The following is a 226471-nucleotide window of genomic DNA, read 5'->3' on the forward strand; positions in this document are numbered from 1 at the left end:
AAGCGGCTATCGCGACTTCAATGACTATTATCGCAATGCGGGCACCGCCGCTGCGCCCGTCTGGGTCGCGGGCTGGGGACCGCAGACCAACCGGGCCAGCTATGGCGACGGGTTCCTGCCAATGGCGGGCGTCCTCTACAAGATCGACAACCAGACCCAGATTTTCGCCTCTTATGCTGAAAATATGGCCTTGCCCAAGGGGATGGACGACATCTTCTCCGTTGCACTGAACAGCAGCGCGGCCGTCGTGCCTGCTCCTGCACCGGAACGGTCGCAGAATTTCGAGGCGGGCATTCGTACCAACCAGGGGCAATTCTATGCGTCGCTGGCGGGCTATTACACCAAGTTCAAGAACCGCATCCAGTCGATCACGGGCATCCTGCCCGGCACGACCAACGTCACCGAAACCTTCTTTCAGAATGTCGGCCGGGTGACGGCCTATGGCGCGGAATTCAGCGGCACGTTCAAACCGTCCGCACTCAATGGCCTCGCCTATTTCAACCTGAGCGCCACCTATAATATCGCCAAGTTCAAGGACGATATCGTCACGCCCACCCTGACCTATGCGACCGATGGCAAGTTCATTCCCGACAGCGCCAAATGGATCGTCAATGGCGGCGTGACGATCGAACCGGCGAGCTGGCTGGTGGGCAATATCTCCGGCAAATATACCAGCCGCCGCTGGTCCACCTTCGTCAATTCGCCGGGTTCGAGCGTGCCGGGCTTCACCGTGTTCAGCGCCTATGTCGATATCGGCGATGGTTTCAGCCTGGGGCCGGTCAAGAGCGTGAAGGCGCGGTTCAATGTCGATAATCTGTTCGACAAGGATGTGCTGTCCTATATTTCCTCGACCGTGACGGGCGACGGCTTCTTCCGCCCGCTGTCGCCGCGGACGTTCCAGTTCACCATTTCGGGTGAAATCTGATGCGGGTTGCACCTATGATGGGGGCAGCGCTGATCGCGCTGCTCCCGGTTGCGGTGTCGGCGCAGGCTGTGCCCAAGAAGGTGCAGCAATTGCATCAGAAGCTGCTGACGCTCGACAGTCATCTCGACACGCCCGCCTCGCTCGACCTGCCGGACTGGTCGATCGACGAGGAACATGGGGTGCATAGCGATTATACCCAGGTCGATTTGCCGCGCATGAAGAAGGGCGGGCTGGATGGCGGTTTCTGGGCCATCTATACGGGGCAAGGGCCGTTGACGGTCGAGGGCTTTGCCAAGGCGCGCGACTTCGCGTTGATGCGGGGCGTGTCGATCCGCGAGATGGTGGCGGCGGACCCGGCCAATTTCGCGCTGGCATTGGAGGCGAAGGACGCCGCACCGATCGCGGCGGCGGGCAAACGGGTCGTCTATATGTCGATCGAAAATGCCTATCCGCTGGGCGAGGATATCGGCCTGCTCCAGACCTTCTACGACATGGGCGTGCGGGTGGTGGGCTTTGCCCATTTCGCGCATAACCAGTTTGCCGACAGTTCGACCGACCCGTCGAAGAAGCCGCGCTATGGCGGGCTTAGTCCGCTCGGCAAACAGTTGCTCAAGGACATGAACCGGTTGGGTATTGTGCCGGATGCCTCGCACAGTTCGGACCAGGTGCTGGACGATCTGCTGGCCCTGTCCACGACGCCGGTGCTGCTGACCCATTCGGGGTGCAAGGCGGTCTATGACCATCCGCGCAACATCGACGATGATCGGTTGAAGGCGCTGGCGGCCAAGGGCGGCGTTATTCAGATGAATGCCTATGGGGCCTATCTGAAGGCGGCCAAGCCGAACCCCGAACGGCAGAAGGCGATGGGCGCGCTGTTCGCGTCGATGCGGGATGGCGGCAAGCTGACGGCGGAGAAGCGGGCGGAACTGCTGAGCAGGCGGCAGGAGATCGACCGGCTTTATCCTGAGACCGACCGGGCGACCTTCGATGATTTCATGGCGCATATGCTGCATGCGCTCAAGGTCGTGGGGCCGGACTATGTCGGCATCGGCGCGGACTGGGATGGCGGCGGCGGGGTCGTCGGCATGGAGGATGTGCTGGACCTGCCCAGGATCACCGAGGCGCTATTGAAGGCGGGCTATAGCGAGGCGGATGTGCAGAAGATCTGGGCGGGCAATGTGCTGCGCGTGCTGGCGGCGGCTGAGGCGGGGAAGGGGACGTAACAGTCAAAACCGTTCGCTTCGAGCGAAGTCGAGAAGCGGCAAGCGCGGTGCCAGCGTTTCTCGACTTCGCTCGAAACGAACGGAGGGGGTTACTTCCCCTCCAGCATCTCGATCATTAGCGAGAAGTCGCGGGTGGCTTCGCCTTGGTTGGCGAGGAGTTGGTAGAGCGATTCCGCCACATTGCCCATGGGGACCGACGCCCCGACCAGGGCGGCGGCTTCGGTGGCGAGTTTCAAGTCCTTGAGCATCAGGCCGACGGCGAAGCCGCCCTGATAGCCATTGTCGGACGGGCTTTGCGGGCCGACGCCGGGGACGGGGCAGTAGCTGGTCATCGACCAGCTTTGGCCTGACGAGACGCTGGAAATGTCGTAGAAGGTCTGCGGATCGAGGCCGAGCTTCTTGGCCATGGCGAAGCTCTCGCAGGTGGCGACCATGGTGGCGCCGAGCAGCATGTTGTTGCAGATTTTGGCGGCCTGGCCATTGCCCGCGCCGCCCGCGTGGATGACCGCCTTGCCCATGGCCGAGAGGATCGGTTTGGCCCGTTCGAAGGCGGCGTCGGTGCCGCCGACCATGAAGGTCAGCGTGCCGCCATTGGCCGCCGCGATGCCGCCGGAGACGGGCGCATCGACCATGTCGAAGCCGCGATCCGTCGCCGCGTCGATCACGCGGCGGGCGGTGGCGACGTCGATGGTCGAGCAATCGAGGAACAGCGCGCCGGGTTTGGCCGCGCCATAGACTTCGCCCGAATAGACGCTTTCGACATGCTTGCCGGCGGGGAGCATGGTGACGACCGCGTCGGCGTCGGTCGCGGCGTCGGCGGCGCTGCTGGCGCGGATGGCGCCCAAGGATTCCGCCTTGGCCAGTGCTTCCTCCGACAGGTCGAAGGCGCGGACGGCATAGCCGTGCTTGAGCAGGTTGGCGGCCATGCCGCCGCCCATATTGCCGAGTCCGATGAAGGCGATGGTCTGGGTCATGATGCTCTTCTCTCCTGCTTAACTTCGCATATTTCCCGTAAAAACGGACATATTCGTGCGCGTCCCTGATCCTATCGGAAAGCGGGCGGCGTGGGGCAGGCAAGGTGCATGGGGACCATAGCAGGTGCCTGCGGTGTAGGACAGATCAGGTCGCGAGCGCGGGGAGCGGCGTCCATTGCTTGTCGGTGGGGAGGGGCACGAAGATCGTATCGATCATCGCGTCGCTGACCTCCTCCAGCGTGGCCGGGTTCCATTGCGGCTTGTTGTCCTTGTCGAAGATCAGTGCGCGCACGCCCTCGACAAAATCGGGGCGGCGGATGATAGCGCAGGCGAGGCCATATTCCATCGCCATGTTGGATGCGAAATCGGGCTGGGCCGCGCCCTCGACCAGTTGGCGCAGGGCGACCTTGATCGTCTGCGGCGATTTGGTGGCGAGGGTGGCGCGCTGCTTGGCGGCCCATTCGCTGCTATCGGCGTCGAGCGCGGCGACGATCTCCTCCGCCTTGTTCGAGGCGAAGAGGCTGTCGATGGCCGGGCGGGCGGCTTCGAGTTTGGAGGGTGGGGGCGTTTGTGCTGCGGTGTGGAGGATCGTCGCTAGATTGGCGGGGTCGGCGAGGATGCGGGCCTTCACTTCGTCGAGCGTGTCGGATGACATATAGTGGGTGGCGATGCCGATGGCGGCGCAATCCGCCCCGTCGATCCGCGCGCCTGTTGCAGCGAGCCATGCGCCGACCCGGCCGGGCAGGCGGGGGAGATACCAGCCGCCGCCAACGTCAGGGAAGAGGCCGATACCGGTTTCGGGCATGGCGAAGGTCGTGCGTTCGGTCGCGACGCGGTAGCGGGCGGGGAGCGAGATGCCGACGCCACCGCCCATGACGATGCCGTCGATGAAGGCGACGATCGGCTTGTCGTAGTCGAACAGCAGATGGTTCATTTGATATTCGAGACGGAAGAAGCGTTCGGCCTCGACACAGTCGGATTTGGCACTGTTGGCGATGAGCGCGATGTCGCCACCCGCGCAGAAGCCGCGCCCTTCGGTGTGGTCGATCATCACGGCGATCACGCTGTCGTCGCTGCGCCACGCGAGCAGGGCGGTGTTGATCGCGTCGCACATGGCCGGGGTCAGGGCGTGGATTGCCTTGGGGCGGTTGAGGCGGATGCGGGCTACAGCGCCGTTGGGGCCGTTTTCGATGAAAGTGAGAACGTCGTCTGTCACGCTGACCTATCTTTCCGTTCGCCCTGAGCCTGTCGAAGGGCCGTTCTTCTTGAAGAAAAGTGGAGGGCTTCGACAAGCTCAGCCCGAACGGCTCTTCTGTTTAATCCCGCAACATGTCCCGCGCGATGATCATGCGCATGACCTGGTTGGTGCCTTCGAGGATGGAATGGACGCGCAGGTCGCGCCAGAAGCGCTCGACGGGATAGTCCATCAGATAGCCATAGCCGCCATGGAGTTGCAGCGCGCGGTCGACGACGGAGGAGCCGGTGTCGGTGGCGAAGCGTTTGGCCATGGCGGCGAAGCGGGTCTTGTCCGGGGCGTTGTCCGTGACCTTGACGGCGGCGGCATATAGGAGCGTGCGGGCCGCCTGAAGCTCGGTTTCCATGTCGGCGAGGGTGAACTGGGTGTTCTGAAAGTCGGCGATGGACTGGCCGAATTGCTTGCGGTCCTTGGTATATTGGACGGCTTCGTCGATGCAGCGCTGGGCACCGCCGAGCGAGCAAGCGCCGATATTGAGGCGGCCGCCGTCGAGGCCCGCCATTGCGATGGCAAAGCCCTGTCCTTCGGCGCCGACGAGATTGGCGACAGGCACACGGACGGCGTCGAAATTCACCTGGGCGGTGGGTTGGCTGTGCCAGCCGAGCTTGCGCTCCTGCGCGCCGAAGCTGACGCCGGGCATGTCCTTGTCGATGACGAGGCAGCTAATGCCCTTCGGCCCCTCCTGGCCGGTGCGGACCATGACGAGATAGACTTCATTCTCGCCGCCGCCAGAGATGAATTGTTTGGAGCCGGTGACGACATAATGGTCGCCATCCTTGACCGCCTTGGTCTTGAGGCTGGCGGCGTCCGAGCCTGCGCCCGCTTCCGTCAGGCAATAGCTGGCGATGCGGGCCATGGGGATGAGGTCGGGGAGATAGGCGGCCTTGAGCGCGTCGCTGCCATAGCTGTCGATCATCCAGGCGGCCATGTTGTGGATCGAGATGAAGGCGCTGGTGGAGGGGCAGCCATAGGCCATGGCTTCCATGATGAGCGCGGCTTCGAGACGGCCAAGGCCTATGCCGCCGGATGCCTCGGATACGTAGATGCCGCCGAAACCCAGTTCCGCCGCCGCGCGGATCGTGTCGCGGGGGAAGATGTGTTTTTCGTCCCACTCGGCGGCGTGCGGGGTGATTGCGTCAGCGGTGAAGCGGCGCGCGAGTTCCTGGATTTCGCGTTGGTCGTCGGTGAGGTCGAATTGGGTCATGATGGCTTGTCCATACTGTATTTTCCGTCATGCTGACGGAAGTCAGCATCCATTAGCGCGGCCCCGGAATGGAACGTCACCCTTGCGTCTATCTGTTGAGCAGTGGTCGTCATGCCACGATCTATATCGGCGTCACATCTGATTTGATGGGTAGGTTGCACCAACATCGCACCGGCGCGGTTCCCGGCTTCACATCGCGCTATAATGTGAAGCGGCTGGTTCATTATGAGATGGCCGAGACGATGGAAGCGGCCATCCTGCGCGAAAAGCAGTTGAAGGCATGGAAGAGGGCGTGGAAGGTGGCGCTCATCGAGAGGGATAATCCGTTCTGGGAGGATCGGGGCGTCATGCTGGGTTTTTCGCCTTTGACGTAGAGCGAATGGATCCTGACTTTCGTCAGGATGACGGGGGGGGGGAGAGGTGGTGCTTCTCCCCCAACCCATCACCCCATGGTCGGGATGACGAAGGCGTTGGCCGCGTCGCCCACGCCGCCGTCGGGCCAGCGCTGGGTGATCGTCTTGACCTTGGTCCAGAATTTGACGCCCTCCATGCCGTGCTGGTTGGTGTCGCCGAAGGCCGAGCGTTTCCAGCCGCCGAATGTGTGGTAGGCGACGGGGACCGGGATCGGCACGTTGATGCCGACCATGCCGACATCGACACGGGCGGCGAATTCGCGGGCGGCGTGGCCGTTGCGGGTGAAGATGGCGACGCCATTGCCATATTGATGCTGGCTGGGGAGGGCGACGGCTTCTTCGAAACTGTCGGCGCGGACCATTTGCAGGACGGGGCCGAAAATTTCTTCCTTATAGGCGCTCATGCCGGTGGTGACATGATCGAACAGGGTGGGGCCGACGAAGAAGCCTTCCTCATGGCCCTGTAGCGTGAAGCCGCGGCCATCGACCACCAGTTCGGCGCCTTCATCGACGCCGGTCTGAATCCAGTTTTCGATCTTCTGCTTGTGCGCGGCGGTGACGACCGGGCCATAATGGGCTTCGGCATCGGTGGAGACGCCGACGCGCAGGGCTTCGATCGCCGGGATGAGCTTTTCGCGGAGCGCAATGGCGGTCTTTTCGCCGACCGGCACGACGACGGGGAGGGCCATGCAGCGCTCGCCCGCCGAACCGAAGGCAGCGCCGGACAGGTCGTTCACCACCTGGTCGAGATCGGCGTCGGGCATGACGATGCCATGATTTTTCGCGCCGCCCATCGCCTGGACGCGCTTTCCGGCGGCCACGCCGCGATTATAGACATAATGGGCGATGTCGGACGAGCCGACGAAGCTGACGCCCTTGATGTCCGGGTGGTCGAGGATGGCGTCGACCATTTCCTTGTCGCCCTGAACGACCTGGAGGATGCCGTCGGGCAGGCCCGCTTCGCTGAACAGTTCGGCGAGGCGGACAGGCACGGACGGGTCACGCTCGGAGGGTTTGAGGATGAAGGCGTTGCCGGTCGCGATGGCGACGCCCGACATCCAGAGGGGAATCATGCCGGGGAAGTTGAAGGGCGTGATGCCAGCGCCGATGCCGATCGGCTGGCGGAAGCTGTAAACATCGATGCCCGGCCCTGCCCCTTGCGTATATTCGCCCTTGAGGACGTGGGGGATGCCGCAGCAAAATTCGATGACTTCGAGGCCGCGCTGAATGTCGCCCTTGGAGTCCGCGATCACCTTGCCATGTTCGGAGCTGAGCAGGTGGGCCAGCTCGGTCATGTTCGCTTCGACCAGCGCCTTGAAATTGAACATGACGCGGGCGCGGCGTTGCGGGTTGACGGCGGCCCAGGCGGGCTGCGCTTTCTTGGCAGCGGCGACGGCGAGGTCGAGCAGGGCGGCATCGCCCAGCGCCACGCGCGCCTGGACGCCGCCATTATTGGGATCGAACACGTCGCTATAGCGTGTCGCTGGCGCGTCATGGGTGAAGGCGAGCTTGTGCGAAATCTCACGCATGGAAGGCATCCTCTCAAATTGTTGCTGCCTTCTAGGCTGCTTGCGTTATTGCAAGCAATGGGGAAGTTATGCATGGGTGACCTGCAATTTTGCAGGGGTGGGGCGGCATGTTCGATTGGGATGACCTGCGGGTATTTCTGGCGGTGGCGCGCGCGCGCAAGGTAGCCCCGGCGGCGCGGGCGCTGGGGATAGACGCAACCACGATCGCGCGGCGGCTGGCGCGGTTGGAGAAGGCGTTGGATGCGGAATTGTTCGAAATGGGCGCAGGCGAGCGCAGCCTGACGGCGCGGGGGCAGGAATTGCTGGGCCATGCCGAGGCGGCCGAGAGCGCGGCACTGGCGGCGGTTGAGGAGATGCGCGGGCAGGAGCGCACGCTGGCGGGGCAAGTGCGGCTGTCGGTGGCGGAAGGGTTCGGCACCTGGGTCTTGGCACCGGGGATGGGCGATTTCAACCGGCGGCATCCGGGCATCAGGCTGGACCTGATTACCGCATCAGGCTTCCTTAATCCATCGAAGCGCGAGGCGGACATGGCGGTGATGCTGGCGCGGCCGCAGCGCGGGCGGTTGATGGTACGGCGGCTGGGGGATTATCGGCTGCATCTTTATGCCTCGCCCGACTATCTGGCGCGGGCGGGGCGGCCGGACACGCCCGCCGACCTGCGCGGACATACGCTGATCGGCTACGTGCCGGAGTTCATCTTTTCGCCGGAGCTGGATTATCTGGACGAGGTGGAGGCGGGGCTGGAGGCGCATTTGCGATCGACCAGCATCATCATGCAGCAGCGGATGATCGCGGAGGGGGCGGGGATCGGCGTGTTGCCGGACTTTATCGGGCGGCGTGATGCGGTGTTGGTGCCGTTGATGGCCGAGCGGGTGGAAATTACGCGCAGCTTCTGGCTGGTGATGCATGGCGACCTGCGCAAGCTGGCGCGGATCGCGGCGGTGGCGGATTGGCTGCAGGAGAGAATAGAAACGCTAAAGCCAATCGACGGGACGGCTCCGGCTCGCTAAGGGAGTCGCGATGGATAGAGAGCGGTCGTATTTCGCCCATGCAGCATAAGCCCAAGCGCAGTCGGGCAATCGCTCTTCCGAGCGGGGAATTTCGCGCCCGCGCCACCGAATATCTCGATTTCCTGGCCGCCTGGGTCCAGAAGCCGCGCCAGACCGCGTCGGTGGTGCCGTCGAGCCGCTATCTCGCGCGGCTGATGGTGGCGCAGATCGATCCGACCGATGGCCGGGTGTTGGAATTGGGCGGGGGGACGGGCGTGTTTACGCGCGCGATCCTGAAAACCGGATTGCCGCCCGAAAAGCTGGAGGTGGTGGAGATCAACCCCGCCTTTGCGCGCGGATTGCGGCGGCATTTTCCGCAGGTATCGGTGCTGGAAACCCCGGCGCAGATCGTGTCGACCGCGACGGCGGGCGAGCCGGGCGATTATCAGGTGGTGGTGAGCGGGCTGCCGCTGCTGGCGATGGACCGCTATATGCATCACGACATATTGTCCGAATCCTTCCGTATGTTGCAGCCGGGGGGCAGCTTCGTGCAGTTCACTTACTCGATGCGGCACCCGGTCAATCGGGAGGTTATCGAGGCGCTGGGGTTGGATGTGGTGCGGGTCGGCCAGACGGTGCGCAATTTTCCACCCGCGACCGTATTCAGGTTCACGCGTCGGGGAGAATAGGGAGGGCGAATAGGTTGCGTTTGGCAATCTTCTCCCTATCTTTGCCGCACTGCAAAAAGGGGCTGAGCCATCCATGGCATCCATCATTACCATCGACGGCCTGACCAAACGCTATGCGTCAGGGTTTGAGGCGCTCAAGGGCGTTGACCTGACCATCGAGGAAGGCGAGATTTTCGCGCTGTTGGGCCCCAATGGAGCGGGCAAGACGACGATGATCTCCATCATCTGCGGCATTGCGCGCGCGACGGGCGGCAGTGTGACGGTGGCCGGGCATGACATCGTGCGCGACTATCGCGGCGCGCGGTCCTCCATCGGGCTGGTGCCACAGGAATTATCCACCGACCAGTTCGAGCGGGTGATCGACACGGTGACGTTCAGCCGTGGGCTGTTCGGCAAGCCGCGCAACCCGGCGCATATCGAGAAAGTGCTGCGCGACCTGTCGCTGTGGGACAAGCGCAACAGCAAAATCTTGGAATTGTCGGGCGGCATGAAGCGCCGGGTGATGATCGCCAAGGCGCTGAGCCATGAGCCGCGCGTGCTGTTCCTGGACGAGCCGACCGCTGGCGTGGACGTGGAGTTGCGGCGCGACATGTGGACGCTGATCGGCGAATTGCGCCAGACCGGCGTCACCATCATCCTGACCACCCATTATATCGAGGAGGCCGAGGAAATGGCCGACCGGGTGGGGGTGATCAACCGCGGCGAGCTGATGCTGGTCGAGGACAAGGTCGCGCTGATGAAGAAACTGGGCAAGAAGACGCTGAGCGTCGTGCTGGCCGAGCCGCTGACCACCGTGCCCGGCGAACTGGCCGAGTGGGACGTGACGCTGAAGGCCGATGGCCATGAGATCGAATATATTTTCGATACGCAGGCGGAGCGGACCGGGGTGTCGTCGCTGCTGCGGCGGCTGGGTGACCTCGGCATTGCGTATAAGGATCTGAATACGCGGCAGAGCAGCCTGGAGGATATTTTCGTGAGCCTGGTTCATCAGGAGAAGGCGGCGTGATGCTCCAGAATTTGCGCGCCATTGCGGCGATCTATCTGTTCGAACTGCACCGGTTTCGGCGCACGTTGATGACCGGGCTATTGGTGCCGGTGATCACGACGTCGCTCTATTTCGTGGTGTTCGGCGGCGCGATCGGGTCGCGGATGACGGAGGTGGATGGGATTCCCTATGCCGCCTTCATCGTGCCGGGCCTCATCATGATGTCGATGTTCACCGAGAGCATCTTCAACGCGAGTTTCGGCATTTATATGCCCAAATTCACCGGCACCATATATGAATTGTTGTCGGCGCCAGTGTCGGCGACCGAGACGATCATCGCCTATGTCGGCGCGGCGGCGACCAAGTCGCTGATCGTCGGCAGCATCATTTTCCTGACGGCGCATCTGTTCGTCGATGTGCAGGTGGCGCATCCCTTTGCGATGGCCGGGTTCATGGTGCTGATCGCGATCAGTTTCTGCCTGTTCGGCTTTATCCTTGGCGTATGGGCGCAGAGTTTCGAGCAGTTGCAGGTGATCCCGATGCTGCTGATCATGCCGATGACGTTTCTGGGCGGGGCCTTTTATTCGGTGCAGATGCTGGCCGAGCCGTGGCGGACGATTACCTTCTTCAACCCGATCGTCTATCTGATCTCCGGGTTCCGCTGGACCTTCTTTGGCCAGGGCGATGTCGGGATCGAGTTCAGCCTGTTGTTCGTCGCGGGGATGCTGGCGGTGTGTATCGCCATTATCGCGTGGATGTTCCGGACGGGGTATCGGTTGAAGAAGTAAAAGACTGAGGGGAATGTTCGTCATCCTGACGTAAGTCAGGATCGATTGGCTCTACGTGGGTAAGACACGGACAGCGTAGAGCCAATGGATGCTGAAACAAGTTCAGCATGACGGGTGTGGGATTGTCCCGCAGCCCTCCGCCGATCAGGCGGCCGCGCTTTCCGGGGCTACGGCGAACAGGGTGACGTTGCGGTATTTGTCGTCATTCTGGTCGTAGAGGCCGTGCATCGCCTCGAATTGCTCGTCCAGCACTTTGAGGTCGGACAGGCCGACCAGCTTGAAGGTGCCGAGCTTGAGTTCGCGCGGGGGGGTGCCGTCGCGATCGACGGTCACGGCGTCGATGAACAATTCATCATGGCGCGTGTAGAGGATGTGCGGGGCCAGGGTGACGACCATCTTGTTATAGGTCACCTTCAGGCACTTCTGGAGCGCGATCGCTTCAAAAATCTCGGTCGGGGCTTGCATGATGTCCGATTCATGACCGATTTTGCCGATTCTTTCAATTGCTTTGTGCGCCGCACCATGGACGCGCAACGCAATCAGGCCGGGACGAGGCCCAGCCGTTCGCGTAAGGACCAGCGGATGACCAGCATGACGGCCACAACGCCAAGGCCGCTGGCGAGACCGAGCCAAATGCCGAGGCCGTCCATGCCGAGCGGAAAGGCGAGCAGGCTGCCGATGCCGATCCCCACCACCCAATAGCCGATGAGCGCGAAGATCATCGGGATGGTCGTGTCCTGCAACCCGCGCAGCACGCCCGCGCCGACGGCCTGCGCGGCATCGACAAGCTGGAACAGGGCGGCGATGGCGAGGAAGCTGACGGCGAGGCTGATCGTCCGGGCATTGGCCGGGTTGTCGAGGTCGAGGAACACGGAAACCAGGGTGCGCGGCATCAGGATGAGTGCGGCGGCGGCAGCGGCGGCAAAGCCTGTGCCCAGGATCAGCGCCAGCCATCCGGCGCGGCCGATCCCGGCGCGATCATGCCGCCCATGGGCGATGCCGACGCGCACGGTTGCGGCCTGGCCTATGCCCATCGGCACCATGAATACCAGGGCTGCGATCTGGATGGCGACGGCATGGGCGGCGAGCGAGTCGCGGTCGATCAGCCCCATGAGCAGCGCCGAGGCGTTGAACACGGTGGTTTCAAAGCCGAGCGTGATCGCGATCGGCAGGCCGAGCGCCCACACCTGTCGCTGCCGCTCGCGGTCGCGGGTCCAGAAGCCGCCCATGATGCGATAGCGGCGGAAGCGCCGGTCGATGAGGATGACGCCGAGCAGGCCGAAGAAGAGGAAGGCCGACGAGATGGTGCCGGCCAGCCCGGCGCCGAAGAGGCCGAGCGGCGGGAAGCCGAGATGGCCGAAGATCAGCGCCCAGCCAATCAGCAGGTTGAACGGCAGCGCGCAGAGCATGACGAGCAAGCCCCATATCGGCCGTTCCAGCGCGGCGATGAAGGTCCGCAGCGTGGTGAAGCCAAGGAAGGGGAGCAGCGCCCATTGCATGCCGTGCATCAATCGTCCGGCATCGCGGGACAAGTCGGCATCCTGCCCCATGGCGAGCAATATCGCTTCGCACTGCCACAGGATCACCCAGGCGGGGAGGACGAAGAAGAGGGCGGCGCGCAGCGTCTGCTGCACGGTGCGGCGCACGTCGCGCACCGAATGGCGGCGGCGGCCCCGCTCGCTGGCGATCAGCGGCGAGGCGGCGGTGACGAGGCCCATGCCGAACAGCAGGAAGGCATGGAACAGGTTGATGGCGAGCGCACCCGCAGCGACCGCCTCCGCGCCGAGGCGGCCGAGCAGCAGCAGGTCGGTCGCGGCGATGGCGGACCAGGCGATATTGCCCGCGATCATTGGCAGCGCGAGGGCGATGAGGGCGCTGGCTTCGATGCGCCATGGGGAGGGGTGGGTCACGGCCATGGTCCAGACGATCGGGTGTGCCGTTGCGCCCTGGGCTCCTGCTTGCGCAGGAGCACGGACCGTTGGCTTAATGCTTTTTCTTGAACAGATGCAGGACGGCGACGATGATGGCGCCGATTATGAGGCCGACAATGCCTGCGCCGATCGCGTTGACCACCCAGTCGGCCACGGGGGCGACGGCGGGGAGCGCCTGAGCCGCGCCCTGCGCCAGATGGTGAATCATGTCGGGGATCAGATCGAGATGATATTCGTGCAGGCCGTGGACGATGAGGCCGCCGCCGACCCACAGCATCGCGGCGGTGCCGACGACGCTCAATATCTTCATGAGGATCGGCATCGCCTTGACCAGGCCACGGCCGATCGCGCGGGTGACGTAGGAGGCGCGTTGGGCGAGGTGGAGGCCGATATCGTCCATCTTCACGATCAGACCGACGACGCCATAGACGCCCGCGGTGATCCCGATGGCGACGACGAACAGGACGATCGCCTGCTCCCAGATCGGCTTGTCCGCCACGGTGCCGAGCGAAATGGCCATGATTTCACCCGACAGGATGAAATCGGTGCGGATGGCGCTCGATACTTTCTGGTTTTCGAGTTCGGTCGAATTGAGGGTCGCCAGCGCTTCTTCGGCGACGTCATGGCCGCCCTGGATCGCTTCCAGCAGCTTTTCCGCCGCCTCGAAACAGAGAAAGGCGCCGCCCATCATCAGCAGCGGTGGCAGCAGCCAGGGCGCGAGCGCGCTGATGAGCAAAGCGGCGGGCAGCAGGAAGAGGAGTTTGTTGCGGATCGACCCCTTGGCGATTTTCCAGATGATCGGCAATTCGCGTTCGGCGGTGAGGCCCATCACGTAATTGGGTGTCACGGCGGCGTCGTCGATCACGACGCCTGCCGCCTTCGTCCCGGCCTTACCAGCCGCGGCGGCGACATCGTCGAGCGAGGTCGCGGCAAGTTTGGCAATGCCCGCGACATCGTCGAGCAGCGCGATCAGACCCGAAGGCATGGACGGTCATTCCCCTGTTATGGGCGGTGAATAGCCGCCCCGTGCGCGCGCTTCATAGAGGGCGCGTGGCGGGGGAGCAATGGAGGTTTGGGTCAGTAATTGCCTGGCGGGTCGCTGGCGGGAAAGCTCTCGTCCGACTGTTCATCGACCAAGTCCCAATCCGCTTGCGTAATGCCCTCCTGCGGCCCGGCATCGCGGACGATGCCGGATGAGCCGATGGGACCGCGATCGTCGGCCACCTTGCCGTCGCCCATCCATGCGCGCCAGCCCTTGAGCGCGATGGCGCCCAGCCCTGTGACGATGGCGAGTTTGAATAAACCCTTCATGATTGCTTCTCCCGCTCATGATGTATGTGGACCCAGTCGGCGGGATCATTGCCGACCGCTTCGGAGGTCAGCCGGATCTCGCCTTCCTCGTCCGACCCGCCCGAATCGCTTTCGTTTGCAGCGGGCGGTGCCACAGTCCAGCGTTCGCGCAGGGCCGCGTCAATCATCGCTTCCCAGATCGCCGCATCGCCGACGGCGCGCATGGCTTCGTCGGGTTCTTTCATCAGGGCGAGGATGCTGGCCGCATCCTGAACGCGAGCGGGCCAGTCGTCGGGTGCGTCCGTGGCGAGATGGCGGGCCAGCTTTTCGATCAGGGCAGGGTTTTTCATGATGGCGCAACGCGCCGCGCGGGGCGGCGTTCCGTGCGTTAGGGTGCCGCCTTGCGCGCGGGCTTCCGCCTGCGGGCGAGGAAGAAGCGCAGCATTTCGCGCGAGGCATCGGGACCGGCGGGGTCGGTGTATGACCCCGCGCGCGCGCCGCCCGACCAGGCATGGTTGCTGCCATGGATGGTCCAGTTTTCCAGCATGACGTCGCCCTTTGCGTCACGATGTTCGGTGCGGGTGAAGGCGCGTCCGCCCTCCGATGTGCCCTGTTCGCGCTGGCTGACCAGCGGGCCGTGGGTCGACCGTTCGAGCAGCGATAGGAAGCCGTCCGCATTGGAGGGGTGGACGACGGTGTCGGCGTCGCCGTGGAAGACGATGGTCGGGCGGGGGCGGGGTGTGCGGCCGGTCGGGGCCTCGCTTGTAGAGCGGCCGCGCATGGCGGCCAGCGCACCGCTGACGGTACTGACGTCGCCGCGCGTCAGGGCGGAATGGATGCCGACGGCTACGAACAGTTCGGGATAGGCCTGGCCGATGATCGCGGCCGCGACGCCGCCGGCCGAGATGCCCGCGATATAGACGCGCGTTGGGTCGGCGCGCGCGAGTGCGATGGCGTGGCGGGTCAGCCCGGCGATCAGCGCCGGTTCGCCCTTACCGCGCAGCTGGTCGCCGGGCCGGTGCCAGTTCCAGCAGCGGGCCATATTGGCCGACCGGGATTGTTCGGGACAGAGCATGATGACGCCGCGTTCGTCGGCGAGTTGGTTCATGCCAGTGCCGGTCGCGAAATCGCCCGCCGATTGGGAACAGCCGTGGAGCATCACGACGATCGGCATGCGGCGGCGCGCGGAGCCGGTCGGCGTGTAGAGCTTATAGCGAATCGCGCCATATTTGCTTTCGAACAGGCCGTCGGTGAAGCTGCCGGGCAGGGGGCGGGCAGGCGGCGTCGGCTTGGCGATCCGTTTGGTGGCAGATTTGCGGGCTGGCGCTTTTTTGAGGGGCTTGGCCGGGGCTGTCAGTAGCCCATGCATGGCAAAGGCAGACGACATCGGGCGGCCCTTCTGCATCAGTCTGGCGGCCTTCATGGCCGAGGCGAATGGATTTTTCATGGGACGTCCCCTTGGCTGACACGCGGTTGCAGGCCAACCACGATGCAAGCCTGAACGGGGAAACGGACCGCGTCCCCGTTCGATCCCGCAGTGCAGCATTTACTTGTGCGTGCAGCTCTAACCCCCTGTGCCGCACCAACAAAAAAGCCGCCCGTTGCGGGGCGGCTTTCTCGTTCGATCGGACGATAAGGCTCAGGCGTCTTCGGCCGGGGCTTCGTCTTCAGCCTTGTCCATGGCGATTTCGCCCGGCTCAGCATTGGGATCATAGTCTTCGGTGAAGCCGCTCTCGTCCTTTTCGAACAGATCAGCCATCACGTCCACGCCTTGCGACTGGAGATCGGCTTCTTCCGGCGAGCGGGCGACGTTGACCTGGATGGTGGTCACGACTTCAGGGTGCAGCGCAACCTTGACGTCGAACACGCCCAGCGTCTTGATCGGGCGTTCCAGCACGATCATCGACTTGGTCACGTTGGTGATGCCCTGGGCGCTGAGCGCTTCGAGGATGTCGCGAACCGCAACCGAACCATAGAGCGCACCAGCGTTGGACGACTGGCGGATCAGGACGATCTGGGTGCCGTTGACACCATCGGCCGCGGCTTCCGCGTCGGCACGACGGGCAGCGTTCTCGGCTTCGATCTTGGCGCGGTTGGCCTCGAACACCTTTTTATTGGCGTTGTTGGAGCGCAGCGCCTTCTTGTTCGGCAACAGGAAGTTACGGGCGTAGCCGTCCTTGACGGTTACGACGTCGCCAATGGCGCCGAGCTTCTCGATGCGTTCGAGCAGAATGATTTCCATGGGGCTTACTCCCTTACTTCACGATGTAGGGCAGCAGGCCCAGATGACGGGCGCGCTTGATGGCCTGGGACAGTTCGCGCTGCTTCTTGGCCGAAACGGCCGTGATGCGGCTGGGGACGATCTTGCCGCGTTCGGACACGAAGCCCTGCAACAGACGAACATCCTTATAATCGATCTTCGGCGCATCCTTGGCGGCGAAGGGGCAGCTCTTGCGGCGGCGGAAAAATGGGCGTGCCATGGTTCAGGTCTCCTTATTCGCCAGCGGTTTCTTCGCGGTCGCGGCGCGGGCCACGATCACCACGATCTTCGCGCGGGCCACGATCGCCACGGTCGCCGCGGGGACCGCGATCACCACGTTCCGAACGCTCCTGCTTGCGCATCATCACCGACGGGCCGGTTTCCAGCTCGTCGACCTTGACGGTCATGTAGCGGATGATGTCTTCGTTGATCTGGGTCTGGCGCTCCAGCTCCGCGATCACATTGCCCGGCGCGTCGATGTTCAGCATGACGTAGTGCGCCTTGCGGTTCTTCGCGATCTTGTAGGCGAGCGAACGCAGACCCCAGGTCTCGACCTTGGTAACCTTGCCTTCATTCTCTTCGACGATCTTGGTGGCGATTTCCGCCAGCGCGTCCACCTGCGCCTGTGCCAGATCCTGGCGCGCAAGGAACACATGCTCGTACAGAGCCATGATAATGCCTTTTCTGTTGGCCGATTGCTGACGCGCACCCCATGTGCAGCGCCCCTCCGGCTGTCGTCTCGTTCCGTATCTTCGCACTAGAGCGAGTCACCCCGGTCCGTCGCGAAGGCGGGCCTATGGCGGAAATGCGGGGGAAAGGCAAGGAGAGATGGAATCTTGATCCGTTCGGCCTGAGTAGAGGCTGAGCGCGTCGAAGCCTCCTATCGAAGGGTTGGCTTGGCTCCTGTCCTTCGATACGCCACTTCGACAAGCTCAGCGGCTACTCAGGATGAACGGGGTGGGGTGTGTGAGCGCGGAGGGAATGAGCGTATGGCAGTCGGCATTGCGGCACTATCACTGATCCTGCTGATGGTCGCCGCCTATCGGGGGATGAGCGTCATCATCATGGCGCCGTTGCTGGCGATGCTGGCGGTGTTGTTGACGGATCCGGCCGCCGTGCCCGCCGCCTTTTCCGGCCTGTTCATGGAAAAGGTGGCGAGTTTCCTGAAACTCTATTTCCCGGTGTTCCTGCTGGGTGCGCTGTTTGGCAAGCTGGTCGAGATTTCGGGTTTTTCCCGCGCGATCGTGACGGCGGTGATCGGCGTGGTGGGCGCGGGGCGGGGGATTCCGGCGATCATGCTGGTGACGGCACTGCTGACCTATGGCGGGGTGTCGGTGTTCGTCGCGGTGTTCGCCGTCTATCCCTTCGCCGCCGAGATGTTTCGCCGGGCCGACATTCCCAAGCGGCTGGTGCCAGCGACCATCGGCCTTGGCGCGATCACCTTCACCATGGATGCGTTGCCCGGCACGCCGCAGATTCAGAATATCATTCCGACGAGCTTCTTTGGCACGACCACCTGGGCCGCGCCGGTGCTGGGGACGATCGGGTCGGTCTGTATCGCGGCGATGGGGCTGGCCTATCTTGGCTGGCGGCGACGGACGCTGATGGCGGCGGGCGAGGGCTATGGCGCGCCTGAAACGCTGGTCAACGAGCCGGAGCCGGTGGAGGACGCCGCCCCGGTGCATCCGCTGATCGCGCTGCTGCCGTTGTTGGTAGTAGGCGTCGGCAATCTGCTGCTGACGATGGCGATCCCGCGCTGGGTGAGCGGCGATGTCGTCACATTGTCGCTGGTGGGGATGGCCGCGCCGGTCGAGGTGCAGGTGGCGCAGGTGTCCGCGCTGTGGGCGGTGGAGGGCGCATTGCTGCTCGGCATTGCGACGATCCTTGCCTTCGCGTTTCGGACGGTGGCCAAGCGCTTTGCCGAGGGATCGAAGGCGGCGGTGGGTGGTGCCTTGCTGGCAGGGATGAATACGGCGGTGGAATATGGGTTTGGCGCGGTGATCGCGGCGCTGCCCGGTTTCCTGGTCGTCAAGGAGGCGCTCAAGGCGATCCCCAATCCGTTGATCAACGAAGCGATTACGGTGACTTCGCTCGCGGGGATCACCGGATCGGCATCGGGTGGCCTGTCGATCGCGCTGGCGGCGATGGCGGACCAGTTCATGCTGGCGGGCGATGCGGCGGGCATACCGCGGGAGGTGTTGCACCGGGTCGCGTCGATGGCGTCGGGGGGGATGGACAGCCTACCGCATAATGGCGCGGTCATCACGCTGCTGGCGGTGACGGGGCTGACCCACCGGCAGGCCTATAAGGATATTTTCGCGCTGACGCTGATCAAGACGCTGACGGTATTCGTCGTGATTGCGGTCTATTATCTGACCGGGCTGGTCTGATCTATTATTGGACGGCTGGGCGGTGCAGGTCCGCTGATCCCATGAAGTGCGCGCGGGTCGAGGGACCGGCCCGTTCGAGCAGGGCGGCGACCTTGTCCTTCAGGCTATGCGAAGGTCGGGCGGGGTCGTCATAGGCCATGGCCCATCGGCCAAATTCGCGGGTTTCGATCGTGCCTTCGCGCAGCTTGACGACGGCGCGGTGGCGGGGGTCGTCATAGATGCGGGCGAAGATGCGTTCGACCGCATCCCTTGGCCCTTCCAGCACCTGGAGGAAGCGGCGCGAGTTGAACAGCAGGAGGCCGGTCACATCGTCGCGCTGGTTGTTGACGGCGGAGAGTTGCGCGACGGCGGCGCACTCCTGCGGCGTGACCGTGCCGACGACGGTGCTGATATACATGATCTGATGTAGTGGCATGGATGGTCCCGGCTCGGCGCTTTGGTATCTTATAGGGAAAAATCCCTTAATATGGGGTATTTAACCTGGATCAGACAGGAAAATGCCCCAGGGGGAGAGAGAACCCCTGGGGCATCCATGCGACCCTCCGGCTGTCGGGAGGTATCTGGTTAGCGGATCGCGCCGCCGATGACCGCGCCGATGATGCCGCTGGTGAGGGCGATCAGGACCGCGTCGTTCCCCGACTGGACCCACTGATAGCCGCGCGGCGGGGCGTTCAGGCGATAGCCGCGATAATTGTTGATCACCCGATAATTGGCGGCCTGGCGACGGTCGAAGCGCTGCCCCTTGGCCCAGCGATGATTGACCACGGCGGCGCGGTTCGGGCGATAGGCGTTGCCGCGATAGACGACATTGCCATTGTTGCGCACCCCGGTCTTGTTCACGACGGTCTTCTGCTTGACCACGGTGCGGCCGTTGGGCTTTTGCTTGACGACCGTGCGGGTCTGCTCCTGGCGGTGCTGCGGTGCGGCCTGGGCCTGCGCGCTGATGAGGGGGCTGGCGACCAGGGTAGTGGTGGCCAGGGCCATGATGATCTTCTTGAACATGTGCTTGCTCCTTTGCCTGTGTTTCGGGCGCCGTCTCTGGCGTCGAAGACAGAGATAGGCCCCGCTTGTCGCGGGGATGTGCCGGGAAGGGGCAAAGAGTGTCGGAAATTGTATCAAGTGGGCGTTTTGGCTGAATGGCTGTTCAGGAATGGCCAGATTTTAGGGGTTTGGGCGCTAGAGCGTGATGACTTTACTCAGAACCGTTCGTCCTGAGTAGCCATTGAGCGAAGTCGAAATGGCGTATCGAAGGATATACAGCGCAGCCGACCCTTCGATACGGGTCTTCGACAAGCTCAGCCCCTACTCAGGGCGAACGGAGTGATGCGACTTAACGTCATCCCGCTCTAGATCGATAGCTGCACACCCCTCCGTCTGGCCGCGCCAGCCACCTCCCCCGCCGGGGGAGGATGAACGGATTTCCTATTCGTGCCGCAGGGCGTCGATGGGGTTGAGGGCGGCTGCGCGTCGGGCGGGGAAATAGCCGAACACGACGCCGATCGCGGCCGAAAAGATGAAGGCGATCAGGTTGACCTTGATGTCGAAGAGGAAGGGCACCTGCATCAGCGGGGCGATGGCGGCGGTTGCGGCCAGCGCCAGCAGCAGGCCGATGAGGCCGCCGAGGCAGGACAGCACGATCGCTTCGACCAGAAACTGCATCAGCACTTCGCGCGCGACCGCGCCAATCGCGAGGCGGATGCCGATTTCGCGGGTCCGCTCCGTCACCGACACCAGCATGATGTTCATGATGCCGATGCCGCCGACGAGCAGCGAGATGGCGGCCACCGCGCCGACGATCTGGGTCAGGATGGTGGTGGTGCCGGTCAGCGTGTCGCTAATCTGCTTGGTGTCGAAGACGTTGAAATTGTCTTCGGACCCGGCTTTGATCTTGCGCCGTTCGCGCATCAGTTCTTCCAGGCTCGTCTGCACGGTGCTGGTGTCATAGGCATCGTCCACCGCGACCATGATCTGGCTGATGTCGCGGTCGCCGGTGAAGCGGCGTTGGACGAATTTGATCGGCATGACGACGACATCGTCCTGATCGCCAAAGCCGCCCTGGCCGCGTGTCTTGAGCGCGCCGATCACCTGGCAGGAAATGCCCTTGATCCGCATCCGCTTGCCCACCGGGTCCGCGCCCTGGAACAGGTTGGTGCGCACGGTATTGCCGATGATGCAGACCGGACGACCGGCCTCTTCCTCTTCGGGCAGGAACAGGCGGCCTACATCGGTGGTCCATTGCTGCACCTCGGAATAGGCCGATGTCGTGCCATAGACGGTGGTGGACCAGTTATTGCCTTCATAGATGGCGGTGCCGCTCGACTGCACCAGCGGCGCGACGGCGCGTACGCCGGTCAACTGGTTCTGGATGGCGGTGAGGTCGGCGGGCTTGAAATCGGGCGGGCGCGGGCCGCCGCCGCCGCGACCAAAGCCCTGGCCGGGCCGCAATTGCAGGACATTGGCGCCGAGTGAGCTGATCTGTTCGCGCACGGCGGCGGTAGCGCCATTGCCGAGCGTGACCATGGTCACGACCGCGGCGACGCCGATGATGATGCCGAGCGTCGTGAGGAAGCTGCGCAGCTTGTGGCGGTTGATCGCGCGGAAGGCGAGGGTGATGGTGGTGCCTAGCATCCCAAGTCTCCTCGCCCCTTGGGGGAGAGGATAGCGGCGCTTGCCAGCTTGCTGGCTAGCCCCGCTTGGAGAGGGGGCAGCGATCCGCCGCGAGGGCATACCCCCCTCTTCCAACTCCGCCTAAGTCGCTTCGCGCCTAAGGCTGAGTATCCTTCTCCCCCGCGGGGAGAAGGCTTGATCGCTATCCGCATCACGCCGTCACCTCATTGTCGATGCGTTCGACCAGGCCGTCCTTGAAATGGACGATGGTTCGCGCGAAGGCGGCCATGTCGGGTTCGTGGGTGACCATCAGCACGGTGATGCCGCTGTTCTGATTGAGATCGGTCAGCAATTCCATGATTTCAACCGATCGTTCGGAATCGAGATTGCCGGTCGGCTCGTCCGCCAGCAGCACGTCGGGGCTGGTGACGATGGCGCGGGCGATGGCGACGCGCTGTTGCTGGCCGCCCGACAGTTCGGCGGGCGTATGATCCCACCATTGTTTGAGGCCGACCTTGTCGAGCGCGGCCATGCCGAGCTCATAGCGCGTCTTCTTGTCCTCGCCGCGATAGATGAGCGGCAGTTCGACATTTTCGAGCGCGGTGGTGCGGGACAGGAGGTTGAAGCCCTGGAACACGAAGCCGAGATAGCGGCGGCGCAGCAGGGCGCGCTGGTCGCGGTCGAGCATTTCGACATGATGCCCCTTGAACAGGAAGGTGCCCGCCGATGGCACGTCGAGGCAGCCAAGGATGTTCATGGTCGTCGATTTGCCGGAGCCGGACGGCCCCATCACCGCGACGAAATCACCCTGTTCGATGTCGAGGTCGATGCCCTTCAATGCCTGAAAAGCGGTCGGGCCTTCGCCATAGACTTTGGTGACCCCGCGCAGCGAGATGATCGGTGCGATCGCCATGCGCCTTACGTCCCGCTCGGCCGGCCAGTGCCGCGCGTTTCGGTGGGGGCGACCGGGGCGGTTTCGGGGGCCTTGTCGCCCGAATTGCCGAGCGAGCCGACACTGGCGGGCTTGCCGTCCGTTGCCGGATTGCGTTGGCCATCGGGGGCCTTGGCATCGGTCGCAGCGGGGCGCTGATCCTCGGCCGGGGCTTCCTGACCCGCAGCCAGTTGCCCGGTGATGACGCGCATCCCTTCTTTGATCTCGCCGCCGGTGATGGCCGTGCGCGATCCGTCGCTCGCGCCGATGGTGACTTGCACCGCCTTGGGGTTGCCATCCTCGCCCAGCACATAGACGGTCTGGCTGCTGCCTGCGCCGAAATTGACCTGGCGCGCATTGCCGCCGCGCCGCATCCGGCCGGGGCCGGGCAGGACGCTGGTGATGCCGCCGCCCTTTGCGCCTGCGCTCGGCTTGAAGCGCAGCGCGCTGTTCGGAATGAGCAGCACGTCGCGCAATTCCTGCGTCACGATGTCGGCGGTCGCGGTCATGCCGGGGCGCAGCGTTTCATCCTCGTTATTCACGGTCAGAACGGCGGTGTAGGCGACCACGGTGCCGGTCGTGCTGGTCGTGGTGGTAGAGGAAGACGAGGTGCTGCTGGCGTTCGAGCCGACATTCACGCGGGACACGGTCGCGGGGAAGGTGCGGCCGGGGAAGGCGTCTACGGCGAAGGTCGCGCTCTGGCCGTCCTTGACCTGGCCGACATCGGCTTCATCGACCGATACTTCGACCTCCATCTGGGTCAGATCCTCGGCGATGGTGAACAACACCGGGGCGTTGAAGGACGCCGCCACGGTCTGGCCCGGCTCGATATCGCGCGAGAGGACCACGCCGGTTACCGGCGAGACGATCTGGGCGATCGACAGGTTGGTCTGGGCAGAGGATAGCTGGGCACGGGACACATCGACCTGCGCCTGCGCCGATCGCAGGCTGGCGACTGCGCCCTGATAATTGGCGCGGGCCGTGTCGATCTCTGTCTTGGCGGGCACCTTGCCGCCCGACAATTGATAGACGTTGAGCTGGCGGTCGAGCGTTGCCTTGGCGAGCGCGACCTGGGCCTGGGCCTGGGCGACGCTGGCCTGGGAAGCGGAGACCTGCGAGCGGTTCTGGTTCACCGAATCGACCAGGCGGCGGGTGTCGAGCTCGGCGAGCCGCTGGCCGCGCGTGACGCGATCATTGACGTCGACATAGACGGCGGTGATCTTGCCCGATTGTTCGGACCCAACATCGACCTGATTGACGGGCTTGAGGTTGCCGGTGGCGGACACGGCGACGGTCAGGTCGCCCTTGCGCACTTCGCGGGTCGCGTAATTGGGCTTGTCGTCGCCCGAAAAACACTGCGACACCAGAAGGATGGCGATGAGCAGCGCGGCGCCGACGCCGCCCCGGATCGCCCATTTGCGCCAGGGTTTGGCGGGCTTGGCACCCAGAAATTCGTCAAGGGCCGGATCGGTGGTCACGTCATTGCTCATGATTTTTGCTCATCGATGGGGCGGTTGTCCATGCTCTGCCAGCCGCCGCCCAAGGCGTCATAGAGCCGGGCGATGGCGAGAATTTCGTCCGAACGGGCGGTGGCGAGGCTGTTGCGGGCGTTCAAAAGGGTGGTTTCGCTATTCGACAATGTCTGAAAATCTATGAGGCCTGCCTGATATTGGCTGCGCGCCAGCAGGGCGGCGTTGTTCGACGCATCATAGGCGATGGTGAATTCCGCCTGCCGTGCCCGCGCGCTGGCGAGCGAGGCCATGGCATTTTCGACATCCTCCAACGCGGTCAGCACGCTTTGCTTATAGGCGGCAAAGGCAGCGTCGGTTGCCGCCCGTTGCGATCGGACCTGCGAGGCCAAGCGGCCGCCGTCGAAGATGACTTGCGAGACATTGGCGAAGAGGCCGCCGGTGATCAGGCTGAACAGATCGCTGAAGGCATTGGACGTGGTGCCGAGATTGCCGCTGATACCGAGCGAGGGATAGAGTTGCGCTTCGGCCACGCCGATACGCGCCGTCGCGGCGGCGAGCGCACGTTCCGCGCTGCGCACGTCGGGCCGCTGGCGCAGCGTATCGGCGGGGATGCCCAGCGCGATCTGCGACGTGGCGGTGGGGATGGGGGCGGGCGTTTCGAGCGTGCGGGTCGCTTCGCCCGGCGCCTGACCGGTCAGGACGGCAATGCGGTTGAGGCTGCCGCGCAGGTTCGCTTCCTGCTGCGGGATGGAGGCGCGGGTTTGGGCGAGTTGGGCGCGGGCCTGCTGCTCGTCGAGCGAGGAGACGAGGCCCGCCTGCAAGCGCCAGCCCGCTATGTCGAAATTATCCTGCTGCACCTGCTGCGTTTCGCGGGCGATGCGCAATTGTTCCTGGGCAAGCCGCGCCTGGACATAGTTGGTGACCAGTTCGGAGATGATCGTCATCCGGACGGTCGCGAGATCATAGCCCGATCCGGCCAGTTCCGCGCGGGCGGCTTCGGCCGAGCGGGAGAGTTCGCCGAACAGGTCGATCTGCCAGCTGGCCGATGTATTGGCGGAATAGCTGCTCGACCAGTTGCTGGCACCGGTGCTGATGACATTGCCGCTGTCATCGACGCGGGTGCCGCCCGCCTGGCTGCGGTAATTCTTGCCGCCATTGCCCGACGCATTGAGCTGCGGCAGGAAGGCGGCGTTGGTCTGTGCCAGGCTTTCGCGCGCTTGCCGCAGCCGGGCCTGGGCCTGGACGATATCCAGATTGTTGGCGATCGCCGTATCGATCAGGGCCGAGAGCGTCGGATCATTGAGCCGGGTCCACCATAGGGCCAGATCAGCCTCATTCTGGGGCGTGCCGACACTCTGATAATAGGTGGCGGGCACCCCCATCGACGCGGCCTGTGGCGGTCGATAGTCCGGGCCGACGGCGCAGGCCGACAGGCTCAGCGCCGTCCCACATATCCCTGCAAAGCGATATCGCACCTTTTCCTAGCACTCCGTCATCGTTAAAGGGGCCGCCACGCGCCGGAACAGATGGCGGGAAAGCGTGCGCGACCTGACTGCCGCAGGGTCGTGTACGTCTCAATGGCATTTATGTCTCAAAGTGTAACGACGTTGAATATCGGCGCTTTTTTGGTTGATGGTTAGAGGATGGATGATGCGCGCATTTGTATTTCCGGGTCAGGGCAGCCAGTCGGTCGGCATGGGCAAGGCCTTGGCCGACGCCAGCCCCGCCGCGCGGGAGCTGTTTCAGGAGGTCGATGACGCCCTGTCGCATCATCTGTTTCGGTTGATGGTCGAAGGACCGGAGGATCGACTGACCCTCACCGAAAATGCGCAGCCCGCGATCATGGCCAACGCCATTGCGACGTTGCGCGTCATGCAGCGCGAGGGCGGTTTTTCGATCGCGCAGAAGGGCGATTATGTCGCTGGGCATAGCCTGGGCGAATATAGCGCGCTGTGCGCGGCGGAGGCGCTCGATGCTGGCACGACGGCGCGGCTGCTCAAGCGGCGTGGCTATGCGATGCAGGAAGCCGTGCCGGTGGGCGAGGGGGCCATGGCCGCTTTGTTGGGTGCCGACATCGAAAAGGCGCAGGCTTTGGCGGATGCCGCGGCGCAGGGCGAAGTCTGTGCCGTCGCCAACGACAATGATCCAAGCCAGGTCGTGATTTCGGGCCACAAGGCGGCGATCGACCGCGCCGTGGCGATGGTGAAGGACCATGGCATCAAGCGGGGCATATTGCTGCCGGTGTCCGCCCCGTTCCATTGCGAATTGATGCAGCCTGCCGCCGATGCCATGGCGCAGGCCTTGGCGGAGGTCGCGTTGGTCGCGCCGCTGCTGCCGGTGTACGCCAATGTGTTGGCCGCGCCGATCGCCGAGCCGGATGAGATCAAGCGGCGGCTGGTCGAGCAGGTTACGGGCCGGGTGCGCTGGCGCGAGTCCGTGGCGGCGATGTGGGACGCGGGCGTTACCGAATTTGTCGAAATCGGCGGCAAGGTGCTGACCCCGATGATCAAGCGAATAGCCCCCGACGCCACTGTGCGCAGCATCGTGACGATGGATGATATCGAGGCGGCGCTGGGCGTGCTGTGAGCGCTGTCCTCACCCAGCGGGACGGCGCGGTCCTGACGGTCACGCTCAACCAGCCCGACCGGCGCAATCCGATCTCCGATCCGGCGCTGGTCGATGCGCTGTGCGCTGTGTTCGAGGCGGCGGATCGCGACCTGTCGATCCATGTCGCGATCCTGACCGGCGCGGGGAGCACTTTTTCGTCGGGTGGCGACCTGAACGCGATGCGGCCTGACGCGGGGGGCTTGCGCGCGGGCCTGCCCGCGCAGACGCGGCGTAATTATCGGGCGGGCATCCAGCGGCTGCCCTTGTTGTTCCAGGCGATCGAACTGCCGGTGATTGCGGCCGTCAATGGCCCGGCGATCGGTGCGGGGATGGACCTCGCCTGCATGTGCGACCTGCGCATTGCGGCGCAATCGGCGCGCTTTGCCGAGAGTTTCGTCAAGCTGGGGCTGGTGTCGGGGGACGGCGGCGCATGGCTGTTGCCGCGCATCGTTGGTTTCTCCAAGGCCAGCCAATTGTCGCTGACCGGTGAGACGATCGACGCGGACGAAGCGCTGCGGATTGGGTTGGTCGGTGCGGTGGTGCCCGACGCGGACGTGATGGACGTCGCGCGTGCGCAAGCCGACGCCATCGCCGCCAATCCGCCTCATGCCACGCGCATGACCAAGCGGCTGCTGCGTGCGGCGCAGACGGCGGAATTGAACCAGATACTCGAAATGGCGGGCGCGATGCAGGCGCTGGCCCATGCGACGGCGGACCATGACGAGGCGATCGACGCCTTTTTCGACCGCCGCCCACCACAGTTCAAAGGAGACTGACCGGCCATGCTATAGGGTTGCGGGTACAGGATTTGGTCACGCGGAGGCGCGGAGACGCGGAGGGAATTTGGCGGATATCGATCGCATCAGCGGAGACGTTCTTGACCTCGCCTTGCGGATGCATCGCGACCTGGGGCCGGGACTGCTTGAAAATGTGTACGAGATGATCCTGGCGGCCAAGCTGACGGCCATGGGCCATCGGGTCGAACGGCAGAAACCCGTGGACATCAGCTATGATGGCTTGGATTTCGCTGCCGCTTTCAGGATCGACCTTTTGGTCGATGACCGCTTGCTGGTAGAGATCAAGTCGACCGAACGCCTCCACCCAGCCCATGCCAAACAATTGCTGACCTATCTTCGCCTGACCAACCAGCCCGTAGGGCTTCTGATCAATTTCGGCGGCGCTACGCTCAAGGAAGGGGTGAAGCGCATAGTCAACGACTATGTCCCCTCCGCGTCTTCGCGCCTCCGCGTGAACCAAATAGAATAAGGAGACTGACCATGTTTGACCTCACAGGAATGACCGCGCTGGTGACGGGCGCTTCGGGCGGGATCGGGTCCGAGATTGCCCGGTCGCTGGCCGCGCAGGGCGCCACGCTGGCGCTGTCGGGCAGCAATGAAGAGAAGCTCAAGGCCTTCGCGGCCGAATTGGGCGGGGATCATAAGACGCTGGTGTGTAACCTGTCGGATGCGGCTTCGGTCGATGCGCTGGTGCCGCAGGCTGTCGAGGCGTTGGGCGGCAAGCTCGACATATTGGTCAACAATGCCGGGGTGACGCGCGACAATCTGATCCTGCGGATGAAGGATGAGGAATGGTCGACCGTTATTGCGGTCAATCTGGAGGCCGCGTTCCGTCTGTGCCGTGCCGCCGCCAAGCCGATGATGAAGGCGCGCTTTGGGCGGATCATCTCGATCACGTCGGTCGTGGGCGTCACCGGCAATCCGGGCCAGTCCAACTATTGCGCGTCGAAGGCCGGGATCATTGGCATGTCCAAATCGCTGGGCCAGGAACTGGCGAGCCGGGGCATCACCGTCAATTGCGTCGCGCCCGGCTTCATCCGGTCGGCGATGACCGATGCGCTGAACGACGCGCAGAAGGGGGCTATCCTGCATAAGATTCCGGTCGGGGATCTGGGGGATGGCGCGGATATCGGCGCGGCCGTGGTCTATCTCGCCAGCCGCGAGGCGGGCTATGTCAACGGCCAGACGCTGCATGTGAATGGCGGCATGGCGATGATTTGAGGCTAAGCGCCTCGGCGATCCTTGTTCCCCGGCGGAAGCCGGGGTCCAGGAGCGGCAGGGGAAGCGCCCAGCAACCCTGGACCCCGGCCTGCGCCGGGGAACAGAAAAGGGGCAGTTGGAGCAGAATTGGGCGTTCCTAAGCCCCCATATCCTCCAGTGCGGTGAAGCGTTGCGACCATAGCGCGCCATAGACCGCCATCCATTGCACCACCGGGGCGAGGCCCTTGGCGCGGGCGCTGTAGAAGGTTTCCCGTCCCGCCCTGCGCGCCGTCACGAGCCTGGCGCGTTTCAGCTTGCCGAGGTGGCGCGATACCATGGGTTGCGATACGCCCGCGATGGCGGTCAGCGCATGGACGCTCTGTTCGCCTTCGCGGACGAGATATTCCAGCAGCGCGCGGCGGGTGCCGTCCGACAAGGCCTTGAACTGGGCGTCGATCGTCGCGCCGCGATTATCTTCCTGTAATCCAACTGTCATCGGCCAGTCATAACCATAGGGTTATCAGTGGGTCAACCATTGTCGCCGATTTGGGCCGTCGCGCGCCGTTAACCAAAAAAACTTTGGGCCGGGATGGGCGTGAGTCTTTTGAGTCACACCGCCCTATCTTGAGTCCCGCGCGACTCGCCAGACTCCATATCTTGTGGTTCCCCGCTTCGTTCTTCCCGACATCTGTGTCGTTCGGCATCGGGCAGGCCAAGGTGCCGGGCTTGACGCCGGACTCCCAAGGACTCATCGCTGTTGTTCAAGACGAACGGGGGTTTTTACGCATGGGTCTCATGGAGCGGGTTGCACCGGCGCGACGGAAGAAGACGATCGCACCGATCGCGGTTCCAGCGGCGGAGATTGCGACCGATTGCCTGCTGCGGGGCGATTGCATTGCGCAGATGGCGGCGCTGCCCGACAATTGCATAGACATGATCTTTGCCGATCCGCCCTATAATCTGCAACTGGGTGGCGACCTCTTCCGGCCCGAAGGCGGGCGGGTTGATGCGGTCGATAATGACTGGGACAAGTTCGATACGCTGGGTGCCTATGACCGCTTCACCAAGGCGTGGTTGAAACAGGCGCGCCGCATCCTGAAGCCCAATGGCAGCATCTGGGTGATCGGCAGCTATCACAACATCTTCCGCGTCGGCACGGCGTTGCAGGATGAGGGCTTCTGGATCCTCAACGACATCATCTGGCGCAAGGCCAACCCGATGCCCAATTTCAAGGGCACGCGCTTTACCAATGCGCATGAGACGCTGATCTGGGCCAGCCAGGGCGAGGACGCCAAATATACGTTCAATTATAAGGCGATGAAGACGCTCAACGACGAGTTGCAGATGCGCTCCGACTGGGTGCTGCCGATCTGCGGCGGGCAGGAGCGGTTGAAGCGCAACGGGACCAAGGCGCATCCGACGCAGAAGCCGGAATCGCTGCTTTATCGCGTGATGTTGTCCTGCACCAAGCCGGGCGATGTGGTCCTCGATCCTTTCTTCGGGACCGGGACCACTGGCGCGGTGGCCAAGCGGTTGGGGCGCAAATGGATCGGCATCGAGCGGGAGGAATCCTATATCGAGGTCGCGCTGGAGCGGATCGAGGCGGCGCTGCCGTTGGATGAGTCCGCGCTCACCATCATGCAGAGCGCCCGGTCGCAGCCCAAGGTCGCGTTCGGCACGCTGGTCGAAACGGGCTATTTGAAGCCGGGCGCGGTGCTGACCGATGCCAAGCGGCGCTGGCAGGCGGTGGTGCGGGCTGACGGGTCGCTGGCGGTGGGGAGCGATACCGGATCGATCCACAAGATCGGCGCTACGTTGCAGAATGCGCCAAGCTGCAACGGCTGGACCTTCTGGCATCATGAAGCCGAGGGCGGGTTGAAGCCGATCGATACGCTGCGCCAGACCTATTTGCTGGCGAACGAGCCTTAATTTTAGCAGGCGTCATCCCCGCGAAGGCGGGGATCCATCTCCTACGTTCGCGACTGGGGATGGGGTGGGAGATGGATTCCCGCCTTCGCGGGAATGACGGGAAGGGGCCGACAGCATGAAATTACCCGCCGATGCGCGCCTGTACCTGCGGCCGACATGGTTCGTGCCGTCGCCGATCGGCCTGCCGGACGGGTCGGTGGCGCGGATGGGCAATGGGCTGATCTGGTTTCAGGGCTATGAACTGAGCGCCTTTGTCGGGCGGGGCCGGGTGGCGCGGGTGACGGTGCCGGTGGGCGGGTTCGCCGATGCAATCGCCAGCTTGCCTGATGTCTTGGCGGAGCGGGCGCAGAGGTTGGCCGCCAATATCTCCGCGACCCGCGCGCCGCTTGTCCTTGGCGAACGCACCATCCGGTTCGATGCGCCGCAGGTGATGGCGATCCTGAACGTCACGCCCGACAGCTTTTCGGACGGCGGCAAGCATGTCGGCGATCCGCAGGCGGCGGCCGATGCGGGGTTCGCGATGGCGGCGGCGGGCGCGGCGTTGATCGATGTGGGGGGCGAATCCACGCGGCCACGCGCCGACAAGGTGTGGGAAGGCGATGAGATCGCCCGCATTGCGCCGGTGATCGAGCGGCTGACGGCGGCGGGCGTGCCGGTGTCGGTGGACACGCGCAAGGCGGCAGTCATGGAGGCGGCGTTGGCGGCCGGTGCGAAGATCGTCAATGATGTCAGCGCGCTGGCGCATGATCCGCGCAGCATGGAGGTCTTGGCCGGGACAGGCTGCCCTGTCATCCTGATGCATGCGCCGTCTGCGGGCGATGATCCGCATGACAATCCTGCAGGCTATGGCGATGTCGTGGCGGACGTGTTCGATCATCTCGAAGGGCGGATCGCGGCCTGCCTGAACGCGGGCATCGCGCGGGATCGGATCATGGTTGATCCGGGGCTTGGCTTTGGCAAGTCGCTGGCCGACAATCTGGCGCTGGTAAATGGCCTCGCGACGTTTCAGGCGCTGGGCGTGCCGTTGCTGTTTGCGGGCAGTCGCAAAAGGCTGATCGGCGCGCTGTCGAACGAAGCCCCGGCTGCCGATCGATTGGGCGGGTCCATCTCGTTGGCGTTTCGCGCGGCGCAACTCGGCGCGCAGATGGTGCGGGTCCATGATGTGAAGGAAAGCGTCCAGGCTTTGAACCTGTGGCGCGGTCTGGCGGACGCGGGATTGAGCGCGATTTAGACGCAGGTATTATTTTACCCGTCAGGAAAGCCGCCATATCGCTTGACTTGGACGGCTTCCCCAGTCATTAGCGCCCCACTTCCGGGGGTCGGTAACGGCCTGCGGTTCTTTAATTCATTCTGGAGTATTGGCACCATGAAGGCGCTGATGAAGACGACCAAGTCGGCAAGCCCGGCAACGGTTGATAAGAAGTGGGTCCTGATCGACGCGGAAGGCCTCGTCGTCGGCCGTCTCGCTTCGACCGTGGCGAATATCCTGCGTGGCAAGCACAAGACCAGCTTCACGCCCCATGTCGATTGCGGTGACAATGTCATCATCATCAACGCGGGCAAGGTGAAGTTCACCGGCAAGAAGCTGACCGACAAGATCTATTACAAGCACACCGGCTATGCCGGCGGCATCAAGGAAACCACGCCTGCCAAGATTTTGGAAGGCCGTTTCCCTGAGCGCGTGCTTGAAAAGGCGATCGAGCGCATGATCCCCCGTGGCCCGCTGGGCCGCCAGCAGATGCGCAACCTGCGCGTCTTCGCCGGTGCCGAGCATCCCCATGAAGCCCAGAACCCCGAAGTGCTCGACTTCGCGTCGCGCAACCGCAAGAACAAGGTGGGTGCATAATGTCCGATAACCGCCAGTCCCTGTCCGACCTCGCGGCGATCGCCGCCGAAGCGGCTGCCGCTCCGGCTGCAGCGCCCGCTGCTCCTGAAGCCGCCGCGACGGCCGCTGCCCCGGTTGAAGCCGAAGCGCCTGCCGCTCCGGTCGAGCCTGCAGCGCCCACCATGCCGCTGCGTGCGCAGGAAATCGACAACCTCGGCCGCGCCTATGCGACCGGTCGTCGTAAGGATGCCGTTGCCCGCGTCTGGGTAAAGCCCGGCACCGGCAAGATCACGGTCAATGGCCGCGATCAGGAAATCTATTTCGCGCGTCCGACCCTGCGTCTGGTCATCAACCAGCCCTTCGGCGTCACCGACCGTAATGGTCAGTATGACGTGATCGCCACCGTCAAGGGCGGCGGTCTGTCTGGCCAGGCCGGTGCGGTCAAGCATGGCATCGCCCAGGCGCTGACCAAATATGAGCCTGCGCTGCGCAGCGCGGTCAAGGCCGAAGGCTTCCTGACCCGCGACAGCCGCGTCGTCGAGCGTAAGAAGTACGGCAAGGCGAAGGCGCGCAAGAGCTTCCAGTTCTCGAAGCGCTAAGTCGATACCGACTGCAAGTTCAGGAAAGGGGCCGGTTTTCCGGCCCCTTTTTTCGTGCGCGCGCTTCGCCTGATCGCTTGAGTGGCCCGCCCCGATGCAATAGCCTGCGTGTCGACAGGCGGATGCCGGGGGATGTTCGGGGGTTTATGAGACAGACGATGTGGATGGCGATGCCGATCGCCACGATGGTTGCCGCGCCGGCTGTGGCGGGCGAAGCGCCGCTCTATCAGGCGGCGCCGACCTGGGTGGAGAAGGCCAGTGTGCCGCCGCTGTCGAGCTTCGAGGGCGAACCGCCGACGATGCTGTTGTTCGACAGCCAGCAGCGCGTCGAGGATGGCCGCCTGTGGAGCTATGCCGATGTCGCGACCCGCGCCGGATCAGCCGAAGCGCTGGCGCAATTATCCTCGCTGACTTTGCCATGGGCGCCCGACAAGGGCGACCTCATCATCCATGACGTGTCGATCCTGCGCGGCGACCAGGTGATCGACGCGCTGGCGGGCGACAAGCGCTTTGCCGTGCTGCGCCGCGAGGAAAATCTGGAAGCGCGGCAGATTACCGGCGTGCTGACGGCGACGCTCGCGGTCGAAGGTGTGCAGGTCGGCGATATCGTTCGCCTGCGCTATACGACGTCGATGAAGGATGATGCGCTTGGCGGCCATGTCCAGGGCGCGATGGGGCTGTTTGCCGCGCCGTTGCGGATGGGGCAGGGGCGGCTGCGTGTCAAATGGGATGAGGGCAGCGGGGCCAAGTGGAAATTGCTGGCCAAGGATGCTGTCATCAAGCAGCAGAAGAAGGGCGGGTTCCATGAACTGACCGTCGCCCTGCCATTGGTCAAGCAGCCGGAAATGCCGGAGGATGCGCCGCTGCGCTATCGCCATCCGCCCTTGTTCGAGCTTTCGGCCTTCGCGTCCTGGGCCGATGTGTCCAAGACGATGGCACCGCTCTATGCGACCGAAGGACTGATCGCGCCGGGTAGCGGGCTAGCGGGCGAACTGGACAAGCTCAAGGCATCGGGCGGGTCGCCGCGTGCGAAGGCGGCTGCGGCGCTGCAACTGGTGCAGGATAGCATCCGCTATCTGGCGATCGGCATGAATGGCGGCAATTATGTGCCCCAGACCCCGGCGCAGACCTGGACGCTGCGCTATGGCGATTGCAAGGCCAAGACCTTGCTGTTGCTGGCATTGTTGCGGGGCATGGGGATAGAGGCAGAGCCGGTAGCGGCCAGTTCCTCCATGGGCGATTTCGTGCCGGAACGGTTGCCGAGCGTCGCGGCGTTCGACCATGTGCTGGTGCGTGCGACGATCGATGGCGAGACGCTGTGGATGGATGGCACGGGCAGCGGCGCGCGGATCGACGATCTGGGCGATACGCCGCCTTTCGGCACGGTGCTGCCGGTGCGAACGGCGGGCGCGGACCTGCTGCAGATCCAGACCCGCGCCAATGCGCGGCCTATCATCGATATCGCGATCGAGGCCGACGAGAGCGGGAGCATCCGGCTGCCCAGCGTCTTCGATGCGGTGGCCGTGTTGCGCGGCCCGGCGGCGTCCATGATCAATGTCGCCCTGGGCCAACTCGATACCAAGCAGCGCGCCGACATGGTGCGGGGATTCTTCATGCGGCAAATGGGACAGTCGCAGTTCAGCGACGTCAGTGTCGCGATGGATGCCGCCACGGCGACCACGACGCTGAAAGCGCATGGCGTCACGACGACGCCCTGGCGCCTGGAGGATAATCGTCATCGGCGTAGCATTGGCCGGGGCGTCAACGACATCAGCTTTGCGCCCGATCGCGGTCGTCCGGCATGGATCGATATTCCGGTGGCGACGCCGCCGCCGTCGGGGGTGCGCTATCGGCTGAAATTGCGCTTGCCCGATGGCGGCAAGGGCTATGTGCTGGAAGGCGACCAGAATGTCAGCCAGTCGATCGCGGGCTTCACGATCAAGCGCAATGTCCAGCTGCGCGACGGACTGCTCGAACTGGATGAGCGGATGGATTCGACCGGGGTCGAGATTGCGGCGGCGCAGGTGCCCGACGAACGCGATCGGCTTGCCACGGCGCAGGCCTTGGCCCCGCGCTTGATCGCCCCGGCCAAGCCGACCTTCTACTGGGATGCCCCTTACGAGGTGTTGGCAAACTGGTCGCAGGTCAAAGCGGGGGAGCAGGCGTTCACCAAGGCGATCGCCGAAGACCCGGAGGAAGTGTCAGGCTATAGCAGTCGCGCCAATTTCCGTTGGGGTGTGGGTGACCGGAAGAAGGCACTGGCCGATCTCGACAAGGCGATTGCCATCGAGCCGGATGTCGATCTTTATCTCAGCCGCGCTGACCGGCGCTTCAGGCTGGGCGATGTGCCCGGCGCGCTGGCCGATGCACGGATGGCGCGACAACTCGACCCCTCTGCCTTTGGCGCGATCAATGCGGTTACCACCTATCTTGCCGAAAGCGGCAAGTTGGACGAGGCGCTGGTGATGGTGGATCAGCGGATCGCCATTGGCGGTGAAACCCGCGATGCCTATCGCCGCCTCAAGGCCAGCCTGCTGGGCACCTATGGCGATGCCGCCAAGGCGGTCGAACTGCTCGACGCGCATATTGCGGAAAAACCTGGCCTGACCATGCTGCTCAACGAGCGCTGCTGGATCAAGGGCACGCGCGATATCATGCTCGATAGCGCGCTCAAGGATTGCACGCGAGCCATCGAGACCAGCACGTACAGCGTCGCAGCGCTCGACAGTCGTGCCATGGTGTCGTTCCGCATGGGCAAATATGAAGACGCGCTTCAGGATTTGACCGCCGTCCTCGACCAGGTGCCAGGCAAGGACGAGAGTCAATTCATGCGCGGGATCGTGTTGCATCGGCTCGGCCGGGCCAGCGACGGCGACAAGGACATCGCCATCGCGCGCCGTATCAACCCCCGCATCGACGCGGACTATGCGCGGTTTGGCATCAAGCCGTGATCATCGCAACAGCTATCGGCGATTTCGTTACGGGAGCGGTTTGACGGCAACCTTTATTCTGATTGTCGGTTGAATAGGCAACACCAACCAACAGGAGACTGAACATGGGTGAAGCAACTGACAAGCTGAAGGCCGCTGGCAACAAAGTCGCCGGCAACGTCAAGGAAGCCGTCGGCAAGGCGACGGACAATGAGCGTCTGGAAGCCGAGGGCAAGGCCCAGCAGGTCAAGGGCACCGGTCAGGATGTGGCTGGTTCGGTCAAGGGCGCGTTCGGCGACAAGGTCTGACGCCACCGCTGCCAAATGAATAGGAAGCCCCGCCCTAACCGGCGGGGCTTTCTTTTTGCGTCAGATAGGCCTTCACGTCCCGTCGCAATTCCCCTGCGCACAAATAGAGCGCGATGACGTTGGGGATGGCCATCAGGAAAAAGCTGGAATCGACGATGCCCACGACCCGGCCCAGGTCGATCGCGGCGGCAGGGGGCAGGGCGACGACATAGAGGATTTTGTAGGTCCATTGCGCGCGCGCGCCGTGCCCGAAGAGATAGCCCCAGGCCTGCAGGCCGTAGAAGCCCCACGCTACCAGCGTCGAATAAGCGAAAAGGAAGACCACCACAGCAAGCAGCCAGGGGAACCAGGGCGAAACCTGGGCGAAGGCGGCCGAGGTGATGGCGATCCCCTCCAGCCCGCTATTCCATGTGCCTGCCACGACCAGCGCCAAGCCGCCGAGACCGCATACGATCATCGTGCCGAGCAGCGGCTCCAATAGCGCGACCAGGCCTTCGGACACGGGATGGCGCGCGCGGGCGAGGCTGTGCGCCATGACGGCCGAGCCGACACCGGCCTCGCTGGCGAACACTGCGCGGCGCATGCCCGCGACGAAGGCACCGACCGCGCCGCCGGTAGCCGCATTGCCGGTCCAGGCGCCGTCCCAGATCAGCGCGAGCGCGCCGGGGATGGCGCCCAAGTGCAGGATCAGAATCGCGAACACCCCGAACAGATAGACGGCGACCTTGAGCGGGGTCAGCCGCTTGGCGACCTCGCCGAGCCAGGCCGCGCCGCCCAGCGTCACCAGCGCCACCGCGCAGGCGAGGAAAATGCCATAGCCCCAGCCGTTGGTGAGGCCGGTGACGACCTTTACCTGCGCAAAACTCTGGTTGACCTGCACCATCGGGATCGCTCCGAACAGGGCGACGAAGGCGTAGGCGCCGCCCAGTGCCAGCCCGACCTTGGGCCAGCCGCGCGCCGCGCCGACGGCCTTCAGGACATACATCGGCCCGCCATGGACATGACCCTGGGCGTCGAACACGCGATATTTGAGGCCGAGCGTAACCTCGGCCATCTTCACCGTCATCGCGAACCAGCCGATAACGAACATCCACAGGATCGCCCCCGGCCCGCCCATCGTGAGGGCGACGGCGACGCCCGCAATATTGCCAAGGCCGATCGTGCCGGACAGCGCGGTGCTGAGCGCTGCCCATTGGCTGACATCGCCCTGCGCTTCGCCCTTTTCCGGCTGGGTGCGCAGGATGCGGATTGCGCGGCCGACCTGGGTAATATTGGGGAAGCCCAGCCACAGCGTGAAGAACAGCATCGGCAGCGCGAGGTAGAGGACGATCAGTTCGATCTGCGTGCCCAGCATCGGCAGCTTGAAGAACACGGCGGCCGAGATGGCATCGACGATGGCGTTGAAATTTTCCATTCTGCGCCGATGGAGGGCGACGGGTGGATTGTCGATCAAGAAAAACTTGCCGCGCCTTGCCTATCGGCTGCAGCGTCGCGGTTGTGGCTTGATACCGGGCGGCTCTCCGGTGCATGACACGGGCATGAGCAGGCAATATTTCGGCACCGACGGTATCCGCGGGCGTACCAACCAATGGCCCATGACCCCCGATCTGGCGATGAAGGTCGGCATGGCGGCGGGCACGCATTTCCTGCGCGGTGCCCATCGCCATCGCGTCGTGATCGGCAAAGATACGCGGCTGTCGGGCTATATGGTCGAAAATGCGTTGGTTGCGGGCTTTACCGCCGTCGGCATGGACGTGGTGCAGTTCGGGCCGATCCCGACGCCCGCCGTCGCGCTGCTGGCTCATTCGATGCGGGCGGACCTGGGTGTCATGATTTCGGCCAGCCACAATCCCTATTTCGATAATGGTATCAAGCTGTTCGGGCCGGATGGTTACAAACTGTCTGATGAGGATGAACTGAAGATCGAGGCGCTGATCGGGCAGGAGATTGCGCTCGCGCCGTCCAAGGATATTGGCCGCGCCCGCCGGGTCGAGGATGCGCGTGGGCGCTATATCCATGCGGTCAAGTCCAGCTTTCCTGCCGACCTGCGGCTCGACGGCCTCAAGATCGTGGTCGATTGCGCCAATGGCGCGGCCTATCAGGTCGCGCCGTCCGCGCTGTGGGAATTGGGCGCGACCGTCGTGGCGGTGGGGGTTAGCCCCAATGGCACGAATATCAACGACGGCTGCGGATCGACATCGCCCCTTCTGTGCCAGGAAACGGTCGTCTCGTCGGGCGCGGACATCGGCATTGCGCTGGACGGCGATGCGGACAGGCTGATCGTGGTCGATGAGAAGGGCCAGATCGTCGATGGCGATCAGATCATGGCGCTGATCGCGACCAATTTTGCGCGCGACGGAATGTTGCGCGGCGGCGGGCTGGTGGCGACGGTGATGTCCAATCTGGGCCTGGAACGCTGTCTGGCAGGGCAGGGGATCACGCTGGAGCGCACCAAGGTCGGCGATCGCTATGTGCTGGAGCGGATGCGCGAGGGCGGGTTCAATGTCGGGGGGGAACAGTCGGGGCATATGATCCTGTCCGACTATGCCACGACCGGCGACGGCACGGTCGCGGCATTGCAGGTGCTGGCCGCGCTGGTCCGGTCGGGCAAGCCCGCCAGCGAGACGCTGCACCAGTTCGATCCGGTGCCGCAACTGCTCAAAAATGTGCGCTTTGCCGGGGGCAAGCCGCTGGAGCATGGCGACGTGCAGCGCGTCATTGCGCAGGCGGAAGCGGAACTGGCGGGTGTCGGCCGCCTCGTCATCCGCCCGTCGGGGACGGAGCCGGTGATCCGGGTAATGGCCGAAGGCGACAGCGCGGATCAGGTGAGGGACGTGGTGGAACGGATCTGCGCTGCGGTCGAGAAGGCGGCGGCGTGATGGTCGTCACTCAACCCTTTCGCCCTGAGCTTGTCGAAGGGTTCCACCGACCGCAGGGAGGTGTCTTCGCCTCCGCTCAGAAAAGGGCTTCGACTTCGCTCAGCCCGAACGGAAACTATCCTACCCATGCTTGACATGCACCCCGATTGCGAGCGCTGCGGCGCGGACTTGCCCGCCGATGCACCGGGCGCGTTTATCTGTTCGTTCGAATGCACCTTTTGCGCGACCTGTGCCGAGGCGCTGGACGATCGTTGCCCCAATTGCGGGGGTGAATTGATGGACCGGCCGACGCGGACGGGCAAGGCGCTGGCCGCCAATCCTGCTGTCACCATACGCAAGCACAAGCCATGACGCCTGCGCGGATTTTGATCATCGCCGGGTCTGACAGCGGCGGGGGCGCGGGGATACAGGCAGACCTCAAGACGGTGACGTTGCTGGGTGGCTTTGCCATGACGGCGATTACCGCCATTACGGCGCAGAATACGCTGGGGGTGCAGGGGGTTCACCCAGTCCCGACCGATATGGTGCTGGCGCAGATGGAGAGCTGTATCAGCGACATCGGCGTCGATGCGGTGAAGATCGGCATGATCGGGTCGGCGCAGACGGCGATGGCGGTGGCGGAGCGGCTCACGATGCTTCATGGCGTTCCGATCGTCTTTGATCCGGTCATGGTTGCGACGAGTGGGTCACTGCTGGCGGATGCGGATACGATTGCGGCTTTCCACAAGTTGATGGCCATCGCCACATTGGTCACGCCGAATATTCCTGAACTGGCGGCGCTGGGCGGCGAGGAGATCGCGGCGCGTTTTGGCACCTATGTGCTGGCCAAGGGCGGGCATGGCGAGGGGGCGATGCTCACCGATCGGCTGATCGGTCCGCATGGCGTTGCCGAAACCTGGAGCGATGCGCGGATTGATACGCCGCATACCCATGGCACCGGCTGCACTATGGCCAGTGCGATTGCGACCGGGTTGGGGCAGGGGATGGCTTTGCCTGACGCGATCACGCGGGCGCGGGACTATGTGCGGGCGGCGTTGATGCTGGCGCCGGGCTTTGGCGGCGGACATGGGCCGATGGGGGCGCCGTTCACTTTTCATGCCTGATTTTGCGCATGAAAGCCTGCACCATCCGGGCCTTGTTGCCGGGGTGGATGAAGCGGGGCGGGGGCCGTTGGCGGGGCCGGTGGTGGCGGCTGCCGTGATCCTGCGCGTTGAGGATTGTCCGCAGGGGTTGGACGACAGCAAGAAATTGTCGGCGACCCGCCGGGCTGCGCTGGAGGGGGAGATCAAGGATCGGGCGCTGTGCTGGGGGCTGGGGGTTGCCAGTGTCGAGGAGATCGACCGGCTCAATATTCTTTGGGCGACGATGCTGGCGATGACCCGTGCGGTCGCGGCACTGGGGCGGGATTGCGCGCATGTGTTGGTCGATGGCAATCGCTGCCCGGACTGGCCGCATGCGTCGAGTGCGATCGTCGGCGGCGATGCCAAGAGCCTCTCGATCGCCGCGGCCTCTATCCTCGCCAAGGAAGCGCGGGACCGGATGATGGTGGAGGCAGCAGTGCGGCATCCCCATTATGGCTGGGCCAGCAACAAGGGCTATGGCAGCGCGCAGCATCTCGCGGCGCTGCGGATGCATGGGCCGACCCCGCTGCATCGGCGCAGCTTTGCGCCGGTTGCGCAGTTGGTGCTGCTTTAGGGGGTTTCTCCTCATTCTTCCGTGTCCCCCCTCCCGTTCGTCCTGAGTAGCCATTGAGCGAAGTCGAAATGGCGTATCGAAGGATCAAGCGCGTCGCATGATGCTTCGATACGGGTCTTCGACTTCGCTCAGCCCCTACTCAGCACGAACGGAGAGTGGAGGCTCTTGGTTTATCTCCAATCTCCTGACCCAACCCCACCCCCTGTCCCAAGGCGGGACCGATGCGATAAAGCGCTTTCGCCCCCTCTGGTGTGGGGCGGGGTTATGGTTAAGAAAGGCTTATGCTTTTCTTCCGGCTGCTTATTCTCCTGTGTTGCGCATCCTTCCATGTGCCGTCCGTGCGGGCGCAGGTCGCCGATGGGCCGCTCAAGCCGGGGGCGTTCAACTGGAGCGACGATGGGGTCGCGGACGGGCCGCTTTACCTGATCGTCAGCCTCGCGCGGCAGCAGATCCATGTCTATCGCGGCGACCGGCTGATCGGCGCGGCCAGCGTGTCGACGGGGACGAAAAACAAGGCCACGCCGACCGGCAGTTTCCCGATCCTGCAAAAGCGGCAATGGCACCGCTCCAACCTCTACAGCAATGCGCCGATGCCCTTCATGCAGCGACTGACCTGGGACGGGATCGCGCTGCATGCGGGGCATAATCCGGGCTACCCCGCCAGCCATGGCTGCATCCGGCTCCCTTATGCCTTTGCGCAAAAGCTGTTTGCGCTGACGCGGATCGGCACGTTGACGGAAGTGACGACCGACCGGCTGAGCGCCGCGCTGATGCTCGAACCGCTGGTGCTGGGCGATGCTGGCAGCAGCGTGGTGACCTTTGGCATGCGGGGCGGAGACGGGCGCGGCGGGGCGGGGGTGTTCGCGCCGAGTCTGGCGATCGATCCGGGGATTTTCGGGAGCTGGGGGCGGTGGTGACGGGCCGGAGGCGCGCACCGCAATTTTGCAAAATCATGTGAAGTTCACACCGTCGCTGGCCCAGCGTTTGTGCGGGGGACGGACGGGTGGCGTGAACTTCGCAATAGGAGAATTTTTGCGAAGTGTGGCGTGGCGTGCGGGGGCACGCGCGAGGGATGAGGGGGCGGACCGGGAGAAAGAGCCGGGCGAGCATGGCATAGGTTGGGGGATGTAGGACAGGGGTGTTTGACGGCGTGCTGTCCGACTGGATTGGAACGGGGCTGCAGATGTAGCTGCCGACGCGCCGTATCCCTGCCTGCCATGTTGTCAGACGCTTTTTCAATCCGAAAGTGATTGGCGAAAAATTCAGTGACCATGGCGCCTGCAGAGCATGGTGGGGAACGCTATAACCACGGCTTTGTGCAGTGTGTTATCGGGATTTTGGCAGCTACGCGCCACAGTTGGTCATTCGCATCGAATCACGCTGTTGTTCTCATATATGGTCATACTCCGCTTGCTTTTGCTCCGTTGTTGAGAGACCAAATTACGGATTGGGGGAACCATGCCGTTCTATTTTCGCAAATCTATAAAAGCTGGCCCATTTCGGTTTAATTTTTCTTCCGGCGGCGTTGGCGCTTCTGTTGGCGTTAAAGGGTTCCGGGTCGGCACAGGCCCGCGCGGCCACTATGTTCATGCTGGACGAGGCGGTTTCTATTATCGAGCTACGATCGGCTCGACGGGAGTTCGGCGTCGTACTGTCCAATCTGCCCCAGCCACCGCAAGACCGCAGCTGCCTACCAGCAGTTTTGAAAGCGGTGTGCATATGGTCGAAGTCGAGTCGAACGATGTGCTCGCAATGCGCGACAGCGCTTATTCTGAGATTTTGGACGAGATAAACGAAAAGCGGCAAAAACCGAGCGCGGCTTTGCTCTTCGGAGTTGGCTTCGGGGTGCTAGGGCTCTTGGCCGTTGCCGTCGCTGGGTCGATTGGCATGTTCATTTGGCCGCTTGCTGTGGCGGCGTGGGCATTCGGAGCGTGGTTGGATTCCTATCAACGAACCGTGGTGCTGTTTTACGATCTGGAGGGTGATACTCATGCCGCCTATGAGCAGGTAGTCCACAGCTTCGACAGAATGAACGCGAGCCAAGGAAAATGGCACATCGAGGCGGGTGGCAGTGTGCAGGATCTTACAACTTGGAAGCGCAATGCCGGTGCTTCACATATCGTCAAACGCACTTCCACAACGCTCGCCTATTCTCTTCCTAAGGCTGTTACCTGCAATGTGACGCCGCCCTCGATCCATGTCGGAAAGCAGGTAATCTATTTTCTGCCAGATGTGGCTTTCATCGACGACGGTCGGAAGATAGGTGGAGTGAGCTATGCCGACCTCATGGTTCAGTGGCAGCCATCAAATTTTATAGAAGAGGGCGCGGTCCCCGGAGATTGCGAGATCATCTCTTGGACGTGGAAGCACCCCAATAAGAACGGAGGGCCGGATCGCCGTTTCCGCGATAACCGTCAGCTTCCAGTTTGTCGATACGAGGCGATGCATATGCGCAGCGCCAGTGGGGTAAACGAACTTATCGAGTTTTCTAAAGCTGGTGTTGTTGCCCCGTTCGCCGCAGCTTTGAAAGCTATGCCCAAGCGGGCAAAGCAGCAGTCACCCCTTCAGATCAGAGCATCCGACTAACGTTAGCTATCCGATCTTACTCTTCCCGAACCACCCTCTGCACCGGGCCAGTTTGCGACCAAAGCCGCCCTGCAAATTCAACCCGCCCTCAAGTAAGTTGCAAGGCAGTCTCGTGATCCTGCCCCGGACCGATGATCCGATGGATGAAGATGCGGTCCGGTTCGACGGAATAGAGAATGCCATAGCGCTTGTAGGATCGTCGTCTGATCCCATGATGTTCGTAACGGGGGACAAGCGGGAAGGCGTGCGGCATGTCGGCCAGACGCTTCATGATGTCGCGCAAATCGTTCACGAATGAGAGGGCGCGCGCAGGGTTGTCTTGCTCGATATAGTTTCGGATGCCTTCGAGGTCATGTCTGGCCCTTGAGGACAGCGTGACTTTCATTAGCGCGCTTCACCGTGCGCGGTTTGCCGAATGTCGGAAATGATCGCGTCGCACACATCGTCCAGATCATGGCCGCCCCCCGCCTTCATTTCCTGCAGGCTTTGGTCGATCGAGGCATCCAGTTCCTTTAGCCAGCGTTCCTTGTCCACAGTCGCGTTTTGATCGCGGCGGATCAGGTCGCGCACATAATCGCTGACGCTGGCATATTGGCCGCTGTCGATGCGGTTCTGCACATAGTCGCGCATGGGATCGGGCAGGGAGATATTCATGGTAGCCATCGGCTATCTCCAACGCATTTTATACTTGGATATAATGAGGGTCACCCATGGATGGTGTTCCCCGGCGAAGGCCGGGGTCCAGTTCAGAGCGTGGAACTGGACCCCGGCCTTCGCCGGGGAACACGACCTACAGGTCTCCGTCAAAGTTCGCCGGTATGATATGGCAAAAATTGCCACTGCGTTCAATGTTTGGCTTCAGAGCGTGATGACTTTACTCAGAACGGTTTGTCCTGAGTAGCCATTGAGCGAAGTCGAAATGGCGTATCGAAGGATATAAGCGCAGCCGACCCTTCGATACGGGTCTTCGACAAGCTCAGCCCCTACTCAGGGCGAACGGAGTGATGCGACTTAAAGTCATCATGCTCTAGCCGCGATCCATTTGATAGCTGCGGCCGCGCGCATCTCACCTCATCACCGATTTTTCGGCCCGCGCGATGAGTAATGCCAGATCGTCCAGCGTATCCAGCAGCCCGGCCATCAGAAGACCCGGACCATCTCGCCTTCGACGCGCGCGCGCAGGCGGGGACGCAGGCCGATGCGTGACACCAGGTCGACCTTGGTGCCGAGTGCATCGGACAGTTCCAGCATCGCCCCGGCCTGATCGAACAGGCTGAATTGCCGCGCCGAGTCATAGTCGTAGAGCAGGTCGAGGTCGGAGGCTGGGCTGGCTTCGTCCCTGGCGGTCGATCCGAACAGGTATAGCGCATTGATGCCGCGCGCGCGCAGGCGGCGCTCGAAGGGCTTCAACCGGGTGATCGCTTCGGCCTTTTTCATCGGACCATTATGCCCCAGCTTTCTGGAACACGCAATTTGCCAACGCGCTGGCGATTCTGTGATCGAACGAAAAACGGCCGACCCGTTGCCGGATCGGCCGTTCTTTCATACCCCGCGCAATGCGCCCGGCATCACGCCGCTTGCGCCGCCTCCTCGCTCGCGGGCAAACGGATCAGATAGTCGAAGGCCGACAAGCCTGCCGTTGAGCCTGCGCCCATGGCGATGACGATCTGCTTGTAGGGGACCGTCGTGCAATCGCCGGCTGCAAACACACCCGGCACGCTGGTTTCGCCGCGGGCGTCGATTTCGATTTCGCCGCGGGGGGACAAAGCGACTGCGTCCTTCAACCATTCGGTGTTGGGGACGAGGCCGATCTGGACGAAGATGCCTTCCAGCGCGACGTCATGTTCGGTGCCGCTGTTGCGGTCCTTGTAGGACAGGCCGGTGACGCGGTCGCCATCGCCATCGACCTTCGACGTGAGCGCCGAGGTGATGATCTTGACGTTGGGCAGGCTGGCGAGCTTGCGCTGCAGCACCGCGTCGGCGCGGAGCTGGCTGTCAAACTCGATCAGCGTCACATGGGCGACGATACCGGCAAGGTCGATCGCGGCTTCGACGCCGCTATTGCCGCCGCCGATCACCGCGACGCGCTTCCCCTTGTAGAGCGGGCCATCGCAATGCGGGCAATAGGCGACGCCCTTGTTGCGATATTCCTCTTCCCCGGGCACGCCCATCTGCCGCCAGCGTGCGCCGGTCGAGAGGATGAGGGTGCGGCCCTTCAGGCTCGCGCCATTTTCCAGCACGACCTCATGATAGCCGCCTTCGGTGCGGGCCGGGATCAGCTTCGCCGCCTTTTGCAGGTTCATGATTTCGACGTCATAATCCTTGACGTGCGCTTCCATGGCGGAGGCGAGCTTTGGCCCTTCGGTGCGCGAGACGGAGATGAAATTTTCGATATCCATCGTGTCGAGCACCTGGCCGCCGAAGCGTTCGGCGGCGACGCCGGTGCGGATGCCCTTGCGCGCCGTATAGATAGCCGCCGCCGCGCCAGCGGGACCGCCGCCGACGATGAGGACTTCGAAGGGTTCCTGCGCCTTGATCTTTTCGGCGGCGCGGGTGGCCGCGCCGCTGTCGATCTTGGCGACGATCTGTTCCAGTTCCATCCGGCCGCTGGCGAAGGGTTCGCCGTTGAGGAAGACGGTGGGGACGGCCATGACCTTGCGGCTGTCAACCTCGTCCTTGAACAGTGCGCCGTCGATGGCGACGTGGCTGATGCGGGGGTTGAGGACGCTCATGAGGTTGAGCGCCTGCACCACGTCGGGGCAGTTCTGGCAGGAGAGCGAGAAGTAGGTTTCGAAGGCGAAGTCGCCGTCGATGTCCTTGATCTGCTGGATCAAGTCCTGCGCCGCCTTTGACGGGTGGCCGCCGACCTGCAGTAGCGCCAGGACCAGCGAGGTGAATTCATGGCCCATCGGCAGGCCCGCGAAGCGCACGCCGATGTCGGTGCCTGCGCGGCGGATCATGAAGCTGGGGACGCGCTTGTCGGTGCCGGTGACCACGGTCACCTTGTCCGACAGTTCGGCGATGTCGCCCAGCAATTCGCCCAGTTCGCGCGACTTTGCGCCTTCATCCAGCGAAGCCACCAGCTCGATCGGCTGAGTGATGTTCGCCAGATAGCCTTTCAGCTGTCCTTTGAGATTTGCGTCCAACATCGTGCCTTGCTCCGTTGCATGAAAGCGGGCCGCCGCCGCATATTGAGGGAGGGGGGCGTGCGGCGGCCCTTCGGGGGATGGTGCGACCCAAAGACCCCGATGAGAATAGGATGACGGTTTAGATAGCGTTGAAGGGTCCGCCGGGTTCCGTGCCCTTTGGGGCAACCCGGCGGCCGTTCAGGGCAGCGCGACCAAGGGGGCCGCGCTGCGGGTCGTTTTTAGATCTTGCCGACGAGGTCGAGCGAAGGGGCGAGGGTGGTTTCGCCTTCTTCCCACTTGGCGGGGCAGACTTCACCGGGATGGGCGGCGACGTACTGCGCAGCCTTCACCTTGCGGAGCAGTTCGGTCGCGTTGCGGCCGACGCCTTCCGAAGTGATTTCCATGAACTGGATCACGCCTTCGGGATCGACCAGGAAGGTCGCGCGGTCGGCAAGGCCAACGCCGGGGCGCATCACGTCGAAATTGTTGGTGATCTGGCCCGACTGGTCACCCAGCATGTAGTAGTTGATCTTGCCGATGGCGGGCGAGGTGTCGTGCCAGGCCTTGTGGCTGAAATGCGTGTCGGTCGAGACCGAATAGACTTCGACGTTCAGCGACTGCAGGGTCGGGTAGATGCCAGCCAGGTCTTCCAGTTCGGTGGGGCAGACAAAGGTGAAGTCGGCGGGGTAGAAGAAGAAGATCGCCCACTTGCCCTTCACGTCGGCATCGGTGACGTCGACGAACTTGCCTTCCTTATAGGCGGTCGCTGCGAACGGCTTGATGGTGGTGTTGATGAGAGCCATGGGCTGTCCAGTTCCTTATGTGGGTTGCTGTTGCCTGACCCATGTAGGGACGCAGGCGAGTCGAGGGAAATTGGTTTTCTCGGATGGGGTGAGTGAGAAAAGCGATCACAGCCGATCGGATTGATCGACCCACTCACCGCGCCATTGGCCCAGCGCCAGCATCATCGCGCGTTCGACCATGGCCTGCGCTTCTTGCGCCGAAAAGGTCGAGGGATCGAGGCAGAGTTCAAGCCAGAGGCCATCGACGAGTGCGGTCAGGCTGATCGCAGCAAGCCGGGCGCGGGCGGGCGGCATTTCCGGCACGGCGGCGAGCAGCAGGGTTTCAAGCTGGGCGCGGGTGGCGGCATAGACTTGCGCATGGACGGCGGCGATGGCGGGATCGCTTTTGACGAGGCTCCAAAAGGCGATCCAGGTGGCGAGCAGATCCGGGTCCAATATGGGCGCGCGGAAATTGGCCTGGAGGCAGGCGCGCAGCCGGTCGCGCGGATCATCGCCGGCCTCTTCCACCGCCTGGTCGAGCGCGGCGGATACGGTTGCGCCGACATCGAGATAGGTGGCGAGGATGAGCGCGTTGACGCCCTCGAAATAATGGGTGAGCAGGCCGGAGGATACGCCCGCCTGCGCGCAGATCGCGCGGACGGATGTTCCGCCGACGCCCTTTTCCGCCAGGCAGCGGGCGGTCGCCTCGATCAATGCCTGACGCCGGACGTCGGGCGTTTCCCGGACGAATTTCGCCCTGGGTCGTTGCATCATGCTGTTCGTCATATCGTCCCCCGATCTGCGTGTTTGGCGATAGACGGCGGCGCTGGCAAGGCGACGTCTTAGGCGCGGAGGGATCGAATGTGCCGTTTCGCGACTTGTTCGTCCCGATAGCCAAGGAGATCGACCGATGACCTGCCGCCTCTCGCCCCGCTTTGCGCTGCCGTTGCTGCTGGTTGGCGCGCTGCTGACCGGATGTGGTCCTGGTGCCGAGACGGACAATGTCGCCAATGCTACGGCCAATGCGCCGACGGTCGAGACGATCGAGGATAGCGATGCGATCAACGGCATGGATGGCCCGGCGGGTCGGTTGCCGACCGACGACTGGATCGGCCGCTGGACCGGGCCGGAGGGGCTGTTCCTCGACATTCAGCCCGCGCCCGATGGGAAGCCCGGCAGCTATGCGTTGACCAACAAGGATAATCTCGACCGGCAGGGTGATTATGCCGGCATGGCCGAGGGGGCGATGATCCGATTTACGCGCGATGGGAAGGAACTGACGATCCGGCCGGGCACGGGGGCGGAGACGGGGTTCAAATATCTCGCGGACAAGACCGACTGCCTGATCGTGGTGGCCGGGCAGGAGGGCTATTGCCGATAAGGCGAGATGTGGCGCGAGCGCGGACTCCGCGACCGCTGACGCCGCTTGTCGCGCAGCAGATGCCGCGCGTGGCGTATGTTTGTCGGCAGGTTGGACCTATATTCGTATAAAATCTCTGCTGCGCGCGATTGAAAAGGACTTGGCGGCCTTGCCTCTTGCCTCTATCGGCGCATGGCTCTAGGGCATTGCCTTAACGGTTATTCACAACCACCAACGATACCAGTCAAGAAGGACCACTCATGAGTGAGACCGCGGATCGCGTAAAGAAAATCGTCGTCGAGCATCTGGGCGTTGAAGCCGAAAAGGTGACCGAGGATGCCAGCTTCATCGACGATCTGGGCGCTGACAGCCTCGACATCGTTGAGCTGGTCATGGCGTTCGAAGAAGAATTCGGCGTCGAAATCCCCGACGATGCGGCCGAGAAGATCGCCACCGTCAAGGATGCCATCGATTATATCGACAGCAAGCAGTAAGGCGTTTCGCGGCCCGCAATAAGCGGGCCGCCTTTCGTGTTAGGAAATGGCTCCTCCTGTCCGGTAACCCCGGAGCGCGGGGAGCTTTTTCGTATCTGATGCAGCGTTTGCAGGCCGGATCGGCCAGACCTACATTGCGTCAAAGAGACTATTTCGGAGCAAATATATGCGTCGCGTCGTCGTAACCGGCCTTGGCATGGTCAGCCCGCTTGGCGGGGATGTGGAAACCACATGGAAGAACATCATCGCGTCCAAATCCGGCGCGGCGACCATCACGCGGTTCGACCCGACCGACTATAAGTGCCGCATCGCGTGCGAAGTGAAGCCCAAAGAGCATGAATATGGGTTCGACCCCTATTTGGAGGTGGATCACAAGATCCAGCGCCAGGTCGATCTGTTCATCGTCTTCGGCATCGCCGCCGCGAGCGAGGCGCTGCGCGACGCGGGCCTGCTGAACATGACCGAGGAGGAACGGTTCCGCGCCGGTTGCTCGATTGGTTCGGGCATCGGCGGCCTGCCTGGCATCGAGAGCGAATCGCTGGTGCTGGCGAACAAGGGACCGAGCCGGGTCAGCCCGCATTTCGTCCATGGCCGCCTGATCAACCTGATCTCTGGCCAGGTCAGCATCAAATATGGCCTGATGGGGCCGAACCATGCGGTCGTCACCGCTTGCTCGACCGGCGCCCATTCGATCGGCGACGCCGCGCGCATGATCGCGATGGACGATGCCGACGTCATGCTGGCAGGCGGCGCAGAGAGCGCGATCTGCCCGATCGGCATCGCCGGTTTCTCGCAGGCGCGGGCGCTCAGCACCAATTTCAACGACGATCCGACGCGCGCCAGCCGCCCTTATGACGTCAACCGCGACGGCTTCGTCATGGGCGAAGGCGCGGGCGTCGTCGTGCTGGAAGAATATGAGCGGGCGAAGGCGCGCGGCGCGAAAATCTATGCCGAAGTGCTGGGCTATGGCCTGTCGGGCGACGCCTATCATGTCACCGCGCCGCATCCGGAAGGCTCCGGCGCGTTCCGTTCGATGCAGATGGCGCTCAAGAAATCGGGCCTGAGCCTTGAAGATATCGACTATGTGAACGCGCATGGCACATCAACGCCGATGGGCGACGAGCTGGAACTGGGCGCGGTGCGTCGCCTGTTCGGCGATCAGATCGGCGCGATGTCGATGAGTTCGACCAAGTCGGCGATTGGCCATTTGCTGGGTGGCGCGGGCGCGGTGGAAAGCATCTTCTGCATCCTCGCCATGCGCGACCAGATCGTGCCGCCGACGCTGAACCTCGATGAACCGAGCGAAAGCTGCAAGGGCGTCGACCTCGTTCCCCATGTCGCCAAGCAGCGCAAGGTGCGCGCGGTGTTGAACAATTCGTTCGGCTTTGGCGGGACTAATGCGTCGCTCATCATGAAGGCGATCTGAGGACGAAACTCCTCCCCATGTAGGGGATCGGTGCGAAATGCGGATTGCTCACGAAGCATCGTCATTCCCGCGAAGGCGGGAACCCATCTCCCACCTTATCATCTTGATTTTAGGTCCGGAGATGGATCCCCGCCTTCGCGGGGATGACGGAAAAACCTGTGGGTGATGAATTTCGCAACAATCCCCTATAAGGAGAGGTGGTAGGGCGTAGCCCTGACGGAGGGGTGTCATGCTATCGTGAGGGCGACACCCCTCCACCGCCTTCGGCGGTCCCCTTCGGCAGAGTCACGTGCCTCTGCCGAACCTTACAGGGGAGGATCGGTGGAAGATTTGGCGGTCGTGGATATTCCTCTGGGGCGATGGTGATGATGGCAAGACGATCGAACCGGAATTCGAAGCAACGACTGGGCTGTATCGTCCTGCTGATCGGCCTGGCCGTTGCGGCCTTCATTGCCTTTCGCTTCGTGGCGGGCTGGACCGAACAGGGGCCGGCGGCCCAGGATGTCAGCGTGGTCGTGCGCGAAGGGTCTACGCTGTCCGATGCGGCGGTGTTGCTGAAACAGGCGGGTGCGGTGCGGTCGGCCGATGCTTTCCTGACGCGGGCCAAGATTTTCGGGGAGGGCACGCCCATCAAGGCGGGCGAGTTCGTCATCCCTGCCGGGGCCAGCAACAGCGATATCCTCTCCATCCTGCAGGGCGGCAAGACGCTGACGCGGTTGATCACCATTCCCGAAGGCATGCCCTCCATCCTGGTGCATGAGCGGTTGATGGCGAACGACCAGCTGACCGGCGATATTCCGGTGCCGGAGGAGGGGAGCGTGCTGCCCGACAGCTATGCCTTCGACAAGGGCGAGCCGCGTGCCGCCGTGTTGAAGCGCATGCAGGTGGCGATGGACGAGGCGCTGGCCAAATTATGGGCCGAACGCGCGCCCAATACGGTCGCCAAGACGCCCAAAGAGGCGATCATCCTGGCCAGCATCGTCGAGAAGGAAACCGCCGTTGCCGCCGAACGGCCGACGGTCGCGGGCGTCTATAGCAACCGGTTGCGCACCAATATGATGTTGCAGGCCGACCCGACCATCATCTACCCGATCACACGGGGCAAGCCGCTGGGTCGCCGCATCCGCAAGTCGGAGATTGCCGACGTCAACGACTATAATACTTATGCGATGGTCGGCCTGCCCAAGGGGCCGATCGCCAATCCGGGGCGGCTGTCGATCCTGGCGGTGCTGCATCCGGCCGAGACCAAGGCGCTCTATTTCGTCGCGGACGGGAAGGGCGGCCACATCTTCGCCGACACCTATCAGCAGCATAATGAAAATGTGCGCAAATGGTTCGAAATTCGGCGGTCGCGCGGCGAGCTTTGAGGCGAGACCGTTGATTGCGTCGCCGGGCGCGATTGCCGTCCGGCTTCCTCATCCCCATAAAGATAGTTGTGTATGGACCACCCCCACCTTGCAAGGCTTTTCAACAGATTTCGACGATTTCGGATCTTGCGGTCGTGTATCCGGCCTTGTTGTGCGGCATAACACGCCGCAGGCCCCTATGGTTTCCGCGGATCGACGGCCGGACAAATGGACGAACTCAAATTGGTTCGCATCATTTCAGTGACCTTTGTCGATCCCCGGTGATACCGGTTCGCCATACTCTGTCGTTGCCCTCGCAAGTCGGCACCATCACATCGGCGCCGAACTGGTTAGGCCGCCATCGGCAAAGGCGATGGACGGCGGTATACCTCATTCCTGGTCAACATGGCCCAGATCGAGCGAGCCGTCTTGTGAGCGACGGCTGTTGAGGCTACATTCACGGGCCTCCTGTCGACCAAAGCTTTAAGCCAGGGCCGAGGTGTCACGTCCTTGCGGAACGTTGTTCCTACAACGGCCCGAGCTCCATGGATCAAGAGCGTTCGGAGATATCGATCGCCGCCTTTGCTGATCCGACCAATCTTCTCTTTTCCCCCGCTCGCTCGAATCCGTGGCGTCAGGCCAAGCCAAGCTGCAAAATGACGGGAAGACTTGAACTGACTGCCATCGCCGACGGCTGCCACAATCGCTGTCGCCGTAATTGGGCCCACGCCCGGAGCAGTAGCCAGACGCTGGCTGTCCGGGTTTGATTTGTGCCAGGCGACGATCCGCTTCTCCATCTCGCCAAGCTTATCGGTTAATGTGTCGATGTGCCGGAAAAGACATCGCAACGCTTCTCGCGCTTCGTCCGGGACGACGGTCTTGTCCGAGGTTGCAAGACGCTCGCTCAATATCGCGAGCTGTCGCACGCCCTTGCCCGCGATAAGCCCGTATTCGCCCAGCAGTCCGCGCAGTGCATTGATCGTCGCCGTTCGCTGTCGGACCAACAGGCTGCGGACACGATGCAAAGCCAGAACCGCCTGTTGCTGCTTCGTCTTGATAGGAACAAACCGCATGTTCGGCTTGGCGACGGCCTCGCATATGGCCTCCGCGTCGGCGGCGTCCGTCTTGTTCCGCTTCACGTACGGCTTAACGTACTGAGGTGGAATGAGCTTGACCGTGTGGCCGATCTCCACAAGCAAGCGCGCCCAGTGATGCGCGCTAGAACACGCTTCCATTCCGACTAGGCACGGCGGCTGCTTTTTGAAGAAGGCCGCCATATCGGCCCGAGAGAGCTTTCGGCGAAGCACGGTTAAGCCGGCCTCATCTACACCGTGAACTTGGAAAACCGTTTTGGCCAGATCAAGGCCAATCGTAACAACTGACATCGCGCTTCCTCCACTTTAATGGCACCATATAATATGATCGTTTGCATGGGGGTGGTCCATGCCATCAAATGTGCGCAAATGGTTCGAAATTCGGCGGTCGCGCGGCGAGCTTTGAGGCGAGACCGTTGATTGCGTCGCCGGGCGCGATTGCCGTCCGGCTTCCTCATCCCCATAAAGATAGTTGCCGCCTGTGCGACAAGGCGGCCCTGATTGGGAGACGCACTGATGCTGGGAAGAACCGTACCGAATGTGACGCTCAAGACGCGCGTGCGCGATGAAAGCGTCGAGGGGCCAAACCCCTATCGCTGGCAGGATGTGCAGACCGGCGACTTGTTCGCGGGCAAGCGCGCCGTGGTGTTCTCGCTGCCTGGTGCCTTCACGCCGACCTGTTCGACCGAGCAATGCCCGGCGTTCGAGCGTTCTTACGATGATTTCAAGGCGGTCGGTATCGATGATGTCTATTGCATATCGGTCAACGATGCCTTCGTCATGTTCCAGTGGGGCAAGCAGCTGGGCCTCAAAAATGTGAAGCTGTTGCCCGATGGGTCGGGGGATTTTACTCGGCGGATGGGCATGCTCATCAAGAAGAATCATCTCGGCTTTGGCGACCGTAGCTGGCGCTATGCGATGGTGGTCGAAGACGGTAAGATTATCGCCTGGTTCGAGGAACCGGGGATCAACGATAACGGCGACGATGAAGACCCCTATGGCGAAACCCAGCCCGAACCCGTGCTGGAATGGCTGAAGGCGCATCCGGCTGGTTGAGGCTGCCCCACTGGCCCCCATCATCGTCAGCGCGCTGATGGGGGCGGCGGACTTCGCCTGGGCGGACGGGCTGCGCCGGGCACATTTTCCGCCTGAGCGCAATGTTTTGGCCGCGCATATCACGCTGTTCCATCATCTGCCGCCTTCCGTACTGGGGGAGGTGGGGGATCGACTCAAGGCCTTGTGTCGCGGACCGGCACCGGCTGCGCGGTTGAGCGAGGTCATGATGCTGGGGCGGGGGGTGGCCTATCGCATCGACAGCCCGGAACTGTCGGCGATGCGCGATGAACTGGCGGAGGCGTTTACGGGGCTGTTGACGCCGCAGGACCAGGCGCGACCCCGGCTGCATGTGACGGTGCAGAACAAGGTTGCGCCGGCGCAAGCGAAGGCGCTGGCGGAGCAGTTGCGTGCGGACTTTGTGCCACGCCCCTTCGCGATCGCCGGGCTGGCGGCGTGGCATTATCGCGGGGGGCCGTGGGAATTGGCGATGAAGGCGAGTTTTCGGGGGTAGGTATATGTTTCCGTTCGCCCTGAGCTTGTCGAAGGGCCGCTCTTCTTAAGTAGAAGAAAAGGGCTTCGACAGGCTCAGCCCGAACGGATTTTTACTTTATGCCAGCCCGACTTCCTTCAACGGCACGCTGGCATCGGCCAGTTGCGTCTGGTCAAGCGCTGCGCCGGACAGGACATGGGCGCGGCCCTGGACATAATCCTTGACCATATTGACGCAGTCGAGCGCGATGACTTTGCCGCCTTTGAGATAGACGACGGAGAAGCTGCGCGTCGCTGGGTCGCCGCGGGTGATCGCTTGATCGAAGCCGGTGGAGAGGCCCACGGTCTGGAGCTTGAGATCATATTGGTTCGACCAGAACCAGGGCACGGCATTATAGGCTTCTTCCTTGCCCAATATGTGCGCCACCGCGACCTTGGCCTGATCATTGGCGTTCTGGACCGATTCCAGCCGCATCTGCGCGCCACCGGCGAAGCGGTTGGCATGGGCAGCGCAATCGCCCACGGCATAGATGTCGGGCAGGCTGGTGCGGCAATATTCATCGACATCGACGCCATTGCCGCCCGCCGCGCCCGCCGCGATCAGCGGGCCGGTTTCAGGAATGATGCCGATGCCGACGATCACCATGTCGGTCTCGATCCGTTCGCCATCTTCCATCAAGACGGCGGTCGCCTTGCCGTCGACCACTTCGATGCAATCCATCCGCGCGCCGGTGCGCAGGTCGACGCCATGGGCGCGATGTTCGGCTTCGTAGAAGCGCGACAATTGTTCGCCCGCGACCCGCGCCAGCACGCGGTCGAGCGCTTCGAGCAGCACGACGGTCTTGCCGAATTTGGTCAGCACGGCGGCGGCTTCCAGGCCGATATAGCCGCCACCGATGATGGTGACGTGGCGGATGCTGTCGAGCTTTGCCATCATCGCATCGACATCGTCGCGGCGGCGCACGGCATGGACGTTGGCGGCATCCGCGCCGTTGCAGGTAAGCATGCGGGGGGTGCCGCCGGTACACCAGATCAGCTTGCCATAGCCGATTTCTTCGCCACCCACCGTCACGAACTTGCCGACCGGATCGACGCTCTTCACGCGGCGGCCCAGCAGCATGTCGATATTGCGCTCACCCCAGAAGGTGGCTGGACGGATCAGGATGCGGTCGAAACTCTTGTCGCCTGCGAAATATTCCTTGGACAAGGGCGGGCGCTCATAGGGCGGGTCCTTTTCGTCGCCGATCATCGCGACGCTGCCCTCGAACCCGTGCTGGCGCAGCGAAATCGCCGCCTGCGCCCCGGCATGGCCCGCACCCACGATCAGAACATCATAATAGCTCATCGGCCCGCAATCCTCTTTATCCCTTTGCGCTGCTGATAGGCGGGGTGTGGCAAGGGGTGCAAGGGGGATGTGCGAATCCGGGGGGATGGCGACAGCCGCCCCCACGATGTTCGATCAGGGCACGGCCGCTCCGCCACGGGTTACGCTGCCCTGTCAGGCTTCGGCCCAGCGGCGCAGCAAATTATGGTAGACGCCGGTGAGCCTGATGACCTCGCCATGATCATGGCCCAATGCTGCTGCCACGCCCTGAACGCTGCGATCGAGGTCGAACAGCATTTGCCTTGGCCCATCGTCCCGGATCATCGACTGGACCCAGAAAAAGCTCGCGACCCTACGCCCCTGCGTAACCGGCTCCACGCGGTGCAGGGAGGATGACGGGTACAGCACGGCGTGACCCGCTGGCAGTTTTACTTGCTGCACCCCGAAATTGGTTTCGATCGTCAGTTCGCCGCCGTCATAGGCGTCGGGTGCCTCCAGAAACACGGTGACCGAGAGATCCGATCGCACCCGAACGCCAGTGCCCGCCTGTATACGCACGGCGTTATCGACATGTACGCCAAAGGCCTGTCCGCCTTCGTAGCTGTTGAAGAGCGGCGGAAAAATCTTGAGCGGCAGCCCAGCGGCGATGAACAGGGACGACCGGCCCAGCGCGTCGAGAATGATCTGCCCCGCCGAAATGGCGGCGGGCGCGTCTTCTGGCAATTGCAGATTGCGCTTGGCCAGCGCGGATTGATGGCCCGATGTGACATTGCCATCGACCCAGGTCGTTGGGTCGATCAGCGCGCGAATGGCGGCGATGCCCGGTGCATCGAGCAGGTCAGGAATAGCGATCAGCATGGAATTAAAGGGCTTCCGTTAATCAGGATCGGGTCGCAGGACGAAGGGGATTTCGACAAGGCCCCGCACCCGCATCGGTTGACCATCACGCAGCGTAGGTTTCCAGCGCCAGTGCTTCACGGCATCGCGTGCGGCGTTGTCGAGCCGGGAAAAGCCGCTGCTTTGGCTGACCATGATCGTTTCGACCGTCCCATCGACCCCCAGGATCAACTGGAGGACGACCGTGCCCTGCTCGCGCTTGCGGCGGCTTTCGATCGGATAGCGTGGCGGTTTGCCCGACACCATCTGCGTCCCGATATCGCCACCCTGAATGAGGCTGGGCGGGGCGGGGGGCACGGCGGTCGGCGCCGCCGGGGCAGCGGCGGCCACAATAGTCGGTGCGGGGATGGAAACGGCCTGTGCCACGGGGGACGTCTCAACAGCCTGGGGCAGGGGCACGGGCGTCTGCACGATCGGCGGCGGGGCGATGACCTCAGGTGCCGATGGCTGCGGTGGCGCGGCCGAGGCAGCGGGAGGCGGGGGTGGCGGCGGCGCCAGGTTTACGACAGTCAGTTTCGCGTCCTGTACGCGCATCACATGGCTGCGCACCTGTATCAGCATGCCGATCAACAGGGCGTGGACCAGAATGATGACCATAATCGCCGGAATATTGGGCCGCTTGCGGATACCATAGTGATCGCGGGCGGTGGCGTATATCGTCGGCGAACCGGGCGGGGCCGATAGCACCGGAGCACAGTTGGCGAATGTAGCACTGTCATCGTCCGTCATGGGTCGAATTGCAGTGTGAAGCATGGCAGCGCCCCCTTTCCATCCGTTGCTCGGTCTTGAATAGGGCAATGACTAATGCGAATCAATCGCGACGTTGGCCTGGTGCGATAGCGGGCGGACGGCGACCTGAGGAGAGGGTAGATCGCCGTCCGTCCTTCCCCGACCGGGACAGTGTCGGGGTATGCGGGATCAGAGCTGGTAGTTGAGGCTGAACACAGCCGATCGGGTCGGTGCGGGTTGCGCCCAGCTACCGCCGACGGCATTGCGCACCGTCGTCACATATTTCTCGTTCGTGAAATTCTGAACATTGACCTGCGCCTTGAGCCGATCCGTGATCGGATAGTTCACCATGAGCCGGTGAATGGTATAGCTTGGTACGGAATAGCCGACATAAGTGCCCGCCGTCAGTTGGGCCAATGTCGGTTGATTGAGCAGGAATTTACCCTGGTAGGTCAGCCCATAGCCCAGTTCCAGACCGAAATCGAAGCGGTAGGTGGTGAACAGGCTGCCGGAATGTTTGGGTGTATTCGTCAGTGCATAGCCCGCCGTCGGATCGATAAATGCCGCGCTGTTGGCGCATGTTCCCGCTGTCGTATCGGTCGCACCGGGATTGGCCAGGCAGAAATCGGACACACCCTGTTTGATCTCGCTCTTGAGATACATATAATTGGCCGAAATGGTCCAATTACTGGTGATGTTGCCCGATGCGCCGAGCGAAATCCCCTCGACCCGCTGGTGGCCATCGGTCGCCTGGTCCGGCAAGGTCGGGTCGCCCGACACGACCTTGATCTGGTCGCGATCGTTGCGGAAAATGGCGGCGGTCAACAAGAGCTTGGCATCGAACAAATCGGCCTTGGCACCGATCTCATAATTTTTGGTGGTCTCCGGCTCAACATTGCAGGTCAGCGCGGAGCAGGAGCCGTCGACCGACACTTTCGAGGGCAGTTTGGAGTTGCCATAGGCAACATAAAGGCTGGTGTTGGCCGTCGGTTTCACGACGGCACCGATCCGATAGGAAAACAGATTGTCGTTCACTCGGAACGGGCCGGTAACCGTATTGATAGCGCCGAGATTGGCTGCACCTGGCGTTGTCACATAGCTGAACGAACGGTTGAAGCCCTCGGCCTTTTCGTACCGGACGCCGCCGTTGATCTCGAAAAAGTCGCTAAATTTGATGGCGTCGAACAGATAGGCGGCATAGCTGGTCTGCTCGCCGACATTATTGCTGGCGAGGGTGAAGTTGACCGGGCCGGTATAGATATTGCTGCCATAGGTGTAGCCTGCTGGACCTGCGACGACTTCGCCGGGATTGGATATACTGACGAGCGGAAAGGCGGGGGTGGAGCCGTCGGCATTGCGCGGCAATGTGCCCTGCTTCTGGCGATATTGCTCCCACATGGCCGATGCGCCCACCACCAGGCTGTGGGTAATCCCGGCGGTTTCGAAATCGGCACTGATGTCGAACTGATTATAGGCGGTTTTGTTGGAGATGAGCCGTTGTACGCCACGTCCACCGGTGGGTAGATAATAGCCTGCGGGAACGCTGGTGGTGACGCCTCCGCTCGTCACGGTGCAGGGCGCGCTGGCACCGTTGATATCCATCGGCTGCAAATTGGTGGACAGGCAGAATGTCCCGTTGGGTTGGCTGGTAACGGTATTCTGCTGGATATTTTCATAACGCGTGAGGTTGCGGATCTCCAACTTATCGCTGAATGCATGGCTGAAAATGGTTTGCAGGCTATTGGTCTTGCTGTCCTGCCGGTCGAGATTGGCAAAGCCATAATAGCCGCTGCGGTCGAATTCTTCGAGAAATCCGCCATTATTGGCATAATAGCGAAGGCCATATTGCGGCATCGCCTTGTCATCCAGATGCTCGGCCTGAATGGTCAGGCTGGTTGGACCGTCGATGCCGATGGTGATGGCGGGCGCGATGCCCCAGCGCTTATAATCTTCGACATCGCGGCCGGGCACGTCATTTTCATGATAGACTGCGTTGATCCGCACCGCGATCAGGTCGTTCAGTCGCTTGTTCGTGTCCACGGTCGCTCGGTAATAATTGTCCGTGCCGATACCTGCGCTGAGCATCGTCTGATCATCCGCCAGCGGCCGCTTGGTCACCAGATTGATCGTGCCGGCAACAGAACCACCGCCGTTCATGACCGAATTGGCACCGTTGGTCACTTCGACCTGCTCGATATTGTAGACTTCGTTGCGGTTGAGGAAGGCACCCGATCGCACACCGTCGATGGTCACGTCATTCTTTGCATCCTGGCCGCGCAAGATGATCCGATCGCCATAGCCAAACCCGCCTTCACCCGCGCCGAACGTGATGCCCGGTACGGTCGAAAGAACATCGCGCAGCGTCAGGAGATTTTGCTGCTGGATCGTTGCTTTGCCGATGACCGTGATGGTTTGCGGCGTGTCGAGCAGGGGACGCACATATTTGGGCGATTCCGCCTGTTCGACTTTGACTGCTGATTCGTCGATGACCGTGTCGGTGACGGTCATGCCGCCCAGCCGCTGGCCCGATGTGGCCTCTTGTGCCTGTGCGGCAGTGGCGAAGGCCATTGCGCCGACGCAGGACAAGGCCAGGAATGATGGTGTGGATGTGGTGTTGGACATGGAATGTTTCCCCCTGACTGCTGATCGGGGAATTATTGAGAACGTTTCGCAGAGTCAATGCTATTGCGAATAATTATCTATCAAGATGCGCGGCTGGTGCAGGCGCGGAAACATATGACCGATATAGTGAAGGAGGCGCAGTCGCTATCGAGATGGCCTATGCATATGAAGGCGGGCTTATGGTGGGGCGGCGGAGGCGATCAAGCAGGGTAGGCCAGTTGCCGATCGCTATGCTCGCGCGACGTGCAGGCGCTATTTGTCCGTCGTCCTGCAGTCACCGCAGGACGACCCAGGCTGATTCATGTGATGCCGCGCATCGGCTTGATTACTGGATCTACGAGGCATGACGATGGGGCATATGCTTCGCCTGCGGACAGGCGTGATACCCAATCGTTAGAGTTCGCTGTCCATCAGCTTGGGGAAGAAGCCTTCATGCGCGGCCCGCAGGTCGGTGAGAGAGACACTTCCGAAGATCTGACCGCCGCCACAATCCCCGATGCAAATCGTGTCGCCGCCAGTGAGAGCGAAGGCTCTTATTGAGAGACCCGCCGATTCTGCAAGTTCGATAAGCCGGTAATCTCCAGGATCGGCAACAGTGACGAGATAACGGCCTTGGTTTTCGCCGAACATCTGCGGTGTGATAGGTTTGGTCCAGTCGGGATTAACATCGGCACCGATGCCCGATGCTAAACTCATCTCGGTCAAGGCCACAAGAGGGCCGCCATCGGAAACATCGTGAACGGCGGTAACAAGTCCTTGAGCGACGGCCTTTTGAATCAGTTCGCCCGCCTTCCGCTCTGCGGCCAAATCAACGGACGGCGGCGTGCCGTCCTCGCGCTGGCAAATCTCACGTAGCCAAATGGACTGACCAAGATGATCGGCACTACCGCCCAATAGCCACACCTGCTCTCCCTCATTCTTGAATGCCACCGTCGCCATAGCATCCACATCGGCCAGCAAGCCAATCCCGCCGATCGCAGGCGTCGGCAGGATCGCGCTCCCGCCGCCGGTCGCCTTGCTCTCATTATACAGCGACACGTTGCCCGATACGATCGGGAAGTCCAAGGCGCGGCAGGCGTCGCCCATGCCGTCCAGACAACCCGTCAATTGCGCCATGATTTCGGGGCGCTGCGGGTTGGCGAAGTTGAGGCAGTTGGTCACGGCCAGCGGCGTCGCGCCGACCGCGCTCAGGTTGCGATAGCATTCGGCGATCGCCTGCTTGCCGCCTTCATAGGGGTCGGCATAGCAATAGCGCGGGGTGCAATCGGTGCTGATCGCGATGCCCTTGTTGCTGCCATGGACGCGCACGACGGCTGCGTCGCCGCCGGGGCGCTGGACGGTGTCGGCCCCGACCATATGGTCATATTGTTCCCAGATCCAGCGGCGGCTGGCGATGTCGGGGCTGCCCATCAGTTTGAGCAGGTCCGCGCCGATGTCGGTGCTTTCTGGGATGTCGCCGAGCGGCTTGACGCCCGACCAGGCCTTATAGTCGTCCATCGGCATCGACGGACGATCATAGAGCGGCGCGTCGTCGGCCAGCGGGGCCAGCGGAATGTCGCACACGGTTTCGCCATGATGGACAAGGACCATGCGGCCGCTGTCGGTGACTTCGCCGATGATCGCGAAATCCAGTTCCCATTTGTGGAAAATGGCTTCGGCAAAGGCTTCGCGGCCGGGCTTCAACACCATCAACATGCGCTCCTGCGATTCGGAGAGCATCATTTCATAGGCGGTCATGCCGGTTTCGCGCTGCGGCACGGCGTCCATGTTGAGAAGCAGGCCAACGCCGCCCTTCGACGCCATTTCGACGCTGGACGAAGTGAGGCCCGCCGCGCCCATATCCTGAATCGCGACGATCGCGTCCGACGCCATCAGTTCCAGGCACGCCTCGATCAGCAGCTTTTCGGTGAAGGGATCGCCGACCTGCACGGTGGGGCGCTTGGCGTCGGCATCGTCGCCGAAATCGGCGCTCGCCATGGTCGCGCCATGGATGCCGTCGCGGCCGGTCTTGGAGCCGACATAGACGATGGAGTTGCCCACGCCCGACGCGGCGCTGTAGAAAATCTTGTCGGTGTCGGCGATGCCCACGGTCATGGCGTTGACCAGGATATTGCCGTCATAGGCGGGGTGGAAATTCACCTCGCCGCCCACGGTCGGCACGCCCACGCAATTGCCATAGCCGCCAATGCCGCGGACCACGCCTGAGATCAGGTGGCGCATCTTGGGATGATCGGGCCGCCCGAAGCGCAGCGCGTTCATATTGGCGATCGGCCGCGCCCCCATGGTGAACACGTCGCGCAGGATGCCGCCGACGCCCGTAGCCGCGCCCTGATAGGGTTCGATGTAGGACGGGTGGTTGTGACTCTCCATCTTGAAGATCGCCGCTTGCCCGTCGCCAATGTCCACGACGCCGGCATTTTCGCCGGGGCCGCAAATCACCTGCGGGCCAGTGGTCGGCAGCTTCATCAGGTGGATCTTGGAGGATTTATACGAGCAATGCTCCGACCACATGACCGAGAATATGCCGAGTTCCGTCAGGTTCGGCTCGCGGCCGATCGCCTTCAAGACGCGGTCATATTCTTCCGGGCTGAGGCCATGTTCGGCGACGATTTCCGGGGTGATCTGGGTGGCGGTGCTGGACATGCCGCGCCTTTAGCGGCCGCGTGGGCGGAGAGCAATGGCGGCGTGCATGCTTTGGTGGACATGCATCGATCGGGCGGGAGAAACGGGATAAGAGGTAGGCGCGCCTCTCCCGCGCTTGCCTGCTGCCATTGCGCGCAGAGGCGCAGAGAAGTCAGGGGCGTGTCGGCTTTCTCTGGATGGCGAGAAATGGTGGGAAGCGGACGTCAGTCGCCGACCGGCTGAACCTCCGCGTGCGCAAGCCCGACGCTCCGCAATAGGGCGAGCGCCCGCTCAGAGGCTATCAATCGCAGGTCGCTCGCCATGCCGAAGTCGTCGACCTCGGGCTTACCTGCGACGATCATCCACCAGAATGATGGTAGTGCCTTGTCACCGTATAGATCGATGAAAAGGTCGGATCGGGTCACCTCTACGTCGGAGAAACTCACACCGGTTAGGGCAGCATCCTCAATCAGTTGCCGAGCGGCGTCGGTAACGATGAAGCATGCGACTGTTTCGAGCAGGGCATCGCCTAACCAGCCGTCAAACTGGTAGTTCAACTTGGCCACAACGAGCCTACCGTCCTCACGGTGAAGCTCAGAGTTTGGACCTATGCCGCCCGCAACTTCCGGTTCGAGATAGAAGAACATCGGACCTCCCTCCGCAGCGTCTAATGCGTTTCTAGGGCGTCCGCTATTGGGGCGAAACCCGCCAATGCGCGGACAAGAAAAAGGCCGGACCGTTAGGGGCGGTCCGGCCTGGAAATGGTTGAAAGGATCAGGCCGCCTTAAACGTGGCAGGCCTGCGCGCTCTTGCCAGGGACGGTGATGGTGACATTGTCGCCCGAACCGTCGATGGTGTAGCCGCCCTCGGCGGTGAAGGGCTGACCGGCTTCGGCCGCCTTCAGCGTGGTGGCTGCGCCGCCCTTTTCGGTGCGCAGCAGCGCGGTCTTGTCGTCGCTCATATAATCGACGAACAGCAAGCTGTTGTCCTTGCAGCGGAACTGCTTGTTGGCCTTGACCGACGGCGGCAGCTCGACGGGCGCGGCATTGGCGAGTTCCGCAGCCATCGGGTCGGCGGGGCCGCCCACGACTTCGGGTTCGTCATTCTGGTTGCAGGCGGACAGCAAGCCAAGGCTCGCGGCGGCGATCAGGGTGATATAAGATTTCATAGCGATCCTTTTATGTGCGTGTGCAGCATGATGCGTCAACGCAAAACTGCGCTATTCCCGCCATGCGCTTGATATGACGTCATGCCGCAGTGCAGTCAGTGGGGTGTCCGAACCATAAGGCATATGCCCGATTGTCCGCTGCGGGCTTGACCGGGCGGGCGGTGGCGGTCAATGCATGGCCATGGCCACCGACAGCAGCACGCAAGCCCCGGACCCCACCCAGCTTTCGTTCGAGGATGCGTTACGCGCCCTCGAATCGATCGTGCGCAGGCTCGAAAGCGGCGATGTGCCGCTCGATGAGTCGATCTCGCTCTATGCGCAAGGGGAGGCGTTGCGCAAACGCTGTGCCGACCGGCTGCAGGCCGCCGAAGCGCGGATCGCCAAGCTGACGGTCGATGCCAATGGCGCGGTGACCGGCGCGCAGCCGTTCGGCGCGGACTAAGCGGCATGGGGGGGGATGTTTCGTCGGCGGCGTTGCTGACCAGCCGTTCGCGCGATGTTGCGGCGCGGATCGATCATGCGTTCGACCTGCTCTTGCCCGTGCCCGACGATGCGCGCGCGCGCCTCTATGAAGCGATGCGCCATGCGGCGATCGGCGGCGGCAAACGGCTGCGGCCCCTGCTGGTCGAAGCGACCTGCGACCTGTTCAATATCGCGCGCGAATCGGCGCTGCGGGTCGGCCTGGCGGTCGAGTGCATCCATGTCTATTCGCTGATCCATGACGATCTGCCCGCGATGGACGATGACGATATGCGCCGCGGCAAGCCGACCGTCCACAAGGCCTTTGACGAAGCCAGCGCGATCCTGGCGGGCGATTGCCTGCACGATGTCGCCTTCGAAATCCTGGCCGATGAACAGACTCATGCCGACCCGTTCGTGCGGATCGACCTGGTGAGGGCGCTCGCGCTGGCGAGCGGCCCGGCGGGCATGGCGGGCGGGCAGATGATGGACCTGGAGGCGGAAAAATCGCGCTTCGACCTGGCCACCGTCACGCGCCTGCAAAATCTCAAGACCGGCGCGCTGATCGCCTTCTGCGTCGAGGCGGCGGCGATCATGGCGCGCATCCCGGTGGACGCGCGCACCAGCCTGCATGGCTATGCCCGCGACATTGGCCTCGCTTTCCAGATCGCCGACGATCTGCTGGATGTCGAGGGCGACGCGGACCTGGCCGGCAAGGCGCTGGGCAAGGATGCGGCGGCGGGCAAGGAAACCTTCGTGTCGCTGCTCGGCGTCGATCGCGCTCGGGCGCAGGCGCATATGCTGGTCGATCAGGCCAAGGCGCATCTGCACGGCTATGGCGCGGAGGCCGACCTGTTGCGCGCCATCGCCGACTATATCATCGAAAGGGATCGCTAAGCCCCATGAGCAAGCAGCGTATCGGCGTCTATCCCGGCACCTTCGATCCCATCACCCTGGGGCATATGGACATCATCCGGCGCGGCGCGAAGCTGGTCGACAAGCTGGTGATCGGGGTTACGACCAACATCGCCAAATCGCCCATGTTCTCCGACGAAGAGCGGCTGGACATGGTGCGGCGCGAATGTGCGGGCATCGACGCTGACATCGTCGTCATCGGTTTCAATTCGCTGCTGATGGACTTTGCCGAATCGCAGGGGGCGAGCGTCATCGTGCGCGGCCTGCGCGCCGTCGCCGACTTCGAATATGAATATCAGATGGCGGGCATGAACCAGCAGATCAACGCGCGCGTCGAAACCGTGTTCCTGATGGCGGATGTCTGCCTGCAACCGATCGCCTCGCGCCTGGTCAAGGAGATCGCGCTGTACGGCGGCCCGATCCACAAATTCGTCAGTCCCGCCGTGCGCGACGAAGTCGTGGCGCGGGTCGAAAAGATGGGCCGCAAGGGCGGGGTATAATGTGTTGAAGAGCCGCACCGGCCCGCACCCCCACCCGACCTTCCACAGTATATCCTGAATGGGAGGCCGGGTGGGGGTGCGGGCCGGTGCGGACAAAATCCGCTCTTTCGCGGATTTTCCAACCGACTCTCCCTCGCTCAGCTTGCGTTCAGTTGCCAATCGCGATCAGCGCGCTATCAGGGCGGCTTGGCCCTATGCCCATAAGATCAAGGAAGTCTGCTTCATGCGTTTCACCTGCGCGCTCAAGACCATGGCGATCGGTGTCGCCCTCGCAACCTCCGGCTTTGCCTATGCGCAGGGTGCGCCCGGTGGCGGCGGGGGTGACGAAGCGAAGCGGGCCGAGGCCGCCGTGCGCGCGCAGGACAATGCCAAGTCGCTGGAAACCGACCTGACCCCCAAGCTGCCGCCCGCGACCGTGCCCGCCGATCCGCAGAATATCTGGGATCTGGACCTGTCGACCGGCGGCCGCGTCCGCATCCAGCTGCGCCCCGACATCGCGCCTGCGCATGTCGAGCGGATCAAGGAATTGACGCGCCAGGGCTTCTATAATGGCCTGAAATTCCACCGCGTCATCCCCGGCTTCATGGCGCAGGGCGGCGACCCCAAGGGCGACGGCACCGGCGGATCGCAGCTCCCCGACCTCAAGGCCGAATTCAACCCGATGCCGCATTTGCGCGGCACGCTTTCGATGGCGCGCGCGCAGAGCGAGGACAGCGCCAACAGCCAGTTCTTCATCGTCCTGCTGCCCCGGATGCAGCTCGACAAGAAATATACCGTCTTCGGCCGCGTGATCGAAGGCATGCAATATGTCGATTCGATCGCGCAGGGCGAACCGCCCGCCAATCCCAGCACGATCCTGCAGGCCTCGATCGAAAGCGATGGCAAGCCGCCGGTAACGACGCCGATGCCCGGCATGGCTGCACCCGCCGCGCCGTCGATCACCGCGCCTGCACCGGAACAATAATAGGCCACAGCTTTCCGTTCGCTTCGAGCGAAGTCGAGAAGCAGCTGGCGCAGGCGTGAACCTGTCTGGACGGCCCTCGACACGAACGGTCACTGGCTTGATCAGACGAAACAGATAGACCGATGCGCGTAGACCTGTTCGACTTCGACCTCCCACCGGAAAATATCGCGCTGCGCCCCGCCAGCCCGCGCGATGCCGCGCGGCTGTTGCTGGTGCCGGGGGCAGGGGACTTCGCCGACCTCACGGTGCGCGACTTGCCGGGCTTGCTGCGTGCGGGCGACGTCCTGGTCTTCAACGATACCCGCGTCATCCCTGCCCAGTTGGAAGGGACGCGTGGCGAAGCGCGGATCGGCGCGACGCTGCACAAGCGCCTGGGCCTGCGCCAATGGCAGGCCTTTCTGCGCAATGCCAAGCGGGTGCGCGATGGCGACCGGATCGACTTCGGCGCAGGCGTCACCGCGATCGCCGGGCCGCGCGACGAAGATGGCGGCGTGACGCTGGACTTCGAAGGCACCGAGCCAGTGGAAGTGCTGCTGGAACGGGCCGGCCGCATGCCCTTGCCCCCCTATATCGCCAGCAAGCGCCCGACCGACGAACGCGACGTCAGCGATTATCAGACCATGTTCGCGCGCGAGGATGGCGCCGTCGCCGCCCCCACCGCCGCGCTGCATTTCACGCCGGACCTGATAGCGGCGCTGGCGCAGACTGGGGTGCTGACGGAAACGCTGACGCTGCATGTCGGCGCGGGCACCTTCCTGCCGGTCAAGGCCGACGATACCGACGACCATCGCATGCATGCCGAATGGGGCCGCATCGAACCGGCCACCGCCGACCGGCTGAACGCCGCGCGCGCGGCGGGCGGTCGCCTGATCGCGGTCGGCACGACGTCGCTGCGCCTGCTGGAAAGCGCGGCGAGCGAAGACGGCATCATCCATCCCTTTGCCGACGAAACCCGCATTTTCATCACCCCCGGCTACCGCTTCCGCGCGATCGACGGGCTGATGACGAATTTCCACCTGCCCAAATCAACCCTGTTCATGCTGGTCTCGGCGCTGATGGGCCGCGACCGGATGCAGGCCGCCTATGCCCATGCCATCGGCAGCGGTTATCGTTTCTATAGCTATGGCGATTCGAGTTTGCTGTTGCCCGCTGGGTAAGGGGCATAATTCAAAATATGTCCCAGACCGCTGATCGGTAGCCCAGTCGCTTGCGGTCCGCCGCGCTCCACTGATTGCGATGAAACATCAGGTCGAAGGCTGTGTTGCCCGCCGTATCCGCGCGCAGGGTTTCGGTCGCGCGCTGGAGTTTATGGATGACATGCGCGTCGGGCACATAATAGATTTTCTTGCCGGTAAACGTCCGCATCAAGTCGCAATAGGCCCGGTCGGAGCGGTAGTGGCGGCCGAATTCAGCGTCCAGCGGCCCTATGCTCTCAATGACCGGACGCCGGATATAGGCCGCGAAAAAGGGGGCATAATGGAGTTCGACCGGCCCACCATCATGATAGACATCAACCCGCAGGATGTTTCGATGATGGGCAGAAAGGTTGACGTCGGCCGCATAGGCAGGATTGGCATAGGGCGCATGTTGTTGCACCGTCTTGGTGCCCGGCGGCAGAATCTGGCGCGGCACCGTGATGCCCGCGTCAGCCAGGGCGAAGGCCGCTTGCTGCAAAGCCTGCACTGATCCTGGCTGCACGATGGCATCATTGTTCAGCAGCAAAATGTCGGCGTCGGCGCGCGCAATGGCAATGCCTTGGTTGACGGCATAGCTGAAGCCGTAATTCTCGTTATTTTCGATCAGTCGCAACTGCCCCGCATCCCGGCGTTGGCGCAGCCGATCAACAACATCCTGATCCGATCCGTTGTCGACGACGATGATCTCCAACTGGCCCTTCCAATCGCGCGCGCAGAGCGCATCCAGGCACTGATTGATATCCTCCGATGATTGCCAGTTGGGAATGATGACGCTGACGGGATGGTGAAGGTCGCTCAGATCTTGCTCGGCAAGGCGGGCCGCCATGCGATCTTGGAATTCGCGTCTTAATAATGTCATGTCATTGGGGCGATCATGGACGCGCGTGACCTGATTTTCCGCGCGATCGAAATGATAATGGGTCAACAGGACGGGAACGGTCCACAAATTCGCTTTGTCCATGATGCGCAGGATGAAATCGAAATCGACATAGCGGATCAACTGTTCGTTCAGTCCACCGATGTCGGCGACGAGGCTAAGGCGATGGGCAAGCGAGTTGAGATCAATATAATTATTATTTTCCACCAGTGCCTTGTTCAAATGACCGTATCGAGCGGCAAAGGGCTCCTTGTCATTACCGCGAAACAGGAATTGGCCCGTGGCGATCGCGTCGGCTTCGGGCAGTTCCACGAAGGCACCGACGGTAGCGGCAAGATACCGATCGTCCCACATATTATCGCTGTCGAGATAGGCAATGATCTGCCCGTCGGACAATGTCACACCGATATTGCGCGCTTTGCACTGCCCGCCATTGCGTGACAAAGGAATGAGGCGGATGCGGGGGTCGTCTATGCCGCGAATGACGGCGACGCTGTCATCCTCGCTGCCGTCATCGATGATGATCAGCTCAAAATTGCGATATTGCTGGGACAAGATCGACTGGATCGCTTCGCCTAGAATGTCGGCACGATTATAGATCGGCATGATCACTGACACGAGCGGCGGCTGTTCAAGCGCCAGCGCCTGTCGGGCGAGGTGATCGGCGATATTCTCCATCACGGCGAAACAGCGCTTGTCCTCATCCATGAAGGGCACGGGAATCATCGGCTGGATCATCGAGCAGCGGAGAAATTCGTCAAAATTCCTGTAGGCTCGTATTGGCCGTTCCCATCGACAACTGCGGGTCGTGACCAACTGGCCCGTGGCGGCGTCGATCAGCGCGATGTCATGCGTGCTACCGTCGACCAGGTTGCGCGGGACATTGACGTGAAAGGCGTGCCGTCCTTCATTGATGTCATTATCCTTCAAGTCCTGGCGAAAGACCGAGGCGATGACGCGGATTTCGATATTTTCACAGCGCAGGATGACATCGCGCGGGCAGGGGTCATCTGGCGCGGCGAGCCAGCCTCTTATCACGGCCGCGCGGGGATGGAGATCAAGGCTCCCCTGCAACGGTCTGGGGCGTGCCCGTGACCTGGCGATGGCCAGCGTCGCAAGGGTCTGTTTGATCGATACGACCTCCCTTGGCAGGTCATGGGGGAAAGCGGTTTCAACGGCGAGGCGAGGGGAAAAGCCGCACGTGTCGCTCAATAATATCTGGCCGCCCATGATCGTCGCCACCATGCCGAACATGCGTTCGAGTGCATGCGCCGGCAGGCCATCATCAGTATAGGATGCTTCTTCAAAATCGATTGGACATTGCGCGATGGCATCCAGGATGGAGCGCCGGAACCAGAAGCAGGATCCAGCGATAAAGCCCCAATCCTCCTTTCGAAAATCAAAATCATTCAATATCGACCCAAATAAATTTTCAATATTAGGTCCATTTTTGAACAAGTTCTTGGGGCCGTAAAGATATAAGTGTCGCGATCCGGCAATCAGTATGTTCGGAAAATTCCTAAAATATTCGATGATATGTCCGACATGATGGCTCGAAGATGAAACGCCCTGCAACAGTGTTTTTCGCCATTCTTCTGGTTCTTTCAGACCCTTCTTGGAATGTATTTTGCACAGGAAATCATATTTGGAGAGATCGACCATAGTGCGCAGTTGCAACAGGGCACCGAAATCCTGCCCTATATTTTTTACCGGGAATAATCGCGCATGGGGGAAGGATCGCTCGATATAGGACCGTTGCGCTGAATCGATGTCGTTTGAAAATGTAACGAATTGATCGGTATCGTCAGGAAAAAAATCGACATGTCGTCGTATTTCTTCGACTGTATCGATATGCCATATATGCAATATCAGCGCATTATCGGACATGATATGATCAGAGTTTCCAATTCCTGGCCCAGAATAGTTACGTTCGCCTTGTTGAAACATCGGACTTCCGTAGATGGGATGACAGAATTGGTGGTAGGCTAGTCGTTATTATTGATCCAAATCAACAGAATTCATTTAGGTCAGACCTTCGTGCGAGATACGACGGCAGGTTCTGCGACTATTTCCCCACGAACAAAAATCCCACCGCGCCCATGATGCAGGCGAAGGCGGCGAGGTGGCGCCAGTGGAGCGGTTCACCCAGCACGGTCACCATGAAGCCGCCGAAGATGACCAGCGCGATCGCTTCCTGCGCGACCTTCAACTGCCCGGCGCTCCAGCCATGGGCATAGCCGATGCGGTTGGCGGGAACGGCAAAACAATATTCGACCAGCGCGATGCCCCAGCTGATCAGGATGACCAGCAGGATCGGCTTTTCCATCCCGCCCTTGAGGTGCCAATACCAGGCGATGGTCATGAAGACATTGGAGATGATCAGCAGGGCGATGGTCGGCATAGGGGCCTCTTTTGGGACGGGCGAACGCTTTGGCACCGCGCACGGCGGCGGCGCAAGCGATCGTGCAAAAAGACCGTTGCAAGCGCCAAATCCCTCGCCTATAGGCAGCGCTCCTTTGGGGCCTTAGCTCAGCTGGGAGAGCGCGTCGTTCGCAATGACGAGGTCAGCGGTTCGATCCCGCTAGGCTCCACCAACCCCTCCCTTTGGGGTTGCTCGAAGGACTTTACCGCCAGCGCCCCGCGCGCCTAAGGCGGTTTCATGACAGAATTGGAACAGCGCAGCCGTCCGGCTGCCACCGTCGTGATCGTGCGCGACCGGGCCGATGGGCCGCCGGATATATTGATGATGGAACGGGCCAGCACCATGGCCTTTGCCGCTGGCGCGCTGGTCTTTCCCGGCGGCGCGGTTGACGCCGACGATCATGACCTGGCCGCGCGGATCGATCACGGACTGGAGCAGGACGAGGCCGCCGCACGCATCGCCGCGATTCGCGAGACGATCGAGGAAGCGGGGCTGGGCGTGGGCTTGCAAGGCGCTGTGGACGCCGCCACCGTGCTGCGCCTGCGCGACGGCTTGCGCGAAGGCGTTGGCCTGGGGGCGTTGCTCGACCGGCATCGGCTGGAAGTCGCGTTCGATGCGCTGACGCCCTTTGCCCGCTGGCATCCCGCGCCCTTCGATCAGGCGACGCGGATCTTCGACACGCGCTTCTACATCGCCCGCGCGCCGGACGGACAGATGGCCACCGTCGATACGACCGAAAATGTAAAGCTGTTCTGGAGCGGCGCGGCGGCCACGCTGGCGCAATGCGATGCGGGGGAGGGGAAGGTGATCTATCCGACCCGGCGCAATCTGGAGCGGCTGGCCCTGTGCGCCAACCATGCTGACCTCGTCGCCCATGCGCGCGCCTATCCGGTCGAAAAAGTACGGCCCTGGCAGGAGGAGCGGGATGGCGAGCGGCATTTATGCATCCCCGATCATCTGGGATATCCGGTCACGTCGGAACCTATGCGCCGGGTCAGGCGTGCTTGAGCCATGCGCAAACTTCATGTGACCCTTCGCCGCCTCGTCCTGCTCGCTATCCTGCTGTTTCTCCTGCTGCTCGGCTATGCGCTGGTGCGGCAGCGGCCGCAGGACATGCCCTGGACTGAGCTGGACCTCAGCCAACCGATCGGCATGTTCACCGGGCGCAAGCTGACCGCGCTGACCGGCGATGCGACGCAATGCCGCGCGCTGCTCGACCGGGCGGGCGTCGATTATGTCGCGGTGCAGCCGGGTGGTGCGGACCAGTGCGCCTATGCCGATGCGGTGCGGCTGCGCGCGGAGAAAGACGCGATCGCGCTGGCCCCGGCGTCGGTCGCGCCGTCCTGCCCGGTCGTCGCCGCGCTCAAACTATGGGAGTGGCAGGTCGTCCAGCCCGCCGCCCAGCGCATCTATGGCCAGCCGGTGCGGTCCATGCGCCATCTGGGCAGCTATAGCTGCCGCCGCATGTATGGCCGCAGCGAAGGCGATTTCAGCGAACATGCGACCGCCGATGCACTCGACGTCGCCGGCTTCACCCTGGCCGACGGCCGCAGCATCAGCGTGCTGCGCGACTGGAAAGGTGAGGGCGAGGATGCGCAATTCCTGCGCGCCGTGCGCGACGGGGCGTGCGACCTGTTTTCGACCGTCCTGTCACCCGATTATAACGCCGCGCACCGCGACCATTTCCATCTCGACCAGGCCGAACGCGGCGCGACCGGATGGCGGGCGTGTCGATAAGCCTTAGCCCCGTTTACTGCCCAAACCCCGCATCCCGCGCCAACGCCACGGCTTCGCGCGCCGCCGCCAACAACGCCCCGCTCTTGGCCTCGCACTCGCGCTGTTCATAGTCGGGGTTCGAATCCGCGACGATGCCCGCACCCGCCTGCACATGCATCACGCCATCCTTCAACACGGCGGTACGCAGGACGATGCAACTGTCCATATTGCCGTCCGGCCCGAAATAGCCGACGCCGCCCGCATAAGCGCCGCGCGTTTCGGGTTCCAGTTCGGCGATGATCTCGCAAGCGCGCACCTTGGGCGCGCCGGACACGGTGCCCGCCGGAAAGCCAGCGAACAGGGCATCGAGCGCATCCTTCTCCGGCGCCAGGCGACCGACCACGTTGGACACGATATGCATCACATGGCTGTATAATTCGACGGTGTAGCTGTCGGTCACGGTCACGCTGCCAGCGGTAGCCACCCGGCCGACATCGTTGCGGCCAAGGTCGAGCAGCATCAGATGCTCAGCCCGCTCCTTGGGATCGGCGAGCAGGCTTTCGCGGTTGGCGGCATCCTCCACCGCATTCTTGCCGCGCGGGCGGGTGCCCGCGATCGGCCGGATCGTGACTTCGCCATCGCGCGCGCGGACCAGGATTTCGGGGCTGGAACCGATCAGCGCAAATCCCGGCAGGTCGAGATAATAGAGGAAGGGCGACGGATTGATCCGCCGCAGCGCGCGGTAAAGCGCGATCGGCGGCAGGGTGAAGGGGCTGGTGAAACGCTGTGCCAGCACGACCTGAAAAATATCGCCCGCAACGATATATTCTTTGGCGCGATCGACCATGGCGGCATAGCGGCCCGGCTCCAGCACCGGGGTCACCGCAACGTCGGCAATGTCGGCCGGGGCGGGGGCAGCCGGGATCGGCGCAGCCAGCCGCGCGGCGGTGGCCTCGATCCGCTCCAGCGCCTGCGCGATGGCGCGATCCGCGTCGGCAAAACTGCCCTTCCACACCGGCGCGACCAGATAGAGTTGGTCGGCCAAGCGATCGAAGATCAGGATGACGGTCGGCCGCACGAACAGCATGTCGGGCAGGTCGATCGGATTGGGGGCAGGGCGGGGCAGCTTCTCGACCAGGCCCACCGTCTCATAACCGAAATAGCCGACCAGGCAGGCCAGCGCCGCGGGCAGCGCGGGGTCCATCTCCGCCCGGCATTCGGCAACCAGATCGCGTAGCGCGTCGAGCGCGCCAGTCTCCAGCGGCGTGAAGGCGTCACGGTCGGTCGCCCAGTCGCGGTTGATCGCAGCGCTTTGACCATGCGCCCGAAACACCAGGTCGGGGGCCAGACCGATCAGGCTGTAGCGGCCACGCACCGCGCCGCCCTCGACCGATTCGAGCAGATAGTCGCCGCGATCGGCCTCGAACAATTTGAGCGCGGCGGAAATCGGCGTGTCGGTATCGGCAATCTGCCGCCGCCACACCAGCGCGGACTCGCCGCGCTCCAACGCCGCCCGCGCCGCTGCGTCGCCCCCGCCTGCGATCATCTTATTGGTCGCCGCTGGTGGTGGCGGCCAGCGCCCTGCGCACGCCTTCGACCGCATTGGCATTGCGCGTGACCTTCAGATGCTTTTCGACCGCGCGCTCGAACTGCTGGCCATATTCCTGGCCGATCACTTCGCCGAGCTGGTCGCGCATCTGCGCCATCAATTCGGGTTGATTCTTGGCATCGCCCCGTTCGATCGCGTTGAGCTGGACCACGAAATAGCCGCGATCCTGGCCGATCGGCAGCGTCTTGACCGTGTTCGCCGCCATCGAGAAGAGGATGGCGATTTCGGCCGGTGGGCGCTGCTCGCCGCGCATGATGTCGGCGCGCTTGCCACCCAGCGTCTGCGGCGCGGGCAGCTTGACGCCCGCCTGCGCGATCGCGTCGGCCAGCTTCATGCCCTTGGCCACCTTGGCGCGGATCTGTTCGGCTAACGCCTTGGCCTTATCGTTGCCGGCGTTCAGCTTATATTGCGCCTGCACGATCGGCTTGACCTTGGCCAGCGGCGGCGGCGCAGCGGCGACGATCTCGCCCGGCGCGATCAGCGCATAGCGCTTGTCCGGGGTGATCGGCACCATCTGCGCATCGTCGTCGGCGCTCATCGCGAAAGCGGGTGCCAGCAGCGGCTGCACGTCGGGCGCCACGACATAGGCCTGATCCTCGACCTGCTTGCCAGTGGCGAGCAGCAACGGGCTGGTTTCGAGCTTGAGGCCATTATCCTTGACCACTTCCTCGAACGTCCCGCCATCGGCGATCTGATCTTCCAGCTTGCCGGTAAAGTCGGCCAGCAATTGCTTTTCCTTCTGCGTGCGCAGGGTCGCGACGATTTCGTCGCGCACCGACGCCAGCGCGCGGGCAGGAATGTCCTTGACCGCCGTCACACGCAGCAACAGCCAGCCGAGCGGCCCGCGTACCGGACCAACCAGATCACCCTGCTTGGCGGCAAAGGCGGCATCGGCCGCAGCCTTGCCCGCCGTTGTGGTCAGTGCGGCGGGGGTCTGGTCGGCCAGCGTCGCGACCGCCAGGCCAGCGCCCTGCGCCGCGGCGGACAGCGACGCGCCGCCCTTCACCTTGTCGGCAATCGCCTTGGCCGCGGCTTCCGTCGGCAGCACCAACTGCTCGATCGTCCGGCTCTGCTTGGCGGCATAGGCCGCCTTGTTCTGGCTATAAGCGGCGGTGATTTCCGCATCGCTTGGCTGCGAGGCTTGCGCGAAACGCTCGGCATCGACCACGGCATAGCGGATGCGCCGCTGTTCGGGGATGGTGAAGCGATCGGCATTGCGCTTGTAGAAATCGGCCAGTTGCGCGTCGGTCGGGTCTTTATCGTCCAAGAAAGCCACCGCCGGGATCGCTGCAACCGTGCCCTGCCGCGCTTCCAGCAGCAACGAGGCATAGGGCAGGACCAGGCTGTCGGTCGGCCTAACGCCCATGCCGATCGGGGTCAGCAATTGCCGCTGCAGGATTTCGCGGCTGATATCGTCGCGCAGATCCTTTTCCGTCAGCCGCTCGCGCGCCAGCAGATTGCGGAAATTTTCCTGGCTGAAATTGCCCGCCGCGTCCTGAAACGCCGGGATTTGCGCGATCTGCGCATCGACCAGCCGCTTGGAGATATGCATGCCCTGCTCGTCGGCAAAAGCGCGCAGCGCCAGCGAAGCGACCAACTGGTCATAGACCTGCGCCGCGCCGCCCTGCGTGAAGAAATCGTTGATCTGAAGACCGGGGTCGGACCGGCGCGCATTGTCGAACACCCGCTGCACCCGCTCCTGCAATTCGGTTTCGGTCAGCTTGTAGCCGTTGGCCTTCGCCGCCGTGCCGCCACCGCCAAAGCTGGTGCCAAACTGGCCGCTCGACAGGTCGCCCAGGATGAAGGCAGCGGCGATCGTCCCTAAGAATAGCAGCGCGAACACTGCCCCGAACCGGGATTTGATGAAGCGGCGAAAGACAGAAAGCATGAAAATATCCGAACTGCGGCGGGATGGCGGCCCGCTTTAAGGGCGGATGCGCGCTGCGGCAAGGCTTGCACTGGACAAATGCGCGAGCGCCGTTCATCGCCTCTGGCCAGTCCATGTCCCTTCCGATGGAGGCGTGACGCCACACAGGCGCGCGGCGGAGGGGGCGGGGCGACGTGCAGCAATAAAGAATAAGGGGAATAGACGATGGGCAGGCGCAAGCTGGTTGTCGGCAACTGGAAAATGAACGGGATGCAGGCTGCGTTGGACGAGGTCGCCGCCATCGGCGCGCGCGCGGCGCAGCATCCAGCGGTAGAGGTCGGCCTCTGCCTGCCCGCCACGCTGATCGCGGCGGCGGACGCACGCAAGGGCGGTGCCTTCATCGGCGCGCAGGATTGCCACATGCAGGCAAGCGGCGCGCATACCGGCTGCCTGTCGGCGGCGATGCTGGCCGAAGCGGGGGCCAGCTGGACCATCGTCGGCCATAGCGAGCGGCGGCAGGACCAAGGCGAAACCGATAGCGATGTCGCGGCCAAGGCGCTGGCGGCCAAGGCTGCGGGCCTGGGCGTCATCCTGTGCGTTGGCGAAAGCCTGGACGTGCGTGACGCGGGCAACGCCGAAGCGCTGGTGTCGGCGCAACTGCTCGCCTCCTTGCCCGATGGCGCAGCGGCGGACTGGCTTGCCATCGCCTATGAACCCATCTGGGCGATCGGCACCGGCCGCATCCCGACGATGGAGGCCGTAGCGACCATGCACGCCGCCTTGCGCGCCGCGCTGGCAAGCCGGATCGGCGACGAAGCGCAAGGCATGCGCATATTGTACGGCGGGTCGATGAATGGCGACAATGCCGCCGAACTGATGGCCATCGCCGATGTCGATGGCGGCCTGGTCGGCGGCGCCAGCCTGACCGCCGAAAAATTCGCACCCATCATCACGGCGGCGGATGGGGTGGTGGACTGACGAAAAAAATCCTCCCCTGCAAGGTTCAACAGAGGCACGTGACTCTGTTGAAGGGGACCGGCGAAGCCGGTGGAGGGGTGTAACCCCATCGATAGCGTGACACCCCTCCGTCAGGGCTACGCCCTGCCACCTCCCCTGCAAGGAGATGCCTTCGAGAATATACAAGGCCTTTCACCCCCCCCTCGTCAAACGCCGACGATATTGTATAGCCCATCCCCTGTTCCCAAGCGGAGAATGCCGTGATTACTGTCCAGCGGGTGGCCAAGGCCGTCGGCAAGCATCTGACCCGAACCGCGCTCCAGGCGCGCAAAGCTGCGGGCGCGCGGCGCAAGCGCGGCTGTCCCGCCTGTGGCGCGACCGTGGTGGGCTTCTTCCGCTATGGCGACAATGGCGAATGGGGCTGCCCCGAATGTGGCGCATCGCCGCGCGAACGGTTGATGAACTGGCTGATCGCCAATGGCCGCCTGACCGTGCCAACCGAAGGCGCGATCCTGCATATGGCGCCCAATGAAGCCAGCCTCGTCCGCCGGTTCGCCGCCGCCGCTTATTATATGCCCGCCGATCTCGATCCGTCGCGCTACACGGTCCCCAACATGGCGCAAATCGACCTGATGGAACTGGCCGTCACCGACCGCTACGACCTGTTCTACGCCAGCCATGTGATGGAGCATGTGCCCGACGACATGGCGGTGCTGCGCAACATCTACCGCGCCTTGAAGCCGGGCGGCGAAGCCTGGCTGATCGTGCCGCTGTGGACCAAGCCGACCGAGGATGGCAGTTTCGACATCCCGCCACGCGAACGCGAGCGCCGCTTTGGCCAATGGGATCATGTGCGCCAATATGGCCCCGATATCGCCGACCGCATCCGCGCGGCGGGCTTCGACCTGGAAGAAATCGACGCCAGCAGCATCGACGTTGCCGCGCGCCATTATTATGCGCTGGACGACCGGCTGTTCCGCGCCCGCAAGCCCGGCGGAGCCGCGACGCGGTGAGCATCCTCGCGCGGATGGAGGCATCCGCCCGCATCCTCGCGCTGGTCAAGCTGGCCAATGTCGGCCTCGTGCTGATCTGGGGCTTTGCCGTCACCTTCGTCTTCGTCCGCGTCCTGCCGCTGGCCGAATTTCAGGCGTTCCTGCTGCTGGTCGCGTTCGGCAACTTCACCATTTCGGCTGAGTTCGGCCTGACCAGCATCATCTACGCCCGGTTGCGGCGGCACTGGCTGGGTGGGGATCAGGCGGACGGCGGTTTCCGGCTGGAGGAAATGGGGGTGCTGTTCCTGTTCCTTGGCCTCATCATGCTGGGCGGGACGGCGATCCTGATCGCGGCGCTGACGCTCGGCTGGTTCGACACGGCGATGCCACTGCTCTTCCTGCTCTTCTTCCTGTCGGCCTGCCTCAATCTTCCCGCCTTGCTGGCCAAGCGCGCCTTGGCGGCAGTGGACGGCAATTTCCTGTGGGAAGCGCTCGATTGCGGACGGCGGGTGCTGACGATCGCGCTGTTGCTGGCGATCCTCTTGGGCATGGACCCGCGCCTGTCGATCGCGCTGCAACTGGCGGTCAGCCTGCTCGTCATCGGCTGGGCCATCGCCCATGTCCACCAGCGCTTGGAGATGAACACTCGCCACTGGCTGGCCTTCCGCGTCGGCGGCGGCCATGTCCGCGCCCATTATCTGCGTGACATCGGCGCATCGGCCGCGTTCACAGCATCCGACATCATCGCCTATAATGCGCCCTATTTCACCATCGCCATGGCGACGTCCGACGCCCGCCCGATGCTGATCTTCGACTTTTTCTTCAAAATGTCGCGTGCCCTTTCGATGCTGGTCCGCGCCGTCGTGGAGGCCGCCTTGCCCCGCATTACACGCGCCTATCATGCCGGGGACCGCGCAAGGCTGCGCCAGCTGCTCGCCCGCTCGCTTGGCGCGGGGCTAGTCTTCGCCCTCCTGCTCTCTGCCCTGTTGCTGAGCGTCGGCGACTGGCTCTTCACCACGCTGTTCGACGGTCGTGCCACGATCGACCGGACGGAACTCGCCCTGATCGTCGCAGCCTTGGCGGCGCTCACGATCATCTGCGTCTCGGTCTACGCCCAAGGCGCGCTCGGCCGATTCCCGACCCTGCTGCATCGCTCGCTGCCCTTCCTCGCCGGATCGCTCGCCAGCGCGCCCCTTGCCCTCGCCATTGCACCTCAAGGCTTCGACCTCACCTTCCTTGGCCTCTACACGCTGACCCTCACCGGCGCGGCCATCCTGCATCTGCTCTCGCTCCAAAGGCTGGCGCGGATATGAAGGTCGCGATGCTCGATCCATCGCTCTTCACCGGGCGCTATGACGACAGCCTCTGCGCCGCGCTGGCGGGGCAAGGCGCGCAAGTCACGCTGCTCGGCCGCCCGATGCGCGCCACCGATGCGATAGTGCCGCACGGCTATGCCTACGCCCCCCATTTCTTCCGCCGAAGCGAAGCTTTGCGCGACCGGCTGGGCGAAGGCCGCGCCTTTCGCCTGGCAAAGGCCGCAGAATATGGCCTGACTTGCGCGCTGGGCGACCTCACGCCGCTCCTTGCCGCCGATATAGCCCACATCCAATGGCTGCCCCTTGCTCCCGCAGACCGTCTGATGTTGAAGCGGCTCAAAGGGCGCACTGCTTTGGTCCACACCGTCCACAATGCCGACGCCTATCATGCCGATGCCGGGCTGCAGGGCCGGGGCTATCGCGCTCTGCTGGATAGTATGGATGCGCTGATCGTCCATGGCGACACGACCCGCGCCGCCCTGATCGCGCAGGGCATCGACCCCGCCCGCATCCATATCACCCCGCACCCGCCGATGCGGCTGGCAGCCGCCAGCGCCGCCGACCTCGCCGCCGTCTCTGCCTCCACGAAACCCCGCCTGCTCTTCTTCGGCACGATCCGCCCCTATAAGGGCGTCGATCTCGCGATAGAGGCCTGCCTCTCGCTCTGGCGCGACGGCCATGACTTCGACCTCATGCTCGCGGGCAAGCCCTTCATGGACGTCGCGCCGCTTCTCGCGCAGGTTGCGCAAGCAGGTTTTGCCGACCGGCTGCTGACCGATTTCGGCTTCCTGACCGAAGGCAGCCTCGACGCGCATATGGCCCGCGCCGACATCATGGTCTTTCCCTATCGCCATATCGATTCAAGCGGTGCCTTCCTCTCGGCGCTCCATCATGGCAAGGCGATGGTCACGTCCGACGCGGGCATGTTCGGGCGATTGCCTGACGGCGTGGCAGTCAAGGCACCTGCGGGCAATGTCCCCGCTTTGGCCGCCAGCCTCTTGCCGCTGGTGCAAAGCGCCGCCATCAGGCAGGAACAGGGCGAGGCGTCGCGCGCCTATGGGGACAATATGGGAAGCTGGAACGACATGGCGGTGGCGACGATGAATATCTATCAAACCATGCTGGCCGCGCGCGCATGAACCGCTATTGGCGCGAATTGTCCGACCGCAGGCTGGCGGTGCGTCTGGCGCTGGCCGGGCGGGTGCATCAATATCCCGAAATCCAGGCGCTCAGGCGCTTCCTGTCCACCTTCGCGGTCGATTGCCTGTTCGACGTCGGTGCCAATCGCGGCCAATATGCCACGATGCTGCGCAAGGATGCCGGCTATAAGGGACTGATCCTCTCCTTCGAGCCGAACCCCGATGTATTCGCCGAGTTGCAGCGCCATGCCGCGTCCGACCGCCATTGGCATGTCTTCAACATGGCGCTCTCCGACTTTGACGGCACCGCCAGCTTCAACATCATGGCCGCCGATCAATTCTCCTCGCTCAAAGCTCCGTCCGACGAACAGGATGCCATCTTCGCCGATCGCAACAAGGTGACCAAGACGGTCGAGATGCAATGCTGCCGTCTCGACTCTGTGCTGCCTGATCTGCAGGCGCAGCATGGCTTTGCTCGTCCGTTCCTGAAGATGGACACGCAGGGCCACGACCTGTCGGTGTGCGAAGGCGCGGGCGATGCGCTGGCGCAGATGCTGGGCATCCAGACCGAACTCGGCGTCCGCCCCATTTATGAAGGCGGCACCGGCTATCGCGCGATGATCGACTGGCTCGAAACCCGCGCCTTCGTGCCCTCCGCCTTCTTCGCCAATAATAAGGGCCATTTCCCGCTGCTGGTCGAAATGGACGGCATCTTCGTCAACCGGACGCTGGTCGCGGCGTGACCGGGGGCGGGGCGACCAGCTTCGTGAGCGCGCGCCGCCTGTTCCTGGCCGGCGCGATCGGCCTGACGCTCTGGCTGGGTGCGACTTTCGTCTGGCATGTCACCTGGAGGCAGGGGATCAGCCTGCCGGTCATCCTGTTCCTCGATCAGGATTTCCCGCTCCTCATTGGCTCGCTGCTGCTGCTGGCGCTGGCCGCGCCCTTTGCGGAAGGGAAGGGCATCCGCCTGCCGCGCCCGACCGCGCGCATCATCGTGCCTCTTGTCCTGCTTATGGGGCTGGCGGCTTGGGCGGGCCATTATGCCCTGTTCCAAAATTACGCCATTTCCCGTGACGAGGAGGTCGCGCGTTTCGCCGCCGCCTATATGCGCGAAGGGCTGTTCGCCCGGCCAATCCCGGTCGAATGGGAACCCTATCGCCGGGCGATCATGCCCGAATTCTTCTCCCCCTTCGGCGCGGCGGATTATTGGACGGCGGCCTATCTGCCGGTGAACAGCGCGATCCAGGCCTTGTTCTGGCAATTGGGCGATCCCAATCTGGCGGGACCAGTGCTGCTGATGGCCGGGCTGCTTGCGCTATGGCGGGTGGCGCTGCGGCTGATGCCCGGTCGCCCGGACGCGGTGTGGGTCACGGTGCTGCTTGGCTGTTCGTCCAGCCAGCTCTGGATCACGGCGATGACGCCCTATGCCATGACCGGCCATTTCGCGCTCAACATGATCTGGCTCGCGCTGATACTGCGCGGCGGCGTGATCGGCCATGGCAGCGCGGGTGTAGTCGCATTGGTCGCGGCGGGGCTGCACCAATGGCATTTTCCACCGCTGTTCATCGCGCCCTTCATCCTGTGGATGCTGCTCGCCCGCCGCTGGACGGTTGCGGCCTTCCACGCGCTGACGCTAGTGGCGATCGTCATCGTCTGGGCCAAGCTCTGGCCCGAATTTCTGCTCCATGCGCTGGGCGCTCCCGCAGATGTGCGTCCCTCCGCCGGAGTCGCCGACAAGGTTGGCAGCCTGTTCCAGCGGCTCGGCGACCGCTGGCAGCCACTCGTCAATTTGAGCCGCTACATCGCCTGGAACGACATATTGATGGTGCCGCTGGCGGTGCTGGGCATGGCCGCGATGCGCTGGCGCGCGATGTTCCGGGGGCAGGAGATCGCGCTACCGCTGGCACTCGGCTGCTTCGCGGGCTGCATGCTGGCGCTGGCGCAGGGCTATGGCTGGGGCTTCCGCTACGCCCATGGCTTCATCGGCCCCTTCTGCCTGCTCGCTGGCCTCGGCTGGGCGCGGTTCCGCCCGCAGGACGCGCTGCGCCCGCTGGTCATCGGCCTGTGCATCACCGCACTAGGCAGCATTTTCCTCGTCTGGCGCACCCACGCCTTCGTCGCCCCCTATGCAGCGAGCCACCGACTGATCGATTCGAGCCAAGCCGATGTGGTGCTGATCGATCCGCGTGGCGGGCTCTACGTCACGGATCTGGTGCGCGGCCGCAACGGCGTGCCGGGCAAGCCGATGGTCATGAACTTGGGCATGTTGACGCTCGATCAGGTCGACGAACTCTGCAAATCCTATGTCGTCGAACTGTTCGACCGCGCGGAATTTCGCCCGTTGGGCGTGCCACTCGCGCGCTGGAATATCAGCCGCATGGACACGCTGCGCGCGCATATGAAGGAAGCGGGCTGCGATAAACCAGTCCAGCCGCCACTCCCTGAAACCTTCGAAGACGCGCTGAACGCCGCCGACAACGCGATGTGAAAGGGCTTATTGCCCCTTCACATGCACCCGCTTGCCGCCGATCCAGGTTTCCAGCACCTGCGTCCCCCGAATGTCCGCAGGCCGTGCGGTGGAAATATCCCGGTCGATCAGCAGGAAGTCCGCCCGCTGTCCCGGCACGAGACTGCCAAACCGCTTTTCGGCAAAACCGGCAAAGGCCGCCTGACGCGTAAAGCCATCAAGCGCCGCGTCGAACCCGACTCGCTGCGTCGGCATCCACCCGCCCATTGGTTCGCCCTTGGCATCCTCGCGGCTCATGGCGACGGCGATGCCGGCAAAGGGATTGGGACTTTCCACCGGCACGTCAGACCCGAACGCCAAAGGCACGCGATTGTCGAGCATCGCCTTCCACGCATAGGCACCGCCCAGCCGCGCTTCGCCCATGCGGGTCGTCGCCATGCGCCAGTCTGACGCTTCATGCACCGGCTGCATCGACGCGACGATGCCGAACTGGGCAAAGCGCGGCAAATCGGCCGGACTGACGATCTGCGCATGTTCGATCCGCCAGCGCCGGTCGCCCTTATAGGTTTCCGACAATTCCTGAATCGCATCCAATATTTCGCTATTGGCCGCGTCGCCGATCGCATGGGTGGCGATCTGGAAATTGTCCATCGCCGCGCGGCTCATCACATTCCGCAACTGCGTTGCCGAAATCATCGGCAGGCCGCGCTGCCCCGGCGCATCGGCATAGTCGGCCTTCAGCCACGCGCCGCGTGATCCCAGCGCACCGTCCAGCACCAGCTTGATCCCGCCCAGCCGCAGCCGGTCGTCATAAAGCCATTGCGTCGGTTCCGGCCCGGCGATCAGCGTCATATTGTCGAGGCCTGCCGCATAGGCCATGATCCGCACCCGCAGCGCCCCGCGATCGGCCGAGCGGCGGAACGCCTGCCAGTCCTCGATGCTCGTGCCCATGTCGGCAATGCCAGTGACGCCCATCGCCAGCAAAGCGCGCTGCGCCTTTTCCAATGCGATGTCCCGATCCTTGGGCGCAGGCGCAGGCACGACCTTCTCGATCAGCGCCATCGCCTGATCCACGAACACGCCCGCAGGCTTGCCCGCGGCCATCTCGATCCGGCCTCCGATGGGCGATTTGGTCGCAGCCGTCACGCCCGCTGCGCGGATCGCGGCGCTATTGGCCCAGCCCGCATGGCCATCGACACGCGAGAGCCATACCGGAATATCACCGACCGCCGCATCCAATTCGGCGGCCGTCGGAAAGCGGCCCAAGCCCCATTGTTCCTGGTTCCAGCCCGTCCCGATAATCCATTTGCGCCCCGGACTGGCTTGCGCATAGGCGCGGATCTTCGCCTGCGCCTCTTCCAGCGACTTTGTATCCGACAGGTCGAGCGTGATGAGCGAGAGGCCAAGGCTCATGACATGGCCATGCGCATCGATCATGCCGGGCACCAATGTCTTGCCACCCGCATCCAGCTTGAACGACAGCCCCTTGGGCGGCTGCGGCCAGGGCTGGCCGCGCTTGGGTTTTTTGGGCTTCTTATATTCCGGTTCCTGATAGCGGCCCGAAATCAGCCTCTCGACCTTGCCCTCATCATCGATCAACAGCGCGCCAAAGCGCACGACCTTGCCACTGGGATCGACCGCAATGCCATTCACATTGTCGATCACCCCGGATGCGAAAGCGGGGACGGGGAGGGCAGCGATCAGCCCCAGACCCAACATCCCAAAGCCGTTCGCCCTGAGCCTGTCGAAGGGCCTTTTCTTCTTCGTCTGGAGTGTGGAAAAATGAGAGGCTTCGACAAGCTCAGCCCGAACGGAGGTCGGAGCCGCCCTCACGCCCTGATAATCCGTCGCACCAGCGCGCTGGTATCCTGCCGATGGCCGCCCATCGCCTGCACATCGGCGTAGAATTGATCGACCATCGCCGTCACCGGCAGCGTCGCACCATTCGCCCGCGCTTCTTCCAGCGCCAGCCCCAGATCCTTGCGCATCCAATCCACCGCAAAGCCGAAATCGAAACTGTCCTGCGCCATCGTCTTCCATCGATTATCCATCTGCCAGCTTTGCGCCGCACCGCCCGAAATCGCCTCGAACACGGTGTCGAGGTCCAGTTCGGCCGCCTGCGCAAAACGCATCGCTTCCGCCAGGCCCTGCAAGACGCCCGCAATGCAGATTTGGTTCACCATCTTGGTCGTCTGGCCCGCGCCAGCACCGCCGACATGGACGATCCGCGCGGCATAGGCCTGCATCACGATCTTCGCGGCGGTCACGGCGGGCTCGGTGCCCCCGCACATGATCGACAACCGGCCATTCTCCGCCCCGGCCTGTCCGCCCGATACCGGCGCATCGACACTATGGATGCCCCGGCTTTCGCCTTCGACGAACAATTGACGCGCGATCCGCGCGGAAACGGTGGTGTGGTCGATGAACAGGCTGCCCGGCTTCATCGTCCGAAACGCGCCCTCGCGGCCCAGCGTCACCTGGGACAGATCATCATCGGTGCCGACACAACTGATCACGATCTCGGCCTCTTCCGCCGCCTTGGCCGGGCTGGTCGCGACCGTTCCGCCATAGGCTTCGGCCCAGCTCTTCGCCTTGCCGATGGAACGGTTGTAAACTGTCAGGCTGTGCCCGGCCTTCGCCAGATGTCCTGCAACCGGGCCGCCCATGACGCCCAGGCCGATAAACGCGATGTTAGCCATATGCCTCGTAGGATAAGTGCGTGGCGACCAGCCATAGGGGCAGTTTTCCGACAGTGCCAGTTTCTTCCACCGCAATTTTGCGTTAGGGCGCGACCATATGAACACGCTTGCCAAGATCGAGAGCGCCCCGCCGCTGCCCATCACCGTCGATGACGTGCTTGCCGCGCGCACCCGCATTGCAGGGGCCATCGTCAAGACGCCGACGCTGATCAGTCAGACGCTCTCCCAGATGCTCGGCTGCAACGTCTATCTGAAATTCGAGAATCTCCAGTTCACCGCCGCGTACAAAGAGCGCGGCGCCCTCAATCGCCTCCTGCAACTGGACGAAGCCTCCAAGACCAAGGGCGTGATCGCCGCGTCGGCGGGCAACCATGCCCAGGGCCTTGCCTATCATGGCAAGCGGCTGGGCGTCCCCGTGACCATCGTCATGCCGCTGACCACCCCGATCATCAAGGTGACGCAGACCCGCGGCCATGGCGCGACGGTCGTGCAATATGGCGAGAAATTCGATGACGCCTACGCCCATGCCCGCTTGCTGGAAGTCGAACAGGGGCTGACCTTCATCCATCCGTTCGACGAACCGGACATCATGGCCGGGCAGGGCACGGTCGCGCTCGAAATGCTGGAGGATGCGCCGGAAATCGACACGCTGATCATCCCGATCGGTGGTGGCGGCCTGTTTTCCGGGATGGCGACCGCAGCCCGCGCGATGAAGCCGGACATCCGCCTGATCGGCGTGCAGGCGGAACTCTATCCGTCGATGTACGACTATATCAAGGGCGAGCATCTGCCCTGCGACGGCGACACGCTGGCGGAGGGCATCGCGGTCAAGCAGCCTGGCGACAACACCCGTCTCGTGGTCGAACGGCTGGCGGACGACATGCTGCTGGTCACCGAACGGCGACTGGAAGAAGCGCTCAGCCTGTTGCTCCAGATCGAAAAGACCGTGGTCGAAGGGGCCGGGGCTGCAGGTCTCGCCGCGCTGCTCACCTATCGCGAACAATTTGTCGGGCGCAATGTCGGCCTCGTGCTGACCGGCGGCAATATCGACACGCGGCTGCTCGCCAACGTGTTGCTGCGCGATCTCGCCCGGTCGGGACGGCTCGCGCGGCTGCGCATCATCCTGCAGGATCGGCCCGGCGCGCTGTTCCATGTCGCCCGCATCTTCGATCAGGAAGCGGTCAACATCCTCGAACTGGCGCATCAGCGCATCTTCACCAACCTGCCGGCCAAGGGCTTGAGCCTCGACGTCGAGTGCGAGACGCGCGATCGCGCCCATCTCCAGCGGCTGATCGCCGCGCTCGGCGAAGCGGGCTATGAGGTCGCGCCGATCGAGGTCGCCTGATCCGCTGCAACCTTTTGTTAATATTTCGTGGTAAACGCCCTTTTCACGCGCGCATGGGGTCGGCATAGTCTGCGCATGACCCATATACGGCACAGCGATGAACAGGATAGAGGCGCGTGACCGCACCTTTCCGTTTCCCCCGCTTTTTCGTGACCAACCCCTCGCCTTGTCCCTATCTGCCGGGGCGGAGCGAGCGCAAGGTGTTCACGGAATTGAGCGGCGACAACGCTGCCGAACTCAATGACGCCTTGGGCCGCATCGGTTTTCGCCGCAGCCAGAATGTCGCCTATCGCCCCAGTTGCGCCGATTGCACGGCCTGCGTCTCGGTCCGGGTCGTCGCCAGTGAGTTCAAGCCCAACGCGACCCAGCGCAAACTCATCCGCCGCAACAGCGACTTGGTCGTCACTGCCTGCAAGCCCTGGTCCACCGAAGAACAGTTCGCCCTGCTCCAGCGCTATCTCAGCGCGCGGCATCCGGGCGGCGGCATGACGGAAATGGACGAGATGGACTTTGCCGACATGGTCGAACAGACCCCGGTCGACAGCCATATCATCGAATATCGTGAGCCGGGCGTTGACGGGCGTGTCGGCAAACTGGTCGGCGCTTGCCTGACCGACCGGCAGGGCGATGGCCTGTCGATGATCTACAGCTTCTTCGATACCGAAATCGACTATCGGCCGGGCCTCGGCAATTTCATCATTCTCGACCATATCCTGCGCGCCGGGTCGGCGGGCCTGCCCTATGTGTATCTGGGCTATTGGGTCGAGGGGTCGCAGCGGATGCAATATAAGGTCCGCTACCGCCCGCTCGAAAAGCTCACGCGGAGCGGCTGGACCCGTTTTGATCCCGATGAGCAGGTCGAGGCGATTCGCGGCGTGGTCGCGCGCGATGAACCGCCCTTGCCGGTCGAACTGGCAGCCATCTTCCGCAAATAACTATAGAACGGGGGCGGCGCTTACCGCCCCCAATGCGTCATCAGCAGGCGCAGGACCGGCGTGTGCGCCGCGTGGACCGGCGTACCGGCACGGTTTCCGTGACATAGCTGGTCGTGGTCGTCGTGGTCATGACAGGCTGCACCGTCACCGTGGTCACGACCGGCGCGGGATAATAATAGCCGCCCGAAACATAACCGCCCTGACCGCCCATGGGCGCGCCACCATGCGACCAATGCGGCGCACCGGCATAGGCTGGCGCGTCATAGTCGACGCCCGCACCCCGGACATCGCCTTCGAACCGGCCTTCATAGGTGCCGGTGGTGCGGCGACCATCTTCGGTGGTCCAGGTGCCGGTCCAGCGCCCCTCATATTCATTGCTGCTGGTCACGCTGTCGTCGGCATAGCCATAGCCATCGTCATAGCTTGCACCGGGACGACGCGGCGGTGGGGCGTTGCGGCGCGGCGCATCCTCCGCCTTGTCGATCGCCATGCCAGCGACGGCCCCCACGCCTGCACCGATCAACGTGCCAGCCGTGCGATTGCCCCGCCCGGCAATGCGATTGCCCGCCACTCCGCCAACCACCGCTCCGATTGCGGCACCACCCACGCCATTGTCGCGGCGACGATCGTCATAAGTGCCACCGTTGGGACCATAGCCGCCTTCGTAGCGATCCCAGCCGATGTTGCTGCGGCTGTCATAGACCCGGCCATAGCGATCGGTCATGACCGCATCGTCATAATAGCGCGACCAGCCATAGCCATAGGCCGGGGCGGGCAGGCCATAGGCACCATGATTGGCGATATAATAGGTCGGGCTGATCCAATAGCGAGGCAGGACATAGCCATAGACTGGCCGCCGATAACCGTTCCAGCCACCCGGCGCGCGCCACCCCGCCACCCAGCGTCCGTTATGGCGCTGACCCCAACGCTGGCCCCCATTCCAATGCTGGCCAGGGCGAACGCCATGCGCGCCGGACTGGCGCACCTCACCGGCGAGCGCGGGGCTTCCCGCCGCCGTCAGCGCAACGGCTGTACCCAAAAGGAAAAGGCCGGATATCCGCATGGTTAACGCTCCCTGTTTTCCGGCACGCGAAGGCGCGCGCAGATCAAAATGCTAGCGCTCCGTTTAGCATGATGATCCGCCGCTATCCATCAGCGGGACGCGGGATTCCTGTCCCGAAACGGGTCGGAACGCGCGCCAGGCATGGGAAAAACGGTTAACGCCTCAGCCGACCCGCGCCGCGATCACCGCGACCAGCGCTTCCAGCCCGGCGGCATCATCCGAGTCGAACCGCGCGGGCTTGGGGCTGTCGAGATCCAGCACGCCGACCACGCGCCCGTCGCGCACGATCGGCACGACGATTTCCGATGCACTGGCCGCGTCGCAGGCGATATGGCCGGGAAAAGCGTGGACATCCTCCACCAATTGCGTCTCCCCCGTCGCCGCCGCCGCGCCGCATACACCCCGACCCATCGGAATGCGGATGCAGGCAGGCTTGCCCTGAAACGGCCCCAGCACCAGTTCATCGCCAACCAACCGGTAAAACCCCGCCCAGTTCAGATCCGGCAGAAACTGCCACAACAGCGCGGAGACATTAGCCATATTGGCGACGGAGTCCGGCTCGCCCCCTGTCAACGCATCGGCGGCGGACAGCAGGTCGGCATAAAGGGTCGCCTTGTCGGCGGCGTCAGTGGGGGCGAAGTCATACATGGGGCGGATATAGGCGCGCGGGCAAAAATCGCCAATCGATCGGTCAGGAAAATATGGGGCTTTCTCCAACAAAAAGCCGTTGTTTAAACGTGGCTCAATCCATCGACACTTTGCCGCGTCCCTGCTTGACCATGCTGCGCGCTTTTTTGGAATCCACCCGCCGTGCCTTGGCGGCTTTGCCCGGTTTGGTCGCGATGCGGCGGGCGTTGCGCTGATGGGCCTTGACAATCATCTCGGCCAGCCGTTCGCGCGCGTCCTGGCGATTGGCTTCCTGGGTGCGGAAGCGCGAGGCCTGGATGACGATCTGATTACCCGACGTCAGCCGCGATCCGGCCAACTCCCTGATCTTGCGATAGGCATGGGGCGGCAGGCCGAGCCGGAACAGGTCGACGCGCAGCTGCACCGTCGTTGCGACCTTGTTGACATTCTGCCCGCCCGGACCGCCCCCGGTGATGAAGCGCTCTTCCAGCGCATCATCGGGAATCTCAAATCCCGGCATCGTCCAGCAGCTCCGGGCCGAAACCGGCCGCGGCAAAGGTCGCGGGCAGGGGGGCCGTCGCCTCCGCCGCAGGCTTCTCGCCGCGCGCGATGCTCAGGAACCGGCTGTGGAGCAGCATCGGCACGCCGCCCTCGCCATAGACCGGATCGCCGACGATGGGAAAGCCCAGCCCATGCAGCGCATGGACGCGGATCTGGTGCGTGCGCCCGGTGCGCGGCGTGAAGGCGATCAGTGAACGGCCGTCCTTCTCCGCGACCTTGCGCCATTCGGTGATGGCGACCTTGCCCGCCTTGGCCGGGATCATGCGCCAGCCTTCCTCGGCGGTGCTGACCTTCTTGAGCGACAATTCGATGAGGCCTGTGTCTTCCGCCGGCACGCCTTCGATCACCGCAACATAGCGTTTGGCGACGGTGCCAGCCTCGAACGCCTGGGCGAAGCGTTTATGCGCCTTGGGGTTGCGCGCCAGCAGCAGGCAGCCGCTGGTGTCGCGGTCCAGCCGGTGGACCGGCAGCGGCCAGCGCTGGAAACCGAAGGTCAGCGACTGAAGATGATTTTCCAGCGCGATCGACCCGTCGCGCGGCGCATCGACGGGCAGCCCGGCGGGCTTGTCGAGAATGAGGGCTTCGCCATCGATGAACAAAACATGGTCGGTAAGCAGGGACAAAAGAAGGATCCGATCGGGGCAGTAAGGGGTGTGGAATTGACGCGCGCGTCGCTTCCTATAGGCGGTGGGGCCGATGGAACATAGTGGGGAAAATAGCGGGGGTGCAGCGACGCCACCGCCGGGTCGGCTGGACTGGGTCGATGTTGCGCGCGGCATTGGCATCATCGCTGTCGTAATCGGCCATGTGTGGACGCGTGGGGCCATGCGCGATGCCATGTACAGCTTTCACATGCCGCTCTTTTTCCTGCTGTCAGGCATGCTCTCGCGCCCGCAGCCGATTGGGCGCTTCACCATGCGGCAGTTGTTCAGCCAGATGCGACCCTATTTTCTGTTCCTAGCGCTGGTGATCGCCGCCGATCAGATCATCGAACCACTCAAGGGCAATCGACCGATCTTTCGCGACTGGCCGCAGGACATCGGACCGCTCCTGCTGGGCGGATCATGGCTCGCTGGCCCCTTCATCATCTTCTGGTTCGTGCCCTGCCTGATGGTGTCCCGCATCCTGTTCAACGCCTTGTCATACCGATGGCCCGACCCGCTCACGCGCCGCTGGGGATTGACGGTACTGCCCATCCTGCTCGTGGCCTATGCGTCCGGCCATATCACCCGCTTATCGCCGCTCGGCCTGTTGACGGTGCCGATGGCTTTCGTGCTGCTTTGGGTGGGGGCGGCGTGGCACCGTGTCGGCTGGCGAGGGTCGATGATGATACCCCTCCTGCTGCTCGCCATGGCGGGTCTGAGCGGTCTTCTGCCGTCGCTGAATATGCGGACGGCCGATTATGGCTGGCCATTGGCGTCGATGGGGGCGGCCATCGCGACGTCGTTTTTGATCTTCAACCTATCGGCAAGGATCGCGCCCCATGCCGCGCCGCTCGCGGCGATAGGGCGAGGATCATTGACGATCATGTATCTCCATGTGCCGCTGATCCACTATCTGTCGCCCTATATGGACAAGCTGCCACTGCTCGCTTTGGGCCTGTTCGCGCCCTTCGCACTGGACCGGCTCATCCGCCTGTCGCCACGCGCAACCCGCTGGCTACTATAGCAGAACGCAAAAGGGGCCGATGCACAGTCCCGGTGCATCGACCCCTGCGGCGTGCCGTAATCTTCGTGCGACACAAAGTCTCGGCAGTCCACACCTCTAGACGGCGCGGTCGGCGATCAACCGTGCAGCTTGATCGCGGTTTCCGCGATCCGACGACCCTGATAGCGCGCGCCGTCCAGTTCTTCTTCGCTCGGCTGACGGCTGCCGTCGCCATCGGCCAGCGTGGTCGCGCCATAGGGCGATCCGCCGCGCACCTTGTCCACACCCATCTGGCCTTGGAACCCATAGTCGAGCCCGACGATGGTCATGCCGAAATGCAGCAGGTTGGTGATGATCGAAAATAGCGTTGTTTCCTGCCCGCCATGCTGGCTGGCGGTCGAGGTGAAAGCACCGCCGACCTTGCCATTGAGCGCACCGCGCGCCCACAGACCGCCCGCCTGGTCGAGGAACGCTGCCATCTGGCTCGACATGCGGCCAAAGCGGGTGCCGGTGCCGATGATGATCGCGTCATAATCGGCCAACTCCGCGATGGTCGCGATCGGAGCGTCCTGATCCAGCTTGAAATGCGCATTCTTGGCCACTTCCAGCGGCGCGGTTTCGGGCACGCGCTTGATGTCGACCTGCGCGCCGGCGGCGGCTGCGCCTTCGGCCATGGCATTCGCCATCGTTTCGATATGACCGTAGGAAGAATAATAGAGAACCAGAACCTTAGCCATGATGCGTCTCCTTATATTAAGGGATTGAAGGGGTGCCGCCCGCGCCAGGGAGGGGAGAGGCGCGGGCGGCGGGTCGATCCGTCCAAGAAGGGAAGGAACGGATCGACCAAAGTTACAGGCTGTCCACCAGGACGATTTCGGCGTCCTCATGGGCCGTGATGGTGATGGGCTCGCCGCCGATGATGGCCGCGCCGTCCCGTGCTTCGAACGTCTGTCCGTCTATCTCGATCCGACCCGTCGCCGGAACCAGATAGAGGTGACGGCCTTCCGCACTGTCATAGGTCACGCTCGTCCCGGCCTTGATCGTTCCGCCCAGCAAGCGGGCATCGGCGCGGATGCGTAGCGCTTCCTTATCCTCGTCATAGCCGCTGGCCAGCACGACCAGTTTGCCCGACCGATCGCCGCGCGGGAAAGGCTTGGCACCCCAGCTTGGGGCGCCACCGCGCGCACGGGGAATGACCCAGATCTGGAAAAGGGTGGTGGTTACATCCTCCAGATTATATTCGGCATGGCGGATGCCCGTGCCCGCCGACATCACCTGGACATCGCCCGCTTCCGTACGGCCCTTGTTGCCCAGGCTGTCCTGATGCGTGATCGCGCCGGTGCGGACATAGGTGATGATTTCCATGTCGGCATGGGGGTGCGGCGGAAAGCCCGAACGCGGGCCGATCTCATCATCATTCCACACCCGGATCGCGCCCCAGTGCATGCGGTCTTCGTCATGATAATCGGCGAAGGAAAAATGATGGCGCGCATTCAGCCAGCCATGATTGGCATGGCCGAGTGAGGCGAAGGGGCGGCGCTCGATGCGGCTCGCTGTGGTCGTGTTCATATGCTCTGCCTTTCGGTTTCGAACGCGATGGTTCGGGTGCCTTTTGACCAAGCGCCGGAGGTTCCGGCTTGCTTTCCGCCAATCTAGTCATCAGTATCGTTTCTGAAACAAGCAGCATCGAAACGGATTGTTTCCCTATGCGATTACCGGATTTTGAGGCCTGGGCGATGTTCGCCGCCGTGGTCGAGCATCGCAGCTTCACCGACGCGGCCAAGGCGCTCAGCGTGTCCAAGGCCACCGTGTCCAAGGCGGTCACGCGGCTGGAGGAGCATCTCGACACCAGCCTGTTCAACCGCACCAGCCGTCGCCTGGCTTTGACCGAGAGCGGCAAGCGGCTCGCCGATCACGCCCACCGCATCATGGCCGAGGGGCAGGCGGCGGAGGAAGCGGCGCGCGACGAAACGGCGGACCTATCCGGCGTCGTGCGACTGGGCGCGCCGATGACCTTCGGCCTGCTCCGCATCGCGCCGCTGGTTGCGGAATTTACCAAGACCCATCCGCTGGTCGATGTCGACCTGCACTTGTCGGACGCGCATATCGACATTGTCGAGATGGGGCTGGATGCCACGATCCGTATCGCCGACATGCCCGACAGCTCGCTGCGGGCACGACGCCTGGCCGACGTAACGCTGCATCTGGTCGCGTCGCGCGCGTATCTGGATGCGCGGGGGCGGCCACAGCATCCATCCGACCTGGGGGAGCACGACTGCCTCTGCTATTCCAACGTCACGACGCCCGACGTGTGGCGTTTCGCCGGGCCGGGACAACAAAATGTCGTGGTGCAGGTCCGTTCACGCATCACCGTCAACAGCGGTGAAGCGATGTTGCCTGCGTTGCGGCTGGGGGTGGGCATTGCCCGACTTCCCGACTTCATCGTCGGCGGCGCGCTGGCGGCAGGCGAGTTGGAGGAAATATTGGTGGATTGGCGCCCGGCGCCCTTCGGGCTGCACTTGGTCACGCCGCCATCGCGGTTGCGGCCCGCGCGGGTAGAGGCTTTGCTGGATTTCATCACCCGGCACCACGCCTGCTGAACCTCGTTTCGCGCACGGGTATATCTTGACTCCTGGCCGGTCGTTTCGGCTTCAACCCTTTATAAACGGATTCGTATTTCCGCGACTCGTGGATTTCTGCCGGTTAGCCAAAAATTAACCTTTGTCGTTCAGAAGTTTTTTGGTTAATGAATTGGAGCAGTAGCCGTTCTGGTGGGGTGAACGGACCTGCGACGCAAAGGGGCTTCACATGCGCGTGCTGCTGATTGAGGACGAACCGACCACGGCCAAGGCGATTGAGCTCATGCTCACGACCGAAGGCTTCAACGTCTATACCACCGATTTGGGCGAAGAAGGCCTCGATCTGGGCAAGCTCTATGATTACGACATCATCTGTCTGGACCTGAACCTGCCCGACATGCACGGCTATGACGTGCTGAAGAAATTGCGGGCGGCCAAGGTGCAGACACCGGTTCTGATCCTGTCGGGTGTTGCCGAAATGGACAGCAAGGTCCGCTCCTTCGGCTTCGGGGCCGATGATTATGTGACCAAGCCCTTCCATCGCGAAGAACTGATCGCGCGCATCCATGCCGTGGTGCGCCGGTCGAAGGGCCATTCGCAGTCGGTCATCCGCACGGGCAAGCTGTCGGTCAATCTCGACGCCAAGACGGTCGAAGTGGACGGCAACCGCGTGCACCTGACCGGCAAGGAATATGCGATGCTGGAGCTGCTGTCGCTCCGTAAGGGCACGACGCTCACCAAGGAAATGTTCCTCAACCATCTCTATGGCGGGATGGACGAACCGGAACTCAAGATCATCGACGTCTTCATCTGCAAGCTGCGCAAGAAGCTGGCGCTGGCCTGCAGCGGCGACAATTATATCGAGACGGTATGGGGCCGCGGCTATGTGCTGCGCGACCCGGACGAAGTGATCGAAGAAGAAGCCAAGGTCGCCTGACGCTTCACGCCATCCACCTGCGCATGAAAAAGACCGGCAATCCTTTGGATTGCCGGTCTTTTTCACATCCGTTCGCTAGGGTGGATCAAGCCGGGGTCTGCAACGTCCAGCGCTCCGTACCTTGTAGCCCCAAGGCGGTGAGCCGCCCACTGCGATAGGCGCCGGTATCGATACCGATCCGGTTATGCTGTTCGTCCACTTCCGGCGTGATGCTGTGGCCATGCACGACCATATGCGAATGCGGCGCGTCATGGTTCAGGAAATCGCGGCGTATCCAGCGCAGGTCGGACGATTTCTGCGCCTCGATCGCGACGCCGGGGCGGATGCCGGCATGGACGAACAGATAGCCGCCCACCTCCGTCCAGTCAGGCAGCGCGTCGAGAAAATCGACATGGTCGCGCGGCACATGATGCAGCATCCACTCGGCAATCTCCGCATCGCTCATCACCGGAAATCGACCGGGACCAAGGCCATAGCTTTCCAGCGTCTGTTCGCCGCCCATGCGCCGGAAGGTCGGCATCACCCTTCTGTCGCCCCGCCCGGCGGCGATGAACAATTCCTCATGATTGCCCTGCAAGCAGCGCACGTCGCCGCCTGATCCGATCACCGCCATGACCCGCTCGATCACCGCGCGCGAGGCATCGCCCCGGTCCATCAGGTCGCCCAGAAAGATGAGGGTCAGCTGCGCGGCCCCACGGCTCGCATCGTCCTGCGCGATCATGTCGAGCAGCTTGTCGAGCAAGTCCGCGCGGCCATGCACGTCGCCGATCGCATAGACACGGCGATCCGCGCCCACGCTGGGCGCTCGCACTGCTGCTGGCGCGACCTTGCACCCTAACCATTTGCGCCACCAGTTCATGACGCCACGTCTCGCACAGCGTTACAGCTTGGGCAATGTCACGCCCTGCTGCCCCATATATTTGCCCGCCCGGTCGGCATAGCTGACCTCGCACGGCTCATTACCCTGCAGGAAGAGGAACTGGCACGCGCCTTCATTGGCGTAGATTTTGGCGGGCAGGGGGGTGGTGTTGGAAAATTCCAGCGTCACATGCCCCTCCCAGCCCGGCTCCAGCGGGGTGACGTTCACGATGATGCCGCACCGCGCATAGGTGGATTTGCCGAGGCAGATCACTAGCACGTCGCGCGGCACCCGAAAATATTCGACCGTCCGCGCCAGCGCGAAGCTGTTGGGCGGAATGATGCAGCAGTCGGTCTTGCGATCGACAAAGCTGTTGGTGTCGAAATTCTTGGGATCGACGATGGTGCTGTCGATATTGGTGAAGATCTTGAACTCGTCCGCCACCCGCGCGTCATAGCCATAGGAGGACAGGCCGTAACTGATGCAGCCGTCGCGCTTTTGGCTTTCGACGAACGGCTCGATCATGCCGGTCGAAAGGGCTTTGTCGCGGATCCATTTGTCAGAAAGAATGGCCATGATGGTCTTTTCAGCTTTTCCTGATGGGGGTGATGCCCAGATCGGCGGGGCCGAAGGCGTGGGGAAGAAGATCGGCGATGCGATGCTCGGTGATACGGCTGCCCGATGGCGTGGCGCAATAGATGGCGATGGCGCGGCCTGCCATCTGTTCGGCCTCGTTCATCACCTGGCGGCAGCGGCCACAGGGCGTGACCATGGCTTCCTCAGCCGCGTCCATCGCCCCGCCGACCACGGCGATCGCGGCGACATCGGCAAAGCGACCCTGCGCATTGACGGTGGCCAGCGCCACCGTCTCCGCACAGAGCGACAGGCCATAGCTCGCATTTTCGAAGTTGCAGCCGGTCACGATGCTGCCATCGGTCAACCGCACCGCCGCCCCCACCGCAAAGCGGCTATAGGGCGCATGAGCATGAACCATCGCCCCGCGCGCGGCGGCGATCAGCGGCACCACCTGGTCTTCCGTTTCGTTCATGGCGCCACCACATCCCATCTCACCGGCCCGTCGACGCCGTCGATATGCCGCATGTCGCTGGCTGTCCACATCACCCAGGGCCGGGTGGCATAATCGGGAGGAAAGAAATTGCCATCGAGCCAGAGCGTGCGGTTGATGCCCGAACCCACATCGTACAGCTTGTCGAAATCCTCGGTGACGTTGAGCAACACCGTCTTGCCCGCATGGCTTTCGACCAGATTGACCAGCGTATTGAGTTCCGACAGCACAAGGTCGCGCCCCGGTCGCGCGGTGCAGCTCTTGTCGAAGGCGAGCCGAATGACCGGGGGTAGGGCGGCATTGTCGCGCGGCACTGTCGTCACGAAACGAGTGGCCTGATCGCTCGCCAGCCGACACAGGCTATAGTCCAGCATCGCGCCATAGCGCAGCCCCGCCGTCCGCGCCGCGCGCCAGTTCGCCGCGAACGCCGGATCGCGCCCGGCCGCGCCCCGCGCTGCGCGGATATAGGCGAAGTCCGCCCCCTGCGCTGCCAGCGTGCCCCATTCCACGACGCCATTATCGGCGCTGATCGTCACGCCCTGCACCGGATATTGGTCCCGCGCGGGCGCCCAACTGCGCGCATAGAGCCACAGCGCCAGCGCCAGCACCGCGATGATCGCCAGCCCTGCGCCCACGCGGACCAGCAGCCCCCCCAAAGTCAGCCGCGAAATCGTCTCTACCCCTTGATATGCAGCACGCAGATCAGCGTGAACAGCCGCCGCGCCGTATCGAAATCGACCGCGATCTTGCCCTCCAGCCGTTCGATCAGCATCTCCGCCGCATCATTGTGGATGCCGCGTCGGGCCATGTCGACCGTCTCGATCTGCTGCGGCGACGCATTGCTGATCGCCTGATAATAGCTGTCGCAGATCGCGAAATATTCGCGGATCGGCCGCCGGAACCGCCCAAGGCCCAGGATGATGGCTTCGAGCGCGCTGTCATCCTCGCGATTGATCTCGATCACCAACCGCCCGTCCTCGACGCGCAGCACCACCTTGTACGGCCCCATATAGCCGTCCGCATGAACCCGCTGCGGCGCGAAATGATTATCCTCCAGCAGATCGAAGATCGCGATCCGCCGTTCCTGCTCGACATCGGCATTGCGCCACAGGATCGTGCGCTCGTCGAGCTTGATGTCTATGATGCGCGGATCGGCCATGGTGAAGGGCATAGTCAGTGCGGCGATGCGCGCCGAAAAGCAAGCGGGACTTATCCACAGATGGATTGCGCGCCAGCCCTTGCGCGACGCGCGCGACCGGAGGATGAGAGGCCCATGGTCGAACTATTGAAAATCACTGCCGCCGAAGCTGGCGGCACCGAACTGCCGCGCAATGTCGAAGCCGAAGCCGCGCTGCTGGGCGCGCTGATGATCGACAATCGCATCGCCGAAGATGTCCAGATCAAGATCAAGGCGGAGCATTTCTTCGAGCCGCTCCATGGCCGCATCTATGACGCGATCATGAAATTGCTCGATCGCGACATGATCGCCAACCCGGTGACGTTGAAGCCGATGTTGGATCAAGACCCCGCGCTCAAGGAACTGGGCGGCGCGGCCTATCTTGCGCAATTGACCGGCAATGGCGCGGCGCTCATCGGCGCGCGCGACTTCGCGGCGCAGATTTACGATCTTGCCTTGCTGCGACAGCTTGTCAGTGTCGGCCGCGAACTGGTTGAAAATGCGCTGGATACCAGCGAAGATGTCAATCCCCGCGAGCAGATCGAAGCCGCCGAAGTCGCGCTCTACAAGGTTTCGGAGGGCGAAGGCGAAAGCGGCTCGGTCAAGAGCTTCCTCTCGGCCTCCACCGCCGCCGTACAAGTGGCCGAACGCGCGCTCAACAGCGGCGGCCATGTGTCGGGCATCACCACCGGTATCAATAGCCTGAATGCCAAGATCGGTGGCCTCCACAATTCGGATCTCATGATCCTCGCTGGCCGTCCGGGCATGGGCAAGACCTCGCTTGCCACCAACATCGCCTATAATGCGGCGTCACGCTGGCTGCGCGACAATGCCGACGGCATTCCGCCCGAAAAGAATATGGGCGCCAAGACCGCCTTTTTCAGCCTCGAAATGTCCGCCGATCAGCTCGCGACCCGCGTGCTGGCCGAACAGTCGGGGATCAGCGGCGAAGCGCTGCGCATGGGCAAGATCAGCCGCGCCGACTTCCAGAATCTCTCTCGCGCCGCGCGCGAGTTGCAGGAACTCCCGCTGTTCATTGACGATACGCCCGGCCTCACCATCGCCGCGCTGCGCACCCGCGCCCGCCGCTTGAAGCGCCGCCATGACGTCGGCTTCATCGTCGTCGATTATCTCCAACTGCTCCAGGGCAGCGGGCGCGGCAACGAGAATCGCGTGAACGAAATTTCGGAAATCTCGCGCGGCCTCAAGACCTTGGCCAAGGAACTGCATGTCCCCGTGCTGGCCCTGTCACAGCTCAGCCGCGCCGTCGAACAGCGCGAAGACAAACGGCCCCAGCTCTCCGATCTGCGCGAATCCGGCTCGATCGAGCAGGATGCCGACATGGTCTGGTTCGTGTTCCGCGAAGATTATTACATCGCCGCCAAAGAACCGGGGAACAAGGAAAGCGCCGAACATACCGAATGGGCGCAGCAGATGGAGCAGATTTACGGCCTCGCCGAACTGATCGTCGCCAAACAGCGCCACGGCTCCACCGGCCGCATCCGCATGAAATTCGACGCCCGCATCACCCGCTTCTCCGACATCGCCGAAGACGGCTATCAGGATCTGGAATATGAGTAATCTGGATTATATTTTACACCCAATTTTGGAAAAATGCTCAGTCCGTTGGTTCGAAACCCGCAGCGCGTAACTCTTCTGGTGTTCGAAATGTCCGTCGTATCGAGTTGGCTGCTTGGGGAACTCGCAGGTTCACGAAATTCTCACCACTATCGCTTGAAAATACGACGCGATACTCTTTCTCCCACTCGAATTTTTGCGGTTTTTGGAATGGATTGAATGAGCGTGCCTCGCCTTTTGATATATCTCCATCTCGCTTGTCATAGACAACCCGATTCGCGACGCAATCACCTAGGTAATGATGTGCCTTCACGATCTCTTCCAGAAACGGCCGAACTTCGATCCGAAATACCGCAAGTTTTTCTCTATCGCACAGATCAAAATCTGGTTGGGTAGACATACAAAAAATTAATTTTCTTTCATAAGAATTTGAAATAAATACATTATTTATATGTAGATTCTCGACATTTTGACTGAATTGAATTGCATAAAGCTGATCGAGAGCCATTCTTGCATCTGTATCCGTTTCAGAAATTTCTTTTGTTAAATAATTTCTTTGACTGCCTTCGCTACGGTCGGACCGCATGCCCTCCATTCGACTATAAGCGCCAAAAGTACCTAAACGAATGCTTTCCCCTTCCTCAAAGGCTCGGGCAAAATCCATTGGCACATGCTTGAAGGCATAAGGCATTTGCGTTCAGATCTTTCAGTTGGTTGCAGCGGTTTTAACTGATTTCTTCTGTGTATAGTCGAGCGTCTGACGCAATATGACGTTAACTCGTCGCCATCTTCGCCCGCGCCGCCACGCGCTTCTCCAGCATCGACAGCGGCATCGCGCCTTCCTCAAGAATGGCGTGAAACTGCTTGATATCGAAGCGGTCGCCCATCGCCGCCTGCGCCGCCGCACGCGCCTTGGTCCATACGCCATGGCCGACCTTGTAGCTGGTCGCCTGCCCCGGCTGGGTGCAATAACGCTCCACCTCGCGCTGGCAGCGGGCAGGGGTGAAGCCGGTCTTTTCCACCATATAGGCGGTCGCCTGCTCGCGGCTCCACCGCTTGGCATGGATGCCCGTATCCACCACCAGCCGTGCGGCGCGGAACAGGAAGGATTGCAGATAGCCCGCCCGGTCGAGCGGTGTCGCATAGCCCTTCAATTCATCGGACAATTGCTCGGCATAGAGCGCCCAGCCTTCGCTATAGGCGCTCATGAACGCGGTCTTGCGCAGCATCGGAATATCGCCTGCGGTCTGCGCGGTCGAAATCTGGAGATGATGCCCCGGCACGCCCTCATGATAGTTGAGCGCGGGCAGCGTATATTTGGGCCAATCGCCGATCGCCTTCAGGTTGATGAAGAAGATCGCGGGCCGCGACCCGTCCAGCGCCGCGCGATTATAATAGCCGTTCGATGCGCCATCCTGAATCTCGACCGGCACTGCGCGGATTTCCAGCGGTGTGTCGGGAATGGTCGCGAATGCCTGCGGCAGTTTCGCCTGCATCAGCTTGGCTTCGGCATTGAGGGCGGCGATCAGGTCGGTGCGGCCCTGCGCGGTATCGGGATAAAGCTGCGACGGTTCGGCATTGAGCGCGGCCAGCCGTTCGCCGATCGTGCCCTTGCCATAGCCCGCTGCTTTGAGAATCGTGTCGAGTTGCCCGCTGATCTCGGCGACCTGCTCCACGCCCATCGAATGAATTTCGTCGGCGCTCATGTCGGTCGTGGTCGCGCTCTTGAGCGCAGCGGCATAGATTTCCTCGCCGCGCGGCGTGCGCCATATGCCATCGCCCGCAGCCGTACCGCCCTTCAGCGCCTCGATCGCGGCAATCTGCTCGTCCAGCGCCGGATAAATGGCCTTTTCGACAACAGCCGTCGCTTGGCCCTGCCAGTCGCCCGCCACATTCTTGGCCGCAGCCCGCTTGACCAGCGATTGCACGATCGAACTGGACGCGGCGGGCTGATCACGCAGCTTGCGCATCTGCGCCAGCGTCAGGTCGAGCGACCAGCCCGGCGCAAGATAGCCGCGCGCCGCTTCGTCCCGCTGAACTGCCGTATCGGTCCGCAGGTTGCGGGCAAAAGCATCGAGCCGCGCGACATAGGCATCCGCATCGGCGGCATTGTTGATCGTGTGCGCGGTATTCAGGAAATCGGGCGTAGAGAAGTAACTGCCGCCCTGCTGAAAGATGCGATAGGGGCGCACTGCGCTGTTGAGGCCGAAGGTGGCCGGTGCCACCGTCTGCTGGCCCAGCGAATAGAGGACCACCTCCAGATTGAGCCGCTGCGGATCGGACAGGCTGGCCGATTGGAAGCCCTCCAGTTCCTTGATCGCCGCCTGCGTCATGCTCAGCCGCTTCATCATCGCCGACGTGCTATTGTCGTCCAACTGGCTCTTCGCCCCGGCGCGCGCGCCCTTGTCCAGGCCAAGGCTGGTGACCATGCCGGGCGACATATCGAGCTGCTTCTCGAAAATGGCAGCGAAGGCGGCGGACAGCCGCGCATCGTCATTGCCCGCCATCTGCGCCAGCGCGCGGGGGGCGGAGGCGGCGAGGGCGATGGCCCCGGCGGAGGAGAGAAACAGGCGGCGATCCATGGCGATGACTCCCTTATGTCTTGCCTGCCTGTCTTACCCCGCTCCGCCGTCTCGTCCAGTCCCTTGTAACAATGTTGCGCGCACGCAACATCTTCGGTCGCGACGCAGCTTAGCCTTCGCTTTGCAGCTTGTCCTGCGTCCGGGTCGCAAAGTCGCTCGCATCGTGCCGTTCGTGCAATTGCTCTTCCAACGGCCCATTCGCCTTGTTGACCATCCGCCCGCGCGTCACTGCCGGGCGCGCATCGATCTGCTCCGCCCAGCGCACGACATTCGTATAGCTGGCAACGTCCAGAAACTCCGCCGCTTCATAGGCGCGGCCCAGCACCAGACCGCCATACCAGGGCCAGATCGCGATATCGGCAATGCTATACGCATCGCCCGCCATATAGGCGTTGTCCGCCAGATGCCGGTTCAGCACGTCCAACTGCCGCTTCACCTCCATCGTGTAGCGGTTGATCGGATATTCATATTTTTCCGGCGCATAGGCATAAAAATGGCCAAAGCCGCCACCCAGCAGCGGCCCGGCACCCATCTGCCAGAACAACCAACTCAGCGCCGCAGTGCGCTTGGCCGGATCGGTCGGCAGGAAGGCACCGAATTTCTCGGCAAGATAGAGCAGGATCGCGCCCGATTCGAACACCCGCTGCGGCGGCGACACGCTATGGTCCATCAGCGCGGGGATCTTGCTGTTGGGATTGACCGCCACGAAGCCGCTGGAAAACTGGTCGCCATCGCCGATCTTGATCAGCCAGGCGTCATAGTCGGCGTCGGTAAAACCCGCCTCCAGCAACTCTTCCAGCAGGATTGTCAGCTTCTGCCCATTAGGGGTGGCGAGCGAATAGAGCTGGAGCTTATGCTGGCCCACCGGCAACGCCTTGTCGTGGGTCGCGCCTGCGATCGGCCGGTTGATATTGGCGAACGCCCCGCCATTGTCCTTGTCCCAGGTCCAGATGCGGGGCGGGGTATAGCTGTCGGTCATGCGGGCCTGGCTCCAATATCGTGAAAGGATGGGCCGCAGGTAGGGGGCGACCCCATCCCCTGCAACCGACAGCCACCAGGCTTCACCGGATTATTCGGCCGATGCCCGCACCACGAGAACGCTGACCGGGCTTTGATGCACGATCGCGCTGGCATTGGACCCCAGCAGCTTCGAGGAGAATGTCGGCTCATGCGAACCGATCACGATCAGCGTTGCGCCGGTCCGTTCGGCCGCGCTGATCACTTCGTCGCGCACCCGGCCGCGCCGCGTATCGAAATGGACCTGTCCTTCGGGAAGACCGCCTTCGCTCGCCCATTGCCGCATCAGCGCCAGCGCCTCGGCCTCTTCCTTGATGTCGAGGTCGCGCCCCAGAAGCTCGGAATAGCGGGTGGGCATATGATAGCGGACATAGAGCATATGGACCGTCGTTTCCGGTCCACAAACAGCCGCCGCCGCATCGATCGCGGCGCGCGCGTGCAGTACGTCGTTGATGTCGACGGCAACGACAATCTTCGAATAGGCCATGGTGCATCCTCCTTATGGTTCTGCTTCACCAACAGGTGGGCGGGGCAGGGGATGCAGCATTCACGAAAAATAACGGTCGCGACATGAATGCGCGGCTGATGGCAACGGTCGGTCCGTCCATCGCACGGAACATGCCAAGTCGCGCGGCAATCGCCATAACCCGGAAGCGGGCGCTCGGTTGCGCGGTCCCGCAAATTTTTCTGCGCGATCGTCTTGACGCATAAAAGCACCGCTCCATATTCACGGCGCTAGCACTCTCCTCCAGTGAGTGCTAACAGCAACGCAGTTCAAGGGGAGACGGACAAGGCGATTGCGGTTTTGCGGGGAAATCATCCCTGGATCGCGCGCCGGATCCATCCCAAATAGAAGGGAAAGGCAATCAACATGGCATTTCGTCCATTGCACGACCGTGTTCTCGTCCGCCGCATCGAAGCGGAAGCGAAGACCGCCGGTGGGATCATCATCCCCGACACCGCCAAGGAAAAGCCGCAGGAAGGCGAGATCGTCTCCGTCGGCACCGGTTCCAAGGCTGAAGATGGCAAGGTCACCCCGCTCGACGTCAAGGCTGGCGACCGCGTGCTGTTCGGCAAATGGTCGGGCACCGAGGTCAAGGTCGACGGCGAAGACCTGCTGATCATGAAGGAATCGGACATTCTGGGCGTCGTCGCCTGATTTTCGGTTCGCGATTTTCACGTCCAGCAACGGTGTGAACTTCGCAATTTTGCACATTCTCGATAGAAGGTATTAAGACCATGGCAGCGAAAGACGTAAAGTTTTCCCGCGACGCTCGTGAGCGCATTCTGCGCGGTGTCGACATCCTGGCCGACGCGGTCAAGGTGACGTTGGGTCCAAAGGGCCGTAACGTCGTGATCGACAAGAGCTTCGGCGCCCCCCGTATCACCAAGGACGGCGTCAGCGTCGCCAAGGAAATCGAACTTAAGGACAAGTTCGAGAATATGGGCGCGCAGATGGTGCGCGAAGTCGCATCGAAGACCAACGACATCGCCGGTGACGGCACGACCACTGCGACCGTCCTGGCGCAGGCGATCGTCCGTGAAGGCATGAAGTCGGTTGCCGCCGGCATGAACCCGATGGACCTCAAGCGCGGCATCGACCTCGCGGTCATCAAGGTCGTCGAAGACCTCAAGGCCCGTTCCAAGCCCGTCGCCGGGACCAAGGAAATCGCCCAGGTCGGCATCATCTCGGCCAATGGCGACACCGTGGTTGGCGAAAAGATCGCCGAAGCCATGGAGCGCGTCGGCAAGGAAGGCGTGATCACGGTTGAAGAAGCCAAGGGTCTCGAATTCGAGCTGGACGTCGTCGAAGGCATGCAGTTCGACCGTGGCTACCTGTCGCCCTACTTCGTGACGAACCCGGAAAAGATGGCTGTAGAGCTGGCTGATCCGTACATTCTGATCCACGAAAAGAAGCTCAGCAACCTTCAGTCGATCCTGCCGATCCTCGAAGCGGTCGTTCAGTCGGGTCGTCCCCTGCTGATCATCGCCGAAGATATCGAAGGCGAAGCGCTGGCGACCCTGGTCGTCAACAAGCTGCGTGGCGGCCTCAAGGTCGCTGCCGTCAAGGCGCCTGGTTTTGGCGATCGTCGCAAGGCGATGCTGGAAGATATCGCTGTCCTGACCAAGGGCGAAGTGATTTCGGAAGACCTGGGCATCAAGCTTGAGAATGTCACGCTGGCGATGCTGGGCACTGCCAAGCGCGTCACCATCGACAAGGACAACACCGTCATCGTCGATGGCGCTGGTGACCATGACTCGATCAAGGGCCGTACCGAGCAGATCCGTCAGCAGATCGAGAACACTACCTCGGACTATGACAAGGAAAAGCTACAGGAACGTCTGGCCAAGCTGGCTGGCGGCGTTGCCGTCATCAAGGTTGGCGGCGCTTCGGAAGTCGAAGTCAAGGAACGCAAGGACCGCGTCGACGACGCGCTGCACGCCACCCGTGCGGCCGTTGAAGAAGGCATCGTTCCTGGCGGCGGCACCGCTCTCCTCTATGCCACCAAGGCTTTGGCCGGCATGAAGGGCGCGAACGACGACCAGACCCGTGGCATCGACATCATCCGCAAGGCGATCGAAGCGCCGCTGCGCCAGATCGCCCAGAATGCGGGCGTTGACGGTGCCGTGGTTGCCGGCAACCTGCTGCGCGAAAATGACGAAACCCGTGGCTTCAACGCTTCGACCGACGTCTACGAAAACCTCGTCGACGCTGGCGTCATCGATCCCACCAAGGTCGTTCGTGCGGCTCTGCAGGACGCGGCTTCGGTTGCTGGCCTGCTGATCACCACCGAAGCGGCGATCTCGGAAATGCCTGCTGACGACAAGTCGCCCATGGGCGGCATGCCCGGCGGCGGCATGGGCGGCATGGGTGGCATGGACTTCTAAGTCCTGCTTTCCACAAGACAAAGAAGAGGCCGGTGGAGCGATCCACCGGCCTTTTTCTTGTCGTCACCTGTACCAAATTCATCCGGCGCTGGTTTCCTAATCTCTTGAAGTCGCTATGCTACCCATCCGAGCATCGGGCCAGATCGACAGGGGCATTATGAACGACCGGATGGTAAGACTTTGATGCGCGGTATCCTGTGCTGATGGAGGGGGGAACGCTCTTTGCCCGCTGGCCCGAAGCGGGGCCAGTGGCGGGCCTCGTCATGGTGCTGCTGCTGTTCGTGGCCTTTGCGATGGAACGGTTTCCGCCCGTCGTCATCGCCGTGATCGGGGCCATCCTGATGCTGGTGACGGGCATGCTAAGCCCGACCGACCTGCTGACGGTCTTCGCCAATCCCGCCCCCATCACGATCGCGGCCTTCTTCATCCTCTCCGGCGCTCTCATCCGCACTGGCGCGATCGAGGCTCTGGCCAGCCTGATGGTCTCCCGCGCCAAGGAACGACCCCGGCGCACAGTGGCGGAATTGCTGGGCACGGCCATGCTGGCCCCGGCCTTCGTCAATAATACGCCGGTGGTGATGGTGCTGATCCCGCTGGTCAAGCGACTGGCGCGCACGGTCGGAATCGCGGCGACGCGCCTGCTCATCCCGCTCTCCTATCTCGCCATCCTCAGCGGCACTTTGACCCTGGTCGGCACGTCCACCAACCTGCTGGTCGATGGCGTCGCGCAGGAAAATGGGCAGGCGGCTTTCGGCATATTCGAAATCACCACGGTCGGGCTGGTCGCGCTCGTGATCGGTGGCGTCACCTTGCTGATCCTGGGACCGATGCTGCTGCCCAACCGCCCCGACAATGAACTCGATGTCGACAGCGACCGCCTCTACATCACTGAACTCTGCCCCAAATTGAAGGATGACGGCACGCGACTGGGCGATATCAAGGCGCTGCGTCGTGGCTCCGTGCGGGTTCTGGGGATCGCGCGCGGGTCGCAGATCCTGCGCAACATCGACAATGATGCTATCATTCTGCCCTCCGACCGGGTCATCGTCGCGACGAGCGCACATGAATTGGATGCCTTGGCTCGATCGCATGAATTTGTTGTCGGCCTTCAGAATATCGGACGACCGATCCGGCTGGCGGCGGACGAACGGGACAGCATGGTGGGGCTGATCGGCATCACCCTTGCCCCGACCCATCCCGCCATCGGCCGAAAACTGCGGGAAATACCCTTTCTGTCGAATCTCAGCGTCCGCATATTGGGGCTCAGCCGCCCGCGTCATGTCGCCGGACCGGACCTGGTGAATGTGCGCCTGCGCGCAGGCGATAGTTTGCTGGTGGCTGCCGACGATCAGGCGGCGGCCGCACTGCGCGACAATATGAATTTCATCGCGGAGGATACCAGCGGCGTCAGGCGCTATCGCCGCCGGCGCGCGCCGATCGCTGCGCTCACGCTGGGCATGGTGATCGTGGGGGCTGCCTTCAACATCATGCCCGTTTTCGCACTGGCGCTGATCGGCGTCGCGATCGTGCTGGCAACCCGCTGCCTCGATGCGGAAGAGGCCTGGTCGGCGATCGACGGCAATGTCATCGTATTGATCTTTGCCATGCTCGCCATCGGCCTGGCGCTGGAAAAATCGGGCAGCGTGACGTTGATCGTGTCCACCCTGTCGCCCTGGATGGCGGCGTTGCCACCGTTGGCGCTCATCATCGCCATCTATGCCGCGACATCGGTGCTGACCGAAACCGTCACCAACAATGCCGTCGCCGTCATCATGACGCCGATCGCCATCGGCATAGCCGGGCAGAATGGCGTCGATCCCCGACCGCTGATCATCGCCGTGATGTTCGCAGCCTCCGCCAGTTTCGCAACGCCCATAGGCTATCAGACCAACACGATGGTCTATGCCGCGGCCGATTACCGGTTCAGCGATTTCGTCAAGATCGGCGTGCCGATGAACGTCATCGTCGGTCTGGCGACCTGCTTTGCCATCTATTGGCTGGTATAAGGGAGCGCTAAAACCATGGCTTCGCCTGCGCCAGACCATCCCTATCCCGCACGCTGGGATCATATTCCCTTCTATCGCTGGTGGCGGAAATCCGTGGTCGGATCGGTCGATCAGGAAAAGGTCGTCGCCCGCATCGTGGAGGAAAGCGGCTGCACGCCGCGCTATCTCTTCATGACGATGATGTCGGCGGGCATTGCGGTGCTGGGGCTGCTCCTGTCGTCGCCAGCCGTCGTCATCGGCGCCATGCTCATATCGCCGCTGATGAACCCGATTCTTGGCCTGGGGTTCAGCCTCGCCTTGTTCGACTTTGCCGAACTGCGCCGCTCGCTTTCGGCCCTGGCGATCGGGGCTGGTGCGGCGCTGCTGTTCACCGCGTTCATCGTTCTCGTCTCGCCGCTGAAAGCACCCACGGCCGAGATATTGGCGCGTACCCGCCCCAATCTGTTCGATCTGCTGGTCGCCCTCTTTGCCGCACTGGCGGGTACCTTCGCGATCATCCGCGGGCGCGGCGAAACCATCGTCGGCGTCGCTATCGCCACGGCCTTGATGCCGCCGCTGGCGGTTGTGGGTTTTGGCCTTGCGACCTGGAACATGCCGATCCTGGGCGGCGCATTGGCCCTGTTCGTCACCAACTTCGTGACCATCGCCTTGTCGGCGATGGTGATGGCCCGCTATTATGGGTTCGGCCATTATCTATCGAGCCAGCAAAGTTGGACCCAGACCGTGCTGCTCATGCTGGTCTTCGTCGTGATGGCGGTGCCGCTGGCCATATCCCTCAGCCGCATCGCGGGCGAAGCGGTGGCGGTCAATCAAATCCGCGCCTTCCTCTCCGATCGTTATGGAGCGGAGTCGCGGATCACCCAACTCGACGTCAATTTCGACCGAAACCCGCTTGCCGTGCGCAGCGTGGTCATCGCCCCTCGATCCCGCGCCGAAAGCAACGCCTTATTGCAGACCGACCTTAGCGACCGGCTGGGCCGCCCCGTGGCGCTGCGCGTGGATCAAGTCCTGCTCGATCCCGGCGCGGGATCGGTCGAAGCGCAACGGGCCGAATTGCAGCAGGCCAATGACGCGTTGGCCAATGACCGCAGCCGGGCCAACAGAGTGGCCGGACTGATCGCGCTGGCCGCTGGCGTGGCGCCCGACGCCGTGACGATCGACCGCGATCATCAACGCGCGACAGCGACGGCAGCCCTGTTGCCGGGCGCCGACCTCGCCACCTATGGCGCGCTCGAACAACGTGCGATCCAGTCCGTGGAGGGATGGGAGGTCGCCATCATTCCACCGCTCACGCCGCTGCCGATCATCGCCTTTGCCGACAATGTAGACGCGCTGGACACGCAGGCGCGGCAAGCCGTGCTGCTCTCGGCCTGGGCGGCAAAGCGTTGGAACAGTCCGCAACTGTCGGTGCCCGGCTTGCCGACCGATGCCCCCGAACGACCCTCCCTGCCGCAACGCAGGGCGCTAGCAATCGCCGCCCTCCTCAAGGAACAGGGCATCGCCGCCATCGCCGCACCGGCATCGGGCCAGACTTTCCGGTTACAGATTGCCGCGACCTCTGGCCGCTGACTTCTTGCGCTGTCCATCAGCGGTTCGGTGATTCCCTATAGGTCGTGACCAGCGGCCCCAGCGCATCGGCCAACGGGCCAAGCCAGGGTTCGAACCGCCGCCAATGGTCGACGCCATCGGCATAGATGGGCTGGCGCACCTGTTCGGAACTGGCGGTGCGCACCGCGCGGTCGCTGCGCCAGAAGTCCAGGCATGGCGCTTCGAATGGTAGGCATAGATAGGCCAGCAGCCGGTCGACTTCGCCCGGCATATCGGCGACCATCTGTTCGTAGATCAGGCGATGCACGCGCCCCGGTGCGGCTGCGTCATAGGCGGTCATCAGCGCCACATAGTCGCGATAATAGCGGCCGATGTCGGTCAGATCATAGGTGAAGGCCTGGCCGCGCGCGAAATGCTGCTTCCAGCCTGACAGGCAGCAGCCCATCGGATGGCGGCGGGCGTCGATGATTTTCGCGTTGGGCAGGATCAATTGGATCAGGCCGACATGCTGCCAATTATTGGGCATCTTGTCGATGAAATGTGGCTTGGCGCTATGGCGATGGACGCGCGTGCCGTCGATATATTCCTCGCCCAGGCGTAGCCGGTCGGCAGGCGTCAGCGATGCGACCATTGCGGCGAAATCGGGAAATTCGCCGTCATCCACGCGCGATTGCAGGCGGCTGGCGATGACCATCATGTCGGGCAGTTCCATCGTGCCTTCGACCTGGCTGTGGCAGGAGAGGATTTGTTCGATCAGCGTGGAGCCGGAGCGGGGCAGACCGACGATGAAGATCGGGTCGGGTGCGGGGCAACCGCCAGCACCCCGCGCGGCGATGAAAGGCGCGGTGAAGGTGGTGGCGATGGCGCGCAGTTCGGCGGAAAATTCGTCGGCATCATGGCGTACCATCGTCCGGCGCAGCCGATTGCCGGCATCATAATGGCGGAAGGCGGCGGCATAATCGGCCGCATCCTCGAACGCCTTGCCGAGCGAGAAATGGAGGTGGAAAATATCCTCCTGTCCGTCCGCCGCCGCCGGCTCCAGCGACGCAAGCGCCTGCTCCATCGCCGCAATGTCCTGCGCATCCAACCTGACAGTCTTGAGGTTGGCGAGGCTCCACCAGGCTTCGCCCATGGTCGGGCGATAGCGAACCGCCTGGCGATAGGCGTGGACGGCATCGGCCTGTTTGCCGAGCGTCTTCAAGGCGTGGCCGAGATTCTGCCAGACCTGCGGCTGGTCGGGCTGCTGATCCAACAGGCGTTCGTAAATGGCCCGCGCGCCATCCTGATCGCCCAGCCGCACCAGCACCGATGCCTTGATCAGCGCGTAGCCGGGATTTTTGAGCGGCGACCTCTCCAATATCTCGGCATGGGCCAGCGCTTCGAACAGGCGGTTGTTCTGCAGCAGCAGCCGGATCAGGAAATCGCGCGCCAGGTCGAAGCCGGGGGCCAGGGTGACGGCGCGCTCGACCAGCGCCAGCGCCCGGCTCATGTCGCCGCCCCGCCAGCAGACTTCGCCCAGCAGGCGGCTGGCGGCGGCGTCATCGGGCAGGCGGTCGAGCCGCGTCGCCAGGATCGCTTCGGCCTCGTCCAACCGCGCTTCGTTCATGGCGATCGCGGCTTCCAGCAGGTCACGGTCGCGCGACGAGGCGTGGATGCCCGACAGGTCGGCACGCCAGGCCTCCGTCTCGCGGCCTACCATGCGCAACAGCCGGGCCAGCAGGAACCAGCCGCCCGCAACCGACGGCTGTTGCCTGGTCAGCGCTTCCAGTGCGGCGATGGCTTGGGCGGTATCGCCTGCTGCTTCGGCGGCCTGGGCCAACTCCCACCCGATGGCGGGGATGCGCGGGTAGGTGCGGCCCAGCGCAGCGAGGCGGGGGAGGGCGTCTTTAGGTTGGCCGAGATGCCGCAACGCCTGGCAGGCGAGCAGTTCCGCCTGCGGCAAGCCGCCGGTTCGGGCGAGGAGGGCTTGCGCCTGCGTCAGCGCGAGATCGGGGCGCGTCTCGACCAGACCAGCAATCTGCGAGAGCGTAGATTCAATAGTGCCCGTTGCGGCAGCGGCAGACCCGTTTCCCATAGCACCCCGAAAATTGTGCGATTGCACAAAAGGCTATGCCGATTGCAGCGTGCCGTCGAGAGGACGCATCATAAAAGTTCAAAAAATGCGTTTTCACCCGCTTGACAGCGCCCGTCTGAGTGGCAGTATCCAATTTAGGACAGTCGTTCGAATTGCTGCGTGAGCGAACTGTCTCATAAAAAATACGATGTTCGGCGTGGCCGTTATTCGGCCGCGACCCCGAAAGATGCGTCTTTCGGGCAGGGGGTTTTGCGTGTCTTCGGCGCGGTGAAGGCAAGCGCATGTCATGATTTGCAAGGTTAAGACCCGGTCGCCGGGCACTGCAACGGGAGAGGCCATGACGCAACGCGTATAAGGGGGGACTATCCATGGCCATCAGATTTGGCTCGCGACGAGTGCGCAATTTGTGCGCGCTGGGCGCTACGACATGCCTGACGCAATTGGCGCTCGCGGCGCCAGCCTTTGCCCAGACCGAAGCACCGGCAGAGGCCGCCGCCGCCGATCCATCATCGGGCCTTAGCGAAATCGTCGTGACCGCGACGCGCAGCGCGCAGAGCATCCAGAAAGTGCCGATCTCGATGCTGGCGCTGGGTGCCGAAACGCTGGCGGAGCGCCAGGTGAAAGGCTTGAGCGATTTCGCCGCCCTGCTGCCCTCCGTCTCGTTCGAAGGCATCGGGCCAGGCCGCAACACCGCCTTTTTCCGGGGCATCGTGCCTGCGGGCGGGGCTTATGCATCGGTCGGCTATTATCTCGACGATATTCCGATCACCGGCACCGAAGTCCCCGACATTCATGCCTATGACCTGGAGCGGGTCGAAGCGCTGGCGGGGCCACAGGGCACGCTCTATGGCGCGGGGTCGCTGGCGGGGACGATCCGCCTGATTACCAACAAGCCCAAGCTGGATAAGTTCGAATTCGGCTATGACGTCGAGGCCAATAAATATGGCAAGGGCGATTTTGGCGGGCAGCTCGAATCCTATATCAACGTGCCGCTGAGCGACACGATGGCGGTGCGCGCCATGGGCTATTATCGGCGCGATGGCGGCTATATCGACAATATACCCAATAACGGCCTGCTCAATAATGGCGCACCGGCGGTCTATACGCTGGGCGACAATAATCCGGCGACCTTCTTCAATCTCGACAATAGCGACATCGCCAAGGATGATTATAACACGATCAAGGAATTTGGCGGCCGCCTGCAACTGCTGTGGGAGCCAGTCGACGGCTGGGCGATCACGCCCGAAATCACCGCGCAAAAGCAGGTCGCCAATGGCTATTTCGGGTTCGACCCGCGCGTCGGCGACCTGGAAGTCCATGATTATGACAAGACCCGCAACGATGACCGCTGGTATCAGGCAGCGCTGAGTATTCATGGCCATATCGGCGACTGGGACGTCGTATCGGCGACCGGCTATTTCAAACGCCGGACCCGGACGCTCAACGACTATACTTATTATACCGTCACCTATGACGGGTTCGGCGCAGGCTATGAAAGCTATCTGCAGTTTTTCGACAATTGCACCGGATCGGGCGCGGCACAGCAATGTTCGCTGATCGACCCGACGCAATATTATCATGCGGACACGCACCGCAACAAGTTCACGCAGGAATTGCGGATTTCGACGCCCAAGGAATGGCCGTTCGACGTGACGTTCGGTGCCTTCTACCAGCGGCAGAAGAACGAGACCAATACCTATTATGCCATTCGCGGGCTGGATACGATCACAGGCTATACCCAGACGGGCGGCGGCGATGTGCCGGGCGGGCTGATCGGCGTGCCGGGCATGTACGGGATCGATTATGACGAAGACGGCAATCCCTTCTTCGATACCAGCAATGTCATCAATGCCAACGGCAACCCGCTCGGCACGATGATATTGGGGACGCAGGCGGTGAAGGGCGACGGCTTCTACATCACCGAACAGAACCAGCTTTACCATGACACGGCGATCTTTGCGGAGGGGCATTACAACATCACCCCGACGCTCAAGATCACCGGCGGCATCCGCTATTTCTGGACCGATTATGCGGTGAAGGGCTTTGCGGGCGTGGCGGGATCGGCGGCCAATACCATTACGTCGGTCTATGTTCCGACCGGCGAGATGGGTTGCCCCACGCCGCTTCCGGCCGAGCGCCTGCAATGTCTCAACACCAATTTCCGCGCAGCCGATCAGACCGGGCGCTACAAGGAGGATGGCGAGACGCACAAGATCGCGCTGGACTGGCAGTTCCAGCACGACAAGATGGTCTATGCCAATTACTCGACCGGTTTCCGCCCCGGCGGCTTCAACCGACCCCTGCGTATCCGCAATTTCGGCCCGGTGGATGTGGCCCCGTTCAAGTCCGAAACGCTCACCAATTTCGAACTGGGCGTCAAGACGACGTGGAACAACATCTTCCGCTTCAACGCCGCCGTCTATTATGAAAAATGGAATAATATCCAATATGGCGTCGTCGTATCCGGGGCGCAGGGCGCGGGCATGACCGGCAATGCGGGCAAGGCCGTGGTGAAGGGCATCGAATATGATGCCGATCTGAAACTCGGCAATGTGACGCTCTCGACCTCCGGCGCCTATAACGACGGCAAGCTGAAGGGCAATTTCTGCAACTTTGCGCTCGATCGCGACACATCGAGCATATCCCAATTGTCGACATGCACGTTGGGTGAATTCGTGCCCGACTCTGACCCTCCCACGCCCCAGGTCGCCGCCGCCGATGGCACCCGGCTGCCGCGCCAGCCCAAATTCAAAGGCACGACGTCGATCCGCTACGACACCTATATGGGCGATTATGCCGCCTATATTCAGGGGGCAGCGCTCTATCAGACCGGCGCGACGCAGGATCTGAACGTTGCCAGCAATGCGCTGCTCGGCAATACCAAGGGCTTTGTCAGCTTCGATTTTTCAGGGGGGATCAAGAAGGATAGCTGGAGCCTGACGCTGTTCCTGCAGAACGCTTTCGACAAGCGCGGGGAATTGACGAAGAACACCTTCTGCTCGATCGACTTCTGCTCCGGCTCGGCGCGGACCTTTACGATCAAGCCGCAATTTTTCGGCATCCGCTTCGGCCAGAAATTCTGACGGTTAGCGCCACCGCATGACAATGCCGCCGGATCAGCGATCCGGCGGCATTATTTTTGGCCGTGTTTTATGCCAAGGTGCATAGGCTTGTCGTTCCCCGGCGAAGGCCGGGGTCCAGTCCAGCGGTCAGAACTGGACCCCGGCCTTCGCCGGGGAACGACACGCATGAGTCAGCCCTATTGCGCGATGCTATTAGAGAGCGTCTTAGGGTTTCTGGCCGGGATAGAGCAGGCGCATGGCGCTGGGCGCGCCACATTGCTTGATCGCGACTTCCACATAGCGGGCGCGTTCGGCCTTGAGCGAGGCGGAGGAGAGGGCGAATTTGCGTTCTCGTTCCACCTCTTGCGCCGTGAACGGCTTGGCACCGGCCGGCACGCTGGGACCGCCGAGGCCAAACACCATGAAATTGACGAGGTCGGCCAATTGCTGGTTATCGCTGATCCGGCTGTGCGCAATGTTGGGCAGGCGGATGAGATAGGCGCGCGATTGCGGCGTGCAGAGGAACCAGCCGACCCGGCCGCGCAGTTCGGGTAGTTGCGCCGGGGCGGCGCTGCCCTGAATGCCATGGCAGCCGCCGCAATGTTCGGCATAGTCGGAGCGCGCCAGTTCCGGGTCGCTGATCGCGTCGGGCAATGGCCCCATCGGCGGCAACGCGGCGCGACCGATGCCGACCACGCCGAGCAGCAACAGCGACCCCGTCAAAAGCCTGCGCAAACCCTTGCCCTCAACTGGCCGCGCCCACCATCACCGCGGTCGAACAATGATATTCCATGCTGCTGGTGCCAAAGCACCAGATGACGTCATTGTTGAGCTGGGGCATGTAGAGCTGGGTTTCGCGGTCGGTATTGTCGCATCCGCATTGGCCGCAGGCGGGTTTGCCGCAACAGTCGCGATAGGCGATCAGATAGGCCTTGCCATCGTCCGGGTTGATGCAGGTGCCGACCCAGGACACCGGCGATGGCTCGGCGCCGGGCGGGCAACTATGCAGCCCACCCCCGCAACAGGTGCAGAGCGCGCCATCGATGGCGCAATAGCGCCAATAGTCGCACTTGGTATCGTCCTTGGTCTGGGCATTGCGGGCAAAGCCGGTCTTGGCTTCGGGCGAGCGATCGGGCTTGGCCGCCTCCGCGCGGCTGACCGGTAGCAGCGGGAAAACGGGCGCGGCCACCAGCGCCGCGCCCAGGCGCGAGAGCATGGAGCGACGCGAGCTGCCCCCGGCGAGCCGCCGCAGCAGTTTTTCGCCCATGGCGTCGGCGTTGAACCTCTTCATGTCACTGCCCCCCTTTGGCCGTTCAGGCCGCCTGTGCCTTCAACGATCCGATATAATCCTGCACGGTCTTGATCCCCATTTCATGGGCGACGACCAGGCTTTCGAGATGCTCCCGGCTGTTCACCAGCCCCTTGGACAGGATGGTGCCCTCGGCATCGAGCAGCACCGCAAAGGGCAGCTTGGCGACGCCGAACGCCTGGCCCACATCGGGACCGTTGACGAACATATAGGATTCCAGCCCATGCTGCGCGATCATGGCGCGCTGCGCGGCAACATCGTCATCGCCGACGAAGGTCAGCGCGACGCGCTCGTCGCGGGCAAAGGATTTGGCCATGGGAATGATGGCTTTGCACAAGGGGCATTGCGCCGACACGAACATCAGCAGGCGCAAACGCGTGCCATGGGCGTGACCGCCGACCGTGACCGGCGCGCCGTCTATGGAGCGCGCATCGATCTTGATCGTGACGTCGCCCACCGCCGGGCCGCCGCTGGTCGTCAGCGCGCCCGCTGGCGCGACGCGGATATGCAGCACGCCCACCTGCCGCGCGAGCGCGAGCAGCGCGACGCCAAGCCCCAGGATCACGACCCAGGAGAGGATTTGCGAGATGATGAGCGATGTCAGCATGGATGCTTATCTCCGGTAGGCGGCGGGCGACGCGATCAAAGCCGCGATGGCGGTATAGAGTGGATAGGCGAGCGCGATGGCGAGGCCACCTGCAATGGCGGTGCCCATGTCGATGGCGGACAGGGGCGGCACGGGCCACAGGCGCGGCACGAGCAGCAGCGCCAGGGCCACATTGCGACTGACCAGCGGCCAGCCGATTGGATGGCGCAGTTGCGAGCGGCCACATCCGCAATCGATATGACTGCGACCCCGCGCGATGTTGATCGCCATGGCCAGCGCGAACATGAGCAGCAGCAGTATGGCCAAGACGACCGGCAGCGGCGCAAGCCACGCCACCAAGGCGCCACCGATCAGCAGTTCCGCAACCGGTAGCAGTAGCGCGGCGGGCGCGACCAACGCCGGGGGCAGCAGCCGATAATTGGCGATCACGCCCGGTAGCAGCGCGCGGTGCCGAAGCTTTTCAACGCCCGACAGCAGCAGGATCAGACCGACACCGATCGATGCCGCAAGGCCGATGACCGCAAGGCCCAGTTCCATGGTCAGGATGGGTCCGCGACCGTGATGGTGCTGCCACCGGCCCGCTCGATCTTATGTTTTTCTTCCCCGGTGGCGAGGTCGATGACGATGGCGCTGGCCTCTTCGCCATTCATGAACAGCAGCGGTTTGTCGGTTTGCGACACTTCGATATTGTTCATCGGTTCCTTGAGCGCGCGGCGCTTGACGACCTTCTGCGTGGCCAGATCGACCTCCCACACTTCAGTCCCCGATGCCTTGTGCGTCCAATATTCGCCCATATGCATCAGCACGAACAAATGGCCCGATGGTCGATGCAACGCCATTGGTTGCCGACCGCCCGGATACCAGTTCAATTCCAGCGGCTTGGTTTCGCCGGGGCGAATGCCCGCTGCCGCCTGGATCGAAAAGGGCGCGGCAATGGTCGGGGTCGCGCCCAGCTTCGCCTGGAATATCTGGCCAGTGTAAGTGAGGAAGGTCGTTTCCTGCTTGCGCTTGTCATAGGTAAAATTGTCGAAGATCGGATCGTCGGTGGCGGAGAAGAAAGGCGCGCTATGCGTGATGTCCGCCTTGGTCCCCTTGATGGCCACGGTGGCCAGCGACCCGTCCGAACAGAGCGCCGAAAAGCCGACGCCGGGATTGGGCATCAGGCTGGCGCAGCCCGGCAGTTCGATCGCCGTCACGAATTTGCGCTTGGCCAGGTCAACGATATTGACCCCGGAGGCGGGGCTGAAATCATAGATATAGGCGGTCTTGCCATCGTCGCTGATGATGAAATTATTCTTGCGCGAACCGATCAGGATGCGGCCGGGCAGGGGAATTTCGGTGACGAGGTTCAGCGTCTGGCTGTCATAGACCGACACCATATCCTGTCGCGTGCCGCGATCCCCCTTCGACCAGATGGTTTCGGAGACATAATAATATTTGCCTGCAGGATCGATCGCGAAATCGGCGAGGCGGCGGGTTTCGACCATGCCCTTCATCTTGCCGGTTTCGCCGTCGAAGATGCTCGTGCCCGCCATGTCCCATCCGCCATCGACGAAGAACCAGGTCGGCTTGGGCGGCGGGATGGTCATCACGTCGGATGTTTCCGCTTCCGGCACGGCGTCGGTCTCAGCGGCGGGAGCAGCCCATGCCGCGGTCGCGAACAGCGTCCAGCCTAGCGCGGCGGCAGCGAATATTGCCTTGGTGGCGGTCCTCGACATCTGGCCTGATCCCCCTTGATGCGGCGGGCGGGCCTGCGGACTCACGCTGTCCACGCCCCCCAGCGCTGGCATGAAGTCTGGACAGATGTCCGGGATCGGTCAAGCGCTTAACGGGGGCGGTCGCGAATTTATTTCTGCACCGCAACAAAGCGCAGGCAGTAGCATGATCACGCCGTTTCGGTGACCAACCCTGCAATATCGCGCGCGGTCACCGTCTTGGCCAGGTGGATGAATGACGTAGCGGCAAGCGCGGTAAATGCCGGCATCTTGTGTGCCCAGGGCTTGCCATGGCCCAGGAACGGCGTCGATCCTTCCATCGACGCGCTGATGAACAGGGCCACGCTATGCACGTCGTCGGGGGACAAGGCGGGATTGAGCTGCGCGACATATTCGCCGATCGCATCATGCACGCGCTGGTAAAAGGCACGGACGCGATCCGCGACGAAATCGCTATGATTGGCGAGCGCCCATAATTCCGTGAACAAATGGGTCGTGCGCTTGGTCTGGATGTCGTCAAGACATAGGAGGATGATCCGTCTCAGCCGCTCTTCGGCGGTCAGCCCCGGCTTGCGCACCGTCTGATCCAGCACGCTGCCATAAGACTCGACCAGTTCATCGAGCATCACCTGGATCAGCATTTCCTTGCGCGGAAAATGATAGCTGACATTGCCGACCTTCATGTCGCACCGCGCGGCGATGCGGCGCAGGGTGAAGGCGTCGGCTCCTTCATCGATCAGCACGTCGAGCGCGGCCTTGAGGATCTGATCGACGGTTTCGGTGCCCCTGACATAGATGCCGGGCCGTGGGGGAGCGAGTATCATATCTGGTTCTGCCTTGCCCCGTCCTAGCATCGCTGGGGAAAAGTCGCCACCCTTTGGCACCATTTCGGCGCAGATGACGGGCAAGATTTTCGCAAAAACAAGGGCATATTGCATATTGGACGGAACTGTGAAGGCTGGCGTCGGTTCGCAAAGATCAGATGATGGATAGGACCGACGGATTACCCCTTTTATGAATGATAGCGCTGCCAGCATGGATCGCGGCCAGGACATGCACTTCCTGTCGGGGGGCGGGGTCATGGGCGAGTTGGTCCGGTCAAAGGACTGGTCGGCAACGCCGCTTGGCGCGCCGCAAAGCTGGCCGCAGCCGCTCAAGACGCTGGTGGCCCTCATGCTGTCGGCCGATCAACCGATGTTCATCGGCTGGGGGCCTGACCATATCTTCCTCTATAATGACCGCTACGCCCCGATGCTGGCGGACCGCCATCCGGCAGCGCTCGGTCGCACCTTCTTCGACGTCTGGCCCGAAATCCGGGCGAACATCGCCCCGCTCTTCGCCAAGGTGTCGGCGGGCGAGCCTGTGCATATGGACGATATCGAACTCATGCTCGATCGTCCGGGCCGTCCGCGCGAAGCGCATTTCGCTTTCTCCTACACGCCAGTTCGCGACGCGGCCGGGACGGTCGATGGCCTCTTCTGCGCCTGTGTCGAAACCACCGAGCAGATATTGGCGGAGCGCACCCGCCGCGAAGCCGAAGCCTCCGAGCGCAACCGGCTGTGGATATTGTCCGAAGACATGCTTGCCCGCGCGGACTTTGCCGGGCGCATGGGGGCAGTCAATCCCGCCTGGACCCGCGTATTGGGCTGGTCGGAGGCGCATCTGCTGGCGACACCCTATGTCGATTTCATGCATCCCGATGATGCGGCGGTGACGCTCGCCGCCATTGAGGATATGAGCCGCACCGGCCTTCCCACCCGCTTTCAAAATCGCATCGCCACGGCTGACGGCGGCTGGACGCCGATCGGCTGGACCGTGTCGCCCGAACCGGACGGGGTGAATTTCATCGCGATCGGCCGTGACCTGAGCGAAGACAAGGCGCGCGAAGAAGAATTGCTGCAAACCCAGGAAGCGTTGCGCCAGTCGCAGAAGCTCGAATCGATGGGCCAGTTGACCGGCGGCGTCGCCCATGACTTCAACAATCTGCTCACCCCCATCATCGGCTCGCTCGACCTGCTGATGCGCCGCGGCCTGGGCAGCGAGCGCGAACGTCGCCTGATCGACGGCGCGCTCCAATCGGCCGAACGCGCCAAGACGCTGGTGCAACGCCTTCTCGCCTTCGCGCGGCGACAGCCGCTCCAGCCCAAGGCGGTCGCGCTCGATGACCTCGTCACAGGGATGGCGAGCCTGGTGAGCAGCACGATCGGCCCGAAAATCGACCTGCGGGTCAGCATCGCCGACGATTTGCCCCCGGCGCGGGCCGATGCCAACCAGCTGGAAATGGCGATCCTTAATTTAAGCGTCAACGCCCGCGACGCCATGCCTGCGGGCGGCGAACTGACCATCTCGGCGAGCCGCGCCAGCGTGCGGGGGCGGCATCCCGCGGGCCTGCGCGTCGGCCATTATGTGCGCCTCTCGGTCGCCGACACGGGCATCGGCATGGACGAAGCAACGCGCGCGCGCGCCATCGAGCCCTTCTTTTCGACCAAAGGCATCGGCAAGGGCACCGGCCTTGGCCTGTCGATGGCCCACGGCCTGGCCGCGCAACTGGGCGGTGGGCTGACCATCATCAGCGCGCCGGGTGAGGGAACCACGGTCGAACTCTGGCTCCCCGTCAGCCCGGACGCGATCGGCAGTGACGATCAGATTCGCGTGCTGCCGCGCATATCCGTCGCGCGCGGCACGGCCTTGCTGGTCGATGATGAGGAACTGGTGCGGATGAGTACCGCCGACATGCTCAACGACCTTGGCTATGACGTGGTCGAGGCGAAATCCGCCGAGGAAGCCCTGCACCTGATCGAGGCGGGCGTCGCGCCGACCATATTGGTGACCGACCATCTGATGCCGGGGATGAATGGCGAGGAACTGGCGCGCAGCCTGCGGACCCGGATGCCCGACCTGCCTGTGCTGATCGTGTCCGGCTATGCCGAGGCGGAGGGGATTGCACCGGATCTGCCGCGCCTGACCAAGCCCTTCCGCAATGCCGAACTGGCCGATCGGCTCGAAACCATCCATCCGACCGAAGCCTGACCGCCAAGCGGCATCCGATGGATTATTCCCCCGCTGCCCGCCCATTGTGATAGGGGCTGGACGCACGGCATGATCGGGGAATGACATTGGTTCAAGAAATGCCGGAGGCGCATGAGTGGCAGCCCGCGCAGTTGCGGCGCGCGATCTTCGCCGCTGGAGTCGCGCTCTGGGCCTGGAATGTCGATACCGACGCCTTCACCATGGATGAGCTGGGCTTCAAACTATGGGGTCTGCCGCAGGGTGAGCAGGTCACGTTCGAAAAACTATCCACACGCATTCACCCCGCCGACCGGGACAGGGTGCGATCCGCATTCTCCGCGACGCGCGCCATCCTTGGTCCCTATGAAACCGATTTCCGCATATTGATCGGCGACGAAGTGCGGTGGATCGCCGCGCGCGGCCAAGGCGAGGATGACGGCATCGTCGGGCGGACCATGTACGGCATCTTCCTGGATGTGACCGGCCGCAAGCAGGCCGAAGAGGGGCATGAGCTTCTGGCCGGGGAAATGAGCCATCGCGTCAAGAATCTGCTCGCCATAGCATCGGGCCTGACCGCCATTTCCTCGCGCTCCGCTCTCAGCAAGGAGGATATGGCGGGGGAATTGACCGAGCGTTTGTCGGCATTGGGCCGGGCGCATGATCTGGTCCGCCCGCTGCCCAATGGGCAGGGTAATGCGGCATTGCTGGGCGATCTTCTGTCGGTATTGCTGGCCCCCTATGACGATCTGGGCGCGTTCAAGGGCCGCATCAGGGTCGCTGTCGAGCGGATGGGCGTGGGCGAACATGCGGCGACCGGGCTGGCCCTCGTCATTCACGAACTGGCGACCAACTCGATGAAATATGGCGCCTTGTCGCATGAGGCCGGTACGCTCGATGTCTCCAGCATGGCCGAGGAGGATGATGTCATCCTCACCTGGCTGGAACATGGCGGACCAAAGGTGGAGGAGCCGGACGGCGCAGGTGGCTTCGGCAGCAAGCTGGTGCAGCGTAGCGTGCGCGGCCAACTTGGCGGCACCATCGATTATGACTGGGCCGAAACCGGCCTGATCGTGACCCTGCGCATTAAGCGGGCGCGGTTGGCCGTGTGAAGCGCGCGCGGTTGGCCGTGTGAAGCGCGCGACGATTATCCGCTCATAGTCCCAAGGCGTCGGTATCGGCGCTGGCGGCGGCCAGGTCCGCATGGGCGATCAACTGCCGATAGGCGGCATCCAGCTTGCGCAAGGCCGCATCGGCGGCCGCTTCCTCGCGGATGTTGACCAGGAAGAAGTCGCTCGCCCCCATTTCGAACCGGCGTCGTTCGGCCTGGGCCATGTCCTGCGCGCGCGCCTGTTCGTCGCCTGCCAGCGTCAGCAGCCGCTCGGTCGCATCGACCGCGACGCCGATCGTGTCGATCTCCGCGATGATCTGCTCGCGCAGCCCCTGGCCACGCAGCATCGCCGCCTCGATCTCCGCCTGGGTCTGCATGATCCGGCCCTGCGCCGCGCGGCGCTGGAGTGGCAGGGTGAAGGTCAGCCCGACGCGGGTGTCCGTGCCTTCGCGCGATCGTCCGCCCTCGCCGATCGGTCCGATGTCGCGCGACGCTTCGGCGTTGAAGTCGAGGCGGGGCAACAGCGCATTGCGGTCCAGCGCCAGCCGGTCGCGCGCGACCTGCATCCGCACATCGATGGTGCGCAGGTCCGGCCGCATCGACAGCGCCGATTTGGGATCGACCGGCAAGGGCAGGGGGTTGGGCAGGTCCGATGGCAGTTGCGCAGGCGACGGGATCACCGGCCGTCCATCCGCGTCACGCCAATAGAGCGACAGCGTGTTGGCGGCACTGGCCAGCGCCTGTTCCGCCTGCACCACCAATGTCTGCCGCCGTAGGATATTCTGCTGATTCTCGGTCAGGATGATGCGCGGGCGCAGCCCCAGCGTGACCTGGCGCTCCAGCCCCGTCTGACGATCCTGCGCCAGCGCCAGCAGATTGCGCACGATCTCCAGCCGTTCGCCCGCCACCACCCACTGATTATAGGCGTCCAGTGCCCGCCGCTGCACGCCGATCGCGACGAACAGGCGGTCGGCATCGGCGAGCGCAATATCGGCTTCGGCCTGCGTCCGGTTGAACCGCCGATCATCGATCGCCCGGTCGCGGAGCAGCGCCAGCACCACGCCTGCCTTTATCTCGCCAAGCTGGTTGGTGTAGCTTTTATCCTCGTAGATGGGGAAGCGCCCGTCGGAAACACGATAGCCGCCATAGACATTGCCGCCCCATTGTTCGAGCGGCCGCGTCACCTTCGTTTCGGCATAGCGGCTGTCATAATAGCCGGTCAGGCGGCTGTCGGCGGCGGCGGAAAAGACCGTGTCGAACGCGCCCTCGGCCGACAGGCGCTTGCCCTGCGCGCCGCGCACCCGCGCCAGCGCTTCCAGCACCTGCGGCGCATGTTGGCGCGATGACGCCAGCACATCCGCCAGTTGCAGCGGGCCGGACAGGGAGGGCGCAGCCGCCCGCGTCGGCAACGGCGCGATATCCTGCGCGATCGCAGGCGCAACCGTCGCCATCAGCGCGGCGACGATGAGCAGGCGCTTACTTGGCATTGCTGTTGGCATTGGCATCGGTCGCATTCGTCGCTGAAGCGTCGGGCACATTGCCGGGACGCTGGAATTGCAGCGGGAAGTCGTTGAGTTGCCGCCACAGTTCGAACCCGACGCTGACGGTATCCATCAACACCCAGCCGCGCACCTTGGCCCCCAATCGGACATAGGGTTCCTGCGGCCAAGCCGGCCGGTCCGCTGCTGGTTCTACGATGACGCGGAACAGGCCGTTGGCCGATGCCGACACGTCGATCGCGCGCACCTTGCCATCGAACATGCCCTGCGCGACGGAGGGCCAGCCGCTGAACTGGATGGCGGGCCAGCCTTCAAATTCCAAGCGGACACGGCGGCCGATCTCGATCAACGGCACATCGCGGCCGTCGACATAAAGCTCGACCACACGCTGCGACTGTTCGGGTGCGAAGGTCGCTACGATGTCGCCCGCGCTGACCATGGTCGCATTGTCGCCACCCTGGATGCGCAGCACGCGGCCAGCGCGCGGCGCACGGATCATCTGGACCGACTGGCGGTTGAGGCTGACGTCCACGCGCGTCCGCTCGGCCCGCGCCTGCGCGACCTTGGCGGCATAATCGCTGACCTTGATCTGGGCCAGTTCATAGTCGCGGCGGGGGGCCAAGCCTTCGCGGTACAGCGTTTCCATGCGCGACACGTCCAGTTGCGCCACCCGCATGGCCTGCTGCGCTGCCATGATTTCGACATCGGCCTGCGCCCGTTCGGCGCGCAGGCGGTCGAGCAGATTGGGATCATTGTCGCTGATCCGTGCGATCGGATCGCCACGCTTTACCAAGCTGCCGTCGGTGACATACCATTGTTCGATCCGGCCGGGGACGAGCGCGGTGATATTTTGCACCCGGTCGCGCGGGTCGAGCGCGATGACGGCGCCGGTCCCCGGCGCGGTCTGCACCCACGGCACGAAGATCATGAACAGGATGCAGCCGACGATCGTCGCCACTAGCATCCATGCCAGCGCGCGGGTGACGCGCGGCGCACGAATGCTCGCCAGCGTCTTGAAATGCGACAGATGATTAGCGCGAAACGGCATCGCCAGCCTCCTTGCCAGCGCCAGCGCGCAGGGCGTCGAAACTCTCCCGGTCGGCAACCAGGCGCTGCTTCTTGCGACCCAGCCACAGCCAGCCATCCAGGGTGATGTCGTGCGGGCGGCTGGAGAAATAGAGGATGGTCACGGGCTTGCCCTTCAACATGGCGAAAGCCGCCTCCAGATGATGGACCGGCACCATGTCGTAGAGTGCCGACAGGACGAGGATGCGCGGCTGGGCGAGCAGGGCGCTTGCCAGCTTCAACTGCATGATCTCGACCAGCGCCAACGGCCAGCCGGTGGAGGACAGGCGCGTGTCCATGCCATCGGGCAGGGCGGCGACCCGTTCGTCCAGGCCCACGGCGCGCAACACGTCCATGATGCCGACGGAGTCATTCTCGGCACGCGCGAGCGAGAGATAATCGCGTATCGAACTTTCCACGATGGTCGGCCGGTTGAGGACGATCACGTCGCTGCGAAGCTGATACATGTCGAGCGAGGTGATGTCCGCGCCGCCCAGCGTGATGATGCCGCTGGTCGGCCGGATATGCCGCTTGAGCAGCGTGGAGAGCAGGCGGTCCATGTCCGGGTCGGCCGCACCGATCAGCCGGCTGCCGCCTGGAATGACGATGTCGATCTCCGCTTCGTCGCGGCCGATCGGCGCGCGGACGGAATGGAGGACGAGCGCGCCATGGGCGGGCCGTGCGGCGTCGGGCTTGGGTTCGGGCACTTGCTCCTGCGGAATGGCGAGGATCAGCGAGAGTTCCTCGACGCCTGCGACCAGATCGTAGAAACTGTCGAGATACGGCCCCAATTGTGCGGCCCCATAGAAGATGCTCGACAGGATCAGTTCGGCCGCGACCAGTTGGCCGATCGACAATTGCCCCTGAATGACCAGCCAGCCGCCCAGCGCCAGCAACCCGGCGCTGGCCACCGCATAGAGGATCAGCAGCGCAAGGCTTTGCGGGAAGGCATAGCGGAAATGCGCCTTATGCTCCTTCACATAGGCGGCGGTGGCCTCTTCGGACCGGTCCATGGCGAAGTGGAGATGGCGGCTCGATTTATAATAGCCGTTCGATCCACCCACGCTTTCCAGCCAGTGGGCGGCCTCATATTTGCGATAGCTCAGCGCCACCGACGTCCGCATCGCGCCCCGATACCAAAGACGCCAGATCAGCCAGACGGCGAAGATGAAGCCGACGTTGAACGCCAGGAAGAAGGGGTGATAGAAAGCCGTCACGACAAAGCCGACGCTCGCTTGCAGGATGATCGAAAAGCCTCCGATCAGCAGCGACGGGATCGCCTTCTGCACCGTCATCAACTCGAAGAAACGGTTGAACAGGTCGCCGCGTCGCTCGTCCTGGAAAAAGGGATTTTGCGCGTACACCGCGCGCAAGGTGATGTCCGCGACCAGCCGGGCGAAGAAACGGCGTCGGAACATCTCCATCAAATGCATGCGGAACGCGCCGAGCAGCGCCGATATCAGCAACAATCCGAGCAGGATCGCCGCCAGCGTGAACAATGGCGCTGGCAACGCCGTATTCGCCACGGAGTTGATCAGCATCTGCACCGAGATCGGCGTGGCTAGCGACAACAGGCCAATGCCGACACCGTAAACCAGTGTCAGTCTGATGAAAGCCTTGTCAGGACCGATGATCGGTCCCGCCCAGGCAAAGAAGTCGCGCAATCGCACATCGACCGGAGCCGCCATATTCGAATGTCCCACCGCGTAACAACATGATCCAAAACACAGCCGACACCACAAGGGCGCGCTGCATCATCAAGAGCATAATAAAGCCATCCATGGCGATACCCTGGATGGCGCTGCTCAGCTCCTAATGACGTTTTTGTCTATAATTCTGCCCTGGCGCAGTGAACCCGACGTCGCCGGGTCACGGGCCGCCCCAGTGGCTTGCGGTCCAAGTAGCGATGCACCGCCATCGGATCAAATCGCTAATTGCGAAAATTACGATGAAATAATAGTATCGACACATCGGTTTACTGTTCAGCAACAGTGTTGATCCACGTCGGGCGCACATAACGGCACCGCCACGCTATCGATCACAGTGTATGATCATCCTGTTCGCTGATTTCGGGCGTGCAGAAGGACGTACGGGATAACAGGGCGATCCTATGTCTTCATGTCGATAGGATCGCCATATAATACATTAAAAACAAACAGTTATAACAATTTTCCAACATCTGAATCTGAGCGATAGGTCAAGTAGGAGAGAAGCAAAAAGGCCTTACCACTGTACGCATCGCTGTACGCAACCGAGGTGCTTTACCCGACCCTCTGCCACCCCCCGCCCAAGGCGCGGAAGAGATCGACCTGGGCAAAGGCAACCGCGCGATCGGCCGAGGCGAGGTTGGCTTCGGCGTCCGCGAGCGTGCGTTGGGCGTCGAGGACGGTCAGGAAATCGATCTGCCCTTCCCGCTGGCGAGCGAGGCTGATGCGGGCGGCGCGATCGGCGGCGTTGCGTGCGGCCTGCAACGTGTCGCGGCGTTCCATGGCATGGGCATAGATGGACAGCGCGGTTTCGGTCTCCTCCAGCGCGCGCAGCACCGTGCCATCGAAGGTCGCGAGCTTTGCGGCGCTGTCGGCGCGCGCCGCGCCGATGCGGGCGCGGATCGCTTCCTGATTGGGGAAGGCCCAGTTGATGAGCGGTCCCAGCACCCAGCGGAGCGGACCGCCGCCCAATATGTCGCCGCCGCCAATGGCGGTCGTGCCGACCGCGCCGCCCAGCGAAATGCGCGGATAAAGGTCCGCCGTCGCCACCCCGATCCGTGCCGTGTCGGCGGCGAGGCGGCGTTCGGCGGCGCGGACATCGGGCCGCCGGGCCAGCAGCGCGCGACCATCGCCCACGGGAATGGGCTGGGCCAGGGTCGGCGTGGTGACGCTGGCGCGGATATCGGCGGGCAAGACTTGCGGTGTGCGCCCGGTCAGCGTCGCGAGTCGGAACAGGGCGGCATCCCGGTCAGCGGCAAGGCTTGGTACCAGCGCCTTTTGCTGGTCGCGCAAGGCTGTCACGCGGATCACGTCGAGCCGATCCGATCGGCCCGCGTCGAAGCGCGCGCCAGTGATGCGGATCGAGCGATCGAGCAGGTCGACCGTGCGCTGCGCCACGGCCAGCCGCTCGGCCGAAGATGTGGCGTCGACATAGGCGCGCACCGTATCGGCGACGACCGCCACGCGGACGGCGTCGGCATCCGCCTCGGCCGCGCCCAGGTCGCCGCGCGCCGCCTCGATCGAGCGCTTCACCCGGCCGAACAGATCGACCTCATAGCCGACGCTGAACCCCGCATCGACGGTGCGATTTTCCCGGTCGAGGCCGGGGAAGCTCTGCGCCGCTGCCGTGCGGCCATAGGTGACGGTGCCGTCGAGGCCGGTCGAGGGCAGCCGATCCGAGCGTGCGCCGCGCAGGGTGGAGCGTGCCCGCTCCAGCCGCGCCACCGCGACGCGGATATCGGTATTGGCGCGCAGCGCATCGCCCACTAGCTGGTCTAGCAGCGGGTCTTCATAGAGCCGCCACCAATCGCCCTGCGCCTCCGCCGTGCTGACGGCGGGGGTTGCCGTGCCGATGAAGGGCGCGGCGGCGGTGGGGGGCGTGACCGGCGGCCGATAGTCGGGGCCAGCGGCGCAGGCCGTGAGGGCAGTGGCTGCCAACAGGGCAGCGAACAGGGATTTGGTCATGACGTGGGTTCCTATTCGGCCGGTTGCAGCGCGGGAGCCTGGCCGCTCCGCCCGCGACGGGCGAAGCGGTCGCCAAGCGCGCGGCAGACGACATAGAAAGTGGGGGTGAAGAGCAGACCGAAGGCCGTGACCCCGGCCATGCCGAAGAAGACCGCCGTGCCCAAGGCCTGGCGAAGCTCGGCACCAGCCCCCTGCGCGATTACCAGCGGCACAGCGCCCAAGATGAAGGCGAAGCTGGTCATCAGGATCGGCCGCAGCCGGGTGCGCGCGGCCTGCACCGCCGCCTCGACGGGCGAGAGGCCCTGCTGTTCCTCGGCCTGCTTGGCGAATTCGACCACCAGAATGGCGTTCTTGGCCGCCAGCGCGATCAGCACGACCAGGCCGATTTGGGTGAGGATATTATTGTCCATTCCCCGCAAGTTCACGCCCAGCATCGCGGCCAACAGGCACATCGGCACGATCAGGATGATCGCCAGCGGCAGGGTCAGGCTTTCATATTGCGCGGCCAGCACCAGGAAGACGAAGAAGACCGCCATCCCGAACACCAGGCCCGCCGTATTGCCCGCCGTCGCCTGCTGATAGGCGATGCCGGTCCATTCCTGCGCATAGCCGGCGGGGAGCGCCGTTTCACCCAGCTTTTCGATGGTGCTGAGCGACTGGCCGGAGGAATAGCCCGGTGCCGTATCGCCATCGACCTCCACCGCAGGCAGCAGATTATAGCGGACGACGCGATAGGGGCCGGTCTTGTCCTGGAAGGTCGACAGGGAACCGAGCGGCACCATCGCGCCCGAATTGGACCGGGTCTTGAGGTTGGCGATGTCCGCCGTCGATCCGCGAAATGCCTGATCCGCCTGTGCCGTGACGCGATAGGTACGGCCCAGCAGGTTGAAGTCATTGACGAAGGCAGAACCAAGGTAAACCTGCATCGCTTCGAACACCCGTTCGGGCGGCACACCCAGCAGGTCGGCCTTGCGCCGGTCCACATCGGCGAAGATGCGCGGGGTGGCGACGTCGAACAGGGTATAGACTTGGGCGAGGCCGGGCGTCGTATTGGCCTTGCCGATATAGTCGGTGGCGACCTTGTTCAGCGCGTCATAGCCGCGCCCCTCGCGATCCTCGATCATCGTGCGATAGCCACCGGCCGAGCCGATGCCCTGGATGACGGGGGGCGGCACGAGAATGATGCGCGCTTTGTCATAGTCGCCGATCGCCTTGCCGGCCTGCTCCATGATCCCGGCATAGGTCGCCCCCACTTCCTTGCGTTCGGCAAAGCTGGTGAAGGGGAAGTAGATCGCCGCCGAATTGGGCGCGGCGGTCTGCGAAGGACCATGGAAGCCAGCGAACATCACCGCGCCGCGCAGCCCCTTGATCGGCAGGATCTTCTCCGCGACTTCGCGCGTCACCTTGTCGGTGCGTTCGAGCGATGCGCCGGGCGGAAGCTGGACCACGGCCAGGAAATAGCCTTGATCCTGCGCGGGGATGAAGCCGCCGGGGGTGACCCAGAATAACGCGATGGTTGCGGCGATCAGGCCCGCATAGGTGAGCAGCATCTTCTTGGGCCGGGCGACCAGGAAGCGGGTGAGGCTGGCATAGCGATCGCTCATCCGTTCAAAGCCGCGGTTGAAGGCGTCAGCGGCCTTTTGCAGCCACCGCTTCCAGCGCGGGGCGTCCGCTGCTGGTGCATCATTTCCGTGCTTGGGCTTCAGCAGCAGGGCAGCGGCGGCGGGCGAGAGGGTGAGCGAAAGCAGCAGCGAGATGACCGTCGCCGTCGAGATGGTGACGGCGAATTGCTGGTAGAAAGCGCCAGAGATTCCGGTGATGAACAGCGTCGGCACGAACACCGCGCACAGCACCAGCACGATCGCGACCAGCGCGCCCGCCACTTCGTCCATCGAGAAGCGCGCGGCCTCCAATGGAGACATGCCTTCCTCGATATTGCGTTCGACATTTTCGACCACGACGATGGCGTCATCGACAACGATGCCGATCGCCAGCACCAGGCCGAAGAGCGAGAGATTGTTGAGCGAGTAGCCGACCGCCGCCAGCATCGTCGCGGTGCCGATCAGCGAAACCGGGATGGCGATGATCGGAATGACCGCCGCGCGCCAATTTTGGAGGAAGATGAGGATGACGAGGACGACCAGGATCACCGCCTCGAACAGCGTGTCATAAACCGCGTCGATCGACTGGCTGATGAACTCGGTCGGATTGTAGATAACGCTATATTCCAGCCCTTTGGGAAAGCGCTGGGACAGGCTGTCCATTTCCGCCTTCACCTTCTCCGCCGCGTCGAGCGCGTTGGAGCCGGGACGCTGCATGACCGCGATGACGACCGTGGGCTTGCCGGACAGATAGGTGTTGATGCCATAATCCTGCGCGCCGAGTTCTACGCGAGCGACGTCGGCCACGCGGACTTGATGCCCATCGGCGTCCGTGCGGATGACGATATTGGCAAATTGCTGGGGTTCGTTCAGGCGGCCCTGCATCTCGACGCCAAGCTGGAAGGCTTCGCCGCTGTCATAAGGCGGCTGGCCGATGGCACCTGCGGACACCTGCACATTCTGCGCGCGCAGGGCGGCGACGATCTCGCCCGCCGTCAGGTTGAGCGCGGCGGCGCGACCAGGGTCGATCCACACGCGCATCGCATAGTCGCGCGCGCCGAACAGTTGCACGTCGCCCACGCCGTCGAGCCGCGCGAGGCGATCACGCACTTGCGTCAGGGCATAGTTGGAGAGGTAGTTGCGGTCGAGCGATCCGTCGGGCGACTGGAGATTGACGACCATCAGGAAGTCGGGCGATGTCTTGCGCGTGACGACCCCTAAGCGCTGCACCTCTTCGGGCAGGCGCGGGATGGCAACCGCCACGCGGTTCTGCACCAGCACCTGCGCGGCATCCAGGTCGGTGCCGATCTTGAAGGTGACGGTGATCGTGACTTTGCCATCGCCGGTCGACTGGCTGCTGACATAGAGCATATCATCGACGCCGTTGATTTCCTGCTCGATCGGCGCGGCGATGGTCTGGGCCACCGTTTCGGCCGATGCGCCGGGATATTGCGCGCTGACCGTCACGGTCGGCGGCACGATGTCGGGATATTGGGCGACGGGCAGCCCGATGAAGGCGAGCGCGCCGACCACCGTGATGATCACGGCGATCACGGCCGCAAAGATCGGCCGGTCGATGAAGAAGCGGGAGAAACGCATGGGCGTTATCCTTGGGAAATGGGTTTAGCGCGCAAAGGTCGCCTGGGCGGCGGCGGGTGCGGCGGCCGGATCGACGGGCGTCACGGGCGTCGGCTGCGGGACGATCGGCGCGGCGCGCACCGCGACCTTGGTGCCGGGCATGGCCGCCTGAACATTGCCGACGATGACGCGGTCCTGCGGCGTCAGGCCGGACCGGATGATCCGCAGGCCATCCACGACCGGGCCGAGTTCGACCGGCTTGGCGGACACGCTGTCATCCTTGCCTACGACCAGCACCGTCTTGCGCGCCTGGTCGGACTGGATCGCGGCGTCCGGCACCAGCAAGGCGCGGGTCGTGCCGCCGCTGGCAAGCCGCATATTGCCGAACAGGCCGGGCGCGAGGAACATCCCCGGATTGGCAAAGGTCGCGCGCACCCGGATCGTGCCCGAACGCGGGTCGAGGCCATTGTCGGTGAAGTCCAGCTTGCCCTTCCACTTATAGTCGGTTTCGTCCTGCAAGCGGACCTCGACCGCGGTTGCGCCATCGCCATCCGCCCGGTCACGCTGCGCCTTGAGGAACAGCGCCTCGGATGCGTCGAAGGTGAAGTAGATCGGATCGAGCGCATTGATCGTCGTCAGCAATGTCGCGCTGGCGCCGTCGCCCCCGGCCACCAGATTGCCGATGTCGATGCGCCGGTCGGACACGCGGCCGCCGATCGGGGCGCGGACCTGGGTAAATTCCATGTCGAGCGAGCGCTGGCGCGCGCGCGCCTCGGCAGCGGCCAGCGCAGCCTGTGCGGATTGCAGCCGGGCGCGCAAGGCATCGACTTCGCTCGCTGAAATGGCTTCGTCGCCGGTCAGCCGCTGAACGCGGGCATAATCCGAACGGGCGAGCGCCAAGGTGCTGCGGGCGGCGGCCACGTCGGCCTGCGCTTCGGCCAGCGCGGCGCGGAACGGGCGTTGGTCGATCGTGAAAAGCAACTGGCCCTTGCGCACGACATCCCCGTCGCGAAAGTGGAGCGCGGTGACCGCGCCCGATACGCGCGGCCGTATTTCGACGGTCTGGCTGGGGGCAAAGCGACCGACATATTCGTCCCACTGGGTCACTTCGCGCGCGAGCGGCGCGGAGATGCCGACGGTGGCAATCGGCGTGGCCGCAGCCTGGGCATCGGGTTGGTCCAGCCATTTCCAGGCGGCACCGGCGACGAGGACCAGCGCAATCGCGGCCATCGCGCCGCCGCGCCGGGACAGGCGGCGCTGCCTGGATGGCGAAATTTCGCTGGCGGTGTCGGCATGGATGGGGGCGAGCATGTTCATGGGCGAACCTTTCGTCCACGGGCGCTGCGGCCCGCGCTGATGGTGGCGAGCAGCAATTCGAGCTGGTCGGCGGTGAAACCGGCCTCTTGCGCGTCGGCAAGGGCGGAAGGGGTGACGGCATAGCCGCGATGCCAGGCCTCGACCGACAAACGACGCAGCGCCTCCAGCCGTTCGCTGGCCAGCACCGGGCTTGGGCGCGGGCCGAAAATCAGCGCGCTCCATGTGTCCCAGCTGCCGGGGCGGCGCAGGGTGGAGAGCCGATCGCCCTTTGCCAGCGCCACCACCTGCCATTCCAAAGGCTCAAGCGTGGCAGTTTCGGTCGTGTCCGGCATCGCCAGGCATGCGGATAGGGGCGCTCCAGCCATGGGCTGGGCGAAATCTATAAAAGCCATGTGTTACGTCCTCCCTGGACGGCACCAGTGATGAAAAGAGCGCAGCCGATCGCGCCGACCGGACATACGCAGAGCGTCCGGCAGATGAGCGATGGCCGTAACCTACGCGCAGGTGCGCGGAGCTATCGAACGAGAATATCGGTGGGGGGTGCGACGCCCTGTTGGGCTACCGCTATAAGTCGGTCAGGGACCGCCTCTGATGATGGGGCAGCGCATAATTACCTCCCTGAAGCCTGTCGGCTCAGTGGTTCATTCCATACTTATCGGTATATAATGAGATGCTGCGCCGCGTCAATCGGAATAACATACCGATCGGTAATTATTTATCGCAGGTGAATGAGATCACCATTTAACGACTGCAGGCCTTACCGTCCCGGCCACATGGCAAGCGTGGTCTGGACCAGTCTTTCCAGCGTTTCGCGCGATGCGCCGCCCGAAGCCTGGACCGCCATGCCCTGCATCACCGTCGAGAGATAACAGGACATCGCCTCCGGCTCGATGCCGTCGGGCAGGTCGCCCTCCTCCTTCGCCTGCACGAACCGCGCGAGCAAGGCGGCGTTTGACGAGGCGCGGCGCTTCAACACTTCGTCGCGGATGCAGTCCGCCTCGGTCACGCCAGCCACGGTGCTGATGACGCCTAAACAACCCTGCGGCTCGCTGTCGCTACATTGCATGGCAAGCGAACCGCGCAGCAATCGCTCTGCCACGCCGCGCGCCGTGGGGGCTTCCAACGCCGTCTTCACATAGCAGAGCTTCTCGGTCTCATAAAGGTCGAGCGCTTGCCGAAACAGGGCTTCCTTGTTGCCGAAACAGGCATAGAGGCTGGGACGCGTGATCCCCATCGCCTCGGTCAGTTCCGAAATCGACGCACCTTCATAGCCACGCCGCCAGAAGACCTGCAGCGCCGCGGCCAAGGCCTGTGCCGGATCAAATTCACGCGGGCGACCGCGAGACGTGGTTGCAACCTGTTCCATACCGATCGGTATATAGTATGACGATGGCCAAAGGTCCAGAGAGCGGCTCTCCCGGTGCGCCTAGGTTTGACGCATAGGCTGGCGGACGCTACCGCCGCCGACGATGATCGCCCTTCTCTCCCCCGCCAAGACGCTCGACTTTGAGCGCCCCCTTCCGCCGGTCGAGGCGTCCACGCCGCATTTTGCCGAGGAAGCGCAAAGCCTCGCACGCTCCGCCGCCAATCTGTCGCAAAAGCGGTTGTCGGAGCTGATGCACATCTCCCCGCGCCTCGCCAAGCTCAACGCCGACCGGTTCCGCGACTTTGCCGACCTGCCGGAACGACCGGCGCTGTTCGCCTTTGCCGGCGACGTCTATACCGGCTTTGAGGTGGACACGCTGGATGAGGCGGGCGTTGCGTTCGCGCAGGACCATCTGCGCCTGTTGTCGGGTCTCTATGGCCTGTTGCGACCGCTCGACGCGATCCGGCCCTACCGGCTGGAAATGGGCACGCGCTGGGCACCGCGTCACAAGGCTCTGACCGACTGGTGGGGCGATCGGATCGCGCAATTGCTGCTGACCCAGCTGGCTGAGGAAGGATCAGGCGTCATCCTAAACCTCGCCAGCCAGGAATATTTCGCGGCGGTGAAGGACAAGCTGCCGGGCGTGCGGGTGATCGACGTCGATTTTCGCGAACCCGGCCCCAATGGTCCCCGGTTCATCAGCTTCAATGCGAAGCGTGCGCGCGGGATGATGGCGCGCTGGTTGTGCGAACATCATGTGACAGACGTGGATGCGATGCGCGGCTTCGACAGCGACGGCTATCGCTTCGACGCTGATGAAAGCGCGCCTGATCGCTGGCGCTTTACCCGATCATGAGCGGTGCTGGCAAAAGCGCCGCCGTCATCATCGGTGCGTCGGGCGGCATGGGCGGCGCGCTGGAAGCCGCGCTGATCGAGGAAGGCCTGTTCGACGTCGTGCATGGCTTCGCGCGATCGCGCAGCGGCAACCATCATCTCGACCTGCTCGATGAGGCCAGCATCGCGGCAGCGGCCGCTTATGTCGCCCAAGGCCCTGCGCCGAGCCTCGTCATCGTCGCGACCGGCCTGCTCCATCGGGGCGACCAGCAGCCCGAAAAGGCGCTGTCCGATCTCGACCCGGACTGGCTGGCGCAGCTTTATGCCGTCAACGCGATCGGCCCGACGATCGTCGCCAAGCATTTCCTGCCGATCATGCCGAAAGTCGGACGCACCGTCTTTGCGGCCCTGTCGGCGCGGGTGGGATCGATCGGCGACAATCGGCTTGGCGGGTGGCATGGCTATCGCGCGTCGAAGGCCGCGCTCAACATGCTGGTGCGCAACCTTGCGATCGAGGAGCGCCGCCGCAATGATCGCGCCATCGTCGTGACCTTGCATCCCGGCACGGTCGACACCGCATTGTCGCGCCCGTTCCAGAACAATGTTCCCAAGGGTCAACTCTCCGATCCAGAGCGTGCCGCGTTGCAATTGCTGGACGTGATCGAAGGGTTGAAGGTGCCCGACAGTGGAAAGCTGTTCGACTTCCAGGGTGAGGAAGTGCCGTTCTGACGGTGAAAAGCTGGGAAGCCGCCGGAAATTTGGCGGCGCAGTGGATCAGGACTGTTGCTGAACAGTAAACCGATGTGTCGATACTATTATTTCATCGTAATTTTCGCAATTAGCGATTTGATCCGATGGCGGTGCATCGCTACTTGGACCGCAAGCCACTGGGGCGGCCCGTGACCCGGCGACGTCGGGTTCACTGCGCCAGGGCAGAATTATAGACAAAAACGTCATTAGGAGCTGAGCAGCGCCATCCAGGGTATCGCCATGGATGGCTTTATTATGCTCTTGATGATGCAGCGCGCCCTTGTGGTGTCGGCTGTGTTTTGGATCATGTTGTTACGCGGTGGGACATTCGAATATGGCGGCTCCGGTCGATGTGCGATTGCGCGACTTCTTTGCCTGGGCGGGGCCGATCATCCCCAGCCGCGACCAGTTGCGGATCACCGCATCCGACACGGTCGCGTCCGGCCCATTGATCCCGTAAAAGGGTCCAGCAGCCACCGCTGGGAAAAAGTCGGCGCGATTGGCGGCCAGCGCGGTACGGAAGTCATCGAAGACAGCGATCGGTGTGCCGCTCGGATTGGCATCTGTCTGCACCATCAGCGGCGACACTACGGTGACCAGCGCCGCCTTGGCGACGCGACTCTGCGGTTCGTCGAATTGCGCCACATAGCGAGCAACGTTGCCGCCTCCGGTCGAATGACCGATGTGGATAGCATTCCGTAAATCGAGATGTTGGACGACGGCAGACGCATCCGCGGCATCGTGGTCCATGTCGTGCCCCGTGGCGACCTGTGCCGAACGGCCATGACCGCGACGAACGCTGGCTTATACCTTGTAGCCAGTCGTTGCAAAAGCGGACCGTCTACACTTGGGAAACGAACATCTGGCTTTGAGTAACCGGCCTGGGGCGAGGCTGGTCATTGCTTTTCACCGACATCTTTGGAGTGGATCCGCCAATACCCCGAAGGCTCCGGTCGCGCTGGTTTCAGTTCAGGACGTCCGCGCCACCAAAAACGATCTGGTTGCGTGTTTGCGGTTGAAACAGCCCATAGAGAAATTTTCCACCTTCTGCGCTGACCACATCGAGCGCTGCAACATGCCTGTCCGATAATTGAAGCTGAAGCGCTGAGACATTGTCCGTCACCTGTTCGGCACGACTGACGCCCATCAATGTCGAGACGACGCCGGGGCGACCGACGACCCAGGCGATGGCGACCCGCGCTGACGTCTCGCCCAGTTCTGCCGCCACCCGCTTGACCTCGTCGACGATCCGCCAGTTACGTTCGGTGAACAACGTGTCGCCAAAGGGATTATCCCTATCAAGCCGTTTGCTACCTTCTGCGCGCGATACCTGTCCCTCATCGCCCGCATTGGGAACGCCACCTTCACGCGCTGGACTGGCTTCAACCATGGCCCGGTCATATTTGCCGGTCAGGAGGCCATAAGCGAGGGGACTCCAGGGGACGAGGCCCATGCCGAACGCGCGGCCAAGCGGCACATGTTCGTCCTCCACACCGCGCTCCACCAAGGAGTAGAAATATTGAAGACCGATGGGCGCAGGCAGTCCCTGTGCCCGCGCCAGCGTGGCGAGTTGCGCCACATACCAGGCGGGGCTGTTGGACAGGCCCCAATAGCGGATCTTGCCGGACTGGATGAGGCCGCTCATCGTCTGGAGCAACTCTTCCGCCGGGGTGATGCCGTCCCAGATGTGAATCCAGTATAGGTCAATGAAATCGGTCTTCAGCCGCTTGAGCGAACCCTCGACGGCGGCATGGATATGGCGCGCGCCGTTTCCGCCCTGATGGAAGCCCTTGCCCGTGCTGAAGCCTGACTTGGTGGCGATAACCATACGCTCACGCAGGCCAGCGTCGGCGATGAATTTTCCCACCATTTCCTCCGACGCGCCGCCTGAATAGACATTGGCGGTGTCGATGAAATTGCCACCGAGATCGACATAGCGGTCAAACACCGCGCGGCTGGCATTTCCGTCCATGCCCCAGCGCGGCGTTCCAAATGTCATCGTGCCGAGCGCAAGAGGGCTGACGAGCAGGCCGGACGAGCCAAGAGGGCGAAGGGATTGAAGGTTCACGGGCAGTCTCCATCGGCGGTTGCTAAAGGGTATATGGATTGTGCGACCCGATAGGATTAGACGATCGAACTTGCATGGGTTGCTGAAGGATTTTCATATATGGATCGCGATCTCTGGTCGGGCCTCGCGATATTCGGGGAAATCGTGGAGGCGGGCAGCTTCGCCAAGGCAGCGACGCGGCTTGGCCTTTCTGCCTCCGCGCTCAGCCATGCGATGCGCGTGCTGGAAAGGAAGCTGGATCTGCGACTGCTCGATCGCACGACCCGTTCGCTGGCACCGACCAGCGCCGGCGAAGCGCTGCTCCTGCGATTGCGACCCGCCATGGCGTCGGTCGAGGAAGTGCTGGGTTTGCTTGATGGGGCACGCGAGCATCCTGCGGGGCGCGTGCGGGTCAATGCCCATCGCCCCGCTGCCGTCCACCTCATCATGCCGCGACTGCCTGCGCTGGCGCGCGACTGTCCCGATGTCTTGGTCGAGTTGGTGGTCAATGACGGCTTCGTTGATATCGTCGCCGAACGTTTCGACTGCGGCGTCCGGCATGCACAAGGGCTTCAAGGGGACATGATCTCGGTACGGATTAGCAATCCGGTGCCGCTGATCTTCGTTGCGTCGCCGCACTATCTCGCTGATCATGGTCGGCCGGAGCATCCCGATGACCTCGCTCAGCACCGCTGCGTCAGCTATCGCCACGCCAGTTCGGGCGCTTTGCACCGCTGGGAGTTCGAGCAGAACGGCATAACATCAGAGCGTGCCATGCCCCACAATTTCGTCACCAACGATGTCGATGTGATGCGCGACGCCGCGCTGGCGGGTCTCGGCGTTGCTTGCCTGATCAAGGCGCAGGCGTCGCACCATCTTATGGCAGGTGATCTCATCGAGGTTCTAAGCGGCTGGGCGCCAACGCTTCCGCCCAACCATCTCTACTATCCAAACCGGCGCCAACCGACGGCCGCATTTCGCGCCTTCCTGGCTGCCATGCGCCTTTAATGTCCGCAGCCTGTCAAACAGGCTCGATACTGGTGTGGTGCCGCTAGGAATGTATCCGTTGGATCATCCCAAGTTCCAGCCAGTTCAGCAACATTGTGCCGGCATTGGTCGCGACATCAGCAGCGTCGAAATACTTCATCAGCGCGACGCAGACTTCGCCGAATGCGCCGCCTTGCTGAAGGTTTGCCAATGCGAACCCTTCTGCTTCGGCAACAAGGCCGAATACCGGTTGCTCGCCTTCGCGCCACAGCAGCAACCACTTGGGCTCGCGCAGCCTTTCCAGCGCCGGAGCCTGTTGTGAATCGGCCAATGTTTCCCAAAGCCGGGCAAGATCATATGTGACCGGTCGCAAGGCTGTGCCGGGAATGAGTTCGAGCCGCAGTTCGTCCCATTGCCGGGCATCGAAGTCCGCCGTCGTGGCAGCAAAATCGGTCGGCGTCATTGGCGCACCGTCGGCGGCGGTGAATGCGCAGTGCATTTCCCATTCCAGCCACGCCACCTCGCCCACGTCGGGATCATTGGCGAACAGTTCGGCGCAGGTTTCGGCAAATCCCGCACCGGCCAGGTCAATGGTCCAGCTCGTAGGCGGATGCGTGATCAGATGATGCGCGGCCGCCTGGCTGAAGGCATGGTCGCCCACCAGCCTTGCGGTGCGTTCGAACGTGTTCCGCAAGACATCGATAAGCCGCGTTCGATAGGCATTGCGATAGACGGCCATACCCGCGGCGCGGCGCGCATCCCATCCCATTGGCAAGAGCGCGCCGTCATCAAGCAGACAGGCCAAAAATTCGTCCTGCGCGCGCAAAAGCTGGGTCATAGTGCCATCTCTACGCGCGTGGTGGCGGCAATCGTGCGGGCACGGTCAAGTTCTGCCAAAAGGTCCGGCAGCGGCGGGATAGCATCGTCCCGCTCGATCATCACGGCCACCTCGCCAAGCTGGCCAATGGCTAAACCATAAAGGTTCCAAACAGCGTCGCAAACGGGCCGGTCGTGCGTGTCGATGACGATCTCGCCCGGCGTGTGCCCGGCCAGATGCACCTGCCGCACCCTGTCGGCGGGTATGCCTGAAAGGTAGGCCTCAGGATCGAAACCATGGTTGCAGGCGCTGACGTAGATATTGTTGATGTCGAGCAGCAGGTAACAGCCCGTCTTGCGGCTCATCTCGGCCAGGAATTCCCACTCTGTCATCTCGTCTTCCGGAAACGTCAGATAGCTTGACGGGTTTTCGAACAGCATTGCCCGTCCGAGCGTTGCCTGCGCGCGGTCGATGTTGTCGCATACGACATTGATCGCCGCGCGGGTCAATGGCAGCGGGAGCAGATCATGGCTGTTATGCGCGCTGGTGCGCGTCCAGCACAGATGATCGGACACCCACAGAGGCTCGATCCGATCCGCCAGCGCCTTGAGCCGGACCAGATGATCGCCGTCGAGCCCATGTACCGAGCCGATCGACATGGATACGCCATGCAGGATGACCGGATGCTTGGCGCGCACCTGTTCCAGCACGCGCAGCGGCCGCCCGCCATCGACCATGAAGTTTTCGGATATGACCTCGACAAAATCGACGGCGACATCGCCCGCGAGAAAATCACGGTAGTGATCGCGGCGCAGGCCAAGGCCGAACCCACTGAATGTGGCGATATCTGTCATGGCGAAAGTCCTCATGCGTCAAAAGCGGTCCGGCGGGCCGTGGGGGCAAAGGCCCGCCGGACCAGGGTCGGATCAGCCGAGGTCGCCGATCGTTCCGCCCTTCGTGAGACACTCACCTGCCTTCATTGCCTTGAAGCCGTGGCCCTTGCAGGCATTTTGGCCCTTGCATTCATGCTCAGCCGTGGCGCAGTCGGAATTGCCCTTGCAGCTATGCAGGCCATAGCAATGCACGGTGTCGCTGGTGCCGAGGGCGCGGCCTTTGCTTCCGGTCGGCGCGTCGGCCGCGAAGGCCGAAAATGAGCTGAGCGCTATGGCGGCTGCGGCAGCGGCGATGGATGCGGTGCGGGTCTTGGTGGTCATGTCAGCGGCTCCTTGAAAACGATGGTGCGTGATCGCACGCCATGATGTTCGCCCTCGCGCGCTGGCCGGTTACAGCGGCAATTATTATTCTCTGCCTGTAACGGTCCCGGCTCGCCCGGCGAAAGAGGGGGCATGCACCGCCTGGACAACCGTCTAGCGCTGCCCCCCAAAGCCGGAGAGCATATCATGAAGACCGCCACTATCGCCCGCATTGCCGGACTTGCCACAACCGCCGCTCTGGCAGCCGGCGTCGCCACCACCCCCGTCGCCGCGCAGAAGGTGCCGATGGAAAAATGCTATGGCATCGCCAAGGCTGGGCAGAATGATTGCTCCGCTGGCGCTGGCACGAGCTGCGCCGGAACCTCGACCCGCGACTATCAGGGCAACGCCTGGAAGCTGGTCAAGCAGGGCATGTGCGTGAAGACCAAGACGCCGATGGGCAATGGCTCGCTGACGCCGATCAATCGCTGATACGCAGCCATCAGAGGGGCCAGCACATGCAGCACATCGCCACATTGTACGATCGGATCGTAGCCATCGCCGCATCGCGCTTGGCGGAGGGGGGAGCGCTGCTGCTGGCCCGGATCGCGCTCGCCGGGATATTCTGGCGATCGGGCCGGAGCAAAGTGACGGAGGACAGTTTTTTCGAGATCAGCGACTCAACCCGCTATCTGTTCGAAAATGACTATGCCGCCGTCCCGCTACCGCCTGAAATCGCTGCGCCACTGGCAACGCTGGGCGAGCATCTGTTCCCGGTGCTGCTAGTGATCGGGCTGGCAACCCGGCTCTCGGCCGGCGCGCTGCTCGCAATGACGCTCGTCATCCAGATTTTCGTGTATCCGCAAGCCTGGTGGACGACGCATATCCTGTGGGCCGCGCTGGCAGCGGTGCTGATCGTGCGCGGCGGCGGCGTGCTGTCGCTCGACGCGCTGTTTGGCCATTGGCGGCATCGGCGCGCATGAACGGTCACAGGGAGAGGGAACGGCGATGATCGCGGACGAGCCTACCTTCGCCCGGCTCATGATTGCGAGCCAGGGCGGCGACCGGCGTGCCTACACCGTGCTGCTGACCGAGGCGCAGTTCTGGCTTGAACGCTTCTTCCGCCGCCGCGTGCCCCCGGCGCAGATCGACGATCTGGTGCAGGACGTGCTGCTTGCCATTCATGCCAAGCGCGCGACCTGGGATGAAACACGGGCCTTCCTGCCGTGGCTCGCGGCCATCGCCCGCTATCGCTGGGTCGATCATTTGCGCCGGGTTTACCGCTCCAGCGAAAGTGAACTCGGCAATCATGATGCCCCTGCGGACAGCGAGGAGGAAGCCGTGCTGGCCCGGATGAGCCTTGACCGGCTTTTCGTGCAACTCTCCCCGGCACAGTGCAACGCAATCGAACTGGTGAAAATCGAAGGACTTTCCGTTACCGAGGCGGCCATGCGCACCGGCCAGAGCGAAAGTCTGATCAAAGTGAACATTCATCGCGGCCTCAGGAAACTGTCCGCGCTCGTCGAAGAGGCTGACTGACCATGCCCCCCCGTCCCAACCCCCTCATCGCACAACTCGCAGGCGAGCTTGAGCCAGTGCGCCCCTTGCGCATGCGTCATGGTCTGGCGCTGGTAGCGGTTGCAACCATGCTGACGATCGCCGCGATTGCGCTGTGGCAGGGCTTGTGGAGCGGCCCTGCAAATGGGCAGGCGGCCGCCATCTTCTTTATCGCCAACGGGCTTATCGCGCTGGTCGGGCTTGCCGCGGCGCGGGCGGTGGTTCGCATGGCGGCTCCGCGTGTCGGTGCCCGACAGGATGGCTTGCGCTGGCTGCTAGCGGCGCTTGCTATCTTGCCCGTCACCGCCCTGTTGCTGATGGCGCTGGAGGGGACAGTCGGCAGACACGACCACGCGACGGATGGGCTGAACTGCTTCATCGCCGGAACCGTTAGCGGCGTTGGCGTGGCGGCAGCGCTAGTCGTTTGGCTGCGCCGTGGTGCACCGGTTGCTCCCAATCTAGCCGGGTTCTACACCGGCATAGCGGCGGGGGCGCTGGGCAGTTTTGCGCACGGCATGTCATGCCCATTCGACACCATCGGGCACCTGGGCATCTGGCACGTTGCGCCCGTGGCCGTGTCAGCCGCGCTGGGGCGCATCGCCGTACCAGCCTTGATACGGTGGTAAAATCTTGCAGCGCGTGCTGGCATGATTTGAGGTCGAAGGTCGGTTCCAGGCCTGTAGATCGGCGTTGCATGCACACCCATGGCAGGCATTCGGCGTTCACTCGGTCCGCGTCACTGCACATCATGTCGCGAACAACTCTATCGAATCCAGATAATCCAACAACGCCCGTATCCGCGTCGCCGCGCGATCCTCCGCCGCATAGAGGGCGTGAATGTCCTCGCCATCGCCAGGATTGAACTCTTTCAACACCTCGACCAGCCGCTCGGCCTTAATGTCAGCTGCGACGTGAAAGGCTCCATGTCGGGCAATGCCGCAGCCCGCGACAGCCATCTGCCGGACCACCTCGCCCGAATTGCCGAAGAAGCGTCCTTCCACTGGCTTTTGCACGATGCGCCCTTCGACCTGGAACGGCCAGCTATCGATCGAACGACGAAAGCTGAACCGCAGGCAGTCATGTTGGTCGAGATCGTCAGGAATCTGAGGGACGCCGCGACGCGCGAGATAGTCCGGGCTGGCGACCAGTGCCATGCGGCTATGCCCCAGCTTTTTTGCGCGCAGCCGCGTGTCGCGCAACGGACCGATGCGGATTGCGATGTCCGCTCGCTTCTCCACCAGATCAACGATGCTGTCGGTTAGCGTCAGTTCGACCTTCACGGCCGGATAGCGTTCAGCAAAGCCGGGAAGGGCCGGGATCAGGCATTGGACCCCGAAGGATGGCGAGGCGTTGACGCGCAGCAGCCCCCGCGCGACCTGATTTGCCTGACCTAGGCTTTTCTCAACTTCTGCCATTTCCGCAATCAGGGTGCTTATCCGATCGCGATAGGCCACGCCCTCTGTCGTCAAGGCCAGCGCGCGCGTGGTGCGCCGCAGAAGCGTAACGGCGAGCCGCTTCTCCAGCCGCGCGACGGATCGGCTGACGGCCAAGGGGGTGAGACGCAGCATGCGTGCGGCATTTGCAAAGCTACCCTCCGCCGAAACGGTCAGAAATATCTCAATGTCGCCAAAACGATTATCCATGATTTGAATTCACTTCTGAAGTGATGAGACGCATTCTAGGCATCAATGATGAAGATGTCTATTTCCCGTCCAGTTGATCGCCACTGTCAGGAATAAATCATGGACCTCAAACTCAACGGCAAAACCGCCATCGTCACCGGATCGACCGCCGGGATCGGCCTTGCGATAGCCAAACGCCTCTCTGCCGAGGGTGTCGCGGTTACCATCACCGGTCGCAACCAGGTGAAGCTGGAGGCAGCCGCCACGGAGATCGGCGGCAGCGTTAATCCCGTCCTTGCCGATCCTGCAACCGCCGAAGGTGCCGCCGCCCTCATCGCCGCCGTTCCCGACACCGACATCCTCGTCAATAATCTTGGTATCTATGAAGCCAAGGACTTTGCCGACATCACGGACGAGGACTGGCATCATATATTTGAGGTCAACGTCGTCAGCGGCGCTCGCCTCGCCCGGCATTATTTCCCTTTGATGTTGCAGAAAAATTGGGGTCGCGTGCTTTTCATTGCCAGCGAAAGCGGTCTTCTGCCGCCCGCCGAGATGATCCATTACGGCATGACAAAGTCAGCACAGCTTTCCATCTCGCGTGGTCTTGCCGAACAAACACGGGGAACGGGCGTCACGGTCAACAGTATATTGCCCGGACCGACCCGTTCGGAGGGGATTGTCGATTTCATCCGCTCTGTTGTCGAACATAAGGATGCACCGGAAGCCGAACGGGAGGTCGAATTCTTCACCAAGCTGCGCCCCTTGTCGCTCATCAAGAGACTGATCGAGGCAGACGAAGTCGGCGCGATGGTCGCCTATCTCGCAAGTCCGCTTGCCGCTGCAACCAATGGCGCGGCTCTCCGGGTCGAGGGTGGGATCATACCCACTATCGCCTGATTGGGCGGCGGGTTCAAATTGGTAAACGGTCCCGTCTCTGGTCTTCTTGGCCATTCAAAACTGAAACGCGCCGGGATTGTCGGAGGCTCCAACTCCTGAGAAGGCGGAGCCGTTATGAGCAAGATAACGAACAAGTTTTCACCCGAGGTACGCGCCCGTGCGGTGCGGATGATACTGGATCACGAAGGCGATTATCCGTCGCGCTGGTCGGCCGTGGTGTCGGTTGCCGACAAGATCGGCTGCGCACCACAGACCCTTCACGAGTGGGTGAATAAGGCCGAGGTCGACAGCGGCAAGCGTGCCGACCGATACGGCAGACAAGCCGAAGGCGCTGGAGCGCGAGAACCGCGAGCTGCGGCAGGTCTTCGTAAGGCGTCAGCATATTTTGCGCTGGCGGAGTTCGACCGCCCGTTCAAGCTATGATCGCGTTTATCGATGATCAGCGTGCCGTTCATGGGGTCGAGCCGATCTGCAAGGTCTTGCCGATCGCCCCTTCCACCTACCACAAGCATGTCGCGCAGCGACTGGATCCATTGCGCCTTTCGGCGCGGGCAAGACGTGACCTGGCGCTCAAGCCCGAGATCGCGCGCGTGTTCGCCGAGAACTTCGCGGTCTACGGCGTGCGCAAGGTCTGGCGGCAGATGAACCGTGAAGGGTTCGCCGTAGCCCGCTGCACCGTTAAGCGGCTGATGCGCGATATAGGCTTGGCAGGGATGATCCGTGGCAAGCCGATGCGCACCACGATCAGCGACAAGACGGCACCTTGCCCGCTGGACCACGTCAACCGCCAGTTCCACGCACCAGCGCCGAACCGGCTGTGGGTCTCCGATTTTACCTACGTCTCGACCTGGGGCGGGTTCGTCTATGTCGCGTTCGTGATCGACGTATACGCCCGCTATATCGTTGGTTGGCGGGTCAGCAGAACGGCTCATGCCAGCTTCGTGCTGGATGCCTTGGAGCAGGCCTTGCACGATCGTCGGCCAGTTCATCGTGGCGGCCTGGTTCACCACAGCGACCGTGGATCGCAATACGTATCCATAAAATATACCGAACGCCTTGCCGAAGCCGGCTTAGAACCATCGGTCGGCAGTGTCGGCGACAGCTATGACAGCGCTTTGGCCGAGACGATCAATTGCCTTTACAAGGCCGAAGTGATCCACCGGCGGGGACCATGGCGCAACTTCGAGGCCGTCGAGTTCGCCACGCTCGAATGGGTCGACTGGTTCAACCACCGGCGATTGCTGGAGCCCATCGGTAACATCCCACCTGCCGAAGCCGAGCAACGATACTATGCCACGATGGACGATATCCTCATGGTCGCGTAACTTAAACCAAATGGCCTCCGGCAATCCCGGTGCGGTTCACTATTGCTCGCGGGCTGCGTATCGATGGGCACGAACTACGATGTTGCGGCAGTCGATCGCCTACAGGTCGGCATGACTAAAGCGCAGGTGATCGGTCTGCTCGGTCAGCCCAATCAGGTCGTAACCAACTCCGATGGGAGCGAACGCCTTGTATGGGTGCATTCGACCGGATCGATGTTCGGAGCGAATGCCCGGTCTGTGGGATTGCAGTTCGGACCAGATGGTAGGCTGACCGACATTCCTCAGCAGTCGGCCCAATAGGTCCGCTATAAAGCGCACTACATTGATCCTCGCTGTGCTATGCGCCGGGTGCAGCAGCGCCTCATCGCAGACAGCCGAAGCAACGGCCCCCGGCTAGGCGAATAGATCATGATGCTTGCGCACCCGGCGCTCATCATCCCCCGGCTGGATGACTTCCATGCGCACGGTGTCGCGGCCTGTCGCATCGTACCGATGTTGGCAGGAGCAGCCATGAAGATGGCCTCGCTATCGTCTGCAACCTCGTTCTCGGCGCGGCGGCGCACGAACAGCAAGGAGGCCTTCACGCTTGCGCTCGAGTGCTGGAACGCGGCTTGGGGAAGGGAGATCACCGCCAGAATCTGGAAGCGCTCCATAACCCAATCCCGGACGCCCTGCAGCGATCCATTGGTCAGGATGCCGTCCGGCACGACAATCACCGCGCGCCCGGTGCCGGGTTTCAGAAAATCGTGGATGCGCTCAAGGAACAGGATTTCGGTCTTGACGCTGGCGCGCTGCTTGACCGCCACTTTACCCGCCTTTTGCTTCTCACCATCGCCCGAGGCGGTCTTGCCAAGATGGCGGCTGAGGTCAAATCGATCGATATAGGCCTGCCCCTTTTCCGCGGCCTTGACCACCGCTCCGAAGGGTGGGTTGGTCAGGATGATGTCAAAGGTTTCAGAGCCTGATTCATAATTATCCGATGAAATTTCATAGCCTTGCGATGCGGCGCGCGAATAGCTGTATGGAGGCTATGAACAGCCACGCATTTGCCGATGCGATGGTCCGTTCAAAGTCCTTTGCGAGCCGACGGTTGCGGTTCAGCCAAGCCAGTGTTCGCTCGACGACCCAGCGGCGCGGAAGAACCACAAAGCCTTTTGCACCATCGGATCGCTTGACGATCTCGACAGTCCATTTGCCGATACGCCGGAGCGCTTGCCTGAGCTTGTCGCCAGCGTAGCCGCCATCGGCAAAGACATGGCGCAGCCATGGAAAGCGGTGGATGATTTCACGCAGGACCAGCGGCGCGCCGTCGCGGTCCTGAATGTCGGCGGTATGGATCACCGCATGAACCAAATGACCCTCGGTGTCGGTGAGGATGTGGCGCTTGCGCCCCTTGATTTTCTTGCCTGCGTCAAAGCCGCGCGGGCCGCCACTTTCCGTTGTTTTCACGCTCTGACTATCGATCACGCCAGCACTGGGCGAAGCCTCTCGGCCCGTCGCTTCACGCGCCATCAATAGCAGGGTATGATTGAGCGAGAGCCACAGTTTGTTATCGCGCCACAGGTAAAACCAGCGCCGAACCGTCGAGACCGGCGGAAAGCAGGGTGGCAGCATTCGCCACGGCAGCCCCCCACGCAGCAGATATAGGATCGCCTCAACGATCCGTCGCAGCGGCCATTTGCGCGGACGGCCTACGTGGGAGGGTGGCGGCAAGAAAGGTTCGAGCACCGACCATTCGGCATCGGTCAAATCGCTTGGCAAAGTCAGTCCCGCGCGGGCATATTGCGCCCGAGTGGTATCGGTCCACATCGTTGATCTCCGGAAGTTTGTTGCAAAACCCCTGAATCAACGACTGCCGCAAGCGTCAAGCTAACCCGCTGATACCACTCAACTTAGTTTCGGATCGGGCTCTCAGGCTTGAGGTCCCGGTTGATCTTCTCCAGCACAGGCCAATCTTCCAGCCCGTCAGCTGCCACGACATTGGTGTGCCCATCGTCATGGAGGATCATGTTCATCTTAGCGACGCGACTGATTTCGTCGTTGATCTCGATCCCGAATAGCCGCTTTTCGGCGAAGTCATGCCACTTGCGGAAGCGCAGCACCTCATTCTTGATGCTGGCCGCCTGATGCCGAACATGATCCATCGCGTAAAGCAGGAAGCCGCCCGATCCGCATGACGTGTCCAGCACATAGTCCTCGGCCTGCGGCGGCATCTTGGCCACGCAGAACTGAATGATTTCGCGCGGGGTGAAATACTGGCCGAAATCGCCCTTGAAAAACCCACCAAGGAACCGCTCGAAAGCCACCCCCTTGGTATCGAGGTCGGTCGCGGAAAAGTTGACGCTTTCAAGGTGCTCGACGCACATCTTGATAGTGAGATCGTCGATTTTCAGACGCTCGGTGAAAACGTCCTTTTCCCGCTCCATCTCCGCGTCATAAAGCTTGCGGATGCGCGCACCGAGATCGATCGGTGTTGATCTGGAAATCATAGACCGTACCGTCATCGCTTTCGGCCACCCGTCTTTCGTCGCGCACCTTGATGAAGATCAGCTTGCAGAACTTTCCGAATGCAGCGGGCGGCGACAAGCGACCGCCGCCCCAAAGGGTTTGATGGGTCTTGTCGATAGCCGCGATCAGGTCGCCCTTTTCAACGGCAGCAATGTCGCGCTTGCCGTCAACGCCACCCTTCACAAACTTGTATGGCGGCGGCTTGCCATAGTTGATCGGAAGGTCGGCAACCTGATTTCCATCGCGTTCAAGCGCACCGAATTTTTCCGCGCAGTCAAGAAAGCGGCGGGTGGCGCCGGCGACTACGCCGACATAGGCCGCGCGGAATTTGTGGGCGTTGCCATTGCCCCATGCCTGTTCAACCGCTTGGTTGAAGATGGCAGCCGCGATAGGCTTGCCACCGTAGCTTTCGGCTTTGCATTCAATGACGGCGAAGGGGCGTTTGCATTCATCATCATGGAAGACGACAAGATCGGCGAAGTCATTGGGTGACCGATCCGGAACCGTCACCTCCACGCCAATGCGTCGGGCAGGGTAGCCGTATCGATAGATCAGTTCTGCATAATACTCCGCGCGAACCTTTTCCTCAGGGTCAGACCAACGTTCGGCGATCCACCGCAAGATAGCGGATATATTCAATGCCCCGATCTGACTTTTCGATCCGAATGTCTTTGTTCGTTAATGCGGTGTCGAGAAAAGTTATGGATAGCCCCTTTGATCCCTGCCTAATTGTCGCCGGGCGGACAGGCAAGAAGACAAGGGATAAATGCGTCAGCGAGGCGGAAGATTCTCATGTCTGACTGACGCTGAATTGATCTGATGCCCCATTGGTGCCCCGCCGGAAGGCGTAGCCCGCAAATCACATCTAAGTCGTTGAAAAATGGTGGACGCACTTGGGCTCGAACCAAGGACCCGCTGATTAAGAGTTAGCATTATATCGTAGGATGTCCGCCACTAATTTCCCGATAATGCCTGTTTCACTGGCATTTATACCATCTGACGTTATCACATTTTGTTGCATATCTGATTGCTGGTGATTACTATCTGATTGCTGGTTCGGCTGGGCGGCAGTGGAGGCGTCGATCGCACTCTTTGAAAATCGCCCGGTTAAGAACTGACAAAACTGACAAAACCGGGGCGATCATGGCGAAGGCGGCAATTACGAAGCGGGCGGTAGATGCGGCGAAGCCAGCCGGGACCGATCAATTCATCTGGGATGATGGCCGCGAGGCAACGCCCGGCTTCGGCCTGAAAATTACGCCAGCCGGAAGCAAGGTCTATGTGTTCCAGTATCGTTTGGCCCGCCCCGGTGAAGCTGCCCGCACGCCAGCGAAGCGTTACACAATCGGCAAACATGGTCAGCTTACCCCGGATCAGGCTCGCCGTCGCGCCCGCGAACTGGCTGCCATGGTTGCGACCGGCATCGATCCCTTGCAGGCGGAGAAGGCAGCCCATCAGGAAAATGATCGGCTGATGCGTGAAGCGGCTGATCGTATCCGACTTGACGGGGAATTGGCGTTCAGTCGTTACGCCGCGATCTGGTTGGACCACTATGAGAACGAGAAGGAGCGCCGCCCGTCCAGCGTCCGGCTGGCGCGCTCAATCGTCAACAATCATCTGAAACCCGCGCTGGCTGATAAGCCCATGCCACATATCGGCAGGGCCGACCTCCAGCCGATCCTTGATGCAATTCCTGTAGGTCGAAAGGGGATCAGGCGCGCCGTATTTGCATATGCGTCAGTCCTTTTCGGCTGGGCAGCGAAGCGCGGAGACATCGCGAGCAACCCGCTTGGCGATATGGCGAAGCCAGAAGCCCCCAAGGCTCGCGACCGTGTGCTTGCTGATGATGAGGTTGCGCGGATATGGCGCGCGGCCTTCAAGCTGTCCGATCCGTTCGGACCATTCTTTCGCCTGTTGATCCTTACCGGGCAGCGCCGCAACGAAGTGACTGGATTGAACTGGGTCGAATTGGACCGGGCATTGGCGACGTGGGTTATTCCAGCCGCGCGCGCGAAGAACCATGTCGCCCATATCGTGCCGCTGTCTCCGATGGCTTTGGCGGAACTGGATCGGCTGGCCCGGTTGGGTGAGCGTGATGCAGATGGCAACGAGATCGTATCATGGCCGAAGGCAGGCTTTGCCCTGACCACGACCGGGCGGACTCCTATCAGCGGCATCACCAAGGCGAAGCGGGCATTGGATGAGGCGGTGGCGAAGGCTGACGTCGGGCAAGATGAAAAGCACATCGCTAGTATCGCGCCCGCGCGCGCGCGTAGTGCTCCCGAAACGACACGGGACGCGCTTGCCGCATGGCGAATCCATGATCTGCGCAGGACCGTTGCAACGGGTTTCCAACGGCTGGGCATCCGCTTTGAAGTGACCGAAGCAATCCTGAACCATGTTAGTGGCGCGAAGGGCGGGATTGCGGGCATTTACCAGCGCCATGACTGGAAAGAGGAAAAGCGCGCCGCTCTGGAAGCGTGGGCGCGGCATGTGGCCGGGATCATCACGCCAGCCGGAAAGGATAATGTCGTGTCTTTGGACGCGGCGAAGAGATCGGCATGAGCCGATAACAAGCGGCCCGACAAGGTGGTGGAACACTTCGCCGGGCCTGCCACGACCGATCATCAGGAGATCGAATATGGCTGATGCAGCACTAGAATTGAACCCTCTACCTGACAATCTGAATGTCGTTCCTATTCGTCCTGGCTTTGCAATTCCTGCTTCATCTGATCGTCCAGTCGCGCGTGGCGTTCGGCTGGTGTGTGGAGACGGGATAGACCCTGCGAACGTGTTTACGGCGGCTTGGCTGGACGCCAATATCGCGCGGGCCGTGCGTGATCTGATAGAGGCGCAATGGCTTCGTGAATATCGATCGCACGACAATGGCGGCTCCATGAAGGAAGAGCGAGAAGTCGCATTTGCCAATATGCAGAGCGCCGTATTCGGTTTGGCCTTCACACCGGCAATGAACAAGCGCCAGTTGGATCAGAAAAAGAAGGCAATCGGGAGCGCCTGGCTTCGGGCGGAGGGGCGGCTCTATGATGGATTACGCAGTGCCGTCGCGGCAGACGAAGCCCGCTTGACCCGGCGCGCGCAATCCTGATGATCGAAAAGGGGATAGGGCGACGGCCCGACAAGAACAGTTTTCCCGGCTGATCTTCCCCTTCATTTTCCTCCGGGGCCGCTGGGGAGCGGAATGGCAGACGAAATTGAATGGATCACGCCAGCCGCAGCCGAGGCGCTGGTAGCTAAATGTCAGGTGAGGGGCGTTCACGCTGCCCGGTCCCTACTATCCGGTTGGATTGGGCAAAATCGCATCAGGGTTATTGCGCTTGAAGTCATCCGATTTAAGGACAAGCCCTATGAAGCGCCTGTTCGGCAGCCATCGCCAGTCTCGTCTCCATCGCCATCATTCGATCAGACCAGGAAGGGCGCAAGCACCGAAGAAGTGGCGGAGGGGTCGCCATTTCTCGGCTTGCAAAGCCTAGGTGCCCCGCTGAATGTCTGGGATTTTCCTATGATTGAAGAACGCTTGGAAAACTATCCATTGACCCAAGACGATTGGCGAGCAGCGATTGATGGGCACGGAATGTTTGAAACTATTTGGCAGGTAAGTGAACTTACCCACGGGCTCACTTCCGAACATAATCCGCGCGCTCGTGTCGTCTATTCGGGATTGAGGTTTGCAAAAGCTGACATCGAACGGCGGATAGAAATTGCCGGTTGGATACTGCCCGCACCGATTGATCGACCCGCACCATCACAGTCGGCACCATCAAAGAACCGAGGCGGGCGTCGACCAGCTGGCGAGGGCGGCTGGCGCGATCGGGTCCAGACAGCGATGCATGAGAAATGGGAAGCTGGAGGCTGGGAGCCATCATCGGAAAACGATGTTATCCGCGCGATGCAGGATTGGATTTCCCATGAGCATGACGAAAGCCCGGCTGACGCGACGCTTCGGCCTATTGCTAAAATTCTGAAAGATAGCTTTGATCGGCGATCAAGTTGATAGCTGGTTTTTGAGTGGTTCCCGCTGGTTGCTGTTCAATAACAGGGACGGCTTGGGCGTAGTTCGTATGTCACCTGATAATGGAGGTGACATTGACCACGGATATTTTCGACACACGCGGCGCTGGAGGCTATTGCGGCCTTAGCAAACCGACGATGGAACGCTTCCGCCTGACTGGCGACGGTCCGGTCTATGTGAAGCTGGGCAAGGCTGTCCGCTATCGGAAGGCCGACCTTGATGCCTGGTAACCGACCGGTTGAGGCCGCCTGCCTTGCTGTGATGTGAGCGCGTAAGAGACGTCCATAAGGACGTCGTTATGGACGTCCTGAGCCAAAGCGAGGGACGGCGGTGGAGATATTGGGCCGGGAACGGCGTCGTCGGTGGAGCAACGCGGAGAAGCTCGAGATCGTCGCCGCTGTGGGAATGAACGGAGAGACGTTGGCGCGCGTCGCGCGGCGCTACGATGTGTCGCGAAGCCAGATCTATCAATGGCGCCATCTGTTCAGGAAGCGAGGGTTGCTGCCTGCGGCGGACGGGCCGACCTTTTTGCCGGTTGATATCGGGGCGCCCATGCTGAGCGCGGAGCCCGTGCTCGATGACCGGGTGGTGGTCTCGCCCTTGATCGTCGAGCTGTGTCTGGCGCAAGGACGGCGGCTGCGCTTCGATGCCGGCATCGAGGCTACTGCCTTGACCCAGCTTATCCGGTCGGTGGAAGCTGCATGATCGGACCGGGCACCGGCGTAAGGGTCTATCTCGCCTGCGGCGTCACTGACATGCGCAAAGGGATTTCGGGTCTTGCAATGCTGGCCCAGACCGTGCTGCGACAGAAGCCGGCCAGTGGTGCCGTATTCGCCTTTCGGGGACGGCGCGGCGACAGGCTGAAGCTGCTTTACTGGGATGGTCAGGGATTTTGCCTCTATTACAAGATCCTGGAGCGCGGCCGTTTTCCCTGGCCCTCTGCGGCTGACGGGGCGGCGCGACTGACATCGGCCCAACTCGCGATGCTGTGGGAAGGGATCGACTGGAGGCGTCCGAACTGGGGTGCGCCGCCTACACGCGCGGGGTAACTTTTCTTCTGCAAAAGCGGCTGTTCTGCTAGGCTTTGCGGCCGATTTCCTGTATAAAAAGCCATGCTCAACGCGGCATCCGATCTTCCCGAAGACCCGGCCCTTCTCAAGGCGCTGATCGCCCAGTTGCAGGCCCAGAACAAGAAGCTGACGACGACGCTGCGCGCCCATGACCTGGTCGTCCAGGCACTGCGTTTGCAGATCGCCAGGCTCAGGAAGCAGGCTTTCGGCAAATCCTCCGAGAAGATCGAACGCGAGATCGAGCAACTCGAGTTCGCTCTCGAAGACGTGCTTGTTTCGGTCGCGCAACAGGGCCTCGTGACAAGTGGCCTGGACGATTCCGAGGCGCAAGCGGCGGTCGCGTCTGCCGAGACCACCCCTGGGCCGCGTCCATCTCGGCGCCCACGCGTCTCGGCGGATACGCCGCGCCAACGCCACGAACTTGACCCCGGCAGCACCTGTCCGGAGTGCGGCGGCGAGCTGCGTCTCGTCGGCGAAGACGTGAGCGAGATCCTCGAGATGATCACGGCAAAGCTCCAGGTCATCGAAGTCGTCCGCCCGAAGAAGTCCTGCCGTTGCTGCGAGAAGATGGTCCAGGTGCCAGCCCCGAGCCGACCGATCCCCGGTAGCATGGCCGGAGGAAGTCTCCTGGCTTACGTGCTGATCTCGAAGTTTGACGACCATTTGCCGCTGTACCGGCAGAACGAGATCATCGCGCGCATGGGTGCCGACATCCCACGCAGCACGCTGGCCGATTGGTGTGGTCGCTCGATGCGGATCCTGCAGCCGGTGATCGACCGGATCGAGGCCTCGGTCCTGGGCAGCGACATCCTGCACGCCGACGATACACCGATCCGCGTGCTGGCTCCGGAACGACGCGCCAAGGGTATCGGCAAGGGTGTGATGCAAGGCCGGATCTGGGGCTATGTCTGTGATCAGCGGCCTTGGGCCGGCACCGCGCCGCCTGGCGTCCTCTACCGCTATGCGCCCAACTGGAAAGCCGAGCACGTGCTGGCGCACTTGGGCAGCGCAAGCGGTATTCTTCAAGCCGACGCCTACAAAGGCTATGCTAAGCTCTACGAACCCGTCGCGGATGGTGAGCCTCGCTTCCGGGAAGCGGCCTGCTTTGCGCATTGGCGACGCGATTTTCATGACATCTGGACGTCGCAAAAATCCGAGATCGCACACGAGGCGCTCGAGCGTATCGGGCAACTCTACGACATTGAGCGCAAGATCGCGGGCAAGCCTGCCGATATCCGCCAGGCAATACGCCAGGAGTTGAGCCGACCCAAGCTTGAGGCTCTGCATAGCTGGGCCGAGAAGCAACTCACCCGTATCTCGACCAAGGGAGACCTGGCGAAGGCCTTTCGCTACGCCCTGGGGCGCTGGCACGCCTTCAGCCTCTTTATCGACGATGGACGCGTCGCCATCGACAACAACGCTGCCGAGCGGGCTGTCCGGCCCATATGCCTGGGCAAGAAGAACTGGTTATTCGCCGGCTCCGAAACAGGCGCCGAAACCCTCGCCCGCGCCATGACGCTGATCGAAAGCGCCAAAATGAACGGTCTCGATCCACAAGCATACATCACCGACTTGCTCAATCGCATCCACGATCACAAGATCAACAGGATCGACGAGCTGTTACCCTGGAACTGGGTGCCGCTCACCATCCCGCTAGCACTGGCCGCCTGATGGCCGCCGTCACTTCCTTGCTCACCCTCGACTATGTCGCCAAGATACTCGACGAGAACGTGGAGTTGCTGGAAGCCATCGTTTCAAACGACGACAACCTCACCTACGGCGCCATCGTCAGCGTCCACACCGGTCTGGACGAGTCCATCACCGCGCTGACGGATCACGGCGTGGAAGAACTGACGGACATGCTTAGCCAAGCACGTCTCACGACCAAGGCCTGGCACCAATTCCTCGATGACTTTATCGACGATCCCGAGCTCGCCGCGCGCTTCAAGGCCCATAAGCCGCGGTAACAATCGGACGGTTACGATGCCTGGATGGAAAGCCGCGTCACGCGCTCGACTAGCGAGGCGGCGTAATGGCGCGGCAGATACGAAAAAGCCCCGGATTGCAGTCCGGGGCCGGGAATGTTGAAACTGGCGGCGTCATCAATTCCTTCCATGTGGATAGGCTGATCGGTCATCGGGCGCAATTCCTGATCGCAGCCTATTCGGTTCGTCCCGAACTGGCGGCGATGATTGCGGCTCTCGCCTTTGGGGAGAGGTTCCATGGCTAACCGCTATCCCTACACGCCCGGACATCGCGGCGTGGACACGTCGATCGCTGCTGGGAATGACCTGGCACCCCGCCGCCCGACGCTCCAGCATCGCGTCATTCAGGTGATCGCAATAGCCGGAGCAGCTGGAGCGACCGGAAGCGAGATTGCCGATGCACTAGGCTGGATCGTCTATCGGGTCCGCCCGCGCACTGCGGAATTGCGTGCGTCAGGTGCCATTGCAGACAGTGGGCGGCGTCGGACCAACCAAGCCGGTATGAGCGAAATCGTCTGGTGCCTGCCTCAACATCTGGATGCGGGGATATGATCGACATCGCTACAATTCGCACCGCCAATCCCTTGCCATCCATCGCCGCTGCTGTCGTGCCATTGAAGCGTGTCGGCAACGAGTGGATGGGCTGCTGTCCCTTCCATGCCGATCGGTCACCATCATTCTGTATCTTCGCAGGGGGTGATCGTTTCTATTGCTTCGGGTGCAGCGCGTCGGGCGATGTGCTGGACTTTATGCAACGAGTGCATGGCGTTGGACTAATGGAAGCGGCCAAGATGCTGGCAGGCGGGGCGGTGCCGCTGATCCAGGCGAAGCCGCATTATCGTCCCACGCCAGCACTCCTTCCATCAGAGCGCATTTCCGAGGTGCGAGCAATCTGGCGGCTGGGCATCCCGGTTTCACGGACATTGGCAGAAATCTACCTCGCCAGCCGTGGCCTGAACCTGACAAAACCTGACATCCTTCGTTTTGCATATTTGCCGTGTGGGGGGGTGAAGCGGCCTGCAATGATTGCGCCGGTCCTTTCCTGCGCCGATGACCTCATCGGCGTCCAGCGCACGTTCCTGGCTCCAGATGGCCGGGGCAAGGCGGCGATCCCCAAGCCGAAACTGTCGCTTGGCAGGATCGCGGGCGGCGCGATTCGCTGTGCCCAGCGGGATGATGCTCTTATTGTGACGGAGGGACTGGAAGATGCCCTGTCCGCTATGCAGATATTCGGGATGCCCGCATGGGCGGCGGCTGGTGGGGGCATGATGGCAAAGATGGTCCTTCCCGATCACATCCGCAGCGTCGTCATCGGCGCTGACAATGATGAGGCTGGCAACCGGGCGGCAATGAAGGCCGCGGAAGTGTTCAGCCATCAGGGCAGGCAGGTGCGCATCGTTCGCCCGGCTGATCGCTTCAAGGACTTCAATGCTGAACTGATGGAGACGCGCAATGGCTGATCTTCACGCCGCCGCGCGGCTGTCCGATGCCAAGGTGGTGGACATCTGGCCTGATCCAGAACCATTGCCCAGCGCCTTGCAACCCGTTGCACCGTTCGACGGCTCATTACTGCCAGATGCTTTCCAGCCGTGGGTGATGGATATTGCCGACCGGATGCAGTGCCCGCCTGACATGGTTGCTGTCACGGTCATGGTAGCGGCTGGATCAGTGATTGGTCGCAAGGTCGGCATCCGACCGCAGGAGCGCACGGAATGGACGGAATGGCCGAATATCTGGGGTTGCGTCATCGGGCGTCCGGGCGCGCTGAAAAGCCCGGCGATGGGTGAAGCGTTGAAGCCGCTCAACAGGCTCCAGACGGAAGCCCGAACGCGCTTTGAGGTCGAGTCGGAACAATGGCAAGCTGGTGATGCAGAGCGCGACATGCGGGCCGATGCGCGCAAGGGCGAGATGAAGCGTCGCTTGAAGGGCAACCCTAACGCTGACCTGTCTGATCTGGCGACAGGGGAATTATCCGGCCCGACGCTGCGGCGCTATTTTGTGAATGATGCTACCTACCAGTCCCTTGGTGATCTTCTGATTGAAAACCCCAACGGCCTGTTGGTGCATCGCGATGAAATGTTGTCGCTGGTGCGCGCGCTGGACCGGGAAGAAAATTGTGAAGCGCGTGGCTTCTATCTGACCGGCTGGAATGGCGCGGACAGCTACACGTTCGATCGCATCGGGCGGGGCAAGAACCTGCATATTCCCAGCCTGACCCTTTCGCTGATTGGCTCGACCCAGCCGGGAAAGATCAGAGATTATGTGGTGCAGGCCGTGACGGGCGGCTCCGGCGATGACGGTTTGCTTCAGCGGTTCCAGATGATGGTATGGCCCGACATGGCCGGGCAGTGGAAGGAGGCCGATCGCTACCCTGATCGTGAAGGGAGGGATCGCTCCTATGCCGCTTTTCGCCATCTGGATATGCTGACGCCGGGCGCTTGTGGGGCAGAGGTGGATCAGTTTGACAGTGATAAGCCGTTCCTGCGGCTGGCCGTTGATGGACTGGAGGTGTTCCGGGATTGGCGCACACGGCTGGAACTGCGTCTGCGATCCGGCGAACTGCATCCCGCATTGGAGTCGCATCTATCGAAATATCGGAAGCTGGTGCCAGCCGTCGCCCTTATCGACCATCTGGCGGCTGGTAATATCGGCGCAATCGGCGGCGCGTCAGTCCTGCGCGCCATCGCGTGGGCCGAGTATCTGGAGAGCCATGCCAGCCGGATTTATGGCGCGGCGCTCAATGCGGCTTCCGATAATGCGCGGCGGATCATGCGGGAGGTCAATCGGGGCGCGCTGCCGCTGGCCCTCACGGCGCGCGACATCATGCGGCGAAACTGGGCAGGTCTATCCGACAAGGCAAGCGTCATGGCCGCGCTGGAGATGCTGGAGGATCACCATCAGGTCCGCCGTGATGATCTGCCAGCCGGGCCAAAAGGCGGCAGGCCATCGGTGCAGTGGGTGGTCAATCCGAAAGCCGCCAAGGGGGTTTTGTCGGTTTTGTCAGTTAGCAGGTAAGGGCTTTTAAGAAAATGACAAAGGCTAACAACATGTCGGAAGCGCTGGATGCCGATCTGGAACCGGGTATCCTCAAATCCACCATTCAAGCGTCCAAACGGATGGAGGCGAGACGCACGCGGGTGTGCGTGAAGGTCGAGATTAACGACAGAATTGGCTTTACCACGAAGCCAGCCGATGGCTTTCATCCTAAAATGATGCCCGTGCAGGTGGGGGATGCGTTCGGCACGACATCCCAAGCCTTTGTCGATCAGATGATGGGCAATCTGGCGACTTATTTCCACATTTCTGATGAGCGCCGGGCAACGCGCGACATCAATGCTGCCCTTGCAGTGCTGGACGGGATGAAGCCGGACAACGAAGTGGAAGCCATGCTGCTAACCCAGATGGTGGCGACGAATGACGCGGCGATGCGCTGCCTTGCTACGATCGGTGATGGGTTGAACGCAGAGATGTGGGCCAATCTGGCGACGAAGTTGATGCGGACATTTACAGCCCAGACCGAAGCCCTCGCCAAGCTGCGCCGGAAGGGTGAGCAGACCGTCAAGGTGGTGCATGTCTATCCGGGCGGGCAGGCTGTCGTCGGTGACGTGCATCATCACCGGCAGGGGGAGGGGGTATCATCCAAAAGAGAGGATCAATCGTATGGAGCCGAAGAACCTGGCACAAGCACGGCGCTGCCTAGCCCGGACCCGTTCGGGAACGGCGTGCCAATCCCCAGCCGTAAAGGGAAAGAAGCGGTGCCGAATACACGGCGGGAACAATCCCGGCGCGCCAATGGGAAATCAGAACGCTCTTAAACATGGTCGGTATTCCGGGGATGCGCTTGCCATGCGGAGGCGCTTGGCTGCGCTTCGCCGTTCCTTCAAGGATTTGACGGCTGGAGTATGATTGCAAAGACGAGAGGGAGTATCAGGGCCTGATCTGGCTTAGCACCTCATCAAGTCGATAACCTTCTCTGACATAAATGAGTCTCCAGCCATTGCGGCGGCATTTGTTCAGCTTCCGTGCGTCGCGCTCTATCGTCCGGGCGAAGGCATCTTGCCCGCCAAAGAAAGCAATCGGCTGATCGTGCTGCGCCCCCTGATACTCAATCGCCACCGACCATGCCGGTATCGCTATATCGAGATGCTGGCGACCCAGCCAATCAGGTCGATAATGCTGAAGTACCTCAACATCCGGCAGCGCCATTTTTACTTCGTAGAGCAGTCTGGTTTCAGAAATCCAACCCTCTCCAATGCGAGGAAGATCACATTCCTCTCGCCAAGTGTTTTCGGCATCCCGGATCAATGTCAGGCAGTCGGCTTCTGCGCGCTTTGAATAACTGAAATGCAGTCCACTCGGCGGCTTGGTGACGAGATAGCTGGGGTGCCCGTTAAACAGTGAGTATCCAGCCTGATGCTGGTGTGCGTCTGCTGCCCAGTCTGAAATGCGGAGTTGCTGGCCGCGCTCGACACGCTGGTCGAGTTGTATCTGTATGTAGCGTTCTATCGGTTCAAGATTGGCTTTTCCGAAAGCTGTCACCTTGGGTCCAAACAATGCCGTCACCTCTCGCGCCGTGGGCGGTTGGCCCAGCGTCAATTTCAGGTCCAGCATATTGCTGGCGCGTAAGCTGGATCGCCCTCCCAACGAAGGTAATGGCATAAGCGCCAAACCACGATCGAGATCGCCAGCACCTACGGCGGCATCGCTTGCCCAAATGGCGAAGTAGAATGTGGATCGGCGTGCAAAAAGGACCCCGTTAGCGGGGTGATCGGCGTCTAAAAGGGACCCCTCATTTCGATGGTTTAAGCAGCCGACTGGATTTTCAGGCGGCGAGATCGGGATGTTGGTTTTGGAGACAGTTTTACGGATCCGGCGCGAGTATGCCGGAGGCAAGGCGATCAAGGCGATCGCACGGGATCTGCATGTGTCGCGGAAGGTCATCCGCAAAGCGGTCCGAGCGCCGGAGGGCGCCTTTGATTATCAGCGCAAGGTTCAGCCGCTGCCCAGGATCGGTCCGTTTCAGGAGCGCCTGAACACGCTGCTGGAAGAGAACGAGCTGCGCGGCAGGCGTGACCGGCTGCGGATGACGCGGATCCATGACCTGCTGGTGCGCGAAGGCTTTGAGGGTTCTTACGATGCGGTGCGGCGCTATACGACGCGCTGGAAGATCGAGCGGCGCAAAGATGCCGGCGATGGTGTCACGGCCTTCATCCCGCTGATGTTCAGGCCAGGCGAGGCCTACCAGTTCGACTGGAGCCATGAAGATGTTGAGATCGCCGGGGCACCGATGCGGGTGAAGGTCGCGCATATGCGACTGTGTGCCTCACGCGCGGTCTATGTCCGGGCTTATCCTCGTGAGAGCCAGGAGATGCTGTTCGACGCGCATGCGCGCGGCTTTGCTTTCTTCGGCGGCGTGCCAGGGCGCGGCATCTACGATAATATGAAGACGGCTGTGACGAGCGTGTTCACCGGCAAGGAACGCGTCTTCAACCGGCGGTTCCTGATCATGACCGACCATTATATGGTCGAGCCCACGGCCTGCTCGCCTGCGGCGGGATGGGAGAAGGGTCAGGTCGAGAACCAGGTGCAGACGATCCGGGGTCGCTTCTTCCAGCCCCGGTTGCGGTTCGCCAGTCTCGAAGAGCTCAATGGCTGGCTGGAGGCCGAGTGTCGGCGCTGGGCGGAACGGCAGCCCCATCCCGAACAGGGAGAGCTGACCGTGGCGCAGATGCTGGAGATCGAACGATCTGCGCTGCAGCCGATGCTGGGACCGTTCGACGGCTTCAATGAGAGCGAGCATGCTGTGACCGGCACCTGCCTGATCAGCTTCGACCGCAATCGCTACTCGGTGCTATCGACGGTGGCACGACGCACGGTGCAGGTCCGCGCCTATGCCGATCGCATCGTCGTTCGCTGCGGCGAAGAGGTTGTCGCTGAACATCCTCGCTACTTTGGGCGCAACCGCACGATCTATGACCCCTGGCATTATCTGCCAGTGCTGGCCCGCAAGCCTGGCGCGCTGCGGAACGGTGCCCCCTTCCAGGACTGGGATCTGCCACCGGCGCTTGCCCGCCTGCGCCGCAAGCTGGGTAATGGCGACGATGCCGATCGCCGGTTCGTCCGTGTACTGTCGGCCGTACTGACCGATGGCCTGGAGCCTGTCGAAGCCGCTGTGCATGAGGCACTGGCGACGGGCACGGCAAGCGACGACCTGATCCTCAACATCCTGGCACGACGCCGGGAACCGCCGCGTCCGCTGACGATCATCACCTCCGAGGATAGCGCTCTGCGCCATCCCCCGATCGCCGACTGTGCCCGTTACGACCAGCTGAGGACCTTCGATGCAGCGGCATGATATGATCGAGGCCATGCGCGGGCTTGGACTCAAGGGCATGGCGGGCGCGTTCGACGATGCCGTCATCACCGGCCTTCAGCGCCAGCGCACCACCATGGAGATACTGACCGATCTCCTGCGAGCGGAGGCGACGCATCGTCATGCCGCGTCGATCCGATACCGGATGGCCGCTGCCAGGCTGCCAGTCGTAAAGGACATCGATGCCTTCCGGTTCGAGGGTACCCCGATCAACGAGGGGCTTGTGCGTTCATTGCACAGCGGCGCGTTCCTGCCCGCACGGCGCAATATCGTCCTGGTCGGCGGCACAGGCACAGGAAAGACCCATCTGGCCATCGCCATCACCGCCAATGTAGTGCGCTCCGGCGCCCGAGGCCGCTACTTCAACACGGTCGATCTGGTGACCCGCCTCGAAGAGGAGGCCAGGATCGGCAAGAGTGGCGCTCTCGCCGCCCAGCTATCCCGCCTCGATCTGATCGTGCTCGATGAACTGGGCTATCTGCCGTTCGCCCGATCAGGCGGCCAGCTGCTGTTCCACCTGATCAGCAAACTCTATGAGCAGACCAGCGTCATCATCACCACCAACCTCGCCTTTGGCGAGTGGCCCACCGTGTTCGGCGATCCCAAGATGACCACCGCGCTCCTCGACCGCGTCACCCATCATTGCGACATCGTCGAGACCGGCAATGACAGCTGGCGCTTCAAAAACCGCAGCTGATCCCCCCCAGCACCGATCAATTAGAAGATGTTTTGCGCTGCGCGCGCCTCCGGTCGGGCTACGCCCTCCCTACGCCGCGCGCAGCGCAAGGAAGCCCGTCACATCAACGCTCCGCCATCCTGACAGGGGGTCCCTTTTGCGCGCCGATAAGGGGTCCCGTTTGCACGCCGATTGACAAAGTAGAAGGATATTTCTTGCGATACATCAGACGCCAGCTTTTCCAGCGCGAGAGATGCTTGATGCCATGATGCGCGGTCATCATTTCGCGCGATCCGAGGTGTATCCCAAAACTCTATGGCCGAACGATTACAGGGCAAGCGACCTATCAGTTCAGTGGCGTGAGCAAATGCGGCTTCTCGATGCATGATGTTTACCCCTCCATATGCTCGATAGCGTGGAGAGGTCGGGCGCTAAATGGCGAAAGCAAACCGCGTGATTGCTATCTGATTGCTGGAGGCGAAAGTCCAATATTGAGCGCATGGTTTGTGGCGCTAAGTCATTGAATTTATGGTGGACGCACTTGGGCTCGAACCAAGGACCCGCTGATTAAGAGTCCCCAAATGTGAGAATATTGTGCAGTAAATTCAAGCGCTTGATTGCATCCGTTCGGTAGCCGCTGCACAATATTCCACTGCATTTATCGTTACACAACAGGGGCCGATAGCTCAAATTTGGACACAAGCTATTGGCTTTAGCCCAATCCGTGTAACGCAGTACAGCTTCAGGCGGCCTTCCCGAAGCAAAGCCGTGCTCCAGCTGTGTGTGGGGGAGCACAAAAGAGACCAGTGGACGTGCTCGACATCCTTTAATTCAATAAGTTCGCAGCCGTGCTATGAGGACCGCTCTCCAATCTTATTTGCTCGGGCATTTGACGCCCGAACCTGGTGCATCTTTTATGCCCATTTGACTACAACAAACCACAGTCTTTCCGCTGCCATGGCTATGACCTCCATCTGGCCCGAGCCGACCGCGATTTCCGCGGCGGGCGGCACAACATCATCCTGCGATCCATGGATCAGCAGGATCGGCGGCTTGTACCATGTCTCAGACCGCAAGTCCGCCGTGCCGGCGAGTATGTCCGAATAGCTCACGATCGCGGCTACCTGGCCCGGACGTCGAAGGCCCACATGCAGCGCCAACATCGTTCCCTGGCTAAACCCTGTAAGGGCCAGATCAGCCTCGGACAGGCCATATCGGTAAAGCTTTCGATCGATGAATACGTCGATAGCGGGCGCTGCCGATGCTGCACCGGTCGCGAGCGCAGCAGGCGAAAGTCCACCGAGCGGCCACCATTCGCCAGGCCCATGCATTGGGCCGCGCTGTGGCGCATGCGGCGAAAGGAACAATGTCTCCTGCATTGCCTGCTAGGCTGGCGCCAGCGCGATCCTGTCTGCGCCGCTTGACCCAAATCCGTGAAGCAGAAGCACGATCCGCTTGGGCCGCTCCACCGAAAATGGCTGCAGGGGCCGGGCCTCCCCCTGGTGTTCAACCTCGTGTTGGGTCGATCAGAAACTTCTCGCCTGTTGCCTTTCGTTCATAAGCGCGCAGCACGTCCGGTTCGAGCGCTTCGGCCAGGCCTATGATGCGGGTATAGTGGCTGGAGAATGTTGTCGTCAGTTCATCCACCACGCGCTGGCGCATGTTTTGAACGACCTGCGGATCAGTCTTCTGCAGGAACGGAAAGAGCAGCCAGCCCGATGCACTCCACTGGAAACCGAACGCCAGCCGGTTGAGCGTGGTCGGTGACGGATCGAGCGCCCCATAGATGTAGAGCTGTTTGAATTCGGTGGAGCCGTAGCGGTTATAGTCCGCCATGCGCCCAACCGCGGCGCGTTCCATGGCCTGCATGATCTCGCTGCCAATCGTGCCGCCGCCGATCGCGTCGAAAGCAATGGTCGCGCCCGTCTCCTCGACCGCTTTTGTCAGGCTGGCGGTGAAGGCCGCATCCTTGCTGTTGACCAGATGGGTGGCGCCAACGCCGCGTAATATCTCGGCCTGTTCCTGCGACCGGACGATGTTCACGAGAGGGATGCCATCGGCCAAGCAAATCTTCTGGAGCATCTGCCCAAGGTTGGAGGCTGCTGCGGTGTGTACGATCGCTTTGTGGCCTTCCTGCCGCGCCGTCTCGACAAAGCCAAGCGCGGTCAGCGGGTTCACGAACATGGAGGCGCCTTGCGCAGCCGTCGCGCCATCAGGCAGGGGAATTACGTCTCGCGCTCTGATGCGCCGATAATCGGCGTACATGCCGCCTCCGATCATCCCTACGCGCTTGCCGTTCAGGTGAGCGGCGTCCTTGCCTGCGGCCAGGACCAGGCCGGCCCCCTCATTGCCGACGGGCATAGACTGACCTAGCCTGCCGACGACGCTTTGCAATCGGTTCGTTGGCACCCGGAAAGTCAGTCCATGCTCGTCGCGAGATGCCAGCGTCGACAGATCCGCCGGCCCTAGAAGCAGGCCGAGATCGCTCGGATTTATGGGCGCTGCCTCGATACTGACGACTATCTCGTCGTCCGCCGGATCTTCCACTCGGACCCGCTCCAGTGACAGTGAGAGTCTGCCATCGTCGTCGATCTTCGATCTTAGCTCGCGTCCGGTGAAACCCATGATCATCTCCGCTCATTCGGCATAGCTGCAACATGGGGTGCAATAGGCCCAGCGCAAGGAAGATGGCGTACCGTGAATCAATGTCGGTCAGTCCATCATTTGGGCAGTTGGCGACCAATGTGGGTCCTTCCCCACCGCGGACATGAATGTCCACTCCTACCAGAAGCTCCCGATTGGCCGTCTTGAAACGAACGTGCGGCAAGCGCTCTAACCCGTCATTTCGCCGATTGCATACGGTGAACAAAAGCGGGCGTTGCTAACAGAGGGTCGCAGGCATAGTTTATCGCCGAGCGCAGATGGAACATGGCACTCACACAGTCCGACGCGGACATCAGGAGTTGCAGCCTTGTGCATCATCGCCACTCTTGGCAAAGCAGGGCGGCCCCAAGGTTTGCAAGAAGAGACAGAGTGAAAAAAGCGAGCGTTACGTCGCATGCACATAGCGTTGCGAGCAGATGGGCGGTCGTGGGGCTAGTTGTTGGTGTCGCCTTTTTTGTGATTAGTGCAGCCGTGGCGTATCTGAACATCGAGAATGTGCGCGCCAGCGAGCGTGAAATCCGGCGCACGCACGGCGTTCTCACCACGCTCGACGATGTGCTGTCTGCCATGCTCGATGCCGAGACCGGGCAGCGCGGATATCTGCTGACGGGGCGGGACGTCTATCTTGAACCTTATGCCGAGGGGATCGCGCGTGCCGATGACGAATTGCGCAAGCTCGATGGCCTGACACACGCCAATCCCGTTCAGAAGGAAACCTTCGCCGCGCTGGAAAACAGGGTCATGGCCAGAATGCGGATCATGACCGATGTTATCAAGTTGCGTCGAGTCGGCGGTGTCGAGGCTGCAATAGACGCGTTGAACACTGATCGCGGCAAGAATGTCATGGACGATATTCGCGAAGAGATCGCGCGCATGACGCGTGAAGAACAGCGGATTCGCCAAACCCGGCTCGTCGCAATGGCAGCCGCCTCGCAGGCGGCGATTGTCAGTTCCGTCATTGCCAGCCTCAGCGGCATTGGGCTGACGATCGCCATTTTCATCCTGTTCATGCGCAACACGCGCAGTCGCGAACGCAAACAGTGGCTTCAGGCAGCACAGGCCGATCTCGCCAAGGCGATGATGGGCGACAAGACCATCTTGGAGCTCGCCGCAGCCATCCTGTCCCTCCTGCACGAGCGGACCGGCAGTCCAGCGGGCGCTCTGTTCAAGGGGGAAGGCGGCAGCTTCCGGCGCGTCGGCATGCTGGGCGTGCCCGGCGATGCCGAAATCCCTGACCAATTTGCGCTCAACGAGGGGCTGATGGGGCAGGTTGCGGTCGATGGTCGCATCATGGTCCTGAACGATGTCCCTCCGGGCTATCTCACGATCGGCTCGTCGCTGGGGCGCTCCGCACCGCGGCATCTGGTCATCGCGCCGGCAAAGTCCGACGATACGGTCAATGCAGTGATCGAGCTCGGCTTTTTTGAACCCGTTGATCCCTTGGTGCTCGAACTGCTCGATGAGGCGTCCGGCGCCATCGGCATTGCGCTGCGCTCAGCCCGGTTTCGCGAACGCCTGCAGGATGCGCTCGAGGAAACCCAGCATCAGGCCAGCGAGTTGCAGGCGCAGTCCGAAGAACTTCGGGTTTCGAACGAGGAGCTCGAAGAGCAGGGGGCCGCACTGCGCGAATCGCAGGCGCGGTTGGAGTTGCAGCAGGTCGAACTCGAGCAGACCAACAGCCAACTGGAAGAACAGGCACAGGCGCTGGAAACTCAGCGCGACGAGCTAGAGCGGGCCAGCGCCACCTTGCAGCTCAAGGCGCGCGAACTGGAACAGGCGAGCCAGTACAAGACCGACTTCCTAGCGAACATGAGCCACGAGCTGCGCACCCCGCTTAACTCGCTGCTGATCCTGTCGAAGCTGCTCGGCGACAATGTCGATGGCAATCTGTCGCCCGAGCAGGAGCGTTTTGCACAAACGATCCAGTCGTCGGGCAACGACCTGCTCAACCTGATTAACGACATTCTCGACCTTTCCAAGATCGAGGCGGGGCATATCGAAATCCAGCCGGCGGCGGTGCCGGTGGACCGGCTGCTGAACGATCTGCAGAAGGTCTTCCAGCCCATCGCCGACGAGCGGGCTCTGACATTGGCGTTGGAGCTCTCCGACGATTGCCCGCGCACACTCCTCACCGATCGCATGCGCCTGGAACAGATTCTCAAGAACCTGATGTCAAATGCGCTCAAGTTCACCGAGCGTGGCAGCGTGTGCCTGACGGTAGCGTCGGCGGCCGACAACACCGTGACGCTGACGGTCGCGGATACGGGCATCGGCATTACCCAGGAGCAGAAGGACAGCATTTTTGACGCGTTCCGACAGGCCGACGGCTCGATCAGTCGGCGCTATGGCGGGACGGGTTTGGGCCTGTCGATTTCGCGCGAACTTGCCCGGCTACTTGGCGGCGCGATCACGGTTGAAAGCAAGGTCGGCGCGGGCAGCCGGTTCATGTTGACCATTCCTGCGACGTACGATCCGTCCAAGGTTCCCGTGCGCGAACAGGCGCGGGCCGCGTCGCAGGCAGCGGTCGCCAGCCCGCAACCGGCCAAGCGCCGTGCCGCGGCCAATCCTCGCCCTTCCGGGGTCGAGGATGATCGCAACGCACTTGATACCGCCAAGCGGCTGCTGCTGGTGATCGAGGACGATCCCACCTTTGCTTCGATCGTGTGCGATCTGTCGCACGAGCTGGGCTTTCAGTGCATCGTCGCCGGGACTGCGCATGAGGCCATCGATATCGCGCGTGACTACAAGCCCAAGGCGATCGTGCTCGATATTGGTCTGCCCGATCAGTCGGGGCTGACCGTGCTCGACCATCTCAAGCATCAGGACGAGACCCGGCACATCCCGATTCATGTGATCTCCGGCGCCGACCAGAGCCACACCGCGCTGGCGCTGGGGGCGATCGGCTATCTGGAAAAGCCGGTCCAGCGCGAACGGCTGGCCGAGGTATTGGCCGGGCTACAGCAAAAGCTCGCATCCTCGATGCGGCGGGTGCTGATCGTCGAGGACAACGAAGTCCAGCGTGATGCCGTGTCCGAACTGCTCAAGTCGCAGGATGTTGAGACCGTGGGGGTGGGCACGGTGGCCAGCTGCCTCGAACTGCTGCGGAGCGAGCCGTTCGACTGTATGGTGCTCGATCTGGCGCTGCCCGATGCGTCGGGTTTTTCCCTGTTGGAAGAGCTGAGCCAAGACAGAGAACGCGCCTATCCGCCAGTGATCATCTATACCGGGCGCGATCTGACGAGCGAGGAGGAGCAGCGTCTGCGCCGCTATTCCAGCTCCATCATCATCAAGGGCGCAAAGTCGCCCGAACGGTTGCTCGACGAAGTATCGCTGTTCCTTCATCAGGTCGTTGCTGACATGCCGCTCGAGCAGCGTCGGATGCTTGAAAAGGCGCGGCATCGCGATGCCGCGCTGGAGGGGCGGCACGTGCTGATCGTCGAAGATGACGTGAGGAACGTATATTCGCTCACCAGTGTGCTGGAACCGCGCGGCGTGATTGCCAAGATCGCGCGCAACGGCCAAGAGGCCCTTGATATGCTTGGGGCAGACGCCGACGGGACCGAAAATCGCATCGACCTTGTGCTTATGGATGTGATGATGCCCGTAATGGACGGTCTGACTGCGGTGCGCGCGATACGCAGCAACCCTAAATGGGCCAAGCTGCCGGTCATCATGCTCACCGCTAAGGCGATGCCGGATGACCAGCAGAACTGCCTCGATGCCGGTGCCAACGACTATATGGCCAAGCCCATCGACGTAGATAAGCTGCTGTCGCTGGTGCGGGTATGGATGCCGCGCTAGTGGCCGGGTCGATCGAGGACATCGAGATCCAGCTGCTGCTGGAAGCGCTGTACCAGCATTATCATTATGACTTCAGGCACTATGCCCGCGCGTCAATCAAGCGTCGGCTGGTGCAGGCGCGTGTGCAGCTGGGATATGACAGCATCTCCGAAATCCAGGCTGCGGTGCTGCGCGACGCAAATTTGCTGCCTCGGTTGCTCGATTTTCTGACGGTGCAGGTCAGCGAGATGTTCCGCGATCCGTCCTATTTCCGGGCATTGCGCGATAAGGTCATCCCGCATCTGCGGACCTATCCCTCGCTCAAGGTCTGGGTGGCAGGGTGCAGCAATGGCGAGGAACTCTACTCGCTTGCCATCCTGCTCCATGAGGAAGGGCTAGCCAGGAAGACGCTGTTCTATGCCACCGACATCAATCCGTCCGCGCTCAAAACGGCGCAGGCCGGAGTGTATTCGCTCGACCGGATCCGGCTCTTCACTGAAAACCACCAGCAGTCGGGTGGGCGCTCCTCGCTATCGGACTATTACACCGCCAATTACGGGCGTGCAGTGTTCGACAAATCGCTGTGCAGCCAGGTCGTGTTTTCCGATCACAGCCTGGTCACAGATGCGGCGTTTGGCGAGATGCACCTGATCTCCTGTCGCAACGTGCTGATCTATTTCGACCGCGAACTGCAGGACCGCGCTGTCGGGCTGTTTCGCGATTCGCTCGCGCGTCGAGGCTTTCTTGGGCTCGGGTCGAAGGAGAGCCTGCGGTTTTCCTCGCACGCTGCTGCCTTTGGCGACTTCGTGCGCGAGGAAAAAATCTACCAGCGGACCGGGCCATGACGCGGGCGATCGTCATTGGTGCATCCGCAGGCGGGGTGCAGGCGCTGTCGTTGATCCTGACCGCGCTGCCGCCGCATTTCGCCTCCCCGATCCTGATTGTCCTTCATGTACCTCAACGCAATGAAAATCGCCTGGTGGATTTGTTGCGGGCAAGGTGCCTCCTTGATGTCAAGGAAGCTGAGGATAAGGAAACGCTACGCCCAGGAACGGTCTATTTTGCGCCACCGGGCTATCATTTGCTGCTAGAGAAAAACATGTCGATTGCCTTGTCTTCCGATGAACCTGTCAATTATTCGCGCCCTGCGATCGATGTGCTTTTCGAAACGGCCGCCGATGCTCTGGGACAGGATGTGACCGCCATCATCCTCACCGGTGCCAACCATGACGGCGCCCAGGGTCTTCGTGCGATCGGTGCGGCGGGCGGAACGGTGATCGTCCAGGACCCGGCGACCGCTGAAATGCCGACGATGCCGCTGGCCGCGCTGGAGGCCTGCCCGACGGCTCGCTCGCTAAGCATCGACGAGATTGTGCACTATCTTCGGCAAGAGGCGGCGTGATGACGATGACTGACGAAACGGTCCGCATCCTGCTGGTCGATGATCTCGAGGAAAACCTGATCGCGCTCAATGCGCTCCTGCGCCGCGAGGGGCTAAGCTGCGACACTGCGCGCAGCGGTGAGGAGGCGCTCGAGCTGTTGCTGGTCAAGGACTATGCGCTGGCGTTCCTCGACGTCCAGATGCCCGGCATGGATGGCTTCGAACTGGCGGAGTTCATGCGCAACAGCGAACGCTCACGGCACATCCCGATCATCTTCGTCACCGCAGGCGCGGGCGACGGCACGCGGCGCTTCAAGGGCTATGAGGCCGGAGCGGTCGACTTCATCCAAAAGCCGATCGAGGCCGATATCCTGCGGTCCAAGGCGCGGGTGTTTCTCGAGCTCTACACCCAGCGCCGACAGCTGGCAGCACAGCGCGATGAACTCGCCGCATTGACCGAATCGCTCAAACAGGCCGACATCCAGAAGAACCGGTTTCTCGCCGTTCTAGGGCATGAGCTGCGCAACCCTATCATGGCGCTGAACGCCGGGCTGATCATGCTTGAACGAAAGAAAGGGCAACCAGTCGAGGGCGAAATCCGCACCTCTATGAGTCGCTATCTGACGCACATGACACGGCTGGTGGAGGATTTGCTCGATATCGCGCGGATCGAGCAAGGCAAGATATCGCTGCAGCGCGAGCGGGTGGACCTGAACGACATACTGGCGTTTGCGGTCGAAACATCCCGGCCGGCGATCGACGAAGCGGGCCACGCTCTGCACGTCGAGCTTTCGCCCCCGCCCGTGTGGGTGGACGCCGACCATGCCCGCATGGCGCAGATCATCGGCAATCTGGTCAGCAATGCCGCCAAATATACGCCGGCAGGGGGCGAGATCCGGGTGATTGCGCGGGTCGAGGACGGGACAGCCTGGATCGAGGTCAGCGACAATGGCATCGGCATCGCGCCCGATCAGCAGGGCCGGATTTTCGGGATTTTCGAACAGGCCGATGTCAACGGCAAGGTCAAGCAGGACGGCCTCGGGATCGGGCTCGCGCTGGTGAAGCAGCTGGTCGAGCTGCACGGCGGCACCATCCGGCTGAAACACAGCGCGCCGGGGGAAGGCAGCACGTTCGAGGTGTGCCTTCCCACGGTCGAAGTGTGACAGCGATAGGCGTTAGGCTCCCGCGGGCGAGCCTGTATCCTGGTTTTCGGGCACCGCGATCGGGGTAGCCGCGCAACTGGTACGCAGCGCCTGTTTGAACCCTTCCTCGATCGTCGGGTGATAGAAGGGCATTTCGAGCAGCTGCGTCGCGGTCATCTTCTGCTGGATCGCCCACGCCAGCAGATGCCCCAGATGCTCGCCCGCCGGGGCAACCAGATCCGCGCCGATCAGCACGCCGTCGGGTGCGGCCGCGTACAGCGTGAGCGCGCCTTCGTTGCGCGCCTCCACCCGTGCGCGGCCCTGATCGGTGAAATCGGCGGTGCCGCTCCGTGCGCCGTCCTCTTGATTCAACATGGCGAACAGTTGGAGTTTTGCCATGCCGATCCCTCTTCGTCCCGATTTTGACGCCGCCGCGACTAGGGCAGCGGCTCGTAGATCGAAAGATGGGGGCCAGGCCCGGCGGTTGCTTGCGCTGGCGTCGATCTATGAGGGAGCGAGCCGAACGGAGGCGGCGCGGATCGGCGGGGTGACGTTGCAGATCATCCGCGACTGGGTTGTGAAGTTCAACGCAACCGGGCCCGACGGATTGATTGACCGCAAAGCCCCTGGGCAGCCGTCGATCCTGAATGCGACCCATCGCGCGGCTCTGGTAGAGGCAATCGAAAGCGGTCCTATCCCGGCGGCTCATGGGGTGGTCCGGTGGCGGATCATCGATCTGGCACAATTGCTTTGGGACGAATTTGGTGTGTCAGTCTCAAGGCCAACATTGAGCCGCGAACTACGAGCGCTTGGCTACCGCAAACTTTCGGCACGGCCCAAACATCATGCTCAGGATCCAGAGGCGATCGAGGCCTTCAAAAGATCCCATGATGAGAGTTGGATAGCGGTCTGAGGGAGCTCAGAGTCGGTTTGCTACCAACCACTCTGAAAGGATTTGCCATGTCAGCAGACCCCATCTCGCAGCTTGCCGCCATCCGAGTTGATCTTGGCGCAATTTTCGTTTCGCTGGAACTGTCGAAATCGACCTGGCTGGTGACCTCGCTGTCGCCGAGCACCGAGAAGATGTCCCGTCACTCCGTGCCAAGCGGCGATATGCCAGCGCTGCTCGCATGTTTGGATGCCTTGCGCGACAAGGCAGAAGCCCGCGAGGGCCAGCGCTACCCGGTGATCGCTATTCAGGAAGCGGGGCTCGATGGCTTTTGGATTCATCGCGCCCTGGCGTCGGAGGATTGGGTCACCAGCCATGTAGTCGACGCCGCTTCGATTGCGGTCTCGCGCCGGCACCGGCGGGCATAGGCCCAGAGTTTGCGAATGTCCTCGCCAGCGAAGGGCTGTTCCGGCATTTCGACAACCGGCGCCAGATCGCAGCTTATGCCGGTCTTGCTCCCTCGCCATGGCGCAGCGGCTCGATCGATCGCGAGCAGGGCGTCTCGAAGTCTGGCAATCCACGCTTGCGCACGACGATGGTTCAAGCCGCATGGCTGTGGCTGCGCTATCAGCCGGACTCGGCTTTGTCCCGCTGGTTCCAGGAACGCGTCAGCCGCAACGGCGGACGCGGCAAGAAGGTCGCCATCATCGCACTGGCACGCAAGCTGCTCGTGGCCTTCTGGAAGTACGCCATGAGCGGTGTCGTGATCGAGGGCGCCGTCATGACGAAGGCCTGATCAACATACTTCATGTGCCCCAATCCCCGGGGCACTGATCAGCCCCGATGGATCCAGGCGAACGGACCGTAAGCCCCCCTGGCCGCAACAGCCGTCTCAAAAGAATGGTCCCGTTCTCCTGAGCCCTGCCCCGAACGCGGGATTATGGTGCTGCCGTCTCGAACGGCGACCGGATGTGAGGTTGTACAGGCGAGGCGTGTTCGCCGGTACTCGTAACTCGGCTCAGCTGGATATCATTGGCAATTGGACGGACTGCTAAAATGCTTTGTCACCCCATTGACCGGAGAAACATCATGTGAGGGGGGCTTCGCCGCCGAGTTGGACAAGGTCAGAGCGTCCCTCCCGCGCGGTACACCTGTAGAAATTTGGTTCACGGACGAGGCCCGTATCGGACAAAAGAACAAGATCACGCGGCGATGGGCGAAACGGGGGACACGCCCCTCGGCGCCACAGGATCAGCGCACGAAAAGGGCGGCCAAGATGCATTCCTTTTCGGATGGAGGGGTCGTGTCCCAGGAGGTGGTGTAGGTTTTGAGGGTAGCGAAGCTGACCGGACGCGCGCTCATCGATAAAGCGCTGTAGCGGCCGGTCAGTTTCGCGGGTGGTCACCGGCGAACTTCGGATAAGTTTGGGTTGCGAAGCTCAACTTACGGAGACCTCCGATGACCAATGACAAGATGGACCTGCACGCTCTGGTTGGGAAGACAGCCGACGGCGATTTTCTACGCGACATGATCGGCTTTGCCGCGCAGCGGCTGATGGAACTGGAAGTGGGCGGTGCGACCGGCGCTGCCTATGGTGAAAAAGATCCTGAGCGCCTCGCGCAGCGCAACGGCTATCGGGATCGGGACTGGGAGACGCGAGCAGGGACGGTCGAGCTGCGGATCCCCAAGCTGCGCAAGGGAACATATTTTCCAGGGTTTCTGGAGCCCCGCCGTATGGCAGAGAAGGCACTGACGGCCGTCATCCAGGAAGCTTATATCCAGGGGATCTCGACCCGCTCTGTGGACGATCTGGTCAAAGCCATGGGCATGAGTGGGATCTCAAAGAGCCAGGTCAGCCGACTGTGCGTGGAGATCGACGAGCGGGTGAAGGCCTTTCTCGATCGTCCGATCGAAGGCGACTGGCCCTATCTCTGGATGGACGCGACCTACATCAAAGTGCGGCGAGCCGGTCGCATCGTCTCTGTCGCGGTCATCATTGCCGTTGGCGTTAACAGCGATGGCCGGCGCGAAGTGCTCGGCATGGCGATCGGTCATTCCGAAGCGGAGGTCTTCTGGACCGAGTTTCTACGCAGCCTTGCTCGTCGCGGTCTGCGCGGCGTGAAGCTGGTGATCTCAGATTCCCATGAAGGCATAAAAGCCTCCGTCGCCAAAGTGTTCAGCGCCACCTGGCAGCGATGCCGGGTTCATTTTATGCGCAATGCGCTGGCCCATGCCGGCAAGAGTGGACGCCGGGTCGTGTCGGCATTCATCGCCACCGCTTTCGCCCAGGAAACTCCAGAGGCCGCAAAGGCCCAATGGCGTAGCGTCGCCGATCAATTGCGCCCTACCGTGCCAAAACTCGCTACTCTGATGGACAGCGCCGAGGAGGATGTGCTGGCCTACATGACCTTCCCAGCCCAACACCGCACGAAGTTGCACAGCAACAATCCGATCGAGCGGCTCAATGGCGAGATCAAGCGGCGCACCGATGTTGTCGGTATCTTCCCCAACGAAGAGGCGATTACCCGTCTCGTCGGCGCTATCCTTCTGGAACAGAACGACGTGTATGGACCACCCCCACCTTGCAAGGCTTTTCAACAGATTTCGACGATTTCGGATCTTGCGGTCGTGTATCCGGCCTTGTTGTGCGGCATAACACGCCGCAGGCCCCTATGGTTTCCGCGGATCGACGGCCGGACAAATGGACGAACTCAAATTGGTTCGCATCATTTCAGTGACCTTTGTCGATCCCCGGTGATACCGGTTCGCCATACTCTGTCGTTGCCCTCGCAAGTCGGCACCATCACATCGGCGCCGAACTGGTTAGGCCGCCATCGGCAAAGGCGATGGACGGCGGTATACCTCATTCCTGGTCAACATGGCCCAGATCGAGCGAGCCGTCTTGTGAGCGACGGCTGTTGAGGCTACATTCACGGGCCTCCTGTCGACCAAAGCTTTAAGCCAGGGCCGAGGTGTCACGTCCTTGCGGAACGTTGTTCCTACAACGGCCCGAGCTCCATGGATCAAGAGCGTTCGGAGATATCGATCGCCGCCTTTGCTGATCCGACCAATCTTCTCTTTTCCCCCGCTCGCTCGAATCCGTGGCGTCAGGCCAAGCCAAGCTGCAAAATGACGGGAAGACTTGAACTGACTGCCATCGCCGACGGCTGCCACAATCGCTGTCGCCGTAATTGGGCCCACGCCCGGAGCAGTAGCCAGACGCTGGCTGTCCGGGTTTGATTTGTGCCAGGCGACGATCCGCTTCTCCATCTCGCCAAGCTTATCGGTTAATGTGTCGATGTGCCGGAAAAGACATCGCAACGCTTCTCGCGCTTCGTCCGGGACGACGGTCTTGTCCGAGGTTGCAAGACGCTCGCTCAATATCGCGAGCTGTCGCACGCCCTTGCCCGCGATAAGCCCGTATTCGCCCAGCAGTCCGCGCAGTGCATTGATCGTCGCCGTTCGCTGTCGGACCAACAGGCTGCGGACACGATGCAAAGCCAGAACCGCCTGTTGCTGCTTCGTCTTGATAGGAACAAACCGCATGTTCGGCTTGGCGACGGCCTCGCATATGGCCTCCGCGTCGGCGGCGTCCGTCTTGTTCCGCTTCACGTACGGCTTAACGTACTGAGGTGGAATGAGCTTGACCGTGTGGCCGATCTCCACAAGCAAGCGCGCCCAGTGATGCGCGCTAGAACACGCTTCCATTCCGACTAGGCACGGCGGCTGCTTTTTGAAGAAGGCCGCCATATCGGCCCGAGAGAGCTTTCGGCGAAGCACGGTTAAGCCGGCCTCATCTACACCGTGAACTTGGAAAACCGTTTTGGCCAGATCAAGGCCAATCGTAACAACTGACATCGCGCTTCCTCCACTTTAATGGCACCATATAATATGATCGTTTGCATGGGGGTGGTCCATGCCATCAAATGGGCCGTCCAACGCTGCCGCTACATGACACTTGAGAGCGTCTCAGGTTTAAGCGATAATCCCATCATCACGTTGCCTGCCATGGCAGCATGATCAATCCGGCTTAGCCGGAGGTCGCTGTGGCTATCCCAGCGAACCTACACCACGCTGTGGGACACGATCGATGGAGGAAAACGGAACATTCTGACAGACACCTGTCTCCCGGCGCGCCTAAGTCGCTCTGCAGCGATCAGAAAGTCGCGGCGTCCTGTTGCCTCAGGGTTTGATCACGAGAGACTGGGTTTATGCCTATCGAGCGGATCACTAAGGCAAAGCGAGTCGCCGGAGGCGTTTCAACAACCTTTGCCTGGCAAGCGGAGACATAGACCAGGAGGATCGAACTGCGGCGATCCTCGCATTTGGATGCACGTCAGGCAGGAATATGGGTCGCTTGTCCCTGGGCTTTTGCAATCCGAACGGCATCGGCATCAAAGCTGACGAACATCTGTCCGCCCAGCCAGTTGCCCTCATGCACGATTACGCCGTCGGCAAAGTCACCGCCGGCGTCGAGAAATGCGAGACCAGCATCCGCCGAGGCTTGTTCGAGTTTTACGTTATCGGCAGCGCAGAGACGGCGCAGCATCGCGGCGAGATCGATGCGAGAAATTTTGTAGCTGCGGCTCAGGACCCAGGCAAGTTCACACAGTGTAGGCAACGTGATGGCTACGATCTCAGCTTGGTTGAGCTGCGCCTGCGCCAGCGGGCTCTGCACAGGATGATCGTCAGTAATCGCGCGCACCAGAATGTTGGTGTCGGCGATGATCTTCACAGTGCGCCGGCCCAGCCCTTGGCGATAACCTCATTCATCTCCTCGATAGACACCGGCCGTTGGCCTTGGCGTTTGAGCATGCCGAACACCTCGGAAATCTTGCCCGTAGGCTTTACGGGCCTGATCTCGATGCGCCCGTCGGCAAGTTTTTCTACCGCGACTTTGTCACCCGGATGGATGCCCAGATGCCGCATTATTTCCTTTTTAAGGGTGATCTGGCCTTTTGCCGTGACGGTCAGCGCGTTCATGTGAGCGATCCTTTCGTACGTCATTGTAAGGCATTTTAACCTTACGTTCAAGTCGATTTCAATCTGCCTCACGGCCGGCCTTCCCAGCTTCATATTCCTGGCAGACTCCAGCAGGGCCGCCATCCCAGCCAGCGAAGGGGCAGCAGTCCAACTACCACCGACCTTAAGACGTGGCCTGCCCGAGTACCGCAAACCAAAGCCTTCCCGCCCGATTTCGCAGAGACGCTGCATGGCGGAGCTATGCTTTTCACGCTCGAGATGACGACTGCGCCACAATGCCTTCCCTGCGACGACCTTTGGTCGCGCTTGCTCCGCTTCGCCCGGCTTTATGGCTGGCAGGTCCGCGTTATACCGCAGGGCGAGGCAATGATGCGATCTGGACGACTGGGACTATCATGGATTGGACATCCCGTCCTTTGGATCCGGCCGCGATCTGACGAGAACCACATCGTACCTGCGGCGATCGGGACCGATCATGACGCGAACCTCCAGCGCAACATCTATCTTGGGGTCACGATGCTGGGCGGCGTCCGACCTACCGTCTGCCTTCGAGCCATGTCCAAATTTACAGGCATCGTCGGCGCTCAGCGATGACCGACATCCTCACAGTGGTGGATCGTCCCTCCCGATTGGCAGGGATAAATTCCCTCACCTTGCGCCATCGACCGACGGCGACTGCTCGTTGCGGCCTTTGACCTTCTTGCCAGCATCAAAGCCCGAAATTCCGCCACTTTCCGTGGTCTTCACCGATTGGCTATCGATCACTCCAGCGCTGGGCGGGGCTTCCCGTCCTTCGATTTCCCGCAAGTTCATAACCAACACGGTGTTGATGGCTTCGAACAGACTGGCATTGCGCCAGGCGTAGAAGTAGCGCCGGACAGTCGACACCGGAGGAAAGCATTTCGGTAGAAGTCGCCACGCGCACCCGCTCGCAGCTACATACCACATCGCGTTGAGGACTTCGCGCATGTCTGCCGTTCGAGGTCGGCCTCCACGCCTTGCCGGAGGTACGAACGGCGCTGCCAACGCCCACTCAACATCGGTCATATCCGATGGATATCGCAGTCCCTCCCGGTTATGCTCGCGCCGGGCAATACGGTGCGCAAGCTTCTCTACGAGGCAGCCAACTCGATCCTGTCCCGGTGCCAGCAGACGTTCGCCATGAAAACATGGGCCATGAAGATCGCTAAGCGCCGTGGCTTCAAGAAGGCCCGCGTTGCGCTTGCCCGACCATCGATGCAAAGGGCAACCGCACGATCTCCACACCGAAGCTGACCGCCAGCTTTGGCGGGGATTACACTGTTCGGACGAATGCCGGGAACGTCGTCGTCGCAGTCAACGCTGCCTACAATGACGGCTTCTTCTTTTATGCCGACAACCGTCTGGCGCAGCCCAATTTCTGGCTGCTGAACGCCTCGCTGAACTGGACGCTCCCTGGCGACCATTTCACCGCGCAGCTGTGGGTGAAGAACCTCACCGACGCCACCTATTACGCCGGTCGCTCCGAACAGGCCGGACTTGGCGACGCGCAGCGTCAGGCTGCGCCCAGGACATACGGCCTCACGCTGACGGCCCGCTACTAAGGATCCTTTATGACCACACGCAACGATACCCTGCTGTGGATGTACGACCGGATGGCGATGTCTCGCTATTATGAGGAATGCATCCGCGACATCTACCTCGAGGGAAAGACGCCGCTCTTCAACATGGCGAACGGACCCCTGCCGGGCGAGATGCATCTTTCCAACGGCCAAGAACCGTGCGCGGTGGGAGTGTGCGCCCATCTTGGCCCCGAGGATTTCGTGTCGGCGGGACATCGCCCGCACCATGTCGCCATCGCCAAGGGCGTGGACCTGCAGGCCATGACAGCGGAAATCCTTGGCAAGTCAACGGGCCTCTCGGGAGGCCATGCCGGCCACATGCATTTGTTCGACCCCGCCGTGAACTTCATATGCTCGGGCATCATCGCCCAGGGCATGGGTCCGGCGGTTGGTGCGGCGCTCGCCTTCAAGATGCGCGGCGAACCGCATGTGGCCGTCGCCTATGTGGGCGAAGCCGCGGTCAACCAGGGCGGCTGGCATGAGGCGATGAATCTCGCGGCCGTGTGGAAGCTGCCGTTCGTCTGTATCATCGAAGACAATGCCTACGGGGTGTCGGTGCCCAAGAGCGCATCGACAGCCGTGCCGCGCAACGACGTCCGCGCGCAGGCCTATGGCATTCCGGGGGTTTTCATTGCCAACAACGACACGCTCGCGGTTCATGCGGCGGCGGGCGAGGCCATCGCCCGGGCGCGCGCCGGCGAAGGCCCGACCCTGATCGAGATCGAGACCTATCGCCTTGAGGGTCACTTCATGGGCGATGTCGAGGGCTACCGGCCCGAGGGGGAAAAGGACGCGCTGTTCGCGAAGGATGAGCTGCCGCTGTTCCGCGCGATGCTGATCGATACCAGCATCGCGGATGAGAGCGTCGTCGCCTCCATTGAGCAGAACGGCCGACGGCTGGTCGATGAGGCCATCTCCTATTCTCGCGCCAGCCCCGATCCGGAGATCGCACGCGCGCTGTCTACCGTTTTTGCCGAATGTGAGGAACTATGACAGCCACTTCAGTCCTGCTCGCCCCGCAAAAGGTCGCCAAGCAGCGTAAGATCAGCATCGCGAAAGCGATCACCGAGGCCACCGCCCAGGAGATGCGGCGCGACCCGTCGGTGTTCGTCATGGGTGAAGACATCGGCGCGTTCGGCGGCGTGTTCGGCATGACGACCGGCCTGCTTGCCGAGTTCGGTGCGGAGCGCATTCGCGACACGCCGATTTCGGAGACGGCGTTCATCGGAGCCGCCGTCGGCGCTGCAGCAGTGGGCATGAAGCCCATCGTCGAACTGATGTTCGTCGATTTTCTCGGAGTTTGCTTCGACGCGATCTACAATCTGGCGGCCAAGCAGTCCTACTTTTCCGGCGGCGCTGTCATTTGTCCGATGGTGCTCACCACCTCGGTCGGTGGCGGCTATTCCGATGCTGGCCAGCATTCGCAATGTCTGTATGCCACCTTCGCGCACATGCCCGGCATGAAAATTGTGTCGCCGTCCAACGCCTATGACGCCAAGGGCCTGATGGTTTCCGCTATGCGCGATCCCAATCCGGTGATCTTCATGTGCCACAAGGGCCTCCAGGGTATTGGGTGGCTCGGCACCGTCAGGCGCACCATCGTGCACGTGCCCGAGGAACTCTACACGATCCCGATCGGCGAAGCGGCTATCGTGCGCGAAGGCACCGACATCACGCTGGTTGGATGGGCCTCGACCGTCCATCTGGCGATCGACGCCGCCGACACGCTCAAGGCGCAGGGGATCAGCGCCGAGGTCATCGACATCCGCTCGATCGTCCCGCTGGACATCGAAACGATCCTCAAGTCGGTCAAGCGCACCGGCCGCCTCGTCGTCATCGATGAAGACTATTCAAATTGCGGCGTCGCGGGTGAGATCATCGCGCAGGTGAGCGAGCGCGGGTTCCACGACCTGCGCAGCCCTCCAGGCCGCGTCGCCTATCCCGACATGCCGCCGCCGTTCGCGCGCGTGCTCGAGCAGGCGGCGCTCCCCTCGGCCACCAAGATCGTAGACACAGTATTGGACTTGTAACGGATTTGCGCCGGTCACCTGAGCGATTAGAGCTCGCAACAGGAGACCGACGAGATGATCAAGCACACAGAAGAGTTCAAGCAGGAGGCGGTGCGGATTGCACTGACCAGCGGGTTACCCCGCGACAGGGTTGCATCGGATTTGGGGATAGGGAAGTCGACGCTGGGCAAATGGGTGTCACAGTATCGGCCATCTGACCTGGTGGCAGCGCCGCAGGCAGATCTGGCGCGTGAGAATGAACGCCTTCGTCTTGAGAACCGTGTGCTGCGGGAGGAGAGGGAAGTGCTAAAAAAGGCCACGCAGTTCTTCGCGAGCCAAAGGCCGTGAAGTTCGCTTTTGTGCATAGCTGGCGGCATCGTTGGCCCGTTGAACTGCTCTGCCGTGTCATGGATGTCAGTGAACGCGGCTATCGTTCCTGGCGCTCGCGCCCGATTAGCAGGCGGGAGCGGACAGATATGAAAGTGCTGGCCCATATCCGAGAACAGTACAGGCTGAGCCTTGGCAGCTACGGCCGTCCTCGCATGACGATGGAGTTGAAGGAGGTGGGGCTCGATGTTGGCGAGCGCCGGGTCGGGCGGCTGATGAAGATCAACGGGATCAAGCCAGTCCGCACGCGCAAGCACAAGGTTACGACGGATAGCCACCATCGACTGGGGGTCGCAGCGAACTGGCTGGACGGCGATTTTGCCGCCGATGCGCCCAACCGTAAATGGGCCGGCGACATCACCTATATCTGGACGTCAGAAGGCTGGCTCTACCTTGCCGTCATTCTCGACCTGCATAGCCGTCGCGTCGTGGGCTGGGCAGTCAGCGACAGAATGAAGAAGGACTTGGCGATCAGAGCGCTGGATATGGCGGTGCGCCTGCGCCAGCCTCCGGAAGGCTGCTTTTTTCATTCGGATCGTGGCAGCCAATATTGCTCTTACGACTATCAAAAAAAGCTGCAGGCCTATGGCCTGCGTCCATCGATGAGCGGCAAGGGAAATTGCTACGACAATGCGTCCGTCGAGACCTTCTTCAAATCCCTGAAGGCCGAACTCATCTGGCGGCAGAGCTGGCCAACGCGGCGTCAGGCAGAAGCCGCCATCTTCCAGTACATCAATGGCTTCTACAACACCCGTCGTCGCCATTCATATCTGGGCGGCATCAGCCCGCTCGCGTTCGAAGCCAAGGTGGCATAATGAGATAGGTGACCGGCACAAAACATGGGATAATCGCGGCGCGATTCATCCTGGGCATCAGCTTTTTGATATAGCTGACAGGGGTGGTTGCCCCCCGATATGATGGAAAAACGGGCTCACGATTGGCACCGGGCCCAAGCATCGCACGGAGAGCAACCATGAAACAATATATAGGCTTTGACGTTTCACTAAAAGATACCGCGATCTCCATTCGTCAGGATGGAAAACGGATCTGGCGCGGCAAGTGCGCATCGGATCCCCAGATCCTGGCGCAGATAGTCCGCAAACACGCCCCGCATGCGGAGCGGGTGGTATTTGAGACAGGTCCATTGTCGACCTGGTTCTATCATGCGTTAACGGCGGCGGGAGTTCCCGCGATCTGCATCGAAGCGCGTCATGCGCAGAAAATATTGAACGAGACGCTCAACAAAACTGATGCCAATGATGCTGACGGTCTGGCCCAACTGGCAGAAGCCGGCTTTTACAAGGCGGTCCGGGTGAAGTCGTTCGACGCCATGTTGACCCGCACACTGGTGGGCGCCCGCAACCTGTTGCTTACCATCTCAACGCAGCTGAGCAATCAGATCCGCGGGGTCATGAAGACGTTTGGCATCGTCGTTCCCAAGGGTACAGGTCGTGTATTCGACGGGAATGTCCGCGAGCTTCTGGACGGCAGGGATGGCCTGGCACAGATCATATTGCCTTTGCTGGAGGCCTGGCGCGACATCCGCAAGCGCGCCGCTGAACTTGATCGTCAGTTGCTCGCCGCAGCCCGGCAAAGCCAGGCAATCAAGCTGCTGATGACGATCCCGGGAGTCGGGGCGGTCACGGCCGTCTCCTATGCTGCGGCGATCGAAGACCCAGCAAACTTCAAAACTTCACGCGCGGTCGGCGCTTGGCTCGGGCTTACCACGCGGCGTTACCAATCAGGCGAAGTGGATTATGACGGCCACATCTCGCGGCGAGGCGACAACCATCTGCGCGGCCTCTTATACGAGGCGGCAACGGTCATTCTCACGCGCACCAGCGCTAGCAACCAGAGCGGCCTCAAAGACTGGGGCCTCAGGCTACGCGAGCGGCTGGGCTTCAAGCGCGCCGCGGTCGCTGTGGCCCGCAAACTGGCAGTCATCATGCACACAATGCTCAAAACAGGAGAGGCATTCAACACATCGGCTGGCGTCACCGCATAACCAATTCACCAGCTTAACTTCTCAACGCGTCAGCATCTGACGTATTGAGGCGTCCTTGCCGTGGACGTGGGTCAGGTCATTCCGCTTTAACGGCTGCAGCTTTTTAAAGACTGCGCACAAAACATAGGAAGACCTTGCCTGCGGAGACCCATCATGCGGCGGCTTTATGCCGACCGCGAAGACAACCCTGCTCCCGGCATACGAACACCCTCGCGCGACACGCCGCATTGAGAAAAACAAGCACAAGGTTGATTAACGTGTCGACGCACTAACCGACGCGATCAGCCTTCCCATGCCAACCACGCTTGACTGGAGGGACGCGATTATACAACCGTTACAAGTCCAGTATTGGAGATTATTTCTTATGAGCAGCACTGAAATTCGCGTGCCCGAAGGGATGGCCGAAGAGGACGCCGAGATTGTTCTGGCGAACTGGCTTGTCGATGAAGGCGAGCAGGTAGACGAGGGAGACGTCGTCTGCGAGCTCATGGTCACCAAGGTGACCTTCGAGGTGGCGGCTCCCGCAGCCGGCCGCCTTGAGCAGCGCGCCACCGTCGAGGATGTCGTCGCCGTCGGCGCCCTGCTCGGGGTCATCTCCGGAGCATGATCCCGTCGCCGTCACAGACCCTCCCGATCACAGGTGTGCGCAAGATGATTGCGCGCAAGATGATGGAAAGCCTGGCTACCACCGCCCAGCTCTCCTTCTCGGCGCGCATCGATGCGACGCATCTCGTCGCAACCCGTAAGGCCTGGAAAGCTGCGGCGGTCGAAGCTGGATATGAAGATCTGTTGCTTGTCGCGATTCGCAACACCCTACTCGAGTACCCGCGCTTCAACGCCACCGCGACTGCAGGCGCGCTCCAAATCTACGACGAAATCCGTATCTCCGTCGCGATGGCGGTCGGCGACAGCCTCGTAGCGCCAGCGCTGCCCGATCTGCGCGGGATATCGCTTCCAGAGGTCGTCTCGGTTCGCCGCGCGCTGGCCAAACGCGCGCAGGAAGGCAAGCTGACGGTCGAGGAGATGTCGTTCGGGACGTTCACGATCAGCAATCTCGGCACGACGCGGGTGGAGCATTTCACCCCGATCCTCAACGGCGGCCAGGTCGGCATCCTTGGCGTCGGTCGAATAGCGCCCTCGGTATTCATTGGCGACGATGGCAAGGTTGGCGTGCGCCCGGAGCTCGGCCTCTCGCTGACCACCGATCATCGCGTGATCGACGGCGCACCCAGCGGGGCCTTTATCACAGCGCTAGCGGAGCGCATCGAGTGCGCCCTCCCACAAGTCGAGGGCACTCTGTGACAAGTTTTTCGCGTCACCCGGCCAAGCGGCGTAGCCGCAGAGGCGTATTGTGGCCCCATAAACTAAGGAGAGTGATATGAAATCCCGTTCCAGCGTCCCAATGCACATTTCTCGTAAAGAAAAGCCGTTCTTCAAGGATATCAATCCCTTCGCAAATGATGTGGCTATGGAGGTCATCAGCACCGATCCCTCTACCGGCGGCTTCTCGGTGATCTTTCATGGAAAGGCCGGAGGGACATTCGCGTCCCATCTTCATCTCGCCGGCTGCGACTATCTCATCCTCAAGGGCGCACTGAATTACCGGGATGAACTCGCTCCCGCCGGTGATTCCGGATACGAACCGTATGGCTCGCTCCACGAAGCGACAGTCTTTCCCGTCGATACCGAGATGCTTTTCATCTCTCATGGGCCGGTCATGTTTGTCGATGAAAACGCGCAGCCGAAGATGATCCTCGACTCGCGGTGGATCGAAGAACAGATCGAAGCAGGCCGCACGACGTTCGCGCAAGCTGCCTGAATCCCTCCTACGGTTGCCCGGCGCGAGCGCATTGGCGTCGTTCGCGGCGGGTAGCGATCTATGATAATAGGGCCGAAAAGGCATAAGAATGGGCGGATGCACCGTCAGAGACGGAGAGAGTCGTGGCCACTGTATTAGAGGCGCCTATCGCGCCAGAGGACGACCGCTTTATTGACCCACTGATGTGGACATCGCAGCGCCTTGACGGCGGCATTTCCCGAGGAAACTGGGACACGACGGTCTCCGCGCATACCGCACACGAATGGCACATCGAGCGGCCCATGACGGTCGGAACGCCCGCGTTCAGCCGCTTCCGTACCGTTTGCGACTCCCGTGTGGTTGCCTTCGGCGGCGATGCCGGCGTGCGATGCTCGCACGACATCCGCGCCGCTAGGCGAACCGCGCGGCAGGACTTCTCGATCGTCTATGTCGCCGATGGTGATGCGCAGCTCGACGTCGGTGGCAGAGTAATCGATCTGCACGCGGGCATGTTCACGATTACCGACAGCGCAAGGCCGATGACGCTGGATATTCCGTCCAGGTTTCGCCAGATTTATTTCATCTTCCCCAAGGATCGCGTCTTCTCCGTCTTTCCCTTCGTAGATGAGTTTGTCGGCGTCTCCTTTGGCCGGGATAAAGGCCTGCTCTCGTTTTTCCTAGATCATCTATCGTCTGTTGAGCACCACCTGGGCACGTTCGAGGATGTTGAGGCCCTCACGGTGATGAACGCCACTCTGGATCTCCTGGCTATGACCCTCAGTTCGCTCGATGCGGATCGGATGATCACCCCGCGTGAGCGTCAGATGACACGCCTCAAAGCCTATATCGAGGCGAAGCTGCGCGACGCCGACCTCGATATCGCGACGATCGCTGCAGATAACGGCATCAACGTTCGCTATTTGCACAAGCTTTTTGCCGGGACCGGCGTGACGGTATCGAACTGGATCCGCAAGCGGAGGCTTGAGATGTGCCGCCGGGATCTCGATGCGAGAGCGCTGGCCCGAAGAAGCGTCACGGAAATAGCGCTGCGTTGGGGTTTCAATGACATGAGCCATTTCAGCAAAGCGTTCAGGCGCGAGTTCGACATGGGGCCTCGCGAGTATCGGTTTCGCGACACTGGTCCGGGTGCGCGCGGCTAGGCTGTGCCAAATCTGGCGGGTGCGCGCGGACAAGGGCTGGCAACACGGCGCGAACTCTTGTCGGCTCTCGAAATCACGTGCGCTCCCGTCGTAATCCGACGGAGCGGACGCAGCAACTCCAACACTAACCTCTTGGCCCGGCGATATGATTGATGGAACTCGAACACTCTTCGCCATGCAGCACCAGGCGGCGCATTTCACCCCACTGACCCCGCTCTCATTCTTGCCGCGAGCCGCTCTTGTTTACCCAGAGCGCGTCGCGCTGGTCCACGGATCGCTCGAACGGACCTGGCAGCAGACCTACGATCGCTGCCGAAAACTTGCCTCCGCATTACAGAAACGCGGGATTGGCCGCGGGGACGTTGTAGCCGTGCTCTCGCCCAACACGCCGGCCATGTATGAGGCGCACTTCGGCGTTCCGATGGCGGGCGCCGTGCTCAACACCCTCAATACCCGCCTCAAGGCTGATGAAATAGCCTTCCAGCTTGCACATAGCGGCGCGCGGGTGATCCTCGTCGATTGCGAATTTAGCGTGGCTGTCGCCGCCGCCCTCCGCACCCTGGAGGTCCAACCCACTGTCATCGACGTAGTCGATGAGATGTATTGCGGCGCGCGCGAACTTGTCGGTGCGCTCACCTATGAGGAACTGCTGCAGGAAGGCAGCGCCGACTTCGAATGGCATTTCCCCCAGGACGAGCGAGACGCCATCGCGCTCAACTATACCTCCGGGACCACCGGCGATCCCAAAGGCGTCGTGACGCACCACCGCGGCGCGCATCTCAATGCGCTTGCGCAGATCATAACCTGGTCCATGCCGCATAACCCCGTCTATCTCTGGACCCTGCCAATGTTCCACTGCAATGGCTGGTGTTTTCCGTGGGCCATTGCAGCTCAGGGGGGTACTAACATCTGCTTAAGGCGCGTCGATCCTGTCGTCGCCCTGGATCTGATCCAGGCGCACAATGTGTCGCACATGAGCGGTGCGCCCATTGTTTATACGATGCTGATCGACGAGTTGACCCGAACCGGCGCGGTACTGCCGCGCCGTTTGGACGGGATGGTCGCCGGTGCGGCACCTCCCAGTTCCATGATTGAAAGCGGCGATCGTGTCGGCTTCGATTTCACCCACGTCTACGGTCTCACAGAGGTCTACGGACCCGCGGCGGTGTGCGTGAAGCAGCCTGAATGGAGCGCTCTGCCTGCTTCGGAACGCGCACGCCTGAACGCGCGACAGGGCGTTGCGATGATTTCTCAAGAGGTGATGTGCGTCCTTGATCCGGACACGATGCAACCTGTCCCGGCCGACGGGGAAACGGTAGGCGAGATCATGTTTCGGGGAAACGCCACAATGAGCGGATACTTGAAGAACTCCGAGGCCACCGGTGCTGCGTTCGATGGAGGCTGGTTTCACACCGGAGATTTGGCGGTGCTGGACCCCGACGGATATGTGCGCATCACCGATCGCTCGAAGGACGTCATCATTTCGGGAGGTGAAAATGTCTCGTCGCTCGAGGTGGAGGACATTCTTCACCAACATCCGGCAGTGCTGCATGCGGCGGTCGTTGCCAAGCCGGATACCCGATGGGGAGAAATCCCTTGCGCATTCATTGAAATTCGCGACGGCGGTCAGGTAGGTCCGGACGAACTGGACACTTTCTGTCGGGCGCGCCTAGCGGGCTTCAAGCTGCCAAGAATCTATTCTTTTAGACTGCTGCCAAGAACCTCGACTGGCAAGGTCCAGAAAGCGTTGCTGCGGGACATCGCGCGGACGTTGGAAAATATGGGCAGCAATGTGGGTTCGTAGTTCCACAGGCGGAACGGCACTATCACGCAGTCTATAGGCAATTTTCTAATTTATGGGGCTTCGGGCAGCGCGATTTTTGCTTGATCCTTGGACTGTGGGCCGCTTGGTAGAAAGACGGATTGGCAGGTTTCAGCATGAGCGGCCATTCACGCGCTAGCAGAGGAACGGCTTGAGTTGGTCGTAGGCCGCCAGGCGGAGTCTAGCGACCGTGCAGGAGCAAGTCAGTTTGCTCGCCCCCGCCAGCTTGGAGGCCTCAGCGTTTCTCCGTAAGGCGACGGATCCACCTTCTGTGAGATTAAAGCGATCCGACGCCGAAGGCTCCTTGATGGCCCAGTTTGAAGCGGTCCGCTCTGGCAGGGCATCAATTAGGTCGAAGGAGCATATGTTTGGAGATCGATATTCACATATAGTCGTCGATAGTGATTGAAATTCATAGCCAGTGATCCATATTCGCAGTTGGTCTAGACCGCAGTGAGCGGTTTTTACGGGATCGTTTATGGGTGAGTGGCCTTCGCAAGCAGTGATGGATTTTCGCGGACGGCGCTTGCCTGAGTCCGCGATCCCGCAGGGCTATGCTGCGCTCATAGCGAGATATGATCTGTCGCTGCCCCTGCCGCCGCACCTTGCTGCCATCGCCGAGCGCCATCATCCCGCCTCAACCGACGACTGGACGCTCCTGACGCCGAGACATTTTGCCGAAGCGACTCTCGCGGGTCAGTTGGTATTTGCCCTCAAATGGGAGGGTGTCGACCTTAGCGTCCTTGCACGCCTCTTTGCGACCATTGGCGCGCAGACCATAAGTGACTTCATTCTCGCGACGCCAACGGGCGCGTTCGCCCGTCGTATCTGGTTCCTCTACGAATGGATCACCGGCGAGGCGCTTGATCTTCCCGACCCCGGCAAGGTCAAGGCCGTTCCGCTCATCGACGACAAGCTACAGTTTGCGTTGGCGAAAGGCCGGGTGTCATCGCGCCACAAGGTCATCGACAACCTCCCTGGAACGCCTGCCTTCTGTCCGATGGTCCGGCGTACCAATGCCCTCGAAACCGTCGCAGCCAAGCAGCTCGACCAACTCGCCCGCGCGGAGATTGGCAGGGTCCGTGGCGACGTCATCGCCCGGGCTGCCGCCTTTCTCCTTCTCAATGATTCCAAATCATCCTTCGCCATCGAGGGCGAACGCCCCTCCGGAACACGCGCGGCGCGCTGGGGGCAGGCAATCGCGCAGGCAGGGACGCACCCGCTCACGATCGCCGAGTTCGAACGCCTTCAGCGCGTCGTCATCGGCGAGGATACCCGCTTTGTTCGGCTCGGCCTGCGAACCGAGGGCGGCTTCGTCGGCGTCCATGATCGCGAGACAGGGGAACCGCTGCCCGATCACATCAGCGCCCGCCATGAAGACATCGAAAGCCTGCTGACGGGTCTTGTCGCTTATGCCGAACGGACCTTGGATGGTGGCCTTGATGCCGTCGTTACCGCGGCCGCCATGGCCTTTGGCTTCGTCTATATCCACCCCTTCGTGGACGGGAACGGCCGCATCCATCGCTGGCTGATCCACCACGCACTGGCCTCGGCTCACTACAATCCGACAGGGCTCGTGTTTCCCATCAGCGCCGCGATCCTGCGTCAGCTCGACGGCTATCGCTCCGTTCTCGAGACTTATTCGCGTCCCCTCCTTCCTGAGATCGAATGGCAGCGAACCAAGGAAGGCAATGTCGAGGTACTCAACCAGACGATCGACTTCTACCGCTATTTCGATGCCACCGCGCATACCGAGTTTCTCTATGCGTGCGTGGAACAGACCATCGTGGAAGACCTTCCGCGCGAGGTCCGCTTCCTAGAAGCATTCGACCAGTTCAGCGATGCTGTGCAGGAGATCGTCGATATGCCTGCGGCCCGTATCGAGCTGCTGCAGAAGTTTCTTGAGCAAAATGCCGGCCGCTTCTCCCAGCGGGCGCGGACCCGAGAGTTCGGTGCCCTGACCGACGAGGAATCCAGCCAGATCGAGCAATTCTACGCAGATGCCTTCGGAGAGGTCGAATGACGTTTTCCCTCCTCGACCAACGCCGCTTGGCGATTGAAATCCTCGCCACGCTCGTGAACATCAAACGCACAGCCGCAGACCAGCTCTTGCGGCGTGCGAATGTTCCGGAACCCCTGATCGGTCGCTTTCTGAGTGCCCGCGACCCGGCAACCGGCACAAAGCTGTCGAAACGCGTGGTGGGCGCGATGGTGCTCGACGCACATGCTACCGAAGGTCGCGAAGCCACGGTCATCGACGCGCTCAGCAGCATTGCCGCCAATTGGGGTGCCTACCATCTCGCTGCCGACCAATATCAGGCCGCGACGGTTCAGAAAGTGCGCGAGGTCAGACCTGAGCTTGCTGAGCAGCGCGAACAGGAAGACGATCAGGCCGCACTGTGTCCTGAACGGCGTGTGTGGGCGACGACGATGCGTTCACGCCCGGCTTCCTTTGCGCGAAGCAGGGCGGCATCTGCCGTTTTGACGAGCGTGTCGAACGGGCAATGGAGCGGCGCGCAGGCCATGCCAATCGAGACGGTAATTGGTCCCAGTTCGCGTCCGTCATGCTGCATCCGCAACGCATTGACGCGGGAGCGGATGTCTTCAGCGCGTTGGCTGGCTTGCTCGACGTCGAGTTCCGGCATCAGCAGCAAGAACTCCTCGCCGCCAAAGCGGAAGGCAAGCCCGTGCTCGCGCGTCAAGGTCAGCAGGATCTTGCCAAGAGCGCGGAGCACGGCGTCGCCCGCGTCGTGGCCGAACTGATCGTTGAACCGCTTGAAATGGTCGACATCAAGCATCAGGCAGCTAATGGGTCGTCCGAGCCGATCAGCCTCTGCCAGTTGAACTTCGAGTACCATGTCGAGCTGGCGGCGGTTGGCGAGACCCGTCAGCGGATCGGCCATCGCCATCTCTCGAAGCGCATCGCGCAAGTGCAGGTTTCCAAGGGCCAGGCCGATATTTTCCGCAAGCCCCCTCAGATAGGTTTCGCTGACCTCTCTCGCGGGTTCAGGAAGGTCAGCGCGGGGCTCCAGATAAAGCAGCCCGAGGGTGACGCGCTGGGCGATCAGCGGCAGGCAGATCGAAGCCACGCCAATGTCGCCTTGAGGATCGACATGGTCGCAGGGAATATCGATCAATTGTCCGCATGGCCGATGCAGATCGCTTCGCTGCAAAGCCCAGCAAGCCATCGGCGAAAACTCTGCCCGTGAATGAGTCGGTGCCAGCCACGCGCATCGTTCGACCATGACGTTGCGTGATTCGTCCAGGCGATAGAGACGGCCGGCGTGCCCAGGCGCGATCTCGGGCAAGAATCCCGAGACGACCCGTTCGAGATCGTGCATAGTATCGCAGCCCTGCATCCGCTGGGTCATCCGCGACAGCAAGGCACGCATGGTTTGATCCCCGGCGCGCTCGGCCTCGAGCCGTTGGCGTTCGAGCCCGTTTTCGCGAAATATGCGGATGGCCTGGGCCATGTCGCCGATCTCGTCGATCTGGTCGTAATCCGGGGCTTCGACGGCATAGTCCTGCCTGGCGAGCCGGCTGACGACGTCGCTCAGCCGCACCACCGGATGCAACACCCGCCGCTTGAAGATGAAGTAGAGGACGCACAGCGACAGAAAGCCGGTAAGCCCCAGCACCATCTCCGAACTTGTCTTCCAGATCCGGGCTATCGTCGTTGCGGCCGCGACCTCGGCATCGGTACGCTGGTCGAGGCGATACTGGAAGCGCTCGATATTGCCAGCGACGCGGTCGAGGCCCCGTTCATACTCGGCGCCGAACAGGATGGCACGGGCACGGTCATCGTCGCCACGCTGGAAGGCAGCGATCGCGTCGACCTGCTCGTCCTGAAGGCTATCGGCCCAGCGTATCGCTTCGGTGAGCGCCTTCAACTCGTCCGCCGAGGCGCCATTGTCCTTGAGGTGACGAACGCGATTCTCGACCGATCGCAGGGCTTCGACCTCGCGACGGTAGGCGGCAAGGTGGGCCTCTTGGCCAGTGATGACGAAATCCCGCGCCTGGTCACTCGATGCGGATACTTCGGCAGCAATCTTCGAGGTGGCTTGATCAAGCTGGTAGCGCTGCGCGACCGCCGCACGCTCCTTCTCCTGCGCGCCGGACGCCAGCAGCATCGTCGTTGCCGAGGCGAGCGTCAGCAGGACGGTCGCGCCGTAGGCCCAGTTCGTGATCGTCGCTAATCGCATAGTGCGCGTGATAGGAACAAGTCTGCTATAATTCGTTAACCTAGCGGGGCGTGAGCAAGCACAAGTCCCGTAACTCGCCATTTCCGACGCGAGGCGAGGGGCATGCCATTCACGCTTCGTGGCTTGCGAACCGCCACGGGTTCGCTGAGGAGGTGGGCGAGATGACATTTCGACAGCCCCTGCCGTCTGGCGCGGCTGCCTTCTGCGCCATTTTGGATATCTTGAACTTGCAGCTGCCATCGGTCAGGTGAAGCGGCTTCTTAATATTTTGTCCCTAGGCTTGAGATAGTTGCACGACGGCCTGTCGTTTAACGCGCGCTGATATGGCCCCGGTCATGCTTGTTTCGCGAAAGCTTAGGGCCAATTCGCGCGCGTAACATATATCGCTCCTTTGGTTTTAGATGGAAGCCAGTCATGCCATTCGAAACGCCCGCGTTCCAAACCCCTGCAACGACAAGGCTGCAACGGCGCATGGTGCAGCATTTGCTGGGTGCCGCGAGCCTGGGTGCCATAGCTTTCGTCGCGACCGCCACTGAGGCGCGAGCGCAGGTGGTCGTCAATTACGGCAACCCCGCCTATCTCGAAGGGCAGCACGGTGCCGATGGCGCTGCGGGCAAGGACAACCGGCAGAACAACAGCTGTGGCACAGGCCCCGGCGGCGATGGTGCCACCGGTCCGATCGCCAATCACGGCGGTAACCCGCTGACCTATGCACCGGCGAGCCCGACCGCAACCCGCAACGGATCAATCGCGATTGTCGGCAGTCGCGGCGGCGCGGGCGGGCACGGCGGCAACGACATCTACGATGACGGTTGCGTTTATGACGGCGGCAATGGCGGTAAAGGCGGCAATGGCGGCACTGTGAACCTGACCATCAATCCGGGCGCGAACCAGCCGGCCGGTGGTTATACGGCGAGCAATACGGGTATTCTGGTATATAATTATGGCGGCAATGGCGGGACGGGCGGCAATACTCGGCGCAAGACATTTTCCGGGGGTGACGGCGGCCTGGGCGGCAATGCGGGCTTCATTTCGCTCGTCAACAATGTCAGCCTCAATATCGTAGGCGGGCCGACGGCGTTCGGCATCGTCGCGCAAAGTGGCGGCGGCCTAGGCGGCGAAGGCGGCTATGCCGATAACGGCAACAAGAATTCATCCGGCGGCAACGGTCTGCCCGGTGGTTCGGGCGGTGATATCTATATCACGAACAATGGGGCCATCCGAACCAATGGCGGCATGGGCATCGTCGCGCAGAGCATCGGCGGCTTTGGCGGCAATGCGGGCACCAGCGTCAGTGGTTATGGCGGCGGCGGGGGCTATGGCGGCCATGCGGGCGTCGTCGGTATCGCCAACTATGGCGCGATCACCATCGGCAGCGCATCGGTTCGTGATTGCGAAAGTTCGGGCCTTAGTGGTTGCAATCCGGTCAGCATCGCGGCGATCGCCGGCCAGTCGGTCGGCGGCGGCGGCGGCGATGCGGGCGGCGACGCCGGACGACATGCGCTGGGTGCCGATGGCGGGAAGGCGGGCAATGGCAACATCGTCAACATCACTAATACGGGCACGGTCAGCATCTTCGGTTCGTCGTCTGTCGGCGTATTCGCGCAGTCGGTCGGCGGCGGCGGCGGCAAGGCAGGTTTTGCCACGGCTAGCGGGCGCCGGTCAGTGGCGGTTGGCGGCAGCGGCGGCGATGGCGGCGTGGGCGGCGGCGTCTTCCTGTTTAACAGCGGAGACATTTGCACCGGCAATGCGTGCCTTGCAGGCCTGAGCACGACGCCGAACAATGACGACAGCGCTGGCGGCGCGTTCGGCCTGTTCGCCCAGTCGATTGGCGGCGGTGGCGGCAGCGGTGGCTATGCCAAGGCGAAGTCGAAGACGATCTTTGGCGGGTCGGCACATGCCACGGGCGGCAGCGGCGGCGGCGGCGGCAATGGCGGCGAGATCGCGCTACTTAACGGCGGCTCGATCCACACCGTAGAGATCAGTTCGGCGGCTATCTTCACCCAGTCGGTGGGCGGCGGCGGCGGCAATGCCGGCGGCGCGATGGCGATGGCGACGTCATTCCTAGGCGAGGCAACCTCGGTTGCGCACGGCGGAACGGGCGGCGGAGGCGGCAATGGCAACATCATCACCGTCAACTGCAACACCTTCAGCACGAACTCGTACCGGCCTGCAATCTGCGGCAACAGCGGACGCGGCAGCCTGACCACGCCGGCGACCGGCAAGATCCTGTCGACGGCGGGCCTGTCGTCGCAGGGTATTCTCGCCCAGTCGGTCGGCGGGGGCGGTGGCAGCGGCGGTTATGCCGTAGCGCTGTCGGCGGGCTTTTTCGGCGCGTTTTCCGTGGCGCTGGGCGGATCCGGCGGCAACGGCGGCACTGGCGCTGAGGTGTTTGCCAGCACTGGCGGCGCCTCCATCGCGACCCGCGGGTTGAGCTCGCAGGGCATATTGGCGCAGTCGATCGGCGGCGGCGGCGGTAGCGGCGGAACGGCGATCGATGCTGCGCTGGCAGGAACCGTAGCCATCGGCATCGGCATTGGCGGCACGGGCGGATTGGGCGGATCGGCAGCGGCGGTCACGGTGGAAAATCAGGGTGGGCTGATAACGACACAGGGCGATTTTTCCCAAGGCCTGATGGCGCAGTCGATCGGCGGCGGCGGCGGTGCGGGCGGATCGGCAATCAGCGGCGCGGCAGGTATCGGCGGGTTGGCCGTAACGCTGTCGGTCGGTGGCAAGGGGGGTACCGGCGGCGTCGGCGGCGGGGCATTGGTCTATAACCTGACCGATGCTGGCGCGGCTTCTATCACCACCAGCGGCTATGGCTCGAACGCGATCCTGGCGCAGTCGTTCGGCGGCGGCGGCGGCAATGGCGGCTATGCGACTGCAGGCTCGGTCTCGATGGGCGTCGGCAGTGCCAACAGCATCGGCGGCGGCGGTGGCGGTGGCGGCCTGTCCAGCGCGGTTAGCGTGGTGAATGGCGGCGCGCTGACGACGACGGGCGGTGGCGCTGCGGCATTGCAGGCGCAGTCGATCGGCGGCGGCGGCGGCTCCGGCGGCTTTGCGGTGGCGGGCAGCTATGGCGGCACGCTTGCAGCCAGCATCGGGCTTGGCGGTTCGGGCGGCATCGGTGGCGGTGCCGGCACCGTCAATGTCTGGAGTTCGGGCGACATCACCGCGAAGGCCGCGACGACCGGCAATGCCGGCGGCATTCTGGCGCAATCGATCGGCGGATCAGGCGGCAGCGGCGGCTTCGCCATAGCAGGCAGCTATAGCCCCAATGTTTCGGGATCGCTCTCGCTCGGCGGCAATGGCGGCTATGGCGGGCGCGCAAGCGCCGTCACCGTCGCGCAGTTCGGTAATACGACGGTCACTGGTGACCTGTCCTCGGCCGTCGTGGCGCAAAGCCTAGGCGGGCATGGCGGCAATGGCGGCTTTGCGATCGCTGGCGGCTATGGCGGCACGCTGGGCCTGAGCGCGGCGATCGGCGGCGATGGCGGCTATGGCGGCATTGCCGGCGATGTCATGCTGTCGCTGGCCGATCGCAACCGCGCTGTCATCACCACCGGGAGCCAGTCCAACGGCGCGGTCGCACAGTCGATCGGCGGCAATGGCGGTAACGGCGGATGGGCATTCTCCGGCGCAATCGGCGCGCTGAGTGCGGTGTCCGTCTCGCTCGGCGGATCGGGCGGCAGCGGCGGGCGCGCCGGGAATGTTATGCTCATTTCGGACCAGTCGGTTACCACCAATGGATCGCTTTCGGTTGGCCTGTTGGCGCAATCGATCGGCGGCAATGGCGGCAGCGGCGGGTTCAGCGCTGCGCTCGCCGGGGCGGCCGTTGTCGCGCCCGCGATCTCGGTCGGTGGAGCAGGCGGCAACGGCAGCATCGCCGGGTCGGTCAGCCTGATCAGCAATGGCAAGATCGTCACCAAGGGGGATCTTTCGACCGGCATTCTCGCTCAATCGATCGGCGGCAGCGGCGGCAATGGCGGATCGGCGCTCTCGGGCGCGATCGCCACGGGCTTTCCGCGTGTCCCGCTGTCGGTCGGCGCAGCCGGAGCGACCGGCGGCAGCGGCGGCACGGGTCAGGCGGCAAAGGCGGTTGCCGTCCAAAGCACCGGCGACATCGTCACATCGGGTCTGTCCTCGATCGGGATTATCGCGCAATCGATCGGCGGCGGCGGCGGCAATGGCGGCAACGCCGCGGCCTTCAGCGTCACTGCGGGCGGCGGCAACAGCAAGAACACATCGGTTTCGGCCTCGGTCGCGATCGGCGGCGCGGGCGCGGCAGGCGGCGATGCTGCCAGTGTCACGGTCAACCAGTTCGGCAACATCGTGACGGGCGCGCCGGTCACGCCGGGCAGCATCAGCAGCGGCGACCAGTCGATCGGCATCCTGGCGCAATCGATCGGCGGCAGCGGCGGCAATGGCGGATCGGCCTATGCCAATTCGATTGCGGGCACCGGATCTGTTTCAGTGTCGGTGGGCGGCGGCGGCGGCGTGGGCGGCAATGGCGGCACGGTCGCGGTCAATTTCAACCCGTATGAATATATCGCGTCGTGGAGCGACCTGGTCCGCAATATCGGCGACAATCCGACTTATGGATTCGAGCATTTCCTCACCAGCAGCATCCGTGAGGGAAGAAACGCAAACGGCTTCAACGTCCGCCAATATCTGGCGAACTATTCCGACGTGAGCGCGAAGTTCGGCGATGACCTCACCGCTGCCGCGAGGGATTATGTGACATCTGGCTATGCGGCAGGCCGCACCGACAAGCCGCTGGCCGGCGTGGCCTCGATTGCGATGCCCAATTCGGGCTCGATCACCACTTATGGCAACGCAGCGTCCGCGATTTATGCGCAGTCGGTCGGCGGCGGCGGCGGCAATGGCGGCTGGTCCGATGCGAGCGCGTCGAGCAACAAATATGCTGTAGCGGTCGCGATCGGCGGCTATGGCGGCGGTGGCGGCCACGGCAGCGATGTGATCGTGACGCAGACCGGCGGCACACTCACAACGCACGGCGCCCAATCGAATGGCATCTTCGCGCAATCGGTGGGCGGCGGCGGCGGCAATGGCGGCGCGGCCAGCGCATCGGCGACGGGCGAAGCAGGCGGCGCGCTCAATGGCGGTGCGGCTTCGTACAGCGGCAGCGGCTTTGCCCAGCAGACCAACAGCGGTGCATCCGTCTCGACCGCAGCGCAGCTTGCGACCTCCGGCCCGCCCGCTTCGGACGAGAAGGCCGATAACGGCGCTGGCGCATCGCTCAGTATCGGCGGCAGTGGTGGGACGGGTGGCCAGGGTGGCCGGGTGCTCGTCAACAATGCGGCCCGCATCGCGACCAGTGGCGACCTGTCCAATGGCGTGTTCGCGCAGTCGGTCGGCGGCGGCGGCGGCAATGGCGGATCAAGCACAGCCAATGCGTCCGGCGGCAACTATTCCGGCGCGATCAGCCTGGGCGGCGCAGGCGGCGTCGGCGGCAATAGCGGCGACGTGTCCGTGGTCAGCACCCACGCGATCAGCACTGGCGGCAATGTTTCGTCCGGTATCTTCGCCCAGTCGGTGGGCGGCGGTGGCGGCAGTGGCGGCTCGACATCGACTTCGGCAACCTCTGGCGGCGCTGCAGCGCTCAGCTTCGCGCTGGGCGGTTCGGGCGGTGGCGGTGGCACCACCGGGGCCGTGCTGGTCAAGAATAGCGGCGCGATCACCACGCTGGCGAGCAATTCGGCGGGCATCTTCGCCCAGTCGGTCGGCGGCGGCGGCGGCAATGGCGGCGCGGCCTATAGCTCGGCCGAAGCGGCTCCCGCCAGCAGCGGGTCGTCCAGCTCGACCCAGGCGAGCGTTCGCACGGGCGGGACGGCCTATACCTCCGCCAATAACGCCACATCCTCGTCCGCTGGCCACAATAGCAGCGGCGGCCAGGGCGGCGCGGGCGGCGACGGCGGCTATGCGGTTGGCATGAGCCTGGGCGGGGCTGGCGGTTCTGGAAGCGCGGGCAACGCGGTGTCCGTGGCGAACAGCGGTTCGATCACCACCGGCAGCGCGTCCACGGCATTCCTCGCGTCGGGATCGGCGGCGATCTTCGCCCAGTCGGTCGGCGGCGGTGGCGGCAATGGCGGGTCGAGCAGCACCAATGCCAATGCGGGGAAGGCTAGCGTCTCGATGTCGATGGGCGGCAACGGCGCGGGCGCGGGCGCAGGCGGCGCGGTGCAGGTGACGCAAAGTGGCGGCCTGCTCACCACCTATGCGGCGGGCAGCAGCGCGATCTTCGCGCAATCCGTTGGCGGTGGCGGCGGCAATGGTGGCTCGACCAGCTCGACAACCGGTTCGGGCGGTTCCGCGTCGGTGGCGATCGGCCTGTCCGGTACGGGTGCCGGCGGCGGCGCGGGCGGCGCTGTGCTGGTCTGCGGCACGACCAGCGGTGGCCACTGCGCCACGGCGACCAGTGGACAGGGCATCGTTACCTTCGGCACTGGCTCCTACGGCATCTTCGCACAGTCAGTCGGTGGCGGTGGCGGCAACGGCGGCGCGTTCAGTGCGGCGGCAACCGCCGGATCGGGCAGCGGCGGCGGCAGCGCTTCAAGCAACACGACCTATGCTGGCAATGCCGACGCGAACACGGCCAGCGGCATGGCAGTGGCAATGGGCCTTGGCGGCAATGGCGGCGCGGGCGGCGGCGGTTCCGCCGTCGAAGTGGCCAATCAGCTCGCGATCACCACCGCAGGCGATCAAGCGACGGCGATTCAGGCGCAATCGGTTGGCGGCGGCGGCGGCAATGGTGGATCGGCGACCAGCAACGCCAATGGCGGTTCCTATGCGATTGCAGCGGTACTCGGTGGATCGGGCGGTGTCGGAGGTTTGGGTGGCGCGGTATCGCTCACCAATGCGGGCGCGATCAAGACATCGGGTGCGCTGGCTTACGGGATGTTCGCGCAATCGGTGGGTGGCGGCGGCGGTTCGGCCTCGACCTCCAGCGCGACCAGCGCGGGCGGCGGTACGGCCAATGTCGGTCTGACGCTCGGCGGTTCGGCGGGCAGCGGCCAGCATGGCAGCGCAGTCACGCTGACCAGCTATGGTCAGGTCGCCACCAGCGGCGCAGGCGCGTTCAGCCTTATCGCGCAGTCGATCGGCGGCGGCGGCGGCATCGGCGGCGCCAGCAGGCTCAGCGGATCGACCGGCGGGATCACCGCATCGTTGAACCTGGGCGCGACAGGCAATATCAGCGGCGATGGTGGCGCGGTTGCGGCGAGCTATTCGGCTAGCCTCTCCACCACCGGCGCCAATGCCGTCGCACTGCTGGCGCAGTCGGTCGGCGGCGGTGGCGGTGTCGCCAGCTTCACCGATCAATCCACGGGCACCAACAGCGGGAGCGCCAACGGGCGGCTCGGCCAGCTAAACGGCTCCGGCGCCGCAGGCAATGTAGCGGTAACCGGCACGTCCAACATCACAACGAGCGGCGCGCAGGCAGTGGGCATCCTTGCCCAAAGCGTATCAGGTGGCGGCGGTCTGGCAAGCTTGTCCGCGTCGCCGGCGAGCAGCTTTTCCGGGACCATGACCCTTGGCTCCGCCGGCACCTCCGCCGGGACGAGCGGCACCGTGAATGTTTCGGCTACCAGCGGCGCCATCGCTACACGCGGCAATTTCGCCCATGCTATTGTCGCGCAATCGATTGCGGGCGGCGGCGGCATGAGCCAGGTGATTGCCAGCAATGCCGTGCTCGGCGGCAAGCCCGGCGGCACTGCAACGGATGTCGCCATATCCTCAAATGCTACTATCACCACCAGCGGTGTGGGCGCGATCGGCATCGTTGCACAGAGCATCGGCGGCGGCGGCGGTCTCGCCATCTCGTCGGGAAGCGCAAGTCTTGGCGGGTCGATGGCTTCGCCATTCGTCACCACATACGTTCCGGCTTCCGTTTCGCGGACTGGGTCGGGGTATGTCTACACGCCCGCAACATTCGTTACCACCGGGACTGGCTCCAATGCCAACAGCGCCAACGTTACCATCGCCAGCAATGCAGCGATCTCCACCACTGGCGTCAACGCGATCGGCATCCTTGCCCAAAGCGTGGGCGGTGGCGGCGGCGCGGTCCTCTCCAGCGGCAATGCCGTATCGGCGACCCCCATCGCCGGCACGTCTGCCAATTCCGGCAACGTCACCGTCAATGTGAATGCCTCGATCTCCACCACGGGCGCGGGTGCTTACGGCGTCGTGGCCCAATCGGTCGCAGGCGGTGGCGGATTGGTGATGAACGGTAACTCTGCGCGTCTGATCAGCGCAGGCGCAGGCGGCGTATCCGGTGTCGTCACGGTGAACCTGCGCAGCGGTGTGTCGATCAAGGCCACGGGTGCCGGGGCGAGCGCCATCTATGCCTTCTCCTCGACTGACCCCATCCTCAATATCGAAGAAGGGGCAAGCGTCTTGGGCGGCGCAGGCGGCCATGCAGCGCTGCTAGATTCGCCCATCAACCTCATCAACAACAGCGGCACCATGTCCACCATGGACGGTGATGCGGGAATGGCCATCAAGAGCCTGTCCGGCGACACCACCATCGCCAACTACGGCACCATGCTGGGCAGCATCGCGCTGAAGGACGGTGGGACGAACCTTCTCCACAATCTGGCGGGAGGCACGATCCAGTCGGGGTCATCGATTGATCTGGGTAGTGTCGGCCACTTCCGCAATGACGGCATCCTTGGCAATGCATCAGGCGTCGGCAGCGTCCTTATCAACGGTGCGTTCACGCAATCTGCGACCGGATCGATCCAGATCGGGGTCGATCATCATAGCGGGCGTTCCGATACTTTCCATATTCTTGGCGCTGCGCAACTGGACGGCACGCTGGAGATCAAGACGCTCAACGCCGGGTCGGTCCGGCCGGGCAGCTTCAAGCTCGGCGGGGTCGTTTCGGCCGTTGGCGGGCTGGCTGCGCAGGGCATGACGCTCAGCACCGCCCGGAGCGCGATCCTCAGCTATGCGCTCGCGGACGAGGGCGGCGTGCTCAGTCTTGTATCGACCGCGAATTTTGCCCCCGAAGGCCTTAGTGATGCCGGGGTTGAGATCGGCAATGCGTTCGGCGCGATTCAGGATCGGGGCGGATCGGCACTGTCACGCCTGTTGACGGCACGACTGGTCGGACTCGATAGCACCCACAAGCTGGAAAGCGCCTATAAGACGCTCGGTGCTGGCGGGGTGACGATCGTGCCCAGGCAAGTCCTGTCCGCAGCACAGCGATCTGTCCAGTCGGTTACCGATCGCCTTGATGGTTGGCGTGTCGAACCCATGCAACCCGGCGCAAACCGGTTCTGGCTGACGCCCACCGCATCTGCGGGGAGCGGGGCAGGACTGTCCAGCCAGCTACGCGGCGTAACCGTCGGCATCGATGGTGAAACGGGAGCAGACCCCATCCTGCTCGGCGCCGCGTTCACCTATATGGATGCGTCCTCGAGCCTGGTGGCGCCCCATTCGAACGCGCAGGGCGACCATTATTCGCTGAGCCTATACGGCATCGGCCATATCGGTTCGGCTTATGTGTCGGCACTGGCCCAGGTCGGCACCGGCACCACCCGTTTTACCCGCCGACTGGATGCGCTGGGTGTCAGCGTGGCAGGTTCGCTCAAGCTGAACACCAAAACCGTCGGCGCGCGGTTCGAAACCGGCTATGCGTTCGACCTTGGCGGACCGGCAGCGCATATCGTGCCGTTCGTTTCTATCGAGCCGATGCGATTGTATCAGGGTTCCGCGACGGAGAACCTGTCCAACGCCCGTGAAAGCGCGATCACTTTCCACAAAAAGACGATCACCGCCCTGCCGATGTCGCTTGGCGTGCGGGTCGATGGCCGGTGGAGCACTTCTGGCGGCGGCAGCTTCTCGCCACTGTTGCAACTGGCCTGGATTCACGACTTCCAGACCGATCGCAGCGTGGCACGCAGCTTTGCGGAGCTTCCGTCGATTCAGATCAGCCGGACGACTCTGCCGGCCGACGCCAACGCCGCATTGGTTCGGTTCGGCGGGCAGTGGAGTGCAGCGCGGTCATGGTCGGTGAGCGCATCCGGCGATGCCCGGCTATCGCGCAACTACAGCACTATCGGGGGAACCATCAGCCTGCGCTATGCCTGGTAAGGCTCGGCGCGAACGGCCAGACTGCAATAGGGCGGCCCGGTCTGGTCGCTGCGGTCGGTAACGCGGGTCATGGCAATTGCATGCCAACCGTAAGCCGCGGCGCGAGACGGTATCTGCTGTTCCACATGTTCCCATTTCGAACGGATGTCATTTTGCAGCCGTTTGTGCAGGATCTGTTGAACTGCTTGGTCGAGCGATGTTGGGGGGAGGGTGATCGTCCCGGTTCACGGCCAGATCGGCACCCTTTGAAAGAGCCGCAAATTCATCGCGTCCTATGGTGAAGACCAGCTCGGGTCGGAAGCAGGGCAGGGAGGATTGAATGCTGACATTGATGTTAGCTGGGGAAAGCCATAGTCGCAGAAAATGAGATCGTTACAATAAGCGTCTGATGTTTCAGTTTTGCCGTCTGCCCAGCAGCCCTGCGCCCTCAAAATCCGAACATGCTGATGCAAACCAGCCAGGCATAGGTCTGAGGGTCAGCCGAAGTTTGCCGCCGTCCCAGCTGGCCACTGGTCGGTAGGGTTCATAGACTAGGCTATTATCATAGATCTCGGCCTCGTCGGAGATGACGATCGCCGCAGATAGATTTTCCAAGCTTTTGTAGTAGCGACGTCGGGACTGTCAGGATTTCCGTGTGTGGCCGGGCATAATGGGTAACAAGGAGTCCCACTATGTCACGACGCAAAGAACCCGTTATTCCCAATGCGCTTCTCGACCAGCTTTTGGCCGGAGGCGCTGCCAGTGCCGCATTTGAACAAGGTGGCTTGCTGGATTCGCTGAAGAAGGCGCTGACGGAGCGCGCGTTAAACGCGGAGATGGATCACCATCTTGCGACAGGCGAAGGTGCCGGCAACACGCGCAACGGCTATGGCCGGAAGACCGTAATGACCGAGACCGGCAAGCTGGAGATTGATGTCCCGCGCGACCGCCAGTCCAGCTTCGACCCGCAGCTGATAGCCAAGTATCAGCGCCGCTTTCCGGGCTTCGATGAGAAGATTGTGTCGATGTATGCGCGGGGCATGAGCACGCGGGAGATCACCGGGCACCTGCGCGATCTGTACGGTATCGACGTATCGTCGGATCTGATCAGCACGGTGACCGATGCTGTCCTCGACGAAGTTGCCACCTGGCAGCAAAGGCCGCTCGACCCGGTTTATCCGTTGGTTTTCTTCGACGCGATCCGGGTCAAGATCCGCGATGAAGGCATGGTCCGCAACAAGGCGATCCATATCGCGCTGGGCGTCCGTGCTGATGGCGCCAAGGAGGTTCTGGGTCTGTGGCTGGAGCAAAACGAAGGCGCCAAGTTCTGGCTGCGGGTGATGAACGAACTGCGGAACCGCGGCGTCGAAGATATCCTTCTCGCTGTCGTCGATGGCTTGAAGGGCTTCCCTGATGCGATCACCGCCGTGTTCCCGGAGGCAATTGTTCAAACGTGCATTGTCCATCTGCTGCGCAACTCCATGGACTTCGTATCCTGGAAAGACCGCAAAGGGCTGGCAACCGCGCTCAAGGAGATTTACCGCGCCACAGATGCTGACGCTGCCGAAAAGGCGCTGACGGCGTTCGAGGCCAGTCCCTGGGGCCAGCGCTATCCCGCGATCGGCCAGAGCTGGCGGCGTGCCTGGGGTGAGGTCATCCCGTTCTTCGCCTTCCCAGACGACGTGCGGCGGATCATTTACACGACGAACGCGATCGAGGCGCTGAACTCGAAGCTCAGGCGCGCGGTCCGGGCCAGGGGCCACTTCCCCAGCGACGATGCCGCTACAAAACTGCTCTATCTGATCTTGAACCGATCGGAAAAAGAGTGGAAAATGCCGCCGCGTGAGTGGACCATGGCCAAGACCCAGTTCGCCGTAATCTTCGGCGAGCGCTTCATCAGGGCCATGGCGGCGTAATGTTCAACCGCCCGGCCGCACACGGAAATCCTGACAGTCCCCGACTCAAATTGTCGCAAACATAGATGCGCGTTGCCGATGACACTGCGTGGCACCCAGGTCGTTTCATCGCTTGGGATGAAGAGGTGAAACTTTATCTCTTTCTGGCTCCGGTATCTCTCAAGGTAAAAGCTGCGCTCCTTATCGTAGTTGACGGTATGCGCCGTCGCGCAAAGTGTGGAAGGCAGATATGGGGTTTTGACAAAGCCCGCTTCAGTGACAAAGATCTCACCGAAAATCCCTTGGCTTCACCTTGATGCCTTCGGTCGGCCGCCCTGGAATGATGCCCGATCCCAGCCTCAGGTCAGGGATGTATATCTCGCGTGCCTTACGACCGAGCAATTTGCTGTCCGGGTCCCGAGGATCAGGTCCGCCCCCGTTGTTTGCGCCGTCACCGCGCGCCGGGCGGAAGACGTTGGCAAGATCGCTCCGTTCGCCCACGCTTGCCAGCAACCCCGACAGATTTTCTAGCCGTTGGGCAATGACGTGAATGACCTCGCCTTCTTTCTGAACCTGACCGCGCACGCCCAGCATGGATGCGCCAAGGACAGTCCCGCGATTGGCTTCGAATATTTTGGTCCAGACGACAAGATTTGCGATCCCGGTTTCATCCTCGATAGTGATGAACATGATGCCCTTGGCAGAGCCGGGGCGCTGCCGCACCATGATGATCCCTGCAAGATTGACCCAGCGACCATCGCGGATGTCAGAAAGCGCCGCGCACGGGACCATCTTCCTCGCTGCCAAATCCTCCCTGAGAAAGGTTACCGGATGGGCGCGGAGCGATAGCGCGAAGCTGCGATAGTCTTCCACTACCTCCTGGCCTTCCGCCATCGGCGAGAGCGCGACCTCGGGTTCGACCGCTTCAGCGCGGAGCTTCCCCTCGCGCTCGTCTGCTGCGGCAAAAAGGGGCAGGGGGCTGTCTCGCAACCCTTTCACATCCCACAGGCCAGTGCGACGGCTGTGCCGGAGCGACCCGAAGCCATCAGCATCGCCGATCCGATCGAGCGCACCAGCACCCACGCCGGCTCTGCGCTGGATTTCTTCCACTGAAGCATAGGGCTCTGCGCCACGGGCCGAGACGATCGCCGCGCCGTCCGGATTGGCAAGATCGCGGACCATGCGCAGCCCAAGGCGCACGGCCTTGTACCGCCGGTTCCCCTCTTCAAGCGTGCAGTCCCAGCGACTATGGTTCACATCGACCGGACGGACCTCAACGCCATGTTCGCGTGCGTCGCGGACGATTTGGGCTGGCGCATAGAAGCCCATGGGCTGAGCGTTCAGCAACGCCGCACAGAATACATCTGGATGATGGCATTTGAGCCAGGAGGAGGCATAGGCGATGAGCGCGAAGCTGGCCGCATGGCTTTCGGGGAATCCATAGGAGCCAAAGCCTTCGATCTGCTTGAAGGTCTGTTCGGCAAAAGCCTGCTCATAGCCGCGCTCGACCATGCCGCCGATGAGCTTGTTGCGAAAATGGCTGACCCCGCCGGTCAGCTTGAACGTCGCCATCGCCCGCCGCAAAAGATCCGCCTCGCTAGCGGTAAAACCGGCGCACTCAATTGCGACCCGCATCGCCTGCTCCTGAAAGAGCGGGACGCCGAGCGTCTTTTCGAGGACGCGGCGCAGCTCCGGCTTGGGATAGCTGACCTCTTCCTTGCCTTCGCGGCGCCTGAGATAAGGGTGGACCATGTCGCCCTGGATGGGGCCAGGCCGCACGATGGCGACCTCGACGACCAGGTCATAGAATGTCCTTGGCTTGATCCGCGGCAGCATCGCCATTTGCGCCCGGCTCTCGATCTGGAAGACGCCAAGCGTGTCAGCCTTGCGGATCATCGCATAGGTTGCAGGATCTTCTGCCGGTATCGTGGCGAGGTCGAGATGGATGCCCTTCTCCGCGCGCAGAATATCGAAGCCGCGTCGCATGCAGCTGAGCATCCCCAGCGCCAGCACATCGACCTTCATAAACCCCATGAGGTCGATATCATCCTTGTCCCATTCGATGATCTGGCGATCATCCATGCGGGCAGGTTCGATCGGCACCAACTCGTCGAGCCGATCGCGCGTCAGCACAAAGCCGCCAGGATGCTGCGAGGAATGGCGCGGCGTATCTATGAGCAGACGCGACAGGTCGAGCGTCAGCGCAAGACGGCGATCGGACATATCAAGATTGAGCTCGGCGACATGGCGGTCTTGCACACCCTCGCGGCTCCACCCCCAGACCTGCCCTGACAGTGCATCGGTGACGTCGGTCGAAAGCCCGAGCGCCTTGCCCACCTCGCGGATCGCGCCTTTGGTGCGGAAGCGGGAGATGACGGCAGTCAGCGCGCTATGGTTGCGGCCATAGGTCTCGTAGATCCACTGGATCACTTCCTCTCGCCGCTCATGCTCAAAATCGACATCGATATCGGGGGGCTCGCGTCGCTCAGCGCTCACGAACCGTTCGAACAGCAGTTCGGTGCGCACCGGATCGATCGAGGTGATGCCAAGGCAGTAGCAGACCGCCGAGTTCGCGGCCGATCCCCGGCCCTGGCACAAAATGTCTTTCGAGCGCGCAAAATTGACGATCGCGTGGACCGTCAGAAAATAGGGTGCGTAATCGAGCTGGGCGATGAGACGCAGCTCATGCTCCAGCTGGGCTCTTGTCTTGTCGTCAATGCCGTCTGGATAGCGGGCAGGGGCTTTTGCCCAGGTAAGGCGCTCCAGTTCCTGCTGCGGTGTACGCCCGCTTTTACCGATTTCATCAGGATATTGATAACGCAACTCCTCAAGGGAGAAGCGGCATTGCTCGGCGATAGCGACACTTCGCCGAACTGGCTCTGTGTCCCCAAGATAGCGCTCGAACAGCCGGTCCAGCTCGTCGGCGTCCTTGAGGTGCCGGTCTGCGATCTGCTCGCGTCGCTCGCCCAGATCGTCGATCGTGCATTTCTCGCGGATACAGGTCAGGACATCCTGCAGCATTCGGCGCTCGGGGGTGTGGTAGAGGACATTGCCAGTGGCGACGGTCGCGACGTGCGCCTGCTGTGCCATCTGTGTCAGGCGCCGCAACCGTAACGCGTCGCCGGGCTGCCGCTGCAGGGTCAGCGCGAGATAGCTGCGTTCCTGAAAGATGGATGAGAGGCTGACGAGGTTCGCTTGCGTTTTTGCGTCGTCGCTATCGGGGATAAGGATGGCGATCAGTCCCTCGCTCCATGTCGCGACATCATCCCAATGGAGTGCGCAGCCCCCTTTGCCGGCGCGTGATTTGCCGAGCGTCAGCAGACGACAAAGGCGACCATAGGCAGCGCGGTCTGTGGGATAGACAAGCAGACCAGTGCCACAGTAAAGATCCAGCCTGCAGCCGTTGATGACGCGCACGCCCGTCGAACGGCCAGCGTCCCAGGCGCGCACCAATCCCGCCAGACTGTTGCGGTCCACGATGCCGATCGCCGGCAGGCCCAGCATGGCGGCGGCGGTCAGGAGTTCCTCAGGCGAGGATGCACCCCGCAGGAAGCTGAAATGGCTCGTCACCTGCAACTCGACATAGCGCTGATCGGCAAGGCTCATGCGAAGGCGCCATGGATGAACCAGGCCATCGGCCCGGTCGACGACCATTGGCCGTCGCCCAAGCGAAACAGCCAGTAGCGCCCGCCGCCCTCGACCTCGACCTGGAAATAGTCGCGCACGAGATAGGGGGTATCGGCTTCCAGCCCCTTGTCGCGCCACCATTCGCCCTGGAGGCGTTCGGGGCCATCGGCCTGGACGACTTTGCGCCGCTTGCCCCGCCAGACGAACTGGGCAGGCGGATGGTCGGGCATCATCGCGATCACCTGGATTGGCTCGGGCGGTTCTATCATGCGGCCCGGGCGCGGCAGGACAGCGTTCCAGCGCCGATCCGCGCCCTCGCGCTGCGCCATTGTGCGCTTGACCGTTCGTTCGGGCATGGCGGACGAGCAGGGCGTCGTGCCGTACAGCCGGTCTCGGCCGAAACGGTTCGCCAGCGCGTCGATAAGGGCACCAAGGTCCGGGCCGCGACGCGCATCGCCTGCAAGATCAGCCTGTGCGCTGCGGAGCGGTTCAACGATCGGCGCGATCAGGATCATGGTCTCGATTCCAAGGCCTGGATTAATCCGCTCGATCCTGGGAACCAGGAGCTTTGTCAGATGGCGAGCATCCCTTGTAGGAGACGCCATCCCGATCCTGACAGACTGATATCGGCCATCGACCCGTTCGCAATGGAGGTCGAGGCGCCGCGCGCCGGTGCCGTCCCGCATCAACGCAGCGCAAATGTCGTCGGTGAGATCGGTGATGACCTTCGCGATGGCGTCGGCCGTACCGATGGGTTCAAGCAGCCCGCGGCGCGCCTGCGGCAGTGATGGCGGGAAGATCGGCGCCATCGCCTCTGGCGCATGGCCAAGCGCCTGGTCGAGGCGGCGGTAGAGTTCATGTCCGTAGCGGCGCGCAATGGGACCGCGCGGCTCGGCAATGAGTTGCTCGATCCGGGTGAAGCCCATCTTGTGCAGATCGCTTGCCACTTTTGCCGGGATGCGCAAGGCGGCAAGGGGTAGGAGGCCGACCGCCTTCTTCTGGTCTCCAGGAAGAATGATAACCGGGCGACCGGCAGGGACATGGCGAGCGACCGCATGCGCGCAGCCTGCCGTGTCAGCAACAGCGATCTGTGCTGTAAGGCCCGAGCCGTTCACCCGGCGGAACAGGTCCTTGACCAGCGCTTCCTCGCCGCCGAACAGTTCGCCGCATCCGCTGATGTCGAGCCATAGGCCATCGGGGTAATTGACCGCGACGAAGGGGGCGTAGCGCTGCCCTGCCCACAACGCGAGCCGCTCAAGCCCTTGCGCGTCGGCCACTTCGTCTGCATCGAGCACGTCAAGATCGGGCACCATGGTCCTTGCCTTGGTGACGCTCATGCCGGGCATGATGCCAAGGCTGCGGCCAAGCACGTCCACCGCCGCGATCAGCTTGCGACCGTGCGATTCTATGGCCGTGACAAGCGGCGGCCGGGATGGCGCTGCGTTCGCCTCAGACGGCGATACGCCACGCTTCCTGCTGATCCGGTCTGTCGACCAGTATGGCAGGTAGAGCGAGACGACCCTGCGCATCGCAGGCCTCCACTATCCAGCTTTTAGGTTCTGCGCCGCGGACGCGCTCGAGCGCGACCGACCAGCGCGGGCGGGCAAGGGCAGGAATGCCCAGATCTGTGCTCGGTGATGCCGTAACACGCCATCGGGTCTGCGCTGCAGAGCCCTCGACCAGTGCGTCCGCTTTGGCGGCGCGACGCAGGATGAACGCAGTCACCCCGGACCCTTCGGCAGCAAGCTGAAGCCGTTTCGACGCGGTCGTAGAGAGCTTTGAGACCTCGCCCACAACGCCGGCGATGCCAGCCACGCGCAGGCAATCTTCCATCGCAATGAGCGCGCCCTTGTCATCGCCAGGCTCGACGATGGTCAGGCGGTCAGGATGAAGGCCTGCAAGGTCGAGGGCAGGGGTGAACAAATCGCGCCAGCGCAGACACCAGAAAACCGGGCCTTCCATGCGCGCCAATATGCCTGCGATGAATATCGTTGCGGCTGCGTCGTCGCAAATGTCGGGAGAGCCCAGAACCTCATGCAGTGCGCCGGTTGCAAGACCATTTCCGGGCAGATGATCGTCGATGTCGTCAAGGCCGAAAGGATGGACGCCATGACGGTGCCCATCGCCCGTCACATGGGCGATCGACGAACGCAAATCCTCGAGGATGGCATTGCGGGGCATTCCTTGGTCTCATCGGTCTAATAGAGTGTTCTCTTTCTGTTCTCCATGACTCCCCCGACTGTCAAGTTAGTCGAGCGCCTGTGTCGGGGTGAACGAGGTCCTGCTTGGGGCATCCGACGGATCCAACGTCATGGATTCCCTGGATCGTTTCGCGACGCGATCGTGAGTTTACAAAATATTGAGCGCGAGAGAGCATCGAGGGGCGATGCCCGGATCGATATCGCCAAATCATTCGGTCGCTGTTCGCCGTGTCCGCATTCCGAATCGGGGACGATCAAAGAGATGCAGATGTCTGTTTCCCAGCACTTGAAACAGGAGAGATCAGGCTGGTGACGAGTTCATCCGGCGTTCAAAAGCTAGGAACCAGGCGGGTTCACCCGGCAGTTTCGAAAATCGATATCGTTATCGAGTACCAAAGCGACCATCTCGCCATCTATGATCAGGGCAGCGCCTGTTGCTTCAAACCGTCGCCCAAGCGATGAGTCTCTTGGCCTGAGCGCGACCGTCCGTCTCCCGATCGTTACGAGCGCGCCATCCGGGCTGATCTTGGCAAGGAAGGTTCGACCGCCGTCGCAATATATGGTCAGCGCGTCGCTGTTCGATGCGCAGGCTGCGGTCGGAACAGCGGCGACAAGCAGGGCAGGGAGGAGAAGGCGTCCCATCGAAACAGATGCTCCATGGGAGGGTCCCACGCGAAGCTTAACCTTCCGGCTCCTGCGGCGTTCCGTGCGACAGCGCATCGACGATCATGACGGCGAGTGTTTCTTCGGCCCGTCCACGGGCGTTGAGGTCCTTTGACGACAGGTCGTGGCGAAGCCATTGCGGCGCGCGCGCGATGACACGCATGATGAGCTCGGAAGTCTCTTGGTCCATTTGGACCCTATGGGTGGTCGCGTGCAGACAAGCAATCATCAAGGTGACACCCAAAAGGCGATCGTGATGAAAGCAGGGGACGCATAAAAAAAGCCCCGCCAGAGCAAGGCTCGCGGCGGGACCGAAGTTCAGGGAGGTGCCGCTCCAAAGGGGGGAAGAAGCGACAGAACATGAAATAGCATGTTGCGATGAATGACGGGTGAAGCTGCTGTTCATGAGCGCTGCAGCTCGGCTTTTCCAGCAAGGCTTGTGGCTGCCACGGCATCGGAACGCAAAGGCCAGGCCGCATTCGTCAGCAGACAGCTCTAGCGGAACCTCACCATTGTCCAGCTGTTCGATCTATCGACCGGCTCTGCGAAAATCGCCGATGCATAGACCTGAAAGAAAGAGGAACCGAGCATGGCTGAGACGCAGGACGTCCGCGATAATGAAGGCGAGAGCCGCTATGAACTCAAGGTCGATGGTGGCACGGCTATTGCGGCCTATGAACGGCGCGATGGCGCATTGGTCTTCACGCATACGCAGGTTCCTGAGGCGCTTGAAGGGCAAGGCATTGCCAGCAAGCTGATCGCCGGCGCGTTGGCGGACGTGCGGGAGAAGGGATTGAAGGTCGTGCCGCTATGCGAATTCGTTGCCGGCTATTTTGATCGCCATCCAGAGGAGCAGGATTTGTTGGCGCTCGACGCGCCAGGCTGATCGCAGGGATGTGTGGATCATCCATGACTTATAACCATTCCCATGCCTCTCCCGCGCCAGCTGGGTCAACGCAACGATGAAGATCGCGACCTATAATGTGAACGGGATTAACGGGCGCCTGCCTGTCCTGCTAAGATGGCTGGGCGAAGCCGAGCCCGACATCGTCTGTCTGCAGGAACTGAAGGCGCCACAGGATAAATTTCCTGAAACAGCGATCCGCGACGCAGGCTATGACGCGATATGGCATGGGCAAAGCCAATGGAACGGCGTTGCGATCCTGAGCCGGGTCGGTGAAATTCACGAGACGCGTCGCGGGCTGCCGGGCGATCCGGACGATACGCAAAGCCGCTACATCGAAGCGGCGGTTGCCGGGGTTCTGGTGGCTGGTCTTTATCTGCCCAACGGCAATCCACGCCCTGGACCCAAGTTCGACTTCAAATTGCGCTGGTTCGAGCGGCTTCATGATCACCTTGCCTCGCTCGTCGATCTCGATGTGCCGGTTGTGGTCGCCGGGGACTTCAACGTCATGCCAACCGATCTGGATGTTTATGCGCCCGAGCGGTGGCGGGACGATGCGCTCTTCGCGCCGGAGGTGAGGGAAGCCTATCGCCATGTGCTGGAGCAGGGATGGAGCGATGCTCTGCGCGAAATGCGCCCCGATGAGACCATCTACACCTTCTGGAAATATTGGCGTGGGTCGTTCGAGCGCAACGCAGGCCTTCGGATCGACCATATTCTGCTCAACGCAAAGGCACGGAGCAGGCTTGAATGGGCGCAGGTCGATACAGCGCCGCGCGGATGGGAAAAGACGAGCGACCATGCTCCGGTTTGGATCGAGCTCAACGACAAGCCGCTGCGCAAATCGCGTCAGTCAAGAGCGGCAAACCAGTCAGCATAGGGCGTATTGCGCGCCATATGGCGATTATAGTCAGGTGCGCCATCAGTCCACCAGACTGGGCCACGCTCGCCAAGTCTGCGTTTGGCAATGTCCACCGCCGCATGCGCTTCACGCTCGGCCGATACATCGCCATTTATACGGGCGTCGCGCACGGCTCTACGCGCCTGCATCAGATCCGATACCAGCGAAGCTCGGACGTCTTCGTCCAACGCGGGATTGGCCAGCCGCCATAGGCGGCCGCGCACAACAAAATACCGACCATCGGGTGTTGCTGGGTGGATGGGGGACTGCTGGCTCACGCCGGCCTTGCCGCCTCGCGCGCCCATGCGACGATGGCCTGTTGCGGCATAGCGCCAGATTGCCGCGCAATTTCGCGGCCACCCCGAAAAAGGATCATCGTGGGAATGGACCGGATGGCATAGCGATCCGCAATTGCCTGATGCGCCTCGGTATCAAGCTTGCCCAGCCGCATATAGGGTTCAAGTTGTCCGGCCGCGGCGCTGAAGGCGGGGGCCATCTGACGACAGGGACCACACCAGCTCGCCCAGAAATCGACGAGCAGGGGAATATCGGACCGCGCGGCATGCGCGTCGAAATTATCTGCGGTCAGTGTGACCGGCTCCCCAGAGAATAGGGGGCGCTTGCATCGGCCGCAGGTTCCGCCCTTGGTCAGCCTTTCGCGGGGCAACCGGTTCGCCGTTGCGCAAGCCGGACATAGGACAATCAGGGCATCATTGGGCGCCGTAGCCATTCTGGTCTCCATCATGCATCGTCTTGGATGGCATAGATGCCATAGATGGGATGGGGCATCCCGGATGTAAGGCCCCTCGAAGACAAGCACGTCCTGGGAGGACGATGAAGCCCATAGACTGCCAAAAAGCGATACCGTCCTGGCTGGACGTTGGCTTGCGCATTCGAAAGTCGGGGACGTCGATTGTTGCGGTGGATGGGGTGGCGCTTCCCACGCCTGACCCGCGAGATGCGCGACCATGGCTATCATCTTCAGCGACAGGGGCTGGTCGCCGATCTCACCAATCCCATGTGGGAGCATATGGTCGTGGACCCACGCTATCGCGGCCTCATTGTCCTTACCGACTTCGCCAATCCTGACGGCATGCCCGGCCACAAGACGAGAACCTGGTTCTCGGTCAAACATGCGCCAGTCATAGCCTGGGCCGGCTTTTGCCGGAACTGCCCGACTACGGACCGATCTATGCCGGTATGACCATGGCCGCCAACGCCGCGGTCATGCCGACCAACGACAGGATGCCGGTCCTTCTCGATTCCCATGACTAAGACGCCTGGCTGCACGGCGACATCAGGGACGTCACCGGATTCCAGCATCGCGCGCCCTTTGCTGCTGAGCGCATGGTCGTCGAGCAGACAGGAGATCTCTGGCGCAGCGGAAAATTGCCGGTGAAGGCGCAGCCGCAGCTTGCCTTGCTCTGAACGCTGCGCAACACTTGTAGTAGGGCGGCGCGACAAGGCAGGTGCAACAATGTGCAACCTCTATACTGAGCGACTAAGCGCAGCCGAGGTGGCGGCGCATTTCGGCGTCGAGCCGCCTGATATCGCTGCCATGAACGTGCCGGACGAAGTCTATCCCGGCTATCCTGGCATGGTGGTGCGCGAGGCAGAAGGAAAGCGGATCCTTCAATCCATGGTCTGGGGGTTTCCGGTGGTCCTGCGCGGCATGAAGCCAGGATCCAAGCCCAAGCCTGTCAATAACATCGCCGACCTGCGCAAACCCATGTGGGTCGGCCTCGCGCGAAAGCCCCAATGGCGCTGCCTCATCCCACTCACTGCCTTTGCAGAAGCCGAAGGCGAGAAGGGGAGCAAGACCCGCACCTGGTTCAATCTGAAGGATCGCCCCGTCTTCGCCTGGGCCGGGCTTTGGCGGGAAAGTCAGGAATGGGGCGCGGTCTATTCGGGCGTCATGACCGACTGTAATGAAGCGATCCGTCCGGTGCATAATCGCATGCCTGTGCTTTTGCATGAGGATGAATATGACCAATGGCTTGGAGGATCGTTTGAAGACGCAGTAGCCTTCCAGGATCGCTGCTTCCCCGACGATCTTATCGAGATGACGCGCACGAGCGATCCCTGGAACAAGCCACGGGCAGCAGCATCTGCGCCGTCGCTGCTGTGAGGGCCGATCTTGAACGTTGGGCTGAGGCGCTGGCGGTCGAGCGGGAACATGGCGCGAATGCAGGCGATTTCATTGCAGAAAGGGTAGGAACGCTAGCGCTGGCGGGCGATCAGGCCGGTGTTGCGCATTGGCTCGGCATTGCGACGCGCCTGGACCAGCTTCTCGATGCGGGCGCCATGCAGCATTGAAGGTGGGCAGCTATCTGATCATGTTCCGGCCCTCCAGTTTCTCAGCGAGCGTACGGAAGGTGATCGACCAGCGGGTCTCTTCCATTTCGGCTATGCTATGTTCCCATTGGTACCGCGCTTCGCCATGGAGGTGATAGATCGAACGCGGTGCCAGCGGGACGGTGATGCGATCGAACCCGCTCGCTTTGCGCCGCCGAAAACGCAAAGGGGCCGACACGCCCAGTGAAATGCCGACGACATGGTCGAAGACCGGGCGATCGCGGTGCCAGCCAATGCCTGCGCCGGGATCATATCGGATCAAAAGTGCCTGGGCGAGGCTGGCGGCCTCGAGGCCAGCAAAAGCGGCGGCTTTGTCGCGTATAGGCAGCAGCCAATCAGGCATGGGATCCGTCGGCCCGAAGCGGGCATCGTCGAAATCATAGCGCCAGCCAAAGGAACTGGTTAGGCGTTTGCCAAGCCAGCCCTGAAAGCGGAATGGCTCGAGCGCGGTAGCATTGATCCCGGCTATCAGGGTCAATTCCTCCTCTCGCGAGAGGAGGTCTTCACGATAGGAAAGGCCCGGGATTGCCGGGGTCGCAAACAGATCGGGAAACACGCTAACCATCCACACCTAGATGGGAGACTTCGGGCTCAAGGCAACCCGACGAAAAGATGCGTCCCGTGATGGGCATCAATGCGATCTGCTAGACCGAAATGTGCGGGCGTGTATCGCGCAGTTGACAGCGTCATCACTCTGAGCCGTGGCGGTCGTTCTTTGGACAATCGTCCAGACACAATCGACTTCGCGTTTAAACGGATGGCGTACTTGCGGGAAAAAGATCAATCCGTTCGGCATCAGGCATTATGGCGTCGATCAGAAGAGAGCGGTGGCAGCCGCCCGGCTCGCGCTCAAAACAAAGGAGGGCGGTAGGCTTATCTTGCGCCATTTCGATCAATTGGGCACCCTGGACGATAGCTTCGGGCAGGTCGAGCTGCCCGGCGTAGATCGCAGCGAGGCGGGCATGATTGCCTTTGCGCGCTGCCTCGCGACCCTCGGGCGGCGTGCCCAGCGCCTTGAGACCGACATAGTCGATCCCTGCCTCCTTGAGACCTGCGGCAAGGATATTCTTGGAGAAGCCGGGCCTGCGCGAGAGCGGAACGGCACGCACGTCTGCCAGCAGGGTCACGCCGGCCGCTTTCAACGCCGTGATGAGTTCGGCCTGGGTCGCGCCTTCATATCCGATGGTGAATATTTGCATGGCATCGCAGATAGGGTCACCACCGGCGAATTGCACGATCCGGCACGGCCGATTTAGGTAATTAGGGAATTAGGGGGCGGTACAGCCCTTCTTGGGAACCGCGCGTTGTCCAATCATGGGTCGTGTCCCAGGAGGTGGTGTAGGTTTTGAGGGTAGCGAAGCTGACCGGACGCGCGCTCATCGATAAAGCGCTGTAGCGGCCGGTCAGTTTCGCGGGTGGTCACCGGCGAACTTCGGATAAGTTTGGGTTGCGAAGCTCAACTTACGGAGACCTCCGATGACCAATGACAAGATGGACCTGCACGCTCTGGTTGGGAAGACAGCCGACGGCGATTTTCTACGCGACATGATCGGCTTTGCCGCGCAGCGGCTGATGGAACTGGAAGTGGGCGGTGCGACCGGCGCTGCCTATGGTGAAAAAGATCCTGAGCGCCTCGCGCAGCGCAACGGCTATCGGGATCGGGACTGGGAGACGCGAGCAGGGACGGTCGAGCTGCGGATCCCCAAGCTGCGCAAGGGAACATATTTTCCAGGGTTTCTGGAGCCCCGCCGTATGGCAGAGAAGGCACTGACGGCCGTCATCCAGGAAGCTTATATCCAGGGGATCTCGACCCGCTCTGTGGACGATCTGGTCAAAGCCATGGGCATGAGTGGGATCTCAAAGAGCCAGGTCAGCCGACTGTGCGTGGAGATCGACGAGCGGGTGAAGGCCTTTCTCGATCGTCCGATCGAAGGCGACTGGCCCTATCTCTGGATGGACGCGACCTACATCAAAGTGCGGCGAGCCGGTCGCATCGTCTCTGTCGCGGTCATCATTGCCGTTGGCGTTAACAGCGATGGCCGGCGCGAAGTGCTCGGCATGGCGATCGGTCATTCCGAAGCGGAGGTCTTCTGGACCGAGTTTCTACGCAGCCTTGCTCGTCGCGGTCTGCGCGGCGTGAAGCTGGTGATCTCAGATTCCCATGAAGGCATAAAAGCCTCCGTCGCCAAAGTGTTCAGCGCCACCTGGCAGCGATGCCGGGTTCATTTTATGCGCAATGCGCTGGCCCATGCCGGCAAGAGTGGACGCCGGGTCGTGTCGGCATTCATCGCCACCGCTTTCGCCCAGGAAACTCCAGAGGCCGCAAAGGCCCAATGGCGTAGCGTCGCCGATCAATTGCGCCCTACCGTGCCAAAACTCGCTACTCTGATGGACAGCGCCGAGGAGGATGTGCTGGCCTACATGACCTTCCCAGCCCAACACCGCACGAAGTTGCACAGCAACAATCCGATCGAGCGGCTCAATGGCGAGATCAAGCGGCGCACCGATGTTGTCGGTATCTTCCCCAACGAAGAGGCGATTACCCGTCTCGTCGGCGCTATCCTTCTGGAACAGAACGACGAATGGGCCGTCCAACGCTGCCGCTACATGACACTTGAGAGCGTCTCAGGTTTAAGCGATAATCCCATCATCACGTTGCCTGCCATGGCAGCATGATCAATCCGGCTTAGCCGGAGGTCGCTGTGGCTATCCCAGCGAACCTACACCACGCTGTGGGACACGATCCAATCATGGCGATAGAATATCTAAACTGATGCGGCGGTTGCGCTTGGCCGTCCCTGCTGTCGAAAGGCTGTGGATCATCTGCGCTCATCCTAGCCGCCGTTTTTAGGCGTCACCCAAACTTCGACCGGCGCTACAAACTTGCCAGGTGCGGGCTTACCCACATGGACGCGATCGGCGGTCACCAGTTCGCCGCTCTCCAGGTTGAAGCTGGCCCAGGGTTTGGGCATGCGCCCGAAGGTCATTTTCTGGATGGGCTGGCCGGTAGCCGAATTCATGATGGTTGCAACGATAGTCATGGCGGCGCGATAGCTGCCGTAGACAGCGTCTGTCCAGAGCCATGATAATTGGTCATCGTGGCTGTGACGATGCCGCCGCTTGCGCAAGATTGCAGGCATTGGCTGGAGGGGCGGCGCTCATTTCCAGAAAGGTGGCTGGCGCGGCCAACCCGGTGGTGGTCTAGGCATGCCATGAAATAATGGCGATCTCGCCGATGCGATTGCGAGCGAACTGGGTTTTAGAAGGCCGACGCCCGCAAAGCTGTCGACACGCTGTTTTTGACCATTGCCGATGCCGCCGCCAAGGGCGATGAAATTTCCCTAAACGGCTTTGGCAAGTTCATGATGACGGGAAGTACCGCGCGCGAAGGCCGCAATCACTCAACTGGCCCCACAATCCAGATCGCTGCGTCGAAAAGGCTGGGGTTCGCGTCGGCAAAAGCGCTGAAGCACCAGCTGAATGGCTGACTTTCACATGCGCCGCCAGTTCGGGGCGTAGAATTGGAAAGCCAGACGGTGGGGCTGAAAGAGCCCACGCTGCTGGTGCATGTATTTGAGTATAAGAGGGTGGCGACCGTTTCGGGAGGCCCTCCCGACGCGATGATGGAACGCCCGCACTTTGCGACCGCAAAGCCTGGGTTAGCAATTGGAGGACATCGATGTCTGACGAGATGACCGACGAAGAGAAGATCTTCTTCACCCTCGCACTTGTAGAACAATGCTTTCGCAACACGCAGCTGGAGGATATCCATGCCGGCGCGGTGGTTCGCAGCGAAACGGGTGACTATAGCGACGTCAAGGTGGTGACACCTTATGGTGACATCCCCTGGACCCGGCTGTCGCGCATTTCCCAAGAGGAGATGAAAGCCTTGATGATCGAGGTGACGAACAAGGTCTTTACGTTTTTGACCCACGCCGATGATTTGATGGTAGTCGGCGCTGCTCAGCGTTGGAACAAGCCGGAGCTTGATCCCGGGATGGTACGATATGCACGGCGCCGGGCGGCCGCGCGATCAAGCAAACCTCTCGAAAACCTGGACTAGAATCTCGCGGACGGAGTTGGAGAAGCGAAGGAGCTTGATAGTGGGGACGGCGGCAGTGGCGCAAAGATGCGCTGTCCGTCCGGATTTATTTTCAGCTGTGTGTTTGTTCGCTGTGGAAAATCCTCATCTTTCCCCGCCATGTACTTTGAAAGTGGAGGGAGAGAGGGTAGATTTGGCCGGGAAATCGCGTTGGAAGGCCTAGACCGTCGGGCTAATTGACTTTCGGAGAAGCCGTCATGATGAACGATCTCAAGGAAGGCGCTGCCTCAGCCTCTCCCGGATTTGGGCGGAGCCGAATTCGCGATTGGGCCTGGTCGCCGCGCTATGCTAAAATATGGTGGGCGCTAGCCGTGACCTTCTGGGCTGCAAAGTTGGCATCTCGCAGTGTGGTAGGGCTCGATTGGCTGAACGAGCCAGGCGTCGCTGGCTATCTTACGGTAGCGTTCTTTCCGCCGCTGATGCTTGTTGTTCTCGGGTTCGGGCGGATAAAAACAAGGCTTGGCGACTTCCCGGTTGAAGAAGCGGCCAATTATGCCGACGGTGTTTTCCTTGAGCGGAGAAGAGGGCCATCCGGGCTTCCCCGAGAAATAGATCCGCTTGATTCTCACTCGGGATTGCTTTGGATTGGTAACCCACTCAATCCCCTGAATGCTGTTCGCATTAATCGCGAGCTTTAAATGCTTTATTACCGTCAGTTGGCCCGCTTTCTGGATCACTCGATAATCGCCCATTCAATAGTAAGGAGGATTGCTCGAGCGAAGTCACCGGAGCATTTATGTCGAACGTACCTCGACCGCCATCGGCTTCGCGCAGATACCGGTTACGTAGGCCGTCTTTCCCGAGGATTTGTTCTGATAATTCCGTTGAGAAAGCTTGGTGCGGTGAGTGAGAGAGAGTGGCAGAACGCTCCGCGTTGGCTATCGCTTGGCGGACGTCGAAATTGACAATATTGAGGTCGGAGATTGCGGTCTCGCTCGTGTTGCCGCTTTCCGTGCTTGAGATCCCAAGCGAACCACCTGCTCGCCCAACCGCCCGTCCCATCCGGATCTTTTTATTGTCGCCACCGCTTTCATGTGACCCGGCGACTTGCCCTTCTGCGCTTATGCTGAAGCTATTTTGATCTTGAGCACTCCGGGCTATCGATCGCTGCCATCCGGTCTGCGCCATGATTGCTTGAACATCACGCTGTAGCGTGTCGGCGACCTGGGGTTTGAGACGCCAATGGCCCTTTCGGTCCATCTCGAACCCGCCGCGCAGCCAGTTCGCCATTGAGGCTTGGCCCTCGGCACCGCCGCCCATGAAATGCTCGATTGTGTCTGGCCCAGCCTGCTTTCCAGCTTCAAAGCGTGTGCTCGTGTCATTGCGCGCAGACTTCTCAAAGCCTGTGCTGCTCGAGACCAACAGGTCGTTGTGCGCGAGGCTGAAGCGCGCATGGCCGCCATTGGCCACGGCGCCGAGCTGACTTTCGTTGAGAAGACCTGCCTTCCACATCTGAGCCGCCGTCTGTGGGGTCAGATTGAGTCCAAAGTCGCCATTCTGGTCCATCGCGATCTGCCGCTTTGTAAGGTCGATGCCGTTAGCGCGCAGCAGTCCCTGCATCCGGGAAAGACGCTCCTTCTCAACGATCGAGGTCATCCGCGCATTGCCCGCGCGATCAGCGACGCCCTTTGCTCCACCCTCAGCCATTTCGACCTGGTTCCCCGACGTGTCGGCGAGCGTCCGGATGAAACTATCGAGGCGGGCTGCCTCGCGCGTCGAGACCCCCGCAGCTGCGGCGCCTTGCGCAAAGCCGAAATTCTCCGACTGCCGTCGTTGCTCGCCGATTCGCGCAGCGCTGCGCGTTCCGTCAAGACCGACCTCGCGCTGGGCGTCGAGCTTCCCAGCCCGTTCGGCAAAATCATAGCCAGCACTCTCGCGCGCCCTGCCATAGACGCTTATTCCTTCCCTGGCCGCTTCAGAGGTTGCGCCGTCGGCCGTACCCAGCTGGGTTGCGGCCGAATAGGTGGCCAAAGCCCTTTCGACCTGCGCTTCATTCCTCCCGGTGGCCCGGGCGAGCTGCGTGATGGACGACGAGCGCGCCTCTCCTGAAAGAGTATTGATGAAGGCGATCCGGCGACTGGTTTCCTGCAGCGGCAGGCCGAGCATGGCAGAGGCATCGCGCTGCCCCTGGTTCGAACCGGTGCGGTGCGCCTGTTCGGCAGAGACGTTGACCCGCTCGATCCCGGCGACGCTATCGCCGGCGAAGTCGCGGCGGCCTTCCATCGCGCCCACTTGGACCTGAGCACCGGTGAGGTCGTTTCTGAGCATTTGTTCCTGATCCCAGGCATTTGCGATGAGTTTGGCAAAGGTTGGATCGGCCGACGCCTCCCCAATAACGCTCGCCGCCTTGAGGTCAGCATCCCTGGCATTGTAGCCCCCGCGCTCGAAATGGCGCGTCGCCGCCTGTTTCATCATCGCATAGGCATTCTGGTCGCCGAAAGCCTTCCACTGCACCATGGTCTGGGCGAATGCCGCAAGGGCCTGCTCGCCTTGCTGGCCCTCGCCGAAATAGCGGGTCCCCAGCGATCTGAGAGCATCTTTCTCTGCAAACTGGTGAATGGCCGCAGTGGCCGCATTCGCCCGGACGGCCTGAGCTGTGGCAGGACTTGTCAGGTCGCCTTTTGCAAGGGCCGGCGCAAGGCCGCCCAGTTCGCGCTGCGCATCGATGCCGCCAAGGGCAAGGGCGGTCTTTCCCGGCGCCCCGCGAGTGCCTTCGCCAATGATCGAGCCTGCCTCTCCAAATGAACGGGAGGAGGAGAAGGAGGTACGCTCGCCAAAATCGGTAAAACTGGAAGAGGCCGCCCTGCGATGACCTGTCCCGATCGCCGCGCCTTGTGCCTCAAGGGCGGACGCATAGCCCTCGCTGGTGGCCATCGGCGCGCCTGCGCCAGCGGCGCTGGCCTGGATACTGGCCGAACCGCCGGTCAGGGAGCTGAAAATATTCCCGGAGAAGCGAAAGACGGTGAACACGAATGCGCCGGCAAGACCCGCTGCCGCCGTCCGGAAGGTCCCAAAGATCGCCAGTGCCTTCATGGCCGACGAAGGGGCAAGCATCCAGGCATTGGCGGCCACATGATTGGCGCGCATCTCGGCGAGCACGTCCATCGCCCGGCCGAGCGTCAACTGGTAGATGCCCGCGTCGATCACGCCCCACAGTGCGACGAAAATGAACAGACCAAAGGCATAGGAGAGCACGCGTAGGTTGATCGGCGTCAACAGGAAGAGCAGGGCCACCGGCACCATGAAGAGCATGATCGCAAATATGGTGGAGCGGATCGTGGGCATCCATTCATTGACGGCTGACATGGTCGAAAGCCCATTTGATATGACCGCGCGATTGGCCATCACTCTTGCCGCGGTCGCGGGCGAATCTTCGAAAAGGACATCGCCTACCGCGTTGCCAAGCATGATGTCGGTCATGAAGGCCTGAAGGGAAAGTGGTGTGCCCATCATCATCTGGCCCATTTCCCCCAGCTGGCTTTTGCAGCGGGCAAGTTGGTTGGCATCTGCGACATTGAACCCGGTCCGCGTGCAGGTCTGGCGCGCATAGGCTTCGAAAAGCGCAGGATCAGCAAGCCGCCCAGAGATATGCGCCCATGCATCCGCGCAGCTTACCGTCTCGCCCGCTTTGTTTTCGGAACTATAGACCGTCGAGAAGGTGGCGGGGCCAGCCATGGCTGCAAAGGCGGCGGGAAGATCGGTTGATGTCCGAAACAGCATGTCGTCGTCGACGCCATAAGCGGGTGACACTCTTGCCACCGGATAACATTGGCGCACATAATCCTTGAGGGTAGCGTCAAGGAAGGTGTCGGTCATGGGGCCGCGAGGCGAGGCGGCGTTGAAGAACAGGTCGAAGGCATGGCCGCCCGCGCCGAATTCAAGCTTGGCGCCTGGATCGAGGCTGTTGTCGTCTATGGTCTCGGCAAGGGCGCGCTCGATGAGATTGGTCGTGCCCGCTACCAGAATGAGAAGATTAGGCACATCTCCTACGGCTTGATAGGCGTTGCGGACCCGGTCATAGACATGGACCGTGCCGGTGGTCGCTACGAAGCCGACGAAGAGGCCGACGCCCATCAGCATCTGAAAGCCGAAGGCGATGAGCCCCATGCCCTGGCCCCTGATGCTGGCGAGGACCGCGCCCAAAGCCACGCCCGCGACCGCCATGATCAGCACGAGCGTCTCGTAACGCGGGTCGGCGAAAATCATCGAGACGAGCCGGAAAGCATCGACCGTTTCCTCAAAACCGTCATAGCTGTGATAGCTTGCTTCCAGCGCCATTGCGGTGTCCGGGACCGCCACTGCAGCTGCTACGCAGAAAAGGTGGCGGATCGAAAAAGGTCCAGGGGACATCCTCATCGAAGCTCTTCCTCCTAGCGATTGGCCGAAGCCGCAACACCTGCGGCATTGCGTGCATCGAGGTCGCGCTGGCGAAGGAGGCCCGCATAATTGGCCGAGAGGTTGGCCTGGTTCAGCGCCGCCATGTAGGATTGTCGCATCTGCGCGCGCTGGCGCAGCACTTCTTCACGCAGATCCCGCAACTGTTCGAGGCCCTTGGTGAGGATACGCGTCTGACAGATATTGGCGCTCGCGCCATCGGCGGCACCCGCGGCGCTTGTGCCGCGCTCGGCGTTGGTCAGGGCGAAATCGATGGTACGGGTGAGATCGTTGAGCATCTGATAGGCGAGCGTGAGCGCGACCAGTTCGTCGGTGTCGCCGATCACGGAGTCGACCACGCCCTGCCGTACGCCCCATTCCAGCATGCGATAGACAGGAAGCGTTCGAACATTGGCGACGAACTGCCGCTCCTCGATGGAAAGGGCAGATTTCGCGCGGATCTTACCAGCAATCGCGACCAAGCGCTCACGCGCCAGTACGAGTGCGCCTTTTTCTCCGTCGCGCGAGCAATCCTGTGCGGTCGCCGGTATGTTGAGCGCTCGTTTCTGGACCTTGCCGGTCAGAAAGTCGTCAGGTCCTTCGCTATCCTGCGCCGGGCAGGCCGGTATCGCGGAGAATAGCGGAACCTTGTCGGCTTCATTCCACCGCATGTAGACGTCGCCGACTCGTGCGCGCATCACGCCCGCCCAATTGCCCGCGCCCACGCGCTGGGCGGCATGGGCGAGCAGCGAGCCGGTCCTGAAGATGTCGGTAACCTCGGTCGGGCAGTTGGCGAGCGCGTCCTTGAGATCCTCGGTCGGACTGTTGCCGTTGGACTGAATTTTCTCGCGGCTTTGCTGGTAGCTTTTGGCAAATCCCTCTTTCACCGATTTGTAGCCGGTCATCTCCTCGATGATGCCCGACATATTATCGTCTCCTCGAGCAATCTGGACCATGCGGTTGGCCAGGCGACAGTCGTTGACCTGGATCGAATTGAGGAAATTGGTGGCCGCCTCCATCTTCGAGATGATGTTCCCCATCTTCTCGTCGAGCGTCTCGAGTAGATATTGGAATGCCACGGCCGGGGCCGCCTGGAGGATGCTCTCGAGCTTCTGGACCAGATAGTCGGGATCAAGGAAGGACATGCCCCCAAGGAACATGTCGATACCACCGCAACCAGCTTTCACCTTGGGAAGCGTGAGCGACATCAGATAGTCGTTATGAACATCGACCCGGCCCGACATTCCGCCCGCCGTGACATAACCGCGCGTCTGGTCCTCGAAGCTCCCGGGGCTGGTGTAGGTGACATTGTCGAACCAGCTTTCCGCCCAGCTCTGGGCATTCGCTGGATTGCCATAGAGAGCAAGACCGCCCGCGCAGCAAAAGGTCAGAAGATGACGAAGGGACAAGGCAGGCATGGCGGGTTCCTTGTGCTTGAAAGAGGAGAAGAGGCTGAGATCCGCCATCGTCAGTCCTTCCTGATCGAATTTAAGCGGATAGCCGTGGGCGCCACGATGCCGGTAAACTTCGCCATGGCGCGCAAGCCAATGCCTGGGCGCACGCCGCTGAGCATCTTGGTTGCGAGATAGATATTGCGCGCCAGATTGACCTCATGGTC

At 62.4% G+C, this 226471-nt stretch carries 205 protein-coding genes, 1 tRNA gene, 12 pseudogenes and 1 other annotated feature (2 of these 219 running past the window's edge); of the genes and pseudogenes, 114 read left to right on the forward strand and 104 right to left on the reverse strand.

Going from position 1 to position 226471, the window contains the following annotated elements; all coding sequences use genetic code 11:
- Positions 1–925 carry the 3' portion of a TonB-dependent receptor gene (locus OVY48_RS17595; RefSeq protein WP_313923780.1) on the forward strand. The gene continues 1463 nt to the left of window position 1, outside the view, so the window shows 925 of its 2388 coding nt (coding positions 1464–2388); its start codon lies off the left edge, out of view; its stop codon occupies positions 923–925.
- On the forward strand, positions 925–2148 hold the full coding sequence (locus OVY48_RS17600) for a dipeptidase (protein WP_313923781.1): 1224 nt from the start codon (positions 925–927) through the stop codon (positions 2146–2148). Before OVY48_RS17595 ends, OVY48_RS17600 begins: the two co-directional genes overlap by 1 nt.
- Positions 2149–2237: 89 nt before the next feature.
- On the opposite strand, the gene mmsB is transcribed toward OVY48_RS17600, so the two are convergent.
- From mmsB to OVY48_RS17615, 3 genes are all read right to left on the reverse strand, one after another.
- Positions 2238–3122 carry a 3-hydroxyisobutyrate dehydrogenase gene (gene mmsB, locus OVY48_RS17605; protein ID WP_313923782.1) on the reverse strand — a complete coding sequence of 295 codons (885 nt, stop codon included), beginning with the start codon at positions 3120–3122 and terminating at the stop codon, positions 2238–2240.
- 145 nt (positions 3123–3267) lie between these two features.
- On the reverse strand, positions 3268–4338 hold the full coding sequence (locus OVY48_RS17610; RefSeq protein ID WP_313923783.1) for an enoyl-CoA hydratase/isomerase family protein: 1071 nt from the start codon (positions 4336–4338) through the stop codon (positions 3268–3270).
- 100 nt (positions 4339–4438) lie between these two features.
- Entirely contained in the window at positions 4439–5581 is a 1143-nt protein-coding gene (locus OVY48_RS17615; protein ID WP_313923784.1) for an acyl-CoA dehydrogenase family protein, read from the reverse strand.
- Positions 5582–5649: 68 nt separating this feature from the next.
- Here OVY48_RS17615 and OVY48_RS17620 point away from each other — a divergent pair, with 68 nt between their 5' ends.
- Positions 5650–5955: a GIY-YIG nuclease family protein gene (locus OVY48_RS17620; RefSeq protein WP_313923785.1), complete on the forward strand. Its 306-nt coding sequence runs from the start codon at positions 5650–5652 to the stop codon at positions 5953–5955.
- A 68-nt stretch (positions 5956–6023) separates the two neighbouring features.
- Here OVY48_RS17620 and OVY48_RS17625 read toward each other — a convergent pair whose 3' ends face one another.
- A complete protein-coding gene (locus OVY48_RS17625) occupies positions 6024–7523 on the reverse strand; it encodes a CoA-acylating methylmalonate-semialdehyde dehydrogenase (protein WP_069066486.1) in 1500 nt (499 codons plus the stop codon).
- A 107-nt stretch (positions 7524–7630) separates the two neighbouring features.
- Here OVY48_RS17625 and OVY48_RS17630 point away from each other — a divergent pair, with 107 nt between their 5' ends.
- The 4 genes from OVY48_RS17630 (at position 7631) to OVY48_RS17645 (ending at position 10974) form a co-directional block, all read left to right on the forward strand.
- Entirely contained in the window at positions 7631–8533 is a 903-nt protein-coding gene (locus OVY48_RS17630) for a LysR family transcriptional regulator (protein ID WP_313923786.1), read from the forward strand.
- 38 nt (positions 8534–8571) lie between these two features.
- Positions 8572–9201 carry a class I SAM-dependent methyltransferase gene (locus OVY48_RS17635; protein ID WP_043148868.1) on the forward strand — a complete coding sequence of 210 codons (630 nt, stop codon included), beginning with the start codon at positions 8572–8574 and terminating at the stop codon, positions 9199–9201.
- A gap of 73 nt (positions 9202–9274) precedes the next feature.
- Positions 9275–10207 (forward strand): ABC transporter ATP-binding protein, encoded by a 933-nt coding sequence (locus OVY48_RS17640; RefSeq protein ID WP_313923787.1) that lies wholly within the window; start codon positions 9275–9277, stop codon positions 10205–10207.
- Positions 10207–10974 carry an ABC transporter permease gene (locus OVY48_RS17645; RefSeq protein ID WP_405053627.1) on the forward strand — a complete coding sequence of 256 codons (768 nt, stop codon included), beginning with the start codon at positions 10207–10209 and terminating at the stop codon, positions 10972–10974. The genes OVY48_RS17640 and OVY48_RS17645 overlap by 1 nt, the downstream gene beginning before the upstream one ends.
- 144 nt (positions 10975–11118) lie before the next feature.
- Here the strand turns inward: OVY48_RS17645 and OVY48_RS17650 are convergent, their stop codons facing one another.
- From OVY48_RS17650 to rpsF, 9 genes are all read right to left on the reverse strand, one after another.
- A complete protein-coding gene (locus tag OVY48_RS17650; RefSeq protein WP_037479154.1) occupies positions 11119–11439 on the reverse strand; it encodes a hypothetical protein in 321 nt (106 codons plus the stop codon).
- Between the two features lie 74 nt (positions 11440–11513).
- The gene (locus OVY48_RS17655) at positions 11514–12890 is read right to left on the reverse strand and encodes an MATE family efflux transporter (protein ID WP_313923788.1); all 1377 of its coding nucleotides are present in this window, start codon (positions 12888–12890) and stop codon (positions 11514–11516) included.
- A gap of 67 nt (positions 12891–12957) precedes the next feature.
- Complete coding sequence (locus tag OVY48_RS17660) at positions 12958–13890, reverse strand: DUF808 domain-containing protein (protein WP_313923789.1); 933 nt, start codon at positions 13888–13890, stop codon at positions 12958–12960.
- Between the two features lie 92 nt (positions 13891–13982).
- Positions 13983–14216, reverse strand: a complete 234-nt coding sequence (locus OVY48_RS17665) for a hypothetical protein (RefSeq protein ID WP_313923790.1) — start codon at positions 14214–14216, stop codon at positions 13983–13985.
- Positions 14213–14545 carry a hypothetical protein gene (locus OVY48_RS17670; RefSeq protein ID WP_313923791.1) on the reverse strand — a complete coding sequence of 111 codons (333 nt, stop codon included), beginning with the start codon at positions 14543–14545 and terminating at the stop codon, positions 14213–14215. Before OVY48_RS17670 ends, OVY48_RS17665 begins: the two co-directional genes overlap by 4 nt.
- 38 nt (positions 14546–14583) lie before the next feature.
- On the reverse strand, positions 14584–15642 hold the full coding sequence (locus OVY48_RS17675) for a PHB depolymerase family esterase (protein ID WP_313923792.1): 1059 nt from the start codon (positions 15640–15642) through the stop codon (positions 14584–14586).
- 192 nt (positions 15643–15834) lie between these two features.
- Positions 15835–16437: a 50S ribosomal protein L9 gene (rplI, locus tag OVY48_RS17680; protein ID WP_313923793.1), complete on the reverse strand. Its 603-nt coding sequence runs from the start codon at positions 16435–16437 to the stop codon at positions 15835–15837.
- A 13-nt stretch (positions 16438–16450) separates the two neighbouring features.
- Entirely contained in the window at positions 16451–16675 is a 225-nt protein-coding gene (gene rpsR, locus OVY48_RS17685) for a 30S ribosomal protein S18 (RefSeq protein ID WP_006950194.1), read from the reverse strand.
- A 13-nt stretch (positions 16676–16688) separates the two neighbouring features.
- Positions 16689–17126, reverse strand: coding sequence for a 30S ribosomal protein S6 (gene rpsF / locus OVY48_RS17690; RefSeq protein WP_037475143.1), 438 nt, complete (start codon positions 17124–17126; stop codon positions 16689–16691).
- A gap of 318 nt (positions 17127–17444) precedes the next feature.
- On the opposite strand from rpsF, the gene OVY48_RS17695 reads away from it, so the two are divergent.
- The gene (locus OVY48_RS17695) at positions 17445–18845 is read left to right on the forward strand and encodes a GntP family permease (RefSeq protein WP_313923794.1); all 1401 of its coding nucleotides are present in this window, start codon (positions 17445–17447) and stop codon (positions 18843–18845) included.
- A gap of 4 nt (positions 18846–18849) precedes the next feature.
- Here the strand turns inward: OVY48_RS17695 and OVY48_RS17700 are convergent, their stop codons facing one another.
- From OVY48_RS17700 to OVY48_RS17725, 6 genes are all read right to left on the reverse strand, one after another.
- Positions 18850–19260, reverse strand: a complete 411-nt coding sequence (locus tag OVY48_RS17700) for a BLUF domain-containing protein (RefSeq protein WP_313923795.1) — start codon at positions 19258–19260, stop codon at positions 18850–18852.
- Positions 19261–19409: 149 nt separating this feature from the next.
- Positions 19410–19847 carry an RcnB family protein gene (locus OVY48_RS17705; RefSeq protein WP_313923796.1) on the reverse strand — a complete coding sequence of 146 codons (438 nt, stop codon included), beginning with the start codon at positions 19845–19847 and terminating at the stop codon, positions 19410–19412.
- Between the two features lie 420 nt (positions 19848–20267).
- Complete coding sequence (locus OVY48_RS17710) at positions 20268–21473, reverse strand: ABC transporter permease (RefSeq protein WP_313923797.1); 1206 nt, start codon at positions 21471–21473, stop codon at positions 20268–20270.
- A gap of 190 nt (positions 21474–21663) precedes the next feature.
- Entirely contained in the window at positions 21664–22365 is a 702-nt protein-coding gene (locus tag OVY48_RS17715) for an ABC transporter ATP-binding protein (RefSeq protein WP_313923798.1), read from the reverse strand.
- Between the two features lie 5 nt (positions 22366–22370).
- Complete coding sequence (locus OVY48_RS17720; RefSeq protein WP_313923799.1) at positions 22371–23873, reverse strand: efflux RND transporter periplasmic adaptor subunit; 1503 nt, start codon at positions 23871–23873, stop codon at positions 22371–22373.
- Positions 23870–25330, reverse strand: coding sequence for an efflux transporter outer membrane subunit (locus OVY48_RS17725; RefSeq protein WP_313923800.1), 1461 nt, complete (start codon positions 25328–25330; stop codon positions 23870–23872). The genes OVY48_RS17720 and OVY48_RS17725 overlap by 4 nt, the downstream gene beginning before the upstream one ends.
- A 175-nt stretch (positions 25331–25505) precedes the next feature.
- On the opposite strand from OVY48_RS17725, the gene fabD reads away from it, so the two are divergent.
- The 4 genes from fabD (at position 25506) to fabG (ending at position 28480) form a co-directional block, all read left to right on the forward strand.
- A complete protein-coding gene (gene fabD / locus OVY48_RS17730) occupies positions 25506–26441 on the forward strand; it encodes an ACP S-malonyltransferase (RefSeq protein WP_313924835.1) in 936 nt (311 codons plus the stop codon).
- The gene (locus tag OVY48_RS17735; protein ID WP_313923801.1) at positions 26438–27238 is read left to right on the forward strand and encodes a crotonase/enoyl-CoA hydratase family protein; all 801 of its coding nucleotides are present in this window, start codon (positions 26438–26440) and stop codon (positions 27236–27238) included. Before fabD ends, OVY48_RS17735 begins: the two co-directional genes overlap by 4 nt.
- A 67-nt stretch (positions 27239–27305) precedes the next feature.
- Complete coding sequence (locus tag OVY48_RS17740) at positions 27306–27728, forward strand: GxxExxY protein (RefSeq protein WP_037476041.1); 423 nt, start codon at positions 27306–27308, stop codon at positions 27726–27728.
- 11 nt (positions 27729–27739) lie between these two features.
- Complete coding sequence (gene fabG / locus OVY48_RS17745) at positions 27740–28480, forward strand: 3-oxoacyl-[acyl-carrier-protein] reductase (RefSeq protein ID WP_313923802.1); 741 nt, start codon at positions 27740–27742, stop codon at positions 28478–28480.
- Positions 28481–28616: 136 nt separating this feature from the next.
- On the opposite strand, the gene OVY48_RS17750 is transcribed toward fabG, so the two are convergent.
- A complete protein-coding gene (locus OVY48_RS17750; RefSeq protein WP_313923803.1) occupies positions 28617–28955 on the reverse strand; it encodes a metalloregulator ArsR/SmtB family transcription factor in 339 nt (112 codons plus the stop codon).
- Positions 28956–29245: 290 nt separating this feature from the next.
- On the opposite strand from OVY48_RS17750, the gene OVY48_RS17755 reads away from it, so the two are divergent.
- The 6 genes from OVY48_RS17755 (at position 29246) to OVY48_RS17780 (ending at position 36050) form a co-directional block, all read left to right on the forward strand.
- On the forward strand, positions 29246–30388 hold the full coding sequence (locus OVY48_RS17755; RefSeq protein WP_313923804.1) for a site-specific DNA-methyltransferase: 1143 nt from the start codon (positions 29246–29248) through the stop codon (positions 30386–30388).
- Between the two features lie 115 nt (positions 30389–30503).
- A complete protein-coding gene (folP, locus tag OVY48_RS17760) occupies positions 30504–31619 on the forward strand; it encodes a dihydropteroate synthase (protein ID WP_313923805.1) in 1116 nt (371 codons plus the stop codon).
- 135 nt (positions 31620–31754) lie between these two features.
- On the forward strand, positions 31755–32234 hold the full coding sequence (gene rplM / locus OVY48_RS17765) for a 50S ribosomal protein L13 (RefSeq protein WP_037473167.1): 480 nt from the start codon (positions 31755–31757) through the stop codon (positions 32232–32234).
- Positions 32234–32812, forward strand: a complete 579-nt coding sequence (gene rpsI, locus OVY48_RS17770; RefSeq protein ID WP_069066504.1) for a 30S ribosomal protein S9 — start codon at positions 32234–32236, stop codon at positions 32810–32812. The genes rplM and rpsI overlap by 1 nt, the downstream gene beginning before the upstream one ends.
- A 146-nt stretch (positions 32813–32958) precedes the next feature.
- The gene (locus OVY48_RS17775; RefSeq protein WP_313923806.1) at positions 32959–35763 is read left to right on the forward strand and encodes a DUF3857 domain-containing protein; all 2805 of its coding nucleotides are present in this window, start codon (positions 32959–32961) and stop codon (positions 35761–35763) included.
- 104 nt (positions 35764–35867) lie between these two features.
- Positions 35868–36050 (forward strand): CsbD family protein, encoded by a 183-nt coding sequence (locus OVY48_RS17780; RefSeq protein ID WP_313923807.1) that lies wholly within the window; start codon positions 35868–35870, stop codon positions 36048–36050.
- Positions 36051–36084: 34 nt separating this feature from the next.
- On the opposite strand, the gene OVY48_RS17785 is transcribed toward OVY48_RS17780, so the two are convergent.
- Positions 36085–37464 carry an amino acid carrier protein gene (locus tag OVY48_RS17785; RefSeq protein ID WP_313924836.1) on the reverse strand — a complete coding sequence of 460 codons (1380 nt, stop codon included), beginning with the start codon at positions 37462–37464 and terminating at the stop codon, positions 36085–36087.
- Positions 37465–37588: 124 nt separating this feature from the next.
- Between OVY48_RS17785 and glmM the strand changes: the two genes are divergently transcribed.
- From glmM to OVY48_RS17815, 7 genes and pseudogenes are all read left to right on the forward strand, one after another.
- Positions 37589–38929 carry a phosphoglucosamine mutase gene (glmM, locus tag OVY48_RS17790; protein ID WP_313923808.1) on the forward strand — a complete coding sequence of 447 codons (1341 nt, stop codon included), beginning with the start codon at positions 37589–37591 and terminating at the stop codon, positions 38927–38929.
- A 126-nt stretch (positions 38930–39055) separates the two neighbouring features.
- Positions 39056–39280, forward strand: a complete 225-nt coding sequence (locus tag OVY48_RS17795; protein WP_313923809.1) for a DUF1272 domain-containing protein — start codon at positions 39056–39058, stop codon at positions 39278–39280.
- Positions 39277–40032, forward strand: a complete 756-nt coding sequence (thiD, locus tag OVY48_RS17800; protein ID WP_313923810.1) for a bifunctional hydroxymethylpyrimidine kinase/phosphomethylpyrimidine kinase — start codon at positions 39277–39279, stop codon at positions 40030–40032. Before OVY48_RS17795 ends, thiD begins: the two co-directional genes overlap by 4 nt.
- On the forward strand, positions 40025–40624 hold the full coding sequence (locus OVY48_RS17805) for a ribonuclease HII (RefSeq protein ID WP_313923811.1): 600 nt from the start codon (positions 40025–40027) through the stop codon (positions 40622–40624). The genes thiD and OVY48_RS17805 overlap by 8 nt, the downstream gene beginning before the upstream one ends.
- 281 nt (positions 40625–40905) lie before the next feature.
- Positions 40906–41541 (forward strand): L,D-transpeptidase family protein, encoded by a 636-nt coding sequence (locus tag OVY48_RS17810; RefSeq protein WP_313923812.1) that lies wholly within the window; start codon positions 40906–40908, stop codon positions 41539–41541.
- A 541-nt stretch (positions 41542–42082) separates the two neighbouring features.
- Positions 42083–42229: pseudogene (locus OVY48_RS23895) on the forward strand (DUF4236 domain-containing protein); the annotation flags it as partial.
- A 114-nt stretch (positions 42230–42343) separates the two neighbouring features.
- Positions 42344–43210, forward strand: a complete 867-nt coding sequence (locus tag OVY48_RS17815) for a hypothetical protein (protein ID WP_313923813.1) — start codon at positions 42344–42346, stop codon at positions 43208–43210.
- An 88-nt stretch (positions 43211–43298) separates the two neighbouring features.
- Here OVY48_RS17815 and OVY48_RS17820 read toward each other — a convergent pair whose 3' ends face one another.
- The 6 genes from OVY48_RS17820 to betI all read right to left on the reverse strand — a co-directional run bounded on the left by OVY48_RS17820 (position 43299) and on the right by betI (position 47894).
- Positions 43299–43595 carry a type II toxin-antitoxin system RelE/ParE family toxin gene (locus tag OVY48_RS17820; RefSeq protein ID WP_313923814.1) on the reverse strand — a complete coding sequence of 99 codons (297 nt, stop codon included), beginning with the start codon at positions 43593–43595 and terminating at the stop codon, positions 43299–43301.
- Entirely contained in the window at positions 43595–43873 is a 279-nt protein-coding gene (locus OVY48_RS17825; RefSeq protein WP_313923815.1) for a type II toxin-antitoxin system ParD family antitoxin, read from the reverse strand. Before OVY48_RS17825 ends, OVY48_RS17820 begins: the two co-directional genes overlap by 1 nt.
- A 477-nt stretch (positions 43874–44350) precedes the next feature.
- Entirely contained in the window at positions 44351–44647 is a 297-nt protein-coding gene (locus OVY48_RS17830; protein WP_043155166.1) for a nucleotidyltransferase family protein, read from the reverse strand.
- Positions 44648–44778: 131 nt separating this feature from the next.
- Complete coding sequence (gene ahpF / locus OVY48_RS17835) at positions 44779–46359, reverse strand: alkyl hydroperoxide reductase subunit F (protein ID WP_313923816.1); 1581 nt, start codon at positions 46357–46359, stop codon at positions 44779–44781.
- A 218-nt stretch (positions 46360–46577) separates the two neighbouring features.
- Positions 46578–47141, reverse strand: coding sequence for an alkyl hydroperoxide reductase subunit C (ahpC, locus tag OVY48_RS17840; protein WP_069066515.1), 564 nt, complete (start codon positions 47139–47141; stop codon positions 46578–46580).
- A gap of 105 nt (positions 47142–47246) precedes the next feature.
- Positions 47247–47894: a transcriptional regulator BetI gene (betI, locus tag OVY48_RS17845; protein ID WP_313923817.1), complete on the reverse strand. Its 648-nt coding sequence runs from the start codon at positions 47892–47894 to the stop codon at positions 47247–47249.
- Positions 47895–48030: 136 nt separating this feature from the next.
- Between betI and OVY48_RS17850 the strand changes: the two genes are divergently transcribed.
- The 4 genes from OVY48_RS17850 to mltG all read left to right on the forward strand — a co-directional run bounded on the left by OVY48_RS17850 (position 48031) and on the right by mltG (position 51767).
- On the forward strand, positions 48031–48501 hold the full coding sequence (locus tag OVY48_RS17850; RefSeq protein ID WP_313923818.1) for a hypothetical protein: 471 nt from the start codon (positions 48031–48033) through the stop codon (positions 48499–48501).
- Between the two features lie 239 nt (positions 48502–48740).
- Complete coding sequence (locus tag OVY48_RS17855) at positions 48741–48974, forward strand: acyl carrier protein (protein ID WP_007689016.1); 234 nt, start codon at positions 48741–48743, stop codon at positions 48972–48974.
- Between the two features lie 166 nt (positions 48975–49140).
- The gene (gene fabF, locus OVY48_RS17860) at positions 49141–50400 is read left to right on the forward strand and encodes a beta-ketoacyl-ACP synthase II (RefSeq protein ID WP_313923826.1); all 1260 of its coding nucleotides are present in this window, start codon (positions 49141–49143) and stop codon (positions 50398–50400) included.
- 365 nt (positions 50401–50765) lie between these two features.
- Entirely contained in the window at positions 50766–51767 is a 1002-nt protein-coding gene (gene mltG, locus OVY48_RS17865) for an endolytic transglycosylase MltG (protein ID WP_313923827.1), read from the forward strand.
- 329 nt (positions 51768–52096) lie between these two features.
- On the opposite strand, the gene OVY48_RS17870 is transcribed toward mltG, so the two are convergent.
- On the reverse strand, positions 52097–53131 hold the full coding sequence (locus OVY48_RS17870; RefSeq protein ID WP_107126479.1) for an IS110 family transposase: 1035 nt from the start codon (positions 53129–53131) through the stop codon (positions 52097–52099).
- Between the two features lie 225 nt (positions 53132–53356).
- Between OVY48_RS17870 and OVY48_RS17875 the strand changes: the two genes are divergently transcribed.
- Both OVY48_RS17875 and OVY48_RS17880 read left to right on the forward strand, forming a co-directional pair.
- Positions 53357–53896 carry a peroxiredoxin gene (locus OVY48_RS17875; protein WP_069066519.1) on the forward strand — a complete coding sequence of 180 codons (540 nt, stop codon included), beginning with the start codon at positions 53357–53359 and terminating at the stop codon, positions 53894–53896.
- Positions 53897–53933: 37 nt separating this feature from the next.
- Positions 53934–54407 (forward strand): 2'-5' RNA ligase family protein, encoded by a 474-nt coding sequence (locus OVY48_RS17880; RefSeq protein ID WP_313923829.1) that lies wholly within the window; start codon positions 53934–53936, stop codon positions 54405–54407.
- A gap of 96 nt (positions 54408–54503) precedes the next feature.
- Here OVY48_RS17880 and OVY48_RS17885 read toward each other — a convergent pair whose 3' ends face one another.
- The 7 genes from OVY48_RS17885 to OVY48_RS17915 form a co-directional block, all read right to left on the reverse strand.
- On the reverse strand, positions 54504–55730 hold the full coding sequence (locus OVY48_RS17885; protein WP_313923831.1) for an FAD/NAD(P)-binding oxidoreductase: 1227 nt from the start codon (positions 55728–55730) through the stop codon (positions 54504–54506).
- Between the two features lie 153 nt (positions 55731–55883).
- Entirely contained in the window at positions 55884–56567 is a 684-nt protein-coding gene (locus OVY48_RS17890; RefSeq protein ID WP_313923832.1) for a Fe2+-dependent dioxygenase, read from the reverse strand.
- Positions 56568–56585: 18 nt separating this feature from the next.
- Positions 56586–57359, reverse strand: coding sequence for an energy transducer TonB (locus OVY48_RS17895; RefSeq protein ID WP_313923833.1), 774 nt, complete (start codon positions 57357–57359; stop codon positions 56586–56588).
- Positions 57360–57524: 165 nt separating this feature from the next.
- Positions 57525–59957, reverse strand: a complete 2433-nt coding sequence (locus tag OVY48_RS17900; protein ID WP_313923834.1) for a TonB-dependent receptor — start codon at positions 59955–59957, stop codon at positions 57525–57527.
- A 393-nt stretch (positions 59958–60350) separates the two neighbouring features.
- Positions 60351–62600 carry a phosphoribosylformylglycinamidine synthase subunit PurL gene (gene purL / locus OVY48_RS17905; RefSeq protein ID WP_313923835.1) on the reverse strand — a complete coding sequence of 750 codons (2250 nt, stop codon included), beginning with the start codon at positions 62598–62600 and terminating at the stop codon, positions 60351–60353.
- Positions 62601–62803: 203 nt separating this feature from the next.
- A complete protein-coding gene (locus OVY48_RS17910) occupies positions 62804–63226 on the reverse strand; it encodes a hypothetical protein (RefSeq protein ID WP_313923836.1) in 423 nt (140 codons plus the stop codon).
- Positions 63227–63363: 137 nt separating this feature from the next.
- Positions 63364–63747, reverse strand: coding sequence for a hypothetical protein (locus tag OVY48_RS17915; protein WP_037476478.1), 384 nt, complete (start codon positions 63745–63747; stop codon positions 63364–63366).
- Positions 63748–63928: 181 nt separating this feature from the next.
- Between OVY48_RS17915 and OVY48_RS17920 the strand changes: the two genes are divergently transcribed.
- From OVY48_RS17920 to queA, 5 genes are all read left to right on the forward strand, one after another.
- Positions 63929–64189, forward strand: coding sequence for an exodeoxyribonuclease VII small subunit (locus tag OVY48_RS17920; protein WP_037476479.1), 261 nt, complete (start codon positions 63929–63931; stop codon positions 64187–64189).
- A gap of 5 nt (positions 64190–64194) precedes the next feature.
- A complete protein-coding gene (locus tag OVY48_RS17925; protein ID WP_313923837.1) occupies positions 64195–65103 on the forward strand; it encodes a farnesyl diphosphate synthase in 909 nt (302 codons plus the stop codon).
- Positions 65104–65108: 5 nt separating this feature from the next.
- Positions 65109–65621 (forward strand): pantetheine-phosphate adenylyltransferase, encoded by a 513-nt coding sequence (gene coaD / locus OVY48_RS17930; RefSeq protein WP_313923838.1) that lies wholly within the window; start codon positions 65109–65111, stop codon positions 65619–65621.
- Between the two features lie 223 nt (positions 65622–65844).
- Positions 65845–66585 (forward strand): peptidylprolyl isomerase, encoded by a 741-nt coding sequence (locus tag OVY48_RS17935; RefSeq protein WP_069066529.1) that lies wholly within the window; start codon positions 65845–65847, stop codon positions 66583–66585.
- 122 nt (positions 66586–66707) lie between these two features.
- Positions 66708–67742, forward strand: coding sequence for a tRNA preQ1(34) S-adenosylmethionine ribosyltransferase-isomerase QueA (queA, locus tag OVY48_RS17940; RefSeq protein ID WP_313923839.1), 1035 nt, complete (start codon positions 66708–66710; stop codon positions 67740–67742).
- A gap of 10 nt (positions 67743–67752) precedes the next feature.
- On the opposite strand, the gene OVY48_RS17945 is transcribed toward queA, so the two are convergent.
- Both OVY48_RS17945 and OVY48_RS17950 read right to left on the reverse strand, forming a co-directional pair.
- Positions 67753–70605, reverse strand: coding sequence for a glycosyltransferase (locus OVY48_RS17945; RefSeq protein WP_313923840.1), 2853 nt, complete (start codon positions 70603–70605; stop codon positions 67753–67755).
- Positions 70606–70723: 118 nt separating this feature from the next.
- Entirely contained in the window at positions 70724–71059 is a 336-nt protein-coding gene (locus OVY48_RS17950; RefSeq protein WP_037476486.1) for a DMT family protein, read from the reverse strand.
- Positions 71060–71176: 117 nt separating this feature from the next.
- Here OVY48_RS17950 and OVY48_RS17955 point away from each other — a divergent pair.
- From OVY48_RS17955 to OVY48_RS17965, 3 genes are all read left to right on the forward strand, one after another.
- A tRNA-Ala gene (locus OVY48_RS17955) sits at positions 71177–71252 on the forward strand.
- A 65-nt stretch (positions 71253–71317) separates the two neighbouring features.
- Complete coding sequence (locus tag OVY48_RS17960; protein WP_313923841.1) at positions 71318–72088, forward strand: NUDIX domain-containing protein; 771 nt, start codon at positions 71318–71320, stop codon at positions 72086–72088.
- Between the two features lie 3 nt (positions 72089–72091).
- The gene (locus tag OVY48_RS17965) at positions 72092–72817 is read left to right on the forward strand and encodes an extensin family protein (protein WP_313923842.1); all 726 of its coding nucleotides are present in this window, start codon (positions 72092–72094) and stop codon (positions 72815–72817) included.
- A gap of 13 nt (positions 72818–72830) precedes the next feature.
- On the opposite strand, the gene trpE is transcribed toward OVY48_RS17965, so the two are convergent.
- Both trpE and OVY48_RS17975 read right to left on the reverse strand, forming a co-directional pair.
- Positions 72831–74342 (reverse strand): anthranilate synthase component I, encoded by a 1512-nt coding sequence (gene trpE, locus OVY48_RS17970; protein ID WP_313923843.1) that lies wholly within the window; start codon positions 74340–74342, stop codon positions 72831–72833.
- Between the two features lies 1 nt (position 74343).
- A complete protein-coding gene (locus OVY48_RS17975; protein ID WP_313923844.1) occupies positions 74344–76293 on the reverse strand; it encodes a SurA N-terminal domain-containing protein in 1950 nt (649 codons plus the stop codon).
- 204 nt (positions 76294–76497) lie between these two features.
- Here OVY48_RS17975 and tpiA point away from each other — a divergent pair, with 204 nt between their 5' ends.
- The 6 genes from tpiA (at position 76498) to OVY48_RS18005 (ending at position 83164) form a co-directional block, all read left to right on the forward strand.
- Complete coding sequence (gene tpiA / locus OVY48_RS17980; protein WP_313923845.1) at positions 76498–77250, forward strand: triose-phosphate isomerase; 753 nt, start codon at positions 76498–76500, stop codon at positions 77248–77250.
- Positions 77251–77489: 239 nt separating this feature from the next.
- Positions 77490–78242: a methyltransferase domain-containing protein gene (locus OVY48_RS17985; protein ID WP_313923846.1), complete on the forward strand. Its 753-nt coding sequence runs from the start codon at positions 77490–77492 to the stop codon at positions 78240–78242.
- Between the two features lie 14 nt (positions 78243–78256).
- Positions 78257–79534 (forward strand): hypothetical protein, encoded by a 1278-nt coding sequence (locus tag OVY48_RS17990; protein ID WP_313924837.1) that lies wholly within the window; start codon positions 78257–78259, stop codon positions 79532–79534.
- Complete coding sequence (locus tag OVY48_RS17995; protein ID WP_313923847.1) at positions 79531–80676, forward strand: glycosyltransferase family 4 protein; 1146 nt, start codon at positions 79531–79533, stop codon at positions 80674–80676. The genes OVY48_RS17990 and OVY48_RS17995 overlap by 4 nt, the downstream gene beginning before the upstream one ends.
- Positions 80673–81419, forward strand: a complete 747-nt coding sequence (locus OVY48_RS18000; protein ID WP_313923848.1) for an FkbM family methyltransferase — start codon at positions 80673–80675, stop codon at positions 81417–81419. Before OVY48_RS17995 ends, OVY48_RS18000 begins: the two co-directional genes overlap by 4 nt.
- Positions 81420–81442: 23 nt before the next feature.
- Positions 81443–83164, forward strand: a complete 1722-nt coding sequence (locus tag OVY48_RS18005) for an MFS transporter (protein WP_313923849.1) — start codon at positions 81443–81445, stop codon at positions 83162–83164.
- 6 nt (positions 83165–83170) lie between these two features.
- On the opposite strand, the gene OVY48_RS18010 is transcribed toward OVY48_RS18005, so the two are convergent.
- Positions 83171–84862 (reverse strand): amidohydrolase, encoded by a 1692-nt coding sequence (locus OVY48_RS18010; protein WP_313923850.1) that lies wholly within the window; start codon positions 84860–84862, stop codon positions 83171–83173.
- Between the two features lie 110 nt (positions 84863–84972).
- Positions 84973–85842: an NAD(P)-dependent oxidoreductase gene (locus tag OVY48_RS18015; RefSeq protein ID WP_313923851.1), complete on the reverse strand. Its 870-nt coding sequence runs from the start codon at positions 85840–85842 to the stop codon at positions 84973–84975.
- 97 nt (positions 85843–85939) lie between these two features.
- Here OVY48_RS18015 and OVY48_RS18020 point away from each other — a divergent pair, with 97 nt between their 5' ends.
- A complete protein-coding gene (locus tag OVY48_RS18020; RefSeq protein ID WP_037477672.1) occupies positions 85940–87187 on the forward strand; it encodes a threonine ammonia-lyase in 1248 nt (415 codons plus the stop codon).
- Positions 87188–87303: 116 nt separating this feature from the next.
- The gene (locus OVY48_RS18025) at positions 87304–88122 is read left to right on the forward strand and encodes an arginyltransferase (protein WP_313923852.1); all 819 of its coding nucleotides are present in this window, start codon (positions 87304–87306) and stop codon (positions 88120–88122) included.
- A 40-nt stretch (positions 88123–88162) separates the two neighbouring features.
- Here OVY48_RS18025 and OVY48_RS18030 read toward each other — a convergent pair whose 3' ends face one another.
- From OVY48_RS18030 to OVY48_RS18045, 4 genes are all read right to left on the reverse strand, one after another.
- Positions 88163–89185 (reverse strand): RcnB family protein, encoded by a 1023-nt coding sequence (locus OVY48_RS18030; protein WP_313923853.1) that lies wholly within the window; start codon positions 89183–89185, stop codon positions 88163–88165.
- A gap of 162 nt (positions 89186–89347) precedes the next feature.
- Positions 89348–89833 (reverse strand): GAF domain-containing protein, encoded by a 486-nt coding sequence (locus tag OVY48_RS18035; protein WP_313924838.1) that lies wholly within the window; start codon positions 89831–89833, stop codon positions 89348–89350.
- Positions 89834–89927: 94 nt separating this feature from the next.
- Complete coding sequence (gene arfB / locus OVY48_RS18040; RefSeq protein WP_313923854.1) at positions 89928–90332, reverse strand: alternative ribosome rescue aminoacyl-tRNA hydrolase ArfB; 405 nt, start codon at positions 90330–90332, stop codon at positions 89928–89930.
- Complete coding sequence (locus OVY48_RS18045) at positions 90319–90996, reverse strand: RNA pseudouridine synthase (protein WP_313923855.1); 678 nt, start codon at positions 90994–90996, stop codon at positions 90319–90321. Before OVY48_RS18045 ends, arfB begins: the two co-directional genes overlap by 14 nt.
- A gap of 73 nt (positions 90997–91069) precedes the next feature.
- On the opposite strand from OVY48_RS18045, the gene OVY48_RS18050 reads away from it, so the two are divergent.
- A complete protein-coding gene (locus tag OVY48_RS18050; RefSeq protein ID WP_313923856.1) occupies positions 91070–92041 on the forward strand; it encodes an acyltransferase family protein in 972 nt (323 codons plus the stop codon).
- A 116-nt stretch (positions 92042–92157) separates the two neighbouring features.
- Here OVY48_RS18050 and wrbA read toward each other — a convergent pair whose 3' ends face one another.
- Together wrbA and OVY48_RS18060 are read right to left on the reverse strand one after the other, a co-directional pair.
- Positions 92158–92757 (reverse strand): NAD(P)H:quinone oxidoreductase, encoded by a 600-nt coding sequence (gene wrbA, locus OVY48_RS18055; RefSeq protein ID WP_313923858.1) that lies wholly within the window; start codon positions 92755–92757, stop codon positions 92158–92160.
- A 112-nt stretch (positions 92758–92869) separates the two neighbouring features.
- The gene (locus OVY48_RS18060) at positions 92870–93589 is read right to left on the reverse strand and encodes a pirin family protein (RefSeq protein ID WP_313923859.1); all 720 of its coding nucleotides are present in this window, start codon (positions 93587–93589) and stop codon (positions 92870–92872) included.
- A gap of 137 nt (positions 93590–93726) precedes the next feature.
- Here OVY48_RS18060 and OVY48_RS18065 point away from each other — a divergent pair, with 137 nt between their 5' ends.
- Together OVY48_RS18065 and ctrA are read left to right on the forward strand one after the other, a co-directional pair.
- On the forward strand, positions 93727–94620 hold the full coding sequence (locus OVY48_RS18065) for a LysR family transcriptional regulator (RefSeq protein WP_313923860.1): 894 nt from the start codon (positions 93727–93729) through the stop codon (positions 94618–94620).
- Between the two features lie 208 nt (positions 94621–94828).
- Positions 94829–95536, forward strand: a complete 708-nt coding sequence (ctrA, locus tag OVY48_RS18070; RefSeq protein WP_069066550.1) for a response regulator transcription factor CtrA — start codon at positions 94829–94831, stop codon at positions 95534–95536.
- 85 nt (positions 95537–95621) lie between these two features.
- On the opposite strand, the gene OVY48_RS18075 is transcribed toward ctrA, so the two are convergent.
- The 5 genes from OVY48_RS18075 to OVY48_RS18095 are packed head-to-tail and all read right to left on the reverse strand — an operon-like array spanning position 95622 to position 98620.
- Positions 95622–96395 carry a metallophosphoesterase gene (locus OVY48_RS18075; protein ID WP_313923861.1) on the reverse strand — a complete coding sequence of 258 codons (774 nt, stop codon included), beginning with the start codon at positions 96393–96395 and terminating at the stop codon, positions 95622–95624.
- A 21-nt stretch (positions 96396–96416) separates the two neighbouring features.
- On the reverse strand, positions 96417–96971 hold the full coding sequence (gene dcd, locus OVY48_RS18080; protein WP_069066552.1) for a dCTP deaminase: 555 nt from the start codon (positions 96969–96971) through the stop codon (positions 96417–96419).
- A 10-nt stretch (positions 96972–96981) separates the two neighbouring features.
- Entirely contained in the window at positions 96982–97443 is a 462-nt protein-coding gene (locus OVY48_RS18085; RefSeq protein WP_313923862.1) for a cytidine deaminase, read from the reverse strand.
- Positions 97440–98108, reverse strand: a complete 669-nt coding sequence (locus OVY48_RS18090) for a GH25 family lysozyme (protein ID WP_313924839.1) — start codon at positions 98106–98108, stop codon at positions 97440–97442. The genes OVY48_RS18085 and OVY48_RS18090 overlap by 4 nt, the downstream gene beginning before the upstream one ends.
- Positions 98109–98137: 29 nt before the next feature.
- Positions 98138–98620 carry a UPF0262 family protein gene (locus OVY48_RS18095; protein WP_037478539.1) on the reverse strand — a complete coding sequence of 161 codons (483 nt, stop codon included), beginning with the start codon at positions 98618–98620 and terminating at the stop codon, positions 98138–98140.
- A gap of 114 nt (positions 98621–98734) precedes the next feature.
- On the opposite strand from OVY48_RS18095, the gene OVY48_RS18100 reads away from it, so the two are divergent.
- The gene (locus tag OVY48_RS18100; RefSeq protein WP_037476023.1) at positions 98735–100219 is read left to right on the forward strand and encodes a replicative DNA helicase; all 1485 of its coding nucleotides are present in this window, start codon (positions 98735–98737) and stop codon (positions 100217–100219) included.
- Positions 100220–100256: 37 nt separating this feature from the next.
- Here the strand turns inward: OVY48_RS18100 and OVY48_RS18105 are convergent, their stop codons facing one another.
- The 4 genes from OVY48_RS18105 to OVY48_RS18120 form a co-directional block, all read right to left on the reverse strand.
- A complete protein-coding gene (locus tag OVY48_RS18105) occupies positions 100257–100907 on the reverse strand; it encodes a hypothetical protein (RefSeq protein ID WP_313923863.1) in 651 nt (216 codons plus the stop codon).
- An 82-nt stretch (positions 100908–100989) separates the two neighbouring features.
- A complete protein-coding gene (locus tag OVY48_RS18110; RefSeq protein WP_313923864.1) occupies positions 100990–102798 on the reverse strand; it encodes a DUF885 family protein in 1809 nt (602 codons plus the stop codon).
- Positions 102799–102907: 109 nt separating this feature from the next.
- Positions 102908–103777, reverse strand: a complete 870-nt coding sequence (gene yghU, locus OVY48_RS18115) for a glutathione-dependent disulfide-bond oxidoreductase (protein ID WP_313923865.1) — start codon at positions 103775–103777, stop codon at positions 102908–102910.
- 90 nt (positions 103778–103867) lie between these two features.
- Positions 103868–104302: a universal stress protein gene (locus tag OVY48_RS18120; RefSeq protein WP_313923866.1), complete on the reverse strand. Its 435-nt coding sequence runs from the start codon at positions 104300–104302 to the stop codon at positions 103868–103870.
- A gap of 384 nt (positions 104303–104686) precedes the next feature.
- Between OVY48_RS18120 and groES the strand changes: the two genes are divergently transcribed.
- From groES to OVY48_RS18140, 4 genes are all read left to right on the forward strand, one after another.
- A complete protein-coding gene (gene groES / locus OVY48_RS18125; protein WP_007704439.1) occupies positions 104687–104974 on the forward strand; it encodes a co-chaperone GroES in 288 nt (95 codons plus the stop codon).
- An 80-nt stretch (positions 104975–105054) separates the two neighbouring features.
- The gene (gene groL, locus OVY48_RS18130; RefSeq protein WP_037476035.1) at positions 105055–106704 is read left to right on the forward strand and encodes a chaperonin GroEL; all 1650 of its coding nucleotides are present in this window, start codon (positions 105055–105057) and stop codon (positions 106702–106704) included.
- A gap of 203 nt (positions 106705–106907) precedes the next feature.
- A complete protein-coding gene (locus OVY48_RS18135) occupies positions 106908–108710 on the forward strand; it encodes an SLC13 family permease (protein ID WP_313923868.1) in 1803 nt (600 codons plus the stop codon).
- Positions 108711–108725: 15 nt separating this feature from the next.
- Entirely contained in the window at positions 108726–110279 is a 1554-nt protein-coding gene (locus tag OVY48_RS18140; protein WP_313923869.1) for a DUF389 domain-containing protein, read from the forward strand.
- Positions 110280–110295: 16 nt separating this feature from the next.
- Here the strand turns inward: OVY48_RS18140 and OVY48_RS18145 are convergent, their stop codons facing one another.
- Positions 110296–112332: a sulfotransferase gene (locus tag OVY48_RS18145; protein ID WP_313923870.1), complete on the reverse strand. Its 2037-nt coding sequence runs from the start codon at positions 112330–112332 to the stop codon at positions 110296–110298.
- Between the two features lie 368 nt (positions 112333–112700).
- On the opposite strand from OVY48_RS18145, the gene OVY48_RS18150 reads away from it, so the two are divergent.
- On the forward strand, positions 112701–115415 hold the full coding sequence (locus tag OVY48_RS18150) for a TonB-dependent receptor (protein ID WP_313923871.1): 2715 nt from the start codon (positions 112701–112703) through the stop codon (positions 115413–115415).
- A 204-nt stretch (positions 115416–115619) separates the two neighbouring features.
- Here the strand turns inward: OVY48_RS18150 and OVY48_RS18155 are convergent, their stop codons facing one another.
- The 6 genes from OVY48_RS18155 to OVY48_RS18180 all read right to left on the reverse strand — a co-directional run bounded on the left by OVY48_RS18155 (position 115620) and on the right by OVY48_RS18180 (position 119849).
- On the reverse strand, positions 115620–116129 hold the full coding sequence (locus tag OVY48_RS18155; RefSeq protein WP_313923872.1) for a cytochrome C: 510 nt from the start codon (positions 116127–116129) through the stop codon (positions 115620–115622).
- A 10-nt stretch (positions 116130–116139) separates the two neighbouring features.
- Positions 116140–116685 carry a methylamine dehydrogenase (amicyanin) small subunit gene (mauA, locus tag OVY48_RS18160; RefSeq protein ID WP_069066561.1) on the reverse strand — a complete coding sequence of 182 codons (546 nt, stop codon included), beginning with the start codon at positions 116683–116685 and terminating at the stop codon, positions 116140–116142.
- 22 nt (positions 116686–116707) lie between these two features.
- Complete coding sequence (locus OVY48_RS18165) at positions 116708–117310, reverse strand: methylamine utilization protein MauD (RefSeq protein WP_313923873.1); 603 nt, start codon at positions 117308–117310, stop codon at positions 116708–116710.
- Positions 117311–117316: 6 nt separating this feature from the next.
- Positions 117317–117847 (reverse strand): MauE/DoxX family redox-associated membrane protein, encoded by a 531-nt coding sequence (locus tag OVY48_RS18170; protein WP_313923874.1) that lies wholly within the window; start codon positions 117845–117847, stop codon positions 117317–117319.
- Between the two features lie 2 nt (positions 117848–117849).
- A complete protein-coding gene (locus OVY48_RS18175) occupies positions 117850–119028 on the reverse strand; it encodes an amine dehydrogenase large subunit (RefSeq protein ID WP_313923875.1) in 1179 nt (392 codons plus the stop codon).
- Positions 119029–119195: 167 nt separating this feature from the next.
- Complete coding sequence (locus OVY48_RS18180) at positions 119196–119849, reverse strand: TetR/AcrR family transcriptional regulator (protein WP_313923876.1); 654 nt, start codon at positions 119847–119849, stop codon at positions 119196–119198.
- A gap of 190 nt (positions 119850–120039) precedes the next feature.
- Here OVY48_RS18180 and OVY48_RS18185 point away from each other — a divergent pair, with 190 nt between their 5' ends.
- Together OVY48_RS18185 and OVY48_RS18190 are read left to right on the forward strand one after the other, a co-directional pair.
- Entirely contained in the window at positions 120040–122055 is a 2016-nt protein-coding gene (locus tag OVY48_RS18185; RefSeq protein WP_313923877.1) for a PAS domain-containing sensor histidine kinase, read from the forward strand.
- Between the two features lie 80 nt (positions 122056–122135).
- Positions 122136–123143, forward strand: a complete 1008-nt coding sequence (locus tag OVY48_RS18190) for an HWE histidine kinase domain-containing protein (RefSeq protein ID WP_313923878.1) — start codon at positions 122136–122138, stop codon at positions 123141–123143.
- 43 nt (positions 123144–123186) lie between these two features.
- On the opposite strand, the gene OVY48_RS18195 is transcribed toward OVY48_RS18190, so the two are convergent.
- From OVY48_RS18195 to OVY48_RS18230, 8 genes are all read right to left on the reverse strand, one after another.
- Positions 123187–124629 carry a TolC family protein gene (locus OVY48_RS18195; RefSeq protein ID WP_313923880.1) on the reverse strand — a complete coding sequence of 481 codons (1443 nt, stop codon included), beginning with the start codon at positions 124627–124629 and terminating at the stop codon, positions 123187–123189.
- Positions 124619–125689, reverse strand: a complete 1071-nt coding sequence (locus tag OVY48_RS18200; protein ID WP_313923882.1) for an efflux RND transporter periplasmic adaptor subunit — start codon at positions 125687–125689, stop codon at positions 124619–124621. The genes OVY48_RS18195 and OVY48_RS18200 overlap by 11 nt, the downstream gene beginning before the upstream one ends.
- On the reverse strand, positions 125673–127394 hold the full coding sequence (locus OVY48_RS18205; protein WP_069066567.1) for an ABC transporter ATP-binding protein: 1722 nt from the start codon (positions 127392–127394) through the stop codon (positions 125673–125675). Before OVY48_RS18205 ends, OVY48_RS18200 begins: the two co-directional genes overlap by 17 nt.
- 573 nt (positions 127395–127967) lie before the next feature.
- Entirely contained in the window at positions 127968–129377 is a 1410-nt protein-coding gene (locus OVY48_RS18210; protein WP_313923883.1) for a TolC family protein, read from the reverse strand.
- Between the two features lie 11 nt (positions 129378–129388).
- Entirely contained in the window at positions 129389–132577 is a 3189-nt protein-coding gene (locus OVY48_RS18215; RefSeq protein WP_313923884.1) for a multidrug efflux RND transporter permease subunit, read from the reverse strand.
- Between the two features lie 24 nt (positions 132578–132601).
- Positions 132602–133873, reverse strand: a complete 1272-nt coding sequence (locus OVY48_RS18220) for an efflux RND transporter periplasmic adaptor subunit (RefSeq protein WP_313923885.1) — start codon at positions 133871–133873, stop codon at positions 132602–132604.
- Entirely contained in the window at positions 133870–134265 is a 396-nt protein-coding gene (locus OVY48_RS18225) for a hypothetical protein (RefSeq protein WP_313923886.1), read from the reverse strand. Before OVY48_RS18225 ends, OVY48_RS18220 begins: the two co-directional genes overlap by 4 nt.
- Before the next feature lie 365 nt (positions 134266–134630).
- Positions 134631–135239: a TetR/AcrR family transcriptional regulator gene (locus tag OVY48_RS18230; RefSeq protein WP_096060689.1), complete on the reverse strand. Its 609-nt coding sequence runs from the start codon at positions 135237–135239 to the stop codon at positions 134631–134633.
- Between the two features lie 103 nt (positions 135240–135342).
- Here OVY48_RS18230 and yaaA point away from each other — a divergent pair, with 103 nt between their 5' ends.
- Complete coding sequence (yaaA, locus tag OVY48_RS18235; RefSeq protein WP_313923887.1) at positions 135343–136095, forward strand: peroxide stress protein YaaA; 753 nt, start codon at positions 135343–135345, stop codon at positions 136093–136095.
- A complete protein-coding gene (locus OVY48_RS18240; RefSeq protein ID WP_313923888.1) occupies positions 136092–136802 on the forward strand; it encodes an SDR family NAD(P)-dependent oxidoreductase in 711 nt (236 codons plus the stop codon). Before yaaA ends, OVY48_RS18240 begins: the two co-directional genes overlap by 4 nt.
- A 393-nt stretch (positions 136803–137195) precedes the next feature.
- Here the strand turns inward: OVY48_RS18240 and OVY48_RS18245 are convergent.
- Together OVY48_RS18245 and OVY48_RS18250 are read right to left on the reverse strand one after the other, a co-directional pair.
- Positions 137196–137618, reverse strand: a pseudogene (locus OVY48_RS18245) (alpha/beta fold hydrolase); the annotation flags it as partial.
- A gap of 169 nt (positions 137619–137787) precedes the next feature.
- Positions 137788–138891 carry an aldo/keto reductase gene (locus OVY48_RS18250; RefSeq protein WP_313923889.1) on the reverse strand — a complete coding sequence of 368 codons (1104 nt, stop codon included), beginning with the start codon at positions 138889–138891 and terminating at the stop codon, positions 137788–137790.
- 99 nt (positions 138892–138990) lie between these two features.
- Between OVY48_RS18250 and OVY48_RS18255 the strand changes: the two genes are divergently transcribed.
- Positions 138991–139878 carry a LysR family transcriptional regulator gene (locus tag OVY48_RS18255; RefSeq protein WP_313923890.1) on the forward strand — a complete coding sequence of 296 codons (888 nt, stop codon included), beginning with the start codon at positions 138991–138993 and terminating at the stop codon, positions 139876–139878.
- 43 nt (positions 139879–139921) lie between these two features.
- Here the strand turns inward: OVY48_RS18255 and OVY48_RS18260 are convergent, their stop codons facing one another.
- The 3 genes from OVY48_RS18260 to OVY48_RS18270 form a co-directional block, all read right to left on the reverse strand.
- Positions 139922–140695, reverse strand: a complete 774-nt coding sequence (locus OVY48_RS18260) for a DNA-binding domain-containing protein (protein WP_313923891.1) — start codon at positions 140693–140695, stop codon at positions 139922–139924.
- Positions 140692–141528 (reverse strand): DUF692 domain-containing protein, encoded by an 837-nt coding sequence (locus OVY48_RS18265; RefSeq protein ID WP_313923892.1) that lies wholly within the window; start codon positions 141526–141528, stop codon positions 140692–140694. Before OVY48_RS18265 ends, OVY48_RS18260 begins: the two co-directional genes overlap by 4 nt.
- Before the next feature lie 72 nt (positions 141529–141600).
- Positions 141601–141888: a hypothetical protein gene (locus tag OVY48_RS18270; protein WP_096064067.1), complete on the reverse strand. Its 288-nt coding sequence runs from the start codon at positions 141886–141888 to the stop codon at positions 141601–141603.
- A gap of 186 nt (positions 141889–142074) precedes the next feature.
- On the opposite strand from OVY48_RS18270, the gene OVY48_RS18275 reads away from it, so the two are divergent.
- Genes OVY48_RS18275 through OVY48_RS18290 form a run of 4 tightly spaced genes read left to right on the forward strand, consistent with a single transcriptional unit; the run spans position 142075 to position 144050 of the window.
- On the forward strand, positions 142075–142359 hold the full coding sequence (locus OVY48_RS18275) for a DUF2282 domain-containing protein (RefSeq protein ID WP_069064247.1): 285 nt from the start codon (positions 142075–142077) through the stop codon (positions 142357–142359).
- A gap of 26 nt (positions 142360–142385) precedes the next feature.
- A complete protein-coding gene (locus OVY48_RS18280; RefSeq protein WP_096064066.1) occupies positions 142386–142850 on the forward strand; it encodes a DoxX family protein in 465 nt (154 codons plus the stop codon).
- A gap of 25 nt (positions 142851–142875) precedes the next feature.
- A complete protein-coding gene (locus tag OVY48_RS18285; protein ID WP_313923893.1) occupies positions 142876–143406 on the forward strand; it encodes a sigma-70 family RNA polymerase sigma factor in 531 nt (176 codons plus the stop codon).
- A 2-nt stretch (positions 143407–143408) separates the two neighbouring features.
- Entirely contained in the window at positions 143409–144050 is a 642-nt protein-coding gene (locus OVY48_RS18290; RefSeq protein WP_313923894.1) for a DUF1109 domain-containing protein, read from the forward strand.
- A gap of 120 nt (positions 144051–144170) precedes the next feature.
- On the opposite strand, the gene OVY48_RS18295 is transcribed toward OVY48_RS18290, so the two are convergent.
- Complete coding sequence (locus OVY48_RS18295; RefSeq protein ID WP_313923896.1) at positions 144171–145067, reverse strand: LysR family transcriptional regulator; 897 nt, start codon at positions 145065–145067, stop codon at positions 144171–144173.
- Between the two features lie 99 nt (positions 145068–145166).
- Here OVY48_RS18295 and OVY48_RS18300 point away from each other — a divergent pair, with 99 nt between their 5' ends.
- The 3 genes and pseudogenes from OVY48_RS18300 to bamE all read left to right on the forward strand — a co-directional run bounded on the left by OVY48_RS18300 (position 145167) and on the right by bamE (position 147571).
- Positions 145167–145946 carry an SDR family oxidoreductase gene (locus OVY48_RS18300; RefSeq protein ID WP_313923898.1) on the forward strand — a complete coding sequence of 260 codons (780 nt, stop codon included), beginning with the start codon at positions 145167–145169 and terminating at the stop codon, positions 145944–145946.
- 114 nt (positions 145947–146060) lie between these two features.
- A pseudogene (locus OVY48_RS18305) lies at positions 146061–147271 on the forward strand (IS3 family transposase).
- Positions 146324–146440 (forward strand) — a sequence feature (AL1L pseudoknot). Its footprint overlaps the pseudogene before it by 117 nt.
- A gap of 63 nt (positions 147272–147334) precedes the next feature.
- Entirely contained in the window at positions 147335–147571 is a 237-nt protein-coding gene (bamE, locus tag OVY48_RS23900) for an outer membrane protein assembly factor BamE (RefSeq protein ID WP_409593436.1), read from the forward strand.
- 17 nt (positions 147572–147588) lie between these two features.
- On the opposite strand, the gene OVY48_RS18310 is transcribed toward bamE, so the two are convergent.
- The 4 genes from OVY48_RS18310 to OVY48_RS18325 form a co-directional block, all read right to left on the reverse strand.
- A complete protein-coding gene (locus OVY48_RS18310) occupies positions 147589–148257 on the reverse strand; it encodes an N-6 DNA methylase (protein ID WP_313924840.1) in 669 nt (222 codons plus the stop codon).
- Between the two features lies 1 nt (position 148258).
- On the reverse strand, positions 148259–149080 hold the full coding sequence (locus tag OVY48_RS18315) for an IS5 family transposase (protein WP_043155528.1): 822 nt from the start codon (positions 149078–149080) through the stop codon (positions 148259–148261).
- Between the two features lie 83 nt (positions 149081–149163).
- On the reverse strand, positions 149164–149760 hold the full coding sequence (locus OVY48_RS18320) for an N-6 DNA methylase (protein WP_313923899.1): 597 nt from the start codon (positions 149758–149760) through the stop codon (positions 149164–149166).
- Positions 149705–150400 carry a type I restriction enzyme HsdR N-terminal domain-containing protein gene (locus OVY48_RS18325; protein WP_313923900.1) on the reverse strand — a complete coding sequence of 232 codons (696 nt, stop codon included), beginning with the start codon at positions 150398–150400 and terminating at the stop codon, positions 149705–149707. Before OVY48_RS18325 ends, OVY48_RS18320 begins: the two co-directional genes overlap by 56 nt.
- Positions 150401–150922: 522 nt before the next feature.
- On the opposite strand from OVY48_RS18325, the gene OVY48_RS18330 reads away from it, so the two are divergent.
- The 8 genes from OVY48_RS18330 (at position 150923) to OVY48_RS18365 (ending at position 156846) form a co-directional block, all read left to right on the forward strand.
- Entirely contained in the window at positions 150923–152344 is a 1422-nt protein-coding gene (locus OVY48_RS18330; protein ID WP_313923901.1) for an integrase arm-type DNA-binding domain-containing protein, read from the forward strand.
- Positions 152345–152420: 76 nt separating this feature from the next.
- Positions 152421–152885, forward strand: coding sequence for a hypothetical protein (locus tag OVY48_RS18335; protein WP_313923902.1), 465 nt, complete (start codon positions 152421–152423; stop codon positions 152883–152885).
- Positions 152886–152978: 93 nt separating this feature from the next.
- Positions 152979–153791 carry a hypothetical protein gene (locus tag OVY48_RS18340; RefSeq protein WP_313923903.1) on the forward strand — a complete coding sequence of 271 codons (813 nt, stop codon included), beginning with the start codon at positions 152979–152981 and terminating at the stop codon, positions 153789–153791.
- A 92-nt stretch (positions 153792–153883) separates the two neighbouring features.
- Positions 153884–154039 (forward strand): helix-turn-helix domain-containing protein, encoded by a 156-nt coding sequence (locus OVY48_RS18345; RefSeq protein ID WP_313923904.1) that lies wholly within the window; start codon positions 153884–153886, stop codon positions 154037–154039.
- A 100-nt stretch (positions 154040–154139) separates the two neighbouring features.
- Entirely contained in the window at positions 154140–154514 is a 375-nt protein-coding gene (gene tnpA, locus OVY48_RS18350) for an IS66-like element accessory protein TnpA (protein ID WP_313921603.1), read from the forward strand.
- Positions 154511–154858, forward strand: a complete 348-nt coding sequence (gene tnpB / locus OVY48_RS18355) for an IS66 family insertion sequence element accessory protein TnpB (protein WP_096064158.1) — start codon at positions 154511–154513, stop codon at positions 154856–154858. Before tnpA ends, tnpB begins: the two co-directional genes overlap by 4 nt.
- Positions 154859–154921: 63 nt before the next feature.
- Entirely contained in the window at positions 154922–156550 is a 1629-nt protein-coding gene (tnpC, locus tag OVY48_RS18360) for an IS66 family transposase (RefSeq protein WP_313921664.1), read from the forward strand.
- Positions 156550–156846, forward strand: a complete 297-nt coding sequence (locus OVY48_RS18365) for a hypothetical protein (RefSeq protein ID WP_313921605.1) — start codon at positions 156550–156552, stop codon at positions 156844–156846. Before tnpC ends, OVY48_RS18365 begins: the two co-directional genes overlap by 1 nt.
- Positions 156847–156857: 11 nt before the next feature.
- Here OVY48_RS18365 and OVY48_RS18370 read toward each other — a convergent pair whose 3' ends face one another.
- Positions 156858–157016, reverse strand: coding sequence for a hypothetical protein (locus OVY48_RS18370; protein ID WP_313923905.1), 159 nt, complete (start codon positions 157014–157016; stop codon positions 156858–156860).
- A gap of 85 nt (positions 157017–157101) precedes the next feature.
- On the opposite strand from OVY48_RS18370, the gene OVY48_RS18375 reads away from it, so the two are divergent.
- The 6 genes and pseudogenes from OVY48_RS18375 to OVY48_RS23905 form a co-directional block, all read left to right on the forward strand.
- The gene (locus OVY48_RS18375; protein ID WP_313923906.1) at positions 157102–157416 is read left to right on the forward strand and encodes a hypothetical protein; all 315 of its coding nucleotides are present in this window, start codon (positions 157102–157104) and stop codon (positions 157414–157416) included.
- Positions 157413–157652, forward strand: a pseudogene (locus OVY48_RS18380) (CHC2 zinc finger domain-containing protein); the annotation flags it as partial. The gene OVY48_RS18375 and the pseudogene OVY48_RS18380, both read left to right, overlap by 4 nt.
- A gap of 21 nt (positions 157653–157673) precedes the next feature.
- Positions 157674–158324: a toprim domain-containing protein gene (locus OVY48_RS18385; protein WP_313924841.1), complete on the forward strand. Its 651-nt coding sequence runs from the start codon at positions 157674–157676 to the stop codon at positions 158322–158324.
- A complete protein-coding gene (locus OVY48_RS18390; RefSeq protein WP_313923907.1) occupies positions 158317–159879 on the forward strand; it encodes a YfjI family protein in 1563 nt (520 codons plus the stop codon). Before OVY48_RS18385 ends, OVY48_RS18390 begins: the two co-directional genes overlap by 8 nt.
- Positions 159880–159911: 32 nt before the next feature.
- Complete coding sequence (locus tag OVY48_RS18395; RefSeq protein WP_313923908.1) at positions 159912–160679, forward strand: hypothetical protein; 768 nt, start codon at positions 159912–159914, stop codon at positions 160677–160679.
- Positions 160603–160770 (forward strand): annotated as a pseudogene (locus OVY48_RS23905) (hypothetical protein); the annotation flags it as partial. The gene OVY48_RS18395 and the pseudogene OVY48_RS23905, both read left to right, overlap by 77 nt.
- A gap of 21 nt (positions 160771–160791) precedes the next feature.
- Here the strand turns inward: OVY48_RS23905 and OVY48_RS18400 are convergent.
- Positions 160792–161475, reverse strand: a complete 684-nt coding sequence (locus OVY48_RS18400; protein ID WP_313923909.1) for a hypothetical protein — start codon at positions 161473–161475, stop codon at positions 160792–160794.
- A gap of 229 nt (positions 161476–161704) precedes the next feature.
- Here OVY48_RS18400 and istA point away from each other — a divergent pair, with 229 nt between their 5' ends.
- Both istA and istB read left to right on the forward strand, forming a co-directional pair.
- Positions 161705–163219, forward strand: a complete 1515-nt coding sequence (gene istA / locus OVY48_RS18405; RefSeq protein ID WP_313921615.1) for an IS21 family transposase — start codon at positions 161705–161707, stop codon at positions 163217–163219.
- Complete coding sequence (gene istB / locus OVY48_RS18410; RefSeq protein ID WP_313921616.1) at positions 163206–163934, forward strand: IS21-like element helper ATPase IstB; 729 nt, start codon at positions 163206–163208, stop codon at positions 163932–163934. Before istA ends, istB begins: the two co-directional genes overlap by 14 nt.
- A gap of 103 nt (positions 163935–164037) precedes the next feature.
- Here the strand turns inward: istB and OVY48_RS18415 are convergent, their stop codons facing one another.
- The 3 genes from OVY48_RS18415 to OVY48_RS18425 all read right to left on the reverse strand — a co-directional run bounded on the left by OVY48_RS18415 (position 164038) and on the right by OVY48_RS18425 (position 166538).
- A complete protein-coding gene (locus tag OVY48_RS18415) occupies positions 164038–164196 on the reverse strand; it encodes a hypothetical protein (protein WP_313923910.1) in 159 nt (52 codons plus the stop codon).
- A gap of 631 nt (positions 164197–164827) precedes the next feature.
- Positions 164828–165292, reverse strand: a complete 465-nt coding sequence (locus tag OVY48_RS18420) for a hypothetical protein (RefSeq protein WP_313923912.1) — start codon at positions 165290–165292, stop codon at positions 164828–164830.
- 127 nt (positions 165293–165419) lie between these two features.
- A complete protein-coding gene (locus OVY48_RS18425; protein WP_313924842.1) occupies positions 165420–166538 on the reverse strand; it encodes a zinc-binding dehydrogenase in 1119 nt (372 codons plus the stop codon).
- A 408-nt stretch (positions 166539–166946) separates the two neighbouring features.
- On the opposite strand from OVY48_RS18425, the gene OVY48_RS18430 reads away from it, so the two are divergent.
- Genes OVY48_RS18430 through OVY48_RS18445 form a run of 4 tightly spaced genes read left to right on the forward strand, consistent with a single transcriptional unit; the run spans position 166947 to position 172901 of the window.
- Positions 166947–170378 (forward strand): response regulator, encoded by a 3432-nt coding sequence (locus tag OVY48_RS18430; RefSeq protein ID WP_313923913.1) that lies wholly within the window; start codon positions 166947–166949, stop codon positions 170376–170378.
- Positions 170363–171202 (forward strand): protein-glutamate O-methyltransferase CheR, encoded by an 840-nt coding sequence (locus OVY48_RS18435; protein ID WP_313923914.1) that lies wholly within the window; start codon positions 170363–170365, stop codon positions 171200–171202. Before OVY48_RS18430 ends, OVY48_RS18435 begins: the two co-directional genes overlap by 16 nt.
- Positions 171199–171759 carry a chemotaxis protein CheB gene (locus OVY48_RS18440; protein WP_313923916.1) on the forward strand — a complete coding sequence of 187 codons (561 nt, stop codon included), beginning with the start codon at positions 171199–171201 and terminating at the stop codon, positions 171757–171759. Before OVY48_RS18435 ends, OVY48_RS18440 begins: the two co-directional genes overlap by 4 nt.
- On the forward strand, positions 171759–172901 hold the full coding sequence (locus tag OVY48_RS18445; protein WP_313923917.1) for a hybrid sensor histidine kinase/response regulator: 1143 nt from the start codon (positions 171759–171761) through the stop codon (positions 172899–172901). The genes OVY48_RS18440 and OVY48_RS18445 overlap by 1 nt, the downstream gene beginning before the upstream one ends.
- A gap of 12 nt (positions 172902–172913) precedes the next feature.
- Here the strand turns inward: OVY48_RS18445 and OVY48_RS18450 are convergent, their stop codons facing one another.
- Positions 172914–173279, reverse strand: a complete 366-nt coding sequence (locus tag OVY48_RS18450) for a hypothetical protein (RefSeq protein ID WP_313923918.1) — start codon at positions 173277–173279, stop codon at positions 172914–172916.
- On the opposite strand from OVY48_RS18450, the pseudogene OVY48_RS18455 reads away from it, so the two are divergent.
- From OVY48_RS18455 to OVY48_RS18470, 4 pseudogenes are all read left to right on the forward strand, one after another.
- Positions 173254–173790, forward strand: a pseudogene (locus OVY48_RS18455) (helix-turn-helix domain-containing protein); the annotation flags it as partial. The gene OVY48_RS18450 and the pseudogene OVY48_RS18455 sit on opposite strands and share 26 nt — an antisense overlap.
- A 50-nt stretch (positions 173791–173840) precedes the next feature.
- Positions 173841–174565, forward strand: a pseudogene (locus OVY48_RS18460) (transposase).
- 348 nt (positions 174566–174913) lie between these two features.
- Positions 174914–175039, forward strand: a pseudogene (locus tag OVY48_RS18465) (IS630 family transposase); the annotation flags it as partial.
- 188 nt (positions 175040–175227) lie between these two features.
- Positions 175228–176331: pseudogene (locus OVY48_RS18470) on the forward strand (IS256 family transposase); the annotation flags it as partial.
- Between the two features lie 261 nt (positions 176332–176592).
- Here the strand turns inward: OVY48_RS18470 and OVY48_RS18475 are convergent.
- From OVY48_RS18475 to OVY48_RS18490, 4 genes and pseudogenes are all read right to left on the reverse strand, one after another.
- Positions 176593–177627: an IS110 family transposase gene (locus OVY48_RS18475; protein WP_107126479.1), complete on the reverse strand. Its 1035-nt coding sequence runs from the start codon at positions 177625–177627 to the stop codon at positions 176593–176595.
- 478 nt (positions 177628–178105) lie between these two features.
- Complete coding sequence (locus OVY48_RS18480) at positions 178106–178504, reverse strand: type II toxin-antitoxin system VapC family toxin (protein ID WP_313923919.1); 399 nt, start codon at positions 178502–178504, stop codon at positions 178106–178108.
- Positions 178501–178752: an AbrB/MazE/SpoVT family DNA-binding domain-containing protein gene (locus OVY48_RS18485; protein WP_096062095.1), complete on the reverse strand. Its 252-nt coding sequence runs from the start codon at positions 178750–178752 to the stop codon at positions 178501–178503. The genes OVY48_RS18480 and OVY48_RS18485 overlap by 4 nt, the downstream gene beginning before the upstream one ends.
- Before the next feature lie 684 nt (positions 178753–179436).
- Positions 179437–179799, reverse strand: a pseudogene (locus OVY48_RS18490) (transposase); the annotation flags it as partial.
- 185 nt (positions 179800–179984) lie between these two features.
- Between OVY48_RS18490 and OVY48_RS18495 the strand changes: the two are divergent.
- The 11 genes and pseudogenes from OVY48_RS18495 to OVY48_RS18545 all read left to right on the forward strand — a co-directional run.
- Positions 179985–180215 (forward strand): annotated as a pseudogene (locus OVY48_RS18495) (hypothetical protein); the annotation flags it as partial.
- 129 nt (positions 180216–180344) lie between these two features.
- A complete protein-coding gene (locus OVY48_RS18500) occupies positions 180345–181346 on the forward strand; it encodes a thiamine pyrophosphate-dependent dehydrogenase E1 component subunit alpha (RefSeq protein ID WP_313923920.1) in 1002 nt (333 codons plus the stop codon).
- Entirely contained in the window at positions 181343–182383 is a 1041-nt protein-coding gene (locus OVY48_RS18505; protein WP_313923921.1) for an alpha-ketoacid dehydrogenase subunit beta, read from the forward strand. Before OVY48_RS18500 ends, OVY48_RS18505 begins: the two co-directional genes overlap by 4 nt.
- Before the next feature lie 54 nt (positions 182384–182437).
- Positions 182438–183564, forward strand: a protein-coding gene (locus OVY48_RS18510) for an IS3 family transposase (RefSeq protein ID WP_211258307.1) whose coding sequence is annotated in 2 segments (ribosomal slippage) — positions 182438–182669 and positions 182669–183564 — 1128 coding nt in all. Because the reading frame shifts where the segments join, the coding sequence is not laid out codon by codon here.
- A gap of 158 nt (positions 183565–183722) precedes the next feature.
- The gene (locus OVY48_RS18515) at positions 183723–184754 is read left to right on the forward strand and encodes an IS110 family transposase (protein ID WP_037473632.1); all 1032 of its coding nucleotides are present in this window, start codon (positions 183723–183725) and stop codon (positions 184752–184754) included.
- A 364-nt stretch (positions 184755–185118) separates the two neighbouring features.
- Entirely contained in the window at positions 185119–185361 is a 243-nt protein-coding gene (locus OVY48_RS18520) for a lipoyl domain-containing protein (RefSeq protein WP_313923922.1), read from the forward strand.
- Positions 185358–186056 carry a 2-oxo acid dehydrogenase subunit E2 gene (locus OVY48_RS18525; protein ID WP_313923923.1) on the forward strand — a complete coding sequence of 233 codons (699 nt, stop codon included), beginning with the start codon at positions 185358–185360 and terminating at the stop codon, positions 186054–186056. Before OVY48_RS18520 ends, OVY48_RS18525 begins: the two co-directional genes overlap by 4 nt.
- A 76-nt stretch (positions 186057–186132) precedes the next feature.
- The gene (locus tag OVY48_RS18530; protein ID WP_313923924.1) at positions 186133–186573 is read left to right on the forward strand and encodes a cupin domain-containing protein; all 441 of its coding nucleotides are present in this window, start codon (positions 186133–186135) and stop codon (positions 186571–186573) included.
- Positions 186574–186695: 122 nt separating this feature from the next.
- Positions 186696–187712, forward strand: a complete 1017-nt coding sequence (locus OVY48_RS18535; protein WP_313923925.1) for a helix-turn-helix domain-containing protein — start codon at positions 186696–186698, stop codon at positions 187710–187712.
- Between the two features lie 145 nt (positions 187713–187857).
- The gene (locus tag OVY48_RS18540) at positions 187858–189516 is read left to right on the forward strand and encodes an acyl-CoA synthetase (protein ID WP_313923926.1); all 1659 of its coding nucleotides are present in this window, start codon (positions 187858–187860) and stop codon (positions 189514–189516) included.
- A gap of 496 nt (positions 189517–190012) precedes the next feature.
- The gene (locus tag OVY48_RS18545) at positions 190013–191557 is read left to right on the forward strand and encodes a Fic family protein (protein ID WP_313923927.1); all 1545 of its coding nucleotides are present in this window, start codon (positions 190013–190015) and stop codon (positions 191555–191557) included.
- Positions 191558–191921: 364 nt separating this feature from the next.
- Here the strand turns inward: OVY48_RS18545 and OVY48_RS18550 are convergent, their stop codons facing one another.
- Positions 191922–193736, reverse strand: a complete 1815-nt coding sequence (locus tag OVY48_RS18550) for a diguanylate cyclase (RefSeq protein WP_313924844.1) — start codon at positions 193734–193736, stop codon at positions 191922–191924.
- Between the two features lie 414 nt (positions 193737–194150).
- Between OVY48_RS18550 and OVY48_RS18555 the strand changes: the two genes are divergently transcribed.
- Together OVY48_RS18555 and OVY48_RS18560 are read left to right on the forward strand one after the other, a co-directional pair.
- Positions 194151–203852, forward strand: a complete 9702-nt coding sequence (locus tag OVY48_RS18555) for an autotransporter outer membrane beta-barrel domain-containing protein (protein WP_313923928.1) — start codon at positions 194151–194153, stop codon at positions 203850–203852.
- Positions 203853–204523: 671 nt separating this feature from the next.
- Positions 204524–205747: an IS256 family transposase gene (locus OVY48_RS18560; RefSeq protein ID WP_313923929.1), complete on the forward strand. Its 1224-nt coding sequence runs from the start codon at positions 204524–204526 to the stop codon at positions 205745–205747.
- A 267-nt stretch (positions 205748–206014) separates the two neighbouring features.
- Here OVY48_RS18560 and OVY48_RS18565 read toward each other — a convergent pair whose 3' ends face one another.
- The 4 genes from OVY48_RS18565 to OVY48_RS18580 all read right to left on the reverse strand — a co-directional run bounded on the left by OVY48_RS18565 (position 206015) and on the right by OVY48_RS18580 (position 212623).
- Complete coding sequence (locus tag OVY48_RS18565; RefSeq protein ID WP_313923930.1) at positions 206015–209332, reverse strand: error-prone DNA polymerase; 3318 nt, start codon at positions 209330–209332, stop codon at positions 206015–206017.
- Complete coding sequence (locus OVY48_RS18570; RefSeq protein ID WP_313923931.1) at positions 209329–210882, reverse strand: DNA polymerase Y family protein; 1554 nt, start codon at positions 210880–210882, stop codon at positions 209329–209331. Before OVY48_RS18570 ends, OVY48_RS18565 begins: the two co-directional genes overlap by 4 nt.
- On the reverse strand, positions 210803–211534 hold the full coding sequence (locus tag OVY48_RS18575; RefSeq protein WP_313923932.1) for a damage-inducible mutagenesis protein: 732 nt from the start codon (positions 211532–211534) through the stop codon (positions 210803–210805). The genes OVY48_RS18570 and OVY48_RS18575 overlap by 80 nt, the downstream gene beginning before the upstream one ends.
- A 699-nt stretch (positions 211535–212233) precedes the next feature.
- Positions 212234–212623, reverse strand: coding sequence for a DUF6771 family protein (locus OVY48_RS18580; protein ID WP_313923933.1), 390 nt, complete (start codon positions 212621–212623; stop codon positions 212234–212236).
- A gap of 183 nt (positions 212624–212806) precedes the next feature.
- Between OVY48_RS18580 and OVY48_RS18585 the strand changes: the two genes are divergently transcribed.
- The gene (locus OVY48_RS18585) at positions 212807–213103 is read left to right on the forward strand and encodes a GNAT family N-acetyltransferase (RefSeq protein ID WP_313923934.1); all 297 of its coding nucleotides are present in this window, start codon (positions 212807–212809) and stop codon (positions 213101–213103) included.
- A 76-nt stretch (positions 213104–213179) separates the two neighbouring features.
- Complete coding sequence (gene xth / locus OVY48_RS18590; RefSeq protein WP_313923935.1) at positions 213180–214001, forward strand: exodeoxyribonuclease III; 822 nt, start codon at positions 213180–213182, stop codon at positions 213999–214001.
- Here the strand turns inward: xth and OVY48_RS18595 are convergent.
- Both OVY48_RS18595 and trxC read right to left on the reverse strand, forming a co-directional pair.
- Entirely contained in the window at positions 213971–214300 is a 330-nt protein-coding gene (locus tag OVY48_RS18595; RefSeq protein WP_313923936.1) for a hypothetical protein, read from the reverse strand. The genes xth and OVY48_RS18595 overlap by 31 nt on opposite strands.
- Positions 214297–214752 carry a thioredoxin TrxC gene (trxC, locus tag OVY48_RS18600; RefSeq protein WP_313923937.1) on the reverse strand — a complete coding sequence of 152 codons (456 nt, stop codon included), beginning with the start codon at positions 214750–214752 and terminating at the stop codon, positions 214297–214299. The genes OVY48_RS18595 and trxC overlap by 4 nt, the downstream gene beginning before the upstream one ends.
- Before the next feature lie 195 nt (positions 214753–214947).
- Between trxC and OVY48_RS18605 the strand changes: the two genes are divergently transcribed.
- The 3 genes from OVY48_RS18605 to OVY48_RS18615 all read left to right on the forward strand — a co-directional run bounded on the left by OVY48_RS18605 (position 214948) and on the right by OVY48_RS18615 (position 216338).
- Positions 214948–215226 carry a hypothetical protein gene (locus OVY48_RS18605; RefSeq protein WP_313923938.1) on the forward strand — a complete coding sequence of 93 codons (279 nt, stop codon included), beginning with the start codon at positions 214948–214950 and terminating at the stop codon, positions 215224–215226.
- Between the two features lie 273 nt (positions 215227–215499).
- Positions 215500–216150, forward strand: coding sequence for an SOS response-associated peptidase family protein (locus OVY48_RS18610; protein WP_313923939.1), 651 nt, complete (start codon positions 215500–215502; stop codon positions 216148–216150).
- Entirely contained in the window at positions 216147–216338 is a 192-nt protein-coding gene (locus tag OVY48_RS18615) for a DUF6961 family protein (protein WP_313923940.1), read from the forward strand. Before OVY48_RS18610 ends, OVY48_RS18615 begins: the two co-directional genes overlap by 4 nt.
- Positions 216339–216348: 10 nt before the next feature.
- On the opposite strand, the gene OVY48_RS18620 is transcribed toward OVY48_RS18615, so the two are convergent.
- Together OVY48_RS18620 and OVY48_RS18625 are read right to left on the reverse strand one after the other, a co-directional pair.
- Positions 216349–216855 carry an alpha-ketoglutarate-dependent dioxygenase AlkB gene (locus OVY48_RS18620; RefSeq protein ID WP_313923941.1) on the reverse strand — a complete coding sequence of 169 codons (507 nt, stop codon included), beginning with the start codon at positions 216853–216855 and terminating at the stop codon, positions 216349–216351.
- Between the two features lie 271 nt (positions 216856–217126).
- A complete protein-coding gene (locus tag OVY48_RS18625) occupies positions 217127–217576 on the reverse strand; it encodes a DUF488 domain-containing protein (protein WP_313923942.1) in 450 nt (149 codons plus the stop codon).
- Between the two features lie 277 nt (positions 217577–217853).
- Here OVY48_RS18625 and OVY48_RS18630 point away from each other — a divergent pair, with 277 nt between their 5' ends.
- Complete coding sequence (locus OVY48_RS18630; RefSeq protein ID WP_145206734.1) at positions 217854–219053, forward strand: IS256 family transposase; 1200 nt, start codon at positions 217854–217856, stop codon at positions 219051–219053.
- A 158-nt stretch (positions 219054–219211) separates the two neighbouring features.
- Here the strand turns inward: OVY48_RS18630 and OVY48_RS18635 are convergent, their stop codons facing one another.
- Positions 219212–219418: a hypothetical protein gene (locus OVY48_RS18635; RefSeq protein ID WP_096063764.1), complete on the reverse strand. Its 207-nt coding sequence runs from the start codon at positions 219416–219418 to the stop codon at positions 219212–219214.
- 199 nt (positions 219419–219617) lie between these two features.
- Here OVY48_RS18635 and OVY48_RS18640 point away from each other — a divergent pair.
- The 3 genes and pseudogenes from OVY48_RS18640 (at position 219618) to OVY48_RS18650 (ending at position 221117) form a co-directional block, all read left to right on the forward strand.
- Positions 219618–219865: pseudogene (locus OVY48_RS18640) on the forward strand (HU family DNA-binding protein).
- Positions 219866–220056: 191 nt separating this feature from the next.
- Complete coding sequence (locus OVY48_RS18645; RefSeq protein WP_313923943.1) at positions 220057–220440, forward strand: hypothetical protein; 384 nt, start codon at positions 220057–220059, stop codon at positions 220438–220440.
- A gap of 236 nt (positions 220441–220676) precedes the next feature.
- A complete protein-coding gene (locus OVY48_RS18650; RefSeq protein ID WP_313923944.1) occupies positions 220677–221117 on the forward strand; it encodes a hypothetical protein in 441 nt (146 codons plus the stop codon).
- Here OVY48_RS18650 and OVY48_RS18655 read toward each other — a convergent pair.
- The 3 genes from OVY48_RS18655 to OVY48_RS18665 all read right to left on the reverse strand — a co-directional run.
- Positions 221101–224757, reverse strand: coding sequence for a conjugal transfer protein TraG N-terminal domain-containing protein (locus OVY48_RS18655; RefSeq protein ID WP_313923945.1), 3657 nt, complete (start codon positions 224755–224757; stop codon positions 221101–221103). The two genes, OVY48_RS18650 and OVY48_RS18655, sit on opposite strands and share 17 nt — an antisense overlap.
- A 92-nt stretch (positions 224758–224849) precedes the next feature.
- Positions 224850–226319 (reverse strand): conjugal transfer protein TraH, encoded by a 1470-nt coding sequence (locus tag OVY48_RS18660; RefSeq protein ID WP_313923946.1) that lies wholly within the window; start codon positions 226317–226319, stop codon positions 224850–224852.
- Positions 226320–226321: 2 nt separating this feature from the next.
- Positions 226322–226471, reverse strand: partial view of a hypothetical protein gene (locus OVY48_RS18665; protein WP_313923947.1) — the 3' portion only. It continues 435 nt past the right edge of the window; the window shows 150 of its 585 coding nt (coding positions 436–585); its start codon lies beyond the right edge, outside the window; its stop codon occupies positions 226322–226324.

Origin of the sequence: Sphingobium sp. SA2 (genome assembly GCF_032227065.1) — a bacterium.
In the GTDB taxonomy this organism is placed as follows: Bacteria; Pseudomonadota; Alphaproteobacteria; order Sphingomonadales; family Sphingomonadaceae; genus Sphingobium.

What these genes read in the sequence shown, in the direction of transcription:
- OVY48_RS17995 (WP_313923847.1), top strand. Translation starts at nt 79,531, where the DNA reads ATGAAGGTCGCGATGCTCGATCCATCGCTCTTCACCGGGCGCTATGAC.
- OVY48_RS17920 (WP_037476479.1), top strand. Translation starts at nt 63,929, where the DNA reads ATGGCCACCGACAGCAGCACGCAAGCCCCGGACCCCACCCAGCTTTCG.
- OVY48_RS17600 (WP_313923781.1), top strand. Translation starts at nt 925, where the DNA reads ATGCGGGTTGCACCTATGATGGGGGCAGCGCTGATCGCGCTGCTCCCG.
- OVY48_RS17695 (WP_313923794.1), top strand. Translation starts at nt 17,445, where the DNA reads ATGGCAGTCGGCATTGCGGCACTATCACTGATCCTGCTGATGGTCGCC.
- ahpF (WP_313923816.1), bottom strand. Translation starts at nt 46,359, where the DNA reads ATGTTGGACGCAAATCTCAAAGGACAGCTGAAAGGCTATCTGGCGAAC.
- coaD (WP_313923838.1), top strand. Translation starts at nt 65,109, where the DNA reads ATGAGCAAGCAGCGTATCGGCGTCTATCCCGGCACCTTCGATCCCATC.
- rplI (WP_313923793.1), bottom strand. Translation starts at nt 16,437, where the DNA reads ATGGAAATCATTCTGCTCGAACGCATCGAGAAGCTCGGCGCCATTGGC.
- OVY48_RS18075 (WP_313923861.1), bottom strand. Translation starts at nt 96,395, where the DNA reads ATGAACTGGTGGCGCAAATGGTTAGGGTGCAAGGTCGCGCCAGCAGCA.
- OVY48_RS18420 (WP_313923912.1), bottom strand. Translation starts at nt 165,292, where the DNA reads ATGCAGGAGACATTGTTCCTTTCGCCGCATGCGCCACAGCGCGGCCCA.
- OVY48_RS18270 (WP_096064067.1), bottom strand. Translation starts at nt 141,888, where the DNA reads ATGACCACCAAGACCCGCACCGCATCCATCGCCGCTGCCGCAGCCGCC.
- OVY48_RS18010 (WP_313923850.1), bottom strand. Translation starts at nt 84,862, where the DNA reads ATGTTGGGTCTGGGGCTGATCGCTGCCCTCCCCGTCCCCGCTTTCGCA.
- OVY48_RS18445 (WP_313923917.1), top strand. Translation starts at nt 171,759, where the DNA reads ATGACGATGACTGACGAAACGGTCCGCATCCTGCTGGTCGATGATCTC.
- OVY48_RS18220 (WP_313923885.1), bottom strand. Translation starts at nt 133,873, where the DNA reads ATGAACATGCTCGCCCCCATCCATGCCGACACCGCCAGCGAAATTTCG.
- tnpB (WP_096064158.1), top strand. Translation starts at nt 154,511, where the DNA reads ATGATCGGACCGGGCACCGGCGTAAGGGTCTATCTCGCCTGCGGCGTC.
- OVY48_RS18185 (WP_313923877.1), top strand. Translation starts at nt 120,040, where the DNA reads ATGAATGATAGCGCTGCCAGCATGGATCGCGGCCAGGACATGCACTTC.
- yghU (WP_313923865.1), bottom strand. Translation starts at nt 103,777, where the DNA reads ATGACCGACAGCTATACCCCGCCCCGCATCTGGACCTGGGACAAGGAC.
- rplM (WP_037473167.1), top strand. Translation starts at nt 31,755, where the DNA reads ATGAAGGCGCTGATGAAGACGACCAAGTCGGCAAGCCCGGCAACGGTT.
- OVY48_RS18260 (WP_313923891.1), bottom strand. Translation starts at nt 140,695, where the DNA reads ATGACCCAGCTTTTGCGCGCGCAGGACGAATTTTTGGCCTGTCTGCTT.
- OVY48_RS17720 (WP_313923799.1), bottom strand. Translation starts at nt 23,873, where the DNA reads ATGAGCAATGACGTGACCACCGATCCGGCCCTTGACGAATTTCTGGGT.
- OVY48_RS18585 (WP_313923934.1), top strand. Translation starts at nt 212,807, where the DNA reads ATGGCTGAGACGCAGGACGTCCGCGATAATGAAGGCGAGAGCCGCTAT.
- OVY48_RS18650 (WP_313923944.1), top strand. Translation starts at nt 220,677, where the DNA reads ATGATGAACGATCTCAAGGAAGGCGCTGCCTCAGCCTCTCCCGGATTT.
- OVY48_RS18580 (WP_313923933.1), bottom strand. Translation starts at nt 212,623, where the DNA reads ATGAACAGCAGCTTCACCCGTCATTCATCGCAACATGCTATTTCATGT.
- OVY48_RS17640 (WP_313923787.1), top strand. Translation starts at nt 9,275, where the DNA reads ATGGCATCCATCATTACCATCGACGGCCTGACCAAACGCTATGCGTCA.
- OVY48_RS18320 (WP_313923899.1), bottom strand. Translation starts at nt 149,760, where the DNA reads ATGATTTCCAGATCAACACCGATCGATCTCGGTGCGCGCATCCGCAAG.
- OVY48_RS18630 (WP_145206734.1), top strand. Translation starts at nt 217,854, where the DNA reads ATGACCAATGACAAGATGGACCTGCACGCTCTGGTTGGGAAGACAGCC.
- OVY48_RS18560 (WP_313923929.1), top strand. Translation starts at nt 204,524, where the DNA reads ATGTCACGACGCAAAGAACCCGTTATTCCCAATGCGCTTCTCGACCAG.
- queA (WP_313923839.1), top strand. Translation starts at nt 66,708, where the DNA reads ATGCGCGTAGACCTGTTCGACTTCGACCTCCCACCGGAAAATATCGCG.
- OVY48_RS17820 (WP_313923814.1), bottom strand. Translation starts at nt 43,595, where the DNA reads ATGAAAGTCACGCTGTCCTCAAGGGCCAGACATGACCTCGAAGGCATC.
- OVY48_RS18200 (WP_313923882.1), bottom strand. Translation starts at nt 125,689, where the DNA reads ATGCCGTTTCGCGCTAATCATCTGTCGCATTTCAAGACGCTGGCGAGC.
- OVY48_RS18550 (WP_313924844.1), bottom strand. Translation starts at nt 193,736, where the DNA reads ATGCGATTAGCGACGATCACGAACTGGGCCTACGGCGCGACCGTCCTG.
- OVY48_RS17825 (WP_313923815.1), bottom strand. Translation starts at nt 43,873, where the DNA reads ATGGCTACCATGAATATCTCCCTGCCCGATCCCATGCGCGACTATGTG.
- rpsR (WP_006950194.1), bottom strand. Translation starts at nt 16,675, where the DNA reads ATGGCACGCCCATTTTTCCGCCGCCGCAAGAGCTGCCCCTTCGCCGCC.
- OVY48_RS18180 (WP_313923876.1), bottom strand. Translation starts at nt 119,849, where the DNA reads ATGATACTCGCTCCCCCACGGCCCGGCATCTATGTCAGGGGCACCGAA.
- OVY48_RS18610 (WP_313923939.1), top strand. Translation starts at nt 215,500, where the DNA reads ATGTGCAACCTCTATACTGAGCGACTAAGCGCAGCCGAGGTGGCGGCG.
- OVY48_RS18400 (WP_313923909.1), bottom strand. Translation starts at nt 161,475, where the DNA reads ATGCTGGACCTGAAATTGACGCTGGGCCAACCGCCCACGGCGCGAGAG.
- OVY48_RS18105 (WP_313923863.1), bottom strand. Translation starts at nt 100,907, where the DNA reads ATGCCTTATGCCTTCAAGCATGTGCCAATGGATTTTGCCCGAGCCTTT.
- OVY48_RS18365 (WP_313921605.1), top strand. Translation starts at nt 156,550, where the DNA reads ATGGCCGCCGTCACTTCCTTGCTCACCCTCGACTATGTCGCCAAGATA.
- OVY48_RS18035 (WP_313924838.1), bottom strand. Translation starts at nt 89,833, where the DNA reads ATGTATGACTTCGCCCCCACTGACGCCGCCGACAAGGCGACCCTTTAT.
- ctrA (WP_069066550.1), top strand. Translation starts at nt 94,829, where the DNA reads ATGCGCGTGCTGCTGATTGAGGACGAACCGACCACGGCCAAGGCGATT.
- OVY48_RS18300 (WP_313923898.1), top strand. Translation starts at nt 145,167, where the DNA reads ATGGACCTCAAACTCAACGGCAAAACCGCCATCGTCACCGGATCGACC.
- OVY48_RS18375 (WP_313923906.1), top strand. Translation starts at nt 157,102, where the DNA reads ATGGCTAACCGCTATCCCTACACGCCCGGACATCGCGGCGTGGACACG.
- OVY48_RS18265 (WP_313923892.1), bottom strand. Translation starts at nt 141,528, where the DNA reads ATGACAGATATCGCCACATTCAGTGGGTTCGGCCTTGGCCTGCGCCGC.
- OVY48_RS17895 (WP_313923833.1), bottom strand. Translation starts at nt 57,359, where the DNA reads ATGCTTCACACTGCAATTCGACCCATGACGGACGATGACAGTGCTACA.
- OVY48_RS18435 (WP_313923914.1), top strand. Translation starts at nt 170,363, where the DNA reads ATGGATGCCGCGCTAGTGGCCGGGTCGATCGAGGACATCGAGATCCAG.
- OVY48_RS18485 (WP_096062095.1), bottom strand. Translation starts at nt 178,752, where the DNA reads ATGAACGCGCTGACCGTCACGGCAAAAGGCCAGATCACCCTTAAAAAG.
- OVY48_RS18240 (WP_313923888.1), top strand. Translation starts at nt 136,092, where the DNA reads ATGAGCGGTGCTGGCAAAAGCGCCGCCGTCATCATCGGTGCGTCGGGC.
- bamE (WP_409593436.1), top strand. Translation starts at nt 147,335, where the DNA reads ATGGGCACGAACTACGATGTTGCGGCAGTCGATCGCCTACAGGTCGGC.
- OVY48_RS17880 (WP_313923829.1), top strand. Translation starts at nt 53,934, where the DNA reads ATGGGGGCGGCGGACTTCGCCTGGGCGGACGGGCTGCGCCGGGCACAT.
- OVY48_RS18520 (WP_313923922.1), top strand. Translation starts at nt 185,119, where the DNA reads ATGAGCAGCACTGAAATTCGCGTGCCCGAAGGGATGGCCGAAGAGGAC.
- OVY48_RS18545 (WP_313923927.1), top strand. Translation starts at nt 190,013, where the DNA reads ATGGGTGAGTGGCCTTCGCAAGCAGTGATGGATTTTCGCGGACGGCGC.
- OVY48_RS18425 (WP_313924842.1), bottom strand. Translation starts at nt 166,538, where the DNA reads ATGGGTTTCACCGGACGCGAGCTAAGATCGAAGATCGACGACGATGGC.
- OVY48_RS17870 (WP_107126479.1), bottom strand. Translation starts at nt 53,131, where the DNA reads ATGTCAGTTGTTACGATTGGCCTTGATCTGGCCAAAACGGTTTTCCAA.
- ahpC (WP_069066515.1), bottom strand. Translation starts at nt 47,141, where the DNA reads ATGGCTCTCATCAACACCACCATCAAGCCGTTCGCAGCGACCGCCTAT.
- tpiA (WP_313923845.1), top strand. Translation starts at nt 76,498, where the DNA reads ATGGGCAGGCGCAAGCTGGTTGTCGGCAACTGGAAAATGAACGGGATG.
- OVY48_RS18540 (WP_313923926.1), top strand. Translation starts at nt 187,858, where the DNA reads ATGATTGATGGAACTCGAACACTCTTCGCCATGCAGCACCAGGCGGCG.
- OVY48_RS18335 (WP_313923902.1), top strand. Translation starts at nt 152,421, where the DNA reads ATGGCTGATGCAGCACTAGAATTGAACCCTCTACCTGACAATCTGAAT.
- OVY48_RS18515 (WP_037473632.1), top strand. Translation starts at nt 183,723, where the DNA reads ATGAAACAATATATAGGCTTTGACGTTTCACTAAAAGATACCGCGATC.
- OVY48_RS17900 (WP_313923834.1), bottom strand. Translation starts at nt 59,957, where the DNA reads ATGTCCAACACCACATCCACACCATCATTCCTGGCCTTGTCCTGCGTC.
- OVY48_RS17965 (WP_313923842.1), top strand. Translation starts at nt 72,092, where the DNA reads ATGCGCAAACTTCATGTGACCCTTCGCCGCCTCGTCCTGCTCGCTATC.
- OVY48_RS18285 (WP_313923893.1), top strand. Translation starts at nt 142,876, where the DNA reads ATGATCGCGGACGAGCCTACCTTCGCCCGGCTCATGATTGCGAGCCAG.
- OVY48_RS18390 (WP_313923907.1), top strand. Translation starts at nt 158,317, where the DNA reads ATGGCTGATCTTCACGCCGCCGCGCGGCTGTCCGATGCCAAGGTGGTG.
- OVY48_RS18195 (WP_313923880.1), bottom strand. Translation starts at nt 124,629, where the DNA reads ATGCCAAGTAAGCGCCTGCTCATCGTCGCCGCGCTGATGGCGACGGTT.
- OVY48_RS17890 (WP_313923832.1), bottom strand. Translation starts at nt 56,567, where the DNA reads ATGCTGATCGCTATTCCTGACCTGCTCGATGCACCGGGCATCGCCGCC.
- OVY48_RS17830 (WP_043155166.1), bottom strand. Translation starts at nt 44,647, where the DNA reads ATGAAAAAGGCCGAAGCGATCACCCGGTTGAAGCCCTTCGAGCGCCGC.
- OVY48_RS17925 (WP_313923837.1), top strand. Translation starts at nt 64,195, where the DNA reads ATGGGGGGGGATGTTTCGTCGGCGGCGTTGCTGACCAGCCGTTCGCGC.
- OVY48_RS17885 (WP_313923831.1), bottom strand. Translation starts at nt 55,730, where the DNA reads ATGAGCTATTATGATGTTCTGATCGTGGGTGCGGGCCATGCCGGGGCG.
- yaaA (WP_313923887.1), top strand. Translation starts at nt 135,343, where the DNA reads ATGATCGCCCTTCTCTCCCCCGCCAAGACGCTCGACTTTGAGCGCCCC.
- OVY48_RS18225 (WP_313923886.1), bottom strand. Translation starts at nt 134,265, where the DNA reads ATGGCTTTTATAGATTTCGCCCAGCCCATGGCTGGAGCGCCCCTATCC.
- OVY48_RS17665 (WP_313923790.1), bottom strand. Translation starts at nt 14,216, where the DNA reads ATGAAGGGTTTATTCAAACTCGCCATCGTCACAGGGCTGGGCGCCATC.
- trpE (WP_313923843.1), bottom strand. Translation starts at nt 74,342, where the DNA reads ATGATCGCAGGCGGGGGCGACGCAGCGGCGCGGGCGGCGTTGGAGCGC.
- OVY48_RS18230 (WP_096060689.1), bottom strand. Translation starts at nt 135,239, where the DNA reads ATGGAACAGGTTGCAACCACGTCTCGCGGTCGCCCGCGTGAATTTGAT.
- OVY48_RS17815 (WP_313923813.1), top strand. Translation starts at nt 42,344, where the DNA reads ATGGTCGAAGTCGAGTCGAACGATGTGCTCGCAATGCGCGACAGCGCT.
- OVY48_RS18500 (WP_313923920.1), top strand. Translation starts at nt 180,345, where the DNA reads ATGACCACACGCAACGATACCCTGCTGTGGATGTACGACCGGATGGCG.
- OVY48_RS18655 (WP_313923945.1), bottom strand. Translation starts at nt 224,757, where the DNA reads ATGGCGCTGGAAGCAAGCTATCACAGCTATGACGGTTTTGAGGAAACG.
- istA (WP_313921615.1), top strand. Translation starts at nt 161,705, where the DNA reads ATGTTGGTTTTGGAGACAGTTTTACGGATCCGGCGCGAGTATGCCGGA.
- OVY48_RS18645 (WP_313923943.1), top strand. Translation starts at nt 220,057, where the DNA reads ATGTCTGACGAGATGACCGACGAAGAGAAGATCTTCTTCACCCTCGCA.
- OVY48_RS18280 (WP_096064066.1), top strand. Translation starts at nt 142,386, where the DNA reads ATGCAGCACATCGCCACATTGTACGATCGGATCGTAGCCATCGCCGCA.
- OVY48_RS18000 (WP_313923848.1), top strand. Translation starts at nt 80,673, where the DNA reads ATGAACCGCTATTGGCGCGAATTGTCCGACCGCAGGCTGGCGGTGCGT.
- OVY48_RS18015 (WP_313923851.1), bottom strand. Translation starts at nt 85,842, where the DNA reads ATGGCTAACATCGCGTTTATCGGCCTGGGCGTCATGGGCGGCCCGGTT.
- OVY48_RS18565 (WP_313923930.1), bottom strand. Translation starts at nt 209,332, where the DNA reads ATGAGCCTTGCCGATCAGCGCTATGTCGAGTTGCAGGTGACGAGCCAT.
- OVY48_RS18030 (WP_313923853.1), bottom strand. Translation starts at nt 89,185, where the DNA reads ATGCGGATATCCGGCCTTTTCCTTTTGGGTACAGCCGTTGCGCTGACG.
- OVY48_RS17675 (WP_313923792.1), bottom strand. Translation starts at nt 15,642, where the DNA reads ATGAAAAATCCATTCGCCTCGGCCATGAAGGCCGCCAGACTGATGCAG.
- OVY48_RS17670 (WP_313923791.1), bottom strand. Translation starts at nt 14,545, where the DNA reads ATGAAAAACCCTGCCCTGATCGAAAAGCTGGCCCGCCATCTCGCCACG.
- OVY48_RS17785 (WP_313924836.1), bottom strand. Translation starts at nt 37,464, where the DNA reads ATGGAAAATTTCAACGCCATCGTCGATGCCATCTCGGCCGCCGTGTTC.
- OVY48_RS18150 (WP_313923871.1), top strand. Translation starts at nt 112,701, where the DNA reads ATGGCCATCAGATTTGGCTCGCGACGAGTGCGCAATTTGTGCGCGCTG.
- fabF (WP_313923826.1), top strand. Translation starts at nt 49,141, where the DNA reads ATGCGTCGCGTCGTCGTAACCGGCCTTGGCATGGTCAGCCCGCTTGGC.
- OVY48_RS18415 (WP_313923910.1), bottom strand. Translation starts at nt 164,196, where the DNA reads ATGATGACCGCGCATCATGGCATCAAGCATCTCTCGCGCTGGAAAAGC.
- OVY48_RS18170 (WP_313923874.1), bottom strand. Translation starts at nt 117,847, where the DNA reads ATGGAACTGGGCCTTGCGGTCATCGGCCTTGCGGCATCGATCGGTGTC.
- OVY48_RS17705 (WP_313923796.1), bottom strand. Translation starts at nt 19,847, where the DNA reads ATGTTCAAGAAGATCATCATGGCCCTGGCCACCACTACCCTGGTCGCC.
- OVY48_RS17660 (WP_313923789.1), bottom strand. Translation starts at nt 13,890, where the DNA reads ATGCCTTCGGGTCTGATCGCGCTGCTCGACGATGTCGCGGGCATTGCC.
- OVY48_RS18110 (WP_313923864.1), bottom strand. Translation starts at nt 102,798, where the DNA reads ATGGATCGCCGCCTGTTTCTCTCCTCCGCCGGGGCCATCGCCCTCGCC.
- OVY48_RS17650 (WP_037479154.1), bottom strand. Translation starts at nt 11,439, where the DNA reads ATGCAAGCCCCGACCGAGATTTTTGAAGCGATCGCGCTCCAGAAGTGC.
- OVY48_RS18555 (WP_313923928.1), top strand. Translation starts at nt 194,151, where the DNA reads ATGCCATTCGAAACGCCCGCGTTCCAAACCCCTGCAACGACAAGGCTG.
- OVY48_RS18295 (WP_313923896.1), bottom strand. Translation starts at nt 145,067, where the DNA reads ATGGATAATCGTTTTGGCGACATTGAGATATTTCTGACCGTTTCGGCG.
- OVY48_RS18605 (WP_313923938.1), top strand. Translation starts at nt 214,948, where the DNA reads ATGGGGTGGCGCTTCCCACGCCTGACCCGCGAGATGCGCGACCATGGC.
- OVY48_RS18210 (WP_313923883.1), bottom strand. Translation starts at nt 129,377, where the DNA reads ATGACCAAATCCCTGTTCGCTGCCCTGTTGGCAGCCACTGCCCTCACG.
- OVY48_RS18440 (WP_313923916.1), top strand. Translation starts at nt 171,199, where the DNA reads ATGACGCGGGCGATCGTCATTGGTGCATCCGCAGGCGGGGTGCAGGCG.
- OVY48_RS17950 (WP_037476486.1), bottom strand. Translation starts at nt 71,059, where the DNA reads ATGCCGACCATCGCCCTGCTGATCATCTCCAATGTCTTCATGACCATC.
- OVY48_RS17960 (WP_313923841.1), top strand. Translation starts at nt 71,318, where the DNA reads ATGACAGAATTGGAACAGCGCAGCCGTCCGGCTGCCACCGTCGTGATC.
- OVY48_RS18205 (WP_069066567.1), bottom strand. Translation starts at nt 127,394, where the DNA reads ATGGCGGCTCCGGTCGATGTGCGATTGCGCGACTTCTTTGCCTGGGCG.
- OVY48_RS18215 (WP_313923884.1), bottom strand. Translation starts at nt 132,577, where the DNA reads ATGCGTTTCTCCCGCTTCTTCATCGACCGGCCGATCTTTGCGGCCGTG.
- glmM (WP_313923808.1), top strand. Translation starts at nt 37,589, where the DNA reads ATGAGCAGGCAATATTTCGGCACCGACGGTATCCGCGGGCGTACCAAC.
- OVY48_RS17710 (WP_313923797.1), bottom strand. Translation starts at nt 21,473, where the DNA reads ATGCTAGGCACCACCATCACCCTCGCCTTCCGCGCGATCAACCGCCAC.
- OVY48_RS18450 (WP_313923918.1), bottom strand. Translation starts at nt 173,279, where the DNA reads ATGGCAAAACTCCAACTGTTCGCCATGTTGAATCAAGAGGACGGCGCA.
- OVY48_RS17635 (WP_043148868.1), top strand. Translation starts at nt 8,572, where the DNA reads ATGCAGCATAAGCCCAAGCGCAGTCGGGCAATCGCTCTTCCGAGCGGG.
- mmsB (WP_313923782.1), bottom strand. Translation starts at nt 3,122, where the DNA reads ATGACCCAGACCATCGCCTTCATCGGACTCGGCAATATGGGCGGCGGC.
- OVY48_RS17700 (WP_313923795.1), bottom strand. Translation starts at nt 19,260, where the DNA reads ATGCCACTACATCAGATCATGTATATCAGCACCGTCGTCGGCACGGTC.
- groL (WP_037476035.1), top strand. Translation starts at nt 105,055, where the DNA reads ATGGCAGCGAAAGACGTAAAGTTTTCCCGCGACGCTCGTGAGCGCATT.
- OVY48_RS18635 (WP_096063764.1), bottom strand. Translation starts at nt 219,418, where the DNA reads ATGACTATCGTTGCAACCATCATGAATTCGGCTACCGGCCAGCCCATC.
- OVY48_RS18340 (WP_313923903.1), top strand. Translation starts at nt 152,979, where the DNA reads ATGGCAGACGAAATTGAATGGATCACGCCAGCCGCAGCCGAGGCGCTG.
- OVY48_RS18095 (WP_037478539.1), bottom strand. Translation starts at nt 98,620, where the DNA reads ATGGCCGATCCGCGCATCATAGACATCAAGCTCGACGAGCGCACGATC.
- OVY48_RS18660 (WP_313923946.1), bottom strand. Translation starts at nt 226,319, where the DNA reads ATGGCGGATCTCAGCCTCTTCTCCTCTTTCAAGCACAAGGAACCCGCC.
- OVY48_RS18505 (WP_313923921.1), top strand. Translation starts at nt 181,343, where the DNA reads ATGACAGCCACTTCAGTCCTGCTCGCCCCGCAAAAGGTCGCCAAGCAG.
- OVY48_RS17715 (WP_313923798.1), bottom strand. Translation starts at nt 22,365, where the DNA reads ATGGCGATCGCACCGATCATCTCGCTGCGCGGGGTCACCAAAGTCTAT.
- OVY48_RS18085 (WP_313923862.1), bottom strand. Translation starts at nt 97,443, where the DNA reads ATGAACGAAACGGAAGACCAGGTGGTGCCGCTGATCGCCGCCGCGCGC.
- OVY48_RS18100 (WP_037476023.1), top strand. Translation starts at nt 98,735, where the DNA reads ATGGTCGAACTATTGAAAATCACTGCCGCCGAAGCTGGCGGCACCGAA.
- tnpC (WP_313921664.1), top strand. Translation starts at nt 154,922, where the DNA reads ATGCTCAACGCGGCATCCGATCTTCCCGAAGACCCGGCCCTTCTCAAG.
- OVY48_RS17755 (WP_313923804.1), top strand. Translation starts at nt 29,246, where the DNA reads ATGGGTCTCATGGAGCGGGTTGCACCGGCGCGACGGAAGAAGACGATC.
- OVY48_RS17855 (WP_007689016.1), top strand. Translation starts at nt 48,741, where the DNA reads ATGAGTGAGACCGCGGATCGCGTAAAGAAAATCGTCGTCGAGCATCTG.
- OVY48_RS18570 (WP_313923931.1), bottom strand. Translation starts at nt 210,882, where the DNA reads ATGCGCAGGGTCGTCTCGCTCTACCTGCCATACTGGTCGACAGACCGG.
- rpsI (WP_069066504.1), top strand. Translation starts at nt 32,234, where the DNA reads ATGTCCGATAACCGCCAGTCCCTGTCCGACCTCGCGGCGATCGCCGCC.
- OVY48_RS17915 (WP_037476478.1), bottom strand. Translation starts at nt 63,747, where the DNA reads ATGAAATCTTATATCACCCTGATCGCCGCCGCGAGCCTTGGCTTGCTG.
- OVY48_RS17810 (WP_313923812.1), top strand. Translation starts at nt 40,906, where the DNA reads ATGCTTTTCTTCCGGCTGCTTATTCTCCTGTGTTGCGCATCCTTCCAT.
- OVY48_RS18020 (WP_037477672.1), top strand. Translation starts at nt 85,940, where the DNA reads ATGAACACGCTTGCCAAGATCGAGAGCGCCCCGCCGCTGCCCATCACC.
- thiD (WP_313923810.1), top strand. Translation starts at nt 39,277, where the DNA reads ATGACGCCTGCGCGGATTTTGATCATCGCCGGGTCTGACAGCGGCGGG.
- OVY48_RS18190 (WP_313923878.1), top strand. Translation starts at nt 122,136, where the DNA reads ATGACATTGGTTCAAGAAATGCCGGAGGCGCATGAGTGGCAGCCCGCG.
- OVY48_RS18395 (WP_313923908.1), top strand. Translation starts at nt 159,912, where the DNA reads ATGTCGGAAGCGCTGGATGCCGATCTGGAACCGGGTATCCTCAAATCC.
- trxC (WP_313923937.1), bottom strand. Translation starts at nt 214,752, where the DNA reads ATGGCTACGGCGCCCAATGATGCCCTGATTGTCCTATGTCCGGCTTGC.
- OVY48_RS17775 (WP_313923806.1), top strand. Translation starts at nt 32,959, where the DNA reads ATGAGACAGACGATGTGGATGGCGATGCCGATCGCCACGATGGTTGCC.
- OVY48_RS18330 (WP_313923901.1), top strand. Translation starts at nt 150,923, where the DNA reads ATGGCGAAGGCGGCAATTACGAAGCGGGCGGTAGATGCGGCGAAGCCA.
- wrbA (WP_313923858.1), bottom strand. Translation starts at nt 92,757, where the DNA reads ATGGCTAAGGTTCTGGTTCTCTATTATTCTTCCTACGGTCATATCGAA.
- folP (WP_313923805.1), top strand. Translation starts at nt 30,504, where the DNA reads ATGAAATTACCCGCCGATGCGCGCCTGTACCTGCGGCCGACATGGTTC.
- fabG (WP_313923802.1), top strand. Translation starts at nt 27,740, where the DNA reads ATGTTTGACCTCACAGGAATGACCGCGCTGGTGACGGGCGCTTCGGGC.
- OVY48_RS18370 (WP_313923905.1), bottom strand. Translation starts at nt 157,016, where the DNA reads ATGACCGATCAGCCTATCCACATGGAAGGAATTGATGACGCCGCCAGT.
- OVY48_RS18165 (WP_313923873.1), bottom strand. Translation starts at nt 117,310, where the DNA reads ATGCTGACATCGCTCATCATCTCGCAAATCCTCTCCTGGGTCGTGATC.
- betI (WP_313923817.1), bottom strand. Translation starts at nt 47,894, where the DNA reads ATGATGCAACGACCCAGGGCGAAATTCGTCCGGGAAACGCCCGACGTC.
- dcd (WP_069066552.1), bottom strand. Translation starts at nt 96,971, where the DNA reads ATGGCCATTCTTTCTGACAAATGGATCCGCGACAAAGCCCTTTCGACC.
- OVY48_RS17945 (WP_313923840.1), bottom strand. Translation starts at nt 70,605, where the DNA reads ATGTTTCAACAAGGCGAACGTAACTATTCTGGGCCAGGAATTGGAAAC.
- OVY48_RS17630 (WP_313923786.1), top strand. Translation starts at nt 7,631, where the DNA reads ATGTTCGATTGGGATGACCTGCGGGTATTTCTGGCGGTGGCGCGCGCG.
- OVY48_RS18315 (WP_043155528.1), bottom strand. Translation starts at nt 149,080, where the DNA reads ATGTGGACCGATACCACTCGGGCGCAATATGCCCGCGCGGGACTGACT.
- OVY48_RS18175 (WP_313923875.1), bottom strand. Translation starts at nt 119,028, where the DNA reads ATGTCGAGGACCGCCACCAAGGCAATATTCGCTGCCGCCGCGCTAGGC.
- OVY48_RS18135 (WP_313923868.1), top strand. Translation starts at nt 106,908, where the DNA reads ATGGAGGGGGGAACGCTCTTTGCCCGCTGGCCCGAAGCGGGGCCAGTG.
- OVY48_RS17850 (WP_313923818.1), top strand. Translation starts at nt 48,031, where the DNA reads ATGACCTGCCGCCTCTCGCCCCGCTTTGCGCTGCCGTTGCTGCTGGTT.
- OVY48_RS18475 (WP_107126479.1), bottom strand. Translation starts at nt 177,627, where the DNA reads ATGTCAGTTGTTACGATTGGCCTTGATCTGGCCAAAACGGTTTTCCAA.
- OVY48_RS18290 (WP_313923894.1), top strand. Translation starts at nt 143,409, where the DNA reads ATGCCCCCCCGTCCCAACCCCCTCATCGCACAACTCGCAGGCGAGCTT.
- OVY48_RS17990 (WP_313924837.1), top strand. Translation starts at nt 78,257, where the DNA reads ATGGAGGCATCCGCCCGCATCCTCGCGCTGGTCAAGCTGGCCAATGTC.
- istB (WP_313921616.1), top strand. Translation starts at nt 163,206, where the DNA reads ATGCAGCGGCATGATATGATCGAGGCCATGCGCGGGCTTGGACTCAAG.
- OVY48_RS18530 (WP_313923924.1), top strand. Translation starts at nt 186,133, where the DNA reads ATGAAATCCCGTTCCAGCGTCCCAATGCACATTTCTCGTAAAGAAAAG.
- OVY48_RS18145 (WP_313923870.1), bottom strand. Translation starts at nt 112,332, where the DNA reads ATGGGAAACGGGTCTGCCGCTGCCGCAACGGGCACTATTGAATCTACG.
- OVY48_RS17910 (WP_313923836.1), bottom strand. Translation starts at nt 63,226, where the DNA reads ATGTTCTTCTATCTCGAACCGGAAGTTGCGGGCGGCATAGGTCCAAAC.
- OVY48_RS17620 (WP_313923785.1), top strand. Translation starts at nt 5,650, where the DNA reads ATGGAACGTCACCCTTGCGTCTATCTGTTGAGCAGTGGTCGTCATGCC.
- OVY48_RS17875 (WP_069066519.1), top strand. Translation starts at nt 53,357, where the DNA reads ATGCTGGGAAGAACCGTACCGAATGTGACGCTCAAGACGCGCGTGCGC.
- OVY48_RS17975 (WP_313923844.1), bottom strand. Translation starts at nt 76,293, where the DNA reads ATGCTTTCTGTCTTTCGCCGCTTCATCAAATCCCGGTTCGGGGCAGTG.
- OVY48_RS17805 (WP_313923811.1), top strand. Translation starts at nt 40,025, where the DNA reads ATGCCTGATTTTGCGCATGAAAGCCTGCACCATCCGGGCCTTGTTGCC.
- OVY48_RS18575 (WP_313923932.1), bottom strand. Translation starts at nt 211,534, where the DNA reads ATGCCCCGCAATGCCATCCTCGAGGATTTGCGTTCGTCGATCGCCCAT.
- OVY48_RS17780 (WP_313923807.1), top strand. Translation starts at nt 35,868, where the DNA reads ATGGGTGAAGCAACTGACAAGCTGAAGGCCGCTGGCAACAAAGTCGCC.
- OVY48_RS17625 (WP_069066486.1), bottom strand. Translation starts at nt 7,523, where the DNA reads ATGCGTGAGATTTCGCACAAGCTCGCCTTCACCCATGACGCGCCAGCG.
- OVY48_RS17615 (WP_313923784.1), bottom strand. Translation starts at nt 5,581, where the DNA reads ATGACCCAATTCGACCTCACCGACGACCAACGCGAAATCCAGGAACTC.
- rpsF (WP_037475143.1), bottom strand. Translation starts at nt 17,126, where the DNA reads ATGGCTCTGTACGAGCATGTGTTCCTTGCGCGCCAGGATCTGGCACAG.
- OVY48_RS17655 (WP_313923788.1), bottom strand. Translation starts at nt 12,890, where the DNA reads ATGGCCGTGACCCACCCCTCCCCATGGCGCATCGAAGCCAGCGCCCTC.
- mltG (WP_313923827.1), top strand. Translation starts at nt 50,766, where the DNA reads ATGATGGCAAGACGATCGAACCGGAATTCGAAGCAACGACTGGGCTGT.
- OVY48_RS18625 (WP_313923942.1), bottom strand. Translation starts at nt 217,576, where the DNA reads ATGCAAATATTCACCATCGGATATGAAGGCGCGACCCAGGCCGAACTC.
- OVY48_RS17935 (WP_069066529.1), top strand. Translation starts at nt 65,845, where the DNA reads ATGCGTTTCACCTGCGCGCTCAAGACCATGGCGATCGGTGTCGCCCTC.
- OVY48_RS17750 (WP_313923803.1), bottom strand. Translation starts at nt 28,955, where the DNA reads ATGACAGTTGGATTACAGGAAGATAATCGCGGCGCGACGATCGACGCC.
- mauA (WP_069066561.1), bottom strand. Translation starts at nt 116,685, where the DNA reads ATGAAGAGGTTCAACGCCGACGCCATGGGCGAAAAACTGCTGCGGCGG.
- OVY48_RS18065 (WP_313923860.1), top strand. Translation starts at nt 93,727, where the DNA reads ATGCGATTACCGGATTTTGAGGCCTGGGCGATGTTCGCCGCCGTGGTC.
- groES (WP_007704439.1), top strand. Translation starts at nt 104,687, where the DNA reads ATGGCATTTCGTCCATTGCACGACCGTGTTCTCGTCCGCCGCATCGAA.
- OVY48_RS18275 (WP_069064247.1), top strand. Translation starts at nt 142,075, where the DNA reads ATGAAGACCGCCACTATCGCCCGCATTGCCGGACTTGCCACAACCGCC.
- xth (WP_313923935.1), top strand. Translation starts at nt 213,180, where the DNA reads ATGAAGATCGCGACCTATAATGTGAACGGGATTAACGGGCGCCTGCCT.
- OVY48_RS18140 (WP_313923869.1), top strand. Translation starts at nt 108,726, where the DNA reads ATGGCTTCGCCTGCGCCAGACCATCCCTATCCCGCACGCTGGGATCAT.
- OVY48_RS18050 (WP_313923856.1), top strand. Translation starts at nt 91,070, where the DNA reads ATGGAACATAGTGGGGAAAATAGCGGGGGTGCAGCGACGCCACCGCCG.
- OVY48_RS18060 (WP_313923859.1), bottom strand. Translation starts at nt 93,589, where the DNA reads ATGAACACGACCACAGCGAGCCGCATCGAGCGCCGCCCCTTCGCCTCA.
- OVY48_RS18255 (WP_313923890.1), top strand. Translation starts at nt 138,991, where the DNA reads ATGGATCGCGATCTCTGGTCGGGCCTCGCGATATTCGGGGAAATCGTG.
- OVY48_RS18525 (WP_313923923.1), top strand. Translation starts at nt 185,358, where the DNA reads ATGATCCCGTCGCCGTCACAGACCCTCCCGATCACAGGTGTGCGCAAG.
- arfB (WP_313923854.1), bottom strand. Translation starts at nt 90,332, where the DNA reads ATGCCGGGATTTGAGATTCCCGATGATGCGCTGGAAGAGCGCTTCATC.
- OVY48_RS17795 (WP_313923809.1), top strand. Translation starts at nt 39,056, where the DNA reads ATGCTTGACATGCACCCCGATTGCGAGCGCTGCGGCGCGGACTTGCCC.
- purL (WP_313923835.1), bottom strand. Translation starts at nt 62,600, where the DNA reads ATGTCCAGCACCGCCACCCAGATCACCCCGGAAATCGTCGCCGAACAT.
- OVY48_RS17645 (WP_405053627.1), top strand. Translation starts at nt 10,207, where the DNA reads ATGCTCCAGAATTTGCGCGCCATTGCGGCGATCTATCTGTTCGAACTG.
- fabD (WP_313924835.1), top strand. Translation starts at nt 25,506, where the DNA reads ATGCGCGCATTTGTATTTCCGGGTCAGGGCAGCCAGTCGGTCGGCATG.
- OVY48_RS18120 (WP_313923866.1), bottom strand. Translation starts at nt 104,302, where the DNA reads ATGGCCTATTCGAAGATTGTCGTTGCCGTCGACATCAACGACGTACTG.